Source organism: Nocardia coubleae NBRC 108252, assembly GCF_001612805.1.
GTDB lineage: Bacteria > Actinomycetota > Actinomycetes > Mycobacteriales > Mycobacteriaceae > Nocardia > Nocardia coubleae.
The window spans coordinates 57,290-221,580 of sequence record NZ_BDBD01000027.1 but is presented as its reverse complement, the minus strand read 5'-3'; the positions used below and the strand labels follow the sequence as shown (position 1 = coordinate 221,580).

Genomic DNA, 164,291 nt, shown 5'->3' with positions numbered 1-164,291 from the left:
CCAGCACCTCCTGGGCGCAATCCAAAAGAGCCGGGTACCCCCACCCCCGCAACATCCGCACCCAAGACCGCGCCCGGGCAATATCCACCCGAGCGCGGCCCCGTCACATCCAGTCGCGCCCCGGCCAACCCCTACGCCGGATGCGCGGCGGCGTACGCGCGGAACGCATCCCGGATGTACTCGGCGGTGTTCTCACCGTGCACGTCGTAGTTCTTCCGGAAGCGCGGATCGGCGACGTACATCTCACCGAGACCGACGAGATATTCGTTGGTCACCGGCCGACCCTGCGTACCGTCACCGAGCCAGGCGCGGTGCCGTTCGACGATGGCCTGCACCGTGTCGCCTTCCACCGGAAGTCCTGCGGCGTGTGCCTTTCCGAAGTCGGCGGCGATGTCGAGCTGGGTCTGCAGGAACTGCTGCTTGCCCTCTTCGCTCAGCGAACGCCACCAGCGGTCGCCGCTCTCGTAGGCCTCCTTGCCCCAGCGCTGGGTGACTTCTTCCTTGTACTGCGTGTGGTCGAAACCGTCGAAAACCTCTGCGGCCATGAGCGGTTCACCTCTTTCCGTCTTGTGCAACGTGGTCGACACCGACTCGATCTGCCGCGCGATCCGATCCTGTTGCTGCCGAAGCAGTTCCAGGTGGGTGCGCAGCGCGTCGGTGGTGTTCTGTTCACCGGCGAGAACCTCGGCGATCACCGGAAGGCCGAGCCCGAGTTCGCGCAGCAGCAGAATGCGCTGCAGGCGGACCAGGGAGTTCTGGTCGTAGTAGCGGTAGCCGTTGGCGCCGATCCGGCTCGGCTCCAACAACCCGAGCTGCCCGTAGTGGCGCAGCGTGCGGCTGGTGGTGCCCGCGGCCTTCGCGAGGTCCTGAATGGACCATTCACCCACCATGACCAGCTCCTTTCTCGTCGATGAAACCAGTCTGCAAGTTGACGCTACGTCAAGGTCAACCCCGATCTATCGACCGGCGCCGACGGGTTCGGCCGGCTTGCCGGTGACGGTTACGGGGGCGGGCTTGGCCGGGATCTGGCCGAGGACTGTGCCCGCGAGGGCGATGACGAGGCCGAGGACCTGGAGCGGGGCCAGTGCCTGGCTGAGCGCGAGCCAGCCGATGACCGCCGCGGTGACGGGGCTGAGCAGGCCGAGGAAGGAGACCGAGGTGGCCGAGACGCGGGCGATGCCGCGGAACCACAGCCAGTAGGCCAGGGCGGTGCCGATGATGCCGAGGTAGAGGTAGCCGCCGACGGCTTCGGCGTCGAGGGCGGGTGGGGCGCCTTCCACGAACAGGGCGAGCGGGGTGATGAGCAGGCCCGCGGCGGTGAGTTGCCAACCCGTGACGGTGAGCGGGCCGACGCCGGTCGGGTGGCCCCATTTCTTGGCGAGCACGGTGCCCGCGCCCAGCGAGGCGGCGGCTGCGAGGCCCGCGAGTATGCCGACGGTGTCGAGTTCGACAGTGCCGCGCAGGACGACGAGGCCGACCCCGAACACCCCGATCAGGCCGGCGAGAACCTTACGGCGGGTGGGTGTTTCGGCCAGCAGAACGGCGGCGAAGCCGAGGGCGAACATGGGTGCGATCGCGGCGAGCACGCCCGCTACACCGCCGGGGAGCCGGTAGGCGGCGAGAAACAGCAGGGGGAAGAAGACGCCCATGTTGAGCGTGCCGAGCACGGCGGCGCGGCCGATCCAGATGCCGCGCGGCAGGGTGCGGGTGATGGCGAGCAGGACGAGACCCACGGGAAGTGCCCGCATGAGGGCGGTGAACAGCGGCCGGTCGGGCGGGAGGAATTCGGTGGTGACGGCGTAGGTGGAGCCCCAAGCGATCGGGGTGAGTGCGGTGAGGGCGAGGGTGCGCGCGTCGCCGTGGGTTGCGGTCGTCATGTTCGCTCCTGATTGATAATCTCAACGTTGAAATATCTACTCCTGGCGATGCCTCATCGTCAAGTAGATGAATGTTGAGATATTCAACGGAGAGAGGAACTCGCATGTCCGATGCCGTGGACTCGATCGTCGAACACTGGAATCGCGAACGCCCCGACGTCGACGTGTCGCCGATGGCGGTGATCGGCCGCATCACCCGCCTGGGCCGCCTCTTCGATCAGGAACTGCGCACGTTCTTCGCACAGCACGACCTGGAACGCTGGGAATTCGACGTGCTCGCCACCCTGCGCCGCTCCGGTGGCACCAAGGGCCTCACCGCGGGCGCCCTCAACCGCGCCGCCATGGTCACCTCCGGCGCGATCACCAATCGCATCGACCGGCTCGCCGCGAAAGACCTGGTCCGCCGCGCCCCGTGCGCTGACGACCGCCGCTCGGTCTACGTCCAGCTCACCGACAAGGGCACCGAACTCGTCGACCGCCTGCTCCCCCTGCACGTCGCCAACGAGCAACGCCTCCTCGCTTGCCTCACCCCCGAAGACCGCGACAACCTCGTCGACCTGCTACGCACGCTGTCCATCGGCCTGGGCGACACGTCGATCAGCTGACGGGCCCTGAGCAGGGGAAATCCCACTTCGGCGCGACCTCGGGCGGTAACGGCTCGAAGACCACCACGGCCGCAACCATCGCAACGCCCCGACCGGCGCTCGCCCATACGCCACGAATCTGGACACATGATCACCACGCTCTGGTGGCGGGAGCTACTCGGCCGATGCCGCCACCAGAGCGTGGTGATCAAACGTTCAACTGGTGCCCGAGCCATCGGATGGGGATAGCACCCTCGCCGCGACCTGGACGCACGTCGTGTGGACGCCTGGCGTGCGCTATTCGGTGGGGACCGCATTCGGCTGCAGCGGTGGCGGGACGGCGCCCGGGTCCGGTTCGAGGATCTGTTCCGGCGCGAAGTTCGGGTCGACCCCGCTGCTCATCTCCGGCCCGGGGGCGGCGTCGGTCCCGCTCGCGTCCGGTGTGGCCGCAGCATTCGGATCGGTGCTGACGCCTGGGCCTGTCGCGGCACCCGGACCTGTTGCGGCGCCCGGGTCTGTCGCGGCGTTCGGGTCGGGCGAGGCGTTCGGGTCAGGCGCGGCGTTCGGGTGGGGCGCCGGACCGACATCGGCGAGGTTGGGCAGCTGAGGTGCGCCCTCGACAAGTGGGTCACCCTGCGCCCCATCGGGTTTCGGTCGTGATCCGGCCGAGCCGGGAAGCTGATCGCCCACTTCGGGCACCAACTGGAGCAGCGTGGAGAAGTCGACCACCTGGGCGCCAAGGGTTTTCGTCGCCACGATGACACCGTTCGTGTACAGGCGGTAGGTGCCCGCCCGTTGCGGGAGCATCATTTCCGGGCCGATGGGTGCGCCGATCGAACTGCCGGGACCGCCGAGGCGGCGGTATTCGGTGTCGATCACGGACTCCCCCGCCAGCGCTTCGATGGTCGGGCCGGGGTCGGCGGGGAGCTCGGGAAGCGCTGGGATGGGCAGGGATTCGACGAGGTCGCCGGGGGCCGGGCCGACGGCAAAGGTTTCGATGTCGGCGGGTCGGCCGCCGTCGGGAGCGGCGGAGTACTCCGAGCGCAGGATCAGGCCGTCGCGCAGCAGTACCGTGCCGACGGTGGCGGCGACGGCGTCGGTGGTTCGCGCGTCTTCCTTGACCGTGCCCGGGTAGACCTGGCAGTCGGTGGTGTCGCAGGTCTGCGCGTACGGGTAGCGGTCTTCGGCGAGGGCGTAGGAGCGGGCGGCGATGGCCTGTGCGCGCAGCGCTTCGAATGCGCCCTGATCGGCCCAGTTGGCCTGCATTTCGGCGGGCAGAACGCCGGCGAGATAGTCCTCGATATCGACCTGGTTCACAGTCCGGTACGAGCCGTTCTCCAGCGCGACGCCGAGCGCGCCGCGATAGGCGGTGCCGCCGCAGAGAGTGAGGTGTTCGTCGGCGGGACGACCCGGTCCGGCACCGATCGGGTAGACGTACGGATCGTCGGTTGCGCTCTGCCACAACACTTCTCCGTCACAACCAGCGGTCACCACCACGCTGGCGCCACCGTCTGGCATCGGGGTGAGGTGGGCGGCTTCGCCGGGTCCGATCATCCGGCCCGCGACCTGCGCGCCCGCGGCGGCATAGGTGTCGAGGGTGGCGTCGTCCTGGGCTTGCAGGCGTACGCCGATGGTGGTTGCTCCGATTTGGCCGAGTTCCGCCCCGGGATAGTAGTGACCGAGGATCTGCTCGGCGTTCCAGCCCGCGCGCGCGTTGTCGAAGGCGCCGACCTGGCTCATGCCGCGGCCGTGCCCCGCGCCGACCGTCGGCTCCACGTCGGGCAGCAGTTGCCACAGCCCGAGTGCCCCGGTGAGCACGAGCGCCGTACCGCCCACCAGCACCGGAAGGGGTGGCGCAGCGAGTATCGGAACCGCACGGCGACGGGTGCCGCGTCGGGTCTTACGGGCGATCGAGGTATCCGCTCTCATCCTGCGCTCCCACGGTTCGGGGGTTCTACCGGCGGAGCTCGCGTCGGCATGTCGTCCGCGCCGAGCGGGTTCCGAGGGCTACATTCGAGCAATCACATAACTCTCGAGTTGAGGTTTAGATGTGTGACGTATGTTAACTAGTGTGGTGTGTGAGGCAAGAGGAAGCAAGCATCACTTGCCGGTGATCTGCCGCTAGGGATGACACTGCTCGACCCTGATTGGAGAGGCACGTGCGATACCGAAAGCCGAAACGTTCCTACGTGCTACCGGTGGTCACGACCCTCGCGGTCGCCGCGCCGATCGGCGCGTTCGCGCTCAGCGATTCGACCGATTACCGCAGCGCGAACAATTCCCAGTTCGCGGCGGTGCAGCCGGAGCTGTCGGAGGTCGCGCTCACGTCGGTCCCCGACATCACGATCCCGCTGCGCGAGCTGACCGGCCTCGACCTGCCCGACCTGCACCTGTCGGATCTGCGCATGCTCGGGCTGCCGTCATCGATCCCGATCCCGCCCGGAATCCCCGCGCCCCCGGGCGTGGCGCTGCCGACCGAGATCCCGCTCCCCCAGATCCCCACCAAGGCTCCGTCGACGCCGACCGAGCAGGCCGCGCCATCCGCCACCCCCGGCGCGGCGCCCGCGCCCGGACGGCCCCCGGCACCCACCACGGCGGTCCCGACGGCTCCCCCGGCCGCCGCGCCACCAGCAGCTCCCGCACCTGCACCCGGCGCGCCCGCGCCTGCCGCGCCACCCGCCGCCGCACCCGCACCTGCCGCGCCACCCGCCGCAGCGCCGGCACCAGCCGCCCCCGCGGCTCCGCAGGGCCAAGCGCCCGCACCAGCCGAATCAGCTCCGGCGCCGGGCGCGGCCGCGCCGAACGGCCAGGCACCGGCAGCCCCCGCCCAGGCACCGGGCGCCCCGCAAGACCAACCCGCGCCCGCACCGCAGGCCCAGGTCCCGGCGGCCCGAAAGCTCCCCGCCGGAGCGAAATTCATCGCCGACCCGGAAAACCTGGAGCCCGGCACCACCCCCGACACCCCGGCTCTCGCGCCGGGCGCGGTCGATCCGGAACTCGTCGACGAGGTCGGCGCCCAGGTCAAGGAGCTCACCCAGGAAACGCCGTTCAGCATGGTCGCGCTCACCGCGCGTGACCTGGTCAACACCACCACCAAGCTGCGCGCCCGCCAGCCCGACGGCAGCTGGGGCCCCTGGTACAACGCCGATCCGATCGACACGCGCGCCACCGATCAGACCCCGGCCGACGCACCGACCGGCACCGAACCGATCTACGTCGGCGAGACGACCGCCGTGCAGATGCTGGTGACCCGCAAGCCCACCGCGGGCCCGGATCACGACCCGGCGCACCTCACCGAGGCCGCGCTCAAGGCGGTGCTCATCAATCCGGGCCGGGCGGCGATCGATGCCGCGCTCAACGATGTGGCGGCGGCCCTGCCGGGCGGTGGTCCCAAGGTCATCACCCGGGCGCAGTGGGGTGCCGACGAGTCGATCCGCTGCCAGGAACCCACCTACGACGACGGCATCGGCGGCGTCACCGTGCATCACACGGCGGGCCGCAACGACTACAGCCGGGCCGAGTCGGCGGGCATCGTCCGCGCGATCTACGCCTATCACGCCGAAACCCTCGGCTGGTGCGACATGGGCTACAACGCCCTGGTCGACCAGTACGGGCAGATCTTCGAGGGCCGCTACGGCGGCCTCGACCGGGACGTGCAGGGCGCCCACGCGGGTGGATTCAACGAGAACACCGCCGGCGTGGCGCTGATGGGCAACTACGAGAACGAGCAGCCGAGCAACGAGGCGATCACCGCGATCGGCCGGTTCATCGGCTGGCGCACCGGGATCGCCGGTCTCGATCCCGAGGGCGAGACCGTGATGTACTCCGAGGGCACCGAGTTCACCCCCTACGCCCAGGACGAGGCGGTGGAGCTGCCGGTGGTGTTCGCGCACCGCGACGTGGGCAACACCGACTGCCCCGGCGACGCCGCCTACGCCATGATGGACCGCATTCGCGCCATCGCCGCGGGCAATTCGGTCACCAACGACGCGTCGAGCAACCCGCATCGTCCGCCGAGCAATCAGGCACGAGCTCCGCAGGGCAACATGGCCGAGCTGGGCGCGCTGGTGGACAAGTTCCTCGGCCTGTCGAGTGAGAATCCGATCGCCAAGCACTGGGTGAGCCGCGGTGGTGCCGACGGTCCGCTCGGCGCGCCGCAGGCGGATCTGCTCGCGGGTGCCGGTGGGCGTCAGTACGCGAAGTTCGCGAACGGGTTCGTGTATTCGGGCGAGAACGGTCAGGTGTTCGAGGTGGTCGGCGCGATTCTCGACCGCTATCTGAGTCTTGGCGCCGACGCGGGCGTGCTCGGCCCGCCGACGGGCAGTTCGTACCTGGTCCCGGACGGTCTTCGCACGGATTTCCAGAACGGTTCGCTGGTGCTCAACGAGCTCACCGGTATCGTCACCACCTTCTGGAAGACCTACAACGACACGTATGAGCAGGAGATGAACGGCAGCAAGCCGGAACAGGCGCCGCCGACCACCGCGCCCACGCTCGGCCTGGCAGTCCCGGCCGAACCGGGCGCACCGGAGGCCGCCGCACCGAGCGGCCCGCAGGTGCCGACCACGACGCCACCCGCCGGTTCACAGGCGCCCGCTGGTTCACCGGCGCCCGCAGGTCCTCCGGCGCCGGCTGTACAGCAGGCACCTGAGGAGGGGGCTCCGGCACAACCGGCCCCAGCCGAGCCCGCCCCCGCGGGCTGATCCACCGCAGCAACGACAGAGCCGGTGCGCTCCTCCGGGAGAGCACCGGCTCTTCGTCATCAGCCTGGAAAGTTCACCGGTTCGGTCCCCGTGCTCATCGAGGCCGAGCACCGACAGCGCGCTAGGTCCACCACCGCTCGAGCACCATCGCCACCCCGTCGTCCACATTCGTCCCGGTCACCTCGTCGGCCGCCGCCCGCGCCTCGGGGTGCGCGTTCCCCATCGCGACTCCGTGCCCGGCCATAGTCAGCATCGGCACATCGTTGGGCATGTCCCCGAACGCGACGATCTCGTCCTCGCGCACGTTCATCCGCCGCGCCACCTCGGCCAGCCCGGACGCCTTGGTCACCCCCGGCACGGCGAGTTCGATCAGCCCGTGCTCGGTGGAGTAGGTGATCTCGGCGCGGTCGCCGATGAGCGGGGCCAGCGCCGCGCGCATCTCGGAGCTGCGGGCCGTGCTGAGCCGGATCAGCATCTTGATGGCCGGTGCGTCGATGACCTCGGCATGCGAGACGACGGTGTCGTCGGGATTGAGCCACGCGTGTTCATACGTCGGTGAGCTGACGAACTGCGGCGTCGCCGCGTCGTGCGCGCTCACCCCCACCCGTTCGGCGGCGAGCCCGCACCCGGGTAACGCGCGTTCGGCGATCTCGGCGAGCCAGCCGAGGGTCTCGGTGTCGAGGGTGTGGCTGGCGAGCACGCGGTCGGTGGCGCTGTCGTAGACGACGGCGCCGTTTCCGCAGATGGCGAGCGGTGCGTAGCCGAGTTCGCTGACCACCGGGTCGATCCAGCGGGGCGGTCTGCCGGTGGCGAGCACGAAGGTGGCGCCGTCGGCGAGGACAGCGCCGACGGCGGCCTTGGTGCGTGGCGAAATCCGGTCGGCGTCGTCGATGAGGGTGCCGTCGACGTCGGTGGCGACCAGCTTCGGTTTCGGGTGCGTGCTCGTCATCGTTTCCATCCTGCCGCACGTCGGCACGCGGCGGCGCGTGACTGTCCTTATGATCAGGGCTTGATTACCCGATCCAGAGGGGACTGATGACCGGCTTCTTGGTGCGGCGCGCGCTGAACTACCTCGTGCTCCTGTTGCTGGCTTCGTTTCTGACGTTCAGCCTCGCCTCACTCACCTTCCGTCCGCTCGACAGTCTCGAGCAGCGCAATCCGCGCCCACCGCAGTCGGTGATCGACGCCAAGGCCGAGCAGCTGCATCTCGACGAGCCGATCCCGCAGCGCTATCTCACCTGGCTCGGTGGTGTGGCGCAAGGCGATTTCGGGACGACGCTGGCCGGGCAGCCGGTGAGCGAGGAACTGGGCCGGCGGGTCGCGGTGAGTCTGCGGCTGTTGATCCTCGGATCGATCATCGGCACGGTCCTCGGTGTGCTGATCGGTGCGGCGGGCGCGATCAGGCAGTACAAATTCAGCGACTATTTCTCGACGGTGCTGTCGCTGCTGGTCTTGTCCACACCGATCTTCCTGTTGGCGACCTTGCTGAAATACGGTGCGCTGGAGATCAATACGCTCACCGGCAGCCAGATCTTCCTCTATACGGGTGAAACCTCGGCCACCGAGATCACCGGTCTGTGGAACCAGATCGTCGACCGCGTACAGCATCTCGTGCTGCCGACCTTGGCGCTCGCCCTCGGCGGCATGGCCGGGTACAGCCGCTATCAGCGCAACGCCATGCTCGATGTGCTGCAGAGCGATTTCATCCGGACCGCGAGAGCCAAAGGCCTGACCCGTAATCGGGCGCTCTACAAACACGGCCTGCGCACCGCGCTGATCCCGATGGCCACGATTTTCGCCTACAGCCTCGGCGGTCTCATCACCGGCGCCACCTTCACCGAGAAGATCTTCGGCTGGCACGGTGTCGGCGAGTGGCTTGTCGACTCGATCAATGCCCAGGACCTGTACGTGGTGGTCACCGTGACCGCGTTCGCCGGGCTCGTGGTGCTCGTGTCGGGCCTGCTGTCCGATATCGTTCTCGCCCTGCTCGACCCGAGGGTGCGTGTGTCATGACCGAAACCGAACTGATCGTCGTCGGCGCGCCGGAGGTCGCGGCAGCCGGTCGCCGCAAACTGGTATGGCGGCGTTTCCTGCGCAACAAGCCCGCCGTGGCCGGTGCGGTGATCCTGGTGCTGCTGCTGATCGCCAGTTTCGCGCTGCCGCCGCTGCTGCCGTGGGACTACCAGCAGATGGACTACAAGGCGCTGATGAAGCCGCCGAGCCTCGAGCACCCGTTCGGCACCACCCAGATCGGGCAGGACGTGCTCGCTCAAACCCTGCGTGGCCTGCAGAAATCGCTCGTCATCGGCTTCTGTGTCGCCCTGTTCTCCAGCGTGATCGCCGCGACCGCCGGTGCGGTGGCCGGGCTGCTCGGCGGATGGACCGATCGGGCCATCATGTGGCTGGTCGACCTGCTGCTGGTGGTGCCCAGCTTCATCATCATCGCGCTGTTCGCCCCGCGCACCAAGGGGTCCGGGTCGATCGCGATCCTGATCGTGCTGCTCAGCGTGTTCGGCTGGATGATCGCCGCACGCATCATCCGTGGTCTCACACTCAGCTTGCGTGATCGCGAATTCGTCCGTGCCGCACGGTATATGGGCGCACCGACGCGCAAGATCATCGTGAGCCACATCGTGCCGAACATCGCCTCGATCCTCATCATCGACACCACCCTCGCCGTCGGCGCGGCGATCATGGCCGAAACCGGTTTGAGCTTCCTCGGTTTCGGTGTGCAGCCGCCCGATGTGTCGCTGGGTTCGCTGATCGCCGCGGGCACCAAGTCGGCGCTCACCTATCCGTGGTTGTTCCTGTTCGCCGGTGGGCTGCTCATCACGATCGTGTTGTGCGCCAATCTCGTCGGTGACGGTCTGCGTGACGCGTTCGACCCGGGCGCCCGTGGTGCGCGCAAGTGGCGCAAGGACAGCGCCGAGCGCAAGGACCAGGCGCAGGTGGAGTTGAAGAAAGCCGAGAAGCGATGACGAATTCGACCGCACCGCTACTGGAAGTCACCGATCTGCGCGTGTCGTTCCCCGGCGAGGAGGGCCGCGTCGAAGCCGTGCGCGGGGTGAACTACACCGTGTCCGACGGTGAGGTCCTCGCGATCGTCGGTGAGTCCGGTTCCGGGAAGTCGGTGTCCTCGCTCGCGGTGATCGGGCTGCTGCCCGAGCAGGCGCGGGTGCAGGGTTCGGTGCGGTTGCGTGGCCGCGAACTGCTCGGCCTGGGCGACAAGCAGATGTCGAAGCTGCGCGGTTCCTCGATCAGCATGGTGTTCCAGGACCCGCTCTCGGCGCTCACGCCGGTCTACCGGGTGGGCGACCAGGTGGCCGAGGCGCTGCTCGCGCACGGCAAGATGAACCGCAAGGAAGCCGGTGAAAAGGCCGTCGAGCTGCTCGAACTCGTCGGCATCCCCGATGCCCGTGCGCGTTCGCGTGCCTTCCCGCACGAGTTTTCCGGCGGTATGCGTCAGCGCGTGGTGATCGCGATGGCCATCGCCAACGATCCCGCCCTCATCATCTGCGACGAGCCGACCACCGCGCTCGACGTCACCGTGCAGGCGCAGATCCTCGACCTGCTGCGCAAGGCGCGCGACATCACCGGTGCCGGCGTCATCATGATCACCCACGACATGGGCATCGCGGCGACGCTCGCCGACCGGGTCGCGGTGATGTACGCCGGGAAGGTCGTCGAAACCGCCCCGGTGACAGAGCTTTTCGCGGCGCCGCGCATGCCGTACACGGTCGGCCTGCTCGGTTCCATCCCCCGCATGGACGGTCCCGCCCGCACCCCGCTGATCCCGATCGTCGGCGCACCGCCCGCCATGCACGCCCTGCCGCCGGGGTGTTCGTTCGCGCCGCGCTGCCCCGTCTCGATCGACGACTGCACCGCCGCCGAACCGCCGCTCGAGCGGGTGAGCCCCGGCCATTCGGCGGCCTGCATCCGCACGGCCGAACTCGGCACACCGGAACTGTTCGACGCCTACCGCGCCGACATCGCGGCCCAGCCGCATCCCGACCGCACCGATGACGACGTGGTCTTGCGGGTCACCGACCTGGTGAAGACCTTCCCGCTCACCTCGGGTGTGCTGTTGCGGCGGCGCACCGGCGAGGTGCGGGCCGTCGACGGGATCAGTTTCAGTGTGCGCGCGGGACGCACCCTGGCGCTGGTCGGCGAATCCGGTTCCGGCAAGTCGACGACGCTCACCCAGATCATGGACCTGGTTCGCCCCCAATCGGGTTCGATCGAGGTGCTCGGTCACGATGTCGCCACGCTCACCAAGGCGCAGACCCGGGAGATCCGGCGCAAGATGCAGATCGTCTTCCAGGACCCGAGCGCCTCGCTCGACCCGCGTCTGCCGATCTTCGACGTGCTCGCCGAACCGTTGCGCATCGACGGCCGCTCCCGCGACGAGGTGAACAAGCGGGTGCCCGAGTTGTTGCGGCAGGTCGGGCTGCGGCCCGAGCACGCCGACCGGTACCCGTCGGATTTCTCCGGCGGGCAGAAGCAGCGCATCAGCATCGCGCGGGCGCTCGCGCTGGATCCGGCGTTGCTCGTCCTGGACGAACCGGTGTCGTCGCTGGACGTGTCGATTCAGGCCGGTGTGCTGAATCTGCTGCGCGATCTGCAGGCCGAGCGTGGCCTGTCGTATCTGTTCGTGTCGCACGACCTGTCGGTGGTGCGCAATCTGGCCCACGACATCGCGGTGATGTTGCGCGGCAAGATCGTCGAATCCGGTCCGGCGGAGCAGATTTTCGCGAATCCTCAGCACGAGTACACCCGCTCGCTGATCGCGGCCGTGCCCGAACCCGCCGTGAGCGGCTGACCTTGGAGGAGACGCCATGAGAACCCGACGCCTACGCACGCATGGTGCCCGGCTGCGCTGCGCGGCCGTGGTGGTGGCCGCCGGGATGATCGTGGCGGGCTGTGGCGGCGGTGACGACGCGGCCGACGGGTACACCGGCGCGATCGGCAGTTCCATCGACATCAATCCCAAGGACGTCGGGGAACTGCGCGAGGGCGGGAATCTGCGCCTGGCCGTCACCTCGTATCCGGCGAACTGGAACACGCTGTCCAACGACGGCAACGACGGGGAGATCGGCGAGATCGTGCGCGCCATGCTGCCGCGTGCGTTCGAAGTGGACGCGTCTGGTCAGCTGACGGTCGACACCGACTTCTTCACCGGCGTGGAGTTGACCAGCACCGATCCGATGCGGGTGACGTACACGATCAACCCCGCGGCGGTGTGGTCCGACGGCACGCCCATCACCTGGGAGGACATCGCCGCCCAGGCCAACGCGCTGAGCGGGCGCGACAAGCGGTACCTGATCGCGATCACCAACGGTTTCGAATTCGTCGAGAAGGTGGAGCGCGGCGTCGACGACCGGCAGGCGGTACTCACCTTCAACACCCCCTACGCCGACTGGCGCGGACAGTTCGCGGGCAACACCAACCTCTACCCGAAGTCGGTGACCAGCACGCCCGAGGCGTTCAACACCAGCCTCGCCGATGCGATGGGTGTGTCGGCCGGACCGTTCATCGTCACCGGAACCGATCGCGGTCAGGGCCGGATCACGTTGGGCCGCAACCCCCGCTGGTGGGGTGACAAGCCGGTGCTCGACACCATCACCTACTCGGTGCTCGACCATTCGTCGTGGGTGCAGGCATTGCAGAACAACGAACTCGACCTGGTCCGGTTGACCACCCTCGAAGATGTGCAGACCGTGCGCGGTACCCAGGACCTCGTCGTGCGCCGCGCACCCGGCAATCGCTGGCGTCACATCACGTTCAACGGTGCGCCCGGCTCGATCCTCGCTGAAGAAGGTGTGCGCGTAGCCATTTCGAAGGCGATTGATCGCCAGCACATCGTCGACGCCTTGCAGGGCGGACTCGTCGAAAAGCCGACTCCGCTGAACAACCACATCTTCCTGCAGGGCCAAAAGGGTTACCAGGACAACAGTCTCGGCTTCGACCCCGACGCCGCCGCCCGCGAACTCGACGCCCTCGGCTGGAAACTCAACGGCGACGTCCGCGAGAAGGACGGCCGCAAGCTCGTCATCCGCGACGTGATGTACAACGACCCCACCTGGGTGCAGATCGCCCAGATCATCCAGCAGAACCTGGCCGCGATCGGCGTCGGCCTCACCATCGACACCAAACCGGGCGCCGGCTATTTCACCGACGTCATCCAGCCCGGCGACTTCGATGCCGCCCAATTCATCTTCCAGGGCGACCCGTTCCCCCTCAGCAGCATCCGCCAGATCTACTACTACGACCCCAGCGACCTCCAGGGCAACTACGGCCGCATCGGCTCCCCCGAACTCAACGCCCTCATCGAACGCACCCTCACCGAACTCGACCCGGAAAAGTCCATCGAACTCGCCAACCAAGTCGACCGCAAAGTCTTCGAAGAAGGCCATTCCCTGCCACTCATGCAAACCGACGGAAGCGTCGGCGCCCGCTCGACCCTCGCCAATATCGGTTCACCGGGACTGGCCACCTACGACTACACGAAGATCGGATTCCTGAAATGACCGCTTCTACTCACGGGAGGCGTTCGCGCCGAGCGGGCTTCCGATTTGCGGCACCGATCGCAGCTCTTGCTCTCGTCCTCGGCGGGTGCGGCGACGACGCGGCGGTCGAGGCAGGATCGAGTGATATCGGCGCTACCAGCGACATCAATCCCCGGCCACGTGACGAGATCGCCGACGGCGGAAATCTGCGGCTGGCGATTCCCAATTTCCCGGCCACGTTCAACCCCGGGCATGTCGACGCCGACGGCTATGTCAACGACGTGACCGGGTGGACCCTGCCCGGCACGCTCACATCCGATGCGGCCGGAAATCTGGAAGTAGACCACAACTACTTCAGCTCGATCGAGCTCACCGAGACCAGCCCGCAAACCATCGTGTACACAATCAATCCGAAGGCGGTCTGGTCGGATGGCTCACCGATCACCTGGCAGGATCTGCGGTCCCAGGTCGGCGCGCTGAGCGGTCGCGTTACAGCCTTCAAGGTCAAGGCCACCCAGGCTTACAGCAGCGTCGAGAAGGTCGAGCGCGGCGTCGACGACCGCCAGGCGATCGTGACCTTCGCCGAGCACTATGCGGAGTGGAAGGGGCTTTTCAATCCGCTGCTCCCGCAACCGAGCACCGCCACTCCACAAGCATTCGAAGACTTCTATCGCAACGACATGCCACTGTCCGCGGGTCCGTTCATGGTCACCGAAGTCAACCGTGCCGATCAGCGAATCATCTTGAGCCGCAACCCGAAGTGGTGGGGCGATACGCCTAAGCTCGCCAATGTCACCTACAGCGCCCTCGACGCATCGGCACAGCTCAGTGCATTGCAGAACAACGAGCTCGATGCCGTCGAACCTTTGAGCACCGCCGACGACATCAAAATTGCTACCGGAACCCCTGGTGTCCAGGTCCGGCGCGCTCCCGCGAACAGTTTCACCCACATCACCTTCAACGGCGCCCCCGGCTCCATCATGGCTGATCCGAAACTGCGAATCGCGGTGTCCAAAGGCATCAACCGGCAGGCCATCGCGACAGCAGTACAGATCGGTGTGGTCAAGGACCCGAAGCCGCTGAACAACCACCTGTATCTCGTCGGTCAGACCGGCTATCAGGACAATGCCGAGTCGGTGTCCTTCGACCCCGCCGCCGCGGCGCGCATGCTCGACGACCTCGGCTGGAAACTGAACGGGGAATTCCGGGAGAAGGGCGGTCGTAGACTCGAGGTCCGTGACACCGTGCCCCAGAACGACGTGCAGGTACGGATCGCGACAATTGTGCAGCAGAATCTGGCCGACATCGGCGTACAGGTGCATATCGAAACCTATCCGGGCACAAACTTTTTCACCGGCATCGTCGACCCCGGCAACTTCGATATCGCCCAGTTCGCCTGGTCGAAAAGCATTTTCCCGCTCGGTGCGCTACCCCAGATCTATGCCTACGATCCCGCGAACAAGCTGAGCAACCATGGGCGGATCGGATCTCCCGAACTCAACGCGCTGATCGAGGACATCATCGCTGAACTCGATCCGCAGAAGGCGATCGAGCTCGCGAACAAGGCCGACCGAATCATCTTCGAATCCGGATTCTCGCTGCCCATCGTGCAGTCCGCAGGTGCGGTCGCAGTCCGCGCGAACTTGGCGAACTTCGGCGCCTTCGGACTCAGTTCGGCTGATTACACAAAGATCGGCTTCGTCAAGTGACCTCGGCCGACTTACGGAAAGGACGCAGGCCCATGCGAATTCGCTCGTTGCCGACGAGATTGGCGATCCCGCTGGTCATCGTCGGCTTGATCGCCACCGGATGTGGTTCCGGCGATGATGTGGCCGGAACCGGCGAGGCCGCGCTCGGCACCACCAACGACATCAATCCCAAGGATGTCAGCGAACTGCGCGACGGTGGCAATCTGCGCCTGGCGCTGACCTCGTTGCCGGAGAACTGGAACGCCCTGCACACCGACGGCAACGACGGGGATACCGGCGCCGTGCTTCGGCCCGTCATGCCGCGTGCGTTCCGAACGAATGCCGCCGCGGAGCTGTCGGTCAACACCGACTATTTCACCAGTGTCGAGCTGACCAATACGAACCCGCAGCAGGTGACGTACACGATCAACCCCAAGGCGGTGTGGAGCGACGGTACGCCGATTTCCTGGGAGGACATCCAGTCGCAGGCCAAGGCGCTCAGCGGGGCGGACAAGTCGTATCTGATCGCCAACAGCAGTGGTTTCGATCGGATCGACAAGGTCGAAAGGGGGGTCGACGACAAGCAGGCGATCATCACGTTCAAGAGCCATTACGCGGATTGGCGTGGGCAGTTCGCGGGCAATTCGTTCCTGTTCCCGATGTCGGTGACCGCTACCCCCGAGGCCTTCAACAAGAGTCAGGTCGAGGCGCTGACCGTGTCGTCCGGGCCGTTCGCCGTCCAGTCGGTCGACCGATCGCAGAACCGGATTGTGCTCGGGCACAATCCGACCTGGTGGGGCGACAAGCCCAAGCTCGACACCATTACTTTCAGCGTGCTCGACAGCTCGGCCTTCGTTCCGGCGCTGCTCAACAATGAAATCGACGCGGTCGGTGTGGCCAGCCGCGACGAATTGAAGTCGGCGCGCGACGCTCCGGGCGTCGCCATCCGCCGTGCGCCCGGTAACAGCTGGGGACATTTCACATTCAACGGTGCACCCGGTTCGCTGCTCGCGGATCAGGGCGTGCGCGTCGCCATTTCGAAGGCGATCGATCGCCAGGGCATTGTTTCCGCCGTGCAGAACGGTCTCGTCGCCGACCCGAAGCCGCTGAACAATCACATCTACTTGCGCGGTCAGGACGGCTACCAGGACAACAGCCTGCCCTTCGACCCGACCGCTGCCGCCCAGGAACTCGACGCCCTCGGCTGGAAACTCAACGGTGACGTGCGGGAGAAGGACGGGCGCAAGCTCGAGATCCGCGACGTGATGTACAACGACCCGACCAATATCCAGATCGGGCAGATCATCCAGCAGAACCTCGCGCAGATCGGCGTCAAACTGCACATCGAGACAAAGCCCGGCGCCGGTCTCTTCTCGGAGGTGCTGCAGCCCGGCAATTTCGATGTCGGCCAGTGGTTCTGGGCAGGTGATCCGTTTCCGCTCAGCAGCCTGACCCAGATCTACGGGTACAACCCGGATGACATCCAGGGCAATTATGGCCGTATCGGCTCACCGGAAATCAACGCGCTGATCGAACAGACGGTGTCCGAGCTCGATCCGGAGAAGGCGCAGGAGCTGGCCAACCAGCTCGACCGCAAGATCTTCGAGGAAGGCCATTCCCTGCCGCTGTTCCAGTCCGCGGGCAACGTCGCGGTCCGCGCCGACCTCGCGAACTTCGGCGCCGCGGGCCTGGCCTCCCTGGATTACACCAAGATCGGCTTCGTGAAGTAACCGTGCCGACCCCGCGCGCACTCACCTATCCCCTGTTCGTCACATGCGGCACCCTCGTCGTCATCGCGGCGTGGGTGCCGTTCGCCGACCTGGATCAGGTGAGTGCGCTGGCCGTGGTGGCGTTGGGGGTGCTCGGGTACACCGGCTATCAAATGGCGCTGGCGTTCGGGGCTGTGCCGAGCGGGGCAGTGACGCGACTGGGTGAGACCGGCGGAAGTGGGATCGCCGGGCACCAGGGCGAATCGAGCGAGGTTGCACCGAATCGTCGGGATGCGGCCGGGCGGCAGGGTGCGAGCGAGTTCGCGGCGGGGCGGCGGGTTCGGCAGCAGCATCGGCTGGTGAGCCGGTCGTTCCTGGAGATCAGCGTGGGTGAGCGCACGGTGTGGCAGCCGGTGTTCTACGAACCGGCACTGTCCACCCTCACCCCCACCGACCTGGACATCACCCCGCGCTCGATTTCCGCGGGCTCGACCCGGTTCTTCCCCTCCGGCCGGGCACGCACCACCGAACCCCCGGGCAAACTCGTCGACAACCCCACCCGTCCCGCCGACCCACCCGCCTTCACCCCGACCCGGCGCCTGATCCTCGACGCCCAATCCACTGTCGCCGCCCCTTTCGCCGGCCTCCTCTGGGTCTACGTCATGAACGGCGGCCTCCCCGCCTTCATCGGCGGCACCACCGTCGCCGCCGCCACCGCCACCTGGCTCTCCGCCATCCGAGGCTCCGACCCCAGCTGAACGATTGATCACCACGCTCTGATGGCGGCATCGGCCGAGAGGCTTCCGCCACCACAGCGTGGTGATCGCATGTCCAGGCCGGGGGCGTGGTTCTGCCCGGACCGAGCCTCGACATACCAGCTGAACGGTTGACCAGCCTTTCGCGGCCGCATCCCGGAGAAAGTCGCACCACGGCACGGTGATCGCATGCCGAGCCGAGGCGTGATGGCCGCGCGGGCGGCCACGGCGGCACCTGGAGTGGCGCTCGTATGCCGCTGGTCTTACCACTTGACCACCTAGCCAGAACGGCGCATGCTTGGGGTATGGCGTGGACTCCTGTTGTGAAGCGGTCGGTATCCGGGGACGTGTTCGAGCAGATCGCCGAGCAGGTTCTGGGTGGGGAGCTGGCGGTGGGGAGCTCGTTGCCGAGTGAGCGGCAGCTGGCCGAGGCGCTGGGCGTTTCGCGGCCTGCGGTGCGGGAAGCGTTGCAGCGGTTGGCGGCGGCTGGGTTGGTCTCGGTGCGGCAGGGGGAAGCCACGACTGTGCTGGATTATCGGCGCAGTTCGGGGTTGGAGGTGCTGCCACGGCTGTTGCTTCGGGGGGAATCGATCGATCCGGCGGTCGCGCGGAGCATTCTCGAGGCGCGGTTGCACAACGGGCCGAAGATCGCCGAGCTCGCCGCGCGCCGGGTGCGCAGGGAGGCCGCTCGCGGGGGCGGCACGACACCGTCGGCCGAGGCCGCGCCGACGCCCATCGCGGAATCGGCGGTGGACGGCGAGTTGACGCTCCTGCACGACTCGGCCGAAAGGCTTGTCGCCGAGTCGGATCCACTCACCCAGCAGCGGATCGCGCTCGAATTCTGGGATCACGTGCTCGATCTCGCCGACTCGATCGCGTTCCGGCTGATGTATTCCATGCTGCGCGCCGCCTACGAACCCGCGTTGGCCGCGCTCGCGCCGATCATGTCCGCCGAGGTGGGCAATGGGGGCGCGTATCGAGACCTGGCCGCCGCGATCGACGCGGGCGAGCCGGAACTGGCCGCCGAATGCGCTCGGGCACTGCTCGAGCCGGCGACCACCGCTCTCATCCATGCCCTCGACGGGGCATGATCCACCCGAGGAAGCACCATGACTACTGACCGTCCGACAACGTCGTCGCACGAAACCACCACCGGCACAGGCGAGAAGGCTGAACGGACCGGCTCCGCCTCAGCCGAGCACTCGCATCGCACGAAGCGAAGCGAATCCGCCGGCAGCTCGGGCCGAATTCGCCGCAGCGTGTCCCTGGGCGCGGCGGCGCGAGAATTCCTTCGGCATCCGTCGCCGTGGATGATCGGCGCGGTCCTGATCGTCGCCTTGGTCGCACGCGTCCTGGTCGGGGATTGGCAGCTCACCGACGCACTGGTGCCGATAGTGATCCTCGCGGCATTCCCGGTGATCGAGTGGGTTATCCATGTCACCGTTTTGCATTGGCGGCCAAAGCATCTGGGTCCGATCACCCTCGACAGCGAGTTGGCTCGCAAGCATCGCGCCCACCACACCGATCCCCGCGATGTGCCACTGATCTTCATCCCGCCGAAGTCGCTGCTGCTCACCATCGTGGCCCTGGTGGCGATCGCGCTGCTCGCGTTCCCGCGCCTCGGTCTCGGCCTCACTTTCCTGCTCACCATCACCGTTCTCGGCCTGCTCTACGAGTGGACGCACTACCTGATCCACACCGACTACAAGCCGAAACATGCCGCGTATCGGGCGATTTGGCGTAATCACCGCCATCACCACTACAAGAACGAGCACTACTGGTTCACGGTCACCACCACCGGCACGGCCGATCGCCTGCTCGGCACCGCGCCGGACCCGGCCACCACGCCGACCTCACCGACCGCCCGAAACCTGCACGCACACTGACCCTCCGTCCCTGACGCCCGGCTCGCACCCCGCGAGCCGGGCGTTTTCCGTTCGAGCGAATCCACTCTTGACATATTTATACCCTAGGGGGGTAAGGTACCGTCCACGAGACGCACTCCGCTCGAAAGGACGAAAGTCGTGACTACGCAATCGCAATCCACCCGCAGGTGGTGGGCGCTGGCGGTGATCGCCGCCGCGCAATTCATGGTCATCATGGACACCTCGATCATCGGGATCGCGCTGCCCAAGATGCAGGCCGAACTCGGCTTCACCCCCGGGAATCTCACCTGGGTCTTCAATGCCTACGTGATCGCCTTCGGCGGTCTGCTCCTGCTCGGCGGACGGCTGTCGGACCTGTTCGGCGCCCGCCGGGTGTTCGGGGCGGGCTGGCTGGTGCTGGCCGTCGGCTCGGTGATCGCCGGCGCCGCGGGCTCGGTCGGCGTCGAGCTGGCCGGTCGCGCGATCCAGGGAGCCGGTTCGGCGCTGATCGCACCGTCGGCGCTCACGCTGCTGATGATGTTGTTCGGCGGTACGCCACAGGAACTCACCAAGGCACTCGCGGTGTACGGCGCGGCTGCGCCGGCAGGCGGTACGGCGGGCGTGTTCCTGGGTGGCGTCATCACCGAATACGTGAGCTGGCCTTGGGTTTTCTACATCAACATCCCGATCGCCGTGCTCGCGCTGATCGCGGTTCCGCTGTTGATGCCCGCCGCGCCCGCCCGTAAGGGATCCATCGACCTCGCCGGATCTGTCACTGTGACAGCCGGTTTGGCCGCGGCTGTGTACGCCATCGTGCAGGCGCCGGAGGTCGGCTGGGCATCCGGGCAGACCTGGGGTGTGCTCGCCGTGGCCGCCGCCTTGCTCGCCGGCTTCGTCGCCATCCAGTCGCGCCGCTCGGAACCGCTGATGCGGCTGAGCATCTTCCGCGCACCGAACCTGGCCGCCGCCAACTTCGCCCAGTTCGCGCTGGCCGCCGCGTGGGTGCCGATGTGGTTCTTCCTCAACCTGTACCTGCAGCAGGTACTCGGCTACAGCGCGTTCCCCTCGGGCGCGGCGCTGCTGCCGATGACGACGCTCATCATGCTCGGCATGGTCGTGCTCGCCCCGAAGGCGATGCAGCGGTTCGGCGCCAAGCCGATGATCGTGACCGGTCTGGTGGTGCTCGGTCTCGGCCTTGGCATCATGTCGCTGGTTCGCCCCACCGGCAATTTCTGGGTCGACGTGCTGCCTGCCTCGCTGGTGGCCGCGGGCGGAATGTCGCTGGCGTTCATCCCCTCGCTCGGTACCGCCATCTCGGCGGCGCGGCCGGAAGAGGGCGGGCTCGCCTCGGGCATCGTCAACGTCAGCTACCAGGTGGGTTCGGCGCTCGGCCTGGCCGCGATGACGGCGGTGGCGGCCGCGTTCGGCGCGGGTGAACTGGGTGATCCGACGGCGCTCACCGACGGCTACTCCGCCGCCTTCCTCGGCGCGGGCCTGCTGGCCCTGGCGGGTGCGGGCATCGCGGCGGCAACCCTGCGCAGCCCCGCCGAGGACAAGACCCCCGCCCAGGTTTGACAACCTACCCTAGGGGGGTATGGTAATTATGACGACGACAGAGGAGAACATCATGAGCACCACCGTGACCGTCACCGGCATGACCTGCGGCTGCTGCACCAACAAGGTGCGCGACAAGGTCGGCGCCCTGCCCGGCGTCACCGGCGTAGAGGTCGACCTGGCCGCCGGCTCGGTGACCATCGAAGGCGCCGCCCCCGACCGCACCGCCCTCGCCGACGCCGTCACCGCGGCCGGCTTCCAGCTCGCAGACTGAAACCGAAACGGAGCATCCCGATGAACGCAACAGGCAAGTTCGCCGGATTCACCCTCGGCCTCGCGGCGGTCTTCGGGATCGCTCTGGGTGTCGGCGCCCTGGTCGGCCCGGAGCCCACCCAGGCTCCGGCCGGGCACGGCGAGCACTCGGCGGCGGTACCGGCCGACGACCTGCCCGGTGGCCTGCTGGTCACCGACCAGGGCTACACGCTGGCGCTCGACACGACGGTCGTGAAGAGCGCGGCACAGACGCCCGTCTCGTTCCGCATCCTCGACGCGACCGGCGCACCGCTCACGAAGTACCAGACCAGCCACGACAAGGACCTGCACCTGATCGTGGTCCGCCGCGACATGGCCGCCTTCCAGCACGTCCACCCCGTTCTCGATGCCGCGGGCACCTGGTCGGTGCCGCTGAACCTGAGCCGGGCGGGCGACTACCGGGTGTTCGCCGACTTCACCCCGGCGGGCGGGTCGAACCTGACCCTCGGTGCCGACCTGCGCGTGGCAGGCAACTACGACGTCCAGGTGCTGCCCGCCCCGGCGGCCACCGCCAAGGTCGGCGAGTACACCGTCGCGCTGAACGGAACCGTGGCTCCGGGCCAGTCCTCGAAGGTCACGCTGTCGGTGAGCCGCAACGGCACACCGGTCACCGCCCTGCAGCCCTACCTCGGCGCCTACGGTCACCTGGTCGCCCTGCGCGCCGCCGACCTCGCCTACCTGCACGTTCACCCCGAAGGCACGCCCGGCGACGGCGTGACACCGGCCGGTCCCGGCATCGACTTCGTGGTGAACGCACCGAGCGCGGGCGACTACCGCCTGTTCCTGGACTTCCAGCACCAGGGCGTGGTCCGCACCGCCGAGTTCACCCTGCGCGTCGCCCAGTCGGGTGCGAACACTCCCGCACCGACCAGCGCACCGGCCGACCACGGCACCCCCGGCCACGGCCACTGAGCACCACCCGCAAACCTTCAGCAAGAATCGATATCAGGAAACGATCGGAGCATCCCATGACCGCCGTGACACACCCACCGGGCACCGGCCAGGTAGAACTGGTGATCGGTGGCATGACCTGCGCTTCCTGTGCGAACCGCATCGAGAAGAAGCTCAACAAGCTCGATGGCGTCACCGCCACCGTCAACTACGCCACCGAGAAGGCGCGCGTGGATGTCACCGGTGACGTGTCCCCCGAGGAACTGATCGCCACTGTCGAGCAGGCCGGCTACACCGCGGCACTGCCCGCCCCGAAGCAGCCCGAGACCACCGACGCGCCCACCGAGGACGACCCGACCGCATCGCTGCGCACCCGCCTGTTGGTGTCGCTGGTGCTCACCGTCCCGGTGATCGCGATGGCGATGATCCCCGCTCTGCAGTTCACCAACTGGCAGTGGCTCTCGCTCACCCTGGCCGCACCGGTCGTGATCTGGGGCGCGCTGCCGTTCCACCAGGCGGCCTGGACCAACCTGAAGCACGGCACCGCAACCATGGACACCCTGGTGTCGATGGGCACGCTCGCCGCGTTCGGGTGGTCGCTGTACGCCCTGTTCTGGGGTACCGCGGGCACACCGGGTATGACGCACCCGTTCGAATTCACCATCGCCCGGATGGACGGCACCGGCAGCATCTACCTCGAGGCCGCCGCGGGCGTCACCACGTTCATCCTGGCCGGACGCTACTTCGAGGCCAGGTCCAAGCGCCGTGCCGGTGCCGCGCTGAAGGCGCTGCTCGAGCTGGGCGCCAAGGACGTGGCCGTGGTGCGGGGCGGCGTGGAGACACGAATCCCGGTGGAGCAGTTGGCCGTCGGTGACGTGTTCGTCGTCCGGCCCGGTGAGAAGATCGCCACCGACGGTGTGGTGACCGAGGGTTCCTCGGCCGTCGACGCCTCCATGCTCACCGGCGAATCGGTGCCGGTGGAGGTCGGCGTGGACGACACCGTCACCGGTGCGACCGTGAACGTCGGTGGACGACTCCTGGTGCGCGCCACCAGAATCGGCTCCGACACCCAGCTCGCCCAGATGGCGCAGATGGTCGAGGACGCGCAGACCGGCAAGGCGCAGGCCCAGCGGCTGGCCGACAAGATCTCGGGCATCTTCGTCCCGATCGTCATCGCGCTGGCCGTCGCCACCCTCGGGTTCTGGCTCGGCACCGGCGGTTCCATCGCCGCCGCCTTCACCGCAGGCGTCGCGGTGCTCATCATCGCCTGCCCGTGCGCCCTCGGCCTGGCCACCCCGACCGCGCTGATGGTCGGCACCGGACGCGGCGCCCAGCTCGGCATCCTCATCAAGGGTCCCGAGATGCTGGAATCGACCCGCAAGGTCGACACCATCGTGCTGGACAAGACCGGCACCGTCACCACCGGCAAGATGACCCTGCTCGACGTGATCCCCGCCGAGGATGAGGACAAGGCCCGCGTGCTGGAACTGGCCGGTGCGCTGGAGGATTCCTCGGAGCACCCGATCGCCCAGGCTATCGCCAAGGCCGCACGTGACGCCGGAACGCTGCCCCAGGTGGAGGGTTTCGCCAATATCGAGGGTCTCGGTGTGCAGGGTGTCGTCGACGGTCACGCCGTGATCGTCGGCCGGGCCCGGCTGCTGGCCGACTGGTCGCAGCCCCTCGGTGACGACCTCGCCACCGCCATGGCCGACGCGGAATCGACGGGTAAGACCGCCGTGGCGATCGGCTGGGACGGCAAGGCACGCGGCGTGCTCGTGGTCGCCGACGCGGTGAAACCGACCTCCGCACAGGCCATCTCGCAGTTCCGCGAGCTCGGCCTCACCCCGATCCTGCTCACCGGCGACAATGCCCGCGCGGCGAACGCCATCGCCGCAGAGGTAGGGATCGACGAGGTGATCGCCGAGGTGCTGCCGCAGGACAAGGTGGAAACGGTCAAGCGGTTGCAGGCCGAGGGCAAGGTCGTCGCCATGGTCGGCGACGGTGTGAACGACGCACCCGCCCTGGCCCAGGCCGATCTCGGCCTGTCGATGGGCACGGGAACCGACGTGGCCATCGAGGCCGCCGACCTCACCCTGGTGCGTGGTGACCTGCGGGCCGCGGCCGACGCGATCCGCCTCTCGCGCCGCACCCTGGCCACCATCAAGGGCAACTTGTTCTGGGCTTTCGCCTACAACGTTGCCGCGATCCCGCTGGCCATGGCGGGCCTGCTCAACCCGATGCTTGCCGGTGCCGCGATGGCGTTCAGCTCGGTCTTCGTGGTGAGCAACAGCCTGCGCTTACGTCGATTCAAGTCGACCGCGCAGTAGCGCGCGGAAAGAGCGGGGCGGCAGATACCTTGCCGCCCCGCTTTTTCGGTGATCCAGATCACTCTTGTGGTTGACCTAAGGTCAGGGTGGAGCCTTGGTCGCAGCGGCGGAAAAGCCGACTACGCGAACAGGAGCGATCACCATGTCGAACACGAACACCCTTGCCACTCAGGACCGTCCGGAACTCCAGGAACTCATCGAGCGCATCGTCGACAGCGGTTTCGTCGGTGCGTCACTGCGGGTGCACGACGAGCGCGGCGAGTGGGTGGGCAGCGCCGGGGTGAGCGAACTCGGCGCCACCACACCGCCGCCCGTCGACGGTCACGTCCGAATCGGCAGCAACACCAAGACTTTCACCGCCGCCATCGTGCTGCGGCTGGTCGCCGAGGGCCGGATCGAGCTGGACGCCCCGGCTATCCGCTACCTGCCCGACTACGCACTCGACGAGCGGGTCACCGTCCGAATGCTGTTGCAGCACACCAGCGGAATTTTCAACATCACCGGCGAGCTGTACGAGGACGGCACCATCGTGCCCGGCGTGCCCTCGACCATCGCGGGCAAGGAGTGGGTCGACAAGCGGTTCGAGACGTACCGACCGGAGGACCTGGCGAACCTCGCCCTCTCGAAGCCCGCACGATTCGAGCCCGGGACCGGCTGGAGCTATTCGAACACCAACTACATCATCGCCCGGTTGCTGGTCGAGCAGGTCACCGGCCGCCCGCTCGCTGAGGAGGCGCAGCGCCTGATCTTCGGCCCGCTCGGCATGACCGACACCGTGCTGCCCGGCGCGTCGACGGATCTGCCCGAACCGCACCCGCACGCCTACTACCGCTACAGCGACGGCGGCGAGCAGCACACCGTCGACGTCACCCTGCACAACCCGTCCTGGGTCTGCACCGGCGGCGACATGATCTCGACCACCGCCGACCTGCACACCTTCATCCGCGCCCTGCTCGACGGCACGCTGCTGCCCGAACCGCTGCTGGCCGAGATGCTGCGCACCCACGACACCGGGATCCCCGGCATGCCCTACGGGCTCGGGGTGTTCGTGCAGGAAACCGAGGGCGGCGCCACCTTGATCACCCACAACGGCGGGATCGCCGGTTACGCGACACTGATGTACAGCACCCCCGACGCGAGCGTGACCATGACCGCGTCCCTGACCTTCGTCGACGACGCGGAGATGACACTGGCGCCGGTCTTCCAGGTCACGCAGAAGACGCTGGTCGACGCGGTGTTCGGCGGCGAACCGGGAAACGCGCTGTCGGACAAGGCAAGCTGAGCGTATGCGGAACGGGGTGACGATCGGGCAGGCGGCGGCGTTCGTCGGTGTCACGGTGAAGACGGTGCGGCATTATCACAAGCTCGGCCTGGTCACCGAGCCCGAACGGGACAGCGCAGGGTACCGGCGGTACGGCTCGGCCGAACTGTTGCGGCTGGTCCAGGTGCGGACGCTGGCCGCCGCCGGGGTGCCGCTGGCCGACATCGAACCCCTGCTCGACGCCGACGCCGACCAGTTCGCCACCGCCCTGGCCGAGGTCGGACGTCAGCTCACCGAGCGCATCGAGGAGCTCACCGCCCGGCGCGACACGCTGCACCGGCTCAGCGACGGCAATCGAGCCCTGCTGCCCGACCGCGCGGTCGCGATGCTGGAACGGATGCCGAGCCTCGGCTTTCCCGAGGCAGAGGTCGCGGCGACCAGGGAGGGCTGGGTGCTGGCGCGGGCCCTGGTCCCCGACGGGTTCGACGACTACCTCACCGATGTCGAGCACGCCATCGAGGACCCGGATTTCGTCGCCCTGCTGCGGCGCGGTGTCGAGGCCGCGGCTTGGGCACCCGACGATCCCCGCAACGAGGATCTCGCCAACGAGATGATCGAGCACTACCTCGCCAACCCTGCGCATCTGCGAATCGTGACCGGTATGCAAGCCCGCACCGAGGCAGCGACCCGCTACCAGCTCATCGCCCACCACGGCCACGAACCCACCTCCACCGCAGGCGTGCTCGGGGCTCTCGTCGAGACGAAGCTGCGCGCGGCGGGCATCCACATTCCGAGGTAGTCCCGCGCACGGCAGCATGAGCTCCGACGTGCGGCGATGCCGTTCGAGCTCAGAAGGCGTGCTGGTCGTCGGCCGAGATCGCGAAACCATGACCGTCGGCCATGCAGCGGACGCCCTGCGACGACGAGTCGCAGGTGTAGCCGTTGACGGTGACGGACTGGCCGTAGTTCAGGACCGCGCCGCCGGCGGGTGAACCGTCCTGCGGGATGCCGACGAAGATGCCCTGGCTGGTACACAGGAGCTCCGACTTGCCCTGATACAGGTGCGCGGCGACCTTGCGGTTGGGCGCGTCGGTGCAGTTCGGCAGCTTCGGCGAGATGATATTCGCCTTGCCCAGCTGGCAGCCGACACCGTACGGGGCGGCGGTGAGGAAGCCGCACATGATGTTCCCGGTGGGTGACTGGAAATAGTAGCCACCGTCGAGCAGGTATTTGCCCGCGTCGACCGTGGTGAAGCCGTTCTTGTCCGGAGCCGGGGCGGTCGACGGTTTCGGGGTATCCGGTGCCTCGGTGTCAGGGTTACCGGCGCCCGGCGAACCCGCGCCAGGCGAAGTCGCCCCCGGTGAGTTTGCGTCAGGCGAACCGGCATCAGGTGCGCTGGACGGCCGGACAGTGCTCGGTGCGTCCGACGAATAGGTGGCCGAGTGCTGAGTGGTAGTGCTCGGCAGGCTCGAACCCGACTCCGCGCCGCAAGCGGTGAGCCCTCCGGTCAATGCCGCAACAGCTGCCAGCATGAGGACAGTACGCATGAAAACATCTCCGCTCGTTGGCTTCCCGACCGAATGGTCATTCGTTGATGATGGGGTTGGTCGTTACAGCCGAGCGGTCACGAATCCGTGTCGACGCTGACCTTCCGGGGTTCGACCTCCGTACATACGTTGTCTTCGTAGTGATTTCGGTACGTCTCGCCATGCACGCTTTCCCCAATGGGCGGTCGCCATGCGAGTGTCTAGCGGGGCAATCTGACCAATCGTTCCAGATTCGTGCGACCTTCGGTTTTCCCGGTCTCGCAGGGACAATCGAGGGGGTGGACCAATCCGTTTCTTCGGTGTTCCGAACCGAGACCTGCCAGGAATGAGCCTGTGACGCAACACATCTGGTACGCGGCATACGGCTCCAACATGTGCGCGGCACGCTTCGACTACTACCGGCTCGGTGGCACTCCACCCGGCACGGACCACCTCTACGCGGGATTTCGCGACCCCACCCCGCCCATGAAGACGACCGCGCTCACCGTGCCCGGCACCGTGTATTTCGCCTGGCAGAGTCCGGTATGGACCGGCGGCGTCGCCTTCTACACCGGCCAGCCCGCCCCGGGCTGGCCGACCGAGGCCGTCGCCAGGGGGTATCTACTCACCCTCGACCAGTTCGCCGACCTGCTCGACCAGGAGATGTACCGCACGCCCGGCCGCGGATTCGACGTGTCACGGGTCGTCGAACAGGGACGGGTCCGCTTCGGACCGGGACGCTACGAAACCGTTGTCCATCTCGGTGACGAGGACGACGTGCCGATCCTGACGTTCACGGCCCCGTGGTTACCGGAAGCCGTTGAGGTACAGCGCCCTTCGGCCCGATATCTCGCCATGATCGGGGCTGGGCTGCGCGAAGGTCAGGACTGGGACACCGACCGGATCGTCGATTACCTGCGGACGCGACCCGGTGTCGCCGGACAATGGGACGAGCGCGAACTGCGCGCCGCCCTGTTATCGACGCACGACACCGGGTAGTCCACCGAAGGGCCGATCTCCCAGGAGCGAGCGCATGGAGTGGTTCGCGGCATCGGAATACTGGTACGGCAGGCTGATCTTCCAGCGCGGCCTGGCGGTGATCTACGCCGTCGCCTTCCTGACCGCCGCACTCCAGTTCCGGGCCTTGCTCGGTGAACGCGGCATGCTGCCGATTCCCCGTTTCCTCGAACGCTCGTCGTGGCGGCAGTCGCCGAGCCTGTTCCGTCTGCGCTATTCGGATCGGCTGTTCGCCGCCGTGTCGTGGACGGGGGTGGTGCTCGCGGTCGCGGTGGCGGCGGGTCTGGCCGACGCGGTGCCGCTGTGGGCGGCCATGCTGCTGTGGTTCGCGCTGTGGGTGCTCTATCTGTCGATCGTCAACGTCGGCCAGCTGTGGTACGGCTTCGGTTGGGAATCACTGCTGCTCGAGGCCGGTTTCCTGGCGATATTCCTCGGCAACGACACCATCGCCCCGCCGCTGCTCGTGCTGCTGGCCGCGCGGTGGCTGTTGTTCCGGGTGGAGTTCGGTGCCGGGCTGATCAAGCTGCGCGGCGATCCGTGCTGGCGCGACCTGACCTGCCTGTACTACCACCACGAAACCCAGCCGATGCCCGGTCCGCTGAGCTGGTTCTTCCACCACCTGCCCAAACCGCTGCACAAGGTGGAGGTGGCGGCCAATCACTTCGCCCAGCTGATTGTGCCGTTCGGGCTGTTCGCGCCGCAGCCGGTGGCGAGTATCGCGGCGGCGATCGTCATCGTCACCCAGCTGTGGCTTGTGCTGTCGGGCAATTTCGCCTGGCTGAACTGGGTGACATTGCTGCTGGCCGCCACCGCGCTCGCGCTGCCCGGCGGACAGTCCGCGCCCGCTACGCCGGGTTGGTTCGTCGGCGTCTGCATCGCCTACGTGGCCCTCGTGGTGGTGGCGAGCTACCGGCCGGTGCGCAATATGCTCTCGCCGAATCAGCAGATGAACGCCTCCTTCGACCCGTTGCACCTGGTCAACACCTACGGCGCGTTCGGGTCGATCGGCCGGACTCGCTACGAGATCGTGCTGGAGGGCACCGACGACACGCACCTCACCGACGACACCGTGTGGCGCGAATACGCGTTCAAAGGCAAACCGGGCGACCCGCGTCGCATGCCACGCCAGTTCGCGCCCTACCACCTGCGCCTGGACTGGCTGATGTGGTTCGCCGCGATCTCGCCCGCCTACGCCCGCTCGTGGGCGCTGCCCCTGGCCGCGCGGCTGCTGCGCAACGACCCCGACACCCTGCGCCTACTCGGTCCCAATCCGTTCCCCGACGACCCGCCGCACTATGTACGAGCCCACCTCTACGAATACGAGTTCAGCACCCCGGCCGAACTGTTCGGGCAGCGGATCTGGTGGCGCCGCACACTGATCGGCGAGTTCCTTCCGCCACTCACGCGTGACCGCCTGAACCGGTACTGATAGCAGAAAAGCCCGGCATCCAGGCCGGGCTTTCGTTGAGCGGATGACGAGATTCGAACTCGCGACCCTCACCTTGGCAAGGTGATGCGCTACCAGCTGCGCTACATCCGCGTGCACGTCCTCGGCCCGATCCGGGCCTCGTGGTGCGAGAAGGAACTTTAGCGTGCCCGCCACCGAAACACGAAATCCGCCCCCCTTGACCGCCGCTCGGACGGTCTACCGCCCCGGCGATCGGGCCCACCGTTAAGCCCGCGATAAGAATGCGGAAGCCGTTGCGCGGGAGGCTTATTCGCAGGTAGGCAACCATTGCCGCCACTCAGGGGAGGTAAGGGATTGAAGACTCTCGGACTGCTCACCGCCGCCGTGGCTGTGACGACCGTCATGGTCGCGGGCCCCGCGAACGCCGACATCACCGACGCCGTCGGCTTCGTCGACACCACCGACAACGGTGGCGAAGAGGGTTTCAGCGACTACGCCATCGACATCAACCACCCCGGTTCCTGCCTGGTGGTGCAGAACCACACCGGCGGCCGGGTCCGCATGCGGTTGGACTACCCGACCAGCCGGGGCTCCTGGTCGTTCGGCCACGACGACGTCAAGATCGTCACCCGCGAGGGCAACGCCGTGAAGTCGCCGTCGGGCCGGTGGCAGGTGCGGGTGAACCCGCCGATCAACCCCGTCTGGACCTACGACGCCAAACGCAACACCAGCTGGGGCTGCAACGGCTCGTGGGTGCTGAGCATGAACTGATCGGGGGGTGTCGGATCAGTGCTCGGTGAAGGCCGTGCGGTGGTCGGCGGCCCATTCGGCGTAGTCGCGGGGTGGGCGGCCGAGCACGGCGGCGATGTCGTCGGTGACGAGCTCGTTGTGGCCGTGCCGGATGAAGGACTGGCCCTGCGAAGCCGCTTCGACGAACGCGGGCGACAGTCCCGCCGACCGCATGAACTCCGGTGCGTCGTCCTCGGCGATATCGGTGACGGCGATCGGGCGACCGAGCACCTCGGCCAGCGCGGCGGCCTGCTCACGCGCAGTCTGCAGGGTGGGACCGGTGAGTGTGTAGGTCCGGCCGTGATGGTCGCCGGTGCGCAAGGCAGCGGCGGCGACCTCGGCCACATCGCGCGGGTCGACGACCGCCTGCCTGCCGTCACCGGTGAGGTTCGGTACCGGCAGCCCGGCGCGCAACGGTTCGATCCAGCTGAGCGTGTTCGAGGCGAAAGTGTTGGGGCGCAGGATCGTCCACTCCAACCCTGAGCTCCGCACGGCGTCCTCGCCGGGCACGTGCCAGCGACCGGGCACACCGAGGCGCGGGTCGCCCGCGGCGATGATCGACAGCTTCACCACACGTCGTACTCCGGCTACGCGCGCGGCCTCGACCAGGGCGGCGTCGACATCGGTGTCGTCCGGACCGGGCAGCCCATTGAGGAAAGCGGCCTCGATCCCGGCCATCGCCGGGGCGAAGGTGGCCGGGTCGCGGTAGTCGACGCGCACCACTTCCACCCCGGCGGGGAAGGTCGCGTTCGCGGGGTCGCGAGTGGTCGCCCGGACCGCGACGCCCTCGGCGACCAGATGGGAAACCAGGGCATTACCGATGGTGCCGGTGGCACCGGTGATCAGGATCATGGATAGAGCATGTCGACCCGATCCGGTGCGCGGATAGGAAGAATCGGCACGGACGTTCGCGGCCCGAATACCTACTCTCGATAGTGTGAACCCGCGGTACCTGACAGCGAGCCAGATCGAGACACCGGTACCGACCCCGGATTCGCTGCGGGCCTGGCTCACCGAACTCACCGCCACACCGGCACGCCACGACCTCGCCCAGCCGTTCGCTCATCCGCCCGTCACCTCGACCACCGTGGTGGTGCGCACCGAATATTCCGGCCGGAGGGCGGCCTTCGTCATCGGGGCCCAGACCAGGGCGGCCTACTCACGGGCCGAGACGCCCGGTGGGTGCGTGCGCCTGCGCCTGGCACCCGGAACCACCAACCAACTGCTCGGAGTGTCCGCCGCCGAACTGACCGACCGGGTGGTCGAGCTCGCCGAGCTGCCCGGACCGCTCGCCACGATCACCGACTCCCTGACCCACCTGTCGACCGCCGAGGCGATCAAGCACCTGGGAGTCAGGCTGCCGCAGGCTGTTTCGGAAAGCGCAACCGAGCGGGCGCACCGGATAGTGCTGCGCGAGGCGATCTCCACGCTCGATGCAGGCGCGCCGAGCGTCGCCGAGCTGGCGGCCCGGCTCGCGGTCAGCGAACGCCAGCTGCGCTCGCTCTTCGCCGCCGGAATCGGGTTGTCGCCCAAGCATTTCGCCAGGATCGACCGCGTACGGCGCGTCCTCACAGCCGCGGGCAAGACGCCGTGGTCGGACCTCGCGGCGGCGACCGGCTACTACGACCAGTCCCACCTCACGGCCGACTTCCGGACCCTGATGGGTGTGCCGCCCGCCGCCTACCTGCGCGGCGAGCTGCCACCACCGATGCGTTGCCGGGCGCCCGGCTAGTTCTCGGGCTTCGCCCGCTCGGCCTTGCGGGCCAACCGCTCGGCGGCCTCGGCGTTGTCGAGAGCGGTGGCCTCCTCGAGCGAGGGAGCGCTGCCACCGAGGCGCTTGGGTACCCAGTAGGCGCCGGGCTCGTGTTCGTAGTCCTTCTGCAGGTCGGCGAGCATGGCCTGCATGGTCCCGCGCAGCTCGGCGGTCAGGTCGCCGACGGGTTCGTAGGGCTTGATCGGCTTGCCGACGGCGATGGAGATCGGGGTGTTGGTGCGGCCCAGGCGCTTCGGGAAGCCCTTGGTCCACACGCGCTGGGCGCCCCAGATGACGATCGGGATGATCGGCACGTCGGCTTCCAGGGCCATCCGGGCCGCGCCGGACTTGAATTCCTTGATCTCGAAGCTGCGGCTGATGGTCGCCTCGGGATACACGCCGACGAGCTCGCCGTCGCGCAGGTACTTCACCGCCGCCTTGTAGGAGTCGGCACCCGCGGTGCGGTCGACCGGAATGTGTTTGAGAGCGCGCATGACCGGGCCGGAGATCTTGTTGTCGAACACCTCCGCCTTCGCCATGAACCTGATGTAGCGCTTGGGGGTGCGCGCGGGCAGGCCGGCGTAGGTGAAGTCCATGTAGCCGGTGTGGTTGATCGCCACCACGGCACCACCTGTCGCGGGGATGTTTTCGGCCCCCTTGACGGTGAACTTCAGACCTTCGAGGAAGAAGACGGTTCGGGCCAGGCCGATGATCGACCGGTAGACGGGTTCCACAATTCAGCTAGCGTAGTCGCAGATCGCCGCTTCCGGCACCCGGCCAAGGAATGAGGAACGTCGAAGTGCAACGCGCTCAGCTGCCCCCGTTTGCTCCGACCCGTCGCGCGAGTGCGCTGGCCGCGGGCCTGACCGCCGCCGCGCTGATCGCCGGCTGCGACTCGGTATCGGGCATTCCGGGCGATGAACCGGTGGCCGCCCCTGCCACCAGCACCTCGGCAGCCGCCGCGTCGTCGACCGCCACCGAAGCCGCGACCACACCGGTACCGACCACCGAGCCGTTGCCCGCCGACGCACCGCAGGTCGGCGCGGTGGCGGGGAACCCGGATGCCGTGACCGCCGTGCGCCGCTGGGCCGCCGACCTGCGCTCGGCGACCGTCACCGAGCTACAGGACAAGTGCTGGACCATCCCGCCGCGCACCGTCGCCGACATGTACGCCGACCCGCAGTCGATCCTCGCCGCCCTGAGCAGGCCGGGCACCGCCACCGCCGACACCGTCACCTGGCGCAACGCGACGACGACGATCACCGTGGAGCAGCGTGACATCGCCACCGGCTACGCCTGCGGCCGGGTGTTCGCCGCCGGTGTCGAGCCCGGTTACGACGAGGCCGACGCGCGTCACACCGTCCGCCGTTACCTGGCCCGCGCAACGGGCAAACCTCTCAACCCGGACGACACCGAACAGATCCACCCCCTGACCTGCGCGACGAGCCCGGCCACCTGGGATCCACAGGGCACCGGCAACCCCACAGCACCCCCGCTGGCCACCGACTCGGGCAAAGTAGGCAATGTCACCTCCTTCGCCGACCAAGAGCTATCATCCGAACGAGTTCAGGGGGATTACCTGGCGGTTCAGGTCCCGGTGACCACCTCCCCCGGGGGCACCAGGACACGCACATTCACCGTCGTCTCGACCCCCGAGGGCTACTGCATCGGTGATGTAACGGTTTAGCCACTACCCTTGTTGGCTGGTGCCGCCGCAGTGGTCAGAGCTCGGCGGCGGCTCGCGTCACCAGGTCGAGCCCGGTGCGTCGGCGAATCAGATCCTGGTAGGAGGACATAGCTCGTGCAGATCACCAGTGTCGGACATGCTGGCTTCCACATCCGAACCGAGGCCGGGACCATCCTGTGCGACCCGTGGGTGAACCCCGCCTACTTCGCGTCGTGGTTCCCGTTCCCGGACAACACCGGTCTGGACTGGGCGGCACTCGGCGACGTCGACTACCTCTACGTCTCGCACCTGCACCGCGACCACTTCGACGCCGCACTGCTGCGCGAGCACGTCAACAAGGACGCGACGGTCCTGCTGCCCGACTACCCGGTGCCGGATCTGCGCCGCGAACTCGAGGCGCTCGGCTTCACCAAATTCTTCGAGACCGAGGACTCGGTCAAGCACACCGTCACCGGGCCCAAGGGTTCGCTCGACATCATGATCGTCGCGCTGCGCGCGCCCGCCGACGGCCCCATCGGCGACTCGGGCATCCTAGTCTCCGACGGCGAGACCACCTGCTTCAACATGAACGACGCCCGCCCCGTCGATATGGACGTCATCCACGACGCGTTCGGGCACATCGACATTCACCTGCTGCAGTACTCGGGCGCCATCTGGTACCCGGCCGTCTACGACATCCCCGCGCGCACCAAGGCCAACTTCGGCAAGCAGAAGCGTCAGCGCGGCATGGACCGGGCCCGCTCCTACATCGAGCAGGTCGGCGCCACCTGGGTGGTGCCCTCGGCCGGTCCGCCGGTGTTCCTCGACGACGAACTGCGCTACCTCAACGACGACCGCGGCGACGAGGGCAACATCTTCCCGGACCAGATCGTGTTTCTCGAGCAGATGGAGATCCACGGCAACAAGGGCGGGATCCTGATGATCCCCGGTTCCGTGGCCGAGGTGCGCGGTTCCTCGTTGGATCTCACGCACCCCTTCGACCCGCAGCGCATCTACGGCGACAAGGCCGCCTACATCGCCGACATGGCCGAACGCTTCGCGCCCGTGCTCGCCGCCGAGAAGGCGACGTGGGAGCACGGCGAGGGTTCGCTGCTCGAGCCGCTGCGCGAGCTGTTCGAGCCGATCATGAAGCAGAGCGCGCTCATCAGCGACGGCATCGGCTACCCCGTGGGCCTGGTGCTCGGCGAGGAAACCATCGTCCTCGACTTCCCGCAGCGCACCGTGCGAGAGCCCATCGAAGGCGAGGGGCGCTACCGCTACGGCTTCCGCATCGCCCCCGAACTGGTGCGCACCGTGCTGCGCGACGACGAACCGGACTGGGTGAACACGATCTTCCTGTCCACCCGCTTCCAGGCGTGGCGCATCGGCGGCTACAACGAATTCCTCTACACCTTCTTCAAGTGCCTCACCGACGAGCGCATCGCCTACGCCGACGGGTGGTTCGCCGAGGCGCACGACGACTCGGCCACCATCGAACTCGACGGCTGGGAAGTGCAGCGTCGCTGCCCGCACCTCAAGGCCGACCTGTCGAAATTCGGTGTGGTGGAAGGCAACAACCTCACCTGCAACCTGCACGGGTGGCAGTGGGACCTGGAGTCGGGGCGCTGCAAGACGTCCAAGGGGCACGAACTGCGTTCCGCCAAGCTCTGATTCGGGCGGCGACCACCCGACACAGCCCCCGCCGTGGGCCGGTCGTCGGCTTGCCGGGTGGGTGGGATCAGTCGTCTTCGGGTGGAGTGGCGACGTGGCGGGCGTATTCCAGGATGCGCAGGGTTTCCACGGCGTCGCGTGGGTCCACCGGGACCGGGGCGTCGTCCAGTAGGGCGGCGGCCATCTGGGCGTAGAAGGCCGGATAGTCACCGGGGAGGGTGGGGATCGTCTTCAGGTCCTCGCCTGCGCCGAAGGTGCCCCATTTGTCGGGAGTGACCGTGCCCCATGGGTTTCCGTCGTCCGGGCGGCGGCCGGCACGCAGGTCGTCTTCCTGTGGATCGAGGCCCGAGACCGTGTAGCCGTTGGTGGAACCGAGCACGCGCATACGCGGACCCAGTTGGGGCGCGACGGCACTCATCCACAGGTGCGAGCGGACGCCGGAGGCGTGGGTCAGGGCGATGAAGGCGTCGTCGTCGGCCTGCACGTCCGGGCGGCGCTGGTCGAGTTCGGCGTACACCTCGGTGACCGGGCCGAACAGGGCGAGCGCCTGATCCACCAGGTGACTGCCCAGATCGAACAGGATCCCCGCCCCGTCCTCGGCGGAGCCGACCTCACGCCAGCCACCTTTCGACACCGGCCGCCACCGCTCGAACCGCGACTCGAACCGGCGCACCTCACCGAACTCACCGGCGTCCATCAGCGCCTGCACGGTCAGGAAGTCGTTGTCCCAGCGGCGGTTCTGGAAAACACTCAGTGGCAGCCCCGCCCGCTCGGCGATGGTGACCACCTCCTCGGCATCGACCGACTTCACCGCGAACGGTTTGTCGACCACCACCGGCAACCCCGCGACCAACGCCTTCACCGCCAGCTCCGCATGCGTCCGATTCGGTGTCGCGATCACTGCCAGATCCACATCGTCGGCCTCGGCGAACATCTCCTCCGCGCTCTCCCACACCCGCACCCCCGGATGCTGCGCCCGCGCCTGCGCGGCCCGCTCCGCCGACGACGTCACCACCGCCGCCACCCGCATCCTCGGCTCCGCCGCGATCAACGGCGCATGGAACACCGCCCCCGCCAACCCGAACCCGACAACCGCAACCCCGAGCTGATCCATCCCGACCCTTCCGTCGACGATCCCCGCCCGAGTATCCCCTCCTTGCTCACCGCTTCGGTAGTTTCTCCACGGCCCGGCGCAGGAATGTGGTGGCGATCGAGCAGGATTGCTGGGTCGCACCGGGCATTCCTTCGACGGTGACCTGCACGGTTTCCTCACCTGCGTTGGGCACGAGGTAGGCCCGGGTGCATTTGAGGGTGCTGTCGTCTCCCTGGTAGACCTCCATGCCGTCGACACGCAGGACCTGCGGATTCTTGCCCGTGGTCACGTTGCTGGTGCGCAGGAGTTGCAGGTTCAGCCGGACGAGCGCGTCCCACTGGCAGGTGTGCGCGTCGGCGATGGTCGGCTGCGGTGGGAGAGGGCCGATGCCCTCGGTTACGGCGTCGCGGTCGAATAGGGTGCAGGGCTCGATCAGGGCGAGCGGGGACGGATGCTCGGCCTGCGGGGCCGCGGTCAGCGAGCGGGCCAGGGCGGCGGCCACGTGGTCGACGCCCGCGCAGTCCTTGACCGAAGGTGGGGTGAGCAGCGTGAGGACGATGCCCGCTTCGCGTTCGTCGCCCGGGCTCGCGATGGCGCGCACGCACCCGGACGGACTGCCGTGGGTGATCGGAACACCGTCGACCACAGTCTGATTCAGGGTGAGGTACTCGTCTTCCTTACCGAGCTCCAGATTGAGGATGTACTTGCCCGAGTCGAGGGAACATCCCCAGCGGCCGGTCGGTCGCGGTTTCCAGGAGTCGGCAGGGAGCGGGGTCGGTACCACGGGGACACCTGTGCCGATCGCGGACGTGAGCCAGGCGCAGGCATCGATGCGGCGCAACTCGGCCAGGGTCAGACCGGTCACCGGGCCGGGTTCACGTTCCGGACGCGAGACGAAGTAGGTGAGCCCGACCAGTGCGAGCAACGTCACGACCAGACCGCCCGCGATGCCGGAGCGCGCTAGAACATCCGCACCTGCCCACCGCTCGCGGCCGTATTCGGCAGTTTCCCTGGCCGTTTGGCGCAGCCGGGCAAACTTGGCGCCGACGGCTTCGGCGAACGGCTTCGCCGAGGGCAGCGGCTCCGCTGGGGTGAGCGCGGGGGCAGCAGCACGCAGCGCCGAGATCTCCGCCTGCACCCGGCCGATGTCGTCGAGAACCGGTGCGGGCCAGGGCGGCGGGCCACTCGGTGGGCCACCGAGATACTGGAGGATTTGTGCGGGCGTGGGCCTGGCCGCCGGGTCTTTGCGCAGGCATGCGGCAAGCATCTCGTAGAGCGGTTCGGGCACCCGGCTCAGATCGGGTTCGCGATTGGCGATATTGAACAGGGTGTACGGCACCGACGGCGCCGCGAACGGTGCCACTCCCGACGCTGCGTAGGCCAGCACCGAGCCGAGCGCGAAAACATCGACGGCGGGGGTGAGTTCCAGACCGAGTGCCTGTTCGGGTGCCAAGAAGTCGGGCGTGCCGATGGTGGTCGCTGTTCCGGTGGTGGACAGGCCTGCCGCAGGAGTGACGCCGATCTCACCAAGGCGCCCACCGTCTTTCGCCAGCAGGACGGTGTCGGCGCGCAATCGCTGATGCACCAACCCGGCGGCGTGCACGGCGCCGAGAGCGGACGCCAGTGCGGCGGCCAAGGCACGCACAGCGGGGACCGGTAACGGGCCGTGCTCGGCCACAGCAGCATCGAGCCGCACACCAGGTACGAAAAGCGATGCCAACCATGGCTTGTCGGCATCGGCATCGACATCGATCACCGTGGTGTTGGACGGCCCGGCGACACGCATGGCGGCAACGGCACTGTGCCGCAGCCGCACCCGGAATTCGGGTTCCGCGAGCAGTTCGGGGTGCACCTGCCGCACGACCACGAGCGAGTCGTCGGGGCCGGTGGCGAGCACACTGTGATCGCCTGCCGACGGGTCGAGCGCGCCGATCACCCGGTAGCGGCCGATGGTCTGCGGATCGTCCGGGCCCGGTGGATGAATCGTCATGAGGGAGGCAACTTCTGGAGGACGAATTCGAGTACGGGGGTGGCGAGGGCGCAGGGGCCGGCAGGGGATGAAGACGCGGCGTGGTATGTCACGGATATCTGCTCGGCCAGGTCGTCGTGGCTCGGCCGCGTCATGACCAGAAGATCACACACGGTGGCGTCGTCACGGCCGACGTAGACCGTGCGACCGCCGATCGTCCTGGTCGTCGGGTGGGCGTTGCCGGTCCGAACACTGTCAGGTCGGGTCTTTTCGGTGAGGTCGAGATAGAGGGAGCCGTCGGTGCCCCAGAAATTGCAGCTGTGTGGCGCGCGGGATCGCTCGGAATCGCCTACCGCGGCACGGACAGCCGCCATATCGACGAGGGCACACGGGTCGAGGGCGAGGATCGAGTTGTCGGGGTAGTCGCGCAGCGGAGGATCGACCGACAGGCGCCGGACGATGGCAGCGAGAGCTCGCTCGGCCACCGGACACCCGTCACCGCCCGGCACGCTCGCGGTGACCGAGAGAACCGTCTGCCTGCCGCTCTGCTCCTTGACCGAACGACGGCAGAAGGCGGACTCCCGCTCGTCGCCGAGCACCGGCATCCAGTTGATGGTCTGCCCGAGCGGCGGGTCGTTGGCGTAATCGGGCCGGGTTGTGTCGAGCGAGATGTTGATCTCGCGACCGGCGGGATCGCGATACGTGGACCGGCAATCGGAGGGGCTGGACCCTTCCACCCCGCTGACGGAGGTACCGAGTTCGCCGATCACCTGCGGTGTCAGAAGCGCGCAGATGTCGAGGCGCCGGGTCTCCTCCTCGGTCAGCGCCAGCGGCGGGTCGTCCATCGCGATCGCGGTGCCGTCCCGGCCGATGCCGACCAGTGCGATGCAGCCGAGGACCAATACCGACACCACTGCCGCCGCCGCTGCCAGGCGCGGCAGCTTCCGATCGGGTCGCGACTCCTCGACGATCGCCGCCGACGCGGTTCCGTTGGCCCACGCCGCCGCCTCCGCCTGGTGATCGGCGATGCGGCGACGAATACGCACCGGCCACACGGGTTCGGCGTCGATGCGGGCCGCGGCGTCGAGCAACTGCTCGGGAGTGGGTCGCGCGGCCGGGTCCTTGGCGAGACACGCGTCGACCAGCGAACGGATCGGTCCGGGGATAGCGGTGGTGTCCGGCGTGCTGTAGAGGACGTTGTAGAGGACCTGCGGTGTTGACGCCGCCGCGAAGGGGCTCGTGCCGGTAGCCGCCATCGCCAGGATCGCACCGACGGCGAAGACATCGGAAGCCGCTGTGAGCGTGCGGCATTCGGCCTGCTCGGGCGACATGTACGCGGGCGAGCCGATCACGGCGCCGGTGGCGGTGAGGGTGACGTCGTCTTCAACGGCGCGGGCGATGCCGAAGTCGATCACCCGTGGACCGTCATTGGTCAGCAGGACATTGCTCGGCGTCAGGTCCCGGTGCACCAGACCGGTGCGGTGGATTTCGAGCAAGGCCATCGCCAGGCCCGTGGCCAGCAGTTTCAGACCGCTCACCGTCAGGGGGCCGAACTCGGCGACCATGTCCTGCAGTGCCGGTCCCGCGATGTACTCCGAAGCGAGCCAGGGCGTTTCGGACTCCGCGTCGTGGTCGATCACGCCCGCGGTGTACGCACCGGTGACCTGCTGGGACGCGAGCACCTCCCGCCGGAACCTGGCGCGGAACTCCGGGTTGCCGGTGAACTGCTGATGGATCTGTTTCACCGCGACCAGTCGGCCGTCCGGTGCCTGCCCGAGCAGCACTTGGCCCATGCCACCCCGGCCGAGCACGGCCAGCAGCCGGTAGCGGCCGAGCTGCGCGGGATCACGTGGCCCCAGCGATGTCATGCGCGCTTCACTCACCACGAACCACCGAGCAGTGCGTATTGGGCCACGGCTTGGCGCCGGGTCTCGACTTCCTGATTGCCGTTGATACGGACGACGAATTCGCCGTGCCGCACCAGGCACGCGAACCGACGCGCGGGGACCGATGCGGGGTCGGGCCGAAGCGCGCTGTAGCAGGAGATACCCGGCAGACCTGCCACCCCCGAGGTTTCGCGGTATCGGGTGAGCATCTGCTGTTTCTCGACCTCGGCGTAGCTTTCGGCGGATGCGCTGTCCGCGGTGCGATACAGGAACTTGTTGTGCGCCACCGCGATCGTGTCGACCTTGTTGGCTTCGAGTTCGCGCATTCGCGTGCGGGGTTCGTTGTTCCGCAGGGCGAACGCACGTGGGCCGGTCACGAGGAAATCCCAGCGGTCGGGCCAGTAGTCGTCGGTTTTCACGATCCGCGGGAGCAGCTTGTCCGGGTCGAGCTTCAGGTTGGAAAGATCAGCTGCCGGTGTGGGCGTGAAGGTTTCGAGTTCGGCCAGCTGGGCACGATAGGTGCGGGTGAGCAGGTCGGCCAGCTGCTCGGGATTCGGGTCGACGATCTTCGCGTAGAGCCGGATCACCTGGTTCTTCCACACCAGCCAGCTACCGACCGTCGGTACACCGGGTCGCCAATGTGCGAGCGCCGCAGGGTATTCGGTGAGAACGATGGGCACGTTCTCGGGAGTCGCACCGAAATCTGCCGCGGCCATCGCCTGCGCGGCCGCGGTGGCCTGGGCTTCGTCCGGCAGCGACAGCAGGGTGATGGACAGGAATTTGTTCTTCAGTTCGTTGTCGTTGAGACCGTTGCCACCGATCACGCCGAACCCGGCGAGCACGTCGAACGGGTCGAGAGCGGTGCGCTGCACGCCCGAGAGCAGATCGTCGACGCCGCGCACACCGACGAGCGGGCCGCCGCCGTTGCCCGCGGTCAGCTCGGGGTCGATGCGGTCGGCGAAGATCACCCGCTCGCCGAGGCGCAGCGATTCGACCAGGGTGCCACGCATCCGGTTCGGGCCGTCGTCGTAGTCGCCCGGTTGCGCGACCAGCGCGTATTCGCCGTGGTCGGGTGCCTGGTCACCGCATGCGGCGGTGAGCAGACACAGCGACAACAGCGCCGCACCCCAGCGATAGCGCACGCCCATCCCCCTTCGAAACTCTGCCGTGAAGCTATCACCCCCGCGTTTGCCGCCGCTACCGCGCAGGCAGCCTGCCGACCGCCTGCTTCATCAGCGGATCTGCCACCGCGCACAGTTCGTCACCGCTCTCGGCAGGATTGCTGACCAGCACTTCGACGTCCTCGCGGTAGGTCTCGCCGATCTTGCGGAACAGGTACACCCGCTGGCAGCGGTGCTCGCCGACCCCGCTGATGCTGTCTTCCTCGACGATCACTCCGTCACCCAGGTCGACTGCCTTGCCGGTCAGTACTCGCTGCCGCGGTTGCGACGTCGTGATCCGGATGGTGTTGTTGTCGCGCACCCATTCACAGACGTGCGCGGATTTGGCGGTCGCCCGGCCGAGCGTCGGATCGTCCAGCAGCGCACAGGGATCCACCGACGACAGCGACTGTGCCGCGGCCGGCTCGGCGGACAGGGCGCCGATCGCGGCGGCGAGCCGGTCGACGGCGTGGTCGGCGAGGGCGCAGTCGGTGCGGGTGAAGGTGTCGACCACGATGCCCCAGCGTTGTCCATCGGCGCCGCCTTCGATGCCGAAGGCGCAGTCCTCGCCGCGTTGCGCGACCCCGTACCCGTTGGCGACCTTGCTGGTTGCGCCGAAACCTTCCAGCGCCGCGCCGATTTCGACGGCCAGGCGTGCGCCACCCGAGCTGCCGTCGCAACCCCAGCTCGCGGTCGGGAGCCAACGCCAGTCGGCGACCGTTGTCGCTGCCTTGTCGGCGGCTCCTTCGGGGAGCGTTGCGCCGAGAGCCTGGATCACCCACGCGCAGGTGTCTACCCCACGTAGACCATCCAGGGCCGGCAGGGTTTTCGTCGGGGCGGCGACCGTGGTCGGTGTCGGTGCGGGTTCGTCGCCGGGGCGCAGGACGACAAAGGTGATGGCCGCGATCAGAACAGCAGCGGCTGCGGCTATCCCGCCGAGTAGGACCGGGCGGCGTCTACGCGAGGGCGCTGGAGGTGGCGCGGCGATCGGCGTGTGGGCCGGGATGATCTGTGTTGCCTCGGGATCCGAGGTGAGGGCGACGAGATTCCGTGTCTGTTCGGCGATCTGGGCGTGGACCGGAGCGGGCCACGGCTGCGCCTGGACCGGCAGGACGCCTAGGTAGTCCAGGATCTGGGCGGGGGTCGGCCGGGTCTTCGGGTCCTTGCGCAGGCAACCGGCGATCAGCTCACGAAGCTCGACCGGCACATTCTCGAGTTGCGGTTCGCTGTGCACGATATTGAACAGCGTGTACGGCGCCGAGTTGGCCGCGAAAGGGCTCTTGCCGGTGGCGGCCATGCACAGCATCGAGCCGAGGGAGAAGACGTCGCTCGCCGACGTCACCGGTTCGCTCATCGCCTGCTCTGGCGACATATAGGCGGGTGAGCCGACCACCGCGCCGACCTCGGTGAGCGGCGCCCCTGTTCCGGTGGCCTGGGCGATTCCGAAGTCGATCACGCGCGGTCCGTCGGTGGCGAGAATGACGTTGGCGGGCTTGAGGTCCCGGTGTACCAGGCCGGTGCTGTGGATGGAGTGCAGTGCCGAGGCCAAGCCGGAGGCGAGCGTGCGCATCGCCGGAACCGGCAGCGGTCCCAGTTCGCGGACCGCCTTGTCCAACGGCACACCGGGGATGAACAGCGAAGCGAGCCAAGGTGGTTCGGCCTTGGTGTCGAAGTCGACCACCGCGGCGGTGAACGCCCCCGACACCCGGGCCGAGATGGCGACCTCGCGCTCGAAGCGGGCGCGGAACTCGCGGTCGTCGAGCAGATGGGCGTGGATCTGTTTGATGGCGACGAATCGGCCGTCCGGACCGGTCGCCAGGACCACCCGACCCATCCCGCCCGACCCGAGCACACCCTGCACCCGATAACGACCGATCACCGGTGATTCGGTCGGCGACAACGGCTCGATCACTGCACTCCCCCAGCTCGGACCCGCCGACGCGGGTGAGCGCGCCATCGTCCGTCGGCGCGCTCGCTCGCCAGCAACCTAACATTTCACCGATGTGTCAGCGACGTGCTCGCCGGGCCACGAAGTTCCGCCGGGTGTCGATGACCCGCGTGCGACAGCCCCTTGGCGGGCCGTGGTGTCAGCTGCGCGCATTCTCCGGCGGTGACGATGCGGCGCGGCTCGCGATGATCACCGCGATCAGGACGATCGCGCAGCTCAGGACTGCGATCGGCGCCAGGCGGCCGTCGGCGGTGTCGAGGAGGAGGGCGGCGACGAGTTGGCCTGCTACCGAGGTGAGGCCGAGGAGGAGGACGCCGATCATGCTGACGGTGATCGCGGCCAGGGCGATGAAGGCTACGCCGATCAGGCCGCCTAGGTAGAGCCAGGGGGTGGTGGGGAATTGGGTGGGGAGGCCCTTGGTGAGGAGGGTGAAGATGTCGAAGAGGCAGAGGGCGATCAGGCCGACGGTGAAGTTGACGAGGGTGGCGGGGAAGGGGCCGCCGACTGCGCCGACGCGGCCGTTGACCGCCTGCTGCCAGGCCAGGCCGATGCCGGCGAGGGCAGGTAGGGCGATGAGCAGGTAGTCGGGGACACCGGTGTCGGCGAGGGCGGGGGCGTCGCGGCCGCTCGCCGCGAGGACGACACCGATGATGCCGAGGCCGGCGGCCAGCACCCGCCACCAGGTGATCGGTGTCCGGCCGTTCGGTGCGAGACCTACCCGGTCGACGACGAGGCTGCTGAGGAGTTGGCCTGCGACGACGGCGACGGTGAAGGCGGTGACGCCGATGGCGGCGATGGTGAGGCCCTGGCTCGCGACGAAGAACGCACCGCACACACCGCCCAGGAGGTACCAGGGGCGCAGGCTGCCGTCAGTCGTGGCGGTGCGGACCGAGCCGAGGCCCGATCGCAGGGTCGGGCTGACCGCGAAGGCGATCAGCAGAGCCAGCAGGCCGATTCCGAAACTGATCGTGGCGGCTGCGACACCGTCGCCGAGTTCCGCTCCGAGTGCCCCGTTGATCCGTCCCTGCACCGCGACACCGCCGCCGATGCAGAACCCGAAGATCGCTCCGAGACCGTTGCGTCCGACCACTCCGCCCTTTCCGCCGTCGTAGCTTTCGACACTACCGATGCGCGAACCGACGGCGGCTCGGTGGCGATCCGTACTCGGCCGGGTTGCCAACGATCATTTCCGTCCCGGCAACCAACTCGGTGCGACCAGCCCGGCTGCCAACAACACCACTCCCAACCCGGCGATCGCCACAGACATCGAAACCCACTGTGTAGCAGCGGCAACCACACCGAAGACCGCCAACGCCACCACCTCCGACAGCAAGCCGACCACCGAGGTGACCGTTGCCCGGGCGCGCCCTTCGATCGCATCCTGCAGGCGCGCGCCGGCGACGACCTCGGCATTGAAGTCGATCCCGTACGCCACGGCGATCCCGAGGAATCCGATCCACAGCAGTCCGGCGCCGACAGCCAACGCACCGGCGATGAACAGGAGCCCCGCGACGAACAGCGCGACTCCGACCAGCCGTGCGGGCGCGGACTCGGTGCGACCCGCCAACAGCGAACCGGCCAGCGAACCCGCGACGGTCACGCCGACGAGCAAGGCGGAGGTGGCGGGCGAGGCACCGCCGGAAACAGCGAGCAGGCCGAAGTATTCGTCGAAAGCGGTGACGCCGTAGAGAAGTGCGCCGAGCAGCACACCGCGACGCACTCGCCGCACATGCATCGACTCGGCGATCCCGGTCCGGAGCATCGCCACATAGCGCTCGCGTGCCGGTCGATCCGCCTCGACAACGCCCGGAGGTGCGGTGACTCCGGGAGGCGGCGTCGGGTCGTCTTCCAGCGCATCCACTTCCGTGGCCGAAATGGCCACCGGCGCACGGGGCAGTGCCAGCGCGGTGACGGTGTGAACCACACCGACGCCGACGCTCACCCAGCCGACCAGGCCGTACCCACCCCACGCGAAAAGCGGTGCGGCCGCGACGATCGCGATGAGAACGGTCGTCTCCTGCGCGGCCCGCGCCCAGCCCATGATGCGCGCGTACTGGGCGGTTTCCCCTCGCGCCACCAGGTCGTCGTAGATCAACGCCTCGAACGTGCCCGATTCCAGCGCACCGGCGATCCCCCACACGACGAACCCCACCGCGAACCCGGCGAACGAGGGAGCGACCATCCAGATCGTGAACCCGGCTGCCTGCAGCACCGCGCTGAACACGAGCAGACCCCGCCGCGACACCGTGTCCGCCCACGCCCCGGAGGGCACCTCGAGCAGGAACGCCGTCACCGACCACAGCGCGAGCAGCAACGAGATCTGCGCGGTCCCGAGCCCGTGATCAGCGAAAAGCACACCGTAGAGCGCGTAGATGGGCAGCAGATCCCGCGAGCCCTTGAACAGCACCGCGCGAACCCCGAGCCCACGCACACTGCCCGGCGCACGACTCACCGCCGCCGCCAGGCGCCTACACAGCGAGAAAGGTCAACAGCCGTAGATGAGCATCCGCATGCGTCCATCGTTCGCCACCGCCAACCACCCGTCAAGCAGTTATTCGTAGTGATGACGGCACGACAAGATCCGGATCACACCGCCGTCGACCCGATAGACCAACCGATGTTCCTGCGTGATCCGGCGCGACCACCAGCCCGAAAGACTGTGCAGCAGTGGCTCCGGCTTGCCGATCCCATCGGCTTGACCATTGGTCGCGATGTCGTCCAGCAGGCGGTTGATCTTGCGAGCGGCAGCACGGTCATTGGCGACTGTCCAGACATAGTCCGCCCAGGCTTCGGAGAAGAACTCCAGCTTCACGCGACACCGGCCGAGTCACCGGTTGCATCACCATCGGGAACATCGAGGCGCGCCTGCGGAGCGAAGCCACCCGCCGCGAACTCCTCCAGCCCGCGTTGCAGGTGCCGTGCATTAGCGGGAGTGCCTAGTAGATGCGCGGTTTCCTTGAGCGCCTCGTACTCCCGTAGCGAAACGACGACGGCCGCGTCGTGCCCCGCGCGTGTGACAACGACCTCTTCGAGGTCATCGGTGGCGGCGTCCAGCACACTCGCCAATGTCGCGCGGGCTTCGGTGTAGCTGATCTGCCTCATGAAATCACTGTACAGGAATTCTGTACAGATCAGCCGAGGGGGATCCAGCCGTTGGCGGCGAGGGAATCGTCGTCGTCGGAGTGGGGGGCGTTGAGGTCGTTGATGAGGTCGGAGACCGGGTGGGAGTCGCTGTAGTGGTAGCCCTGGGCCAGGGCGAAGCCGAGTTCGGTGAGGACGGCGGCCTGGTATTCGGTTTCCACGCCCTCGGCGATGACCTGCAGGTCGAGGGACTTGCTGAGGGCGGCGATGACGCCGAGCAGGGGTGGGGCGGGGGAATCGGAGCGGATGGCGGCGACGAAGGACTGGTCGACCTTCAGGATGTCGCTGGGGATGGTCGCCAGGCGGCTCAGTGAGGAGTAGCCGGTGCCGAAGTCGTCGATGGCGATGCGCACGCCTCGGTCGCGCAGGGTGTGCAGGTTGGCGATGGCCGTCTGGGATTCGGCGGCCAGTTCGCTTTCGGTCACCTCGAGCACGAGCTGGTCGGCGGGCCAACCGGTGTCGTTGAGGATGGTGGCGACCCGCTCGGCGTAGTCGGTCTCGGCCAGTTCCAGGCCGGAGACGTTCACGTTCAGGGTCAGGTTCAGGGAGGCGAAGCTCTCCTGCAGGCGGGCGGCGTCGGCGCAGGCGCGGCGCAACACCAGTTCGTCCAGGTCGGAGATGAGGTCGTATTCCTCGGCGACCCGGATGAGGCCCTCGGTGGTGACCTCGGGCTGCGCGTTGGACGACCAGCGCAGCAACGCTTCGACACCGACGGCCTGACCGCCGTCCTCGGTGAGGCTGACGATCGGCTGGTAGTGCACGTCGAGGGCGCCGCTGTCGATGGCCTCGCGCAGCTCGACCGCGAGCGGCAACTGCCGCGACGATTCGAGCACCGTGCGGTTGCGTCCGGCCTGCTTGGCCCGGTACAGACCCACATCGGCACGGCTGATCAGCAACGAGCCCGACTCGCCGGGCTGCCACGAGGTGACACCGGCCGAACAGCCCATGGTCACCGCCGCACGCAGCTGTTCGGTGAGCAGGATCGCGGCCTGCTCGGTGGTGCCGGGCAGAAGCAGCGCGAATACATCGCCGCCGAAGCGGGCGAGTACCTGGTCGGGGGCGAGCAGGTCGAGCCAGGTGTCGGCCACGCGCTGCAGAACGGCGTCGCCGGCGCGGTGACCGAGATGGTCGTTGATCTTCTGGAAACGGTCGAGGTCGACCAGCACCAGCGACAGGCCCTGCCCGCCGCGTCCGGCCGCGTCGATCGCCGGGTTGAGCTGCTTTTCGAAGCCGCGCCGGTTGAGCAGGCCGGTGAGTACGTCGATATCGGCGTCGGACGCCATACGGGTGAGGATGCCGACCACCACCCCGGCTCCGAAGGTGACTCCGGCCGGGATAAGGCCCGACCACCACGGCAGCCCGCGATCGGGCAGCACCCACAGGCACAGCACCATCGCGAGACCGATGTGCGCGGCGGCCTGTGGCCAGGCGAAGAACAGTGCCGCGTCGCAGGCGATGAAGACATAGAACGACGCGAGCGTGATTCCGCCGACGAGGTTCGGGAACGAATGCACCGCGATGGTGACCAGCACGGTCGCGGTCGCCAGGTAGAGGTGGTGCAGCGCGTGCGGCATGCGCGGGCCCCAGGCCAGCAGCGTCAGACCGAGCAGCAGCGCGACCGCGGCGGCGGTGCCGACCAGCAGCCTGTTGCCGTCGTTGCCCGGCGCGACGGCAGTGATGGTCAGGCCGAGGACACCGCCGAGAACGTAGAACGCCCCCGTTGTCCTGGCCATGACTTTTGCCGTCGCCAACGCCGATGCCGCCCGCACCCGGGTTCGGGTATCGCCGCGCGCCCCGATTCCTCGCACGAGCACCAGCCTAGATGTTGTTCGGTTCCGATGTTTGCCACATCACACAAATGCCTGACCAGCAAACAGTGGAAAGCTCTACGGTGTCAAAACGTCGGTGCCGACGAACGGCACCAGCGCCTCGGGCACCCGGACCGAACCGTCGGCCTGCTGGTGGTTCTCGAGGATCGCCACGATCCAGCGGGTGGTCGCGAGCGTGCCGTTCAAGGTCGCCGCGATCTGGGCCTTTCCGTTCTCGTCGCGGTAGCGAACCGAGAGCCTGCGCGCCTGGAAGGTCGTGCAGTTGGAGGTGGAGGTGAGCTCGCGGTAGGTCTGCTGGGTGGGCACCCACGCCTCGCAGTCGAACTTGCGCGCGGCCGAGCTGCCGAGGTCGCCCGCGGCCACGTCGATCACCCGGTAGGGCACGTCGATCGCGGCGAGCATCTCGCGTTCCCAGGCGAGCAGGCGCTGGTGCTCTTCGGCGGCCTGGTCGGGGGTGGTGTAGACGAACATCTCCACCTTGTCGAACTGGTGCACGCGGATGATGCCGCGGGTGTCCTTGCCGTAGCTACCGGCCTCGCGACGGAAGCACGACGACCAGCCCGCGTACCGCTTCGGGCCCGCACTCAGGTCGAGGATCTCGTCGGCGTGGAAGCCCGCCAGTGGCACCTCCGAGGTGCCGACCAGGTACAGGTCGTCGTCGGCGAGGTGGTAGACCTCGTCGGAGTGCTGACCCAGGAAGCCGGTACCGGCCATGATCTCCGGCCGGACGAGCACCGGCGGGATCATCATGGTGAAACCGTTGGCCACCGCCCGCTGCGCGGCCAGCTGCAGCAAACCGAGCTGCAGCAGCGCGCCGTGCCCGGTGAGGAAGTAGAACCGCGAACCCGACACCTTGGCGCCGCGCTCCATGTCCAGCAGCCCGAGCGACTCACCGAGCTCCAGGTGGTCCTTCGGCTCGAAGTCGAATTGCGGTGGGGTGCCCACGGTTTCGAGCACGACGTAGTCGTCCTCGCCGCCCGCCGGCGCACCTTCCTGCACGACATTGGAGATGGCGCGATGCGCGGCGTCGAGATCGGCGTCGGCCGCGCTCTGGGCGTGCTCGGCCTCTTTGACCTTCGCCGACATGTCGGTGGCTGCGGCCAACAGCGCGGGACGTTCTTCCTTGCTCGCCTTGCCGATCACCTTGCCCATGGCCTTGTGCTCGGCGCGCAGGGAGTCGGCGGTGGCGACGGCGGCGCGGCGGGCCGCGTCGGCTTCGAGCAGGGCGTCGACGAGCGCGGGGTCCTCACCGCGGGCCCGCTGCGAGGCACGGACGGCTTCCGGGTTCTCGCGCAGGAATCGGAGGTCGATCATGAGAAAACAGCCTAGTTGTTTACGCGATCCTCAGAATTTCGGCCTATGCCAACGTGCCCGGGCGGGGGCATAGTTGCGGGGTGAGTACCACTTTCGACACCGCCGTCATCGATACCGCGCTCGACGATCTCACCGAGGGGGCGAAAACCTGGGCCGCGACCGATCTGCGCCGCCGCCGCGAGCTGCTCGACGAGCTGCACGCGCTCACCGCACGCGACGCCGAGTCGTGGGTGGCCGCGGCCAGGACCATCAAGAAACTCGACGCCGACAGCCCGCTGCTCGGTGAGGAGTGGATGTCGGGCCCGATGACGCTGCTGGCGGGCGCCAAGGCGCTGAGCGAGTCGCTGTCGGCGCTCGAGCGTGGCGCCAGCCCGATCGACGGCGTCGACCTCGGTACCGCGCCCGGCGGCCGGGTGAGCGTGCCCGCGCTGCCACACGGCTTCTACGACTGGCTGCTGCTCAACGGGTTCAGCGCCGAGGTGTGGTTGCGTCCCGGTGTCGACGCGGCCACCGCGCGGCGCAAAGCCGGTCTGGCCCAGCGTGATCCGAAGCAGACCAACGGTGTCGGCGCGGTGCTCGGCGCGGGCAACATCATGTCCATCGCGCCGCTGGACACCCTCTACGAGCTCTACGCCAACAACCGGGTGGTCGCGCTCAAGCTCAACCCGATCACCGATCCGCTGCTGCCGGTGTTCCAGGCGGTGTTCGCGCCGTTCATCGAGCTCGGCGTGGTACGCATCCTCACCGGCGGCGCGCCCGAGGGCGGTTACCTGGTGAACCATCCGAAGGTCGACCACGTGCACATGACCGGCGGCGCGCCGACCCACGACGCGATCGTATGGGGTGTCGGCGAGGACGCGCAGCGCCGCAAGCAGGCCGGGGAGCCCGCGCTGACCAAGCCGATCACCAGCGAACTCGGCGGCGTGGCGCCGTGCATCATCGTGCCGGGCAAGTGGAGCAAGGCCGACCTGAAGTTCCAGGCCGAGCACGTGGCGACGATGCGCCTGCACAACGGCGGCTACAACTGTGTGGCCGCGCAGACGGTCGTGCTCAGCGCCGATTGGGACCAGAAGGACCAGTTCCTCACCGAACTGCGCGCCGCCATCGACAACGCCCCCGTCCGCACCGCCTACTACCCCGGCAGCGACACCCGCGTCGAGGGCGCGCTGACCAGCTACCCCGATGCCGGGCGCGCCAACGGCCGCGTCCTCGTCGAGAACCTGCCGATGACCGGCACCCCACTGCTGCGCACCGAGTACTTCTCCCCCGTCCTCGGCGTGGTCGAACTGCCCGGCACGGGCGCGGAATTCCTCGACAAGGCGGTCGATTTCGCCAACGACGAGTTGATGGGCACCCTCGGCGCCAACCTGCTCGCGCATCCGGCGACCATCAGCGAACTCGGCGACGCCTTCGACACGGCCGTGGCGAACCTGCGCTACGGCACCGTCGCGATCAACTCGTGGACCGGTCTGGCGTTCCTGACGCCACGTGCGAGCTGGGGCGCTTTCCCGGGGCACACCATCGACGACATCCAGAGCGGCATCGGCGTCGTCCACAACGCCTTCCTGCTCGACGACGTCGAACGCACGGTGGTGCGCGGACCGTTCCGCCCGGCGCCCCGCTCGCTGTTCGCGGGCGAATTCGCCACCACCCCGAAACCGCCGTGGTTCGTCGCCAACAAGACCGCCGCGGCCACCGGTCGCAAGCTCACCGGCTTCTACGGTGACGGCAAGCTGCGCAGACTGCCCGGCATCTTCGTCACGGCTCTGCGCGGCTGAGCCCGCCCGCCGCGCCGATCGGCTCCCATACAATCGCCGTCGTGTCCGATCATCAGAGCGACCCGGCCGAGAAAACCGCTGAACGCGGCGCCGGTCCGCTGCATCTGTCGGCGACGAAACTGCGGTGGGGACTGCTGATCGGCGCGCTCGGCGCGGTGCTCGCGGCGCTGGTCACGATGACGGTGACCGGTTTCGAATCCGACAAGGTGGAGGCACACCAGCCCGGCGCCGCGCCCGTGGTCATGGACAAGGAATTCAGCAGCGCCAACGAGGGCGACTGCCTGACCTGGGGCAAGCCCGACCGCAGCGACCTGCTGAAGGTGAACTGCGCCGACCAGCACCTGTTCGAGGTGGCCGGTGTCGTCGACCTGAAGGCCTACCCCGGCCGCGAGTTCGGCGACGGCACCCGGCACCCGGACTCGCTGCGGATGACCGAGCTGCGCGACGAACATTGCGTGCCCGCGGTGCAGCGCTACCTCGGTGGGCGGTTCGATCCGCGCGGCAAGTACATGGTGAACGTGATGTCGCCGAGCCCGGCGGGCTGGCAGCACGGTGACCGCACGCTGCGGTGCGGGCTGCAGGTGGCCGCCACGTCGACCAGTCCGGCCTCGACCGGTTCGGTGACCCAGGGCGACCAGTCGAAGGTGCACGCCGTCGGCACCTGCCTCGGCATCAACCAGAACCTCCCGACCGACCCGGTGGACTGCGCGCAACCGCACGCCGTCGAGATCGTCGGCAACGTCGACCTGGGGAAGAACTTCACCGGTGGACCGCCCTCGGAGGCCGATCAGGACAAGTTCGTCGAGGCCGAATGCAATCGTTTGTCCACCGAATACCTCGGCAGCCCCGACGCGATCCGCAACAAGACGCTCACGCTGTTCTTCGATTATCTGGAACCGACCAGTTGGCTCGCCGGCAGCAGGCAACTCGACTGCTGGCTCGGAAAGGGCGCCGACCGTGAGGGTTTCGCGCCGATCGTCGGTTCGGCGCGCGGGGAAATCCTGATCGACGGACAGGCTCCGGTTCCGCCGCCCAACACCGGCCGCTCCACACCGGCACCGCTCCCGGGCGCCGCACCGCTGCCGCCGCAGCCACAACCGCGATGACCGAACGGATGTCGCCCGACCGGTTCGAGGAGCTGGTCGGCGACGCGCTCGACCTGATCCCACCCGAGCTCACCGGGGCGATCGACAACGTCGTTGTGCTGGTGGAGGCACGTAACGACGAGGAGCCATCCCTGCTCGGTCTCTACCACGGCGTCGCCCTCACCGAACGCGACAGTTACTACGCGGGTTCGCTTCCCGATACCGTAACCATCTATCGGGAGGCTATTCTCGACATCTGTAGCAGTGACGACGAGGTGGTCGAGGAGGTCGCGATCACCGTGATCCACGAAATAGCACACTATTTCGGGATTGACGACGACCGGCTACATGAGCTGGGATGGGGCTAGCGAAGTTGGGTGGGGAAATCGATGGAACCGAACGACCCGCTCTCGCGTCCTATCACTCGTAGGGGGAATTCTCGTGGTTCCCGTTAGTCGCCACTAGAAGGAGTCGGGTCATGGTTGGACACGTTCTCGTCGCACCGGAAATCGTTCTCGCCGCAGCCGCCGAGCTGGATCTGCTCGCCGAGCGGCTCGCCGCAGCAGCCGCGCTGGCCGGGCCGACCACGCATGTGCTGCCTTCGGGCGCGGAAGAGGTCTCGCTGTTGGCGGCGGGTCACTTCAACCGCGCCGCGGCTACACACGACGGCGCCATCGCCCAGGGCATTCTCGAGCTGCACCATGCGGCCGCGACTCTGCGCTCGCAGCTGGTCACCCACATCGGCGAGGACGTTGCCCGCGCGGCGACGATCAACGCTGTCCAGGTGTAACCGAACCCGCCCGACGATCATTCATTCAGGGGAGAAACAAGCATGACCGCAGGGATCACCGGGGTCTTCTGGCTGCCGCGCATGGCCGAAGTCAACTCGACCACACTCAACGCGGGCGCCCACGCCGTGCCGATCTCGGCCGCGGCAACCTCGTGGGGCACCCTCGCCGCCGCCTGGGGCGACGCCGCCTTCACTGTCACCCGTGTGATCGCCGAGGTGGGCGTCGGTCTGCAGGGCGTCAACGGTCTGGCCGTGCTCGGCCGGCTCGCGCCGTTCCTGCACTGGACCGGGCAGCAGAGCGTGATGGCCGCGACCATGAGCGCCAAGGCTGCCGCCAACGCCACCGCCTACACGGTCGCCTCGATCGCCATGCCGAGCCTGCCCGAGATCGCCGCGACCAATGCGGCGGTCGCGGCGTCGGCCAACCCGCCCGGCGTCGTGTCGGGTGCGTTCGAGGTGGCCGAGGTCGCCCGGCACGCGATGGATATCCGCGCCGCGCTGGTGATGGAGACCTACGAGGCCGCCACCACCGCCACCGTCACCACCCCCGGTGAGTTCGCCATGCCGCCCGCCATCGCCAGCGGCGCCGGTTCGGCCGCCCAGGGCGAGTTCGGCGGCGGCGATCCGCTGCAGACCGCCGTGGCCGCCGCGCAGGCGTTCGTGTCCAACCCCGGCGTGGTCAGCGCGGCCACCCAGGCCGCGAACGTGGCGGGCAGCGTCGTGTCCGGTGGTGTCGGCACGGTCGGCAATATCGGTGCGACCGCGCTGTCGGCAGCCACCTCGACCGTTCCCGCCGCCGCCGGTGTCGCGCCCGCGATGGCCGCCGGTGCCGGAGCCGGAGCCGCCGCGATGGGTGGCATGTCCACCGCGTCGGCGAGCCTCGGTGGGGTGTCGCTCGGCGGCAGCGGGCTGAAGCTGCCCGAAGGCTGGGGTGCACCGTCGGCGAGCGCTCCCGCGGCCGCGCCGGTCGGTGAGACCGTTGTCGCCCGCTCGGAGACCGCGCCCGCGCGCACCACCGCGCCGGCCGCCAACCCGCTGCTCGGCAACCGCGCCAAGGGCGAGGACGACGAGGAACACGACGCGAACGACTACGGGCGCTCCGACGAGGCGTTCACCGATGGCCGCTATGTCGCCGAGGGAGTGATCGGCGCCGATCTCACCGGATCGGCCAAGTGACGGTGCTCGGCGGGGGCGGCGGCGGATCGCTGCTCGAGGCGGTGGTGCTCTCGCTCGACGAGATGCAGTTCCTGCTCGAGAAGCTGCAGTTCGACGAGATGCCCGTGGTGCTCGACGCCATGGGCCGCTACGACCATGTTTCCGCGCACGACGCGGCCATGGAGGCAGCCGAAAAGCTGCTCACCGAACGGGAATTGCTGTTCGGCGACGTGGTGGTACCCGAACTCGCCGAGCGCTTGCGGGTGCTCTACCGGCCGCAGTGGATCATCGCGCTGCGGTGGGTGGTCGCCGGCCAGGTGAACCGGTTCTGTCTGGCGCAGGGCGACGACCGCGCGGTCGTCGCCCTGCGCGGGCCGGACTCCTATGTCATCGACGACGCGGGTCTCGACCTGCCCGGTGCGGTGCTGCAAGCTCTCGGCACCACCGAGGCGCTCGAGCTGTACGGCATGAACGCGCCGACCGAGCAGCTCGCCCCGATCTTCGGCGACACCGGTGACGCGGCCGCCACCGCTGGGCGGCTCAGCGAGGTGGGCAAGCCCGCCACCGACGCGAAGACGCTCGCCTCGGCGCTGGTCGAGATCCACTCCTACGCCGAGATCGTCGGCGTGGCCTACGGCGACGGCACCCGCGATGTGCAGGACAACCACATCGCCGTGTTCAACACGCGCGCAGGACGTTTCATCATCACCGCCAGCGTCGCCGACGACGGCGTGAAGTGGTCGTCCATCGCCACCGGAACCAACGCCCGCCTCCGCACAGCGGTAGCCGACCTCATCGAATCCCTCCCGCTCCGAGAGGAATTCAAGGCCACCGTCCAGGGCGCTTAGCCCATCGGGTCGTCCGGGGTTGGGTCGGCCTTCACGGTGAACGGTGGGGTGAATCGGCCCCAGCGCAGGCATTCCCAGCCGCCGTCCTCGGTGGGGAGGAGTTCGATCGTCTCGGTGTTGTCGAGGTGGTTGTTGGTGGTGAACGGCGGTGCGACGCCTGCCAGTTCCTTGCCGACCAAACGCATTGCGGCGCCGTGGTTCACGACGACCACGTCGCCGTCCTCGTCGCCCTCCAGGTACTGCGCGCGGAGCTGGGCCAGGACCGGGAGGATGCGGTCGAGCACCTCACGGCCGGATTCGCCGCCGGGGGTTCGCGTGTCGAGTTCGCCGTGATGCCAGCCGCGGTAGATCCGCTGGAACAGTTCGTGGGAGTCGCGGTCGGAGCGGCCGTGGAGTTCGCCGACCTGCACTTCGTAGAGGTCGGGCAGGACCTGGGCGGTGGTGCCGGTGGCGGCCTCGATGTAGCCCGCGGTCTGGCGGGCGCGCAGGGCCTCCGAGGCCACCAGCACCCGGGGCGGGCGAATCAGCGTGTCGCCGAATGCTTTCGCCTGTGCCACACCGCGTTCGGTGAGTGGCAGGCCGGGGACCTGCGTGTCGAGGATGCGGGCCACATTGCCCTCCGTCTCGCCGTGGCGGACCAGGATGAGCTTCGCGCGGTTTGTCATAGGTCCGCGGCCCCCTTTCGCAATTGCGTCAACCACTCCGCGGCGGGTTCGTCCGACGGCGGCGGGGTGCCGACCGCCGAACAGGCGGGCCACGAACCGAGGAAACGGATCCGGGCGGTGCGGTGCAGCGCCTTCAGGGTCTCTGCGACGGCCGGGTCGTCGATATGGCCGACGCAGTCGAGGTAGAACCGGTAGGTGCCCATGCCGGTGCGGGTGGGCCGCGATTCGATGCGGGTGAGATCGACACCGCGCGTGGCGAATTCGGCGAACGCCCGCATGAGCGAGCCCGGTTCGTTGGGCAGTTCGAGGACGACGGAGGTGCGGTCGGCACCGGTCGCCTGCGGGGCAACGCCGGGCCTGCGCACCAGCACGAAACGGGTGATGGCCTGCTCGTGGTCGGCCACACCTTGCGCGAGGGCGACGAGGCCGAGCCGTTCACCGGCGAGGGCGGTGGAGACGGCCGCGTCGGCGGTGCCCGCGACCACGTCCTCGGCGGCGGCGGCGTTGGAGGCCGAGATGAACGGCTTCGCCTCGGGCATATTCCTGGCCACCCACTCGCGCACCTGCGCGGCCGCTACCGGGTAGGCCGCGAGGGTGCGCACGTCGGCGAGGGTGGTGCCGGGCCGGGCGAGGATCGTGAAGGTGACCTCGAGTTCGGTCTCGGCGACGATCTGCAGGCGCGGACCGACGGCCAGCGAGTCGAGGGTGGCGGGGATGGAGCCTTCGACCGAGCTCTCGATCGGGACGACGGCGCCCGTCACCTCACCGGAGCGGATCAGGTCGAGTGCCGCACCCTGACTGGGCGCGGCGATGCGCTCGACGGGTTCGTCGAACGCCCCCGATTTCTCGAACTGCACCAGCGCCATCTCGGTGAAGGTTCCGGATGGCCCGAAATACGCGATACGCGGCACACAGAAAGATTAGCTGGACCGGCGGTCCGCGCGCCCCGCGTCAGGATTCGAGGACCGACACCGCCGCGCGAACCGACTGCTCATCGCCGGTTTCGATGGCGAGCAGCACGGTTCGGGTCGCCTCGATAGCGGCGGATTTCAGCGCGGCGAGGAACGGGAGATCGGGTGCGGCGAGTGCGGTGGGGATGTCCTCGCCGCAGAGCGCGGCGACCGTGCCCGCGATGACCGCGAGCGCGCGGGGGCCGCTCTCGGTGCGGGCGACGAAGCCGCTGTCGGCGTGGGCCGCCTCGACCAGGGCCGCGGCCAGTTCGGGGTCGGGGATGTCGACGTCGACGACGCGTGTGCCGTCGGGAGTACTGCCGAGCGGGCGGACCAAGCCCGCGACGAGGCTGCGGCGAGGGGCCGACAGGCTGACCAGCACGGGTTCGCCGGGAGAGGTGGTGTCGTCGTGCGCCATTCGACCACGGTAGAGGCACGCTTTCGGCGTGTCGGCGGCGGACCTCTTGCGCGAACCCGCCGCGTAACTTAGCTTAGGGTTACCTTATTCACCGTCGCGGAGGTTGACATGTCGAGCCCCACCACGATTCTCGCGCCCACCACTGCCGAGCGCGTGCGCAGTGCGTGTCTGCGCGCGGAGACCGCGGTGCTCGCACTGCCCGGCATCGACCCCGTGCCGACCACCCTGCATCACCTGCGCCGCTGTGGTGACGCGGTGATCGCCGTACCCGCCGACTCGCTCGCCGCCGCCCTCGCCGCCACCGCCAACGAGACCTCCGCGGTGCTCGAGCTCACCGACCACGCACCCCTGCCGCTGCGCGAACCGGTGCGCGCGCTGGTGTGGTTGCGCGGCTGGGTGCGTCAGGTGCCGCCACACGCCCAGCGCGCGCTCGCCCTCGAAATCGCCAAGGACTTCCCGCATCCCGGCCTGCTCGACGTGGGCCACGGCGCGACCCTGCTCCGGGTGGTGGTGAACTCGGCGGTGCTCGCCGACACCTCCGGCGCCGAATCCGTCGACCACGCCGACCTGCGGGCGGCCACCGCCGACCCGTTCTGCGAGATGGAAGGTGCCTGGCTGGCCCACATGGCCGAGGACCACGCCGACCTCATCGCCCAACTCGCGCGCCACCTGCCCGCCCGCCTGCAGGGCGGCCGGGTCCACCCGCTGTCGATCGACCGCTACGGCATGACGCTGCGCGTAGAGAGCATCGACGCCGATCACGATGTGCGCCTGCCCTTCTCGGCCCCCGCCGACGACGTCGAGTCGCTCAGCAAGGCCGTCCGCCTCCTCGCCGGCTGCCCCTTCCTGAACGGCTTGCGCCGCAGATAACCACCCAGACATCAAGGCTGAACGGCAGCAGGACGACATTCCCTGCCTACACTGCGCGGCATGCGCGTGGAACCTCCCGAGACCCAGCTGAGCGAACGCGAGCGGTTCGGGATCCGGGTCGAGATCGGCGTCGTACTGCTGGTGACATTCGGGCTCAGCGGGATCAGTGCGGGGCTTTCACTGCTCGATTCCGCGCTGTCACCGGGTGGGGTCGGCGGGCGGACGGTCGCGCTGAACGCGTCGCGCTCGAACAATTCGGTCATCGACCTGTTGTTCCAACTCGTCGGCATCACGCGGCTGTTGGCGTGGGCCGCGCTCGGCCTCTACCTGTTGTGGCGCAGCGGAATCGGGCCGCGCCTGGTCGGGTTGGCGCGGTTCGGCCGCACCGACGCGATCGCCGGTGTGGTGCTCGCGGCGGTGATCGGGGTACCGGGGCTCGGCCTGTATCTGCTCGCCCATGCGCTCGGGGTGAGCGTGACCATCGTGCCGAACTCGATCGACGAACACTGGTGGCGGCTGCCGGTGCTCATCGCGTCGGCCTGTGCGAATTCGGTCGCCGAGGAGGTGATCGTTGTCGCCTACCTCATCAGCAGGCTGCGCAAACTCGGCTGGTCGGACAACAAATCGCTGCTGGCCTCGGCGCTGCTTCGCGGCAGTTACCACCTGTATCAGGGCCTCGGTGGTGGGCTGGGCAATATCGTGATGGGTCTCGTCTTCGGCCGATACTGGCAGCGGACGAACCGGTTGTGGCCGCTGATCCTGGCGCACGCCCTCATCGATGCCGTCGCCTATCTCGGCTACAACGTGCTGCGCGGACGCGTCGGTTGGCTACCGTGACGGCGTGTCACCGCGCGGCGCGCTAACGGTCGGGTCGACCATGGGTATGCAGTAGTGACCGCGCACGCAAACCCAGCCCGCGCACCCCACGATCAGTAGAGTTCGACAGTGATGAACGGCGACAACCCACGCGATGATCCACGCAGGCGCCGGGTGCCGCCGCCGACCGGCCGCCCCGGCCCGCCGCCCGATGCCCGGCGACCTCCGCCTGTCCCGGGCGGACCCGCGCCCGACGCCCGGCGACCCCCGCCCGTTCCCGGCCGCCCCGGCCCCGCGCCCGACGCGCGGCGTCCCGTGCCGCCCCCGCCCGGGGCGGGCCGACCCGGCTACCCGGCACCCGACGGCCCGACCGTCCGCCACACCCCGCACGACCGTCGCCCCGCCTCGCACATCGAACCCACCCAGGTCCTGCACCGCGACGGCCGCGACAACCAACCCCTCGCCTACTCACAGGCGCCACAGCCCGCACAGGCGCCCCCGGCTCCGCGCGAGACGAAGCCGCGCAGACGCGAACCGGTGCAGCACGCCCCGACGCAGCGACCGGTCCCCCATCACGACGCGGTCCCGCCACGCAGACGCACCCCACCGCCCGTGGTCGGGGGCCGCGCACCACGTCCACCACGTCCCCGCCGCAGGCGCCACCCGTTCCGCTGGTTCACGGTGCTGATCGTCGCGCTGATCGTGGGCATGATCGCCGGTGTCATCTACCTGGACAACTCGCTGACCCGCATCCCCGCCCTCGCCTCCTACAGCGACCGGGTGGGCGACACCCCCGGCACGAACTGGCTGCTCGTCGGTTCCGACGGGCGCGGTGACCTGTCCGAGGACCAGGAAGCCGAACTGGCCACCGGCGGTGACACCGGGCCCGAACGCACCGACACGATCATGCTGGTGCACATCCCGTCGTCGGGCCCGACCACCATGGTCAGCCTGCCGCGCGACTCGTATGTGAGCATCCCCGGCCACGGCAAGGACAAGCTCAACGCCTCCTTCGCGCTCGGTGGCGCACCGCTGCTCGTACAGACCGTCGAGGTGGCCACCGGCGTGCGCATCGACCATTACGCCCAGATCGGTTTCGGTGGTTTCGCCAGTGTCGTCGACGCGCTCGGCGGTATCGAAATGTGTTTGGACCAGCCGATCGTCGACCCGCTGGCCGGTCTCGACCTGCCCGCGGGCTGCCAGGAACTCAGCGGCCCGCAGGCACTGGGTTTCGTGCGCACCCGCGCGACCCCGAACGCCGATGTGGACCGGATGAATCATCAGCGCATGTTCATGTCGGCGCTGCTGAAAAAGGCGACGAGCATGGGCACGCTCGCCAATCCGTTCGCGCTGTGGCCGATGGCGACGGGCGTGGCAGGCTCGCTGAAGGTCGACGACGGTGACCACATCTGGAACCTCGCGGCTCTCGGCTGGGCGATGCGCGGTGACACGGTGACGACCAGCGTGCCGATCGGCGGCTTCACCGATACCGATGTGGGCAATGTGCTGCTCTGGGACAAGGCCAAGGCGCCCGGCTTCTTCGACGCGCTCGCCAAGGATCAGCAGATTCCGGAGGATCTGATCACCCGGTAACGTCGACTCATGGCCGACTTCACCGAACTCCTGCGTGACCAGATCCGCCACGGACTCACCGCGGCCCAGCAGTACCTGGCCGCGGCCGTCTACTTCGACGCGCAGCGATTGCCGCAGCTCGCCGACCAGACCTATGCCCACGCGGCGCGACATCGCGGCCACGCGCTGCGCATGGTGCAGTACCTGCTGGACCGGGACGTGGCGGTGCGGGTCGGCGGGCTCGACGAGGTTCGTCCCGATTTCGATGCCCCGCGCGAGGCGATCGCGTTCCTGCTCGCACGCGAGGAGACGATCACCACCCAGATCAGCGCGCTCGCGGCGACTGCTCGCGCGGCCGGTGACTATCTCGGCGAGCAGTTCACGCAATGGTTCCTGCGGGAACAGGTCGACGAGGTCGCCGCGCTCACCACCTTGCTCGCGGTGCTCGACCGCGACGGCAATTTGTTCGATGTGGAAGAATTTGTTCGGCGCGAACTGCCGGGAACTGCGAAAACGTATGCGACGGCCCCGAAAATGGCGGGCGAAGGCCGGGCTTAGTTAGGAAATACTTGCTTAGGAAATACTGTCCTCAATAAGGCTGCACTTGGATGACAAGCCTTCTGACCAGCGCTAATGTGGCCGACATGTCGATTCATCCGGAACCCCCCCGCAGCAAATTCCACAGCCTGCTCCAAGACCAGATCCGGCATGAGTTCAACGCCGAACATCAGTACATCGCCATTGCGGTGTGGTTCGACAACAACGACTTGCCGCAGCTGGCCAAGCGGTTCTACGCGCAGTCGGTCGAAGAACGCAATCACGCGATGATGATCGTGCAGTATTTCCTCGACCGCGATATCAGCGTCGAGATCGCGGGCATCGACGCGGCGAAGTCGAGCTTCGAGAACGCCCGTGAGCCGATCGAGCTGGCGCTGGCCCAGGAGAAGACGGTCACCGATCAGATCGTGCGGCTGGCGAGTACCGCCCGCGAAGAGGGCGATTACCTCGGCGAGCAGTTCATGCAGTGGTTCCTGAAGGAACAGGTCGAAGAGGTCGCCGCCATGACGACGCTGCTCAATATCGCCGAGCGCGCCGGGTCGAACCTGTTCGATCTGGAGGCCTTCATGTGGCGTGAGCTGAGCACCCCGAAGGACGCCTCGGGCGCGCCGTCGGTCGCCGGCGGCAGCGTCTGACCCGCAAGTGGTGAAGGGATCGACCCGGGTGTACCGGGCCGATCCCTTCGTCGTCTCACCAGCCGGAGCCGGAACCGCCCGAGCCGGTGTTGGCGAGGATGGTGCCGATCACCATCTGTGCGAGACCGGCAACAGAGCCGAGAAATTCCATGATGTCCTCCGACTTTCACTGACGCCGAGCGTCGGCGTTGGGGTCAACCTAACCGACCGAACAGTGTGAAAGTGGAATGTTTCATTAATTTCATCCGCACGGAAATGTTCAGCGCAGGGTGACCTGACGCGAACGCAGACCGTCGCGCGAACGCCGCTCCTCGCTCGTCATCGGGGCGTCCGAGGCCAGCGCCTCGGCCAGGCGCGCACCGAATTCGCGTGCGGGCGCCTCCCATTCGGTGGGGTGGCGCTCCGGATCGAGGTCGAAAACCGGAACGAGCACACCGTGGGTACGGAAGGAACCGGCGAACCGCGAACCCTCGCCCATGTGCAGGCCGCCGCCCGCGTGCACCCGCGCCAGCGCGAGCATCAGGGCGTCCTCGTCTTCCGGACGCACCCATCGCACGTGCGCCTTCTCGCCCGCGTCGACCCACCACGCCGCGCCGACACCGTCGGCACCCAGATCCAGGCGGGCCGAGGGCATGATCGCCTGCTTGGCCTGCTCGATGGTCGCGGCGACCTGCGGGTCGGGGGTCACGCCCTCGGGCACCCACCAGTCGAAGTCCTGGTGCACGGTGAGCTCCAGGTCGGCACCGGGATCGATGACGTCCGCCAGGCGCGGCCCGCCCTCGACGGCCTCCGGGGCCGTGAGCGACTCGCCCGGTTCGGCCGACTGCGTCCACAGGATCGCGGCGGCGATATCGGCCGACGGATCGGCGCCACGGAACTGCATCTGCGTGCCGACGAAGCCGACCGGCTCGTCACCGGCGCGCACCAGGGCGGCGACCGCGCCGGGCAGCACCGTCGCCAGGGTGACCTCGCGCTGCGCGGCCACGCCGGGCGCCAGCTTCAAGGTCGCGGTCGCCGACGGCACGAACTCCCGCAGCGCCACCAGATCACATTCGGCAGCAAGACCTTCGAACGGTCGCGTCACGACCGCCGATGCCTGCTCCTGCGCCGCACGCCGCTCGGCGAGACGCTGAGCCCGATTACTGTCGGGCTTAGGACTGTTCCGCTTGCTTTTACCCACGGCACGGAGTTTATGGCCGCCGATCACGTCGCGGCCCCGCGCCCCCGTTCTCGGCGCGCCTCCGACTCTGGACTGACCGGAGGGTGCGACGAAGGAGTGCCCGGAGGGAGGGAAGAGGCGGAGTCAAGCGCCGAGAACCGCAGCCCCGGCCGCCGATGTCAGAGCGTGGCGAGCAGCGCTTTGGTGCGGCCCGGGTGGTTGGTCGCCACCCAGCTGACACCGAGGTCGGCACACAGCTGCACATCCTCTGGATCGTCGACGGTCCAGCAGTAGGTTGCCCGGCCCGCCGCGGCGGCCTTGTCGACGAGTTCCGGGTGCTCACGAAGGGTTTTCACCGACGGACCGACCGCCGTCGCGCCGACCGTCGTCGCCGCGCCGCCGCCGAGGAAGCGCGAGGATTCGCCGAGCAGCACCGTCGGCAGCAGCGGTGCCGCGCGCCGGATGCGCCAGACGGCGGTGGCGGCGAACGACATCACCACCGCGCGTGAATGATCCGCCGAGGCGGGGGTGGCGATGCCGAAGCGCTGGAGTTCGGCGAGCACCTTGTTCTCCACCAGGGCGCCGTAGCGCACGGGGTGTTTGGTCTCGATGAAGAGTTTGGTCGGGCGGCTGCGCCAGTCGAGGACGAGGCCGATGAGGTCGCTCAGGGCGAGCACGCCCGCCGGTGCGTCCTCGGTGCCGAAGTTCATGTCGCGCAACTCGTCCAGGGTCAGCTCGCTGACCAGGCCCGTCGCGTCGGCGGTGCGGTCGACGGTGCGGTCGTGCACGCACACGAGGTGGCCGTCGCGCGTGAGCCGGACATCGCATTCCACCCCGTCGGCGCCCTCGGTCAGGGCGAGTTCGTAGGCGGCGAGAGTGTGCTCGGGAAGCTCCCCCGACGCACCACGGTGCGCGACGACGAACGGCGCGCGATTGCCCTGACTCACTTGGCCACAACCTCCTTGTGCGGATTCTCGCCCGGCTCGGCGGATTCCGAACGTTCTGTCTCCTCGGCCGTACTCGCACCGCCCGGTTCCACCGGGGCGATGACCTCCTGCGCCGGGTCGGCGGCGATCAGCAGGCGGTGCGCCGAACGGGGATTCCCGCGCAGGTCACGTCCCTCGAGCAGGCGAACCGTCCACAGCGTGAGCACCGCGAAGCCGGCCGCGCACAGGTCGGTGAACCCGGTGAACGAGACGCCGTCGGCCTCGGCTTGCAGGGTAGAGGCATTGCGCCACAGCGTCGCGGCGACGAACAGCACCCCGCTCGTCGCCCAGGCGGCCCACCAGATCCGCACCGCGCGCAGTGCGCGTGGATCGGGATGTGCCGCGGCGAGTTCGGTGAGGAAGACACCGGGCCAGACGAGGTTCACACCCGGGATCACGCAACCGGCGATCAGTGTCCACGATCGGCGCGGGTCGCGACTGCCGTGCGCCGCGTAGGCGGCACGGCGGGCCTCGATCAGCCACGCGACCAGCGACAGCGCCGTCAGCAGCGCGAGGATCGGCGCGAGCGTCCCGAACAACCACACGGTGGCATCGGAGATCCAGAGCAGCCAGCTCGGGATCAGGCGGGTGCGGTTCTGCAGCAGGATCAGGTAGCGGCCGTATTCGGCGAGGCCGGCGAGCACGAACGCCGTCGCGGTCATGACGAGCAGCCGGTCACGCCGGTCGGCGATGCCGCGCAACGGCCTGCGCGGTGCGCGCGGCTGAGCGGGCGGCGGATCGAGCAGACCCCAGCGCGGCACCTCGGTGTAGCGGGGAGTCGGACCGGGGTCGGCGCGCACGGTGCGTGCGCTGACGCGGCGGTCGCGATGATCGGGCCTGCGGGCGACCCAGCGGTAGTTGCGCTTCTCCGGCGGCGCGTCGACCTTGCCCGGGGACAGCAGCACGCCACGGCAGCGCGGGCACCAGTGCATCGGCGCGCCCTGCACGGCCCACCGCGCGCCACAGCGTGCACATGGTTGCACCACCGAACTCACCCGCGCACCCCGTTCCGGACTAGTAGATCTTGGCTTCGTGGTCGCCGTCGGCGACCACCGGACGGCCGGTCTGCTGCCATGCGACCATGCCTCCGGCCACATGACAGGCCTCGTACCCGATGTGGGTCAGGTACTTGACCACCTCGATCGAGCGCCCGCCCTGTCTGCACACCACGTAGACCTCGGCGTCGATGTCGATGTCGTCGAGGCGGGCGGGGACGTCGACCATCGGGATGTGGATGGCGCCCGGTGCGTGCCCGAGCTCCCATTCGTCGGGTTCGCGCACGTCGAGCAGCTGGGCGCCGGGGACCGGTTCCGCGCGGTCGAACCCGGCCGGTACCTCGCCCACCGGCACCGTGGGGACATCGGAGCTCGTCACGCCTCGATCCTGCCATGCCCGAAGCGGTGCCGGGCGCCGTGTGCGTGGTCTGTGGACCGATCTCGGTTATCCACAGAATCCACAGCTCGATCCACAGGTCTCAGCAATCGATCAGCACACCATCGGGGCGAGTCGCCCGTCGAGGGGGATTCGAGCTGGTTCGCGCGGCATGGGAACGACCGATCCGGGACTCCCCTCCTGACATCCCGGAGCGGTCGTTCGCCGCTGACGTCGGGATTTCGCGTCCGCAATGATCCCGACATCTACTTGGACGCACGCCGGACCGTTTCGGTTCCATAAAAACGACATCACTAGTGAAAATCCCATTTCGTGGGATCTGGGCGGGCGGATCGGTAGCCTGAGCGCATGAACCAGAGCAGGGGGCTACTCGACAGTTTCGACCGCAACGGCCTGAATACCGCTTTGTCCGAATCGACCTGTCTCGGTGTGGAGGTGGACGCCGACGCGGGCAAGCTGCAGCTGTGCCTGGCGGTGCTCACCCAGCCCGCCGACGGCGCCGAACCCGGTGAGCGCAAAGTGCTGCTCACCTTCACCGGTGTCACCCGCGTCGCCGCGTCGCTGCGCATCCAGCGCTGGGACGACATCGACGCCCGCGTCCTTCCCCTCACCATCGACCAGCTCGACGAGGCCATCGAGAGCTTCGGCGGCGGCGGCCTGCACGGCTGGGAGTTCATCGACGTCGACGACAGCGGCTGGACGCTGTGGAGCGAGCTGCTCAGCTTCGACACGGCGCTCGACCAGCGCATCGCCGCGCATGTCATCGAGTTCTCCCAGGAGGAGGGCATCGATCCGCGCGAACTCGACGTCCGAGTATGGTTCGACAAGATCACAATTACCGACCTGGACGGCCGCGAGATCCCGATGGCCGAGTTCGTCGAGGGCGGTCGCCGCTGGTGGGCCGCCCACGACTCGGGCGACGCCCGCGCAAGCAAAGCAGACGTCGCGCCCCCGCTGTGACATTGCGGCTGGCGCCGCGGTTCTCGGCCCTGTTCCCCGCCTCTTCCCTCCCTCCGGGCACTCCTTCGTCGCACCCTCCGGTCAGTCCAGAGGCGGGCGGGCCGAGAACTAGGGGGAATGCAGAGCCGAGTGTGTGCAGTTGCACCGATCGGGTGTACGAATGATGGTTGGTGTGCTCGATCGGATGGGCGCACACAGCCCGACACAGGAAAGGGACAACGTGGCCGAGTACACGCTGCCGGATCTGGATTACGACTACAGCGCACTGGAGCCCCACATCTCGGGGCAGATCAACGAGATCCACCACTCCAAGCACCATGCCGCCTACGTCGCCGGCGCGAACACCGCGCTGGAGAAGCTGGAAGCCGCGCGCGAAGCGGGCGATCACAGCGCCATCTTCCTGCACGAGAAGAACCTGGCCTTCCACCTGGGTGGTCACGCCAACCACTCCATCTGGTGGAAGAACCTCTCCCCCAACGGTGGTGACAAGCCGGAGGGCGACCTGGCCGCCGCCATCGACGACCAGTTCGGTTCGTTCGACAAGTTCCGCGCGCAGTTCACCGCCGCGGCCAACGGCCTGCAGGGTTCGGGCTGGGCCGTCCTGGGTTACGACACCCTCGGCCAGAAGCTGCTGACCTTCCAGCTGTACGACCAGCAGGCGAACGTGCCGCTCGGCATCATCCCGCTGCTGCAGGTCGACATGTGGGAGCACGCCTTCTACCTGCAGTACAAGAACGTCAAGGCCGACTACGTGACCGCGTTCTGGAACGTCGTCAACTGGGCCGACGTGCAGGACCGCTTCGCCCGCGCCGTCAACCAGGGCAAGGGCCTCATCTTCGGCTGAGCTAGCGAATAGTAAAGAGTCCCTCGATGGTTCGCCGTCGGGGGACTTTTTCGTGCCGCCTGGTTTCGTACCTACATGGGTAACTCGTCGGGGACGCCCAGAACTTGCCTGTGGTGCGACCGCAGGCCCGGTTCTCAGGTGGTGCGCTCTCGCTGGTCGGCAAAAGTCGCGGGGAGGCGGGCTAGCACTCAGTGGTACTTGTGTGCCAATAGGGTTCGGGGCTATTCCTGACTTATCCGTAAGTCGGGAGGTCGTCATGACTGTTCAGGGGCCGATCGGGTTCACGCCGTTTCAGGCGGATGGTCGTTTGCGGGGATTCGTGGTGTCGGGGCGGTGGCCGGATACCACCAAGGAGTGGGCGCAGGTGCTCGTGCTCGCCGTGCGGGTGGCGTCGCTGCCGGGCCTGCTGCTCACCAGCACCGTGTTCGGGGTGCGTGAGGAGTTGCCCGACGATCCGGAACCCGACACCGTCGGTCTCGTCCTCGCGGAGGGCCCGGTGGTCGGTGATCAGGCGATCGAGCCGGGGCGTTTCGCCGAGCACGTGCCGCCCGCCCTGCTGATGCTGCATCCGCCGTCGCAGACCCGACCGTCGCTGCCCGAGTGCGTGGGCGCCGCGTCCGGGTGCGTGTTGCTGCCCGGCGTGCCGCATCTGGGTCTGGAACACCGCGCCGCCTGGGCCGAGGCCGAACTCGACGGCACGGTCACCTCCCTGGTGAGCCGGGTCGGCATGGACCTCATCAGCGACCCGGATACCGCCGTGCTGGCAATGCTGTTGGCTGCCTGAGCCTTTCGCGATACCGGCCTGGCGAACCACTGGCAACAGGGATTCCCGATCCGGAATTCAGGGGAACCGAACTATCCCGGCCGCTCAGCCAAACTTATTGTGTCCGTTGCCCTTTCGGTGACGCGATGTTGGCATTCGGGGAGCAACCGCGCTAGGGTGGACGACAGCGAAGGGGAGTAGCCCGCAATCGCCCAGTCGACATACTGATCGCCGCCACCACCGGCGCGGTCCGGCTGCGCGAACCGGTAGTCACCGGTGGGCGAGACCTTCGGCCACGAAACCGATCATTCGACCGGTGTGGCTGAAGGCATCCCCGTCTCAGCCGCAGGCCGGAAGTTGTTACCTGGGAGCTGAATTCATTGATCGCCACGATCCTGCTGAGCTTCGGCGTGATCTTCCTGGCCGAGCTGGGCGACAAATCGCAGCTGATGGCGCTGACGTTCTCGCTGCGCTACCGCTGGTGGGTCGTCCTGGCCGGAATCAGCGTCGCCAGTGTCGCCGTGAACCTCATCGCCGCGGGTGTGGGCCACTTTCTCGGCACGGCGTTGCCCGCCGGTGCCATCGCGGTGGTGACCGCGCTCACCCTGCTGGCCGTCGGCGTGTGGACCCTGCGTGACGCGCTCGCCTCGGCCGACGACACCGAGACCGCCCCCGAACCACCCAGCACCCGCAATGCGTTCCTCGTGGTCATCTCCGCTTTCATGCTCGCCGAACTCGGCGACCGGACCATGTTCGCCGCGGCCGCGCTCGCCTCGAACAACAGCTGGCTCGCGGTGTGGATCGGCTCGGTGGCAGGCATGGTCGCCGCGGGTGGGCTGGCGATTCTGGTCGGCAAGTTCGCGGGTAAGCACCTGCCCGAGCGCGGGATCGCCATCGCCTCCGGTCTGCTGTTCCTGTTCTTCGCCGGGAAAACCCTGCTCGACGCCTTCGTCCCCGGCGTCGACGGCGTCGCATCCCTCGCGCTCGCGCTGCTCGCCCCCGCACTCACCGGCGCCGGGGTGCTGGCCTGGCGGTTCTCCCGGCGTGAGCGCGAGCCGGTGGATCAGCCGGCGAAGGCGTTGCCGTAAACCGTGCCCGAGCGCTGCGCCAACGCGATGAGTTGATCCTTCAGCTCCCACAGGCTGTCGAGGTCGCCCCCGGCGATCTTGCCGGTGACCATCGCGCCGATCGCCGCCGCCAAGGTGGCGCAGGCGAAGCGCTGCTCGTCGGTTTCGGCGCCGAGCATCGCCGCGACCACCGTGACGAACCGGTGCTGTAGGTCCATCCGGGCCGCGATCGCTGCCGGTCCCGCCGCGTACACCTCGACGAGGAACAGTCGCGCGGAGGCGGGATCGTCGATCAGGTGCTGGAAGTAGGCGGTGAGGATGCGATCCATCCGGGTCGGCGCGTCGGCGTCGGCGAGTTCGGCGATGGTGTCCTGCAACCGGTCCGAGAGCAGCTTGGAGGCGCGGTCGAAGGCGGCGCGGAAGCAGTCCTCCTTGGAGCGGAACTGCTCGTAGAACGTCTCGCGTGACACCCCGGCGCGTTTGAGCACCGCCGCGACCGGCGTGCCGACATAGCCGCTCTCGCACATCGCCTCCCCCATCGCGACGAGGATACGTTCGCGCTGGGACGCGACCACTTCCTCGCGCGAGAGGCGGTGGCGCCCGCGTGGCAGCTGACGCAGGGTCGATCCGGGTTCCTCACTCATTGCCGTTCCATTCTGCGCGGCCGGGCCGGTTGGTCGGTGGTGAACGGTGCGTCCTCGTTGCGGGCGATCTCGACGGCGCGCGCCACCCTGTTGCCGTGTAGTCGTTGCACGACCAGCTGGGCGAAGGGGCGAAGCGGCCGGGCCATCGCCACCCACCACGGCGCGTACACCGTGGCCTTGCGGCGGGCCACAGCCCGTTCCATGGCGTCGACCGCCGGGCCGATCGGCGAGATCCCCGCCAGGCTGGTGCCGCCGAGGATGGTGTGCGCGGCGGCGGTGTCGAAGCCGCGCACGGTCATGTCGGTGTCGATCCCCGCGAAGTAGGTGACGCCCACTTTGGCTCCCGTGGAAGACAATTCGAAGCGCAGCGTTTCCGCGAGCGCGGCCACCGCGGCCGCCGACGCACTGTAGGCGCCGCCGAGCGGCAGCTGCACGGCACTCGAGATGGACGACATCATCAGGACGTACCCATCCGCGTGCGCGATATACGGACCCGCCGCCTGCACCGCGTACGCGACACCGAGCACGTTCACCGCCAACGTCTCCTCGAGCACCGAGGCGTCGCCACCGACCATCGCCATCTGCTTGGCGATCCCCGCGTTGGCCACCAGCACATCCAGCCCGCCGAGTTCGGCGACCAGCACCGGAATCACCCGCCCCACCTGGGCCGGGTCGGCCACATCGCAGTAGCGCCACGGCACATCACCGCATTCCGCGGCCACCTCGGCGAGCAGTTCCGGCTCGATCCCGAGCAGCGCGACCCGCGCCCCCTTCGCCGCCAGCCGCCGCGCCAGCGCAGCACCGATCCCGCGCGCGGCACCCGTGATCAGGACCCTGCGCCCGGCCACGCTCGGACCGGCGAACGATCTCATGACGGCACGCTACCACCGGCAAACACCGCTGTTCGCGACGATTTCGGCTACACCGAAGTAGGGGTGCGCCACACCACACCCCCGAACGCTATGGTGCATTATTGGCAGAAGGCCGATAAGGCCGCAAAACCACCAAGTTCGCGGCGCGTCCCCGCCTCTGGACTGACCGAAGGGTGCGACGAAGGAGTGCCCGTAGGGAGGGAAGAGGCGGGGTTTAGCGCCGCGAACCGCGGCGCCAGCCGCCAATAACACAGGAGATTTTGTGGAGATTTCTGGTTCCGCCGCAATCGTCACCGGAGGCGCGTCCGGTCTCGGCGCCGCTACCGCCAAGCGCCTGGCCGAGGCGGGTGCCACCGTGTTCGGTCTCGACATCCCGCAGTCCATCGAGCGCGCGGGCGACAGCGTGCCCGACGGTGTCACCCTGATCGCCGCCGACGTGACGAGCAACGACGAGGTCGCCGCTGCCGTCGCCCGGGTGACCGAGGGCCCGGCGCCGCTGCGCATCGTGGTGAACTGTGCCGGTGTCGGCTGGGCGGGTCGCATCCTGTCCAAGAACGGCCCGCACGATCTCGAGCTGTTCCGCACCGTCATCACCGTGAACCTGCTCGGCACCTTCAATGTGATGCGGCTGGCGGCCGACGCTATCGCCAAGACCGAGCCGGTGGACGAGTACGGTCAGCGCGGCGTGGTCGTGAACACCGCGTCGGTGGCGGCCTTCGAGGGCCAGATCGGTCAGATCGCGTACTCGGCGTCCAAGGGTGGCGTGCACGGCATGACCGTGCCCGCCGCGCGTGACCTGGCGCAGTTCGGTATCCGGGTGAACACCATCGCCCCCGGCATCATCGATACCCCGATGCTCGCCGGCGTCACCGAGGACTACCGCAAGAACCTCGAGGCGGGCGTCCCGTTCCCGTCGCGGCTGGGCCGCCCCGACGAGTACGCCCAGCTGGTGGAGTACATCGCCCGCCACGACTACCTCAACGGCGAGACCATCCGCATGGACGGCGCCCTGCGCATGGCGCCCAGGTAAGCAGTTCGAATACCGAACGGCGCCCTCCCTTTTCGGGAGGCGCCGTTCGGCGTTTCTACAGGACGCGCTCGAAGGTGATGAGGGCGCGGCCAGGTCCGTTGTAGTTCGCGACCGGTCCGGTCACCGTGAAGCCGAGGCTGCGGTGGAAGTCGATCGAGGTGTAGTTCGACGGTGAGGTGATGGCCGACACCAGTTTTCGGCCGTCGGCGCGCACGATCGTGAAGAACTCGTCGTAGAGGGTGCGGCCGAGGCCGGATTTGCGGGCGTCGGGGCGCACGGCGACGAAGTGGATGTAGGCGGCGTCGGCGTGTGCGGGTGAGCCGAAACCGATGAGGAATCCGGAGATTCCGGCGTCGTCGGTGGCGATCAGGCTGGTGCGATGGAAGTGGTCGAGGAACATGCGCGGCAGGTTGTGCGTCACGGCCCGCCCCCACCAGTCGTCGACCACCCCGATCAGTTCGTCGTAGTCCTCGGGACGTGCTCGCCGGATCTCGTGCCCACCCATACGTCCATGGTGGACCGAAATCGCTTATTCGGCACGGTGTTCGATCCGGTTCACGCGCCGACGGCCGACCGGTCCACCGGTTCGATGGGCAGCCGCAGGGCCGCGGGGGCACCGGCGGGCACAACGGGAGCACGCGGTGGGACCGGCGCGATCCGGCGGTACGGCTCCCCCATCGGCGGCCGCGGATCGGCCTCGCCCCGGTTCGGCCACAGCGCGGCCGCGCGTTCGGCCTGCGCGGCGATGGTGAGTGACGGGTTGACGCCCAGGTTCGCCGAAATGGCCGAGCCGTCCACGATGCTCAGTCCCGGATAGCCGTGCACCCGGTGGTAGGGGTCGATCACGCCGGTGGCCGGATCGGCGCCGATGGCGCAGCCGCCGATGAAGTGCGCGGTCATCGGAACACCGAAGACATCGGGCCAGGTGGTGCCCGCGGTGGCGCCGAATTTCTCGGCGACCCTTCGGGTCACCTCGTGCCCGGCCGGAATCCAGGACGGATTGGGGTGGCCGTACCCCTGCTTGCTGGTGTAGCGGCGGCCGAACAGCCCACGCTTGGTGTAGGTGGTGATGGAGTTGTCCAGGCTCTGCATCACCAGCAGGATCAAGGTCCGCTCGCTCCAGCGTGTGGTGCGCAGCAGGCGCACGGTGCGGATCGGGTGACGGCCCGCGATGCCGAGCACCCGCAGCCAGCGCGGTGTGCGCTGGTCGCCGTCGACGAGGTAGGTGTTCAGCAGGCCCATCGCGTTGGAACCCCGGCCGTAGCGCACCGGTTCCACGTGGGTGTCGGGCGTCGGGTGGAACGAGGAGGTGATCGCCACCCCGGTGGTGACCTCGATGTCGGGATTCACCGTGGTGCGGCCCGCGCCGAGGATGGCCTCGGAGTTGGTGCGGGTGAGCACACCGAGGCGCGGCGACAGCGCGGGCAGGACGGCGCGGTCGCGCATGCGGAACAGCAGTCGCTGGGTGCCCCAGGTGCCCGCGGCGAGCACCACGCGGTCGGCGGTGAACGTGGTGCGCTGCTTGCGGATCCAGCTGCCGGTGCGCTCGGTGTCGACGAGCCAGGTGCCGTCGGTTTGCGGACGCAGGGCCGTCACGGTGGTCATCGGCAGCACCGTGGCCCCGGCCTGCTCGGCCAGCCCGAGATAGTTCTTGACCAGCGTGTTCTTGGCGCCGTGCCGGCAGCCGGTCATACATTCGCCGCACTTCACGCAGCCGGTGCGGGCGGGGCCGACACCGCCGAAGTACGGGTCGGCGTCGGTGCGGCCCGGCTCGCCGAAGTAGACCGCGACGGGAGTCGGCACGAAGGTGTGCCCGACGCCCATCTCCTCGGCCACCGCCTTGATGACGGTGTCGGCCGGGGTGTGCAATGGGTTTCGGACCACCCCGAGCATGCGGGTGGCCTGTTCGTAGTGCGGGGACAGTTCGGCTTCCCAGTCGGTGATACCCGCCCACTGCTTGTCACCGAAGAACGCCTCCCCCGGCTTGTACAGCGTGTTGGCGTAGTTGAGCGACCCGCCGCCGACACCGGCTCCGGCCAGGATGAAACAGTCGCGCAGGCGATGGACGCGCTGAATGCCGTAGCAACCGAGTCGTGGCGCCCACAGGTAGCGGCGCAGGTCCCAGTTGGTCGCGGCGAAATCGGCGTCGGCGAACCGGCGGCCCGCCTCGAGCACGCCGACCCGGTATCCCTTCTCCACCAGCCGCAGCGCCGTGACGCTGCCGCCGAAACCCGATCCGACGATCAGCACGTCGTAATGGGTGTTCACGTCCACCATTGTCGCGAGCCTACGAGCCGGGCGCCGAACCGTAATCCGGCTCGACTGTCCTTGCCCGAGGCCATATATCGGCGCACGCACGACTGGGAACTGTCACAACACCGCCGAAGCACGGAGGCGCCTGCCGCAGGCGACCATCCAGCCGTGAGACCACGGCCTCAGCCGCCGGCGGGAGCTGCTGCCGCACCCCAGGCGAGGAGCCGCCCCGACGAGAGCTGCTGTGCCGCGGCACAAGCAGTCACGCCGAGGGCGGCATCGTGTCACACGGTGCGGGTGAGACGCTCGGTCAGCAGGTGGGCGAAGCGGGCCGGGTCCTTGAGTTCGCCGCCCTCGGCGAGAACGGCCGTGCCGTACAGCAATTCGGCCGTCTCGGTGAGCTCGGGGACCTTGCCCTCGTCGGCGTCGGACTTGCGCGCGTCGTAGGCGTCGCGCAGACCGGTGACCAGCGGGTGGGTCGGGTTGAGCTCGAGGATGCGCTTGGACTCCGGCAGCGCCTGGCCCGACGCGCGGTACATGCGCTCGAGCATCGGGGTGAAGTCGAAGACGTCGCCGACCAGGCAGGCCGGTGAGGTGGTGAGCCGGTTGGTCAGGCGCACCTCCTTGGCGACCTCGGAGAGGGTCTTGCCAAGCCAGGCGAGCAGGTCGGCGAAGTCCTTGTCCTGCTGTTCGCGCAGGGCCTCGGTCTCCTTCTTCTCCTCCTCGGTTTCCAGGTCGACCTCGCCCTTGGCGATGGACTGGAACTTCTTGCCGTCGAACTCCGGCACCGAGCCGACCCACATCTCGTCGACCGGGTCGGTGAGCACCAGTACCTCGAGCCCCTTGGCCTTGAAGGCCTCCAGGTGCGGCGAATTCTCCACCTGCGCACGGCTTTCGCCGGTCATGTAGTAGATCGCGTCCTGGCCGTCCTTCATCCGCTCCACGTACTGGGCGAGCGTGGTGAGCTCGGACTCGGAGGCGGTGGAGGCGAAAGAGGAGACGGTGAGCAGGGTTTCGCGGTTGTCGGTGTCGGAGAGCAAGCCCTCCTTGAGAACCCGGCCGAACTGGGTCCAGAAGGTCTGGTACTTGGTCTGATCCTCGGCCGACTGCAGATCCTTGACCGTCGAGAGCACCTTCTTCACCAGGCGCTTGCGGATCATCTGGATCTGGCGGTCCTGCTGCAGGATCTCGCGCGACACGTTCAGCGAGAGGTCCTGCGCGTCGACCACACCCTTGACGAAGCGCAGGTACTCCGGCATCAGCTCTTCGCAGTTGTCCATGATGAACACCCGACGCACGTAGAGCTGCACGCCGCGCTTGTGCTCACGGGTGAACAGGTCGAACGGCGCGGTCGAGGGCAGGAACAGCAGCGCCTGGTACTCGAAGGTGCCCTCCGCCTTCATCGGGATGATCTCGAGCGGATCGTCCCAGGCGTGGCTGACGTGGTGGTAGAACTCCTTGTACTCCTCGTCGGTGACCTCGCTGCGCGGGCGCGTCCACAGCGCCTTCTGCGAGTTCAGCGTCTGGTCCTCGACGACGGTCTTCTCGACCTTGTCCTCGCCCTCGCCCTCCATCACGGTCCGCTCGACCTGCATGCGGATCGGCCAGGCGATGAAGTCGGAGTACTTGCGGACGATCTCGCGCAGCTTCCATTCCTGCGTGTAATCGAAGAGGTGATCGTCCTCGTCGGGCTTCTTCAGCGCCAGCGTCACCGAGGTGCCCTGCGGTGCGTCGGTGACGGTGTCGATCGTGTAGGTGGAGCTGCCCGCGGCGGCTTCCCAGCGGGTGCCCTCGGTCTCGCCCGCCTTGCGGGTGGTGAGGGTGACCTTGTCGGCGACCATGAAGGTCGAGTAGAAGCCGATACCGAACTGGCCGATCAGCTCCTCGGCCGCGGCGTCGGACTTGGCTTCGGTGAGTTTGCGGCGCAGCTCGGCGGTGCCGGACTTGGCGAGGGTGCCGATCAGATCGATCACCTCGGCACGGGACATGCCGATGCCGTTGTCGCGCACGGTCAGGACGCGCTCGTCGCGGTCGACCTCCAGCTCGATGTGCAGATCGGCGGTGTCGGCGACGAGGTCCTTGTCCTGGAACGTGGCCAGCTTGAGCTTGTCCAGTGCGTCGGAAGCGTTCGAGATCAGCTCCCGCAGGAACGTGTCTTTGTTGGAGTACACCGAGTGGATCATCAGCTCGAGGAGCTGGTGGGTCTCGGCCTGGAACTCGAGTGTTTCGACTGCTTCTGTCACGCCGACAATGTTATTACCGGGCGAAGTCCTTGAGCGAGGGAACCTCAACTACAGCTCTAGTGGTCATCCATTCGCGCAGCACCTGGGTGGCACGCACGTCGTCTTCGTTGTATTCGAGCAGCCGGGTGCGCTGGGACATGTCGCTGTCGGCGTCGTAGCCGACCGCGCGGCGGTACCAGCCCATCGACGCCTCACCACCGGCTTCGGGATCGCGCCAGCCGAATCCGGCCACCGGGGCGATCTTCTTGAGGCCCTTGCCGTTCGGGCAGATGAACTGGTCGGTGACGGCCTGGAACATGTCGACCCACTCGGGTGAGTCGACGAAGGCGCGCACCTCCTCGTGGGTGGGGATTCCGGGTCTGCCCGCGAAGCGCCGCGCCGACTCGTAGAGCCACTTGTCCTCGGCGGTACGCGAATAGCAATAGGCGGCAAAGGTCTTGCCCGCCGCGTGGGCCTGCGCGCGCTGCGCCATCAGCCAGGTCCAGAACTCGCCGAAGGAGCGGCCCTCGTCGTCGGTGGGCAGCGGGTCCCAGGTGACGAAGGGGCGGTACACGTCGTCGAGCAGGGTGCCCCAGAGGTAGGCGCCGTCTTCCTGGTAACTCTCCAGATCGACGTCGATCTCCACGTCGGCGCGGCGCACGCTGACGGTGTCGAAGCGCCGGACCAGCGGCGCGCCGGCGATCCAGGCGCGCGCGGTGACGACGGTCTCGGTGAACGGGCCGTGCTGCCAGTCGTCGGGTTCCTCGCCGACCCAGGCGGCCAGTTCGTCGATGGTCTGCACGCCGTGCACGCGCAGCACCTCGGCCCGCGAACCGGGCGCGACCAGACTCACGTCCCGCATCGCCGCCAACACGCCCTCGCACCCGGGCTCGGCAGTGCCTGCCTGCTGCGCTCCCGAGGGCCCTGCGTGGTCACGCTCCGCTACCTCCTCCGGGCCCGCCGGTCGCTGCGCCGGATCGGGGCCACGCACCCACCAGGGGCATTGCCTGCACTCGGGCACCTTCGACGGCTGGGTGGGCAGTTCGCCGCGCACCACCGCGATGCGGTCGGCGTAGCGCAGGTCGTAGTCGGCGAGCACACCGGTGAGGTCGTGCACGAGGATGCGGTCGAACGCGAGACCGATGGCGCCCCCGACCAGCGCGGGACTGGCCAGCCCGTGGCGCTGCAACATCCGGTAGAGGTGGGCGAGGCGCTGCTGGTCGCGCGGCTGGGGTCGCAGCTTCACGTGCTTGTCGCGGCGCGGCTCCCAGCGGAACAGGTCCGAGGTGAGCGGGTGGAAATCGGCCGGGTCGGGGCGGCGCGGGTCGGTGACCTTGTGGTTGACGACGATGATCGGGATATATCCGCCGCGATCGGCGTCGCGCAGCAGGAACTCGGCGCCACCACGGCGGCCGGTGTCGGGTTCCTGGGGCAGCAGGCCACCCCAGATACGCGACGCGCCCGCCCGCATCGCGGCCATGGTCGCGTCGGCGCGCGCACCGGCACGCAGCGCCGGATCGATCACGACCCAGTCGTCCGGGGCGGCGCCGACCAGTTCGTCGCGGACCTTGGTGCGATACGCGGTGGCCGCCTCGCGCCGCTGCTGCACGCCCGGGTCTTCCCTGACCTCGGCGAGCATGCCGGGGTTGGCGGCGTCCAGGCGCAGCCGGTGGCGGCAGCCGATGAGCGAGCGCGCGTCGAGGAAGGCCGCCGGGGAGCCGCCGCGAGCAGCCGAAGTGGCCGTTGTCGGCTCGGTTTCGAGCGCGGCGGAAGCCGGGGCCGGGATCGTCACCGGCCCGCTGTCGAAGTTCTCCTCGGCTGCACGCACACCAGCAGTATGGTCCTTACCCCCGACACATTGCCCAATCGCTACCCTGATCCCACTACGCTACGAAGTACGGCAGGCCGGTCCGGACGGCGCTGCCTCGTGACTTGGCGAGCATGACGGAGGGCCTGATCTCATGGGGTTGTTCAGCAAGCGTAAGCGGCGGCCAAGTCGTCGCGCGGAGGCGAAGGCGCTCAAGCACAAAGCCGCCGTCGAGGCGAAACTCAGCGCCAAGAACGAGCGCAAGGCGGCCAAGGCGGGCGAGCGGACCACCCGCCGCGCGCTGAAGGCGCAGACCCGCACCGAGGCCAAGGTGGCCAAGGCGCAGATCGCCGCGCTGCAGGCCGAGGAGAAAGCGGCACAGAAGCTGGCCGCCAAGGCCGACCGCGAACTGTTCAGCGCGGCCCAGATCCGCAAGTACATCGGGGTGGCGCGGGTGCTGATCCCGGTGCTCGCGCCGCTGGCCTACCGTGGCGCCACCCTGGTGCGCGGGCAGCTCGACGCGCGCAAGGCACAGCAGCTCGGCATCGGCCTGGACCAGCTCGGCGAGTTCAGCGGCCACGGCGCCCGCCTGCAGGCCCGCATCACCAACACCGAGAACGCGCTGGACAAGATCGCGGCCGACTCCCCCGACGGCGAGACCAAGAAGTTCGTCGAGGCGGCCCGTTCGCGGCTGACCGACCTCACCGTCGCCGTGCGCACCGCCGAGCAGATGCCCGCGGCGCGCCGCAAGGCCGTGCACACCTCCATCTCCACCGAACTGTCGGTGCTGGAGAACGACGCGCTGGCCCGCCTCGGCGTCCGCTGAACCTGTGACGACGCCGCAGCTCACCTCCCGCCTGCGCGGTGGTGGCTGCGGCGTACTCGTCGGCGCGCTCGCCGTCGCCGCGCACGGTATGGCCGGTGGTGGGGTGCCGCGCTCGGCAGAAATCGCGCTGTTGCTGCTGGTTTCGCTCGCGACGGGCGCGTTCGCCGGGCGCCGGGCTCTCCCCACCTTCGCGCGTCGTGCCGATACCGGGTGGTTGCGGGCAGCGGGAGCACTCCTCGGCGGTCAATGGGCCGGGCACTACGCGCTGACCGGAACGCTCGATCATCACGGCGGCGTTCTCGATGTGCTGCACCTGCCGAGTGCTCCGATGGTCGTGGCGCACCTGCTGGCCGCGTTCGTCTGTGCGGCACTGATTCTCGTCGCCGAACGGCTGTATCTCGTTGCGTCGGGCGTGATCCGGGCGGTACTCACCGTTCCACGACTCGACGTCACGCACCGTGCCGCGCGCTGGACGGAAACCGTCGACATCGTCCTCGGCACCCGCCTGGAAGGTGTGCGATGTCCGCGCGCACCGCCGCTGTCCGCCTGATCTCACTCGACATCAGAACTCTTCGGACAGAAGGCATTCCATGCACAACTTCATCACCCGTGGGACGGCAACGGCCGGTCTCGCGGCCGCACTCGTGCTCGCCGCCTGCGGTTCGGCGGCGGCGCACGTCACCGTCGACGCGCCAGGCGCCGCCAAGGGCAAGTACACCGTTGCCACCTTCAAGGTGCCCAACGAATCCGACACCGCCTCCACCACCTCGGTGAGCGTCACCGTGCCGAACCTGAAAAGCGTTCGCACCGAACCGATGCCGGGCTGGTCCTCGCGCATCGAACGCAACGACAAGGGCGAGGCGGTGGCCGTCGCCTGGACCGCCGAGCCGGGCAACCCCGGTGTCGGACCGGGCCAGTTCCAGCGTTTCGTGCTCTCGCTCGGACCGCTGCCCACCCAGGACGAGGTGACCTTCCCCGCGCGGCAGACCTACAGCGACGGCAAGGTCGTCGCCTGGGATCAGCCGAGCACGGGCGGCGCCGAGCCCGAATACCCCGCGCCCACCCTGGCACTCAGCGAATCGGGTGGTTCCGACGGCGGTGACCACCACGTCGCCACCGACGAGCCCGCCGAAGCGGAGTCCGACTCGGTGGCTCGCTGGACCGGCGGTATCGGCCTGGCGCTCGGCCTGTTCGCCGCCGCGCTCGGTCTCGGGCTCGTCGCGCGGTCGAGGAAGTCGTGATGGAACGCTGTCAGACTCCTGCGGTGTCCGGGCGCTCGCGACAGACCTCGCCCCAGGTCGTCGTGCCGAACGAGGTTGTGGCCGAGATCAATCGATCGGCACGGCGGCGCCTGGCGCGGCGGTTCGCCGTCACCCTGGTCGCCGGCCTGTTCGCCCTGATCTTCGGCGCGACCGGCATCGCGAACGCGCACTCCGGTGCCGTGAGCAGTGTTCCCGAGGACGGTTCGTCGATCGAGGCAGGCCCCGCACGCGCGAGCATCACCTTCAACGAGGAACTGCAGCAGACGTTTCCGTCGCTGACGGTGGTCGGTCCGGACGGGCGCCTGTGGTCCAAGGGCAAGCCGGTGGTCGAAGGTCGCACGGTGAGCGTGGAAGTGGGTGAACTCGGGCCGGTCGGCGAATACACCATGGCGTTCCGGGTGACCTCCGCCGACGGTCATCCCGTCAGCGGGACGCGGACCTTCACCCTTACCAAGGAAGGCACCGGGACACCGGGCGCCAAGCCGGGCGAGGACGAGGGCTCCGACGGCGAGGAGTCCGGTGGCGTGCCCGTGTGGGTGTTCGTCGCCGGTGGTGTCGTGCTGTTCGGCGTCGGTCTCGCGGTGGCGCTGCTCGGTACCGGCCGCAAGAAGTAGCCGCGGATGACGACCGGAGGCCGGTGGCGAGTGCTCGGTCCGGTCGTCGTCGCCGCGCTCGCCGGGGTGGTGCTCGCCTGGATACTGCGCCGGACCGGCGGTTTCCCGGCGGCGGCGGGTGCGCGGGTAATCGCCGACGGCGCGGGCGCGACGGTGCTCGGGTTGACCGCGCTGCCCCGGCTCGACCACCGGCTCGCGGTGGCGTGGCGGCCGGTCGCGGTGCTGGCCACGATCTGGCTGGGCGCCGAGTTCACCCTGCTCGTGTGCGAGGCGGCGGACATCGTCGGCGTGCCGGTGCACGAACTCGCCGCGGGCGAATTCGGCACGTTCCTCGGCAGGCTCAGCGGCGGGCAGATCGGGATCGCCATCCTGTTCTGCACCGCCGCCGTCGCCTGCTACGCCGCGTGGGCGTTCCGCAGGCCCGACGACGCCTCGGCCGACCTGGTCCTGGTGTTCGCGGCGGTCGCGCTCGCCCTGCGACCCATCACCGGGCACATGTCGCAGCAGGTGCTCGGATCGGTGCTCGTCGCAGTGCACGCCCTGGCCGCGGCGGCGTGGTTCGGGCTGCTGCTCGCGCTGGCACTCGTGGTGCGCACGCGCGGCGGCTGGGCGAACGCGCTGCCCCGCTACTCGACCGCCGCCGCGCCGCTGGTCGCGGTGATCGCGGTGACCGGGCTCATCGACGGCCTCGTCCGCCTCGGCTCGGTGCCGGCCCTGGTGACCACCGGCTACGGACGGATCATGCTGGCCAAGGTGGTCGTGCTCGCGATGCTCGCCGGGCTCGGCTGGTGGTGGCGGCGCACCTGGGTGGGCCGGGCCGCCGAGCACCGCGTCACCGCCGACGTGTCGGTCCGCAACGCGGCGATCGAGGTGACGCTCATGGCGGTGGCGCTCGGCTTGGCCGCCACGCTGGCCGTGACCGCTTAGACGCCATACAAACGCATTACAGTTGCCGGTATGAGCGACGTGAGGATTGTCGAAGACTGCGCAGCGCCGGCCGAGACGGCATTCGCCTTTGTCAACGACTATCGCAACCTGCCGAAATTCTGGTACGGCATCGAGTCCTTCACCCCGGTCACCGAACAGACCGAAGGTGTGGGCGCGAAGTTCGACGGGAAGATGAAGCTCGGCCCCGCCTCGCTCACCTCCCGCATCGAAGTGGTGCGCTGGGAGGAGGGCTCGGTGATCGGCACCAAGTCGATCAAGGGATTCGAGATCCTCTCGACATTCGTCTTCACGCCCAAGGGCGCCGACACCAGCACCATCGACGCGCACATCCAGTACTTCGTTCCCGGCGGTATCGCGGGCAAGATGCTCGGCCGGACCATCGAACCGTTCATCAAGATCGCCGTGAAACACACCACCGAGGCCCTCATCAGCGAGATCGAGAAGGCCCACCGCCCGACCACCTGACACAATCGGCGTCATGACCGAATCAGCGAATGTAGTGGCAACCGCCGATCTGGCCGATGAGATCGGCCCCGAGATCCGCAGCTGCGATACCCAGTTCATCCAGTTCGGTGGCCGTCAAGCGTTCGCCGGGCGGATCACCACGATCCGTTGCTTCCAGGACAACCTGCTGGTCAAGCAGACCCTCGGCGAGCCGGGCGAGGGCAAGGTGCTGGTCGTCGACGGCGGGGCGAGCGTGCACACCGCGCTGGTCGGCGACATCATCGCGGGCCGCGGCGTGGACAACGGCTGGGCGGGCGTCGTCGTCAACGGCGCCGTGCGCGACTCGGCCATCCTGCGCACCCTCGACATCGGGGTGAAGGCGCTGGGCACCAACCCGCGCAAGAGCACCCAGACCGGCAGCGGCGAACGCGACGTGCCGGTGGAGTTCGGCGGCATCACCTTCGTGCCGGGCGAGATGCTCTACAGCGACCACGACGGCGTCGTCGTCCGCGCGGAGGACTGAGAACTCGCACAGGGTGCGGGTCAGCCCTCGCTGACCCGCACTTTGTGTCCGGCTAGGACAACCACGTCGCCGACCTGCAGTTGCCTGCCGCGGCGCAGTTCCACCTCGTCGTTGACCCGGACCAGACCCTGGGCGATCACCGACTTGGCCTCCGAACCGGAATCGATCAGGTTGGCCAGTTTGAGGAATTGCCCGAGCCGGATGACCTCGTCATCGATCGGCACGTCCACTGGTTCCGACATGCGCTAATACTTACCCCGTCGGGAAATCCGGTAGTCCACCGGGCCCCACGGTGACGAACACGCCGTCGGCGACCCCCTGCGGTTCGCACCCGCGGGCACGCACACTGGATCGGTGACTTCCACGCGGGCCGAGCAACACCCCAGCAGCTCTGTCGACCGGGTGCCCCATCGCGCGCACGGCAGGTTCTCCGAGGTACCGCACATCACCGGGCTGGTGCTCGGCGTGTTCGCGGTGCTGTGCGCGCTCTGGAGCCTGTCACCGGGGTTGCGGCAGCTCACCGAGGTGCCGCGCGATTATGTGGACACCCACTATTTCGACGCGCCCGACACGAGCCTGGTGTGGGCGCTGGTCGTCGGGTTGCTGGCCGGTGCGGCGGCGAGCCGCAAACGGGTGGCGTGGTGGTTGCTCGTCATCTATCTGACGCTGTACGCGATCACCAACATCGTCGACTACGCGAGCACGCGGGAGCTGGATCCGCTGGTGGCGTTCGTCGTGCACGGTGTGGTGCTGGCGATCCTGATCGCCGCCCGCGCGGAGTTCTACACCCGGGTGCGGCCGGGTGCGGTGCGCAAGGCGCTCGCGGTGCTGGTCGGCGGCTGTGCGTTCGGGTGCCTGCTGGGTTGGGGTCTGGTCGAGCTGTTCCCCGGTTCGCTGCCGCGTGGTGCGCAGCGACCGCTGTGGGCGGTGTCGCGGGTGACCGCGGCCGTCCTGGTCGACAACGAACACTTCGACGGGCGCCCGCCGGGCTGGGTGGATTTCGTGCTCGGCCTGCTCGGCGCCCTCGCGCTGATCGCCGCCGTGATCGTGCTGCTGCGGTCGCAACGGGCGGACAACGCCATGACCGCGCTCGACGAGTCCGCGCTGCGCGGCCTCCTCGCGACCGGCGACGTGGACGACTCGCTCGGCTACTTCGCCACCCGCCGCGACCGCGCGGTCGTCTTCGCCCCGAACGGCAAGGCGGCTATCACCTATCGCGTGGAGCTGGGCGTCTGCCTGGCGGCCGGTGATCCGATCGGGCCGAAACAGGGCTGGCCGCAAGCTGTCCGGGCCTGGCTCGAGCAGGCCGACCGCTTCGGCTGGGCACCGGCGGTGATGGGTGCCAGCGAGCAGGGCGCGCTGACGTATCAGCAGGCGGGTCTGTCGGCGCTGCGCCTCGGCGACGAAGCCGTGCTCGACACCCGCACATTTTCGCTGGCTGGCCCCGCCATGAAGCCCGTGCGCCAAGCCGCGAACAGATTGCGCAAGAACGGCTTCGGAATCAGGGTGCGCCGGGCGAGCGAGATATCGCCTGCCGAATTCGCCGAGGTGATCGCGCGCGCCGACGCCTGGCGCGACACCGAGACCGAACGCGGTTTCTCGATGGCGCTCGGCCGCCTCGGCGACCCACTCGACGGCGACTGCCTGCTGGTCGAGGCCATCGACCACGACGAACGGGTCCACGCGATGCTCTCGTTCGTGCCGTGGGGACGCACGGGGGTGTCACTGGAACTGATGCGCCGTGATCCCGCGAGCCCCAACGGCGTGATGGAGCTGATGATCTCGCAGCTCGCCCTCGATGCCGATCAGTACGGCATCACCAGGATCTCGCTGAATTTCGCGGTTTTCCGCTCGGTGTTCGCCGAGGGCGGCCGCATCGGTGCCGGACCGGTGCTGCGCGCGTGGCGCGGTGTGCTGCTGTTCTTCTCGCGCTGGTGGCAGCTCGAGGCGCTGTACCGCTCGAACGTGAAGTACCACCCGCGCTGGGTGCCACGGTTCTTCCTGTACGAGGACCGCAGGCAACTGCCACGGGTCGCGATGGCGAGCGGACTGGCCGAAGGGTTCCTGCCGCGCCTGGGCCCACAACCCGACCCGGCTGTCCACACCGGGACAACGCCCGCCGTTCCGGCGACGGTCACCGGCCTGCACGCCGACGGCAGCGCTCCCGACGACATCGACGCCGGCGAGGAGTCCGGCCCCCGCCGTCCCGAACAGGTCCGCGTGCGGATGACCACCCTCGACCGCCTCGCCGCGAGCGGCGTCGACCCCTACCCCGCCGCCTATCCACCCACCCACACCATCGCCGACGCACGCCGCTGCCCGCACGGGACAACCGTGCGCGTGGCCGGTCGGATCACCCGCATCCGCGACTACGGCGGGGTGATCTTCGCGGTGGTCCGCGACTGGACCGGTGATATCCAGCTGCTCATCGACCGCGAACGGGTCGGTGCACGCGCGGGCGAATTCAGCGCCGACTTCGACCTCGGTGACCTCATCGAGGTGAGCGGCCGGATCGGCACGAGCAGACGCGGCGAACTGTCGCTGCTGGCCCAGGACTGGCGGATGAACGGCAAGTGCCTGCACCCGCTTCCCGACAAATGGCGTGGCCTCACCGATCCGGAGGCCAAGGTCCGGCGCCGCTACGTCGACATGGCGATCAACGCCGACAGCCGCGAACTGCTCGCCAAACGCAGCGCCGTCCTGCACTCGCTGCGCGAGTCACTGCACGACTGGGGTTTCCTCGAGGTGGAGACACCGATCCTGCAGCAGGTTCACGGCGGCGCCAACGCCACCCCGTTCCGCACCCACATCAACGCCTACGACCTGGACCTGTACCTGCGCATCGCGCCCGAGCTGTATCTCAAACGGCTGTGCGTCGGCGGGATCGAGAAGGTGTTCGAGATCGGGCGGACCTTCCGCAACGAAGGCGTCGACTACAGCCACAACCCGGAATTCACCATGCTCGAGGCGTACGAGGCGCACAGCGACTATCTGCGGATGATGCAGCTGTGCCGCCGTCTGATCCAGGACGCGGCGGTCGCGGCCAACGGCGCCGAGGTGGTGCTGCGCCCCGACGGCACCGAGGTCGACATCTCCGGCGAATGGCGGGTGCGCACGGTGCACGGCGCGCTGTCGGAGGCCCTCGGCACCGAGGTGACCGCCGCGACCGACCTCACCCGTCTGCGGGAGCTGTGCGACACGGCCGGTGTCACCTATCAGCGCGGCTGGGACGCAGGCCAGGTGGTGCTGGAGATGTACGAGCACCTGGTGGAGGCGAAAACCACCGAGCCGACGTTTTACCTGGATTTTCCCACCTCGGTCTCACCCCTGACCCGGTCCCACCGCAGCACCGCGGGCGTGACCGAACGCTGGGATCTGGTGGCCTGGGGAGTCGAGCTCGGCACCGCCTACAGCGAGCTCACCGACCCCGTCGAACAGCGACGCCGCCTCACCGAACAGTCCATGCTCGCCGCCGGTGGCGACCCCGAGGCGATGGAGCTCGACGAGGACTTCTTGCAGGCCCTCGAACACGCCATGCCGCCGACCGGCGGCCTCGGTATCGGGGTCGACCGGGTGGTCATGTTCATCACCGGACGCGGCATCCGCGAGACTCTGCCGTTTCCGTTGGTGAAACCGCGCTGAAATCGGGTACACGGATCTCGGCTGTAAACGATCTTGCGCGACACAGCGATGAACCACTGCGTCCTGCGGTTTTCCGAACGAAACTCGCAGCGACAGCAGTACTCTCGGATGTTCCGGCACCGGGAGGATGCCGGGACAACACACCATCGGATGGGGAAGAATATGTACCTTGACCTGCTGACATCGGCCGCACTGGTCGACCCACAGGTGCTCGCGGGCAGCATCGACACGCTCGCCGGCTCGGACCTGGTCACCGAACTGGCCGCGAAGAAGAAGGGCAAGAAGAGCAGCAAGGGTCTCATCATCGGCGGCGTGTGCTGCCTGCTGGTCGTCCTCGCCATCGTCGGCCTCGTCTTCATGCTCAAGAACAAGAAGAAGAACGACCAGCCGCCGAACCAGCCGCCCTACGGCGGCGGCCCGGGTCAGGGTGGTCAGCCGCCTTACGGTCAGCCGCCGTACGGCCAGCCATGATCTGATGTCGCCGGGCTCGCGGCAGCGCACACGCGCGCCGCGGGTCCGCACTCTGCCGCCCTGGACGGACAAGACGCCCCGTCATGGGGCACAGTGGGTGACGTGCAGCTGATTCTCGTGCGTCATGCCCAGCCCGACAAGGTCGTCGCAAGTACCACCGCCGCCGATCCCGGTCTCACCGATATCGGTCGCCGTCAGGCCGAGCGGGTCCCTGCCGCGCTGGCCGCCCACGAGATCACCCGCATCGTGTCGAGCCCCCAGCGCCGCGCCCGCGATACCGCCGCACCGACCGCGCTCGCCCGCGACCTGCCCGTCGACATCATCGACGATCTCGCCGAATACGACCGCGATCTGCCCGCCTACATCCCGATCGAAGACGCCAAGACCGAATTCGCCGACGCCTACACCCGGATCAAGGCCGGTCTGCTGCCCGAGCAGATCGACGGACCCGCCTTCACCCGCCGCGTGCTGAACGCCGTGGAACAACTCGTGGCCGCCACCCCGCACACCGAGACGGTCGTCGCCTTCGCCCACGGCGGGGTCGTCAACGTGCTGCTCGCCGACATCCTCGGCCTGGCCCGTCCGCTCACCTTCCCCGTCGACTACTGCTCGATCACCCGGATCCTCTACTCGCGCAGCGGCGCCCGAACGGCGGCGACGATCAACGAGTCCGGCCACGTGTGGGATCTGCTGCCGCGCAACCTCACCCGCACCACATAGAAAAGCCGGGTGCGAGAAACTTCCGCACCCGGCTTCACCTGCGAAAACTCAGGCGTGCGAGGCGATCCAGTCGCGCATCCAGGTGATGGCGGTATGTCCGCCACCCACCGAGTAGCTGCCGTACAGGTGGTGTGCCTGCGACTTGTAGAACTGCTCGAGATCCTTGGCCCGCTTCTGGTTCGCCGCGTCCGAGAGCTGCGCCTGCAGCACCGGCACACCGCCGTGGGCCATCAGATCCTGCATGATCGCGCCCGCCTCGATCTGGTAGCGCCACATGTTCGCCGGGTTGGCGTCCGAGCTCTGCGCCAGGAAGCCGGCGAACCGGGTGACGAAATCGTCGGTCGCGGTGGCGCAGTACAGGTCGTCGACCGCGCAGATGGTGCGGGTGCGGTCGCTGAGCCAGCCGAAGCCGCCGGGCCGCGCGCCACCGGCGCCCGCGCCCTGGGCATGCGGGCCGACCTGCACGTCGCCCGGTGCGCGACGCGGATCGGAGATCAGGCCGACCGCGGCCACCCGATCGGCCGGAATGGTGCTGAGCCCGGTGCCGATCTCGGCCGCGAGATCACCCGCGGCGTCGGCGCCCTGGCTGTAGCCGACGAGGGCGGCCTTGGTGTCGCCGCACTGCGCGAGCTTGGCCGAGATGAGGCCGCGCGCCGAATTCACCGCCTGCTTCTTGGAATTGCCGTAGACATCGCCCTCCCACGGGAAGGCGGTCGCCGCGTAGGTCACATAGTCGACGTCGACATTGCGCGGCAGCCCGTTGGTGACGCCGGACAGCATGCCGGGCCCCGGCGGCTTGTCGATGCCGGTCTCCCAGGTGCCGGGAATGGCGACGACGTAGAGACTCGGGCAGGCAGGCGCCGCGCTGGCACTCCCGCTGCCGACAACGATTCCGGACAACATCGCCGCGGACGCACCGAGCGCCGCGACAATCTTCTTCACCTGCATACCGCTCCAGTTCCACCTTGCTCGCCGCTGGAGAGCAAACCCCGTTTTACGTGTGGCTCCCAGACCTCGCCGCGAATCACAATAGAGGTACCGCCACGCCTGTGCCACATGAGTATGACGAGCTTGTCCGATCGTTGTGACAGAATTCATTTCGGCCGAGTGAGCCCCGCGCTCACCCGGCCCGCGCGGCCTAGACCTCGAGGTCCTCCTCGATGCCCTTGAGCCGGTGGCGGGCCAGGGCGAGGTTGGCGCGGGAGCGGTCGAGCGCCAGATACAGGAACAGCCCCTTGGACTTGCGGCCGGTCATCGGGCGGATGATGTGGTACTGGCTCCCGAGGGTGATGAGCATGTCCTCGATCTCTTCGTTGAGGCCGAGCTGCTCGATGGTCCGCAGCTTCGCGCGCACCACTTCGGTGTTCCCGGCCGCGGCGATCTGCAGATCCAAGGACTTGCTGCTGCTGAGCATTCCGAGGGCCATGCCACTGCTGTAGTCGACGACCGCGGCGCCGATCGCGCCGTCGATCACCATCATGTCCTTGAGCGCCAGATCCATATTCGACATGTCGTACCTTTCAATCGTGCGCCGCCGCCAGATGAGCGGCGATGGCGCGAGCTACCGGACGCGACTCCAGGTGGAGCCGGCCGACGTTCACATCCGGGCCCGCGAGCACGGTGAGCGCGGTGTACCCGGCGGCGTAGATCACCACCTGCCCGTCGCTGCCGTGCACGACGACCTCGTTGAAACCACCGCCGTGCGCGGTGCTCGCCAACCGGTACGACAGCGACAGCTGTGCGGCGGCCAGCGCCGCCATCCCGGCCGGTTCGATATGGGCGGGTAGGTCGTGTTCGATGAGCAGGCCGTCGCTGGAGGCGACGACCGTGCCGGTGAGGTGGGGGACGCGCTCGCGCAGGGCGGTGAGCTCGGCCTGAACGGCCGGGTAGCTCTGCGGCAACGGTCGTGTGGTCTGGTCCCGGCCGTACGGGGTCGGACCCGTGAGCTCCGAACCGGTCGGCTCACGTTCGGGCAGCGGCATTTTGGTCAACCTTCCCCTCCACTCGCCGAGCAGCTTCCTGCGCCCGGTCATGCCAGCTCCGCCAACGCCGTTCTGATGCGGATCAGGAGCGCACGATCCACCTGCTGCCAGGGTTGGTCTACCGGGGGTGTCCAGGAGTAGGTGTCCGCGCCGCGGGAGTTCCGATCCGCCGTCCGGGCGGTCGTGCCCGGAGTCGGAGTTGTCGCGTCGGGGGTCCGGGCGGCCGCGCTCGCTTCCTCGACGAGCGCGTGCCTGCCCGAAGTCGGTGGGGCGACCGGTGCGGGGACGCGGCGCGGAAGCGGCGGTCCGGTGCCTGAATTCTGCTGTGCAGCGGCGTAACCGGCGCGCGCCGCGTGGCGACCCTGCTCGGGCGGCGGCGCCGCGGCGAGGTGGCGGGTGCGACGCTCCTTGGCGTCGACCGACTCCGGCGCCTCGATCAGCCCGGCTCTGGTCAGGTCGCGGACGGCGACGAGGCAGCCGTAGGTGGTGCGGCCGAGCTCGCGGGCGATGTCGGCGATGGTGCGATGGTTGTCGGCGGCGGCGAGCACTTCGGCCTGGCCGACGGTGAGGACCGTGCGTTTGCGACGTGCTCGATGTGTGGGCGAGACGGGGACCGTCGACACCATGTCGGCGGTCCACGGACCGGCGTCGGGGCGTCGGCGCCGCGCGCATTCGCTCACCAGTGCGTGCGGCGCGATCCGGCACACCGGAGCGAGCCAGTGCTCTTCCGTCGGAATGAATTCCGCTTCGGCTTCGGTTTCGAGCAGAAAGTAGGCGGCGTCGTAGGCCGAGAGCCTGGCGAGGGTCTCCAGGCGTGGGCGGCGCAGCAGCGCACCCGGCTCGCCCGCGCGGGCACGGCGCAGGTCCTCGTCGGTCGCGACACCGGCCTCGACGGCCAGCCGGTCGAGACCGATGGTGCGCCGGCAACCGACGGAGGCGACAGCGCCGCGGGCCAAATGGAATTCGCCGTCGCCCGCCCGCAATATCCCGGTGGAGCCCTGTTCTTCGAGCCGCTGGAGTTCTTCGGCGAGGGCCGCGCTCATCGGCGCGCCATTTCTTCCAGCGCGGCCTTGAGCTGATAGCGCGCCATTCCCAGATTGGCGGCGGCGCCGTCGAATACCGCGTGGACGAAAAGCCTTCCCTCGAAATCGCCGTCGAGCAGGTGCAGCAGGTGAAAGCCCTTGTCGCGGCAGACGATCAGCTCACGGACATCGTCGTCGGCGGCGGTGCTCGAGAGCGCGGTGCACGCGAGGACCGTCCGCATGACGTCGGTGGTCCCCGCGGCGTCCTCGTGCTCGTCGACGAGGTCGTGCGCACCGACGGCGGCCACCGCCAGCCCGCTGGCACCGTCCACCAGCGTCACGCCGCACGCACCGGGGATCTCCATGATGCGTTTCAGGCAGCCGTCGAGAGAATTCACCCGCACCCCCGGTCTGTCCTCGAAAATGTTCGACAGCACGAGACGCTATACCCGCCCGCAAATTTCCGCATCCTGAACGCGGGAAAATTACTGCGCCCCCGAAGTTAGCTGGTGGTTGCTGGAAAACCGCTCGGTATCAATACTTTTCGGTAACCAACGGGTCGGTTCGCCGGTACCGCTCGAAGCCCATGGTCAATACCGGTTTCCATCGTTCAGCGACCCGGTGGCGAACTTCCGTTTTAATAGTCTTCGCAGAACTCGCCATAGTGCGAATGCACGTCGGCGCCACTCAGCGGGTGCCCCCACTTCGGTGGTAGTCGATGACAGGTCGGAACCGAGTCGCGTTCGAGGCAGGCTGGATCAGCCGGCGGCGCGGCGATACCAGGATTCGGCTTCCCGGTGCGCCCCTTCGGATTCGAGCAGCGCGGCGAGATTGGCCATCGCCTTCGGATGACCCAGATCGGCGGCGCGCCGGAAGCAGCGCCGGGCCGCCGTGATCGCGCCCCGACGACGCAGCAGCAGACCGAGATTGTTGATCGAGTCGATGTCGCCCGCCGCGGCTGCCTCGTCGTACCACGCTTCGGCGTCGTCGAGCCGGTTGTCGTCCTCGAGCAACCGCGCGAGGTTGTACATCGCGTCCACGTGCCCCGCGAGCGCCGCGTGGTGGTACCAGGTCTCGGCCTCGGCGATATCGCCGCTCTGATACAGCATGGTGGCCAGGTTGTACATGGCGTTGGCGTTGCCGCCCGCCGCCGCCCGCCGATACCAGATCTCGGCCTCGGCCAGCTCCCCGAACTGATCGAGCAACACCGCGAGATTGTTCATCGAGCGCGTATGCCCCGCCGCCGCCGCCCGCCGGAACCAGTACTCCGCACCCTCGTAATCGCTGTGATCGTGGTAGAAGTGGGCAAGGTTGTGCATAGCGGTACCGTCACCGCGCTCTGCTGCGCGGCGCAGATACGCCAACGTTCCCGGCGGCAACGGCACAGCTCCCCCTCGGATCTCCCGTACACCTCGTCACGGAAAGTCTATGTGCTGCAAGGAAGATCGGCCACGTCCATTATCGGCACCCCTAAGCCTTTGAGCGCCATAAGGATTCATACCCGACGCATATCCCTGGCAAACTCCGGCGTCACCTGCGGTGCGACGACAAAGGCGCCCACGGACCGGCTGGTCCGTGGGCGCCTCGGGTCGAACTGATTACCGCTGGGCGACAGCGGTCGGGGGGATCGGCGCGGGGAGCGCGGTTTCGCCCTCGAGGTACTTGTCGACGGCGGCCGCGGCGGCGCGGCCTTCGGCGATGGCCCAGACGATGAGGGACTGGCCGCGGCCCATGTCACCGGCGACGAAGACGCCGGGGATGTTCGTGGCCCAGTTCTTGTCGCGCTGGACGTTGCCGCGGCCGTCGTAGCCGACGCCGAGGTCGGTCAGCAGGCCCGGCTTCTGGGGGCCGACGAAGCCCATGGCCAGCAGCACCAGGTCGGCTTCGAGGGTGAAGTCGGTGCCTTCGACCTTCTCGAAACGGCCGTTGACCATCTTGACCTCATGGGCCTCGAGGCCGGTGACCTTGCCGTCCTTGCCGACGAAACGCTCGGTGTTCACGGAGAACACGCGCTCGCCGCCCTCCTCGTGCGCCGAGGAGACCCGGTACATGAGGGGGTAGGTCGGCCACGGGGTGGAGCCTGCGCGCTCCTCCGGCGGCCGGGGCATGATCTCGAACTGGTGCACCGACTCGGCACCGTGACGGTGCGAGGTGCCGAGGCAGTCGGCGCCGGTGTCGCCGCCACCGATGATGACGACCTTCTTGCCCTTCGCGTGGATGGGCGGCAGGCCTTCTTCGTCGGTGATGTCGTCGCCGAGCTGCACGCGGTTGGCCAGCGGCAGGAACTCCATCGCCTGGTGGATGCCGTCGAGCTCGCGGCCCGGGATCGGCAGGTCGCGGGCGATGGTGGCGCCACCGGCGAGCACGATCGCGTCGAAACGCTCACGCAGCTGCTCGGCGGTGATGTCGACGCCAACGTTCACACCGGTCTTGAAGATGGTGCCTTCGGCCTCCATCTGCGCCAGACGGCGGTCGATGACCGACTTCTCCATCTTGAATTCCGGGATGCCGTAGCGCATCAGGCCGCCGATGCGGTCGTCGCGCTCGAACACGGTGACGGTGTGACCGGCACGCGTGAGCTGCTGGGCGGCGGCCAGACCGGCCGGGCCCGAACCGACGACGGCGATCTTCTTGCCGGTCAGGCGGGTCGGGTACACCGGGGTGACCCAGCCCTCGTCGAAGGCATTCTCGATGAGTTCGACCTCGACCTGCTTGATGGTCACCGGCTGCTGGTTGATGCCGAGCACGCACGACGCCTCACACGGCGCCGGGCACAGCCGCCCGGTGAACTCCGGGAAGTTGTTGGTGGCGTGCAGCCGGTCGATGCCCTCGCGCCACGAGTCCTTGTACACCAGGTCGTTCCACTCGGGGATCAGGTTCCCGAGCGGACAACCGTTGTGGCAGAAGGGGATACCGCAGTCCATGCAGCGGCTGGCCTGCTTCTGCAGGGTCTCGTGGGAGAACTTGTCCTCGTAGACCTCTTTCCAGTCGAGCAGACGCAGCTCGACCGGTCGACGCGCCGGGAGTTCCCGCGAGGTGTGCTTCAGAAATCCTTGTGGGTCAGCCACGAGCCGCCTCCATAATCGCCTCGTCAACGTCCTTGCCGCTCTTCTCGGCTTCGGAGATGGCGAGCAGAACCTTCTTGTATTCGCGGGGCATGACCTTCACGAAGTGGTTCACCTGCTGGGACCAGTCGCTCAGGATGCGTTCGGCCACAGCCGAACCCGTCTCGTCGCGGTGGGTGCTGATGATGTCGCGCAGCCAGGTGAAGTCGTCACCGGAGAGCTGCTCGATGGCATCGGCCTGATCCGGGTTGACGCGCTCGGCGAGCGTGCCCTCCGGGTCGTAGACGAACGCCACACCACCGGACATACCGGCACCGAGGTTGCGGCCGGTGCCACCGAGGATGACCACGCGGCCACCGGTCATGTACTCGAGCGCGTGGTCGCCCACACCCTCGACGACCGCGGTGGCGCCGGAGTTACGCACGCCGAAGCGCTCGCCCGCGACACCGTTGATCAGGATGCGGCCGCTGGTTGCGCCGAACATGATCACGTTGCCCGCGATGATGTTGTCCTCGGCGACGAAGCCGGCGGGCGCGTTGAGCGACGGGCGGACCACGATGTGGCCGCCCGAAAGGCCCTTGCCGACATAGTCGTTGGCGTCACCCTGCACGCGCAGCGTGATACCGGCCGGGACGAACGCGCCGAAGCTGTTGCCCGCCGAACCGTTGAAGGTGATGTCGATGGTGTCGTCGGGCAGGCCCGCGCCACCGTAGAGCTTGGTCACCTCGTGGCCGAGCATGGTGCCGACCGTGCGGTTCACGTTGGTGATCTTGGTTTCGATCTTCACGGCCTTGCCACGCTCGAGCGCGGGCGCGGCCTGGGCGATCAGCTCGTTGTCCAGCGCCTTGTCCAGACCGTGGTCCTGGGTGCCGGTGCAGTGGGTGTCCTGGTTCATGAACGCCGTCTCCGGCATGTCCAGGATCGGGGACAGGTCGAGCTTGGCGGCCTTGAAGTGCTCCTTGGCCTTGGCGGTGTCGAGCAGGTCGACCCGGCCGATGGCCTCGTCGAGCGTGCGGAAGCCCAGCTCGGCGAGCAGCTCACGCACCTCCTCGGCGATGAAGAGCATGAAGTTCTCGACGAACTCCGGCTTGCCGGTGAAACGCTCGCGCAGCACCGGGTTCTGGGTGGCGATACCCACCGGGCAGGTGTCGAGGTGGCACACGCGCATCATCACGCAGCCCGAGACGACCAGCGGAGCGGTCGCGAAACCGAACTCCTCGGCGCCCAGCAGCGCGGCGATCATCACGTCGCGGCCGGTCTTCATCTGACCGTCGACCTGGACCACGATGCGGTCGCGCAGGCCGTTGAGCAGCAGGGTCTGCTGGGTCTCGGCCAGGCCGAGCTCCCAGGGTCCACCCGCGTGCTTGAGCGAGGTGAGCGGCGAAGCACCGGTACCGCCGTCGTGGCCCGAGATGAGCACGACGTCGGCGTGCGCCTTGGACACACCGGTGGCGACGGTGCCGACACCCGGTTCCGCGACAAGTTTCACGTGAATCCGAGCCTGCGGGTTCGCGTTCTTCAGGTCGTGGATCAGCTGCGCCAGATCCTCGATCGAGTAGATGTCGTGGTGCGGCGGCGGCGAGATCAGGCCGACGCCCGGCGTGGAGTGCCGCACCTCGGCGACCCACGGGTACACCTTGTGCGCGGGCAGCTGACCGCCCTCACCCGGCTTGGCACCCTGGGCCATCTTGATCTGGATGTCGGTGGCGTTGGTCAGGTAGTGCGCGGTGACACCGAAGCGACCCGACGCGACCTGCTTGATCGCCGACCGGCGCCAGTCGCCGTTCTCCTCCACCTCGAAGCGAGCGGGGCTCTCGCCGCCCTCACCGGAGTTGGAGCGGGCACCGAGACGGTTCATCGCGATCGCGAGGGTCTCGTGTGACTCGGCCGAGATGGAGCCGTAGCTCATCGCGCCGGTCGAGAACCGCTTCACGAGCTCGGACGCGGGCTCGACCTCGTCGATGGAGATCGGCGCGCGCAGGCCCTTCTTGAACTTGAACAGACCGCGCAGCGCGGCCAGACGCTCGGACTGGTCGTCGACCAGCTTGGTGTACTCCTTGAAGATCGAGTACTGACCGGTGCGGGTGGCGTGCTGCAGCTTGAACACCGTGTCCGGGTTGAACAGGTGGTACTCGCCCTCGCGACGCCACTGGTACTCACCGCCCACCTCGAGCTCGCGGTGCGCGCGCTCGTTGCGGTTCTCCAGGAACGCGGTGCGGTGGCGAATGGCCACCTCTTCGGCGATCTCGTCGAGACCGATACCGCCCAGCGGCGAGCGCAGACCGGTGAAGTACTCGTCGACCAGGTCCTGGGCCAGGCCGATGACCTGGAACAGCTGGGCGCCGTTGTAGGAGGCGAGGGTGGAGATGCCCATCTTCGACATCACCTTGAGCACGCCGTTGCTGGCCGCGGTGCAGTAGTTCGCGACGGCCTTGCGGTAGTCGGCGGCCAGGTCGCCGGTGCTGGCGGGCAGCGAGAGCGAGCCGCGCTCGAGCATGTCCTCGATGGACTCGAAGGCCATGTACGGGTTGATCGCGGCGGCGCCGAAGCCGACGAGGGCGGCCATGTGGTGCACCTCGCGGGCGTCACCGGCCTCCACGACCAGGCCGACCATGGTGCGGGTGCGTTCGCGCACCAGGTGGTGGTGCACCGAGGAGGTGAGCAGCAGCGACGGGATCGGCGCCAGCTTCTCGTTGGACTCGCGGTCCGACAGCACGATGATGCGCGCGCCGCCGTCGATCGCGGCCGAGACCTGGATGTTGATGGCCGCCAGGGACCTGCGCAGACCCTCGCCGCCCTCGGCGACCGGGTACAGACCACGGACCACGACCGAACGCAGCTCGGGGTGGCTGCCGTCGTCGTTGATGTGGACCAGCTTGGCCAGCTCGTCGTTGTCGAGAATCGGCTGCTCGAGCGCGATCTGCTTGCAGGACTCCGGGCCGGGGTGCAGCAGGTCGGCCTCGGGGCCGATGTTGCGCTTGAGGCTGGTGACGACCTTCTCGCGGATGGCGTCCAGCGGCGGGTTGGTGACCTGCGCGAACAGCTGCGAGAAGTAGTCGAACAGCAGGCGCGACCGGTTCGACAGCACCGCGATGGGGGTGTCGGTGCCCATCGAGCCGAGCGCCTCACCACCGGTCTTGGCCATCGGGGTGATGAGCAGGCTCAGGTCCTCGGTGGTGTAGCCGAAGATCTGCTGACGGATCAGCACGCGGTCGTGCGACATGTGCACGTGCGGGCGGTCGGGCAGGTCGGCCAGGCGGCTCACGCCCGCGTCCAGCCATTCCTGGTACGGCTCGGCGGCGGCCAGTTCCGACTTGATCTCGGCGTCGGTGACGATGCGGCCCTGCTCGGTGTCGACCAGGAACATCTTGCCCGGCTGCAGGCGGATCTTCTGGACGACGGTCGACGGGTCGATGTCGAGTACGCCGACCTCGGACGCCAGCACGACCAGGCCGTCCTCGGTGACCCAGATGCGGCCCGGGCGCAGACCGTTGCGGTCGAGCACGGCGCCGATCTTCTTGCCGTCGGAGAAGCAGACCGAAGCCGGGCCGTCCCACGGCTCCATCAGCATCGAGTGGTACTCGTAGAACGCCCGCAGCGCGGGGTCCATGTTCTCGTTGCGCTCCCACGCCTCGGGGATCATCATCATGATCGCGTGGTGCAGGTCGCGCCCGCCCAGGTGCAGCAGTTCGAGCACCTCGTCGAAGCGCGCGGTGTCGCTCGCGCCGGGGGTACAGACGGGGAAGATCTTGTTCAGGCGGTTGTTGCCCGCCTCGTCCTTGCCGAACACGTCCGAACGCAGCAGCGCCTCACGCGCGCGCATCCAGTTCTCGTTACCGGTGACGGTGTTGATCTCACCGTTGTGGGCGACCCGGCGGAACGGGTGCGCCAGCGGCCACGAGGGGAAGGTGTTGGTGGAGAAGCGCGAGTGCACGATGCCGATGGCCGACTCGACGCGCTCGTCCTGTAAGTCCAGGTAGAACGCGCGTAGCTGCGGCGTGGTGAACATGCCCTTGTAGATGAAGGTCTCGCCGGACAGGCTCGGGAAGTACACCGACTCCTTGCCGACGGCGCCCTCGCCGGGACCCGCGTTGCCGAGCTCGTGCTCGATGCGCTTGCGGATCACGTAGGCGCGACGCTCCAGGTCCATGCCCGAGAGCTGCTCGGCCGAGTTCTTGGGCGAGCCGATGAACAGCTGACGGAAGGTCGGCATGGCATCGCGGGCCAGCGCGCCGAGCGAGGACTCGTCGATCGGCACCGCACGCCAGCCGAGCACGGCCATGCCCTCTTCGGCGACGATCTTCTCGACGCCGTAGGCGGCGCGCGCGGCTTCGCGGCGGGCCTGCGGGAGGAAGGCGATGCCGGTGGCGTAGGAACCCGCCTCGGGCAACTCGAAGTCCACAACCGCGCGGAAGAACTTGTCCGGGAGCTGGATCAGGATGCCCGCGCCGTCGCCGGAGTTCGGCTCCGCGCCGGCGGCACCTCGGTGCTCCAGGTTCAGCAGTGCCGTGATGGCCTTGTCGACGATGTCTCGACTGCGTCGTCCGTGCATGTCGGCGACGAATGCGACGCCGCAGGCGTCGTGCTCGTATGCCGGATCGTAGAGCCCGGTGACACCGGGTGACCTGTGGCCAGGAAGTTGCGTCATGCCTCTGCCTTCAAGAAAGTCGGCTGTCGATGATCGGCCACCCAGCAAGCTGAGCGTGGACCCTTCGTCGTTTCGCCTCCGTCAAGACTGCGTCCGTACGATCCGAAACCAGCGGCGATGATGGTTTGCGGCGTGCAGTCACGTCTCCAGTTGTCCACCCGCTTCGTTGACGTAGTGGGGGTGCTCGGAGGTAACGGGACGCTTACATGTCCCTTACCTCCGCGCGGGGTTTCACCCGCTACTCTTGGCCCGGTTTCACCGGACCCCGAACAGGTGGTTGTGCCGAACAAGGGTGCGTTCGGCGTAAGAGCAAACGATAAGTCAGACCGCAGACCCAACCAACTAAGGTTGGGCTTAGTAACCCTGTCTAGCTGGGGTTTGTAACGGCAGCCCGTATCGTCACGCGCGTCGTCCAGTGTAAAGCAGGCACGAGGCCGGATCGATCCCGCAGAACCGGCGCCGACCTGCGCGAACATCGTCGACGGGCGAGCCGGAACCGGCCGGAGGCGTGTGACCTTCGACCGAACTCACCTGCATCGCAGCAGGATTCCCCAGCAAAGTGCAGGTCAAACCTATGGTTTCCCGCTAACCAGGGCCGTCGGCGGTGAGATATTCCCGACAGCGCCCCGACATGCCCTGGTAGCCAGCCGACCGTACGGTCTGCGAGTGAGACGCTCTTCACAGCACATATCCAGCTAACGCGCGGCAGTGTCGTTCGCCACACGAGGCCCCCGGAACGGGCGCCGGTGCGGCTCGGCGAGACCGACACGCCGAGGTCGGCGGGCCACGCCGACTGCCGGCGCGATGCCGGGAGTTCGGATCTGTGAGGCTGACCACAAATACCGCTTCGCCGCTCGGTGTGGCGGCGCCGCGCCTGTCACGCTGACACCACGAATCCATGACAGTTTCGCCACGCGAAAGAACCGGGGAGAAGGTATGACCGGCACACTCGCCTGGCTCGGCGGCGGCCTCGTCACGCCTTCGCGCGACGACATCGGGCCCGACCACGCCGGATATGTCGTCACCGGCGCCGCGGTGGCGCTGTTCGCCGTGGTCGCGGGACTGGTCACCGCCGTCGCGCTCGCCGCCGCCGACGGGATCGGGTTCTTCTTCGTCGCCGTGCTCGCGCTGCTCGCCGCCGTGGCGGCCGGTGCGATCGGACGGGCGCTCGCCACCAGGAACACCACCGACGACCGGCGCGGTACCGCCGCGCGCGTCGGAATCGGCGTGCTGGCCGGGGTGTTCGTGGCCGAGCTGGCCACCACCGTGCTGCTCGGCGGGACCGTCGACCGCGAGCTGGACGTGCGCGCCCACGCCGATGCCGAACGCGCGCCTGCCGTCGTCACCGCGCGCGCCGAGTACGACCTCGCCGTCGCCGACCGCGCCGCGCTCGACGCGTCCATCGCGACCGCGCAGGCCGACATCGACCGCAACCTCGTCATCGCGCGCTGCGAGTTCAATCCGACCCCGGAGTGCCCGCAGACCCGCATCACCGGTGTTCCCGGTCGTGGGCCCGAGGCCCAGACCGCCAACGAGATGCTCGACGACGCCCGCAAGCAGCTCGCCGCCGCACAGGCCCGCACCGACAGCCTCGACCAGCGCGTGCGCGCCGAAACGGCCGAGCTGGCCGCGGCTCGCGCCGACGCCTTCGCCGAGGGCGATCGCGGGATCGGCGCCCGCTGGCTGGCCATGAACGGCTACACCGCCGATCACCTCGGCGGCGCCGCGCTTCGCCTGCTGATGCTGGTCGCGGGAATCGCGCTGGCGTTGTCACCGCTGCTGCTGCGCTGGTGGCGCGGGGAGACCGCGCTCGACCGCAAGGTCGCCGCCGACGAGATCGCCGACCGGGCCGAACGTGCCGCCGACGCCGCCATCGCGGTGAAACAGGCCGAGGTGCGCACCGAGACGGCGGTGCTGCGGGCCGAGCAGGAACTCGACTCGCAACGATTGGCCATCGAGGCCGACGGCGTGATCGATCGAGAACGTCAGCGAACCAGGATCATCGCCGCGATCGGCGGTTTCGAGCTCGGGTACACCGAGCCGCATCGAAAGGACGAGTCCGTGGCTCTGGAGCCGACTTCGCAGCAGCAGCTGCCCGCCGGATACCTCCCGCACGCCCTGCCGCACGGCCAGGCCGGTGCGCTGGTACCCGCCGAGCAGGCACCGCCGCAGGCGCCGACCGGGGGCGGGCTGGAGCTGCCGATCATCGGGACCGTGCCGTTCACCGACACCGCCGCGCGCTGGATCCGGCCGCTCGTACCGTCGTTCGTCGCCAATGCCATCGACTCGGCCACGCATCCGCTGCGGACGGCGCGACAGGCGTTCGAAGAGGTCGAGGAGGTCACCTTCACGCTGCGCCGCAGCCGGAAGGTGACCGTCGATACCCAGGACTCGCAGCAGCAGTTCCAGCAGGCGCCGCAGCAGCTGGCGCCCGGGCTGGGTTACCTGCCCGCGGGTTATCCACAGCCGCAGTACAACCCGTACGCGCAGCAGATCGCGTCGAATGTGGTGGACGCGCCCGGCCGGAACTACCACCCGGATCCGCGTCAGTACCCTGGGCAGCCGAGCTACTCCGCGTTGCCCGCCGGACAGGGCACGGCGCTGCCGGCCGCCGGGCAGGGTGAGCTGGCCGGGTCGGATACGCAGGAGCTGCCGGGTGGTCAGCAGCGTCAGCTGCCGCCTGCTCGATAGTTCAGTGGACATCTGTTCACTGGGCCGCTAACGGTGATCGATCGCACCGATCAGCTCCGGTTGCGAACGACAAAACGCTCGGTCAGCAGTTGTTATACGTACCTGATTCGCCCGTGACCTAGCTAACAGGTTCGCCTGTACAGGTTGTTTCGGTTTACAGTTCGAAGGTGATCAGCGACGTACGCTCCGGGACGTCTTCGCCCTGGGGTTCGCCCCTGCTCGGACCCGCCGAGGAGAAGGCGGCCATCCGTCGGGTGCGGGTGCAGCTGCTGCTCACCGCTCCCCTGCTCATCGCCAACCTCATCGGCATCGCGATGACCATCGTGCTCGCGGGGTTCGTACTGCCCGGGCCGAGCATGTTCACCGGGCGACTGCTGCTGGTGAATGCCGTGTTCACGCCGCTGTGCGCGGTGGCCGCGCTCGCGGTCGGCACGGTGTGGGGGACCGTCGCCGGGCTGCGAACCATGCGCTGGGCCACCGACCCCGACCATGTACCGACACCGGCCGAACAGCGCGTCACCGTCTCGGCGCCGCGCTGGATGGTGCTGCAGCAGGCGATGTTGTGGACTTTGGCGCTCATCGTGCTCACCGTTGTGTACGGCGTGATCGAGCCGGGGCTCATCCCCAAGCTCATCCTCGCCATCGGGTCGGCCGCGATCGTGGTGTGCGCCAACAGCTATCTGATCGTCGAATTCGCGCTGCGGCCCGTCACCGCGCGGGTGCTGCAAGCCGATCCGCAACGCCGTCGCGGCATCGGCGTGTTCGGCCGCACCATGCTGTCGTGGCTGGTCGGTGTCGGTGTGCCGGTGGCGCTGGCGATGGTCGTCGCCATCTGGGCGCTGGCCGATCCCCAGGTGAGCAAGGCGCGCCTGGCCGTGTGCGTGCTCAGTCTCGGCGGGTCGGCGTTGCTGTTCGGCATGGTGCTCATGGCGCAGGTCGTCGCCGCGACGGTGGCGCCGATCCGTGGCGTGCGCCAGGCGTTGCGCCGGGTGGAGAACGGCGACCTCGACGCCGAGATCGCGCTCTACGACGGCACCGAACTCGGTGAGCTGCAGAGCGGTTTCAACCACATGGTGCACGGCCTGCGTGAACGCGCCATGATCGAGGACCTGTTCGGAAAACACGTCGGCCACGATGTCGCCATGGCCGCCATCGCCTCGCGCCCCGTCCTCGGCGGGACCGAAACCGAGGCCGCCGCCCTGTTCATCGACATCATCGGCTCCACGACCATGGCCGCCACCCTCCCCGCGCCCGAGATCGTCGGCATCCTCAACCGCTTCTTCGACATCGTCGTCGACGAGGTGGAACGCCACGGCGGTCTGCTCAACAAGTTCGAAGGCGACGCGGCCCTCGCCATCTTCGGCACTCCCGCACCGCTGGAAGACGCGGCGGGGCAGGCCCTTTCGTGTGCCCGCGCCATCCAGCGCCGCCTGCGCGACACCTCCGACCTGGAGGCGGGCATCGGCGTCGCCGCCGGGCGCGTGGTCGCGGGCAATGTGGGCACCCACAACCGCTACGAGTTCACCGTCATCGGCGATGCGGTCAACGAGGCGGCCCGCCTGTGCGAACTGTCCAAGCAGTACGAACAACGCCTGCTCACCTCCGCCACCACCCTCACCAAGTCCGCGCCGACCGAAGCGAACCACTGGACCCTGGGCGAGCAGGTCACACTGCGTGGCCGCCTGCAACCCACCCATCTCGCCCTCCCGCACACTCCGTGAACCCACTCCCCCGGCCGGGCCCCGCTAGACTCGGGCCGTGCGCCCCGTCGTGACCACGGTCGGCGCCGTCGGGGCGGGCATCGATCCGGCACAATCGCCGACGGTCCCGATCCGCCCCCTGCGATTTCGCGAGCTGCTCGACGAGCCGTTCGCCCTGATCCAGGCCCATATCCGGCCGCTGGCCGGGCTCGCGGGGGCAACGCTCACCCTGGCCGTACTCGGTGTTCTCGGCATCACCGGCCTGGTCTCACACCTCACCGACGGCTCCGATGCGGGTACCGCGTGGGCGGTGGTGCTGGCGACGGCCGCGTTCGGGTGGTTGTCGCGGTTGGTGTTGCGTGGCTCAACCGTCGCGCTGGCGCTGGCCGACTTCGCCGGCGCGCGCATCGGTTTGCGGGCGGGCATCCGGACCGCCGCACACCACGGCGGGCCGCTCGTGCTCGCGCAGATCATGTTCTCGCTCATCGGAATCGGTGTGCTGGCGGTCGGCAGCCTGCTCGTCATCACCTATCCGCTCGCCCTGATCTGGCTGTCGAATCTGCGGGCCCGCCGGTTCGTCACCGAACCCGCGATCATCGGCGAGAACGCCGGCTACCGGCAGGCCGTTGCCCGCTCGAAAGACCTGGTGGAAGGCGCGAACTGGAGCATCGGCGGACTCTGGCTCACCCAGCGAGTGCTGTTCGCCGTGCTCGCGGTGCCCGCCTTCGGTATCCCCTTCTTCCTGTCGGACTTCTCCGGCACCCACCGATGGGCCTTCATCACGCTGGTGGTCGGTGGTCTGCTGCTGGTGGTGACGGTCGCCGAGATCGTGGAAGCCACCAGCCGGGTGCTCTGCTACATCGACCGCCGCTGTGTCCGCGAAGGGCTCGACATCCGCATCCCGGGTGAGAACCGATGAACGACAACCAGTTCGGTCCCCCGCCACCGCCCCAGCTCGGCCCGGCCGCCGACCATCGCGCCGAAGCCGAGAACGCCGCGGGCCGCCGCGATTTCGACCGTGCCGTACGTGAGCGCTTCCGTGCGGTCCTGCGCGGACTGGAACAGAACGGCAGCCTGCCGGTGCGCCGCTCACGCACCGCGCAGGAAACCGCCGACGACGCGACCCTCGCCCTCCCACCCGAACAGTCCGCCGAATTACATCCGGCGGCAAGCACTTTCGACGAGGTCGTATACGGTGGCCGCCGCGCCACCGAGGACGAATACCGCCACCTCGAATACGCCGACCGCTACTCCCAGCACGCGCCACCACCGGTCGCCGAGCCGGTCGACATCGAGATCGTCGACACCGAACCCGCACCGCGCCGACAACTTCCGCCGCTCCCGGCGATCCTGCGCAACCCACGGTTCTGGGCCGTCCTCGCGGGCATCCTGTTCCTCGGCGTGCTCCTGTACGCGGGCCTGCAATCCTGCGGCGCGCCCAACGCACCCACCCCGCCCGACCCGCCACCGAACATCGACAGCCCACCGGACCGGCCCGACGACCTCCCCGACCCCGTCGGCGGCGACTCGATCTTCAGCACCCTGCCCGGCTGGCTGGCCTACGGCGGCCTGCAACTGCTCATCGCCTTCGCCGTCGTGGTGTGGTGGCGGGCCCGCAGACGCGGCGCACTGGTCGGCGAACCGCGCCCGGTGGAAGTGGCCGCCAACGAACTGCTCGCGGGCCAAGCCGGGCTGTACCGCCGCTCTGGCGACGTGGCCCACGTCGCCCACATCCTGCGCTCGGCGACCCTGCGCCGGATCCGGCCACGCCTCGGCGCCCGAACCGACGACCAACTCGTCGCGACCATCGCCACCCGCCTCGGCACCCCCGCCGCCCAGATCGGCACCGTACTGTTCGGCCCGGTGCCCGACGAACCGACCCTCTACCACGTTGCCGCACACCTCGAATGGATCGAGACGGAGCTCGGATGACCGACAACACTGTCCTGCAGAAGACGCCGACCGCGGCCGAGGCCGGGGCGGCGTTGGCCGCCTTGCGTACCGAGATCGGTAAGGCGGTGGTCGGGAACGATCAGGCCGTGCTGTACCTGGTGCTCGCGCTGCTGTGCCGGGGGCACGTGCTGCTGGAAGGTGTGCCGGGCGTGGCGAAGACGCTGCTGGTGCGTGCGCTGGCCACCTCGCTCGATCTCGAGCACGCGCGGGTGCAGTTCACCCCCGATCTGATGCCGGGTGATGTCACCGGTTCGCAGATCTACGACCCGCATTCGGCCGAGTTCACCTTCCGGCAGGGGCCCGTGTTCACCAACCTGCTGCTGGCCGACGAGATCAACCGCACCCCGCCGAAAACCCAGTCCTCGCTGCTGGAATCGATGGAGGAGCGTCAGGTTTCGGTGGACGGGCAGCCCCGGCCGCTGCCCGACCCGTTCGTGGTGATCGCCACCCAGAACCCGATCGAGCAGGAGGGCACCTATCCGCTGCCCGAAGCGCAGCTCGACCGGTTCCTGTTCAAGGTCGACATCCGCCTGCCCGAACGCGACGACGAGTTCCGCATCCTGCAGCGCCACGCCAACGGCTTCGACCCGCGCGACCTCGGTGCGGCCGGGCTGCGGCCGGTCGCCGGGCCGGCGCACATCGCGGCCGCGCGGGCCGCGGTGGGCCAGGTGACGGTGAGTCCCGAGGTGCTCGCCTACATCGTCGACCTGTGCCGGGCCACCCGGTCCTCGCCCGCCGTCGCGCACGGTGCGTCGACCCGTGGCGCCACCGCGCTGCTCGCGGCGGCCCGCGCCTTCGCCTGGCTGAACGGGCGTGGGTACGTGACCCCTGACGATGTGAAAACCGTTGCGGTTCCGGTGCTTCGGCACCGTCTGCAGTTGCGTCCGGAGGCCGAGCTGGACGGGGTGAGCGCCGAGGGTGTGCTCGCGTCGTTGCTCGGCTCGGTGCCGGTTCCGGTGTAACGGTGGTCGTCACAGGCCGGTTCGCGCTGCTCGCCACGATGGCGGGCGCGCTGGTGATGTTCGCCGTTCCGTCGTTCGGTGGTGTGCTCGGCGCGAGTTCGCTGCTGCTCGTCGTCCTGCTGATCGATGTGGCGCTGGTCGCACGCCCGAACGCACTCACCGTGACGCGCGAACCGTTGACCGTCGTCCGGCTGGGCCGGGAGACGGAAGTGGAACTGGCCGTGACCAATACGGGCACCACCGCGGTTCGTGGGCTGCTCTGGGATGCGTGGCCCGAGAGTGCGCGCGCCGAATACCGCACGCGCCGACTGGCTTTGGCACCGAACACCCGGATCCGGTTCCGCACCAGGCTGAATCCGGTATATCGCGGTGACCGGGTGGCGGGTCCGGTGACACTGCGCCTGCTCGGACCACTCGGCATGGCCGGGCGGCAGACTCGCGTCGACGCACCCGCCCGCGTCCGCGCGCTGCCCGCCTTCCGCAGCGAGCGCCTGCTGCGGTCGAAGGTGAAGCGGCTGCACCACCTCGAGGGCCGCAATGTCGCCAATACCCGTGGTCAGGGCACCGAATTCGATTCGTTCCGGGAGTACGTGGCAGGCGACGACGTGCGAAGCATCGACTGGCGGGCCACCGCGCGCGCCACCGATGTGCTCGTACGCACCTGGCGGCCCGAACGCAACCGGCACATGCTGATGGTGCTCGACACCGGCCGAGTCAGCGCGGGCCGGGTGGGCGACGGCACCAGGCTGGACTGCGCGATCGAAGCCGCCCTGCTGCTCGGCGGACTGGCCGGCGCGGCGGGCGACACCGTCGACCTGCTGGCCTACGACCGCACGGTGCGCGCGGAGGTGACCGGCGCCGGTGGTGCGGGCCTGCCGATGAAACTTATGCACACCCTTGCCGGGGTCACGCCGCAGCTTGTGGATACCGACACCGACGGCTTGGTCCGCACCGTGCTCGCCCGGGTGCGCAGGCGCGCGCTGATCGTGTGGTTCACCAGTCTGGACGGTCCGACGGTCACCGAACACCTGCTGCCCGCGCTGCCGACGCTCACCCGACGGCACCGGGTACTCATCGTCTCGGTGACCGACCCCGACATCGCCGCCGCCGCTCGCGACCGGGAAACCGCCGATGCCGTCTACACCTCGGCCGCCGCCGAGACCGTGCTGGCCGAGCGGGCGGTGGTGCGGGAATCCCTGCGCAGGCGCGGGGTCGCGGTGGTCACCGCGGCGCCGGATCAGCTGCCGGAGGCGCTGGCCGACGAGTATCTGGAGCTCAAGCGGTCTGGTTCGCTCTGAGTTGTGGACAGCCGGAGTTTCCACCGGCACTCACAGTTCATGCACCGATTCACCAACAGGTTGTCCACAGGGCGAGCCTGTGTACAACTTCTCAGTGCAGCGAAAGCTGCTGGCGCCGAGACAGAATCGCGCCGATCACGTGATACGGGGGATAACCGGCGGGCACCTGCGTGCGGACCGCCGCGCACATCGACTCGGCCAGCTTCGTCCCCAGGTGGTGCTGAGCGGCCGGGGTGAGGGTGCGCAGCCTGGTGAGGTACTGCCGTGCGGCCGTCGCGAGGTCGTCGGACAGGTCGGTCGGGTCGAGCTGCGCCGCCCAGCCGGTGAGCCACGGTGGTGCGGCCGCCAGCGCGGGCCGGGGAAGCTGCTGACGGGTGTGCACAACCACCGTGCCCGCGAGCACGTCACCCACGCGCCTGCCCTTGCGCGAGCACAGCGAGGTGATCACCGCGACCGCGCCGAAGCCACCGAGCATCCAGAAGTCGACGATCGCCCCCGCCAGCCCACGGGTGAGAGCGTGCCGGAAATCCGTCGGGCCCGCATCGGCGCGAACGACCCGCAGCCCGAACGCCATCTTCCCCAGGGACCGTCCGCGGGTGAGGGTTTCGCTGCACACCGGATAGCCGACCAGCACGGTCACGATGGTGACCACCGCGAGCACCGACATCCACGCCTCGTCGGCGGCGCTCCACAACAGCATCAGCATCCCGGCGTAGAACAGGCCGAAGGCCAGCGTCAGCTGCAGCATCAGGTCGAGCAGGAAAGCGCCCGCACGGCTGGGGATACGCGCGATGGGAAGTTCGAGCGCCACCGCTTCGCCGGTGGTGAATTCGGCCATGTGGCTAGCATTCCCGATATGGACACCGATGCCTACAGCTGGGCGCGTCAACGGTCGTGGTATCGGCTGGATCAGCTGGTCCGTCAGCGCAGGCTCACCGGGGCCGAGGCCGACGAACTGATCGCCCTGTACCGCTCGGCGTCCCAGCAGCTGGCCAAGCTGCAGGGCCATCGGGCCGATCCCGAGGTGCTCGCCGGGCTCAGCGCGCTGCTCGCCCGCGCGCGTGGGCGCGTGCTCGCGGCGCGCGCACAGCCGTGGCGCGAGATGGGCAGATTCTTCACCAGGGGCTTTCCGGCGGCTGTGTACAGAGCATGGCCGTGGTGGTTGGGGACAACCGCGATCTTCCTGCTCGTCAGCACGGTGATCGCGGTGCTTGTGGACAACTCGGCGGGCGCCCGCGATGCCCTGGGGATTCCCGAGGGCGATCACTCGATCATCACCGGACCTGGGGGTTCGTTCGAGACCTACTATTCCGAACACCCCAACGACGCCTTTGCCGCCAAGGTGTGGACCCACAATTCCTGGGTCTCGGCCATCGCCTTGTTCACCGGCGTGCTGATCCTCCCGGCTGTGTATGCCCTGTTCATGAACGCGCTGAATCTGGGGATAACCGGTGGATTGATGACCGACGCCGGCCGGCTCGACTCGTTCTTCGGTTTCATCCTTCCGCACGGAACGCTCGAGCTCACGGCGCTGTTCGTGGCGGGTGGTGTCGGCTTGAAGCTCGGCTGGACGCTGGTCGATCCCGGTCGGTCGAGCCGGGCCGCCGCGATGGCCCGGCAGGGCCGGGCGACTGCCACTGTCGCGCTCGGGCTGGTCGCGGTGCTGCTGGTGTGTGGATTGCTAGAGGGCTTCGTGACGCCGAGCGGCCTGCCCGCGCCCGTGCGCATCGCTCTCGGCTTCCTGGCCGAAGGATTGTTCCTCACCTATGTGTTCGTGGTGGGCCGCCGGGTCGCCGAAGAACAGGACGCCGCTTCCGCGCTGCCCGAGGCCATGCCCGATCCGGCCCTGCGATGGCTGCCGAAGGTTCCCACGCGGGTGTGATCACGCATCTGCACGTGCATTTGTGCGGCAGGCAACTCCGAGCACACCTCGGCTGTGAGCCCACTGGGCAATCGACAGCTACGTGAGGTTACGAGTTGGTGAACTCCCCCGATTTGAGTTCCGCTGGCCGCAGCGAGTCGAGCTCGAGCTGCGGCCAGCGTTGCCGTTAACTGTACACAATCGTTATGCCCATGCAACCCCCAACGCGCAGGTTAGGGGTATCGAGTGCGGGTCTGCGAAGACGTGTGAAGCGCACGCTCTCCACAACTACAGCTAACTCCTGGCGCGTCATCGGGACGGCAATTGCACACACCGGGAATTCACCTTCGGCAAACCTGGGACCATCGGTCCCATGCGTTCGAAGGGGCGGTCCAGGGAATATTGCTGCCCATTGCCCACACCCCCGACCACCCCCCGCGCATAGCCGATAACCTGCGACAACGGCAACCGGATTTCGGTTTGCGCGATACTCGGGGCCTTAAAAGAAACCTTAAGTTTGTTTACAAGGCTGCAAACATGATCAACAACTAGCAATCAGGTCGAATCACCTGCCATACAGCTACTTACTGCGCGGCTGACAAGTTGCGCAGACCCTCCCGAACGGCGCGAGACGGGCAGTGAAACAGCTGGAAGACGGCCGGATTACCGCGCTGTGATCTTCGCCTCACCGCCCCGGAATGCCGAAGCCCTACGATGACGAGATGACCGGGGTCAAGGACCGTTTGTTCACCATCGTTGCCGGCCAGCTCGGTAATCCGCACGGACCACTCGGCAAGGTGGTGGCCTTGCTCCTCAATCGGGGGAACAAACGCGCCATCGCGGGTGCCGTCGACGGCGCCGCCCCCGCCGCGGGCGCGGATGTGGCCGATATCGGTTTCGGCGGCGGCGCCGGCTTGGCGATGCTGCTGGAGCGAGTGGGCCCGGACGGCGTGGTGCACGGCATCGAACCCTCGCCAGACATGCTCGCCCGCGCCCGTGGCACCTATGCCATGGAGGTGGCCGAGGACCGGCTCGTGCTCACCGAGGGCACTCTCGCCGCCCTGCCGCTGGCCGATGCGAGCCTGGACGCGGCGATCACAGTGAACACCATCTACTTCCTCGACGACCTGCCCGCCGCGTGTGCCGAACTCGACCGCGTGCTCCGGTCCGGCGGCACGGCCGTGATCGGTATCGGCGATCCGGACGGTATGGCCCGGATGCCTTTCACCCCTTATGGATTCACGCTGCGCCCGGTGGCCGAGGTGACGGGCGCGCTCACCGGTGCCGGTTTCACTGTCGAACAGCGCACCCTGCCCGGCCCGCCGTTCCCCTTCCATCTACTCTTCGCGCGCAAGGAGTGAGCGTCGCCGGAAACGACAAAAGGCCCGATCCCGTGGGATCGAGCCTTTTGCTCTCTGTGGGCGAAGGGGGACTTGAACCCCCACGTCCTTACGGACACTGGCACCTGAAGCCAGCGCGTCTGCCATTCCGCCACTCGCCCGAGCGACTCGAAAAATCTAACATGCCCTCCGGCTGAAAATAAAATCGGGTCCCTGACCTGCGGTGATGCGGACCCGTTCGGCTCGGGAACCGGGGCGCCGCGCCGGGAGTTACCTGGTAGGAGGATCGTGGATATCATGCAAGGAACGTGGTCGGGTTCGGACACGCCGTAAAGGGCACTCCGACAGGACGGACACGCGCACCGAAGGGAGGGCTGTGATGGGCATCGTGTCGAGATTCGAACGTCGCTTACAGAGCGCCGTCGGTGACGTGTTCGCGAGGGTGTTCGGCGGCAGCGTCGTTCCCCAGGAGGTAGAGGCCGCGCTGCAGCGCGAAGCCGCAGATCGGATCCAGGAACTGGAGGGCGGGCATCAGCTCGCACCCAACAGTTATGTGATCACGATCAACGAATCAGATTTCGGGAAACTCGACGCAGATCACGACCTGACGACCAAGGCGTTCGCCAAACATCTGCAGGATTACATCCGCGAGCAGGGCTGGCAGACCTACGGCGAAGTGCACGTGGCGTTCGAGGCATCACCTACGCTGCACACCGGAATGTTCAGAGCGAGCGGCCGCGTCGACCCCGACGCCGGTCGCGGGACCGTCCCACCTCGCCCCGGACCGCCACAACGACCCGCACACCCGCAACCAGGAGCTGGCCCCATGACGCACAACTCAGGCTACGAGCCAAGCCGAGAGCCCGCGGAGTCCGATCCACGCAACCGCGGGTACGCACCGCCGCCCGCCGCGCCTGGGGCTCCCTATCCGCCTGCCGACGACTACGGCCGCGGTGGCTACGGCGCGCCCGAGGGCCAGCCCGGCTACGACCCCGCCTACGGCCAGCAGGGCGGCGAGTACCACAACGGGTACGACCAGGCCCCGCAGCCGGGCTACGGTCAGCCCGGGTACGGCCAGCAGGGCTATGCCGAACCCGGATACGACCAGCAGGGCGGGTACGGCCAGCAGGCCTACAGCCAGCAGGGTGGTTACGGTCAGCCCGGGTACGCCGAGCCGGGCTACGACCAGCAGGGTGGGTACGGCCAGCAGGGTTACGCCGATCCGCAGCAGGCCTACGGCCAGCAGCCCGGGTACGGCCAGCAGGGTTACGCCGAACCCGGATACGACCAGCAGGGCGGCTACGGCCAGAACGGTTACGCCGAGCCCGGCTACGGTCAGTCCTCCGGTTACGGCGCCCAGGCGGCCGGTTACGCCGAACCCGCTTACGAGGAGCCCGCCGGTTACGGCCAGCAGGGTGGGTACGCCCAGCCGCAAGCCGGTTACGGCCAGCCCGCGGGTGGTTACGGTGCCCCGGCCCAGTCCAGCTACTCGGCCACGCTGCAGCTCGACGACGGCAGCGGCCGCACCTACCAGCTGCGTGAGGGTTCCAACATCATCGGCCGCGGCCAGGACGCGCACTTCCGGCTGCCCGACACCGGTGTGTCGCGCCGCCACATCGAGGTCCGCTGGGACGGCCAGACCGCCATGCTCTCCGACCTGGGTTCCACCAACGGCACGCTGGTCAACGGCTCGCCGGTACAGGACTGGCAGCTCGCCGACGGTGACGTCATCCGGGCCGGACATTCCGAGATCCTGATCAGGATCGTCTGATCCCGTAAGCTGCGCGGTGCAGGTCACGTGTCGACGCCGTCGGCCCTATGATGCTGCCATCACACGCACGGCCCCGACCTCGGGGCCCGCAAGCCAGCACGCTGGTGGGGGTCACTTCGTCCCCTGCCGCACCGACGTACCCGGGCGAACAGGAGGTGGAACGCCGTGCAGGGACTGATCCTGCAATTGACCCGCGCGGGGTTCCTGCTGCTGCTCTGGTTGTTCGTCTGGGCCGTTCTGCGGACCTTGCGCAGCGATATCTACGCGGCATCCGGCATCCGGATACAGCCGAGGGCCGCACGCGGAGCGCGTGGTTCCATCGGTCTGCCATCCCTGAGCCGAGGCCAGAAGGGCGCCAAGTATCTAGTGGTGACTCATGGTTCACTAGCCGGCACTCGGATCACACTCGGCACGCAGCCGGTCCTCATCGGCCGCGCCGACGATTCGACGCTGGTACTCACCGACGACTACGCCTCGACCAGGCACGCGCGACTGTCTCAGCGTGGTGACGACTGGTACGTGGAAGACCTCGGTTCCACCAACGGCACGTATCTCGACCGCGCGAAAGTCACCACCGCCGTCCGTGTTCCGCTCGGCACTCCTGTCCGGGTCGGCAAAACAGTGATCGAGCTGCGATCGTGACACTTGTTCTGCGCTACACCGCGCGAAGCGACCGCGGACTCGTCCGGGGCAACAACGAGGATTCGGTCTACGCGGGCGCTCGCCTGCTGGCCCTCGCCGACGGTATGGGTGGACACGCCGCCGGTGAAGTCGCCTCCCAGTTGATGATCGCCGCGCTGGCGCATCTCGACGACGACGAACCCGGCGAGGACATCCTCGGCAAGCTCGACCGCGCCACCCGTTCCGGCAACGCCGCCATCGCCGACCACGTCGAGGCCGAACCCGAACTCGACGGCATGGGCACCACGCTCACCGCCATCCTGTTCGCGGGCCGCAAGCTCGGCATGGTGCACATCGGCGACTCGCGCGCCTACATGCTGCGCGACGGCGAACTCACCCAGATCACCCGCGACGACACCTTCGTGCAGTCGCTGGTCGACGAGGGTCGCATCACGCCCGAGCAGGCGCACACCCATCCGCAGCGTTCGCTCATCATGCGTGCCCTCACCGGCAATGAGATCGAGCCGACGCTCATCATGCGCGAAGCCCGCGCCGGTGACCGGTATCTGTTGTGCTCCGACGGACTCTCCGACGTGGTGAGCGACGAGACCATCGGCAACACCATGCGCGAAGGCAATACCGACGAGTGCGCCGACCGGCTCATCGAATTGGCTTTGCGCTCAGGTGGTCCCGACAACGTCACCGTCGTCGTCGCCGATGTGATCGACCTCGACTACGGGCAGAGTCATCCGATCGTCGCCGGTGCCGCCTCCACCGAGGAGGAGGAAGACGCGCCGCCGCCGAACACCGCGGCCGGCCGTGCCGCCGCCATGCGTCCGCCGCGCGCCCAGCCGCGCCGGGCCGCCGCCGCTCCCCCGCCGCCCGAGACCAAGTCGCACAAGCTGCGCTGGCTGCTGCTGTCGGTCGCCTTGATCGTGGCCGTCGCGGTAGGACTCGTGGTGGGCTACAAGATGATTCGCAGCAACTACTACGTGGGCGCCGACAACGATCAGGTGGTCGTGATGCGCGGCCTGCCCGGTTCGATCCTCGGCTACGCCATCCACGACGTGGAGCTCACCGCCTGCGTGAACAGCAAGAACGAGATCACCCTCCTCGAAGTCGGCGCCACCGCCCCCAACGGCTGCAAGAAGCTGATGGTCAGCGATCTCAAGCAGACCGGCCGCGACCAGGTGGAACGCAGCCTGCCGCCGGATTCGCTGGCCCAGGCCCGCGAGAGCATGCGCCGGCTCACCGGCGAGGTCCTCGACCCGTGCCCCAAGAAGGAATCGGTGCCGCAGCCGGGTGTGCTGCCCACCGAGGTTCCCCCTGCCACCCCGGCGCCCGCGCCCGGCCCCGGTGACCAGCCCGCCACGGCGACACCGACGCCCGCACCGACCACTACGCCCGCCCCGACACCTTCCCCGCAGATCTCAGGGGAGAACTGCCGGGTGACGGACTGATGTCCGCACCGGCACCACCGTCGGCGGGGGCTTTCCCGAGTCCCCCAGGCGGATTCGCGCCCGCACCGCCGCCCTCGACGCGGCGGAATCAGGAGCTGTTGCTGCTGGCGGGCGCGGCGGGTATCACGACGGTGTCGTTGTTCATCGTCGAGGCGAGCCAGGAACAGTCGATCACCTGGGACATCGCCAAGTACGGTGTGGCGTTCCTCGCGCTGTTCGGAGTGGCGCATCTGGCGGTTCGCCGGTTCGCGCCGTTCGCCGACCCACTACTGCTACCGATCGTGGCGCTGCTCAACGGTCTCGGTCTCGTCCTGATCCACCGCCTCGACCTCGCCGACGCGCAGCAGGCGGCATACGACTCGAGCCCCATCCCGTCCCCGGACGCCAACCAGCAGATCATGTGGACCGGCCTGGGCATCGTCGTGTTCATCAGCCTGCTCATCGTGTTGCGTGACTACCGCACGCTGGCGCGCTACACCTACACACTAGGCCTGGTCGGGCTGATCGCGTTGGCGATTCCGGCACTGTTGCCGAGCCGGTTCTCCGAAGTCAACGGCGCCAAGATCTGGATCAAGCTCCCCGGATTCAGTGTGCAGCCGGGCGAATTCGCCAAGATCCTGCTCATCATCTTCTTCGCGGGTGTGCTCGTCGCCCAGCGTGACCTGTTCACCGCCGCGGGCAAGCATTTCCTCGGCATGGAGTTCCCGCGTCCGCGCGACCTCGGTCCGGTGCTGATCGTGTGGGTCGTGTGCATCGGTGTGCTCGTGCTCGAAAAGGATCTCGGCACCTCGCTGCTGATCTTCGGCACGGTGCTGGTGATGCTCTACATCGCGACCGAACGGGTGGGCTGGTTGCTCATCGGCGGCGGCCTGCTCGCGCTCGGCTTCGTGTTCGCCTACCAACTGTTCGGGCATGTGCGCGTGCGCGTGGATACCTGGCTGCACCCGTTCGACGACTACCACAACACCGGCTACCAGATCTCGCAGTCGCTGTTCGGTTTCGCCACCGGCGGCCTGGCGGGCACGGGTCTGGGCAGCGGGCGTCCGCAGCAGGTGCCGTTCGCCAAGACCGACTTCATCGTCACCACCATCGGTGAGGAACTCGGCCTGATCGGCCTGGCCGCCGTGCTGATGCTGTTCCTGATCTTCATCGTGCGTGGGCTGCGCACCGCGCTCGCCGTGCGCGACAGTTTCGGCAAGCTGCTCGCGGCGGGCCTGTCGTTCACCATCGCCATCCAGATCTTCGTGGTGGTCGGCGGCGTCACCAAGCTGATCCCGCTGACGGGTCTGACCACACCGTTCATCTCCTACGGTGGTTCCTCGCTGCTGGCCAACTACGCGCTGCTCGGGTTGCTGATCAAGATCTCCGACGCCGCCCGCGCGCCCGCGCCGACCCGCAAACGCGCACCGGCGCCGATCGCCGAGGCGTCGACCGAGTTGTTGCGCAGGTCGGAAGGCAGGGCGAGCGCATGAACACTCCACTACGCCGGGTCGCCGTCGCCGTGATGGTGATGGTCGTCGCGCTCCTGGTGAACGCCACCTATCTGCAGGTGGTCAAGGCCGACGACCTGCGCGCCGACCCGCGCAACGTGCGCGTGCTGCTCGACGAGTACTCGCGCCAGCGCGGACAGATCTCCGCAGGCGGCACCGTGCTCGCGGGGTCGGTGGCCACCGACGACCGGTACAAGTACCTGCGCCAATACCCGAGCAGCCCACCGGCTTACGCGCCCGTCACCGGGTTCTACTCGATGCAGTACGGCAAGACCGGGATCGAGCTGGCCGAGGACCCGTTGCTCTCGGGCAACGACTCGAGCCTGTTCGGGCGGAGGCTCGTCGACATGTTCTCCGGTCGCGACCCGCGCGGCGCCAATGTGATCACCACCTTGAACCCGGTGATGCAGCAGGTGGCCTACGACGAGATGACGGCCAAGGGCTACACCGGTTCGGTGGTGGCGATCGAGCCGAGCACCGGCAAGATCCTGACGATGGTCTCCACCCCGAGTTACGACCCCAACGAACTGTCGGGCCACGACGGTGCGGCCGGGCGGGCGGCGTGGGACCGGCTCAAGAACGACCCGTCCCAGCCGATGCTCAATCGCGCGGTCTCCCAGACCTATCCGCCCGGTTCCACCTTCAAGGCCGTGGTCACCGCCGCCGCGCTGGCCAACGGTGTGAGCGTGGACGACCAGTTCACCGCCGCCCCCAACATCACCCTGCCCGGCACCAGGACCACGCTGGAGAACTACAACGGCGCCACCTGCGGTGACCAGCCGACCGCCTCGCTCACCGAGGCCTTCCGGCGGTCCTGCAACACCGCGTTCGTCGAGCTGGGGATGAAGGTCGGCGCCGCCGAACTGAAGGACCAGGCCGCGGCCTTCGGGATCGGCCCGCACCGCGGTGTCCCGATCCCGGTCGCCGAGTCGACGGTCGGGCCGATCCCCGACAACGCGGCTCTCGGCCAGAGCAGCATCGGTCAGCGCGATGTCGCGGTGACCCCGCTCGACGTCGCCGTGATCGCCGCGACCATCGCCAACGGCGGCTCCCGGATGCAGCCGTACCTGGTGGACCAGACGCAGGCTCCCGACCTGTCGGAGCTGAGTGTGACCGAGCCCTTCTCGGTGGGCCAGGCCGTGAGTCCACAGGTAGCGTCGAGCCTGGTGAACCTGATGATCGCCTCCGAAGCCAACACCGCGGGCGGCGGCCGGTCGCCGTACCAGATCGCGTCCAAGACCGGCACGGCCGAACACGGCAGCAATCCCCGTAACACCCCGCCGCATGCCTGGTATATGGCCTTCGCGCCCGCGCAGAACCCGAAGATCGCCATCGCGGTGATCGTCGAGAACGGCGGCGACCGGGCGCTGGCGGCGACCGGCGGCTCGGTGGCCGCACCGATCGCCAGGTCGGTACTGGACGCAGGCCTGGCAGGGGGCTGAACGAAATGAGTGTGCGAGTGACAACACGGGGGCCCCGATGCTGAACAACGGCGCCATGATCGCCGACCGCTACCGCCTGCAGCGGCTCATCGCCACCGGCGGTATGGGTCAGGTGTGGGAAGCGATGGACACCCGGCTCGACCGCCGGGTGGCGGTCAAGGTCCTCAAGACCGAGTTCTCCGCCGACCCGACGTTCCGTCAGCGGTTCCGGGTCGAAGCACGCACCACCGCGCAGCTCAACGCGCCGGGGATCGCGGGCATCTACGACTACGGCGAGACCACCGACCCGTCCGGCGGCGAAACCGCCTACCTGGTGATGGAGCTGGTGCAGGGCGAACCCCTCAACGCCGTGCTCAACCGCATGGGCAGACTCTCGGTGATCCAGGGCCTCGACATGCTCGAGCAGACCGGACGCGCGCTCGAGGTGGCCCACGCCGCGGGTGTGGTGCACCGCGACGTGAAGCCGGGCAACATCCTGGTGACGCCGACCGGTCAGGTGAAGATCACCGACTTCGGCATCGCCAAGGCCGTCGACGCCTCCCCGGTGACCAAGACCGGCATGGTGATGGGCACCGCCCAGTACATCGCCCCCGAACAGGCCGTCGGCGAGGACGCCACCGCCGCCTCCGATGTGTACTCCCTCGGTGTGGTCGGGTACGAGGCGCTGGCAGGCGTGCGCCCGTTCACCGGTGAGGGCGCGATCACCGTCGCCATGAAGCACGTGCGCGACGCGCCGCCGCCGCTGCCCGCCGATCTGCCCGCCAATGTGCACGAGCTGATCGCGATCACCATGGCCAAGGATCCGGCGCAGCGCTACCGCAGCGGTGGCGAGTTCGCCGACGCCGTGGCCGCCGTGCGCGCCGGGCACATGCCGCCCGTACCCGGTGGTGCCGCCGCGTCGATGACCGGGGCGACCCGCGTGCTGCCGCCCGGCCCCACCACCGTGATCCCGGCCGCCGACTACGACGGCGCGACCATGCGTTTCGGCAATCAGCCGCCGACCGGCGGATACGCGGGCCCGGCCACGCAGGCCGCCGCGCCCGCCGCCGTCGCCGCGACCAACGATGCCAAGAACAACCAGAAATGGCTGATCTCGCTCGGTGTGGGTGCGCTGCTGCTCGGCGGTGGCGTGATCTGGCTGCTGTTCGGCGGCGAACCCAACCGCGACACCGGCCCGACCACAACCACCGTGCAGACCACCGCGCCGGTTGCCCCGCCGGTGACGACCACCCGTCCGCTGCCGCCGCCGGTCACCTCCGAGGAACCCGCGCCGACGCAACCCGACCGCCCGACGACGACAACGCCGGAACCGACGACGACCACGGAACCGCCGACCACCACGCCGGAACCGACCACGACCAAACCGGAACCGACGACCACCGTCCCCAAGACGACCAAACCGGAACCGACCACCACGAAACCGGCGGCGGCGACCACCACCCGGGACAAGCCGCGTATCCCCACCTTCGATCTACCATTTCCGAATGAGGACAACAACGCCGTAGGCCCGAACATAGGACAGCAATGACCACCCCGAAGAATCTCTCCTCGCGGTACGAGCTGGGCGAGATCATCGGGTTCGGCGGCATGTCGGAGGTGCACAAGGCCCGCGACGTGCGCCTCTCGCGCGACGTCGCGATCAAGGTGCTGCGCGCCGACCTGGCCCGCGACCCAACGTTCTACCTGCGCTTCAAGCGCGAGGCGCAGAACGCGGCCGCGCTGAACCACCCGGCCATCGTCGCGGTCTACGACACCGGCGAGGCCACCGTCGACGACGGGCCGCTGCCCTACATCGTCATGGAGTATGTCGAGGGCGACACCCTGCGCGACATCGTGCGCGGCAAGGGTCCGCTGGCGCCGCGCAAGGCGATGGAGATCGTCGCCGATGTCTGCGCCGCACTCGACTTCAGCCACAAGGCGGGCATCGTCCACCGGGACATGAAGCCCGCCAACATCATGATCAACCGCGCGGGCGCGGTGAAGGTGATGGACTTCGGCATCGCGCGCGCGATCGCCGACAGCTCCAACCCGATGACCCAGACCGCCGCCGTGATCGGTACGGCGCAATACCTTTCACCCGAGCAGGCGCGCGGCGAGACCGTCGACGCGCGCTCGGACGTGTACTCGGTCGGCTGTGTGCTGTTCGAAATCCTCACCGGCCAGCCACCTTTCACCGGTGATTCACCGGTCGCGGTGGCCTACCAGCATGTGAAGGAAGACCCGCCGCTGCCGTCGTCGGTGAACCCGGCGGTCCCGCGCGAGCTCGATTCGGTGATCCTCAAGGCGATGGCCAAGAACCCGGCCAACCGCTACCAGACCGCCGCGGAGATGCGCGCCGATCTGATCCGGGTGCTCGGCGGGCAGAAGCCGAGCGCGCCGATGGTGATGAACGACGAGGACTACGCCGGCTACGACGAGCCGGCGCCGCGCCGGTTCCACGACCGCGACGACACCTCCGAACACCCCGCCGTCGGCCCGCCCGCCGAGCAGGGCAATCGCACCGGTTTGATCGCGCTCGGCGTCGCCGCGGCGCTCGCCGTCGCGTTCGGCATGTTCTGGGTGCTGATCGGTCCGGGCAGCAAGCCCGACCAGGTCGCGGTACCCGACTTGTCCGGCAAGACCGCGCAGCAGGCCGAATCCGAGCTCGTCAAGGCCGGTTTCAGCGTGGCCGTGCAGCAGAAACCGGACGGCAAGGTCGCGCCGGGCAATGTGATCGCCACCCAGCCGCTCGGCGGGTCGCGCATCGACGAGGGCAGTACCGTCACCCTGCAGGTGTCGACCGGACCCGCGCAGGTCGCGGTGCCGCGCATCCTCGGGATGACCCAGGCCGAGGCCGAGCAGGCGCTGAATTCGACCGGGCTGCAGATGGATCCGAATGTGCAGCGGCGCGCCTCCAGCGTCGCCGACACCGACCGGGTGATCGGGCAAGAACCGACCGCGGGCGTGCGCATCGACATCGAGCAGCCGATCGTCATCGTCATCGGCAGCGGGCCCGAACAGGTCCGGGTACCCGACGTGGTTGGCCAGGACATCTCCGTCGCCGAACCGAACCTCACCGTGAGTGCCGGATTCAAGGTGGAGGTCAAGGAGGTGCTCTCGCCCCAACCGAAGGGCCAGGTGCTCTCCACCAGCCCGGCGGGCGGCAGCAACGCGGAGAAGGGCTCGACCATCACCGTGCAGGTGTCCCTCGGCGACCGCATCACCGTTCCTGACCTGACCGGGCTCACCCCCACCCAGGCCCAGGAGAAGTTGCGTGCGCAGGGCTGGACCGGTCAGCTCAGCCAGACGACGGTCATCACCCTCGACGGCAGTGCCTCGGGCAAGGTCGTGGGGCAGAACCCGCCTGCGGGCACCTCGGTTACGATGAGCGGAAACGTGATCCTGCAGGTAGGCGCCTCACCCATTCCACGGTGAGGCCCACGGGCCTAGACTTGGGCTAGCTCCATCCCACCCAGCACTGCTGAACGAGGAGGTAGCCCATGACCACAGCCAGGGACATCATGAAGCCCGGCGCTCAGTGGATCACCCGCGACGACACCGTGGCCACGGCCGCGGCGGCGATGGCCGATCTCGGTGTCGGCTCGCTCGTCGTCGCCGACGACAACGAACGCATGTGCGGCATCATCACCGACCGCGACATCGTCGTGAAGTGCATCGCGCGCGGCCTGTCACCCGAACTGACGACCGCGGCCGAACTGTGCGAGGCGACGCCGCGCTGGATCAGCGCGGACGCCGATGTGGAAGACGTGCTCGACCAGATGGAAGACCATCGCGTGAAGCGGATGCCGGTGATCGAGAACAAGCGGCTGGTCGGCATGATCAGCGAGGCCGATCTGGCTCGCCACCTGGACGACAATCAGCTCGGCGAGTTCGTCACCGCCATCTACGGGCGGCCCTGACTCCCGTCAGCTCAGGTCGAGGTGATCGTTCATCGACCTGGCCGCCTCGGCCAGGTCGGTGAGTTCGACGACCTCCACACCGTTGGTACGGAGTTTGTCCACACCCTCGCAGGCCGCGACGAACAGGCTCGGTTCGCGCCAGGCGATGACCACCCTGGGGATACCCGCCGCCAGGATGCGGTCGGTGCACGGCAGCCGGGTCGCGGTGGCGCGCGTCGAGCAGGGTTCGAGCGTGCTGTAGATCGTCGCGCGGGCCAGGCGGGGGTCGTCGGCGTCGAGTTTGTTCAGCGCCGATTCCTCGGCGTGCACCTTTTCGTCGGTCTCGCGTGAGTAGCCGGTAGAGATTTCCACACCGTCGACGACGATGACGGCGCCCACCGAGTAGGCCGTCGAACTGGGCGGACACTGCCGGGCCAGTTCGATGGCCCTGTGCATGAAGCGGTGATCGAGGCTGTCTGTGTGCACGTCTTCCCCTGGGTTCGAAAGTTATCCACAGCCTGTGGCAGTTGTGGAGTCGGTCATGTTCAGGTTGTGCAGTACGCCGGTGGATGAACTGTGAACAGCGGTATTTCCCCAGGTCGGCAGCCGGAATCCGATCACAGGTCCGGTGGATGAACCGGGTCTGTCGGTGCGCCGACCAGGTAGTTCATGACAGCGACATCCCCAAGTTGTTCCACACCCGTCAAGTGGAGTCGACGCTGTGGTCCGCCGGGGAACAGGGCCGGGCCGACGAAGCGGGGCGCGGCCGCGTCACCGACCAGGATCGGCGCGATCGCCAAGCGGATCTCGTCGACCAGGTCGGCGGCGAGGAAACCTGTGTGCATCCGGGTGCCGCCTTCGACCATCAGCCTGTGGATACCGCGCGCGGCGAGGTCGTCGAGCAGGGTGGTCAGGTCGAGCCGGTCACCGAGGCACACGATCTCGGCGGTGTCGACGAGCCGGTCGCCGAGCCGGACCGCTCCTGCCGTGGTGGTGTAGACGATTTTCGCGCCACCGGTGTGCCAGAAGCGCAGCTGCGGATCCAGCTCGCCGGACGCGGTGACGGTGATCTTCACCGGATACTCCGGGCGGCCCGACGACACCCGCGTCGCCCGCCGCTCGGCGCTGTTCACCAACAGGCGGGGATTGTCGATCCGCAAGGTACCCGCACCGATGAGGACCGCGTCGGACTCGGCGCGCAGCCGGTCGACCTCGTCGAAGTCGGCGCTGTTGGACAGCAGCAGCCGCTGCGCGCTCGCGTCATCGATGTAGCCATCGAGACTGGTCGCCACAGACAAGAGCACTCGCGGGCGTCTCGGCGGGGCGGCGCTCCCGTCGCCACCGCCGGATGCCGCAGGCACCTCGCTCACGGAGTCACCAGCGCGGCGACCTCCGCCTCGAGCGCCGACACCAGCGCCTCGGCCGGGCGTTCGCCGCAGACCTCGAGCCAGTTGGCCAGCATCCGGTGCCCGCCCTGGGTGAGCACCGACTCCGGGTGGAACTGCACGCCGTGGATCGGCAGGCTGCGGTGGCGCATGGCCATCACGATGCCGCTCTCGGTGTGGCCGACCACTTCCAGCTCCGCGGGCATGGTCTCCGGGAGCACGGTGAGCGAGTGGTAGCGGGTGGCGGTGAAGGGGTCGGGCAGACCGGCCAACACGCCCGAGCCGAGGTGGTACACCGAACTGGTCTTGCCGTGCAGCAGTTCCGGCGCCCGGTCGACGGTGCCGCCGAACGCCTCGCCGATGGCCTGGTGTCCGAGACACACGCCGAGCAACGGCTTCTCGTATTTGGCGGCGGCATGCACCAGCGGAATGCTCGCACCCGCCCGGTCGGGGCTGCCCGGCCCGGGGCTCACCAGCACGCCGTCGAAAGCGCCGCCTTCGTCGCCACGGGCGAGCAGGGTGTCGAGGTCGGCCAGGCGCGGGTCGTCGTTTCGCCATACGACGGCGTCGGCACCCAGCTGGCCGAGGTATTGCACCAGGTTGAACACGAAGCTGTCGTAGTTGTCGACGACCAGAACACGCATGCAACGAGGGTACGTGCCCGGCCGGTAGGTCGTCGCATCCATTACCTGGTGGGATAGCCTAGGAGACGACCAGTACCGGAGAATACGAGGACGTCATGCCCAAGTCCAAGGTCCGTAAGAAGGCCGATTACACCCCGAGCCCTGCCAGCCGTACCCCGGTGAAGGTCAAGGCGGGTCCGTCGCCTGTCTGGTACGTCGCGATCATGCTCGGCTTCATGCTGGCCGGCCTGCTCTGGCTGCTCGTGTACTACCTGGCTGCCGAGAAGATCAGCTGGATGAACGACCTGAACGCCTGGAACTTCCTGATCGGTTTCGGCCTGATGGTCATCGGGCTCATCATGACCATGCGGTGGCGCTGAACTACACCGTTGTCATTCATGCACACCTGTGGATGAAGCTGTGGACAACTCGAGGATCAATGGGGGAACAAGCCGCGTGAACGCAGGTCGACCCGCCGCCAGCTTGTCCTGGACCACGCCGACCGCCGCCCTGGTCGCGGTGACCGGCGGTGGCCTCCTGCTGACCGTAGCGGCCGTTCTCGCCCAGGACGGTCCCTCGCGGCTCTTTCTCGGCGTCGCCGCCGTCGCGGTGCTGGCCATGGCCGTGCTCGCGCTGCGTCAGCGCCCCCGGCTCACCATGGTTCCCGGTTCCCCGCCGCGCCTGATCGTCGGCACTCTCACCGGCCGCGACGAGTACCCCCTCGACCACATCGACCGGATCCGTGTGACCTCCTACCGGCGCATCGGCCGGAAGAACACCATGCTCGAGGTCGACGTCCGCCACAACGACGCCGAGCGCCTGCTGATCTTCGGCCGCTGGGACCTGGGCGCCAACCCCGCCGACGTCTTCGACGCCCTCGTCGTCAACGGCTTCGCGAAGGTCGCCACCGACTGACGTTGTTTCACGTGAAGCAAAGAACTCCCCGCCGCGACGATCGCGGCGGGGAGTTCTGTTTTCCGGATTCAGTCGATTTTGACCGAGGAGATGACGACCGGTTCGGTCGGACGATCGTTGCGGTCGGTCTCCACCGCCGCGATCGCGTCGACCACCTTGCGTGAATCCGGGTCGACCACCTCGCCGAAAATCGTGTGCTTGCGGTTCAGATGCGGTTGCGGGCCGACGGTGATGAAGAACTGCGACCCGTTGGTGCCCGGTCCCGCATTGGCCATGGCCAGCAGGTATCCGCGATCGAAACGCAGCTCTGGATGGAACTCGTCGCCGAATTCATAGCCCGGACCGCCGCGGCCGGTACCGGTCGGGTCACCGCCCTGGATCATGAATCCCCGCATCACCCGGTGGAAGACGGCGCCGTCGTAGAACGGGCCAGCTTCCGTGCCACCCGCGTTCGGGGTGGTGTACGGGGCGCTACCGTCGGCGAGGCCGACGAAATTGCGCACCGTATTGGGCGCGTGGTTACCGAAAAGCGCGATCTTGATATCGCCGTGGTTGGTGTGCAGCGTCGCCACGGCCGTCTGATGGGGTGAGGTCACGCAGCAATGGTGCCACGCGGTCACCGCGCTGCCGGGCACCTGGTGGAGCGTGGTTTTCGTGTTTGTGCCGTCGGCGGCGTTCTATGCCACAGTGGTCGCATGAAGCTTCGTAACCCGCTCATCGCCTCCCTCGCGATCGCCGGTGCGGGCGCGCTGGCCTGGATCGCCCGCAGCAAGCGCCCCCAGCTGCCCGAACCCGCCGCCGAACCGCCGCGTCTCGGCTACTCCCGCAACGGCTCCGCGCCGGCCCCCGTCGCGGAGACCGGCGCGAGCTGAACCCTCAGCGGCTCACGGACTTCTTGTACTGCACCTGAGCCAGCGGCACGAAGATCAGCAGGATCAGCACGATCCAGATCAGCGACGTGGCCACCGGGTGCTGCATCGACCACGCGTCCGAGGGCGGGGCCAATGGACTGGTGTTGCCGAACAGCTGACGCACCGACTCGGTGACCGCCGACATCGGGTTCCACTCGGCGAACACCTTCAGCGGCCCGGGCAGGTCGTTGATCGGCACGAAGGCGTTGGACAGGAACGTCAGCGGGAAGATCACCATGAAGCTGGCGTTGTTGAACACCTCCGGCGCCCGCACGAGCAACCCGACCACGGCCATCATCCACGACAGCGCGTAGGCGAACAGCAGCATCAGCAGGTACGCGAGCACCGCGTCGAGAATCGACCCACGAATACGCCAGCCGACGATCAACCCGGTCAGCGACATGACAACGAGGCTGACCAGGTTGATCACCACATCGCTGATCGTGCGCCCGAACAGCACCGCCGAGGGCGCCATCGGCAGCGACCGGAACCGGTCGATGATGCCCTTCTGCATGTCCTCGGCCAGGCCGGCGCCGGTGAACGAGGCACCGAACACCACGGTCTGGACGAAGATGCCCGCGATCAGGAATTCGCGGTAGCCGCCTTCCAGCCCGGGCACCTTGATCGCCGAGCCGAACACGTAGGCGAACATCAGCACGAACATGATCGGCGACATGGTCGTGAAGATCAGCACGTCGGGCACGCGCTTGATCTTGATGACATTGCGCTTGGCGATCGTGAGGCTGTCGCTGACCACCATCGCCAGCCGTTCTTCCAGGCTCGGCTCGGTCACCGGTGGTGTCTTGTCGATCGAGACGCTCATCGGCTCTGTCCTTCCTTGGCGCCTGCCTTCTCGGCATCCCCGGCGACGAGTTCTTCGGCCTCGTGCCCGGTGAGGGTGAGGAATACGTCGTCGAGCGAAGGCCTGCGCAGGGCGACGTCGTTGATCTCGACCTTGTGCTCGGTGAGCCTGCCGATGGCGGTGACCAGGTCCTGGGAACCGTCGGCCACGGGCACGGTGATCTTGCGCAGACCCGGTTCGAGGTGGATTTCGCCGTCGGCCAGGCCGCTGAGCACCTGTTTGGCGTCGGTGAGCTGGTCGGCGGTGGCGACGGTGAGTTCGATGCGGTCGCCACCGACGAGTGCCTTGAGTTCGTCGGCGGTACCGCGGGCGATGACGGTGCCGCGGTCGATCACCGCGATGGAGTCGGCCAGTCGGTCGGCCTCCTCCATGTACTGGGTGGTGAGCAGCAGGGTGGTGCCGCCGGAGACGAGTTCCTCGATCACGTCCCACAGATCCAGGCGGGCGCGTGGGTCGAGGCCGGTGGTCGGCTCGTCGAGGAACAGCACCGGCGGGTTGGCGACCAGCGCGCCCGCGAGGTCCAGGCGCCTGCGCATGCCGCCGGAGTAGCCCTTCACCGGGCGGTCGGCGGCGTCGGTGAGCCGGAAGCGCTCGAGCAGCTCGCGGGCCCGCTCCTTACTGCGCTGCGTGCCGAGGTGATAGAGCCTGCCGACCATTTCGAGGTTCTCGAAGCCGGTCAGATACTCGTCGACAGCGGCGTACTGGCCCGACGCGCCGATGCGCGAGCGCAGTGCCTGCGGATTGTTGATGACATCGACCCCGGCGACGGTGGCGCGGCCTTCGTCGGGAACGAGCAGAGTGGTGAGTACACGGACAGTCGTGGTCTTTCCCGCGCCGTTCGGGCCGAGAAGTGCGGTGACGGTGCCTTCGGGGACGGAGAGATCCAGCCCGTCCAGTGCGGTGAGCTGTCCGTACCGTTTGACCAGACCCTCGGCGACGATTGCGTCGGGCATGATTCTCCTGATGATGTCGTAGTTCGCGAACCCTTGATGGCCTCAGTATTGCCCCACCCACCGACAAGTCGCATCCTCATTTCGGGTGGTTCGCGATGTCAGATGTACAAATTTGTTCGACATGCCGAGTGCATGCGACACGCGGCGAATCGGACTGATTTTTCGGCGATGCGGCTGCGCTCCGGCCCGGATTGCGGGTGGCCGCACGGCGACCCCGACGAGAACATGTTCAGCTCGCGCGAGCCGTAAAACCTTGCGTACCAGCGGCTTCGGGTGTTCGTAAGAGGTTTGTGATGTCTCACAACACCGTGGCGACCGCTCCGCGGCTGCGGCCGACGGCCCCATGACGGGCCGCGACACGAAAAATTCTCGGAAACTGATCCGTTGCGCGTACACGATTTCCGCGTGGATCGCGTAGGATCGTTCACGTCGGCCCCTCCCCCCCGGGCCGACCCTACGCGGGCCTCGGCTAACTCCCCCCCTTCGCCGAGGCCCGCTCCCCATTTTCCGGCAAGGTGCAGTTCCATCGCCCGACAGCCGGGTTCAGGCCACGCGACGCGGCCACGAGAACAGCTAGTGATCCTCGTGGCCCACAGGCGCGTCGGCCCCCTGTTCGGCCACTGTGCGCCAGGCGGTAGCCAGCCGGGCCGCACGGACCTTCCCGGCGACCCCGAGCAGTGGCGCGTCCCGCTCCCAGCGCTGCCGGATCTCCTGATCCACCCGGTCCCAGTGCGGTTGGAGTTCGGTGAGCAGTGCGGTGCAGCGATCGAAGACGCCGGCGAGCGCGATGTGCACGCCCGCCGACGCGGCTGGTTCGGTGCTGAGGCCACGCACGGCCGCAAACAGCGCCAGCAGGGCCGTGAGCGCGTCGGCGGGCCATTGTGCCTGTCGGGCCACCCGCACTAGCTGACCGAGCACAGCGGCGAGCACGTGCAGGTCTTCGACGGTGCGGAACGGCTTCAGGTAGTCGGCGTACCCGTCACCGGGCAGGGTTTCTCCCGGCGCGTCCGTGAAAGTGACGGTGGCGTGCGGGATCTCCGGTGCGAACGGCAACGGCGGCAGCGGGGTCACCGCCGCCTGCGGTCCGGCCGCGACGAGCACGGCACGCAGGCTCGGCTTGCCGTCGGAATGTGCGCCCGCGCGGGCGATCACGAGAAATCGGGTGGCGAAGGTGCCTAGCGTGGCGAACGATTTGGTGCCGGTCACCGCCCCGTCGCCGGTGACGGTCGTCGTCATGGCCGAGGGTCGTGCTCCGGTGGCTTCGGTCGCGCACATCGAACTCAGCTCGTCCGGGGCCAGCGTGGGCACCAGCGCGTGCAGCGCTTCCTGATACCCACCGAGGAACGCGGAACCCAATGCGACACTGTCGAATCCGGCGACAGCGGCGCGGTCGACAGAATTGGTGAGATCCGCGCAGCGAGCGCGGTGACGTGCCCAGTCCACCGCGAAATCCACCGAATCGGCGGCACCGGGGGTGGCGGTGAGCAGGAAATCGAAAACCGAGGAATTCACAGAAGTGGAGCCTAGGGGAATCGAACCCCTAACCCCTGCCTTGCAAAGGCAGTGCTCTGCCAATTGAGCTAAGGCCCCTTACCGGTGGTGTACCGGCTGGCAACCCGAATCAGCGGGTGGTGACCTCACGCCAGAGATCGGCTTCGTCGCGCTTGCGGAATTTGGTGATACCGATGAGAACCGCGATCACAACACCGACCGTGAGGACAATCTTCATGATTCCCACCCTACTGTGATGTTCGGGAGTGGGCCTAGGAGGACTTGAACCTCCGACCTCTTCGTTATCAGCGAAGCGCTCTAACCGCCTGAGCTATAGGCCCGAACTCGATTCCGATCCTCTGCCGGAGCAGTGAACCGCAACGAGACACGAGGTTACCTTACCCTCCCGCCGATAACCAAAACGGCCGGTCAGAGCCAGTTTCCTGGTCCGACCGGCCGTGCCGGAAAGCGCGTGTTCCTAGTCCGGATCGGCCAGGGTCACCTGGATGCCACCGACCAGATCGCAGCACTGGTTGTAGATGAACACACCGACCGTCGCCAGCGCGGTGAACAGCACCACGTTGATGAGGCCGATGACGCCCGCGTACCCGAAGATCGTGCCCGCGTCGATCAGGCCGCCCGAGCTGCCCTCCTGGTTGAACATCTCGCCCAGCGAGTTGTCCAGGTTGTCCCACACACCCATGCCCGCGAGCACGATGTAGAGCAGGCCGACGGCGACCATCCACACGAAGAACAGCGCCACACTGATGACCAGCGTGATCTTCAGCGTCGACCACGGATCGATGCGGCGGATCTGCACCGTCGCGCGCAGCGGCTCACCCGACGCGGCGGCCGCGATGGCCACCGGAACGGCGGGCGAGACCGGGCCCGAGGCGGCCGCGGCCCGCGCCGACGGTCCGCTCTGCGGCTGCTGGGGCGCCATCGGCAGCCCGGTGTTGGCCATCGGCAGGTCCGACCCCGGATGACGCACATCCGATAGATCGGGCATGTCCTTGACCAGCTCGGGACGCGCGATGCTTCGGGTCGGCCCGTCGATACCGACGGACTTCACCATCGCGGCTTCCTTGCGCGCCGCCTTGGCCGCCAGGTCGGCGGTGGTGCGCGCGTTGGACGGACCGCTGCCCTTGAGGCCACCGCCACCCTGACCACCCGAGGACGGGCGACCCTGGCTCGGCGCCTCACCCGGGCGGTACAGGTTGGACTGCGGTTCCCGCTGCGGCAACTGCGCCCAGCCGTCCTGGTAGGGCGATTTACCCTTGCCGTTGCCCGAGCCGTTGGCGGGCCCGTTCGACTCGGTACCCATCCGCACGGTGGCCTGGTCGAACGATTCGTCCCCGGCGCCACCGGATTCCGGCGCCTTGGCGCCCTCGGCCGCACCCTGACGTGGGATCGGCCGCGGCTGGATCGGAGACGAGGCGACCCGCTCGGTGACGCCGTTGGTCTGGTTCCGATCGTCGTTCGACTGATTCGGTGTGGTCAATGGAATCCTCAGATCCGTTCGTTGCCGCCGCTGGTTGGGTTATTGCTCCGAGGCCGCGTCGCCGATGAGCTGATCGGGATCGGGCTCGTCGGCGTTGCGCGCGATCGCTAGCAAGGTATCGCCATCCGCGAGGTTCATCAATCGCACGCCCTTGGTCTGGCGTCCGGCTTTGCGGACCTGCTTGGCCGCGGTGCGGATGACGCCACCACTGGAAGTGATCGCGTACAACTCGTCCTCGTCGTCGACGATGAGCGCACCCACCAGGCTGCCACGCTTCGGATCGTATTGGATTGTCAATACGCCTTTTCCGCCGCGACCCTGCGCGGTGTACTCCTCGATCGCCGTACGCTTGGCATACCCACCGGCGGTCGCGACCAACAAATAGGTGTCCGGGCGGACCACATTGAGCGAGAGCAATTCGTCGTCGGTGTTGAACCGCATGCCCTGTACGCCGCTGGTGGCGCGGCCCATCGGGCGCAGCGCCTCGTCGGTCGCGGAGAAGCGGATCGACTGGCCGTGCGCCGACACCAGCAGCAGGTCGTCGTCGGAGGAGCACAGCACCGCGCCGACCAGCTCGTCGTCGTCGCGCAGGTTCACCGCGACGATGCCACCGGACCGGTTGGAGTCGAAATCGGTGAGCTTGGACTTCTTCACCAGGCCCGCGCGGGTCGCCAGCACCAGGTACGGGGCGTCCTCGTAGGTCTTGAGCTGGATGATCTGGGCGATCTTCTCGTCCGGCTGGAACGCCAGCAGGTTGGCCACGTGCTGACCACGCGCGGTGCGGTTGGCCTCGGGCAGCTCGTAGGCCTTGGCCCGGTACACCCGGCCCTTGTTCGTGAAGAACAGCAGCCAGTCGTGGGTGGAGGAGATGAAGAAGTGCTTGACGATGTCGTCCTGCTTGAGGCCGGCACCCATCACGCCCTTGCCGCCGCGCTTCTGCGAGCGGTACAGGTCGGTCTTGGTCCGCTTGGCGTAACCGGTCTCGGTGATCGTGACGACCACGTCCTCGCGGGCGATCAGGTCCTCGTCGGCCACGTCGCCGTCGGCGGCGATGATCCTGGTCCGGCGGTCGTCGCCGTACTTCTCGACGATCTCGGCCAGCTCGTCACGCACGATCGCGCGCTGACGTTCCGGCTTCTCGAGAATGTCCTTGTAGTCGGCGATCTCGAGCTCGATCTTGGCCAGATCGTCGATGATCTTCTGACGCTCCAGCGCCGAGAGGCGCCGCAGCTGCATGTCGAGGATCGCGGTCGACTGGATCTCGTCGATGTCGAGCAGCTGCATCAGGCCGGTGCGCGCGGTGTCGGTGTTGGCCGACCCACGGATCAGCGCGATGACCTCGTCGAGCAGGTCGAGCGCCTTCACCAGGCCGCGCAGGATGTGAGCCCGCTCCTCGGCCTTGCGCAGCAAGTAGCGGGTGCGCCGGACGATGACCTCGAGCTGGTGGTTCACGTAGTGCCGGATCATCTGATCCAGGCGCAGCGTGCGCGGCACACCGTCGACGATCGAGAGCATGTTCGCGCCGAAGCTGGTCTGCAGCTGGGTGTGCTTGTAGAGGTTGTTCAGCACCACCTTGGCGACCGCGTCGCGCTTGACCGTCACCACGATGCGCATGCCGACACGGTCGGAGGACTCGTCGTGGATATCGGAGATACCCGCGATCTTGCCGTCCTTGACCTGCTCGGCGATCGAGTTGACGAAGTTGTCGGTGTTCACCTGGTACGGCAGCTCGGTGATGACGATCGTGGTGCGGCCACGCGCGTCTTCCTCGATCTCGACCACACCGCGCATGCGGATGGAACCGCGACCGGTGGTGTAGGCGTCGTGGATGCCCTGGCTGCCGACGATCAGGCCGTGGGTCGGGAAGTCGGGGCCCTTGACGCGTTCCATGCACGCGGCGAGGGTGGATTCCTCGTCGGCGTCGTAGTTCTCCAGCGACCAGTAGATGGCCTCGGCCAGCTCGTTCAGGTTGTGCGGCGGGATGTTGGTCGCCATACCGACGGCGATGCCGTTGCTGCCGTTCATCAACAGCGCGGGCACGCGCGCGGGCAGCACGGTCGGCTCCATCGAGCGACCGTCGTAATTGGGTACGAAATCGACGGTCTCGCTGTCGATATCGCGCAGCATCTCCATCGCCAGCGGCGTGAGACGGCACTCGGTGTAACGCATGGCGGCCGCGCCGTCGTTGCCGCGAGAACCGAAGTTGCCCTGGCCGTCGACCAGCGGGTACCGCAGCGACCACGGCTGGGCCATGCGCACGAGGGTGTCGTAGATCGACGAGTCGCCGTGCGGGTGGTAGTTACCCATGGTCTCGGCGACCGGACGCGCCGACTTCACGTAACCGCGATCGGGGCGGTAGCCGTTGTCGTACATGGCGTAGAGCACGCGCCGGTGCACCGGCTTGAGGCCGTCGCGCACATCGGGCAGCGCGCGGCCGACGATCACGCTCATCGCGTAATCGATGTAGCTGCTCTGCATTTCGTTCTGGATGTCGACCGGTTCGATCCGGTCGCCCGCACCGCCGGACGGTGGCAGCGTGGTCTCAGTCATCGAATCTCCTTAGAGGGCTGATGTGTTCGCGGGCGCGCGATGGCGCAGCACCGCTCACACATCGAGGAAGCGAACGTCCTTGGCGTTACGGGTGATGAAGCTGCGACGTGCTTCCACGTCCTCGCCCATCAGCACGGAGAACAGCTCGTCGGCCGCGGCGGCGTCGTCGAGCGTCACCTGACGAAGCACCCGCACCGACGGATCCATGGTGGTTTCCCACAGCTCCTTGGCGTTCATCTCACCCAGACCCTTGTAGCGCTGGATGCCGTCGTCCTTGTTGATCTTCTTGCCCGCGGCCAGACCGGCCTCGACCAGCGCGTCGCGCTCGCGGTCGGAGTAGGCGAACTCCGGGTCCGCACGCATCCACTTGAGCTTGTACAGCGGCGGCTGGGCCAGGAACACGTGGCCCTGCTCCACCAGCGGCCGCATGAAGCGGAACAGCAGCGTGAGCAGCAGCGTGGCGATGTGCTGACCGTCGACGTCGGCGTCGGCCATCAGGATGATCTTGTTGTAGCGCAGCTTCGCGATATCGAACTCGTCGTGGATACCGGTGCCGAACGCGGTGATGATCGACTGGACCTCGTTGTTCTTGAGGACGCGGTCGATACGGGCCTTCTCGACATTGATGATCTTGCCGCGCAGCGGAAGAATCGCCTGGTACATCGAGTCGCGGCCGGACTTGGCCGAGCCACCGGCGGAGTCACCCTCGACGATGTAGATCTCGCACTTGCCCGGATCCTTGGAGCGGCAGTCGGCCAGCTTGCCGGGCAGCCCACCCAGGTCGGTCGCCGACTTGCGGCGTACCAGCTCACGGGCCTTGCGGGCGGCCATCCGGGCCTGCGCCGAGGACACGGCCTTCTGCACGATGGTCTTCGCGTCGGCCGGGTTGGCCTCGAACCAGTGCGTGAGGTGCTCGTTGCAGGCGCGCTGCACGAACGACTTCACCTCGGTGTTGCCGAGCTTGGTCTTGGTCTGGCCCTCGAACTGCGGCTCGCCGACCTTCACGCTCACGATGGCGGCCAGGCCCTCGCGGATGTCGTCGCCGGTGAGGTTGCCGTCCTTCTCCTTGAGGAGCTTCTTCTCCTTGGCGTACTTGTTGACCACCGTGGTGAGCGCCGCGCGGAAACCCTCTTCGTGGGTGCCGCCCTCATGGGTGTTGATCGTGTTCGCGAAGGTGTGGACAGACTCGGAGTAACCCGAGTTCCACTGCATCGCGACCTCGAGCTCGTGCCCGGTGCCCTTGCCGGTGAAGCCGACGACCGAGTTGTGGATGGCCGACTTGGTGCGGTTGATGTGGCGGACGAAATCCACCAGACCGCCCGGGTAGTGGTAGGTGCGGGTCTTCACCTTGTGCTCGACCGCCTGGGCGGCGACCTCGTCGGCGTGCTTGGGCGCCTCGGCCGTCTCGCTGACCACCTCGTCGGTGACCTCGGAATCACTCACCCGCTCGTCGGTCAGGGTGATGGTCAGGCCCTTGTTGAGGAACGCCATCTCCTGCAGACGGCGCGCGACCGTCTCGAAGTTGTAGGTGGTGGTCTCGAAGATCTCCGGATCGGCCCAGAACCGGATGGTGGTGCCGGTGCGATCGGTCGGCTCGCCCTTGACCAGCTTGCCGGGCTTGGAATCCTTGTAGACCTGGGTCCAGTGGTAGCCGTCGTTGTCGATCTCGGCTTCCAGCTTGCTCGACAGGGCGTTCACCACGGAGATACCGACACCGTGCAGACCACCGGACACCGCGTAGGCGTCGGAGTCGAACTTGCCGCCGGCGTGCAGCTGGGTCATGACGACCTCGACGGTCGGAATGCCCTGCGCGTGCATGGCGGTGGGGATACCTCGGCCGTCGTCGACGACCTCGACACCACCGTCGGCCAGCAGCGTCACGTCCACCCTGGTCGCGTGGCCCGCCATCGCCTCGTCGACCGAGTTGTCCACAACCTCCCAGATCAGGTGGTGCAGACCGCGTTCACCGGTGGAACCGATGTACATGCCAGGGCGCTTGCGCACCGCCTCGAGGCCTTCGAGGACCGTGATGGACGAGGCACCGTAGCCCGAATTGTTGCCCGATGCGTTGGAGTCGTTGGCAGCCACTTGTCGGTAGCTCTCCTTACTTGCTGATCCCTGGCGCGGACAGCTCGCAAGCGGCTGCACAACACGCGCGTCGAGGGTTCGCCGCTGGTTACGTCACCATCCTACTGGTAAGGCCAACTTACAGTGCACCTACGACACCCCTGACGTCGCCGTGAATGCGAGAACTCGGACAAGCGCGAGTGGCTTCCGCCTCGCCACATGTTTTGCCGGTCGTAGGGGCCGCTAGGGTTCGCCTCCGCCGGGGTCGCGCCGATGCGTGCTTTCCCGGGGTCTTCCACACCCGACCCGAAGTTATCCACAGGCTTTGTCCACAGGCTGCGAATCTGGGGATCGAAGCGGCGGTGCCGCAACGGAACTCGCACCGGTGACCGCCCGGCTACCCGTAGGTGTCGCGCGGGCCGCGGCCCTTGATGTGGCGTTCGCCCTTGCGCCAGCTCGGCGCCGCCGGACCGGTGATCCGCAGGGAGGTGACCACGCCCTGCCCGACCGCCGCGTTGATCTTGGCGAGGATCTGGCTCTGCAGCATCCGCAGCTGGGTGGCCCAAGCCGTGGACTCGGCGGCGATCTTGAGCACGCCGTTCTCGAGGGTCACGGGGGTGGCGTGTGCGGCGATGTCCTCACCGACCACGCTCGGCCAGCGGCCGAAGACCATTCCCTCGGCAACCTTGCCTGACCAGCCACGATTCTTCGCGATCGAGCCCGCGAGCGCGGACAACAGCTGGGGATCGCGGGCGTCGGGGCCCGCACCGGACCAGCCGCTGCGGCGACGTCCGCCCGCGCGCAGCTTGCGCACCGGCGACGCCCGGCCCTGCCCGACCGACTTACCGCTGGCCTTGGCCGCCGCCCGTGCTTCCTCGAGGGCGCGGCGGGCCAGATCGATCCCGCGCAGTTCCGCTTCCGGCTCGTCCTGCACGCGGTCCCACCTTCCGGTCTCGAGGCTCATCGGTCGGTTCGGGAGTCTACGCCGGGTGCCCGACAGCGCCGTCGCGCACCGATGCGGCATATGTCCAGCATGTCCACGGTTTTCCACAGGGCCTGTTGATAACTATGGCTGGCTGTGCATATCTTCGGCCACGATCCGTGAGGTGCGCCGGTCCGCGTCGCCCTCGGTCTGCACCCGCAGCGGCGCGGCGGCCAGTTCGGCGGGTACGTCCTCGGCGACCGCGGCGGTGATGAGTACCTGTTCTGCACCGGCCGCCACCTCCGCGAGCGCGGTCCGGCGGCGCCGGTCCAGTTCGGCGAACACATCGTCGAGCAGCAGCACCGGTTCGGCGCCGGTGTTGCGCAACAGCTCGAACGAGGCCAGCCGCAACGCCAGCGCGAACGACCACGACTCGCCGTGACTGGCGAACCCCTTCGCCGGCGCGCTGCCGAGCAGCAGCTCGAGATCGTCACGATGTGGGCCGACCAGGCACACTCCGCGGTCGAGTTCGCGGCCGCGCGCGGCGGCCAGTTCACGCAGCACGATCTCGCGCACCTGGTCCACGTCGTCGGGTTCGGGTGCCCGCGCGGGATCGAGCAGGTCCGGCGGAAGATACCCGGAGCGGTAAGCGATTGCGGCAGGGCGTGATTCGGGTGCAATCGACCGATATGCCTCTGCGAGATAGGGATACAGGTCGTGCACCAGGCGCAGTCGCTGGGTGAGCAACACCGAGGCGTGCTCGGCCAGGTGCCCGTCCCACACGTCGAGGGTGCTCAGATCCGAGCGCGAACGCACCTGGCGCCCAGCGGTTTTCAACAGCGCCGACCGCTGGCGCAACACCTTGTCGTAATCGGCGCGCACACCGGCCAGCCTGGGCAGGCGGGCTGTGCACAACTCGTCGAGGAACCGGCGCCGCTCCCCCGGGTCGCCACGCACCAGCGCCAGATCCTCCGGCGCGAACAACACGGTCTGCAGGATGCCGAGGATCTCGCGCGATCGGCGCACCGGCGAACGATTGACCTGCGCGCGGTTGGCGGCACCCTGCTTGAGTTCCACATCCACCCGCAGCTCGCGGCCGGCGTTCACCACGGTCGCCCCGATGGCGGCCTGGGTGGCGCCCATCCGGATCAGCGGCGCGTCGGCGGACACCCGGTGCGAGCCGAGCGTCGCCAGATAGCCGACCGCCTCGAGCAGATTGGTCTTCCCGTTGCCGTTCGCGCCCAGCAGGACGGTGCGCCCTGGGGACAACTCCAGCTCGGCGTGTTCCCACGAGCGGAAATCACGAACCGACAGCGCACGGATGAACATGTGCGGCGCGGCCCCGCTCAGCCGGGCAGCCGGACCGGCATCAACAGGTAGATGTACTGGCTCTCCAGCGCCGCGAACGCACCGGACTCGAGCACCTTGGGCTCCTCGTCGGAGGCGGGCAGCAGCACGGCGGGACGGCTCGGCGTGGTGAAGCCGAAGGTGACCCGATCGGCGTGCAGCGCCGACAGACCCTCGGTGAGGTATCCGGGGTTGAACGCGATGGTCAGCGGCTCACCACGGAAATCGGCCTCGAGCCATTCCTCGGCGCGGCCCGCGTCGTCGCCACCGGCCGACAGCAGTACACCGTCTGTGGAGAACTCGAGGCGCACCTGTGCGCCGCGCTCGGCCACCAGCGCCACACGCTTGATCGCCTCCGACAGCGCCGACACCGGCAGCGTGGCGATGGAGGTGTGCTCCTTGGGGAGCAACTGGCGGAACTTGGGGAATTCCGCGTCGAGCAGGCGGGTGGTGGTCCGCCTGCCCGCGTTGACGATGCCGAGCAGGCCGTCGGCACCGTTGCCGTTGCCGAGTGAGAGCTGCACGGGCGCGGAGGCGGCACCGAGCGTCTTGGCGGCCTCGGACAGCGTGCGCGCGGGGATGAGCACCGCGGTCTCGATGTCGGGGCGGGTGGGCTGCCACTGCAGGTGGCGCACGGCGAGGCGGAAGCGGTCGGTGGCGGCGAGCACCACGTCGTTGCCCTCGATCTCCACCCGGATACCGGTGAGCATGGGCAGCGTGTCGTCACGGCCGGCGGCGACGGCGACCTGACCGACGGCCTCGGCGAAGACGTCGACGGTGAGTTCACCGGTCTGCTGGGGCACCTCGGGCAGCTGGGGATAGTCCTCGACCGGCATGGTCGGCAGGGAGAACTTGGCGCTGCCACAGGCGATGAGGACACGGGTGCCGTCGACGGACACGTCGACCGGCTTGTTCGACAGTGCCTTGGTGATGTCGGCCAGCAGACGGCCCGAGACCAGGACCTGACCCGGACCGGCGACCTCGGCCGCGACGCGCATCTGCGCGGAGACCTCGTAGTCGAATCCGGAGACCGTCAGGCCGTTCTCGTCGGCCACCAGCAGGACGCCACCGAGAACCGGCACAGGAGGCCGGGACGGGAGGCTACGGGCCACCCAGGCCACCGACTCGGCGAAATCCTCTCGGGCGACCCGAAACTTCATGCTCGCAAGCTCCATCGCCCGATTTGTCCTCTCCGAGTTTCGAATCCGTATGCGGGTGTGTTCAGCGGAGTTGAGGTGCTGCGTCGGCCGCGCACTGAGTCTCGCACAACCTGCCGACAACCAAACGGTACCCGGACAACGCGCGATCTCCGCATCGACCCTCTTGGAGTTCCGCGCGTCCTGAACCATCCCCTCTTGTCCTTGCCTGCTTGTGAGTGAACCACCGACCGAGCCGAGCCTTCCCGACCGAGTTTCCACACACCCTGTTTTAAAGAGATCTCTCTATGAATGAGAACTGAAGTAGTAGTAGGCACTGTGGAATCTGTGGACTTCCGTCGTTTTCCCAGCTCAGAGGGCTTGGTGGCATGGGGATGGCCGTGGAGTGACTCGAGGATGAATCGGCGGTGTCTGTGGACACCCGAAGTTGTCCCAGATCCATCCTCGAGTAGTCCTCGAGTTGTTCCACCGATTTCACCCACTTGTTCACACCCTGATCAAGGGTGGTGACGAACCGGTGGATTCCTCGAGGAGTCCACAAGAAGTCCTCGAGGAATCCACAGGCCGGATCCGGCGCCGCCGCAGGTCAGTGGCACTCACAGGCTGTTGGTGGAGGAACCTGTGGACGATGTGCACAACTGCCTGTGGGTAGATGCTCCCCAGATCCCTCCCCAGGCCTGTGTGTGAACCGGTGCACAACCGGTGGATTCCTCGAGGACTCCACAGGGATTCCACAGGGCAAAAAAGAACACCGCCCCAGCTCAGGGCGGTGTTCGAGGGTGTGGATGGAATCAGCGAGAGCGCTGTTTAATTCGGGCTGTGAGTTCTTGGACCTGGTCGTAGACGCGGCGGCGCTCGGTCATCTCCTTGCGCACCTTCTTCTCCGCGTACATGACCGTCGTGTGGTCGCGGCCGAACGCCTGCCCGATCTTGGGCAGCGACAGATCGGTCAGCTCACGGCACAGGTACATGGCGATCTGACGCGCCTGCGCCAGCGGACGTGCCTTACCCGGCCCGGTGAGCTCCTCCAACGTCGTGTTGAAGTACTCGGCGGTGACCGCCATGATCGTGGCCGCGTTGATCTCGAGCGCGGCGGTGTCGGGCATCAGGTCCCGCAGCACCACCTCGGCCAGCGACAGGTCGAGCGGCTGCCCGTTGAGCGAGGCGAAGGCCGTCACCCGGATCAGCGCGCCCTCCAGTTCGCGGATATTGCGTTCCACCCGGCTCGCGATGAGTTCCAGCACGTCGTGGGGCACGTCGAGCCGGTCCATCCTGGCCTTCTTGCGCAGGATCGCGATGCGCGTCTCGAGTTCGGGCGGCTGCACATCGGTGATCAGGCCCCACTCGAACCTGGTCCGCAGCCGCTCCTCGAGGGTGGCCAGCTGCTTGGGCGGACGATCCGAGGACACCACGATCTGCTTGTTCGCGTTGTGCAGGGTGTTGAAGGTGTGGAAGAACTCCTCCTGGATGCCTTCCTTACCTTCGATGAACTGGATGTCGTCGACCAGCAGGATGTCGGTCTCGCGGTAGCGGCGCTTGAAGGCCACCTTGCGGTCGTCGCGCAGGCTGTTGATGAAGTCGTTGGTGAATTCCTCGGTCGACACGTACTTCACCCGCATCCCGGGGAACAGCCGCTGCGCGTAGTGACCGGCCGCGTGCAACAGGTGCGTCTTGCCCAAACCCGAAGCGCCCCAGACGAACAGCGGGTTGTAGGCCCGGGCAGGTGCCTCCGCGATGGCCACCGCGGCGGCGTGGGCGAACCGGTTCGACGCGCCGATCACAAACGTCTCGAAGGTGTATTTGGCGTTCAGGCTGGCCGAGGACGACGACTGCGGCGGCGCCTCGGGCGACTTGCTGAAATACGTCGGCCAGTTGTTGCGCGCGTCGACCACCGGCTCGTCGTCGACCGGTTGAGCGCCCGGCGTCCCGGGGCGCGGTGGCTCGGGCGCGGTATCGGCCGGTGTCTCCTCGACACGCGCGGCGACAGGCTCCTCCTGCGGTTGCGGCCGTCGCGGTGCGCGTGCGGGCGGATCGGTGCCGAACAGGGTTTCCTGCCCGGAATGATCGCGCCGCGAGGATCCCTGCTCGCGCCTGCCCTGGGTCGGTTCGGGGGCGCGCTGTTCGGGGCGGGCACCGCGGAAGTCCGGGCGGCCGGCGAACTCGCCGTTGAAATCGGGAACGGGGTAGACAGCCGTCGGCTCGAAATCGGCGCCGGGGAAATCCTCACCGCTGTACTCGCCGGCCTTGTACTCCTGGGGCTTGGCGTACTCGGGAGCCTGCTGGTACTCCGGTTGCTGCTGGTAGTCGCCCTGCTGCTGGTACTCCGGCTCGGCCGGGTACTCGCGCGGTCCCGCGTATTCGGCGCGCTCGCCGTACTCACCGGTCTGCGCCGGGAACTCGCGGCCACCGAAGCTGCTGCCGTACTCGCCGTCGCGCTGGTAGTCGGGGGCCTGCTGATACTCGGGAGCCTGCTGGTAGTCGTTGCCGTACTCGCCGGAGTTGCCGTTGTAGTCGTCGGCGCCGTAGCGCGGCCTGCCGTAGTCACCGCGCTGGGGATAGTCGGGCACGCTGAAATCGGGGCCGGGGTAGCCGGCGGGCGGGCGGACCTGCTCACGCGGACGCTCCGGGCGGCTCGTCATCCTGGCGTGCCGGGGCGAACTGCCCGTGCGCTCCCCCGCGGCCGGGCTCGGCGCGGCGATGCGCACACCGAGTCCTTCCACCTGCGGCCCGAGTCGGCGGCCGAGCGAACGCAGGATCGGTTCGCGCAGATCGCGCTCGATCGCCTCCTGTGCCAGCGACGACGGAACGGACAGCAACGCGAAACCCTGGGCGACGGTGAGCGGTTTCACCAGCTTCAACCACGCCTGCTGAGCTCGGCTCACCGCGGGAATGGCGCCGTCGGCCGAGCCGGTGGTGAGTTCGGCGACCACCTCCGGCCACACTGTGGCCAGCACGTTCTGCTCGTCGTCCATGCAGCGTCCTCCCCGGACCGGTTTGTTGGGCCAACGGCCGCCGAGCACGCCAGCGCAGCACCTGTGACCAGGTGCGATCGGCGTGATCGAAGCGAACAACCGAAGCCGGTTCGAACGCCGTGCGGTCCCGGGATCGGACTTGGCGAGGGCACCGTCGGCCCTACGAATATGCCACTCCGGCCGTCTTTCCACACAATTATCCACAGATGTGGACAAACCTGGGGATAGAGGAATTCTGCCAGCGTGTGGCAGTGAAAGAAGCTGGACCTGCGGTTCTTCAGCAATCCCCCGGCTACAGAGGTTAGCCGCAAGGCGCCCGCGACGCCAGAGGTGTGGAGGAACTCACGAAAAGTTGCTGTCCGCGTCAGTGACGCCCGGGCGTGTCGCCGCAGGTCGGCTCGCCGACGGCCGGACACGGCCAACAGGTAATCTGGACCTAGGTACTCGTACCGACCCCATCCGGGCCGGACGTTCGCCGACCGTTTCGCCCCATGTGGGCCGAATTTGACCCTGTATGGGGCGATCAGTACCCTCATACAGTCACCCCTTGGCGCGGTGGCGGCTGTGCGCTGCACGCTGATCGCCAAGGCACTCTGTGCGTAGACCGCGGTCCGCAGCGCAGAATCCGAATCACCGAAAACTTCGGGTACCTCACCGGTGCCCACCAACTCGAGGAGTGTTGACCGTGGCCAAGGGCAAGCGGACGTTCCAGCCGAACAACCGTCGTCGGGCGCGCGTGCACGGCTTCCGCCTCCGGATGCGGACCCGTGCGGGCCGCGCCATCGTTTCGGCGCGTCGCCGTAAGGGCCGCTCCGAACTGACTGCCTGATCGCGCGTAGTCGGACGCTCGGGTGTTGCCTGAGCCGTATCGGTTGCACCACCGTGCTGATTTCTCCCGCACGGTGCGCCGCGGTCAGCGAATCGGGAGGCGAGATCTCGTCGTACACGCGTTCACGCACACGTACGACGATGTCGCCGACGGCGATTCCCTGGTCCGCGTAGGCGGTCCTCGGTTCGGGCTGATTGTCAGCAAGGCGGTGGGTAACGCGGTGGTTCGCCACCGGGTGGCCCGCCGCCTGCGTCATATGTGCGCCCAGGTGATCGATGAACTGCCCGCCGATACCGATGTCGTGATCCGGGCCCTGCCCGGTGCGGCCACCGCCGACTCCGTCGAGTTGCTGCGCCAGCTGCGCGCCGGCCTCCGCAAGCTCGGCTTGCAGCGGGTCCCGGCGGCCGCGCTCGGTCGCGCCCCGGCCGGTGAACGGTGATGCGCACGCTCGCTCGGTTACCCGCGAACGCGCTGATCTTCCTGATCGAGCTCTACCGCACTTATGTCTCCCCCACCCGGATGCCGATCTGCCGCTTCACCCCCACGTGCAGCGAGTACGCGGTGACCGCCCTGCGGACCCGCGGGCTGGTCGTCGGATCGGTACTGACGGTCGTTCGCCTGGCCAAATGCGCGCCCTGGCACCCTGGGGGGTGGGATCCCGTGCCGGAGCGCGGGTCGAATGCTTTCACCAAGTCATCGCCCGCGCTGATCGGCGATACGAACGACGGGAGTACCTAGAGCCGTGCTCGACATCATCTACTGGCCGGTATCCGCCATCCTATGGTTCTGGCACAAAGCCTTCGGCTTCGTGTTCGGCCCCGACAGCGGGCTCACCTGGAGCCTCGCCGTGGTGTTCCTGGTCTTCACCCTGCGGCTGGTGCTGTACAAGCCGTTCGTGAAGCAGGTCCGCACCACGCGGCAGATGCAGGAGCTGCAGCCCCAGATCAAGGAGCTGCAGAAGAAGTACAAGAACGACCGCGAGACCATGGCGCGGGAGATGCAGAAGCTGCAGAAGGAACACGGCTTCAACCCGCTGATGGGCTGTCTGCCGGTGCTGGTGCAGGTACCGGTGTTCCTCGGTCTGTTCCATGTGCTCCGCTCGTTCAACCGGACCGGTCACGGCTGGGGTCAGCTCGGTTTGTCCGCCGAGGAAAACGCCAACATCGGCAACTACATCTTCAGCGCCACCGACGTCCAGTCGTTCCTGAGCGCGCGGATCTTCGGTGCCCCGATCGCGGCGTTCATCACCGCGCCGGTGAGTGAGCTGCAGGCGTTCGCCGACTGGGGTGGCACGCCGAGCCGGACAAGCATCGCCCTCGTCGCGATCCCACTGATGGTGATCGCCGGTGTGGCGACCCACTTCAACGCTCGCGCTTCCGTCGCCCGCCAGACCCCCGAGGCCGCGGCCAACCCGCAGGCCGCCATCATGAACAAGCTGTCGCTGTGGGTCTTCCCCCTCGGCGTGATGGTCGGTGGCCCCTTCCTGATGATCGGCATCCTGCTCTACTGGGTGGCCAACAACATCTGGACCTACGGACAGCAGCACCTGGTGTTCGGCCGGATGGAGAAGGAAGAAGAGGCCAAGAAGCAGAAGAAGCTCGAGCTGCGGGCGCAGAACGCGCCCAAGCCCGGTGCCAAGCCGGTCGACGTCCGCAAGAAGCAGGACGCACCTGCCGACGAGTCGCCCTCGGCGAACGGAACCTCGGCGAGCAACGGCACCCCGAAGCAGTCGGCCAAGCAGGGCGGCGGAAAGCGCAAGCCCGGCGGGCAGCAGCGGCCGGGTAACCGTGGCCGCGCGAACCAGAAGCGTAAGCGCTGAGACGCGACCGGATAGAGGGAAATCCAATGACTGTTGAGACCCAGACCGACGGAGGGGACGCCACCGTGTCGACGACTGTGGACGTCGTGAACGACGCCGAGGAGGCGTTGATCGAAGAGGGCGAGATCGCGGGCGACTACCTCGAGCAGCTGCTGGACGTGCTCGACTTCGACGGCGACATCGACCTCGACGTGGAGGGCGACCGCGCGGTCGTGAGCATCGACGGCGGCCGCGACCTGACCAAGCTCGTCGGCCGTAATGGTGAAGTTCTCGACGCGCTCCAGGAACTCACCCGCCTGGCCGTGCAGCAGGCGACCGGCGTCCGTAGCCGCCTGATGCTCGACGTGGCCGGCTGGCGCGCCCAGCGCCGTGCCGATCTGAGCGAGCTGGGTGTGGCCGCCGCCAAGCGGGTGCTCGAGTCGGGCAAGCCCGAGGCGCTGTCGGCCATGACGCCGTTCGAACGCAAGATCGTGCACGACGCCGTTGCCGAGATCGACGGCGTGGCGAGCGAGAGCGAAGGTGTCGAGCCGAATCGTCATGTGGTGGTTGTGCCGGAGTAGGCTCACACCGCCGCGACCACGCAGGAAGTAATAAGGCCTCCGGTCCCGGACCGGGGGCCTTATTCATGCCCCGATCACCACCACTGGAGAAGGATGTTTCACGTGGAACGAGAACTGGGTGCGCTGTCCGCCGAACTGGAACCGCCCGCTGCCGCAGCCCGGCTGTTCGGTGACCGCCTGGACCTCGCCCGCCGCTACTGCGCGGCGCTCGCCACCGCAGGCGTGGAGCGCGGGCTCATCGGTCCGCGCGAAGTCCCCCGGCTCTGGGAGCGGCACATCCTCAACTGCGCGGTGGTCGGTGAGCTGATCGATGAAGGCGCGTCCGTGGTCGATGTCGGCAGCGGCGCCGGACTGCCGGGCATCCCGTTGGCCATCGCGCGGCCGGACCTTCGCATCACGCTCGTGGAGCCGCTGCTGCGTCGGACGGTGTTCTTGAGCGAGTTCATCGAGGACGCCGGACTCGAGGTCACCGTCGTGCGCGGGCGCGCCGAACAGTCGGGCGTCATCAAGGAAGCGGGCGGCGCGGATGTCGTCACCTCGCGCGCGGTCGCCCCGCTCGCCAAACTCGCGCACTGGTCGCTCCCCCTCCTCCGCGACCACGGGCGCATGCTCGCGCTCAAAGGAACCAGCGCCGCCGAGGAACTCGAACGCGACGGTGCCGAGCTGATCCGGGACGGCGCGACCGATCTTCGCGTCGTCGGGTGCGGCGCGGGCATCGTCGAGATCCCGACCCTTGTCATCAGCGCCGAACTCCTCCCCCGTGCCGAACGCCCGAACCGTCGGGGTGGACGTAAAGCCGCTGGCGCGGAAAAGAAGACGAGAAAGCGCAACAACTCCTGAATTACCCTCGCTCGCTTTCGGATGCGGCTCAATGAGTTTCGTACCGTGACGAAATGGGCCGAGGGTGGTTGGGTGCACCTGATTCGGCTTGAATTTCGCCGTATCAACTGGGATGGCAAGAGGTGGGCGCAGGAGTGCGGCCAACGCCCATGCCTTGACGGCCGCGGTGGATGATCGTCGACGGAACCGGTTCGTGAACGACGCTCTGTCGAGGACTTCTGAATGCGGAATGTGGTGGGGGCGACTGCGACTGGCTCCTGCGGTGTTTCACGTGGAACGTAATCACACGTTGTTTCCCGTGAAACAAGCGTCGGTGAAGTGAATTCTGTGCCGCGTTGTGCGTGTCCCGTGCGGCGTGCCGCGATTCAGCTTTCCTAACGGTCCCGGTGCTGGCAAGCTATTGAGGGTCGGCGCGAGTGAGTCCATCTCCTCGAATTTCGAGTTCTCCACCGACGCAGTTTGTTTGTGATGACACGGCGCCGACGTTCGTCGGGGATACGTGATCTGAAGTTCTCGGGTTAGGAGCAATCTATGTCGAGCGGTCCGGCGAATGTTTCACGGGAAACAACGTCGCGGGTCCCGGGGATGCTGGACTCCAGCAGCTTCGACGCGGAGACGTTCGGGAATACTCCTTTCGGGCACATCTCCCCCGCCGAGACCCCGATCGCGGCGGAAGCGCAACGCGCCAGCCAGATTCTGCATCCAGGAAAGGTCACTGTGCCGAAACCCCGCGAGCAACGGATCATCACCATCGCCAACCAGAAGGGTGGCGTAGGCAAAACGACAACGACGGTGAATCTTGCCGCCGCACTGGCGCATCAGGGGATGACCGTCCTCGTCGTCGATCTAGACCCGCAGGGCAACGCGAGTACGGCGCTGGGCGTCGCCCACCACTCCGGTGTGCCGTCCAGTTACGAGCTGCTGATCGGTGAGGTGTCGGTGACCGACGCCATCCAGCAGAGCCCGCACAGCGAACGTCTGTTGTGCGTTCCCGCCACGATCGACCTCGCCGGCGCGGAGATCGAGTTGGTCTCGATGGTCGCGCGCGAGGGGCGGTTGAAGACAGCGATTCGCGATGCCGCCGTCGCCGGATACGACATCGACTACGTGCTGATCGACTGCCCGCCCTCGCTCGGTCTGCTCACCGTCAACGCGCTCGTCGCGGCCAAAGAGGTGTTGATCCCGATCCAGTGCGAGTACTACGCGCTGGAGGGCGTCGGTCAGTTGCTGCGCAATATCGGGCTGGTGCAGTCGCATCTCAACCCGGAACTGCACGTGTCGACGGTTCTGCTCACCATGTACGACGGCCGCACGAAGCTGGCCGACCAGGTCGCGGAGGAAGTGCGCAATCACTTCGGCGACGTGGTGCTCAAGTCGATGATCCCGCGCAGCGTGAAGGTCTCGGAGGCGCCGGGCTACGGGATGACCGTGCTCGATTATGATCCAGGCTCCCGTGGCGCGATGAGCTACATGGACGCCGGGCGTGAGCTCGCCGGGCGCGCCCAGGTTGTCCAGGGCGCGTCGTAGTGCTGGTGTGTTGGAACGAGGAAGGGATCGGTAGCCGATGAGTCAGGCGAAAAAGGGCGGTCTCGGTCGCGGGTTGGCGGCGTTGATCCCGACGGGGCCCGCCGTGGCGCCGGGGCTCAGCAGTTCCGCGGCGAGCGTGATCGGTATCAACCCGATCGGCCCGCAACCGGCCGAGGCGTTCCTGCACCGCGTTCCCGATGCCGAACCCGCGGAACCTGAGGAAGATTTGGTCTCCCCCGGCGACGCGGTGTACCGCGAGATCCCCGCGGATCAGATCGAACCGAACCCGAAGCAACCGCGCTCGGTGTTCGAGGAAGAGGCACTGGCCGAGCTGGTGCACTCGATCCGCGAATTCGGGTTGATGCAGCCGATCGTGGTGCGGCGGCTCGAGCCGGGTGTCGACAAGTTCCAGTTGGTCATGGGCGAGCGCCGCTGGCGCGCGTGCCAAGAAGCGGGCCTGGCCACCATCCCTGCCATCATTCGCGATACCGCCGACAGCTCGATGCTGCGCGACGCGCTGCTGGAGAACATCCATCGCGTGCAGCTGAACCCCCTCGAAGAGGCGGCGGCGTATCAGCAGCTGCTCGAAGAGTTCGACGTCACCCACGAGGAACTGGCCTCGCGTATCGGCCGCTCGCGTCCGGTGGTGACGAACATGATCCGGCTGCTGAAGCTGCCGATTCCGGTGCAGCGTCGGGTGGCCGCCGGTGTGCTGTCGGCCGGCCATGCCCGCGCGCTGCTCGGGTTGGACGCGGGCGCCGAGGCGCAGGAGGCGCTGGCGGAACGGATTGTCGCCGAAGGTTTGTCGGTGCGCTCCACCGAGGAAGCGGTGACGCTGGCCAACCGCAATCCGTCGGAGGTCGCTCCCCCGGCGCCGAAGCGCAAGCCGATCCACATGCCGGGTCTACAGGAAGTCGCCGAACGCCTATCGGGTTCCTATGACACCCGGGTGACGGTGAGCCTCGGCAAGCGCAAGGGCAAGATCGTTGTCGAGTTCGGTTCCGTCGAAGATCTCGAGCGCATTGTGGCGCTGATGGAGCAAGCCAGCCCTGAAACGTCACTGTGACAGGGACTTCCCAGCCTTTCTACATCTCGGAAAGAGGCGGCATTACTGTGGATAGTGATGTGGCGTGAGCGTGGATGAATCGGACAGCTGGAGGCTGAACAGAGCAGTGTCGACCAGCGTCACAGCATTGACCCTCGACGGACTCGATCGACTTCCGGCGCATACCCGGCGGTGTGTTTTCTGGGAGCTCGATCCGGCCGTGGCCGCCGACTCCCAGTCCTTCAGCGATCCGGTTTTCGAGAAGGAGGCATGGCTCTCGACGGTCATGCTCGAATGGGGATCGTGCGGGCAGGTAGCACAGGTCGACAACAACATCGCCGGCTGCGCGCTGTATTCGCCGCCGAGTTCGGTGCCGCGCTCGACCCTGTTCCCCACCTCCCCCGTGAGCCCGGATGCCATCCTGCTGACCACGCTGCAGGCCGAATTCCCCTATGACGAATCCGATGTAGCCCACCGGCTGGTGCAGGCCGTGGTGGCCGATCTGGTGCGTCGCGGTGTGCGGGCGCTCGAGGCATTCGGCATCCGCAACGGGCCGCCGTCCAGTTCGGTGGCCGATCGCGGACTCGGCTCGTCGATGCGGCTGATGGAACGGATCGCCGCTCCCCTGCGCGATCCGGCCTCGGCCACCCAGTGCACCCCGGAAACCTGCATGATCGACGCGGATTTCCTCGAGGACGTCGGCTTCGAAGTGGTGGCGCAGCATCACCGCTTCCCACGCCTGCGCCTCGAGCTCGACTCCGATCACGGCTGGAAGGAAGACGTCGAACGCGCTCTCGACCAGCTTCTGGCAGCTGCGGAAATGGCGCCCCCCGCCCGCATCGGCGTGCGCTGACGACAGAGACGAAAGCGGCCCCGCAGATAATCTGCGGGGCCGCTTTCGTTGCGATGATTACACCAGACCGGAGTTCTCCGGCAGCCGATCCTGGGCCGCCAGTTCCTCGGCGAGCAGTTCGGCGAAGGTGTAGGTGCCGGTGGGCTGGTCGTCCTGGCCGAGCAGGTACAGCCGCTTCACCGAGATGAGGATGGCCTCGGCGATCACGTCCCGCATGCGCGGGTTCGTGAGAATGGAGGCGTCGTATTCGTTGGTGAGGTAGCCCAGGTCCACCTGGACCGTCGGCATCTTGGTGAGGCGCAGCAGATCCCAGGTGCGCTGATGGGTGCGGCAGTCCTGCAGGGACGTGCGGGCAACCACTTCGCGCTGGATGAATCCGGCGAGCACCTGCCCGATCATCGACACCGAACCGTGCGAATTACCGAAGTAGAACCCGGCGACGCCCTGCGCCGACGGATTGTCACTCATCGCACAGCGCAACGAGATCATCAGATCGGCGTCGAAAGCGTTGGAGGTCTCGGCGCGTTCGGCATCGGTCGGGTTGGCGCCCCACGGCCGCGACAGGAACGTCTCCATGCCGGTGGCGGCCATCCGGCCCTCGAGCCGCGAGGCCAGATCCCACAGGATCTCCGACTCGTACACGTCACCGAACTCCGTCGGCACGGCGAATCCCTTGTCGGGACCGCCGAATCCGGGGTCGATGACGATGCGCTTGCCGGTGAGCTGCGGTCCCGCCCGGTGCACCACCTCTTCCTCGGCGATGCGATGCGGGTTGCCGCCGGTGACGCGCGCGCCGAGCAGATCGAGCGAGCGCAGTGTGTCGGGACCACAGATGCCGTCGGCCGAGAGACCGATCTCGCGCTGGAAGGCGCTGAGTCCCTCGTGGGTGTGTGGACCGAAGTAGCCGTCGACCCGGTGCACGTAGAAGCCGAGGTCCTGCAGCTTGCGCTGCAAGGTGGCCACGTCGTCGCCGTACAGCGGGGCGGACAGCTGGTAGATCAGTGTGCGGGCACCCAGGCGGTAGGAGGCTTCCTTCAGCGCGCGATACGTGGCCGGGCCGACGATCCCGTCGACGAGCAGACCACGCTGCTGCTGGAACGCGCGAACCGCCGAGTCGAGCGAGCGGTCGAAGACCACATCGGTGTCCTGCCAATCGTGCTGGCGATGCAGGAAACCGAGGCTTGCGAGGGTGCTCCGAACCTCTGCGACGGCCGGTCCTGAATCGCCGTGACGAAGTCGGTGCATGCGTAAGAGCCCTTTCCTTCGGCCGGAGCGTCCGTCGATTGTCTCAGACCCGGGCGGTATTACGGGAATCCCGGGTCCAGGCATCCTACGGCGCGTCGGCCGGTGGGAGGTGTCTTTGTCGGATCGATCGCGGCTCAGATGAGCCCTTCGAGCTCGCGCAGCAGCGCCGCCTTGCCCTTGGCGCCGACGATCTGCTTCACCGGCTTGCCGCCCTGGAACAGGATCATGGTCGGCAGCGACAGGATCTGGTAGTCGCGGGCTGCGCCGGGGTTGGCCTCGGTGTCGAGCTTGGCGATGGTGAGCTTGTCGGCATGGGTGCCCGCGATCTCCTCCAGCACGGGGGCGACCATCTTGCACGGGCCGCACCAGTCGGCCCAGAAGTCGACGAGCACGGGCTTCTCGCTGAGCAGCACGTCGTCGGCGAAGGACTGGTCGGTCACGGTGATGGTGTTGGCACTGTCGGCCATGGGTGTTCTCCTGCCTGAGTGGAACGCGAAATCAGTTGGCGGACACCGCGGCCGGGCCGTCGGCGTTTTCGAGTGTGTTGGCGGTGATGTCGCCCTGCTCGGCGAGCCAGCGCTCGGCATCGATGGCGGCGCGGCAACCGGTGCCCGCGGCGGTGATCGCCTGGCGGTAGGTGTGGTCGACGAGGTCGCCCGCCGCGAACACGCCTGCCACATCGGTGGCGGTGCCCGGATCGGTCACCTGCACATAGCCTTCCCCGTCGAGCGCGACCTGACCCTTGACCAGTTCGCTGCGCGGATCGTGGCCGATGGCGACGAACAGGCCGGTGGCGGCCAGCTCGGATTCCTCACCGGTCCTGGTGTCGCGCAGGGTCAGGCTGGTGACGCTCTTGTCGCCGTTGACCTTCACGACCTCGGCGTTGAGCCGGAAGTTGATCTTCTCGTTGGCCTTGGCGCGCTCGAGCATGATGCGGGAGGCACGGAACTCCTCGCGGCGGTGCACGATGGTGACGCTCGCGGCGAACTTGGTGAGGAAGGTCGCTTCCTCCATCGCCGAGTCGCCGCCGCCGACGACCACGATGTCCTGGCCCTTGAAGAAGAAGCCGTCGCAGGTGGCGCACGCGCTCACGCCGCGGCCGAGCAGTTCCTGCTCACCGGGGACGTGCAGGTAGCGGGCGGCCGAACCCATGGCGAGGATGACGGCGTAGGCCTCGAAGGTCTCCTCACCGACAGTGACCTTCTTCACCGGGCCGGACAGGTCGATCGCGTCGACGTCCTCGGTGCGCAGGTCGGCGCCGAAACGCTTGGCCTGCTCGCGCATCTGCTCCATCAGGTCCGGGCCCATGATGCCCTCGCGGAAACCGGGGAAGTTCTCCACCTCGGTGGTGGTCATCAGGGCACCGCCGAACTGGGTGCCCTCGAAAACCAAGGGCGCCAACTCGGCGCGGGCGGCATAGACGGCCGCCGTGTAGCCGGCGGGTCCTGAGCCGACGATGATCAGGTCGCGAACTGGCGTGCTCATGGGGCCCTTCCGAAAAGCAATGCTGGGACGTGTGAGTCAACAACAGCCTAAACGGTGTTGTTCCCTGTGTTTATTTGGCGGCTGGCGCCGCGGTTCTCGGCGCTGAACCCCGCCTCTTCCCTCCCTGCGGGCACTCCTTCGTCGCACCCTCCGGTCAGTCCAGAGGCGGGGACGCGCCGAGAACGGGTGAGTGTGGGGCTGGAAGGGCAGGTCAGCCGATGTCGCGGACGGCTAATCGGCTGGGGGCGCCGGTGGTGCATCCGGTGCCCACGACCAAAGCGGTGATGGTCGGGGTTTGGGGTCCTTTGACGAGGACGAGTACGGCGTCGTCGCCGCGGAAGGTGATGCTCGACGCACCGAGGACGGCGCGGTCGATGCCGTTGGCCTGCACGCAGCGGGTGAGGGCGGCCTCGTCGGCGAGGGGGCCGTGGACGTCGCGTTTGCCGAGGGCGGTGAGGGCGGCGGCCGCGGTGAGGTCGTCACCGGGGATGGCCGGTTCGGTGGGTGGGGCGGCCGTCGGTGTGCCGTCGGTGTTGTCGAGGGTGCCGACGACGGCGCCCGCACCCGCGAGGACGGCGATCGTGGCCGCTGCCGCAACCAAGAAGCCCATCCGGCGCCGGGACTTGTACTGCGCCAACGAGATCGGCGTGGACGGTGCCGCAGCGGGGGTGGCGATGGTCGGGACCGACGTGATTCGTTCGGTCGGGCCGTCGCCCGCGTCGGGTTCGGCGACGGCAGGTACGGAGGTGATGCGTTCGGTCGGGCCCTCGCCCGCGTCGAGTTCGGCGACGAATCGGAACATGCGGTCGGCCACATCGTCGGGCATGCGGTGCATGACCACGTCGTTGTCGGCCAGCGTGCGGAGGCGGGTGTTCACCTCGTCGAGATCGTTCAGGTAGCGCAGCGCGTCCGGGTCGGTGCGGACCTTGGGCCACAGTTGCTCGCGGAGTTCCGGTGCGAGATTGTCGGCGTGCAGATCGGCCAGCAGTTCCGACGGGAACGGAGGCTGCGGCACGGATCGAGCCACCTCGCACCTCCCCTGTTCTGTCGATTTTCGGATCGCAGCATGTACATCGCTGACTTGTTCGTCACTGTTAATGACGCATCCGGGCTAGCTCCGGTTCCCTGGATCCCGGAAAAATTCCAAACGTTCTTGCAAACGTACGCGCGCTCGGGCGCATCTGCTCTTGATCGTGCCTTCCGCCACGCCGAGTGCCAAGGCGGTTTCGGCCACACTCCGCCCCTCCATCTCGGTCATCACCAGGGCGAGCCGCTGTTCGTCAGGGAGGCTGAACAGCGCCTCGCTCACCACGAGGTTCAGCTCGTAGTCGGCGTAGGCATCGCGTGGCTCGACCGCCTCGGGCATGGTGTCGGGGGTGACGGAGATGGCGCGGCGGGTCTTGTTGCGCCGGATCCGGTCGAGGCAGGCGTTCACGACGATGGCGTGCAGCCAGCTGCGCACCTCGGACTCGGCGCGGAACGTCTCGGCGGTGCGATGGGCGGAGAACAAGGCGTCCTGCAGGCAGTCGGCGGCATCCTCACGGCTGTAGGACGTGCGCAGCGCGGTCTGCCAGAGGTGATCCTTGTGCCTGCGCAGCAGTTCGGAGAAGGCGTGCGGTTCACCGCGTACGTGCGCGGCGAGGAGTTCCTTGTCGCTGCCGTTCTCCAGGAACGAGCGATCGCGGAACGCCGCCTGGCGCGTTGTCCCCCCGCGTACTTGCTCGTTGACTTCCGGCGACAACACCTGACCCCTTGGACAGCGCTCATTACGGCGACTTCACGTCGGCGAACGAGGCCGATCCATCACCTGACTACAACGCGGCGTCCAGGACCGACGTCGACAGATCCTGGGTAGCTCCCTGCCGAGAGCGCGGGGTGATCATATCGCTGATAACAATTGCGCACCAACCGGACCGCGGTTCGATGAACACTGATGTTCTAGCGCGAAATAGGCATCCACCTGCGCAGATAGCAGGTGGGAAGGACTGCGGCGCGGGTTTACGGCGCGGCGTCGAAGCGGACGTCGGCGACGGCGGTCTGGAACTGTCCGCCCGAATTCGCCAGTCCGGTGATCCATACGAGCACAAAGCGAGCAGCCTGATCAGTCTGCACAGGGACCTCGGTGACACCGTCGCCGAGGCGGGCCGAGCCGATCAGCTGAGTCTGGTCGAGCGTGGGCGTCTCGGTGGGCGAGGTCCGGATCTCGACGGTGCTGCCCGCGCTGGGCGAGGTGATCGAGACATTGGTGAGCTTGGCGGGCGCGGGCAGCGTGGCCAGCAGCCCCACGCCCTTCTTGAGGGCGGGGAACTGCTGGAAGTACTGGTCGGTGCGCCACACCGTTTCCGGGTTCTGGTCGAGCACCGCACTCGACGTGGCGGCGCCGTCGGGGGTGCCCTCCGGGGAGAACACCCTGGCACCGGTGACGGCCACCGGCACACTCGACGGCTGCGCGGGCTGGTCGGCCGTCGGTGCGGCGGCCGCGCTCGGCGGCGCCACACTCGACGTGAGCCCGATGTTGACCTGCTGATCCAGCGGCTTGTCCGACGCGCCGGGCGCGAAGATGCTCACCATCCACCAGATCAAGATGCCGACCACCAGCGCGGCGAGCACGCCGAGCCCGACCATGATCCACATCATCCGCTTGGAGCGTTCGCGTTCGGCCGCGAGCAGTTCCGGGTCGGCGAGCGAATCGGGACCGGCCGCGACCGCCCGCTGACCCAGCCGAAGCACGGGGATGAAATCGGTCTTCTGGTCGACGACCGAGGCCTGCTCGAGCACGTGCTGCACGGTGGCGGCGGTGCGCACACCCTTGTTCGACTCCAGCGACCGCACGGCGACGGCCGAGATCTCGAACGGCACCTCGGGCCGGATCTGGCGCGGCTCCACCGGAGTTCCGTCGGGCCCGAAGTCGGCCAGACGAAGCCCGCCGATCGTCGCGGCCGTGCCGGTGACACCGCCTACGCGAATCGGCCAGCGCGCGGTGATGAGCGCGTAGAGCATGGCGCCGAGGCCACGCACATCGGACTGCGCGTCGGAATCGCCGAGCGTGCCGGGGAAGGCGAGCACGGCGTCGCCCGAGGCACTGATCCGGATCCGGTCGGGATGGTCGATCGAGAGCGAGCCACCGCCGCGATGGGCCAGTTCGGCCGCCGAGGCGAGCACCCGGATGGCCCGGGCCGCACCGATCGGCGACGGCACCGTCTCGGCCATCTCCCGCAGCGACCGGCCGGGTGTCCACTCCGCGACCACGATGCCGCCGGAACTACCGCGCACCACGTCCAGGACCCTTGCCAGGCCGGGCGAGTTGATGCGGCCGAGGCGCAGCGTGCGCGACAGAATCGCCTGCGGACCGTCGTGGCCCGCGTTCTCACCCGACTTCTGATCGGCATCGACGAAGGTCAGCGCGACCTCGCGGTCGAGTTTGATGTCGAGGGCCTGCCAGAACTTGAGCCCGCGCGCGCCGCCGTGGCTGGCGAGCAGGCGATACCGGCCGCCCGCGACGGACGCGCCGGGGATCAGCTTCGGTCCGCGCTGCGGACGCTGCACGTCCTGCGGCGGTACGGGGATCGGCAGCATGCCGGTGTCGTGGGTCGGATCGTGCGGCGGCGCGGCCGCGCGACGGTCCTCGGTCGGTTCGTTCTTCTCCGGCGACCCGTCTGCCTGCGGGTTCTTGCTGTCGTCGGGCGCGTCGGCGTGTTCGGATCCCGCGGTGTCTGCCCCGTCGGGCCGGACATCGGTGGACCTTCCTCCTGCGGCGCGCGCCGCAGAATCAGCGGCTGGGACGCCGCCCACCGCGTCATCGCTCACCCTCGGTCCTCCTTCGGCCTGATCTCCCGTATCGGTCTGCCGAACAGCGTACGGGAACTGTGCTTGACCGGTGATGTCAACAGCACCGGGCCGGATCACCGGCAACACCATGGTCTGGGTATCCATCGACTGCCCGTACGCCGGGAAGGCGTAGGTGTCGGGCCTGCGCAACACGGTGGTCGCGTAGATGTCCTCGGCCGAGGCGTCCTCGTCGAGCGCGGAGTCCGGCGCGGGCGGGGTGATGCCGAGCTTGCGCGAGACCGCGACGGTGATCGCCACCACCTCGGGGATGCCGACCAGACGCATCAGCCCGAACGCAACCGAGAACAGGACGAGCGCGTCGACGGTGACCCGCAACAGCGAGGCCGGGCCGCCGGTGACGTTCGCGAGGCCGGTCACGGTGTCGACGATGAGCATCACCGCGCCGCCCGCGATCGAGGCGAGCACCACCCGGGTGATCGTGCGGCCGACATTGGACATGCGCAGATCACCGAGGCTGCGGTGCAGCAGGATCCCGCCGATCACCGCGCCCGCGGTGAAGCTGAGACCGGTGGCGACGCCGAGGATGATGACCACGTCGTCGCTGTCGCGAGCGAGCACCGGGGCGAGCGCCGAGCAGGCGATCTTCACGGTGGTGATGCCGAGGATGATCCAGGTCGGCGTCCACGCCTGTTCACGGGCGTAGAAGACGCGCAGATGGATCAGCACCAGCGAATACGGGATCAGCGTGAAGGCCGACCAGCTCACCGCGCTGCCGAGACGGGCGGCGTCACCGGAGAACCGGGCGTAGCCGTAGAGCGCCTCGCCGATCGCCGGGCCGGCCAGGGTCATGAAGGCCACGATCGGGATCAGCGCGATCATGGTGAGCCGGGTGGCCGCGGACAGATCGTCGACCACGGCGGGCGTGTCGTCGGCGGCGGCGTTGCGGCTCAGCCTCGGCATGATCGCGGTGAGCAGCGTGACGCCGATGACGCCGTAGGGCAGCTGCAGCAACGCCCAGGCATTGGCGAAGATCGCCGGACCCGCCTCGTCGGCCGCGGAGGCGATGTTGTTCGCCACCACCAGGCCGACCTGGCTGATCAGCACGTACAGGATGATCGCGGCGGCCATCCTGCCGAACTGCTTGAGGCGAGCGTCGATGCCCCACAGCGGGCGCAGATTGATCCCGTGCCTGCGGATGGCAGGCAGCAGGCTCAGCGCCTGGGTGGCCACACCGGCGGTGATGCCGAGGCCGAGGACCAGCAGTTTCGGGTCGCTCATCCGCACCGGGTCGAGGGTGATCTCACCGGGCGTGAGCGCGTACACCGCCAGCACCACGAGCGCGACGATGTTGTTCATCACCGGTGCCCACGCGCCCGGTTTGAACGCCTGCCTGGTGTTGAGGATGGCCGTGAACAGCGCCGACATGCCGTAGAACAGGATCGCCGGTGCGAGCAGGTAGGTGAGCGCGGTGGTCAGCGACGTGTTGACCTTGCCGTCGGAGTCGACGAGCACGTGGCTGGCCAGGATGGGCGTCGCGGCGAGCGTCAGGACAGTCGCCACGAAAAGCACGGCGAAGGCGGCGGTCACCAATCTTCGGATGAATTCGGCGCCGTTGTCGGCGTCCTCCTGTTCGGCGCGCACCAGCGTCGGCACGACGATCGCCGTGAGCACCGCGCCGAGGACCAACTCGGCCACCATGTTCGGAATCAGGTTCGCCGAGATGAACGCACTGGCGATCGCCGGACCGAGCACGGTGAGCAGCAACAGCTGCTTCGCGAAGCCGGTGATCCGGCTGACGAGCGTCGCCACGGCGATCGACCCGGAATCCTTGAGCAGCTTCTCGTTGGCCGACTGTGGATTCGTGTCACGCGGCGCGGGCTTCTCGGTGCGAATCCGCTCGGGGCGCGCGATCACCTGCGTCTGCTCGGCCGCCCGCATCGCGTCACCAGCGGGCCGACTCGACGCCGCGGGCATCCCGGGAAAGCTGTCACGCCCAGGCCCCGGTCGAGCTGCCTCGTACCCACGCGGCGGCGGCCCGGCCTGCGGACGCCGCCCAGGATCGACCTCGGGACGTGCCTGCCGAGGAATCGCCCCGGATGCCCCCGCGGCCCGCTGCTGCGGAAACTCCCCCGACCTGGGGGCCGGCCGCTGTGGACCACTCGGCCGCTGGGCAGGACCTTGGGGTGCATCATCGCCAGCCCGACGACCGCGCGGTTGCCCGACGGCGCCGGGCTGACCGCCGGGCGCCGAGCCGAAACCACCCGGGCGTCCCTCGAGGCCCGGGCCCTGCGGTCGGAACTCGCCGGGGCGACCCGGTTCGGGGCGTCGCGGCGCACCGGCGCCGGGGACTCGCGGATCAATCGGCGGTGGTTGCGACGACTCGCCGTAAGGAGCGGCCGATCGAGGATCGGGCGGTGCGGGTCGCTGCGGCCCGGGGCCACCCGGTCGCTGCTGGCGGGGGAACTCCCCCGAACGCCCGTCCGCCGGATAGGCCTGAGGAGACTGTGGACCACCCGGTCGCTGCTGCCGAGGGAACTCCCCGGAACGCCCGCCGGCCGGATACGGCTGGGGTCGCTGCGGACCAGGGCCGCCCGGGTGCGGTGGCTGCCCGTGCAGCGGCCGATGCGGAACACCGGGTGCCTGGGTGTAGTTCGACTCGCCGGGATGAGGTGTGCGTGGGGGTTCGCCGGGCCGGAAGGCTTGCGGGTACGGCGGCTCGCCGGTACGGCCGGGCCCGTGGGGCGGCTGGCGAGGGGGCTGGACGCGCGGGATTTCGCCCGAGCTGCCGGGAACGGGTCGTCCTGTCGGTTGGGCGGGTCGGGCACCCTGCTGCGGGCCGGGATCAGCGGGGTGCGGCCGGGCCGGGTCGACGGGACCGAGGCGCGGCGGGACCGGGCGATCGCCGGGACGGGCGGGCACGTGCGGCTCGTCGGTGTCGCGGCCGCTCATTCCACGCTCCCATGGCGCGGCGGGACCCCAGCGGTGGGTCGGCTCGTCGCGTTCGTCGTGGTTGTGCCGATGAGCGGAATCATCGTCGCCCATCATGCCTCCTGTACCCGGCGCAACCCGCGAATCCCGCCTCGTTCTTGCCTGTCATGGTCCCCCGCGCGCCGGTCAGGCGTGGGTGTTCACTGCCGACGCAGTCGTTGCCGGGCGCGTCGCAGCCGTCCGGCCCGTTCCACCGTTTCGGGGGCGAAGCCCTCGTCGGCGGGGTCGGGTCGGCCGCGGAAGCGCCGCCACAGCCGGCGCCCGGCCAACAGCAACAGCAGTATCGCGGCACATGCCGTAATTATGGCCAAGGCCTGACCGTAGGCGTTCGAGCGCACCGAGACCGACGTCGGCTCCCCTAGCGTGATTCCGTCGGGGGTGGTAAGGGCGATGGGAATGACCAGCTTACGGCTGTCGCTCACCTCGGTCGGTATCTGAAATGACCGGGTTCCATTCGGCGGAAGGAGCTGTTCGCCGATATCGGTGATGTTCGTCTCGGAAGGCGCGGAGATCCGGAAGTTCACCCGGATCGCCACCGGCAGATCGTTGCGGGCCACCAGTAGCAACGGGCTCTGCTCGGACGCGAGCGTGTACACACCGCCAGGGGGCAACACCGATACCGACGCGAAGACGGTGTCGATTTCCCGGGTCACCTGATCGACACGCCGGTCGGCATGCAGGTCGGCGAGAGTGTCGTCCTCGCCACGCCGGTCCGACAGGCTCAACGCCCGCAGCAGATCCTCGCGCGCGGGCGTGAGGAAGGCCAGCGGTGTCAGTTCGGCCTCGGGCAGTTCGACGAGCGCCCGCATCATCTCGGTGATCCGCGCACCCTGGTCGCGCACGGGCACGACGAGATGTTCGGGCGCCGCGTCCTGAGCGGCCGACGGCAGGTATTCGAGGGTGAACGGGCGCGGATCCGGCTCCTGCGCGACGAGCTCCGCGAACGGCCGCGGCTGGGCCAGCTGGTTGCGGGCGAGCAGTTCCACCTGTTTGAGCAGCGCCACACCCTCCTCACGGCTGGCGCCCCACTGCTGCGGCGGCATCAACAGCTGCGAACGCGGCCGGTCCGGCGCCGGATTCAGCGCGGTCCACGCCATCGCACCGAGTGCGTCCTGCAACCGGGCGGCCCGTGAGTCGTTGGTGACGTCGAAGCGCACCTTCGACGGCGTGAACGAGGGCGTCGGCGGGTTGGAACCCACGGCGGCCAGCGCGGTCGCCGACCAGATGTCGAAGGTCGTCACCCGCAGCGCCGGATCGGTGTTCGGCCCCGCCTCGACGCTCACATCCGGCACCCGCACCACGTCCGGCGCGGCCTGCTCCCCGCCGACGACCGTGCCGGGCACGAACGTCGACGGCGTGGAGGTGAGCGCGGTCTCCGGATCCGTCACCGAACCCTCACCCGATACCGCCGACCCGGCGAGCACCGCCGTGCCGTACCCGTACTCACGCAGCAGCTGCCCCGCCGCGTGGTCGATGCTGCCGGAATCGGGCAGGCTCACCCCGCGCAGCGACCTGGTGCCGAGGATCGCGTCCACCACATCGGCCGGTGCGTGCAAGGCCCGTGCCGACAGACCCGGCTCGTTCACCGCCGCCAACGCCGTCACATCGACCTGCGCGTACGGCAACGCCACCGTGCACATCGACCCGGCGAGCGCGCGCAACCGGTCGAGCCAGGCCTGCGCGTTCGCGGCGCCGGTCCCCTCCCGCGTCGCGCCCTCCGGATCCGAGGGACTCGCCAGCACCCGGTAACCGCGCGTCATCGTCTGCGCGGTCGACACCAGGTCGGGATCGATGGCGATGCATACCGACCCGGCGACCGCGTTGTCCTTGCCCGGTGCGGGTGCGACCGCTTCCAGCGCGGCGACCAGCTGCTCGAGCCGCCCGCCCTTCCCGAGCGAGGCGGCGAGCTCGTCGTCGAGCAGTTCCACCTGCCCGTTCACCGACCCCGGCTTGCCCGCCACCATGCGCGGGCGGTCGGCCAGCGGCCAGATCACCGTCGTCGCCACCGGCGTGGCCTCCGGCGGCGCGGCGACCGGCGCCGGGTCACCGTCGGCCGGTGGCAGCCCGAGCACCGGAAGCAGGAAGCGGGCGTCGTCGAGCCGGGCCTGCGAGCCGTAGGCCGGCTCACCGTTCACATTCAGCAGCAGCGGATACACGCCGGGATCGGTGATGCCGAGCGACGCGCCGTCGCCGCCGCGCAGCGCGATCCGCACCGAGAACTGTTTGCGCTGGCCAGGACTCAGCTGCGGCGTCACGTCCTCGAACGGCCCGGTCACGTCGTAGTTCACCTGATCGAGCCGCAGCGAACTGCGCAACCCGCTCGGCGACAGCACCGGCGCGGCGCGCTGGATGCGCACGCTCACATCGTCGACCACCCGGTCACCGATATTGGTGACCGTCCCCGACACCGTGAGCACCGGATCGCTGCTCGTGGTCACCGTGCCCGGCGCCACCGCGTCCAGGGTGAGTTTGAGGAACTTCGGCGCCGACGTGTCGTCCGGTTGCGCCTGCGCCACCGCGGGCAGCAGCGCCACCGAACCCAAGATGGTCAGGACCGCCGTGATCAGCCGGAACAGTCCACCCGTCATCGCTTGCCGGTCTCCATCCGGTCGATCATCCGATTAGCCACCTCGGCCAGGCGCCGTTCGTCGGCGTAGGCCAACCGGGAATCCAACTCGCTCAACGGAACCCACGCAACCTGGGTGACTTCCACGTCGGCATCGGACAACTCACCGCCGAGACACCGCAGCAGGTAGTGGTGCACGGTCTTGTGTACCCGTCTGCCCTCGGTGACGAACCAATAATCGATATTGCCCAGCTCGGCGACCACCTCGCCGATGATGCCGGTCTCCTCGGCGACCTCACGCATGGCGGTCTGCTCGGAGGTCTCGCCCTCCTCGATATGGCCTTTGGGCAGCGACCACAGCAACCGCCCGCGCCGATCGGTCCGCCCGATCAGCGCGGCGCACCGCAGCTCCCTCGGCCCGTCCAACCCGTCGACAACGAGGCCGCCCGCGGACGTTTCGCGCACCGTGCGCATACGCGGCTTACCGCCGTTACCCGCCCCGCCGCGCCGCCGCGGCTGGCGGCGTCGACTGTTCGCGCGATCGGCCGGAGGAGACACTCCGCCAGCTTAGCTGTGTTGCTGGAGCGCTGTTGTCGCCGCAACCCACCGATCACGCGCGAACATGGGTAACTCACCGGGGACGGGCTGACCAGGCCATCACAAGTAGCTTGCCGCGTCCGCAAGTCCGCACGCACCTGAGTCTGGCCAGAGTCGCGGGGAGGCGGAACAGTAAGCTCTGTACTCGTGGTTTCCTCTGATGTTGTCGCGGATCGTCGTGCTCGGCTGCTTGCTGGTGCGGCGGTGACGTTGGGGCAGCTGTCCGAGGTGCTGGTGCCGTTGGGGGGCATGTTCGCCGCGCGGGGGCATTCGCTGTATCTGGTGGGGGGCAGCGTGCGCGACGCGGTGCTCGGGCGGTTGGGCAATGATCTGGATTTCACCACCGATGCGCGGCCGGAGGTTGTGCAGGAGCTGATGCGGGGGTGGGCCGATCAGTTGTGGGACACCGGTGGGCTCGCGTTCGGAACGGTGAGTGCGGCCAAGGGGGATCACCAGCTCGAGATCACCACGTTCCGGGCCGATACGTACGACCGAGTGTCCCGCAATCCGGAGGTGACCTTCGGTGACACGCTCGAGGGCGACCTGGTCCGGCGCGATTTCACCGTGAACGCGATGGCGGTGAAGATCGCCGAGGACGGATCGCTGGAATTCGTCGACCCGCTCAACGGACTGGATGCCCTGCTCGAAGGCGTGCTCGATACGCCTGCGGCACCGCAGGATTCGTTCGACGACGACCCGTTGCGCATGCTGCGCGCGGCCCGCTTCGTCGCGCAGCTCGGTTTCGAGGTGGCGCCTCGGGTGCGCACGGCGATCGTGGAGATGGCCGAGCAGATCGACCGCATCACCGCCGAACGGGTGCGCACCGAACTCGACAAGCTGATCGGTGCGGAGCATCCGATCGACGGCATCAACCTCATGTGCGATACCGGTCTCGCCCAGCGGGTGCTGCCGGAGGTGCCCGCGATGAAGCTCGAGATCGACGAGCACCACCAGCACAAGGATGTCTACCAGCATTCACTGACGGTGCTGTCGCAGGCGATCGACCAGGAGGAGGGCGACCCCGACCTGGTGTTGCGCTGGGCGGCGCTGCTGCACGACATCGGCAAGCCCGACACCAAGCGCAACGAGCCGGGCGGCGGCGTGAGCTTCCACCATCACGAGGTGGTCGGCGCGAAGATGGTGCGTAAGCGCATGCGGGCGCTGAAGTATCCGAAGGCGTTCACCGAAGACGTTGCGCGCCTGGTGTTCCTGCACCTGCGGTTCCACGGCTACGGCAAGGGTCAGTGGACCGATTCGGCCGTGCGCCGCTACGTCACCGACGCCGACGACCTGCTCGATCGCTTGCACAAGCTGGTCAAGGCCGACTGCACCACCCGCAACAAGCGGCGGGCGGCGGCGTTGCGCGCCACCTACGACGAGCTGGAGCAGCGCATCGCGGCCCTGCGTGAGCAGGAAGATCTCGCGCGGGTGCGCCCGGATCTGGACGGCAACGCGATCATGGAGCTACTCGGTCTCGAGCCGGGCCCGCAGGTGGGCAAGGCGTGGAAATACCTCAAGGACCTGCGCCTGGACCGTGGCCCCATGACCCGCGACGAAGCCGAGGCAGCCCTGCGCGAGTGGTGGGCGACCCAGCAGTCCTAGAAGACGATCAGTGTTGTCCCGGCGATGATGGCGTCGCGGATCTGGGTGAGGTCGAACGAACCGGTGGTCTCGGGCAGTTCGATGCGGAATTTCACCACGTCGCCGCGGCGGTGCGCGTAGGAGATGCTCGCCCGGTTGGGCAGGTCGTCGAGCAGCAGCGCGGGCGCTTGGACCACCCGGCGCGGCAAGCGGATGCGGTACCAGCTGGCGCGGCGGATATCGATGGTGAGCAGGTTGTCGTAGACCTGCGCGTCGACGACGGCGCTCATCTTGCGGGTGCGATGGGTGGCGACGATCCGGCCCTGCTCGTCGAGCCGGAGCTTCCAGTCCAGGTTCTGCTCGTCCACCCAGTCGATGAGGGCACCGATGCCGATGCTGCCCTCGATGTCGAGTTGCTGCACGCGAATCTTGGTGGGCACACCGGGAATGAGGCGAACGCCGTGCGCGATCACGGTGACGGTATCGAAGGGGTGCGTGTCCCAGACCAGGTCCGACAGCACCGTCTTGCTCTGGAAGTGGGCACCGCGCCTGCGCACCTTGAACGTGTCGAGGGTGGCGGTGAGGTCGTGGCCGAGCAGGGTGGCCGACACTTCCCGCCCGCCGAAGCGGCTGAAGATGCCCTCGCTGAGCACGGTCATCAGGACGTCGGGCATCAGCGCGGTGACCGTGCCCGAGCCCAGGTCGGCCACCGGGTCGGCCCAGGACGTGGTGAAGCCGAGCCACTGGTCGATCCACGAGGGGTCGAGCAGACGTTTGCCCAGGTCGACAGCGCCCGCCAGTGACCAGGACTTCGGATCGAAATACGTGGCCATGATGGTCCGAGAGTACTTGCCCGCAGCGTCGGCGGCCATGCTCGGCGGTGTGTTGAGCCGACATCACAGCCGGATGTTTCCGCATGTGCGGAAGATTTATCTATGTATCGCCGTATCTGCGGAACTATCCTGGTCGGGTGGCACTACTGCGAATCAAGGAAGCCGCCGATCTGCTCGGCGTCAGCGACGACACCGTGCGCCGGTGGATCGACTCCGGCGCGCTGTCGGCGAGCAAGGACAGCGCGGGCCGGTTGGTCATCGAGGGTCGTGAGCTGGCGGCTCTCGCCGTCGAGCAGGCGCGCACGCCGCACACCGAGGTCGGCAGTGCCAGTTCGGCCCGGAATCGGTTCCCCGGCTTGGTCACTCGCGTCGTGAGCGACAAGGTGATGGCACAGGTCGAGATGCAATGTGGTCCGTTCACGGTGGTCTCGTTGATGAGCAGCGAAGCGGTGCGCGAGCTCGGGCTAGAGCCCGGGAGTGTGGCGTTGGCGAGTGTGAAGGCCACGACGGTCGTCGTCGAACGGGCCGCCGGATGAAGCGCGCACTCGCCCTGGCGGCCACACTGACCGTGCTCACCGCCTGCGGTTCCGAAACAGATTCGGCGACAAGCGATTCAACGCTCACGGTATTCGCCGCAGCCTCGTTGAAGAAGGTCTTCACCGACCTCGAGGACGACTTCGAAGCCGCGAACCCCGGTGTGGACGTGCAGTTCTCGTTCGCCGGATCGTCGGATCTGGCCGCCCAGTTGCAGGCCGGCGCGCCCGCCGACGTCTTCGCCTCGGCCGACCAGCCGACGATGGACAAGGTGATCGCCGACGGACGCATCACCACTGCGCGCCCCTTCGCGACGAATGTCCTCACGATCGTCACCGCGCCCGGTAACCCGAAGGGGATCAACAGTTTCCGCGACCTGACCAAGGACGGGTTATCCGTGGTGGTGTGTGCGCCGCAGGTGCCGTGCGGCCGGGCGACACAGAAGGTCGCAGGAGCGGCTCAGGTGACAGTGCAGCCGGTGAGTGAGGAATCGTCGGTGGCCGACGTGCTCACCAAAGTGACCTCCGGACAGGCGGATGCGGGCCTGGTGTACGTCACCGATGCGGCGG

General features: G+C 68.1%; 145 protein-coding genes and 4 tRNA genes (1 of these 149 cut by a window edge). 80 read left to right on the top strand and 69 right to left on the bottom strand.

Going from position 1 to position 164,291, the window contains the following annotated elements; translation table 11 throughout:
• Positions 1–131: 131 nt before the first annotated feature.
• Both NCO8_RS28485 and NCO8_RS28480 read right to left on the bottom strand, forming a co-directional pair.
• Complete coding sequence (locus NCO8_RS28485) at positions 132–890, bottom strand: MerR family transcriptional regulator (RefSeq protein ID WP_067644284.1); 759 nt, start codon at positions 888–890, stop codon at positions 132–134.
• A 66-nt stretch (positions 891–956) separates the two neighbouring features.
• Positions 957–1,877, bottom strand: a complete 921-nt coding sequence (locus NCO8_RS28480) for an EamA family transporter (protein ID WP_067644281.1) — start codon at positions 1,875–1,877, stop codon at positions 957–959.
• A gap of 104 nt (positions 1,878–1,981) precedes the next feature.
• Here NCO8_RS28480 and NCO8_RS28475 point away from each other — a divergent pair, with 104 nt between their 5' ends.
• Positions 1,982–2,482 (top strand): MarR family winged helix-turn-helix transcriptional regulator, encoded by a 501-nt coding sequence (locus NCO8_RS28475; RefSeq protein ID WP_067644278.1) that lies wholly within the window; start codon positions 1,982–1,984, stop codon positions 2,480–2,482.
• A 276-nt stretch (positions 2,483–2,758) separates the two neighbouring features.
• On the opposite strand, the gene NCO8_RS28470 is transcribed toward NCO8_RS28475, so the two are convergent.
• Positions 2,759–4,390 carry a SpoIID/LytB domain-containing protein gene (locus tag NCO8_RS28470; RefSeq protein ID WP_084457552.1) on the bottom strand — a complete coding sequence of 544 codons (1,632 nt, stop codon included), beginning with the start codon at positions 4,388–4,390 and terminating at the stop codon, positions 2,759–2,761.
• Between the two features lie 269 nt (positions 4,391–4,659).
• On the opposite strand from NCO8_RS28470, the gene NCO8_RS28465 reads away from it, so the two are divergent.
• Positions 4,660–7,164 carry an N-acetylmuramoyl-L-alanine amidase gene (locus NCO8_RS28465; RefSeq protein ID WP_439951703.1) on the top strand — a complete coding sequence of 835 codons (2,505 nt, stop codon included), beginning with the start codon at positions 4,660–4,662 and terminating at the stop codon, positions 7,162–7,164.
• Positions 7,165–7,285: 121 nt separating this feature from the next.
• Here NCO8_RS28465 and NCO8_RS28460 read toward each other — a convergent pair whose 3' ends face one another.
• On the bottom strand, positions 7,286–8,122 hold the full coding sequence (locus NCO8_RS28460; RefSeq protein ID WP_067644272.1) for a Cof-type HAD-IIB family hydrolase: 837 nt from the start codon (positions 8,120–8,122) through the stop codon (positions 7,286–7,288).
• Positions 8,123–8,199: 77 nt separating this feature from the next.
• Here NCO8_RS28460 and NCO8_RS28455 point away from each other — a divergent pair, with 77 nt between their 5' ends.
• From NCO8_RS28455 to NCO8_RS28385, 15 genes are all read left to right on the top strand, one after another.
• Positions 8,200–9,177 carry an ABC transporter permease gene (locus NCO8_RS28455; protein WP_067644268.1) on the top strand — a complete coding sequence of 326 codons (978 nt, stop codon included), beginning with the start codon at positions 8,200–8,202 and terminating at the stop codon, positions 9,175–9,177.
• Positions 9,174–10,142, top strand: coding sequence for an ABC transporter permease (locus NCO8_RS28450; RefSeq protein WP_067495394.1), 969 nt, complete (start codon positions 9,174–9,176; stop codon positions 10,140–10,142). Before NCO8_RS28455 ends, NCO8_RS28450 begins: the two co-directional genes overlap by 4 nt.
• Positions 10,139–11,983: an ABC transporter ATP-binding protein gene (locus NCO8_RS28445; protein ID WP_067644265.1), complete on the top strand. Its 1,845-nt coding sequence runs from the start codon at positions 10,139–10,141 to the stop codon at positions 11,981–11,983. The genes NCO8_RS28450 and NCO8_RS28445 overlap by 4 nt, the downstream gene beginning before the upstream one ends.
• Before the next feature lie 16 nt (positions 11,984–11,999).
• Positions 12,000–13,691, top strand: coding sequence for an ABC transporter family substrate-binding protein (locus tag NCO8_RS28440; protein WP_067644262.1), 1,692 nt, complete (start codon positions 12,000–12,002; stop codon positions 13,689–13,691).
• The gene (locus NCO8_RS28435) at positions 13,688–15,379 is read left to right on the top strand and encodes an ABC transporter family substrate-binding protein (RefSeq protein ID WP_067644260.1); all 1,692 of its coding nucleotides are present in this window, start codon (positions 13,688–13,690) and stop codon (positions 15,377–15,379) included. Before NCO8_RS28440 ends, NCO8_RS28435 begins: the two co-directional genes overlap by 4 nt.
• A gap of 32 nt (positions 15,380–15,411) precedes the next feature.
• A complete protein-coding gene (locus NCO8_RS28430) occupies positions 15,412–17,088 on the top strand; it encodes an ABC transporter family substrate-binding protein (protein WP_067644257.1) in 1,677 nt (558 codons plus the stop codon).
• 2 nt (positions 17,089–17,090) lie between these two features.
• Positions 17,091–17,825: a hypothetical protein gene (locus NCO8_RS28425; protein WP_067644254.1), complete on the top strand. Its 735-nt coding sequence runs from the start codon at positions 17,091–17,093 to the stop codon at positions 17,823–17,825.
• Positions 17,826–18,127: 302 nt separating this feature from the next.
• Positions 18,128–18,913 carry a FadR/GntR family transcriptional regulator gene (locus NCO8_RS28420; RefSeq protein ID WP_067644251.1) on the top strand — a complete coding sequence of 262 codons (786 nt, stop codon included), beginning with the start codon at positions 18,128–18,130 and terminating at the stop codon, positions 18,911–18,913.
• An 18-nt stretch (positions 18,914–18,931) separates the two neighbouring features.
• On the top strand, positions 18,932–19,708 hold the full coding sequence (locus tag NCO8_RS28415) for a sterol desaturase family protein (RefSeq protein WP_084457550.1): 777 nt from the start codon (positions 18,932–18,934) through the stop codon (positions 19,706–19,708).
• Positions 19,709–19,846: 138 nt separating this feature from the next.
• The gene (locus NCO8_RS28410; protein WP_067644248.1) at positions 19,847–21,262 is read left to right on the top strand and encodes an MFS transporter; all 1,416 of its coding nucleotides are present in this window, start codon (positions 19,847–19,849) and stop codon (positions 21,260–21,262) included.
• 52 nt (positions 21,263–21,314) lie between these two features.
• A complete protein-coding gene (locus tag NCO8_RS28405; protein WP_067644360.1) occupies positions 21,315–21,515 on the top strand; it encodes a heavy-metal-associated domain-containing protein in 201 nt (66 codons plus the stop codon).
• Between the two features lie 20 nt (positions 21,516–21,535).
• Positions 21,536–22,465: a DUF8832 domain-containing protein gene (locus tag NCO8_RS28400; RefSeq protein WP_067644245.1), complete on the top strand. Its 930-nt coding sequence runs from the start codon at positions 21,536–21,538 to the stop codon at positions 22,463–22,465.
• A 56-nt stretch (positions 22,466–22,521) separates the two neighbouring features.
• Positions 22,522–24,771 (top strand): heavy metal translocating P-type ATPase, encoded by a 2,250-nt coding sequence (locus NCO8_RS28395; protein WP_067644242.1) that lies wholly within the window; start codon positions 22,522–22,524, stop codon positions 24,769–24,771.
• 142 nt (positions 24,772–24,913) lie between these two features.
• Positions 24,914–26,053, top strand: a complete 1,140-nt coding sequence (locus tag NCO8_RS28390) for a serine hydrolase domain-containing protein (protein ID WP_067644239.1) — start codon at positions 24,914–24,916, stop codon at positions 26,051–26,053.
• A gap of 4 nt (positions 26,054–26,057) precedes the next feature.
• Positions 26,058–26,831, top strand: a complete 774-nt coding sequence (locus tag NCO8_RS28385) for a MerR family transcriptional regulator (RefSeq protein ID WP_067644236.1) — start codon at positions 26,058–26,060, stop codon at positions 26,829–26,831.
• Positions 26,832–26,880: 49 nt separating this feature from the next.
• Here NCO8_RS28385 and NCO8_RS31700 read toward each other — a convergent pair whose 3' ends face one another.
• Positions 26,881–27,579, bottom strand: coding sequence for a DUF6636 domain-containing protein (locus NCO8_RS31700; RefSeq protein WP_067644232.1), 699 nt, complete (start codon positions 27,577–27,579; stop codon positions 26,881–26,883).
• 333 nt (positions 27,580–27,912) lie between these two features.
• Between NCO8_RS31700 and NCO8_RS28375 the strand changes: the two genes are divergently transcribed.
• Together NCO8_RS28375 and NCO8_RS28370 are read left to right on the top strand one after the other, a co-directional pair.
• Positions 27,913–28,557, top strand: a complete 645-nt coding sequence (locus NCO8_RS28375; protein WP_067644229.1) for a histone deacetylase — start codon at positions 27,913–27,915, stop codon at positions 28,555–28,557.
• Between the two features lie 34 nt (positions 28,558–28,591).
• Positions 28,592–30,004 carry a lipase maturation factor family protein gene (locus NCO8_RS28370; protein WP_067644226.1) on the top strand — a complete coding sequence of 471 codons (1,413 nt, stop codon included), beginning with the start codon at positions 28,592–28,594 and terminating at the stop codon, positions 30,002–30,004.
• Positions 30,005–30,042: 38 nt separating this feature from the next.
• On the opposite strand, the gene NCO8_RS28365 is transcribed toward NCO8_RS28370, so the two are convergent.
• Positions 30,043–30,115: transfer RNA gene (locus NCO8_RS28365), tRNA-Gly, on the bottom strand.
• A 222-nt stretch (positions 30,116–30,337) separates the two neighbouring features.
• Between NCO8_RS28365 and NCO8_RS28360 the strand changes: the two genes are divergently transcribed.
• A complete protein-coding gene (locus NCO8_RS28360) occupies positions 30,338–30,754 on the top strand; it encodes a hypothetical protein (RefSeq protein WP_067644223.1) in 417 nt (138 codons plus the stop codon).
• 15 nt (positions 30,755–30,769) lie between these two features.
• Here NCO8_RS28360 and NCO8_RS28355 read toward each other — a convergent pair whose 3' ends face one another.
• On the bottom strand, positions 30,770–31,624 hold the full coding sequence (locus NCO8_RS28355) for an SDR family oxidoreductase (protein ID WP_067644220.1): 855 nt from the start codon (positions 31,622–31,624) through the stop codon (positions 30,770–30,772).
• 85 nt (positions 31,625–31,709) lie between these two features.
• Here NCO8_RS28355 and NCO8_RS28350 point away from each other — a divergent pair, with 85 nt between their 5' ends.
• Positions 31,710–32,504 carry an AraC family transcriptional regulator gene (locus NCO8_RS28350; protein WP_067644217.1) on the top strand — a complete coding sequence of 265 codons (795 nt, stop codon included), beginning with the start codon at positions 31,710–31,712 and terminating at the stop codon, positions 32,502–32,504.
• Here NCO8_RS28350 and NCO8_RS28345 read toward each other — a convergent pair.
• The gene (locus NCO8_RS28345; protein WP_067644214.1) at positions 32,501–33,259 is read right to left on the bottom strand and encodes a lysophospholipid acyltransferase family protein; all 759 of its coding nucleotides are present in this window, start codon (positions 33,257–33,259) and stop codon (positions 32,501–32,503) included. The genes NCO8_RS28350 and NCO8_RS28345 overlap by 4 nt on opposite strands.
• 65 nt (positions 33,260–33,324) lie before the next feature.
• Between NCO8_RS28345 and NCO8_RS28340 the strand changes: the two genes are divergently transcribed.
• Complete coding sequence (locus NCO8_RS28340) at positions 33,325–34,212, top strand: hypothetical protein (protein ID WP_245655538.1); 888 nt, start codon at positions 33,325–33,327, stop codon at positions 34,210–34,212.
• A 114-nt stretch (positions 34,213–34,326) separates the two neighbouring features.
• Positions 34,327–35,862, top strand: a complete 1,536-nt coding sequence (locus NCO8_RS28335; RefSeq protein WP_067644209.1) for a Rieske 2Fe-2S domain-containing protein — start codon at positions 34,327–34,329, stop codon at positions 35,860–35,862.
• 67 nt (positions 35,863–35,929) lie between these two features.
• Here the strand turns inward: NCO8_RS28335 and NCO8_RS28330 are convergent, their stop codons facing one another.
• The 11 genes from NCO8_RS28330 to serS form a co-directional block, all read right to left on the bottom strand.
• Positions 35,930–36,976, bottom strand: a complete 1,047-nt coding sequence (locus NCO8_RS28330) for a Gfo/Idh/MocA family protein (protein WP_067644207.1) — start codon at positions 36,974–36,976, stop codon at positions 35,930–35,932.
• A 46-nt stretch (positions 36,977–37,022) separates the two neighbouring features.
• On the bottom strand, positions 37,023–38,945 hold the full coding sequence (locus NCO8_RS28325) for a protein kinase domain-containing protein (protein ID WP_067644205.1): 1,923 nt from the start codon (positions 38,943–38,945) through the stop codon (positions 37,023–37,025).
• Entirely contained in the window at positions 38,942–40,792 is a 1,851-nt protein-coding gene (locus NCO8_RS28320; protein ID WP_067644202.1) for a serine/threonine-protein kinase, read from the bottom strand. Before NCO8_RS28320 ends, NCO8_RS28325 begins: the two co-directional genes overlap by 4 nt.
• Before the next feature lie 11 nt (positions 40,793–40,803).
• Entirely contained in the window at positions 40,804–41,952 is a 1,149-nt protein-coding gene (locus tag NCO8_RS28315; protein ID WP_157105155.1) for a DUF7373 family lipoprotein, read from the bottom strand.
• 55 nt (positions 41,953–42,007) lie between these two features.
• The gene (locus NCO8_RS28310; protein WP_067644195.1) at positions 42,008–43,882 is read right to left on the bottom strand and encodes a serine/threonine-protein kinase; all 1,875 of its coding nucleotides are present in this window, start codon (positions 43,880–43,882) and stop codon (positions 42,008–42,010) included.
• Positions 43,883–44,057: 175 nt separating this feature from the next.
• A complete protein-coding gene (locus tag NCO8_RS28305; protein WP_210740952.1) occupies positions 44,058–45,098 on the bottom strand; it encodes a DMT family transporter in 1,041 nt (346 codons plus the stop codon).
• 3 nt (positions 45,099–45,101) lie between these two features.
• Entirely contained in the window at positions 45,102–46,370 is a 1,269-nt protein-coding gene (locus NCO8_RS28300; protein ID WP_245655537.1) for an MFS transporter, read from the bottom strand.
• A 99-nt stretch (positions 46,371–46,469) separates the two neighbouring features.
• Complete coding sequence (locus NCO8_RS28295) at positions 46,470–46,730, bottom strand: Txe/YoeB family addiction module toxin (protein WP_067495331.1); 261 nt, start codon at positions 46,728–46,730, stop codon at positions 46,470–46,472.
• Positions 46,727–47,020, bottom strand: a complete 294-nt coding sequence (locus NCO8_RS28290; RefSeq protein WP_067495328.1) for a type II toxin-antitoxin system Phd/YefM family antitoxin — start codon at positions 47,018–47,020, stop codon at positions 46,727–46,729. Before NCO8_RS28290 ends, NCO8_RS28295 begins: the two co-directional genes overlap by 4 nt.
• A 29-nt stretch (positions 47,021–47,049) precedes the next feature.
• Positions 47,050–48,867 (bottom strand): putative bifunctional diguanylate cyclase/phosphodiesterase, encoded by a 1,818-nt coding sequence (locus NCO8_RS28285; protein ID WP_245655536.1) that lies wholly within the window; start codon positions 48,865–48,867, stop codon positions 47,050–47,052.
• 78 nt (positions 48,868–48,945) lie between these two features.
• Positions 48,946–50,202 (bottom strand): serine--tRNA ligase, encoded by a 1,257-nt coding sequence (serS, locus tag NCO8_RS28280; protein ID WP_067644185.1) that lies wholly within the window; start codon positions 50,200–50,202, stop codon positions 48,946–48,948.
• 80 nt (positions 50,203–50,282) lie between these two features.
• Here serS and NCO8_RS28275 point away from each other — a divergent pair, with 80 nt between their 5' ends.
• From NCO8_RS28275 to NCO8_RS28250, 6 genes are all read left to right on the top strand, one after another.
• Positions 50,283–51,980, top strand: a complete 1,698-nt coding sequence (locus NCO8_RS28275; protein WP_067644182.1) for an aldehyde dehydrogenase family protein — start codon at positions 50,283–50,285, stop codon at positions 51,978–51,980.
• Positions 51,981–52,021: 41 nt separating this feature from the next.
• Entirely contained in the window at positions 52,022–53,086 is a 1,065-nt protein-coding gene (locus tag NCO8_RS28270) for a septum formation family protein (RefSeq protein WP_067644179.1), read from the top strand.
• A complete protein-coding gene (locus tag NCO8_RS28265) occupies positions 53,083–53,433 on the top strand; it encodes a metallopeptidase family protein (protein WP_067495311.1) in 351 nt (116 codons plus the stop codon). Before NCO8_RS28270 ends, NCO8_RS28265 begins: the two co-directional genes overlap by 4 nt.
• A gap of 110 nt (positions 53,434–53,543) precedes the next feature.
• Positions 53,544–53,855 carry a PE family protein gene (locus tag NCO8_RS28260; protein WP_067644176.1) on the top strand — a complete coding sequence of 104 codons (312 nt, stop codon included), beginning with the start codon at positions 53,544–53,546 and terminating at the stop codon, positions 53,853–53,855.
• 42 nt (positions 53,856–53,897) lie between these two features.
• Positions 53,898–55,031 (top strand): PPE domain-containing protein, encoded by a 1,134-nt coding sequence (locus NCO8_RS28255; protein WP_067644172.1) that lies wholly within the window; start codon positions 53,898–53,900, stop codon positions 55,029–55,031.
• Positions 55,028–55,858: an ESX secretion-associated protein EspG gene (locus tag NCO8_RS28250; protein ID WP_067644169.1), complete on the top strand. Its 831-nt coding sequence runs from the start codon at positions 55,028–55,030 to the stop codon at positions 55,856–55,858. The genes NCO8_RS28255 and NCO8_RS28250 overlap by 4 nt, the downstream gene beginning before the upstream one ends.
• On the opposite strand, the gene NCO8_RS28245 is transcribed toward NCO8_RS28250, so the two are convergent.
• From NCO8_RS28245 to NCO8_RS28235, 3 genes are read right to left on the bottom strand one after another with little or no spacing between them, the layout of a single operon-like run.
• Positions 55,855–56,523 (bottom strand): histidine phosphatase family protein, encoded by a 669-nt coding sequence (locus tag NCO8_RS28245; RefSeq protein WP_067644166.1) that lies wholly within the window; start codon positions 56,521–56,523, stop codon positions 55,855–55,857. The genes NCO8_RS28250 and NCO8_RS28245 overlap by 4 nt on opposite strands.
• Complete coding sequence (gene pheA, locus NCO8_RS28240; protein WP_067644163.1) at positions 56,520–57,434, bottom strand: prephenate dehydratase; 915 nt, start codon at positions 57,432–57,434, stop codon at positions 56,520–56,522. Before pheA ends, NCO8_RS28245 begins: the two co-directional genes overlap by 4 nt.
• Positions 57,435–57,474: 40 nt before the next feature.
• A complete protein-coding gene (locus tag NCO8_RS28235; RefSeq protein ID WP_067644160.1) occupies positions 57,475–57,891 on the bottom strand; it encodes a hypothetical protein in 417 nt (138 codons plus the stop codon).
• Positions 57,892–57,999: 108 nt separating this feature from the next.
• On the opposite strand from NCO8_RS28235, the gene NCO8_RS28230 reads away from it, so the two are divergent.
• The 5 genes from NCO8_RS28230 to NCO8_RS28210 all read left to right on the top strand — a co-directional run bounded on the left by NCO8_RS28230 (position 58,000) and on the right by NCO8_RS28210 (position 62,342).
• A complete protein-coding gene (locus NCO8_RS28230) occupies positions 58,000–58,761 on the top strand; it encodes a DUF2470 domain-containing protein (RefSeq protein WP_067644157.1) in 762 nt (253 codons plus the stop codon).
• A 60-nt stretch (positions 58,762–58,821) separates the two neighbouring features.
• On the top strand, positions 58,822–59,598 hold the full coding sequence (locus tag NCO8_RS28225; RefSeq protein ID WP_067644154.1) for a CPBP family intramembrane glutamic endopeptidase: 777 nt from the start codon (positions 58,822–58,824) through the stop codon (positions 59,596–59,598).
• A gap of 111 nt (positions 59,599–59,709) precedes the next feature.
• Complete coding sequence (locus NCO8_RS28220) at positions 59,710–61,170, top strand: LCP family protein (protein WP_245655535.1); 1,461 nt, start codon at positions 59,710–59,712, stop codon at positions 61,168–61,170.
• Positions 61,171–61,179: 9 nt separating this feature from the next.
• Positions 61,180–61,707: a ferritin gene (locus tag NCO8_RS28215; protein WP_067495283.1), complete on the top strand. Its 528-nt coding sequence runs from the start codon at positions 61,180–61,182 to the stop codon at positions 61,705–61,707.
• Between the two features lie 86 nt (positions 61,708–61,793).
• Positions 61,794–62,342 (top strand): ferritin, encoded by a 549-nt coding sequence (locus NCO8_RS28210; protein WP_067495280.1) that lies wholly within the window; start codon positions 61,794–61,796, stop codon positions 62,340–62,342.
• Between the two features lie 259 nt (positions 62,343–62,601).
• On the opposite strand, the gene NCO8_RS28205 is transcribed toward NCO8_RS28210, so the two are convergent.
• The 4 genes from NCO8_RS28205 to NCO8_RS28190 form a co-directional block, all read right to left on the bottom strand.
• Positions 62,602–63,522, bottom strand: a complete 921-nt coding sequence (locus NCO8_RS28205; protein WP_067644351.1) for a DUF5926 family protein — start codon at positions 63,520–63,522, stop codon at positions 62,602–62,604.
• Positions 63,523–63,680: 158 nt separating this feature from the next.
• On the bottom strand, positions 63,681–64,448 hold the full coding sequence (locus NCO8_RS28200) for a glycerophosphodiester phosphodiesterase (protein WP_067495278.1): 768 nt from the start codon (positions 64,446–64,448) through the stop codon (positions 63,681–63,683).
• The gene (locus NCO8_RS28195) at positions 64,445–65,482 is read right to left on the bottom strand and encodes a DUF4328 domain-containing protein (protein WP_067644151.1); all 1,038 of its coding nucleotides are present in this window, start codon (positions 65,480–65,482) and stop codon (positions 64,445–64,447) included. The genes NCO8_RS28200 and NCO8_RS28195 overlap by 4 nt, the downstream gene beginning before the upstream one ends.
• Positions 65,483–65,501: 19 nt before the next feature.
• Entirely contained in the window at positions 65,502–65,861 is a 360-nt protein-coding gene (locus NCO8_RS28190; RefSeq protein ID WP_084457547.1) for a rhodanese-like domain-containing protein, read from the bottom strand.
• Positions 65,862–66,227: 366 nt separating this feature from the next.
• On the opposite strand from NCO8_RS28190, the gene NCO8_RS28185 reads away from it, so the two are divergent.
• The 4 genes from NCO8_RS28185 to NCO8_RS28170 all read left to right on the top strand — a co-directional run bounded on the left by NCO8_RS28185 (position 66,228) and on the right by NCO8_RS28170 (position 69,534).
• On the top strand, positions 66,228–66,839 hold the full coding sequence (locus tag NCO8_RS28185) for a hypothetical protein (RefSeq protein ID WP_067644148.1): 612 nt from the start codon (positions 66,228–66,230) through the stop codon (positions 66,837–66,839).
• 220 nt (positions 66,840–67,059) lie between these two features.
• On the top strand, positions 67,060–67,683 hold the full coding sequence (locus tag NCO8_RS28180) for a superoxide dismutase (RefSeq protein ID WP_067495485.1): 624 nt from the start codon (positions 67,060–67,062) through the stop codon (positions 67,681–67,683).
• A 256-nt stretch (positions 67,684–67,939) separates the two neighbouring features.
• On the top strand, positions 67,940–68,467 hold the full coding sequence (locus NCO8_RS28175; RefSeq protein ID WP_067495270.1) for a peptidase: 528 nt from the start codon (positions 67,940–67,942) through the stop codon (positions 68,465–68,467).
• A 359-nt stretch (positions 68,468–68,826) separates the two neighbouring features.
• Positions 68,827–69,534, top strand: a complete 708-nt coding sequence (locus NCO8_RS28170) for a TMEM165/GDT1 family protein (protein ID WP_067644146.1) — start codon at positions 68,827–68,829, stop codon at positions 69,532–69,534.
• On the opposite strand, the gene NCO8_RS28165 is transcribed toward NCO8_RS28170, so the two are convergent.
• Both NCO8_RS28165 and NCO8_RS28160 read right to left on the bottom strand, forming a co-directional pair.
• Positions 69,510–70,157: a TetR/AcrR family transcriptional regulator gene (locus tag NCO8_RS28165; RefSeq protein WP_067495265.1), complete on the bottom strand. Its 648-nt coding sequence runs from the start codon at positions 70,155–70,157 to the stop codon at positions 69,510–69,512. The genes NCO8_RS28170 and NCO8_RS28165 overlap by 25 nt on opposite strands.
• Complete coding sequence (locus NCO8_RS28160; protein ID WP_067644143.1) at positions 70,154–71,029, bottom strand: SDR family NAD(P)-dependent oxidoreductase; 876 nt, start codon at positions 71,027–71,029, stop codon at positions 70,154–70,156. The genes NCO8_RS28165 and NCO8_RS28160 overlap by 4 nt, the downstream gene beginning before the upstream one ends.
• Before the next feature lie 262 nt (positions 71,030–71,291).
• Between NCO8_RS28160 and NCO8_RS28155 the strand changes: the two genes are divergently transcribed.
• A complete protein-coding gene (locus NCO8_RS28155) occupies positions 71,292–72,059 on the top strand; it encodes an SDR family NAD(P)-dependent oxidoreductase (RefSeq protein WP_067644140.1) in 768 nt (255 codons plus the stop codon).
• Positions 72,060–72,114: 55 nt separating this feature from the next.
• Here the strand turns inward: NCO8_RS28155 and NCO8_RS28150 are convergent, their stop codons facing one another.
• The 4 genes from NCO8_RS28150 to NCO8_RS28135 all read right to left on the bottom strand — a co-directional run bounded on the left by NCO8_RS28150 (position 72,115) and on the right by NCO8_RS28135 (position 78,362).
• Entirely contained in the window at positions 72,115–72,564 is a 450-nt protein-coding gene (locus NCO8_RS28150; RefSeq protein WP_067644137.1) for a GNAT family N-acetyltransferase, read from the bottom strand.
• A gap of 50 nt (positions 72,565–72,614) precedes the next feature.
• Positions 72,615–74,336, bottom strand: a complete 1,722-nt coding sequence (locus NCO8_RS28145) for an FAD-dependent oxidoreductase (RefSeq protein WP_067644134.1) — start codon at positions 74,334–74,336, stop codon at positions 72,615–72,617.
• Between the two features lie 260 nt (positions 74,337–74,596).
• Entirely contained in the window at positions 74,597–76,555 is a 1,959-nt protein-coding gene (gene htpG, locus NCO8_RS28140) for a molecular chaperone HtpG (RefSeq protein ID WP_067644131.1), read from the bottom strand.
• Between the two features lie 13 nt (positions 76,556–76,568).
• Positions 76,569–78,362, bottom strand: coding sequence for a TM0106 family RecB-like putative nuclease (locus NCO8_RS28135; RefSeq protein WP_084457546.1), 1,794 nt, complete (start codon positions 78,360–78,362; stop codon positions 76,569–76,571).
• A 133-nt stretch (positions 78,363–78,495) separates the two neighbouring features.
• Here NCO8_RS28135 and NCO8_RS28130 point away from each other — a divergent pair, with 133 nt between their 5' ends.
• The 7 genes from NCO8_RS28130 to rraA are packed head-to-tail and all read left to right on the top strand — an operon-like array spanning position 78,496 to position 82,958.
• Complete coding sequence (locus tag NCO8_RS28130) at positions 78,496–79,167, top strand: DUF6474 family protein (RefSeq protein WP_067644129.1); 672 nt, start codon at positions 78,496–78,498, stop codon at positions 79,165–79,167.
• 4 nt (positions 79,168–79,171) lie between these two features.
• A complete protein-coding gene (locus NCO8_RS28125) occupies positions 79,172–79,717 on the top strand; it encodes a hypothetical protein (RefSeq protein ID WP_067644126.1) in 546 nt (181 codons plus the stop codon).
• A gap of 40 nt (positions 79,718–79,757) precedes the next feature.
• The gene (locus tag NCO8_RS28120) at positions 79,758–80,408 is read left to right on the top strand and encodes a YcnI family copper-binding membrane protein (RefSeq protein ID WP_067644123.1); all 651 of its coding nucleotides are present in this window, start codon (positions 79,758–79,760) and stop codon (positions 80,406–80,408) included.
• Entirely contained in the window at positions 80,408–81,043 is a 636-nt protein-coding gene (locus tag NCO8_RS28115) for a copper resistance CopC family protein (RefSeq protein ID WP_084457545.1), read from the top strand. The genes NCO8_RS28120 and NCO8_RS28115 overlap by 1 nt, the downstream gene beginning before the upstream one ends.
• Positions 81,044–81,049: 6 nt before the next feature.
• Complete coding sequence (locus NCO8_RS28110; protein ID WP_067644120.1) at positions 81,050–81,970, top strand: CopD family protein; 921 nt, start codon at positions 81,050–81,052, stop codon at positions 81,968–81,970.
• Positions 81,971–82,000: 30 nt separating this feature from the next.
• A complete protein-coding gene (locus NCO8_RS28105; protein WP_067644117.1) occupies positions 82,001–82,456 on the top strand; it encodes an SRPBCC family protein in 456 nt (151 codons plus the stop codon).
• A 13-nt stretch (positions 82,457–82,469) separates the two neighbouring features.
• Entirely contained in the window at positions 82,470–82,958 is a 489-nt protein-coding gene (gene rraA, locus NCO8_RS28100; protein WP_067495230.1) for a ribonuclease E activity regulator RraA, read from the top strand.
• Positions 82,959–82,978: 20 nt separating this feature from the next.
• Here rraA and NCO8_RS28095 read toward each other — a convergent pair whose 3' ends face one another.
• Entirely contained in the window at positions 82,979–83,200 is a 222-nt protein-coding gene (locus NCO8_RS28095) for an RNA-binding S4 domain-containing protein (RefSeq protein ID WP_067495227.1), read from the bottom strand.
• Between the two features lie 160 nt (positions 83,201–83,360).
• Between NCO8_RS28095 and lysX the strand changes: the two genes are divergently transcribed.
• The 3 genes from lysX (at position 83,361) to NCO8_RS28080 (ending at position 87,791) form a co-directional block, all read left to right on the top strand.
• On the top strand, positions 83,361–86,600 hold the full coding sequence (gene lysX / locus NCO8_RS28090; RefSeq protein WP_245655541.1) for a bifunctional lysylphosphatidylglycerol synthetase/lysine--tRNA ligase LysX: 3,240 nt from the start codon (positions 83,361–83,363) through the stop codon (positions 86,598–86,600).
• 150 nt (positions 86,601–86,750) lie between these two features.
• The gene (locus NCO8_RS28085; RefSeq protein WP_133734150.1) at positions 86,751–87,071 is read left to right on the top strand and encodes a hypothetical protein; all 321 of its coding nucleotides are present in this window, start codon (positions 86,751–86,753) and stop codon (positions 87,069–87,071) included.
• Positions 87,072–87,173: 102 nt separating this feature from the next.
• Positions 87,174–87,791, top strand: a complete 618-nt coding sequence (locus tag NCO8_RS28080) for a histidine phosphatase family protein (protein ID WP_067644340.1) — start codon at positions 87,174–87,176, stop codon at positions 87,789–87,791.
• 48 nt (positions 87,792–87,839) lie between these two features.
• Here the strand turns inward: NCO8_RS28080 and NCO8_RS28075 are convergent, their stop codons facing one another.
• The 8 genes from NCO8_RS28075 to gltB form a co-directional block, all read right to left on the bottom strand.
• A complete protein-coding gene (locus NCO8_RS28075; RefSeq protein WP_084457544.1) occupies positions 87,840–88,739 on the bottom strand; it encodes a cutinase family protein in 900 nt (299 codons plus the stop codon).
• 190 nt (positions 88,740–88,929) lie between these two features.
• Entirely contained in the window at positions 88,930–89,301 is a 372-nt protein-coding gene (locus tag NCO8_RS28070; RefSeq protein ID WP_067644111.1) for a hypothetical protein, read from the bottom strand.
• Positions 89,302–89,311: 10 nt separating this feature from the next.
• The gene (locus tag NCO8_RS28065) at positions 89,312–89,824 is read right to left on the bottom strand and encodes a roadblock/LC7 domain-containing protein (protein ID WP_245655534.1); all 513 of its coding nucleotides are present in this window, start codon (positions 89,822–89,824) and stop codon (positions 89,312–89,314) included.
• Positions 89,821–90,816, bottom strand: coding sequence for a MarR family transcriptional regulator (locus tag NCO8_RS28060; RefSeq protein ID WP_067644108.1), 996 nt, complete (start codon positions 90,814–90,816; stop codon positions 89,821–89,823). The genes NCO8_RS28065 and NCO8_RS28060 overlap by 4 nt, the downstream gene beginning before the upstream one ends.
• The gene (locus NCO8_RS28055) at positions 90,813–91,193 is read right to left on the bottom strand and encodes a hypothetical protein (RefSeq protein ID WP_084457559.1); all 381 of its coding nucleotides are present in this window, start codon (positions 91,191–91,193) and stop codon (positions 90,813–90,815) included. Before NCO8_RS28055 ends, NCO8_RS28060 begins: the two co-directional genes overlap by 4 nt.
• 360 nt (positions 91,194–91,553) lie before the next feature.
• Positions 91,554–92,114, bottom strand: coding sequence for a tetratricopeptide repeat protein (locus NCO8_RS28050; RefSeq protein WP_067644105.1), 561 nt, complete (start codon positions 92,112–92,114; stop codon positions 91,554–91,556).
• 279 nt (positions 92,115–92,393) lie between these two features.
• Positions 92,394–93,863: a glutamate synthase subunit beta gene (locus NCO8_RS28045; protein WP_067644101.1), complete on the bottom strand. Its 1,470-nt coding sequence runs from the start codon at positions 93,861–93,863 to the stop codon at positions 92,394–92,396.
• Positions 93,856–98,508: a glutamate synthase large subunit gene (gene gltB / locus NCO8_RS28040; protein ID WP_067644097.1), complete on the bottom strand. Its 4,653-nt coding sequence runs from the start codon at positions 98,506–98,508 to the stop codon at positions 93,856–93,858. Before gltB ends, NCO8_RS28045 begins: the two co-directional genes overlap by 8 nt.
• A gap of 936 nt (positions 98,509–99,444) precedes the next feature.
• Here gltB and NCO8_RS28035 point away from each other — a divergent pair.
• The 6 genes from NCO8_RS28035 to NCO8_RS28010 all read left to right on the top strand — a co-directional run bounded on the left by NCO8_RS28035 (position 99,445) and on the right by NCO8_RS28010 (position 107,112).
• Entirely contained in the window at positions 99,445–101,199 is a 1,755-nt protein-coding gene (locus NCO8_RS28035; protein ID WP_067644094.1) for a DUF4407 domain-containing protein, read from the top strand.
• A gap of 167 nt (positions 101,200–101,366) precedes the next feature.
• Entirely contained in the window at positions 101,367–102,920 is a 1,554-nt protein-coding gene (locus NCO8_RS28030; RefSeq protein ID WP_245655533.1) for an adenylate/guanylate cyclase domain-containing protein, read from the top strand.
• 37 nt (positions 102,921–102,957) lie between these two features.
• A complete protein-coding gene (locus tag NCO8_RS28025) occupies positions 102,958–103,818 on the top strand; it encodes a hypothetical protein (protein ID WP_067644091.1) in 861 nt (286 codons plus the stop codon).
• On the top strand, positions 103,815–104,831 hold the full coding sequence (locus tag NCO8_RS28020) for a DUF4129 domain-containing protein (RefSeq protein ID WP_067644088.1): 1,017 nt from the start codon (positions 103,815–103,817) through the stop codon (positions 104,829–104,831). The genes NCO8_RS28025 and NCO8_RS28020 overlap by 4 nt, the downstream gene beginning before the upstream one ends.
• A complete protein-coding gene (locus NCO8_RS28015) occupies positions 104,828–105,814 on the top strand; it encodes an AAA family ATPase (RefSeq protein ID WP_067644085.1) in 987 nt (328 codons plus the stop codon). Before NCO8_RS28020 ends, NCO8_RS28015 begins: the two co-directional genes overlap by 4 nt.
• Positions 105,815–105,816: 2 nt before the next feature.
• The gene (locus NCO8_RS28010) at positions 105,817–107,112 is read left to right on the top strand and encodes a DUF58 domain-containing protein (RefSeq protein ID WP_067644082.1); all 1,296 of its coding nucleotides are present in this window, start codon (positions 105,817–105,819) and stop codon (positions 107,110–107,112) included.
• A gap of 91 nt (positions 107,113–107,203) precedes the next feature.
• On the opposite strand, the gene NCO8_RS28005 is transcribed toward NCO8_RS28010, so the two are convergent.
• A complete protein-coding gene (locus NCO8_RS28005; protein ID WP_067644079.1) occupies positions 107,204–107,950 on the bottom strand; it encodes an RDD family protein in 747 nt (248 codons plus the stop codon).
• 18 nt (positions 107,951–107,968) lie between these two features.
• Between NCO8_RS28005 and NCO8_RS28000 the strand changes: the two genes are divergently transcribed.
• Positions 107,969–108,994, top strand: a complete 1,026-nt coding sequence (locus NCO8_RS28000; protein WP_067644077.1) for a stage II sporulation protein M — start codon at positions 107,969–107,971, stop codon at positions 108,992–108,994.
• A 701-nt stretch (positions 108,995–109,695) separates the two neighbouring features.
• On the top strand, positions 109,696–110,334 hold the full coding sequence (locus NCO8_RS27995) for a class I SAM-dependent methyltransferase (RefSeq protein WP_067644328.1): 639 nt from the start codon (positions 109,696–109,698) through the stop codon (positions 110,332–110,334).
• A 57-nt stretch (positions 110,335–110,391) separates the two neighbouring features.
• Here NCO8_RS27995 and NCO8_RS27990 read toward each other — a convergent pair.
• Positions 110,392–110,474 (bottom strand) — tRNA-Leu (locus NCO8_RS27990).
• A 218-nt stretch (positions 110,475–110,692) separates the two neighbouring features.
• Here NCO8_RS27990 and NCO8_RS27985 point away from each other — a divergent pair.
• The 8 genes from NCO8_RS27985 to NCO8_RS27950 all read left to right on the top strand — a co-directional run bounded on the left by NCO8_RS27985 (position 110,693) and on the right by NCO8_RS27950 (position 120,996).
• Positions 110,693–112,084, top strand: coding sequence for an FHA domain-containing protein (locus NCO8_RS27985; protein WP_067495183.1), 1,392 nt, complete (start codon positions 110,693–110,695; stop codon positions 112,082–112,084).
• A gap of 165 nt (positions 112,085–112,249) precedes the next feature.
• The gene (locus NCO8_RS27980; protein WP_067495180.1) at positions 112,250–112,726 is read left to right on the top strand and encodes an FHA domain-containing protein FhaB/FipA; all 477 of its coding nucleotides are present in this window, start codon (positions 112,250–112,252) and stop codon (positions 112,724–112,726) included.
• A complete protein-coding gene (locus NCO8_RS27975) occupies positions 112,723–114,165 on the top strand; it encodes a PP2C family protein-serine/threonine phosphatase (RefSeq protein WP_067495178.1) in 1,443 nt (480 codons plus the stop codon). Before NCO8_RS27980 ends, NCO8_RS27975 begins: the two co-directional genes overlap by 4 nt.
• Positions 114,165–115,637 carry an FtsW/RodA/SpoVE family cell cycle protein gene (locus tag NCO8_RS27970; RefSeq protein ID WP_067495175.1) on the top strand — a complete coding sequence of 491 codons (1,473 nt, stop codon included), beginning with the start codon at positions 114,165–114,167 and terminating at the stop codon, positions 115,635–115,637. Before NCO8_RS27975 ends, NCO8_RS27970 begins: the two co-directional genes overlap by 1 nt.
• Positions 115,634–117,097: a peptidoglycan D,D-transpeptidase FtsI family protein gene (locus tag NCO8_RS27965; RefSeq protein ID WP_067495172.1), complete on the top strand. Its 1,464-nt coding sequence runs from the start codon at positions 115,634–115,636 to the stop codon at positions 117,095–117,097. Before NCO8_RS27970 ends, NCO8_RS27965 begins: the two co-directional genes overlap by 4 nt.
• Before the next feature lie 37 nt (positions 117,098–117,134).
• Positions 117,135–118,625: a serine/threonine-protein kinase gene (locus NCO8_RS27960; protein ID WP_067644074.1), complete on the top strand. Its 1,491-nt coding sequence runs from the start codon at positions 117,135–117,137 to the stop codon at positions 118,623–118,625.
• Positions 118,622–120,511 (top strand): Stk1 family PASTA domain-containing Ser/Thr kinase, encoded by a 1,890-nt coding sequence (gene pknB, locus NCO8_RS27955; RefSeq protein WP_067495166.1) that lies wholly within the window; start codon positions 118,622–118,624, stop codon positions 120,509–120,511. Before NCO8_RS27960 ends, pknB begins: the two co-directional genes overlap by 4 nt.
• A 65-nt stretch (positions 120,512–120,576) precedes the next feature.
• Positions 120,577–120,996 carry a CBS domain-containing protein gene (locus NCO8_RS27950; protein WP_067495164.1) on the top strand — a complete coding sequence of 140 codons (420 nt, stop codon included), beginning with the start codon at positions 120,577–120,579 and terminating at the stop codon, positions 120,994–120,996.
• Between the two features lie 6 nt (positions 120,997–121,002).
• Here NCO8_RS27950 and NCO8_RS27945 read toward each other — a convergent pair whose 3' ends face one another.
• From NCO8_RS27945 to NCO8_RS27935, 3 genes are all read right to left on the bottom strand, one after another.
• Complete coding sequence (locus NCO8_RS27945; RefSeq protein ID WP_245655532.1) at positions 121,003–121,461, bottom strand: deaminase; 459 nt, start codon at positions 121,459–121,461, stop codon at positions 121,003–121,005.
• Between the two features lie 131 nt (positions 121,462–121,592).
• Positions 121,593–122,279: a RibD family protein gene (locus NCO8_RS27940; RefSeq protein ID WP_067644072.1), complete on the bottom strand. Its 687-nt coding sequence runs from the start codon at positions 122,277–122,279 to the stop codon at positions 121,593–121,595.
• 62 nt (positions 122,280–122,341) lie between these two features.
• Positions 122,342–123,004, bottom strand: a complete 663-nt coding sequence (locus NCO8_RS27935) for an aminodeoxychorismate/anthranilate synthase component II (RefSeq protein WP_067644069.1) — start codon at positions 123,002–123,004, stop codon at positions 122,342–122,344.
• A 95-nt stretch (positions 123,005–123,099) separates the two neighbouring features.
• Here NCO8_RS27935 and crgA point away from each other — a divergent pair, with 95 nt between their 5' ends.
• Together crgA and NCO8_RS27925 are read left to right on the top strand one after the other, a co-directional pair.
• Positions 123,100–123,363, top strand: a complete 264-nt coding sequence (gene crgA, locus NCO8_RS27930) for a cell division protein CrgA (protein ID WP_067495154.1) — start codon at positions 123,100–123,102, stop codon at positions 123,361–123,363.
• A gap of 76 nt (positions 123,364–123,439) precedes the next feature.
• Entirely contained in the window at positions 123,440–123,898 is a 459-nt protein-coding gene (locus tag NCO8_RS27925) for a PH domain-containing protein (RefSeq protein WP_067644066.1), read from the top strand.
• 68 nt (positions 123,899–123,966) lie between these two features.
• On the opposite strand, the gene NCO8_RS27920 is transcribed toward NCO8_RS27925, so the two are convergent.
• A complete protein-coding gene (locus NCO8_RS27920; protein ID WP_067644322.1) occupies positions 123,967–124,494 on the bottom strand; it encodes a peptidylprolyl isomerase in 528 nt (175 codons plus the stop codon).
• Positions 124,495–124,593: 99 nt separating this feature from the next.
• Here NCO8_RS27920 and NCO8_RS31945 point away from each other — a divergent pair, with 99 nt between their 5' ends.
• Positions 124,594–124,770, top strand: a complete 177-nt coding sequence (locus NCO8_RS31945; RefSeq protein ID WP_166655808.1) for a hypothetical protein — start codon at positions 124,594–124,596, stop codon at positions 124,768–124,770.
• Between the two features lie 4 nt (positions 124,771–124,774).
• Here the strand turns inward: NCO8_RS31945 and NCO8_RS27915 are convergent, their stop codons facing one another.
• The 13 genes from NCO8_RS27915 to dnaA all read right to left on the bottom strand — a co-directional run bounded on the left by NCO8_RS27915 (position 124,775) and on the right by dnaA (position 140,631).
• A complete protein-coding gene (locus NCO8_RS27915) occupies positions 124,775–125,569 on the bottom strand; it encodes an ABC transporter permease (protein ID WP_067644316.1) in 795 nt (264 codons plus the stop codon).
• A 59-nt stretch (positions 125,570–125,628) separates the two neighbouring features.
• Positions 125,629–126,624 (bottom strand): ATP-binding cassette domain-containing protein, encoded by a 996-nt coding sequence (locus tag NCO8_RS27910; RefSeq protein ID WP_067644063.1) that lies wholly within the window; start codon positions 126,622–126,624, stop codon positions 125,629–125,631.
• 573 nt (positions 126,625–127,197) lie between these two features.
• A complete protein-coding gene (locus tag NCO8_RS27905; protein WP_067644060.1) occupies positions 127,198–128,136 on the bottom strand; it encodes an acyl-CoA dehydrogenase middle domain-containing protein in 939 nt (312 codons plus the stop codon).
• A gap of 5 nt (positions 128,137–128,141) precedes the next feature.
• Positions 128,142–128,214 (bottom strand) — tRNA-Ala (locus NCO8_RS27900).
• Between the two features lie 31 nt (positions 128,215–128,245).
• Positions 128,246–128,353: a DLW-39 family protein gene (locus tag NCO8_RS32200; RefSeq protein WP_210740150.1), complete on the bottom strand. Its 108-nt coding sequence runs from the start codon at positions 128,351–128,353 to the stop codon at positions 128,246–128,248.
• 29 nt (positions 128,354–128,382) lie between these two features.
• Positions 128,383–128,456 (bottom strand) — tRNA-Ile (locus NCO8_RS27895).
• A gap of 137 nt (positions 128,457–128,593) precedes the next feature.
• Complete coding sequence (locus tag NCO8_RS27890; RefSeq protein ID WP_067644057.1) at positions 128,594–129,616, bottom strand: DUF3566 domain-containing protein; 1,023 nt, start codon at positions 129,614–129,616, stop codon at positions 128,594–128,596.
• Positions 129,617–129,655: 39 nt separating this feature from the next.
• Positions 129,656–132,166: a DNA gyrase subunit A gene (gene gyrA, locus NCO8_RS27885; RefSeq protein ID WP_067644054.1), complete on the bottom strand. Its 2,511-nt coding sequence runs from the start codon at positions 132,164–132,166 to the stop codon at positions 129,656–129,658.
• Positions 132,167–132,220: 54 nt separating this feature from the next.
• Entirely contained in the window at positions 132,221–134,254 is a 2,034-nt protein-coding gene (gene gyrB, locus NCO8_RS27880; protein WP_067644051.1) for a DNA topoisomerase (ATP-hydrolyzing) subunit B, read from the bottom strand.
• A gap of 376 nt (positions 134,255–134,630) precedes the next feature.
• Entirely contained in the window at positions 134,631–135,197 is a 567-nt protein-coding gene (locus tag NCO8_RS27875; protein WP_067495133.1) for a DUF721 family protein, read from the bottom strand.
• A gap of 102 nt (positions 135,198–135,299) precedes the next feature.
• On the bottom strand, positions 135,300–136,484 hold the full coding sequence (gene recF / locus NCO8_RS27870; RefSeq protein WP_067644048.1) for a DNA replication/repair protein RecF: 1,185 nt from the start codon (positions 136,482–136,484) through the stop codon (positions 135,300–135,302).
• Between the two features lie 17 nt (positions 136,485–136,501).
• The gene (gene dnaN, locus NCO8_RS27865; RefSeq protein ID WP_067644045.1) at positions 136,502–137,677 is read right to left on the bottom strand and encodes a DNA polymerase III subunit beta; all 1,176 of its coding nucleotides are present in this window, start codon (positions 137,675–137,677) and stop codon (positions 136,502–136,504) included.
• A 773-nt stretch (positions 137,678–138,450) separates the two neighbouring features.
• Entirely contained in the window at positions 138,451–140,631 is a 2,181-nt protein-coding gene (dnaA, locus tag NCO8_RS27860) for a chromosomal replication initiator protein DnaA (RefSeq protein WP_067644041.1), read from the bottom strand.
• 685 nt (positions 140,632–141,316) lie between these two features.
• Here dnaA and rpmH point away from each other — a divergent pair.
• The 9 genes from rpmH (at position 141,317) to NCO8_RS27820 (ending at position 148,104) form a co-directional block, all read left to right on the top strand.
• Positions 141,317–141,460: a 50S ribosomal protein L34 gene (gene rpmH / locus NCO8_RS30920; protein ID WP_071932098.1), complete on the top strand. Its 144-nt coding sequence runs from the start codon at positions 141,317–141,319 to the stop codon at positions 141,458–141,460.
• A gap of 22 nt (positions 141,461–141,482) precedes the next feature.
• Complete coding sequence (gene rnpA / locus NCO8_RS27855; protein WP_067644039.1) at positions 141,483–141,899, top strand: ribonuclease P protein component; 417 nt, start codon at positions 141,483–141,485, stop codon at positions 141,897–141,899.
• Positions 141,899–142,198, top strand: coding sequence for a membrane protein insertion efficiency factor YidD (gene yidD, locus NCO8_RS27850; protein WP_067495118.1), 300 nt, complete (start codon positions 141,899–141,901; stop codon positions 142,196–142,198). Before rnpA ends, yidD begins: the two co-directional genes overlap by 1 nt.
• A gap of 4 nt (positions 142,199–142,202) precedes the next feature.
• Positions 142,203–143,279 (top strand): membrane protein insertase YidC, encoded by a 1,077-nt coding sequence (yidC, locus tag NCO8_RS27845; protein ID WP_067644036.1) that lies wholly within the window; start codon positions 142,203–142,205, stop codon positions 143,277–143,279.
• Positions 143,280–143,305: 26 nt separating this feature from the next.
• Positions 143,306–143,839 (top strand): Jag family protein, encoded by a 534-nt coding sequence (locus NCO8_RS27840; protein WP_067495109.1) that lies wholly within the window; start codon positions 143,306–143,308, stop codon positions 143,837–143,839.
• A 93-nt stretch (positions 143,840–143,932) separates the two neighbouring features.
• A complete protein-coding gene (gene rsmG, locus NCO8_RS27835; protein ID WP_067644033.1) occupies positions 143,933–144,679 on the top strand; it encodes a 16S rRNA (guanine(527)-N(7))-methyltransferase RsmG in 747 nt (248 codons plus the stop codon).
• A gap of 531 nt (positions 144,680–145,210) precedes the next feature.
• Positions 145,211–146,206 carry a ParA family protein gene (locus tag NCO8_RS27830; RefSeq protein ID WP_067644030.1) on the top strand — a complete coding sequence of 332 codons (996 nt, stop codon included), beginning with the start codon at positions 145,211–145,213 and terminating at the stop codon, positions 146,204–146,206.
• A 37-nt stretch (positions 146,207–146,243) separates the two neighbouring features.
• Positions 146,244–147,272: a ParB/RepB/Spo0J family partition protein gene (locus tag NCO8_RS27825; RefSeq protein ID WP_067644027.1), complete on the top strand. Its 1,029-nt coding sequence runs from the start codon at positions 146,244–146,246 to the stop codon at positions 147,270–147,272.
• Positions 147,273–147,378: 106 nt separating this feature from the next.
• On the top strand, positions 147,379–148,104 hold the full coding sequence (locus NCO8_RS27820; protein ID WP_067495097.1) for a hypothetical protein: 726 nt from the start codon (positions 147,379–147,381) through the stop codon (positions 148,102–148,104).
• Positions 148,105–148,161: 57 nt separating this feature from the next.
• Here the strand turns inward: NCO8_RS27820 and NCO8_RS27815 are convergent, their stop codons facing one another.
• The 8 genes from NCO8_RS27815 to NCO8_RS27780 all read right to left on the bottom strand — a co-directional run bounded on the left by NCO8_RS27815 (position 148,162) and on the right by NCO8_RS27780 (position 160,651).
• Complete coding sequence (locus tag NCO8_RS27815; protein ID WP_067644024.1) at positions 148,162–149,349, bottom strand: N-acetylmuramoyl-L-alanine amidase; 1,188 nt, start codon at positions 149,347–149,349, stop codon at positions 148,162–148,164.
• Between the two features lie 134 nt (positions 149,350–149,483).
• On the bottom strand, positions 149,484–149,816 hold the full coding sequence (gene trxA, locus NCO8_RS27810; RefSeq protein WP_067495091.1) for a thioredoxin: 333 nt from the start codon (positions 149,814–149,816) through the stop codon (positions 149,484–149,486).
• Positions 149,817–149,847: 31 nt separating this feature from the next.
• The gene (trxB, locus tag NCO8_RS27805) at positions 149,848–150,834 is read right to left on the bottom strand and encodes a thioredoxin-disulfide reductase (protein ID WP_067495088.1); all 987 of its coding nucleotides are present in this window, start codon (positions 150,832–150,834) and stop codon (positions 149,848–149,850) included.
• A 211-nt stretch (positions 150,835–151,045) separates the two neighbouring features.
• On the bottom strand, positions 151,046–151,849 hold the full coding sequence (locus tag NCO8_RS27800) for an RsmA family anti-sigma factor (protein WP_067644023.1): 804 nt from the start codon (positions 151,847–151,849) through the stop codon (positions 151,046–151,048).
• 96 nt (positions 151,850–151,945) lie between these two features.
• Positions 151,946–152,503: an RNA polymerase sigma factor SigM gene (sigM, locus tag NCO8_RS27795; RefSeq protein WP_067644313.1), complete on the bottom strand. Its 558-nt coding sequence runs from the start codon at positions 152,501–152,503 to the stop codon at positions 151,946–151,948.
• Positions 152,504–152,832: 329 nt separating this feature from the next.
• The gene (locus NCO8_RS27790) at positions 152,833–156,561 is read right to left on the bottom strand and encodes a murein biosynthesis integral membrane protein MurJ (RefSeq protein WP_157105156.1); all 3,729 of its coding nucleotides are present in this window, start codon (positions 156,559–156,561) and stop codon (positions 152,833–152,835) included.
• 1,190 nt (positions 156,562–157,751) lie between these two features.
• Entirely contained in the window at positions 157,752–160,199 is a 2,448-nt protein-coding gene (locus NCO8_RS27785) for a DUF6049 family protein (RefSeq protein ID WP_067644021.1), read from the bottom strand.
• The gene (locus NCO8_RS27780) at positions 160,196–160,651 is read right to left on the bottom strand and encodes an NUDIX hydrolase (protein WP_067495077.1); all 456 of its coding nucleotides are present in this window, start codon (positions 160,649–160,651) and stop codon (positions 160,196–160,198) included. The genes NCO8_RS27785 and NCO8_RS27780 overlap by 4 nt, the downstream gene beginning before the upstream one ends.
• Positions 160,652–160,921: 270 nt before the next feature.
• On the opposite strand from NCO8_RS27780, the gene NCO8_RS27775 reads away from it, so the two are divergent.
• The gene (locus tag NCO8_RS27775; protein ID WP_067644018.1) at positions 160,922–162,376 is read left to right on the top strand and encodes a CCA tRNA nucleotidyltransferase; all 1,455 of its coding nucleotides are present in this window, start codon (positions 160,922–160,924) and stop codon (positions 162,374–162,376) included.
• On the opposite strand, the gene NCO8_RS27770 is transcribed toward NCO8_RS27775, so the two are convergent.
• Positions 162,373–163,227: a hypothetical protein gene (locus tag NCO8_RS27770; protein ID WP_245655531.1), complete on the bottom strand. Its 855-nt coding sequence runs from the start codon at positions 163,225–163,227 to the stop codon at positions 162,373–162,375. The genes NCO8_RS27775 and NCO8_RS27770 overlap by 4 nt on opposite strands.
• Before the next feature lie 98 nt (positions 163,228–163,325).
• Here NCO8_RS27770 and NCO8_RS27765 point away from each other — a divergent pair, with 98 nt between their 5' ends.
• Both NCO8_RS27765 and modA read left to right on the top strand, forming a co-directional pair.
• Positions 163,326–163,724 (top strand): TOBE domain-containing protein, encoded by a 399-nt coding sequence (locus NCO8_RS27765; protein ID WP_067644015.1) that lies wholly within the window; start codon positions 163,326–163,328, stop codon positions 163,722–163,724.
• On the top strand, positions 163,721–164,291 hold the 5' portion of the coding sequence (modA, locus tag NCO8_RS27760; RefSeq protein ID WP_067644012.1) for a molybdate ABC transporter substrate-binding protein. The gene runs 170 nt beyond the window's last position; the window shows 571 of its 741 coding nt (coding positions 1–571); its start codon is at positions 163,721–163,723; its stop codon lies beyond the right edge, outside the window. The genes NCO8_RS27765 and modA overlap by 4 nt, the downstream gene beginning before the upstream one ends.

Bases quoted from the DNA above. Each gene is read 5' to 3' on its own strand.
- NCO8_RS28485 (WP_067644284.1), bottom strand. From the start codon at position 890: ATGGTGGGTGAATGGTCCATTCAGGACCTCGCGAAGGCCGCGGGCACC.
- NCO8_RS28480 (WP_067644281.1), bottom strand. From the start codon at position 1,877: ATGACGACCGCAACCCACGGCGACGCGCGCACCCTCGCCCTCACCGCA.
- NCO8_RS28475 (WP_067644278.1), top strand. From the start codon at position 1,982: ATGTCCGATGCCGTGGACTCGATCGTCGAACACTGGAATCGCGAACGC.
- NCO8_RS28470 (WP_084457552.1), bottom strand. From the start codon at position 4,390: ATGAGAGCGGATACCTCGATCGCCCGTAAGACCCGACGCGGCACCCGT.
- NCO8_RS28460 (WP_067644272.1), bottom strand. From the start codon at position 8,122: ATGGAAACGATGACGAGCACGCACCCGAAACCGAAGCTGGTCGCCACC.
- NCO8_RS28455 (WP_067644268.1), top strand. From the start codon at position 8,200: ATGACCGGCTTCTTGGTGCGGCGCGCGCTGAACTACCTCGTGCTCCTG.
- NCO8_RS28450 (WP_067495394.1), top strand. From the start codon at position 9,174: ATGACCGAAACCGAACTGATCGTCGTCGGCGCGCCGGAGGTCGCGGCA.
- NCO8_RS28445 (WP_067644265.1), top strand. From the start codon at position 10,139: ATGACGAATTCGACCGCACCGCTACTGGAAGTCACCGATCTGCGCGTG.
- NCO8_RS28440 (WP_067644262.1), top strand. From the start codon at position 12,000: ATGAGAACCCGACGCCTACGCACGCATGGTGCCCGGCTGCGCTGCGCG.
- NCO8_RS28435 (WP_067644260.1), top strand. From the start codon at position 13,688: ATGACCGCTTCTACTCACGGGAGGCGTTCGCGCCGAGCGGGCTTCCGA.
- NCO8_RS28430 (WP_067644257.1), top strand. From the start codon at position 15,412: ATGCGAATTCGCTCGTTGCCGACGAGATTGGCGATCCCGCTGGTCATC.
- NCO8_RS28420 (WP_067644251.1), top strand. From the start codon at position 18,128: ATGGCGTGGACTCCTGTTGTGAAGCGGTCGGTATCCGGGGACGTGTTC.
- NCO8_RS28415 (WP_084457550.1), top strand. From the start codon at position 18,932: ATGACTACTGACCGTCCGACAACGTCGTCGCACGAAACCACCACCGGC.
- NCO8_RS28405 (WP_067644360.1), top strand. From the start codon at position 21,315: ATGAGCACCACCGTGACCGTCACCGGCATGACCTGCGGCTGCTGCACC.
- NCO8_RS28400 (WP_067644245.1), top strand. From the start codon at position 21,536: ATGAACGCAACAGGCAAGTTCGCCGGATTCACCCTCGGCCTCGCGGCG.
- NCO8_RS28395 (WP_067644242.1), top strand. From the start codon at position 22,522: ATGACCGCCGTGACACACCCACCGGGCACCGGCCAGGTAGAACTGGTG.
- NCO8_RS28390 (WP_067644239.1), top strand. From the start codon at position 24,914: ATGTCGAACACGAACACCCTTGCCACTCAGGACCGTCCGGAACTCCAG.
- NCO8_RS28385 (WP_067644236.1), top strand. From the start codon at position 26,058: ATGCGGAACGGGGTGACGATCGGGCAGGCGGCGGCGTTCGTCGGTGTC.
- NCO8_RS31700 (WP_067644232.1), bottom strand. From the start codon at position 27,579: ATGCGTACTGTCCTCATGCTGGCAGCTGTTGCGGCATTGACCGGAGGG.
- NCO8_RS28370 (WP_067644226.1), top strand. From the start codon at position 28,592: ATGGAGTGGTTCGCGGCATCGGAATACTGGTACGGCAGGCTGATCTTC.
- NCO8_RS28355 (WP_067644220.1), bottom strand. From the start codon at position 31,624: ATGATCCTGATCACCGGTGCCACCGGCACCATCGGTAATGCCCTGGTT.
- NCO8_RS28330 (WP_067644207.1), bottom strand. From the start codon at position 36,976: ATGGATCAGCTCGGGGTTGCGGTTGTCGGGTTCGGGTTGGCGGGGGCG.
- NCO8_RS28325 (WP_067644205.1), bottom strand. From the start codon at position 38,945: ATGACGATTCATCCACCGGGCCCGGACGATCCGCAGACCATCGGCCGC.
- NCO8_RS28320 (WP_067644202.1), bottom strand. From the start codon at position 40,792: ATGACATCGCTGGGGCCACGTGATCCCGCGCAGCTCGGCCGCTACCGG.
- NCO8_RS28290 (WP_067495328.1), bottom strand. From the start codon at position 47,020: ATGAGGCAGATCAGCTACACCGAAGCCCGCGCGACATTGGCGAGTGTG.
- serS (WP_067644185.1), bottom strand. From the start codon at position 50,202: ATGATCGACCTCCGATTCCTGCGCGAGAACCCGGAAGCCGTCCGTGCC.
- NCO8_RS28265 (WP_067495311.1), top strand. From the start codon at position 53,083: ATGACCGAACGGATGTCGCCCGACCGGTTCGAGGAGCTGGTCGGCGAC.
- NCO8_RS28260 (WP_067644176.1), top strand. From the start codon at position 53,544: ATGGTTGGACACGTTCTCGTCGCACCGGAAATCGTTCTCGCCGCAGCC.
- NCO8_RS28255 (WP_067644172.1), top strand. From the start codon at position 53,898: ATGACCGCAGGGATCACCGGGGTCTTCTGGCTGCCGCGCATGGCCGAA.
- NCO8_RS28245 (WP_067644166.1), bottom strand. From the start codon at position 56,523: ATGACAAACCGCGCGAAGCTCATCCTGGTCCGCCACGGCGAGACGGAG.
- NCO8_RS28235 (WP_067644160.1), bottom strand. From the start codon at position 57,891: ATGGCGCACGACGACACCACCTCTCCCGGCGAACCCGTGCTGGTCAGC.
- NCO8_RS28230 (WP_067644157.1), top strand. From the start codon at position 58,000: ATGTCGAGCCCCACCACGATTCTCGCGCCCACCACTGCCGAGCGCGTG.
- NCO8_RS28225 (WP_067644154.1), top strand. From the start codon at position 58,822: ATGCGCGTGGAACCTCCCGAGACCCAGCTGAGCGAACGCGAGCGGTTC.
- NCO8_RS28220 (WP_245655535.1), top strand. From the start codon at position 59,710: ATGAACGGCGACAACCCACGCGATGATCCACGCAGGCGCCGGGTGCCG.
- NCO8_RS28215 (WP_067495283.1), top strand. From the start codon at position 61,180: ATGGCCGACTTCACCGAACTCCTGCGTGACCAGATCCGCCACGGACTC.
- NCO8_RS28210 (WP_067495280.1), top strand. From the start codon at position 61,794: ATGTCGATTCATCCGGAACCCCCCCGCAGCAAATTCCACAGCCTGCTC.
- NCO8_RS28185 (WP_067644148.1), top strand. From the start codon at position 66,228: ATGAACCAGAGCAGGGGGCTACTCGACAGTTTCGACCGCAACGGCCTG.
- NCO8_RS28175 (WP_067495270.1), top strand. From the start codon at position 67,940: ATGACTGTTCAGGGGCCGATCGGGTTCACGCCGTTTCAGGCGGATGGT.
- NCO8_RS28165 (WP_067495265.1), bottom strand. From the start codon at position 70,157: ATGAGTGAGGAACCCGGATCGACCCTGCGTCAGCTGCCACGCGGGCGC.
- NCO8_RS28160 (WP_067644143.1), bottom strand. From the start codon at position 71,029: ATGAGATCGTTCGCCGGTCCGAGCGTGGCCGGGCGCAGGGTCCTGATC.
- NCO8_RS28150 (WP_067644137.1), bottom strand. From the start codon at position 72,564: ATGGGTGGGCACGAGATCCGGCGAGCACGTCCCGAGGACTACGACGAA.
- NCO8_RS28145 (WP_067644134.1), bottom strand. From the start codon at position 74,336: ATGGTGGACGTGAACACCCATTACGACGTGCTGATCGTCGGATCGGGT.
- NCO8_RS28130 (WP_067644129.1), top strand. From the start codon at position 78,496: ATGGGGTTGTTCAGCAAGCGTAAGCGGCGGCCAAGTCGTCGCGCGGAG.
- NCO8_RS28120 (WP_067644123.1), top strand. From the start codon at position 79,758: ATGCACAACTTCATCACCCGTGGGACGGCAACGGCCGGTCTCGCGGCC.
- NCO8_RS28115 (WP_084457545.1), top strand. From the start codon at position 80,408: ATGGAACGCTGTCAGACTCCTGCGGTGTCCGGGCGCTCGCGACAGACC.
- NCO8_RS28110 (WP_067644120.1), top strand. From the start codon at position 81,050: ATGACGACCGGAGGCCGGTGGCGAGTGCTCGGTCCGGTCGTCGTCGCC.
- NCO8_RS28105 (WP_067644117.1), top strand. From the start codon at position 82,001: ATGAGCGACGTGAGGATTGTCGAAGACTGCGCAGCGCCGGCCGAGACG.
- rraA (WP_067495230.1), top strand. From the start codon at position 82,470: ATGACCGAATCAGCGAATGTAGTGGCAACCGCCGATCTGGCCGATGAG.
- NCO8_RS28095 (WP_067495227.1), bottom strand. From the start codon at position 83,200: ATGTCGGAACCAGTGGACGTGCCGATCGATGACGAGGTCATCCGGCTC.
- NCO8_RS28085 (WP_133734150.1), top strand. From the start codon at position 86,751: ATGGGGAAGAATATGTACCTTGACCTGCTGACATCGGCCGCACTGGTC.
- NCO8_RS28075 (WP_084457544.1), bottom strand. From the start codon at position 88,739: ATGCAGGTGAAGAAGATTGTCGCGGCGCTCGGTGCGTCCGCGGCGATG.
- NCO8_RS28070 (WP_067644111.1), bottom strand. From the start codon at position 89,301: ATGTCGAATATGGATCTGGCGCTCAAGGACATGATGGTGATCGACGGC.
- NCO8_RS28065 (WP_245655534.1), bottom strand. From the start codon at position 89,824: ATGACCGGGCGCAGGAAGCTGCTCGGCGAGTGGAGGGGAAGGTTGACC.
- NCO8_RS28060 (WP_067644108.1), bottom strand. From the start codon at position 90,816: ATGAGCGCGGCCCTCGCCGAAGAACTCCAGCGGCTCGAAGAACAGGGC.
- NCO8_RS28050 (WP_067644105.1), bottom strand. From the start codon at position 92,114: ATGCACAACCTTGCCCACTTCTACCACGATCACAGCGATTACGAGGGT.
- gltB (WP_067644097.1), bottom strand. From the start codon at position 98,508: ATGACGCAACTTCCTGGCCACAGGTCACCCGGTGTCACCGGGCTCTAC.
- NCO8_RS28035 (WP_067644094.1), top strand. From the start codon at position 99,445: ATGACCGGCACACTCGCCTGGCTCGGCGGCGGCCTCGTCACGCCTTCG.
- NCO8_RS28020 (WP_067644088.1), top strand. From the start codon at position 103,815: ATGAACGACAACCAGTTCGGTCCCCCGCCACCGCCCCAGCTCGGCCCG.
- NCO8_RS28015 (WP_067644085.1), top strand. From the start codon at position 104,828: ATGACCGACAACACTGTCCTGCAGAAGACGCCGACCGCGGCCGAGGCC.
- NCO8_RS28005 (WP_067644079.1), bottom strand. From the start codon at position 107,950: ATGGCCGAATTCACCACCGGCGAAGCGGTGGCGCTCGAACTTCCCATC.
- NCO8_RS28000 (WP_067644077.1), top strand. From the start codon at position 107,969: ATGGACACCGATGCCTACAGCTGGGCGCGTCAACGGTCGTGGTATCGG.
- NCO8_RS27995 (WP_067644328.1), top strand. From the start codon at position 109,696: ATGACCGGGGTCAAGGACCGTTTGTTCACCATCGTTGCCGGCCAGCTC.
- NCO8_RS27985 (WP_067495183.1), top strand. From the start codon at position 110,693: ATGGGCATCGTGTCGAGATTCGAACGTCGCTTACAGAGCGCCGTCGGT.
- NCO8_RS27970 (WP_067495175.1), top strand. From the start codon at position 114,165: ATGTCCGCACCGGCACCACCGTCGGCGGGGGCTTTCCCGAGTCCCCCA.
- NCO8_RS27965 (WP_067495172.1), top strand. From the start codon at position 115,634: ATGAACACTCCACTACGCCGGGTCGCCGTCGCCGTGATGGTGATGGTC.
- NCO8_RS27960 (WP_067644074.1), top strand. From the start codon at position 117,135: ATGCTGAACAACGGCGCCATGATCGCCGACCGCTACCGCCTGCAGCGG.
- pknB (WP_067495166.1), top strand. From the start codon at position 118,622: ATGACCACCCCGAAGAATCTCTCCTCGCGGTACGAGCTGGGCGAGATC.
- NCO8_RS27950 (WP_067495164.1), top strand. From the start codon at position 120,577: ATGACCACAGCCAGGGACATCATGAAGCCCGGCGCTCAGTGGATCACC.
- NCO8_RS27935 (WP_067644069.1), bottom strand. From the start codon at position 123,004: ATGCGTGTTCTGGTCGTCGACAACTACGACAGCTTCGTGTTCAACCTG.
- crgA (WP_067495154.1), top strand. From the start codon at position 123,100: ATGCCCAAGTCCAAGGTCCGTAAGAAGGCCGATTACACCCCGAGCCCT.
- NCO8_RS31945 (WP_166655808.1), top strand. From the start codon at position 124,594: ATGAAGCTTCGTAACCCGCTCATCGCCTCCCTCGCGATCGCCGGTGCG.
- NCO8_RS27915 (WP_067644316.1), bottom strand. From the start codon at position 125,569: ATGGTGGTCAGCGACAGCCTCACGATCGCCAAGCGCAATGTCATCAAG.
- NCO8_RS27910 (WP_067644063.1), bottom strand. From the start codon at position 126,624: ATGCCCGACGCAATCGTCGCCGAGGGTCTGGTCAAACGGTACGGACAG.
- NCO8_RS32200 (WP_210740150.1), bottom strand. From the start codon at position 128,353: ATGAAGATTGTCCTCACGGTCGGTGTTGTGATCGCGGTTCTCATCGGT.
- gyrA (WP_067644054.1), bottom strand. From the start codon at position 132,166: ATGACTGAGACCACGCTGCCACCGTCCGGCGGTGCGGGCGACCGGATC.
- NCO8_RS27875 (WP_067495133.1), bottom strand. From the start codon at position 135,197: ATGAGCCTCGAGACCGGAAGGTGGGACCGCGTGCAGGACGAGCCGGAA.
- recF (WP_067644048.1), bottom strand. From the start codon at position 136,484: ATGTTCATCCGTGCGCTGTCGGTTCGTGATTTCCGCTCGTGGGAACAC.
- dnaN (WP_067644045.1), bottom strand. From the start codon at position 137,677: ATGGAGCTTGCGAGCATGAAGTTTCGGGTCGCCCGAGAGGATTTCGCC.
- dnaA (WP_067644041.1), bottom strand. From the start codon at position 140,631: ATGGACGACGAGCAGAACGTGCTGGCCACAGTGTGGCCGGAGGTGGTC.
- yidD (WP_067495118.1), top strand. From the start codon at position 141,899: ATGCGCACGCTCGCTCGGTTACCCGCGAACGCGCTGATCTTCCTGATC.
- NCO8_RS27840 (WP_067495109.1), top strand. From the start codon at position 143,306: ATGACTGTTGAGACCCAGACCGACGGAGGGGACGCCACCGTGTCGACG.
- rsmG (WP_067644033.1), top strand. From the start codon at position 143,933: ATGTTTCACGTGGAACGAGAACTGGGTGCGCTGTCCGCCGAACTGGAA.
- NCO8_RS27830 (WP_067644030.1), top strand. From the start codon at position 145,211: ATGTCGAGCGGTCCGGCGAATGTTTCACGGGAAACAACGTCGCGGGTC.
- NCO8_RS27825 (WP_067644027.1), top strand. From the start codon at position 146,244: ATGAGTCAGGCGAAAAAGGGCGGTCTCGGTCGCGGGTTGGCGGCGTTG.
- NCO8_RS27815 (WP_067644024.1), bottom strand. From the start codon at position 149,349: ATGCACCGACTTCGTCACGGCGATTCAGGACCGGCCGTCGCAGAGGTT.
- trxA (WP_067495091.1), bottom strand. From the start codon at position 149,816: ATGGCCGACAGTGCCAACACCATCACCGTGACCGACCAGTCCTTCGCC.
- trxB (WP_067495088.1), bottom strand. From the start codon at position 150,834: ATGAGCACGCCAGTTCGCGACCTGATCATCGTCGGCTCAGGACCCGCC.
- NCO8_RS27790 (WP_157105156.1), bottom strand. From the start codon at position 156,561: ATGCGGGCGGCCGAGCAGACGCAGGTGATCGCGCGCCCCGAGCGGATT.
- NCO8_RS27785 (WP_067644021.1), bottom strand. From the start codon at position 160,199: ATGACGGGTGGACTGTTCCGGCTGATCACGGCGGTCCTGACCATCTTG.
- NCO8_RS27780 (WP_067495077.1), bottom strand. From the start codon at position 160,651: ATGCGCACGGTGCGCGAAACGTCCGCGGGCGGCCTCGTTGTCGACGGG.
- NCO8_RS27770 (WP_245655531.1), bottom strand. From the start codon at position 163,227: ATGGCCGCCGACGCTGCGGGCAAGTACTCTCGGACCATCATGGCCACG.